This window comes from Halobellus sp. MBLA0158, assembly GCF_041477585.1.
In the GTDB taxonomy this organism is placed as follows: domain Archaea; phylum Halobacteriota; class Halobacteria; order Halobacteriales; family Haloferacaceae; genus Haloquadratum; species Haloquadratum rubicundus.
In genome coordinates, this window is the sequence record NZ_JBGNYA010000001.1 from 2,670,095 (window position 1) to 2,888,725 (window position 218,631).

Annotated in this window: 238 protein-coding genes, 11 tRNA genes and 3 pseudogenes (2 of these 252 only partly in view); 163 read left to right on the top strand and 89 right to left on the bottom strand. The window is 64.8% G+C overall.

Going from position 1 to position 218,631, the window contains the following annotated elements; all coding sequences use genetic code 11:
• Nucleotides 1-780, top strand: the 3' portion of a protein-coding gene (locus OS889_RS13460; RefSeq protein WP_372390562.1) for a hypothetical protein. 708 nt of this gene lie to the left of the window's left edge; 780 of the gene's 1,488 nt are visible here — the last part of the coding sequence; its start codon lies beyond the left edge, outside the window; the stop codon is at nt 778-780.
• Nucleotides 781-871: 91 nt separating this feature from the next.
• Nucleotides 872-2,176 (top strand): 5'-deoxyadenosine deaminase, encoded by a 1,305-nt coding sequence (locus OS889_RS13465; protein WP_372390564.1) that lies wholly within the window; start codon nt 872-874, stop codon nt 2,174-2,176.
• Between the two features lie 18 nt (nt 2,177-2,194).
• On the opposite strand, the gene OS889_RS13470 is transcribed toward OS889_RS13465, so the two are convergent.
• From OS889_RS13470 to OS889_RS13500, 7 genes and pseudogenes are all read right to left on the bottom strand, one after another.
• Complete coding sequence (locus tag OS889_RS13470; protein WP_372390566.1) at nt 2,195-3,286, bottom strand: DNA-methyltransferase; 1,092 nt, start codon at nt 3,284-3,286, stop codon at nt 2,195-2,197.
• Nucleotides 3,287-3,338: 52 nt separating this feature from the next.
• A complete protein-coding gene (locus tag OS889_RS13475) occupies nt 3,339-5,300 on the bottom strand; it encodes a response regulator (protein WP_372390568.1) in 1,962 nt (653 codons plus the stop codon).
• A gap of 123 nt (nt 5,301-5,423) precedes the next feature.
• A complete protein-coding gene (locus OS889_RS13480; protein WP_372390570.1) occupies nt 5,424-7,115 on the bottom strand; it encodes a methyl-accepting chemotaxis protein in 1,692 nt (563 codons plus the stop codon).
• Nucleotides 7,116-7,448: 333 nt separating this feature from the next.
• Nucleotides 7,449-7,517, bottom strand: a tRNA-Glu gene (locus OS889_RS13485).
• 246 nt (nt 7,518-7,763) lie between these two features.
• Nucleotides 7,764-7,994 (bottom strand): annotated as a pseudogene (locus OS889_RS13490) (DUF7983 family protein); the annotation flags it as partial.
• A 16-nt stretch (nt 7,995-8,010) separates the two neighbouring features.
• A complete protein-coding gene (locus tag OS889_RS13495) occupies nt 8,011-8,763 on the bottom strand; it encodes a hypothetical protein (protein WP_372390572.1) in 753 nt (250 codons plus the stop codon).
• A 128-nt stretch (nt 8,764-8,891) separates the two neighbouring features.
• Nucleotides 8,892-12,815: an Eco57I restriction-modification methylase domain-containing protein gene (locus OS889_RS13500; RefSeq protein WP_372390574.1), complete on the bottom strand. Its 3,924-nt coding sequence runs from the start codon at nt 12,813-12,815 to the stop codon at nt 8,892-8,894.
• A 303-nt stretch (nt 12,816-13,118) separates the two neighbouring features.
• Between OS889_RS13500 and OS889_RS13505 the strand changes: the two genes are divergently transcribed.
• Nucleotides 13,119-13,748, top strand: a complete 630-nt coding sequence (locus tag OS889_RS13505; RefSeq protein ID WP_372390576.1) for a hypothetical protein — start codon at nt 13,119-13,121, stop codon at nt 13,746-13,748.
• A gap of 742 nt (nt 13,749-14,490) precedes the next feature.
• Here the strand turns inward: OS889_RS13505 and OS889_RS13510 are convergent.
• Nucleotides 14,491-14,715, bottom strand: a complete 225-nt coding sequence (locus tag OS889_RS13510; RefSeq protein ID WP_372390578.1) for a hypothetical protein — start codon at nt 14,713-14,715, stop codon at nt 14,491-14,493.
• Nucleotides 14,716-14,884: 169 nt separating this feature from the next.
• Here OS889_RS13510 and OS889_RS13515 point away from each other — a divergent pair, with 169 nt between their 5' ends.
• Nucleotides 14,885-15,415: a hypothetical protein gene (locus OS889_RS13515; protein ID WP_372390580.1), complete on the top strand. Its 531-nt coding sequence runs from the start codon at nt 14,885-14,887 to the stop codon at nt 15,413-15,415.
• A 10-nt stretch (nt 15,416-15,425) separates the two neighbouring features.
• On the opposite strand, the gene OS889_RS13520 is transcribed toward OS889_RS13515, so the two are convergent.
• The 6 genes from OS889_RS13520 to OS889_RS13545 form a co-directional block, all read right to left on the bottom strand.
• Nucleotides 15,426-16,016: a hypothetical protein gene (locus OS889_RS13520; protein ID WP_372390582.1), complete on the bottom strand. Its 591-nt coding sequence runs from the start codon at nt 16,014-16,016 to the stop codon at nt 15,426-15,428.
• Nucleotides 16,017-16,525: 509 nt separating this feature from the next.
• A complete protein-coding gene (locus tag OS889_RS13525) occupies nt 16,526-16,948 on the bottom strand; it encodes a hypothetical protein (RefSeq protein WP_372390584.1) in 423 nt (140 codons plus the stop codon).
• A gap of 3 nt (nt 16,949-16,951) precedes the next feature.
• Complete coding sequence (locus OS889_RS13530) at nt 16,952-18,058, bottom strand: tyrosine-type recombinase/integrase (protein ID WP_372390586.1); 1,107 nt, start codon at nt 18,056-18,058, stop codon at nt 16,952-16,954.
• Nucleotides 18,059-18,208: 150 nt separating this feature from the next.
• A tRNA-Glu gene (locus OS889_RS13535) sits at nt 18,209-18,283 on the bottom strand.
• A 106-nt stretch (nt 18,284-18,389) separates the two neighbouring features.
• Nucleotides 18,390-20,369, bottom strand: a complete 1,980-nt coding sequence (locus OS889_RS13540) for a 3-hydroxyacyl-CoA dehydrogenase/enoyl-CoA hydratase family protein (protein WP_372390588.1) — start codon at nt 20,367-20,369, stop codon at nt 18,390-18,392.
• A 141-nt stretch (nt 20,370-20,510) separates the two neighbouring features.
• Entirely contained in the window at nt 20,511-21,074 is a 564-nt protein-coding gene (locus OS889_RS13545) for a DNA-3-methyladenine glycosylase family protein (protein ID WP_372390590.1), read from the bottom strand.
• 111 nt (nt 21,075-21,185) lie between these two features.
• On the opposite strand from OS889_RS13545, the gene OS889_RS13550 reads away from it, so the two are divergent.
• From OS889_RS13550 to OS889_RS13720, 35 genes are all read left to right on the top strand, one after another.
• Nucleotides 21,186-21,836: a GNAT family N-acetyltransferase gene (locus OS889_RS13550; RefSeq protein ID WP_372390592.1), complete on the top strand. Its 651-nt coding sequence runs from the start codon at nt 21,186-21,188 to the stop codon at nt 21,834-21,836.
• A gap of 14 nt (nt 21,837-21,850) precedes the next feature.
• Nucleotides 21,851-21,924 (top strand) — tRNA-Thr (locus OS889_RS13555).
• A 93-nt stretch (nt 21,925-22,017) separates the two neighbouring features.
• Nucleotides 22,018-22,242, top strand: coding sequence for a hypothetical protein (locus tag OS889_RS13560; protein ID WP_372390594.1), 225 nt, complete (start codon nt 22,018-22,020; stop codon nt 22,240-22,242).
• Nucleotides 22,235-22,753: a hypothetical protein gene (locus tag OS889_RS13565; RefSeq protein ID WP_372390596.1), complete on the top strand. Its 519-nt coding sequence runs from the start codon at nt 22,235-22,237 to the stop codon at nt 22,751-22,753. The genes OS889_RS13560 and OS889_RS13565 overlap by 8 nt, the downstream gene beginning before the upstream one ends.
• Nucleotides 22,754-22,932: 179 nt before the next feature.
• Entirely contained in the window at nt 22,933-25,074 is a 2,142-nt protein-coding gene (locus OS889_RS13570) for a minichromosome maintenance protein MCM (RefSeq protein ID WP_372390598.1), read from the top strand.
• A gap of 1 nt (nt 25,075) precedes the next feature.
• Nucleotides 25,076-25,498 carry a hypothetical protein gene (locus OS889_RS13575; RefSeq protein ID WP_372390600.1) on the top strand — a complete coding sequence of 141 codons (423 nt, stop codon included), beginning with the start codon at nt 25,076-25,078 and terminating at the stop codon, nt 25,496-25,498.
• On the top strand, nt 25,491-26,090 hold the full coding sequence (locus tag OS889_RS13580) for a hypothetical protein (protein ID WP_372390602.1): 600 nt from the start codon (nt 25,491-25,493) through the stop codon (nt 26,088-26,090). The genes OS889_RS13575 and OS889_RS13580 overlap by 8 nt, the downstream gene beginning before the upstream one ends.
• On the top strand, nt 26,091-26,936 hold the full coding sequence (locus tag OS889_RS13585; RefSeq protein ID WP_372390604.1) for a DNA adenine methylase: 846 nt from the start codon (nt 26,091-26,093) through the stop codon (nt 26,934-26,936).
• The gene (locus tag OS889_RS13590) at nt 26,933-27,595 is read left to right on the top strand and encodes a hypothetical protein (protein ID WP_372390606.1); all 663 of its coding nucleotides are present in this window, start codon (nt 26,933-26,935) and stop codon (nt 27,593-27,595) included. Before OS889_RS13585 ends, OS889_RS13590 begins: the two co-directional genes overlap by 4 nt.
• The gene (locus tag OS889_RS13595) at nt 27,588-28,178 is read left to right on the top strand and encodes a GNAT family N-acetyltransferase (RefSeq protein ID WP_372390608.1); all 591 of its coding nucleotides are present in this window, start codon (nt 27,588-27,590) and stop codon (nt 28,176-28,178) included. Before OS889_RS13590 ends, OS889_RS13595 begins: the two co-directional genes overlap by 8 nt.
• The gene (locus OS889_RS13600) at nt 28,175-30,046 is read left to right on the top strand and encodes a DNA cytosine methyltransferase (RefSeq protein ID WP_372390610.1); all 1,872 of its coding nucleotides are present in this window, start codon (nt 28,175-28,177) and stop codon (nt 30,044-30,046) included. Before OS889_RS13595 ends, OS889_RS13600 begins: the two co-directional genes overlap by 4 nt.
• Complete coding sequence (locus OS889_RS13605) at nt 30,039-30,758, top strand: ParB/RepB/Spo0J family partition protein (RefSeq protein ID WP_372390612.1); 720 nt, start codon at nt 30,039-30,041, stop codon at nt 30,756-30,758. The genes OS889_RS13600 and OS889_RS13605 overlap by 8 nt, the downstream gene beginning before the upstream one ends.
• Nucleotides 30,759-31,175: 417 nt before the next feature.
• Nucleotides 31,176-31,694: a peptide ABC transporter substrate-binding protein gene (locus OS889_RS13610; protein WP_372390614.1), complete on the top strand. Its 519-nt coding sequence runs from the start codon at nt 31,176-31,178 to the stop codon at nt 31,692-31,694.
• Nucleotides 31,695-31,720: 26 nt separating this feature from the next.
• Nucleotides 31,721-31,939 (top strand): hypothetical protein, encoded by a 219-nt coding sequence (locus OS889_RS13615; protein ID WP_372390616.1) that lies wholly within the window; start codon nt 31,721-31,723, stop codon nt 31,937-31,939.
• Nucleotides 31,940-32,037: 98 nt separating this feature from the next.
• Entirely contained in the window at nt 32,038-32,271 is a 234-nt protein-coding gene (locus OS889_RS13620; RefSeq protein ID WP_372390618.1) for a hypothetical protein, read from the top strand.
• Nucleotides 32,268-32,450 (top strand): hypothetical protein, encoded by a 183-nt coding sequence (locus OS889_RS13625; protein WP_372390620.1) that lies wholly within the window; start codon nt 32,268-32,270, stop codon nt 32,448-32,450. Before OS889_RS13620 ends, OS889_RS13625 begins: the two co-directional genes overlap by 4 nt.
• Nucleotides 32,443-32,691 (top strand): hypothetical protein, encoded by a 249-nt coding sequence (locus OS889_RS13630; RefSeq protein ID WP_372390622.1) that lies wholly within the window; start codon nt 32,443-32,445, stop codon nt 32,689-32,691. The genes OS889_RS13625 and OS889_RS13630 overlap by 8 nt, the downstream gene beginning before the upstream one ends.
• The gene (locus tag OS889_RS13635) at nt 32,684-34,126 is read left to right on the top strand and encodes a hypothetical protein (protein WP_372390624.1); all 1,443 of its coding nucleotides are present in this window, start codon (nt 32,684-32,686) and stop codon (nt 34,124-34,126) included. Before OS889_RS13630 ends, OS889_RS13635 begins: the two co-directional genes overlap by 8 nt.
• A 94-nt stretch (nt 34,127-34,220) precedes the next feature.
• Nucleotides 34,221-34,293 (top strand) — tRNA-Tyr (locus OS889_RS13640).
• A 114-nt stretch (nt 34,294-34,407) separates the two neighbouring features.
• A tRNA-Phe gene (locus OS889_RS13645) sits at nt 34,408-34,480 on the top strand.
• A 260-nt stretch (nt 34,481-34,740) separates the two neighbouring features.
• Nucleotides 34,741-34,902 carry a hypothetical protein gene (locus tag OS889_RS13650; RefSeq protein ID WP_372390627.1) on the top strand — a complete coding sequence of 54 codons (162 nt, stop codon included), beginning with the start codon at nt 34,741-34,743 and terminating at the stop codon, nt 34,900-34,902.
• Between the two features lie 4 nt (nt 34,903-34,906).
• Entirely contained in the window at nt 34,907-35,164 is a 258-nt protein-coding gene (locus OS889_RS13655) for a hypothetical protein (protein WP_372390629.1), read from the top strand.
• 137 nt (nt 35,165-35,301) lie between these two features.
• Nucleotides 35,302-36,045 (top strand): hypothetical protein, encoded by a 744-nt coding sequence (locus OS889_RS13660; RefSeq protein WP_372390631.1) that lies wholly within the window; start codon nt 35,302-35,304, stop codon nt 36,043-36,045.
• A complete protein-coding gene (locus OS889_RS13665) occupies nt 36,042-37,664 on the top strand; it encodes a phage terminase large subunit family protein (protein WP_372390633.1) in 1,623 nt (540 codons plus the stop codon). Before OS889_RS13660 ends, OS889_RS13665 begins: the two co-directional genes overlap by 4 nt.
• 103 nt (nt 37,665-37,767) lie before the next feature.
• Nucleotides 37,768-39,603 (top strand): phage portal protein, encoded by a 1,836-nt coding sequence (locus OS889_RS13670; protein WP_372390635.1) that lies wholly within the window; start codon nt 37,768-37,770, stop codon nt 39,601-39,603.
• An 80-nt stretch (nt 39,604-39,683) separates the two neighbouring features.
• A complete protein-coding gene (locus OS889_RS13675; protein ID WP_372390637.1) occupies nt 39,684-41,489 on the top strand; it encodes an XkdF-like putative serine protease domain-containing protein in 1,806 nt (601 codons plus the stop codon).
• Nucleotides 41,490-41,495: 6 nt separating this feature from the next.
• Complete coding sequence (locus OS889_RS13680; RefSeq protein ID WP_372390639.1) at nt 41,496-42,452, top strand: phage major capsid protein; 957 nt, start codon at nt 41,496-41,498, stop codon at nt 42,450-42,452.
• A 10-nt stretch (nt 42,453-42,462) separates the two neighbouring features.
• Nucleotides 42,463-42,834 (top strand): hypothetical protein, encoded by a 372-nt coding sequence (locus OS889_RS13685; RefSeq protein WP_372390641.1) that lies wholly within the window; start codon nt 42,463-42,465, stop codon nt 42,832-42,834.
• Nucleotides 42,835-42,836: 2 nt separating this feature from the next.
• On the top strand, nt 42,837-43,313 hold the full coding sequence (locus tag OS889_RS13690; protein WP_372390643.1) for a hypothetical protein: 477 nt from the start codon (nt 42,837-42,839) through the stop codon (nt 43,311-43,313).
• Between the two features lie 6 nt (nt 43,314-43,319).
• Entirely contained in the window at nt 43,320-44,072 is a 753-nt protein-coding gene (locus OS889_RS13695) for a hypothetical protein (RefSeq protein WP_372390644.1), read from the top strand.
• The gene (locus OS889_RS13700; protein ID WP_372390645.1) at nt 44,072-44,533 is read left to right on the top strand and encodes a hypothetical protein; all 462 of its coding nucleotides are present in this window, start codon (nt 44,072-44,074) and stop codon (nt 44,531-44,533) included. The genes OS889_RS13695 and OS889_RS13700 overlap by 1 nt, the downstream gene beginning before the upstream one ends.
• A gap of 1 nt (nt 44,534) precedes the next feature.
• Nucleotides 44,535-45,050, top strand: a complete 516-nt coding sequence (locus OS889_RS13705; protein ID WP_372390647.1) for a hypothetical protein — start codon at nt 44,535-44,537, stop codon at nt 45,048-45,050.
• Between the two features lie 37 nt (nt 45,051-45,087).
• Nucleotides 45,088-45,993 carry a phage tail tube protein gene (locus tag OS889_RS13710; RefSeq protein ID WP_372390649.1) on the top strand — a complete coding sequence of 302 codons (906 nt, stop codon included), beginning with the start codon at nt 45,088-45,090 and terminating at the stop codon, nt 45,991-45,993.
• A gap of 1 nt (nt 45,994) precedes the next feature.
• The gene (locus tag OS889_RS13715; RefSeq protein WP_372390652.1) at nt 45,995-46,555 is read left to right on the top strand and encodes a hypothetical protein; all 561 of its coding nucleotides are present in this window, start codon (nt 45,995-45,997) and stop codon (nt 46,553-46,555) included.
• Nucleotides 46,556-46,684: 129 nt separating this feature from the next.
• Nucleotides 46,685-47,935, top strand: coding sequence for a hypothetical protein (locus OS889_RS13720; protein ID WP_372390654.1), 1,251 nt, complete (start codon nt 46,685-46,687; stop codon nt 47,933-47,935).
• Between the two features lie 8 nt (nt 47,936-47,943).
• Here the strand turns inward: OS889_RS13720 and OS889_RS13725 are convergent, their stop codons facing one another.
• Nucleotides 47,944-48,552, bottom strand: a complete 609-nt coding sequence (locus tag OS889_RS13725) for a rhomboid family intramembrane serine protease (protein WP_372390656.1) — start codon at nt 48,550-48,552, stop codon at nt 47,944-47,946.
• Nucleotides 48,553-48,615: 63 nt separating this feature from the next.
• Between OS889_RS13725 and OS889_RS13730 the strand changes: the two genes are divergently transcribed.
• The 6 genes from OS889_RS13730 to OS889_RS13755 all read left to right on the top strand — a co-directional run bounded on the left by OS889_RS13730 (nt 48,616) and on the right by OS889_RS13755 (nt 56,138).
• Nucleotides 48,616-49,230 (top strand): hypothetical protein, encoded by a 615-nt coding sequence (locus OS889_RS13730; protein ID WP_372390658.1) that lies wholly within the window; start codon nt 48,616-48,618, stop codon nt 49,228-49,230.
• Between the two features lie 2 nt (nt 49,231-49,232).
• Nucleotides 49,233-50,387: a hypothetical protein gene (locus OS889_RS13735; RefSeq protein WP_372390660.1), complete on the top strand. Its 1,155-nt coding sequence runs from the start codon at nt 49,233-49,235 to the stop codon at nt 50,385-50,387.
• A complete protein-coding gene (locus OS889_RS13740) occupies nt 50,388-54,797 on the top strand; it encodes a fibronectin type III domain-containing protein (RefSeq protein ID WP_372390661.1) in 4,410 nt (1,469 codons plus the stop codon). It abuts the gene before it with no gap.
• An 18-nt stretch (nt 54,798-54,815) separates the two neighbouring features.
• A complete protein-coding gene (locus OS889_RS13745; protein WP_372390663.1) occupies nt 54,816-55,223 on the top strand; it encodes a hypothetical protein in 408 nt (135 codons plus the stop codon).
• 127 nt (nt 55,224-55,350) lie between these two features.
• Nucleotides 55,351-55,956, top strand: coding sequence for a hypothetical protein (locus OS889_RS13750; RefSeq protein ID WP_372390666.1), 606 nt, complete (start codon nt 55,351-55,353; stop codon nt 55,954-55,956).
• Nucleotides 55,956-56,138 carry a hypothetical protein gene (locus OS889_RS13755; protein WP_372390668.1) on the top strand — a complete coding sequence of 61 codons (183 nt, stop codon included), beginning with the start codon at nt 55,956-55,958 and terminating at the stop codon, nt 56,136-56,138. The genes OS889_RS13750 and OS889_RS13755 overlap by 1 nt, the downstream gene beginning before the upstream one ends.
• Nucleotides 56,139-56,218: 80 nt before the next feature.
• Here OS889_RS13755 and OS889_RS13760 read toward each other — a convergent pair whose 3' ends face one another.
• A complete protein-coding gene (locus OS889_RS13760; RefSeq protein ID WP_372390669.1) occupies nt 56,219-56,971 on the bottom strand; it encodes a site-specific integrase in 753 nt (250 codons plus the stop codon).
• Nucleotides 56,972-57,278: 307 nt separating this feature from the next.
• On the opposite strand from OS889_RS13760, the gene OS889_RS13765 reads away from it, so the two are divergent.
• Entirely contained in the window at nt 57,279-57,884 is a 606-nt protein-coding gene (locus OS889_RS13765) for a hypothetical protein (protein WP_372390671.1), read from the top strand.
• 1,142 nt (nt 57,885-59,026) lie between these two features.
• The gene (locus OS889_RS13770; protein WP_372390672.1) at nt 59,027-59,245 is read left to right on the top strand and encodes a hypothetical protein; all 219 of its coding nucleotides are present in this window, start codon (nt 59,027-59,029) and stop codon (nt 59,243-59,245) included.
• Nucleotides 59,246-59,797: 552 nt separating this feature from the next.
• On the opposite strand, the gene OS889_RS13775 is transcribed toward OS889_RS13770, so the two are convergent.
• Genes OS889_RS13775 through OS889_RS13785 form a run of 3 tightly spaced genes read right to left on the bottom strand, consistent with a single transcriptional unit; the run spans nt 59,798 to nt 62,214 of the window.
• On the bottom strand, nt 59,798-59,998 hold the full coding sequence (locus OS889_RS13775) for a hypothetical protein (protein WP_372390674.1): 201 nt from the start codon (nt 59,996-59,998) through the stop codon (nt 59,798-59,800).
• The gene (locus OS889_RS13780; protein ID WP_372390676.1) at nt 59,991-61,979 is read right to left on the bottom strand and encodes a DEAD/DEAH box helicase family protein; all 1,989 of its coding nucleotides are present in this window, start codon (nt 61,977-61,979) and stop codon (nt 59,991-59,993) included. Before OS889_RS13780 ends, OS889_RS13775 begins: the two co-directional genes overlap by 8 nt.
• Entirely contained in the window at nt 61,966-62,214 is a 249-nt protein-coding gene (locus OS889_RS13785; protein ID WP_372390678.1) for a MarR family transcriptional regulator, read from the bottom strand. The genes OS889_RS13780 and OS889_RS13785 overlap by 14 nt, the downstream gene beginning before the upstream one ends.
• Before the next feature lie 554 nt (nt 62,215-62,768).
• Here OS889_RS13785 and OS889_RS13790 point away from each other — a divergent pair.
• From OS889_RS13790 to OS889_RS13820, 7 genes are all read left to right on the top strand, one after another.
• Nucleotides 62,769-63,137, top strand: coding sequence for an SWIM zinc finger family protein (locus OS889_RS13790; RefSeq protein WP_372390680.1), 369 nt, complete (start codon nt 62,769-62,771; stop codon nt 63,135-63,137).
• Nucleotides 63,134-63,487: a hypothetical protein gene (locus OS889_RS13795; protein WP_372390682.1), complete on the top strand. Its 354-nt coding sequence runs from the start codon at nt 63,134-63,136 to the stop codon at nt 63,485-63,487. Before OS889_RS13790 ends, OS889_RS13795 begins: the two co-directional genes overlap by 4 nt.
• On the top strand, nt 63,480-64,184 hold the full coding sequence (locus OS889_RS13800) for a PD-(D/E)XK nuclease family protein (protein WP_372390684.1): 705 nt from the start codon (nt 63,480-63,482) through the stop codon (nt 64,182-64,184). Before OS889_RS13795 ends, OS889_RS13800 begins: the two co-directional genes overlap by 8 nt.
• Nucleotides 64,171-64,449 carry a hypothetical protein gene (locus OS889_RS13805; protein ID WP_372390686.1) on the top strand — a complete coding sequence of 93 codons (279 nt, stop codon included), beginning with the start codon at nt 64,171-64,173 and terminating at the stop codon, nt 64,447-64,449. The genes OS889_RS13800 and OS889_RS13805 overlap by 14 nt, the downstream gene beginning before the upstream one ends.
• Nucleotides 64,442-64,690 carry a hypothetical protein gene (locus tag OS889_RS13810; RefSeq protein ID WP_372390688.1) on the top strand — a complete coding sequence of 83 codons (249 nt, stop codon included), beginning with the start codon at nt 64,442-64,444 and terminating at the stop codon, nt 64,688-64,690. Before OS889_RS13805 ends, OS889_RS13810 begins: the two co-directional genes overlap by 8 nt.
• A gap of 159 nt (nt 64,691-64,849) precedes the next feature.
• On the top strand, nt 64,850-65,080 hold the full coding sequence (locus OS889_RS13815) for a hypothetical protein (protein ID WP_372390690.1): 231 nt from the start codon (nt 64,850-64,852) through the stop codon (nt 65,078-65,080).
• A gap of 84 nt (nt 65,081-65,164) precedes the next feature.
• On the top strand, nt 65,165-66,229 hold the full coding sequence (locus OS889_RS13820) for a Cdc6/Cdc18 family protein (protein WP_372390692.1): 1,065 nt from the start codon (nt 65,165-65,167) through the stop codon (nt 66,227-66,229).
• 17 nt (nt 66,230-66,246) lie between these two features.
• Here OS889_RS13820 and OS889_RS13825 read toward each other — a convergent pair whose 3' ends face one another.
• Complete coding sequence (locus OS889_RS13825) at nt 66,247-67,887, bottom strand: restriction endonuclease FokI C-terminal domain-containing protein (protein ID WP_372390695.1); 1,641 nt, start codon at nt 67,885-67,887, stop codon at nt 66,247-66,249.
• 141 nt (nt 67,888-68,028) lie between these two features.
• On the opposite strand from OS889_RS13825, the gene OS889_RS13830 reads away from it, so the two are divergent.
• On the top strand, nt 68,029-68,283 hold the full coding sequence (locus OS889_RS13830; RefSeq protein ID WP_372390697.1) for a hypothetical protein: 255 nt from the start codon (nt 68,029-68,031) through the stop codon (nt 68,281-68,283).
• 11 nt (nt 68,284-68,294) lie between these two features.
• Here the strand turns inward: OS889_RS13830 and OS889_RS13835 are convergent, their stop codons facing one another.
• Nucleotides 68,295-68,582, bottom strand: a complete 288-nt coding sequence (locus OS889_RS13835) for a winged helix-turn-helix domain-containing protein (protein WP_504923077.1) — start codon at nt 68,580-68,582, stop codon at nt 68,295-68,297.
• A gap of 210 nt (nt 68,583-68,792) precedes the next feature.
• On the opposite strand from OS889_RS13835, the gene OS889_RS13840 reads away from it, so the two are divergent.
• The 13 genes from OS889_RS13840 to OS889_RS13900 all read left to right on the top strand — a co-directional run bounded on the left by OS889_RS13840 (nt 68,793) and on the right by OS889_RS13900 (nt 74,713).
• A complete protein-coding gene (locus OS889_RS13840) occupies nt 68,793-69,224 on the top strand; it encodes a PadR family transcriptional regulator (RefSeq protein WP_372390699.1) in 432 nt (143 codons plus the stop codon).
• Complete coding sequence (locus tag OS889_RS13845) at nt 69,224-69,790, top strand: helix-hairpin-helix domain-containing protein (protein ID WP_372390701.1); 567 nt, start codon at nt 69,224-69,226, stop codon at nt 69,788-69,790. Before OS889_RS13840 ends, OS889_RS13845 begins: the two co-directional genes overlap by 1 nt.
• On the top strand, nt 69,790-69,996 hold the full coding sequence (locus tag OS889_RS13850; RefSeq protein WP_372390703.1) for a hypothetical protein: 207 nt from the start codon (nt 69,790-69,792) through the stop codon (nt 69,994-69,996). The genes OS889_RS13845 and OS889_RS13850 overlap by 1 nt, the downstream gene beginning before the upstream one ends.
• Nucleotides 69,996-70,247, top strand: a complete 252-nt coding sequence (locus OS889_RS13855; RefSeq protein WP_372390705.1) for a hypothetical protein — start codon at nt 69,996-69,998, stop codon at nt 70,245-70,247. Before OS889_RS13850 ends, OS889_RS13855 begins: the two co-directional genes overlap by 1 nt.
• Entirely contained in the window at nt 70,247-71,080 is an 834-nt protein-coding gene (locus OS889_RS13860; RefSeq protein WP_372390707.1) for a hypothetical protein, read from the top strand. The genes OS889_RS13855 and OS889_RS13860 overlap by 1 nt, the downstream gene beginning before the upstream one ends.
• Nucleotides 71,077-71,211: a hypothetical protein gene (locus tag OS889_RS13865; RefSeq protein WP_372390709.1), complete on the top strand. Its 135-nt coding sequence runs from the start codon at nt 71,077-71,079 to the stop codon at nt 71,209-71,211. The genes OS889_RS13860 and OS889_RS13865 overlap by 4 nt, the downstream gene beginning before the upstream one ends.
• A complete protein-coding gene (locus OS889_RS13870; RefSeq protein WP_372390711.1) occupies nt 71,198-71,905 on the top strand; it encodes a hypothetical protein in 708 nt (235 codons plus the stop codon). The genes OS889_RS13865 and OS889_RS13870 overlap by 14 nt, the downstream gene beginning before the upstream one ends.
• Complete coding sequence (locus OS889_RS13875; RefSeq protein WP_372390713.1) at nt 71,902-72,549, top strand: hypothetical protein; 648 nt, start codon at nt 71,902-71,904, stop codon at nt 72,547-72,549. The genes OS889_RS13870 and OS889_RS13875 overlap by 4 nt, the downstream gene beginning before the upstream one ends.
• A gap of 144 nt (nt 72,550-72,693) precedes the next feature.
• Nucleotides 72,694-73,341, top strand: coding sequence for a hypothetical protein (locus OS889_RS13880; protein WP_372390715.1), 648 nt, complete (start codon nt 72,694-72,696; stop codon nt 73,339-73,341).
• Nucleotides 73,338-73,643: a nucleoside triphosphate pyrophosphohydrolase family protein gene (locus OS889_RS13885; protein WP_372390717.1), complete on the top strand. Its 306-nt coding sequence runs from the start codon at nt 73,338-73,340 to the stop codon at nt 73,641-73,643. Before OS889_RS13880 ends, OS889_RS13885 begins: the two co-directional genes overlap by 4 nt.
• On the top strand, nt 73,636-74,097 hold the full coding sequence (locus OS889_RS13890; RefSeq protein ID WP_372390719.1) for a hypothetical protein: 462 nt from the start codon (nt 73,636-73,638) through the stop codon (nt 74,095-74,097). Before OS889_RS13885 ends, OS889_RS13890 begins: the two co-directional genes overlap by 8 nt.
• Entirely contained in the window at nt 74,097-74,531 is a 435-nt protein-coding gene (locus OS889_RS13895) for a hypothetical protein (RefSeq protein ID WP_372390722.1), read from the top strand. The genes OS889_RS13890 and OS889_RS13895 overlap by 1 nt, the downstream gene beginning before the upstream one ends.
• The gene (locus tag OS889_RS13900; RefSeq protein WP_372390724.1) at nt 74,528-74,713 is read left to right on the top strand and encodes a hypothetical protein; all 186 of its coding nucleotides are present in this window, start codon (nt 74,528-74,530) and stop codon (nt 74,711-74,713) included. The genes OS889_RS13895 and OS889_RS13900 overlap by 4 nt, the downstream gene beginning before the upstream one ends.
• Here OS889_RS13900 and OS889_RS13905 read toward each other — a convergent pair.
• On the bottom strand, nt 74,683-75,945 hold the full coding sequence (locus OS889_RS13905; RefSeq protein ID WP_372390726.1) for a tyrosine-type recombinase/integrase: 1,263 nt from the start codon (nt 75,943-75,945) through the stop codon (nt 74,683-74,685). The genes OS889_RS13900 and OS889_RS13905 overlap by 31 nt on opposite strands.
• A gap of 141 nt (nt 75,946-76,086) precedes the next feature.
• On the opposite strand from OS889_RS13905, the gene OS889_RS13910 reads away from it, so the two are divergent.
• The gene (locus OS889_RS13910; RefSeq protein ID WP_372390728.1) at nt 76,087-76,617 is read left to right on the top strand and encodes a P-loop nucleotide/nucleoside kinase family protein; all 531 of its coding nucleotides are present in this window, start codon (nt 76,087-76,089) and stop codon (nt 76,615-76,617) included.
• A gap of 445 nt (nt 76,618-77,062) precedes the next feature.
• Here OS889_RS13910 and OS889_RS13915 read toward each other — a convergent pair whose 3' ends face one another.
• From OS889_RS13915 to OS889_RS13935, 5 genes are all read right to left on the bottom strand, one after another.
• The gene (locus OS889_RS13915) at nt 77,063-77,476 is read right to left on the bottom strand and encodes a DUF8133 family membrane protein (protein ID WP_372390730.1); all 414 of its coding nucleotides are present in this window, start codon (nt 77,474-77,476) and stop codon (nt 77,063-77,065) included.
• A gap of 96 nt (nt 77,477-77,572) precedes the next feature.
• Nucleotides 77,573-78,751, bottom strand: a complete 1,179-nt coding sequence (locus OS889_RS13920) for a hypothetical protein (RefSeq protein ID WP_372390732.1) — start codon at nt 78,749-78,751, stop codon at nt 77,573-77,575.
• Nucleotides 78,752-78,875: 124 nt separating this feature from the next.
• Entirely contained in the window at nt 78,876-80,180 is a 1,305-nt protein-coding gene (locus OS889_RS13925; protein ID WP_372390734.1) for a helix-turn-helix transcriptional regulator, read from the bottom strand.
• 58 nt (nt 80,181-80,238) lie between these two features.
• On the bottom strand, nt 80,239-80,661 hold the full coding sequence (locus tag OS889_RS13930) for an archease (RefSeq protein ID WP_372390736.1): 423 nt from the start codon (nt 80,659-80,661) through the stop codon (nt 80,239-80,241).
• A gap of 59 nt (nt 80,662-80,720) precedes the next feature.
• Nucleotides 80,721-81,674, bottom strand: coding sequence for a DUF502 domain-containing protein (locus OS889_RS13935; RefSeq protein ID WP_372390738.1), 954 nt, complete (start codon nt 81,672-81,674; stop codon nt 80,721-80,723).
• 155 nt (nt 81,675-81,829) lie between these two features.
• Here OS889_RS13935 and OS889_RS13940 point away from each other — a divergent pair, with 155 nt between their 5' ends.
• Nucleotides 81,830-83,104, top strand: coding sequence for a TiaS agmantine-binding domain-containing protein (locus OS889_RS13940; protein ID WP_372390740.1), 1,275 nt, complete (start codon nt 81,830-81,832; stop codon nt 83,102-83,104).
• 30 nt (nt 83,105-83,134) lie between these two features.
• On the opposite strand, the gene OS889_RS13945 is transcribed toward OS889_RS13940, so the two are convergent.
• Nucleotides 83,135-83,587, bottom strand: coding sequence for a DUF7382 domain-containing protein (locus OS889_RS13945; protein WP_372390743.1), 453 nt, complete (start codon nt 83,585-83,587; stop codon nt 83,135-83,137).
• Between the two features lie 75 nt (nt 83,588-83,662).
• Between OS889_RS13945 and OS889_RS13950 the strand changes: the two genes are divergently transcribed.
• Nucleotides 83,663-84,757, top strand: coding sequence for an ATP-binding protein (locus OS889_RS13950; RefSeq protein WP_372390745.1), 1,095 nt, complete (start codon nt 83,663-83,665; stop codon nt 84,755-84,757).
• Here the strand turns inward: OS889_RS13950 and OS889_RS13955 are convergent.
• On the bottom strand, nt 84,740-85,963 hold the full coding sequence (locus OS889_RS13955) for a collagen binding domain-containing protein (RefSeq protein WP_372390747.1): 1,224 nt from the start codon (nt 85,961-85,963) through the stop codon (nt 84,740-84,742). The genes OS889_RS13950 and OS889_RS13955 overlap by 18 nt on opposite strands.
• Nucleotides 85,964-86,052: 89 nt before the next feature.
• Here OS889_RS13955 and OS889_RS13960 point away from each other — a divergent pair, with 89 nt between their 5' ends.
• The 3 genes from OS889_RS13960 to OS889_RS13970 all read left to right on the top strand — a co-directional run bounded on the left by OS889_RS13960 (nt 86,053) and on the right by OS889_RS13970 (nt 87,204).
• Nucleotides 86,053-86,400, top strand: a complete 348-nt coding sequence (locus OS889_RS13960; RefSeq protein ID WP_372390750.1) for a fluoride efflux transporter FluC — start codon at nt 86,053-86,055, stop codon at nt 86,398-86,400.
• Nucleotides 86,397-86,759 carry a fluoride efflux transporter FluC gene (locus OS889_RS13965; protein WP_372390752.1) on the top strand — a complete coding sequence of 121 codons (363 nt, stop codon included), beginning with the start codon at nt 86,397-86,399 and terminating at the stop codon, nt 86,757-86,759. Before OS889_RS13960 ends, OS889_RS13965 begins: the two co-directional genes overlap by 4 nt.
• Before the next feature lie 88 nt (nt 86,760-86,847).
• The gene (locus tag OS889_RS13970) at nt 86,848-87,204 is read left to right on the top strand and encodes a hypothetical protein (protein ID WP_372390755.1); all 357 of its coding nucleotides are present in this window, start codon (nt 86,848-86,850) and stop codon (nt 87,202-87,204) included.
• Nucleotides 87,205-87,255: 51 nt separating this feature from the next.
• On the opposite strand, the gene OS889_RS13975 is transcribed toward OS889_RS13970, so the two are convergent.
• The 15 genes from OS889_RS13975 to ahaH form a co-directional block, all read right to left on the bottom strand.
• Nucleotides 87,256-87,328, bottom strand: a tRNA-Asp gene (locus OS889_RS13975).
• A 20-nt stretch (nt 87,329-87,348) separates the two neighbouring features.
• Nucleotides 87,349-87,421 (bottom strand) — tRNA-Asp (locus tag OS889_RS13980).
• Between the two features lie 191 nt (nt 87,422-87,612).
• A complete protein-coding gene (locus OS889_RS13985) occupies nt 87,613-88,293 on the bottom strand; it encodes a V-type ATP synthase subunit D (protein ID WP_372390757.1) in 681 nt (226 codons plus the stop codon).
• A gap of 34 nt (nt 88,294-88,327) precedes the next feature.
• Nucleotides 88,328-89,401, bottom strand: a complete 1,074-nt coding sequence (locus OS889_RS13990) for a Brp/Blh family beta-carotene 15,15'-dioxygenase (RefSeq protein ID WP_372390759.1) — start codon at nt 89,399-89,401, stop codon at nt 88,328-88,330.
• A 2-nt stretch (nt 89,402-89,403) separates the two neighbouring features.
• Nucleotides 89,404-90,243 (bottom strand): lycopene cyclase domain-containing protein, encoded by an 840-nt coding sequence (locus tag OS889_RS13995; protein WP_372390761.1) that lies wholly within the window; start codon nt 90,241-90,243, stop codon nt 89,404-89,406.
• 188 nt (nt 90,244-90,431) lie between these two features.
• The gene (locus OS889_RS14000; RefSeq protein WP_372390763.1) at nt 90,432-91,175 is read right to left on the bottom strand and encodes a bacteriorhodopsin; all 744 of its coding nucleotides are present in this window, start codon (nt 91,173-91,175) and stop codon (nt 90,432-90,434) included.
• Nucleotides 91,176-91,222: 47 nt separating this feature from the next.
• Complete coding sequence (locus OS889_RS14005; protein ID WP_372390765.1) at nt 91,223-92,983, bottom strand: PAS domain S-box protein; 1,761 nt, start codon at nt 92,981-92,983, stop codon at nt 91,223-91,225.
• Nucleotides 92,984-93,136: 153 nt separating this feature from the next.
• Nucleotides 93,137-94,564: a V-type ATP synthase subunit B gene (locus OS889_RS14010; RefSeq protein ID WP_372390767.1), complete on the bottom strand. Its 1,428-nt coding sequence runs from the start codon at nt 94,562-94,564 to the stop codon at nt 93,137-93,139.
• A gap of 1 nt (nt 94,565) precedes the next feature.
• Nucleotides 94,566-96,335, bottom strand: coding sequence for an ATP synthase subunit A (locus OS889_RS14015; RefSeq protein ID WP_372390769.1), 1,770 nt, complete (start codon nt 96,333-96,335; stop codon nt 94,566-94,568).
• A gap of 3 nt (nt 96,336-96,338) precedes the next feature.
• Nucleotides 96,339-96,662, bottom strand: a complete 324-nt coding sequence (locus OS889_RS14020; RefSeq protein ID WP_372390771.1) for a V-type ATP synthase subunit F — start codon at nt 96,660-96,662, stop codon at nt 96,339-96,341.
• Nucleotides 96,659-97,705, bottom strand: a complete 1,047-nt coding sequence (locus tag OS889_RS14025; RefSeq protein ID WP_372390773.1) for a V-type ATP synthase subunit C — start codon at nt 97,703-97,705, stop codon at nt 96,659-96,661. The genes OS889_RS14020 and OS889_RS14025 overlap by 4 nt, the downstream gene beginning before the upstream one ends.
• On the bottom strand, nt 97,702-98,283 hold the full coding sequence (locus tag OS889_RS14030; protein WP_372390775.1) for a V-type ATP synthase subunit E: 582 nt from the start codon (nt 98,281-98,283) through the stop codon (nt 97,702-97,704). Before OS889_RS14030 ends, OS889_RS14025 begins: the two co-directional genes overlap by 4 nt.
• A 21-nt stretch (nt 98,284-98,304) precedes the next feature.
• Nucleotides 98,305-98,544 carry an ATP synthase subunit C-like protein gene (locus OS889_RS14035; RefSeq protein WP_372390777.1) on the bottom strand — a complete coding sequence of 80 codons (240 nt, stop codon included), beginning with the start codon at nt 98,542-98,544 and terminating at the stop codon, nt 98,305-98,307.
• Between the two features lie 240 nt (nt 98,545-98,784).
• Nucleotides 98,785-101,019, bottom strand: coding sequence for a V-type ATP synthase subunit I (locus OS889_RS14040; protein ID WP_372390780.1), 2,235 nt, complete (start codon nt 101,017-101,019; stop codon nt 98,785-98,787).
• Nucleotides 101,006-101,338 carry an ATP synthase archaeal subunit H gene (gene ahaH / locus OS889_RS14045; protein WP_372390783.1) on the bottom strand — a complete coding sequence of 111 codons (333 nt, stop codon included), beginning with the start codon at nt 101,336-101,338 and terminating at the stop codon, nt 101,006-101,008. Before ahaH ends, OS889_RS14040 begins: the two co-directional genes overlap by 14 nt.
• A 134-nt stretch (nt 101,339-101,472) precedes the next feature.
• On the opposite strand from ahaH, the gene OS889_RS14050 reads away from it, so the two are divergent.
• Nucleotides 101,473-102,096: a methyltransferase domain-containing protein gene (locus tag OS889_RS14050; protein ID WP_372390785.1), complete on the top strand. Its 624-nt coding sequence runs from the start codon at nt 101,473-101,475 to the stop codon at nt 102,094-102,096.
• Between the two features lie 51 nt (nt 102,097-102,147).
• Here OS889_RS14050 and OS889_RS14055 read toward each other — a convergent pair whose 3' ends face one another.
• The gene (locus OS889_RS14055) at nt 102,148-102,636 is read right to left on the bottom strand and encodes a type IV pilin (RefSeq protein ID WP_372390787.1); all 489 of its coding nucleotides are present in this window, start codon (nt 102,634-102,636) and stop codon (nt 102,148-102,150) included.
• Between the two features lie 47 nt (nt 102,637-102,683).
• The gene (locus tag OS889_RS14060) at nt 102,684-104,084 is read right to left on the bottom strand and encodes a DUF7094 domain-containing protein (protein WP_372390789.1); all 1,401 of its coding nucleotides are present in this window, start codon (nt 104,082-104,084) and stop codon (nt 102,684-102,686) included.
• Between the two features lie 149 nt (nt 104,085-104,233).
• On the opposite strand from OS889_RS14060, the gene OS889_RS14065 reads away from it, so the two are divergent.
• Nucleotides 104,234-105,418, top strand: coding sequence for a helix-turn-helix transcriptional regulator (locus OS889_RS14065; protein WP_372390791.1), 1,185 nt, complete (start codon nt 104,234-104,236; stop codon nt 105,416-105,418).
• A 90-nt stretch (nt 105,419-105,508) separates the two neighbouring features.
• Nucleotides 105,509-106,351 (top strand): polyprenyl synthetase family protein, encoded by an 843-nt coding sequence (locus OS889_RS14070; protein WP_372390793.1) that lies wholly within the window; start codon nt 105,509-105,511, stop codon nt 106,349-106,351.
• A 54-nt stretch (nt 106,352-106,405) separates the two neighbouring features.
• On the opposite strand, the gene OS889_RS14075 is transcribed toward OS889_RS14070, so the two are convergent.
• Entirely contained in the window at nt 106,406-107,533 is a 1,128-nt protein-coding gene (locus tag OS889_RS14075; protein ID WP_372390796.1) for a DUF373 family protein, read from the bottom strand.
• A gap of 101 nt (nt 107,534-107,634) precedes the next feature.
• On the opposite strand from OS889_RS14075, the gene OS889_RS14080 reads away from it, so the two are divergent.
• The gene (locus OS889_RS14080; RefSeq protein ID WP_372390798.1) at nt 107,635-108,630 is read left to right on the top strand and encodes a radical SAM protein; all 996 of its coding nucleotides are present in this window, start codon (nt 107,635-107,637) and stop codon (nt 108,628-108,630) included.
• A gap of 137 nt (nt 108,631-108,767) precedes the next feature.
• On the opposite strand, the gene OS889_RS14085 is transcribed toward OS889_RS14080, so the two are convergent.
• Complete coding sequence (locus OS889_RS14085; RefSeq protein WP_372390800.1) at nt 108,768-109,463, bottom strand: hypothetical protein; 696 nt, start codon at nt 109,461-109,463, stop codon at nt 108,768-108,770.
• Nucleotides 109,464-109,582: 119 nt separating this feature from the next.
• Here OS889_RS14085 and OS889_RS14090 point away from each other — a divergent pair, with 119 nt between their 5' ends.
• On the top strand, nt 109,583-110,050 hold the full coding sequence (locus tag OS889_RS14090; RefSeq protein WP_372390802.1) for a TRAM domain-containing protein: 468 nt from the start codon (nt 109,583-109,585) through the stop codon (nt 110,048-110,050).
• A 135-nt stretch (nt 110,051-110,185) separates the two neighbouring features.
• The gene (locus OS889_RS14095; RefSeq protein WP_372390804.1) at nt 110,186-110,749 is read left to right on the top strand and encodes a Tfx family DNA-binding protein; all 564 of its coding nucleotides are present in this window, start codon (nt 110,186-110,188) and stop codon (nt 110,747-110,749) included.
• Between the two features lie 11 nt (nt 110,750-110,760).
• Here OS889_RS14095 and OS889_RS14100 read toward each other — a convergent pair whose 3' ends face one another.
• The gene (locus tag OS889_RS14100; protein WP_372390806.1) at nt 110,761-111,852 is read right to left on the bottom strand and encodes a mannose-1-phosphate guanylyltransferase; all 1,092 of its coding nucleotides are present in this window, start codon (nt 111,850-111,852) and stop codon (nt 110,761-110,763) included.
• A complete protein-coding gene (locus OS889_RS14105) occupies nt 111,849-112,157 on the bottom strand; it encodes a DUF7091 family protein (protein ID WP_372390808.1) in 309 nt (102 codons plus the stop codon). The genes OS889_RS14100 and OS889_RS14105 overlap by 4 nt, the downstream gene beginning before the upstream one ends.
• Before the next feature lie 168 nt (nt 112,158-112,325).
• On the opposite strand from OS889_RS14105, the gene OS889_RS14110 reads away from it, so the two are divergent.
• The 3 genes from OS889_RS14110 to OS889_RS14120 all read left to right on the top strand — a co-directional run bounded on the left by OS889_RS14110 (nt 112,326) and on the right by OS889_RS14120 (nt 114,405).
• Nucleotides 112,326-113,255: a replication factor A gene (locus tag OS889_RS14110; RefSeq protein ID WP_372390810.1), complete on the top strand. Its 930-nt coding sequence runs from the start codon at nt 112,326-112,328 to the stop codon at nt 113,253-113,255.
• Nucleotide 113,256: 1 nt separating this feature from the next.
• Nucleotides 113,257-113,916, top strand: a complete 660-nt coding sequence (locus tag OS889_RS14115) for an RPA family protein (RefSeq protein WP_372390812.1) — start codon at nt 113,257-113,259, stop codon at nt 113,914-113,916.
• 78 nt (nt 113,917-113,994) lie between these two features.
• On the top strand, nt 113,995-114,405 hold the full coding sequence (locus OS889_RS14120; RefSeq protein ID WP_372390814.1) for a DUF8146 domain-containing protein: 411 nt from the start codon (nt 113,995-113,997) through the stop codon (nt 114,403-114,405).
• A gap of 77 nt (nt 114,406-114,482) precedes the next feature.
• Here the strand turns inward: OS889_RS14120 and OS889_RS14125 are convergent, their stop codons facing one another.
• Nucleotides 114,483-114,938, bottom strand: coding sequence for a DUF5814 domain-containing protein (locus OS889_RS14125; RefSeq protein WP_372390816.1), 456 nt, complete (start codon nt 114,936-114,938; stop codon nt 114,483-114,485).
• 146 nt (nt 114,939-115,084) lie between these two features.
• Between OS889_RS14125 and OS889_RS14130 the strand changes: the two genes are divergently transcribed.
• A tRNA-His gene (locus tag OS889_RS14130) sits at nt 115,085-115,157 on the top strand.
• Nucleotides 115,158-115,362: 205 nt separating this feature from the next.
• On the opposite strand, the gene ddh is transcribed toward OS889_RS14130, so the two are convergent.
• Nucleotides 115,363-116,301: a D-2-hydroxyacid dehydrogenase gene (gene ddh, locus OS889_RS14135; RefSeq protein ID WP_372390818.1), complete on the bottom strand. Its 939-nt coding sequence runs from the start codon at nt 116,299-116,301 to the stop codon at nt 115,363-115,365.
• A 179-nt stretch (nt 116,302-116,480) separates the two neighbouring features.
• On the opposite strand from ddh, the gene OS889_RS14140 reads away from it, so the two are divergent.
• Together OS889_RS14140 and OS889_RS14145 are read left to right on the top strand one after the other, a co-directional pair.
• Nucleotides 116,481-117,032 (top strand): DoxX family membrane protein, encoded by a 552-nt coding sequence (locus OS889_RS14140; RefSeq protein ID WP_372390820.1) that lies wholly within the window; start codon nt 116,481-116,483, stop codon nt 117,030-117,032.
• Between the two features lie 135 nt (nt 117,033-117,167).
• Nucleotides 117,168-118,199, top strand: a complete 1,032-nt coding sequence (locus tag OS889_RS14145) for a threonine aldolase family protein (RefSeq protein WP_372390822.1) — start codon at nt 117,168-117,170, stop codon at nt 118,197-118,199.
• A gap of 24 nt (nt 118,200-118,223) precedes the next feature.
• On the opposite strand, the gene OS889_RS14150 is transcribed toward OS889_RS14145, so the two are convergent.
• Nucleotides 118,224-119,165, bottom strand: a complete 942-nt coding sequence (locus tag OS889_RS14150) for a cation diffusion facilitator family transporter (protein WP_372390824.1) — start codon at nt 119,163-119,165, stop codon at nt 118,224-118,226.
• 146 nt (nt 119,166-119,311) lie between these two features.
• Here OS889_RS14150 and OS889_RS14155 point away from each other — a divergent pair, with 146 nt between their 5' ends.
• Nucleotides 119,312-119,842: a metallophosphoesterase gene (locus OS889_RS14155; RefSeq protein ID WP_372390826.1), complete on the top strand. Its 531-nt coding sequence runs from the start codon at nt 119,312-119,314 to the stop codon at nt 119,840-119,842.
• A gap of 285 nt (nt 119,843-120,127) precedes the next feature.
• On the opposite strand, the gene OS889_RS14160 is transcribed toward OS889_RS14155, so the two are convergent.
• Nucleotides 120,128-121,018, bottom strand: a complete 891-nt coding sequence (locus OS889_RS14160; RefSeq protein ID WP_372390828.1) for an ArsR/SmtB family transcription factor — start codon at nt 121,016-121,018, stop codon at nt 120,128-120,130.
• A gap of 127 nt (nt 121,019-121,145) precedes the next feature.
• Here OS889_RS14160 and OS889_RS14165 point away from each other — a divergent pair, with 127 nt between their 5' ends.
• On the top strand, nt 121,146-121,367 hold the full coding sequence (locus tag OS889_RS14165; protein WP_372390830.1) for a DUF7859 family protein: 222 nt from the start codon (nt 121,146-121,148) through the stop codon (nt 121,365-121,367).
• 5 nt (nt 121,368-121,372) lie between these two features.
• Nucleotides 121,373-122,569: an inorganic phosphate transporter gene (locus OS889_RS14170; protein ID WP_372390832.1), complete on the top strand. Its 1,197-nt coding sequence runs from the start codon at nt 121,373-121,375 to the stop codon at nt 122,567-122,569.
• A gap of 39 nt (nt 122,570-122,608) precedes the next feature.
• On the opposite strand, the gene OS889_RS14175 is transcribed toward OS889_RS14170, so the two are convergent.
• Nucleotides 122,609-124,087, bottom strand: coding sequence for a hemolysin family protein (locus OS889_RS14175; protein WP_372390834.1), 1,479 nt, complete (start codon nt 124,085-124,087; stop codon nt 122,609-122,611).
• Between the two features lie 162 nt (nt 124,088-124,249).
• Here OS889_RS14175 and OS889_RS14180 point away from each other — a divergent pair, with 162 nt between their 5' ends.
• From OS889_RS14180 to OS889_RS14190, 3 genes are read left to right on the top strand one after another with little or no spacing between them, the layout of a single operon-like run.
• Nucleotides 124,250-124,519 (top strand): glutathione S-transferase N-terminal domain-containing protein, encoded by a 270-nt coding sequence (locus tag OS889_RS14180; protein ID WP_372390837.1) that lies wholly within the window; start codon nt 124,250-124,252, stop codon nt 124,517-124,519.
• Nucleotides 124,519-125,028, top strand: a complete 510-nt coding sequence (locus OS889_RS14185; protein ID WP_372390839.1) for a redoxin domain-containing protein — start codon at nt 124,519-124,521, stop codon at nt 125,026-125,028. Before OS889_RS14180 ends, OS889_RS14185 begins: the two co-directional genes overlap by 1 nt.
• 21 nt (nt 125,029-125,049) lie before the next feature.
• Nucleotides 125,050-125,700, top strand: coding sequence for an L-threonylcarbamoyladenylate synthase (locus OS889_RS14190; RefSeq protein ID WP_372390841.1), 651 nt, complete (start codon nt 125,050-125,052; stop codon nt 125,698-125,700).
• A 21-nt stretch (nt 125,701-125,721) separates the two neighbouring features.
• On the opposite strand, the gene OS889_RS14195 is transcribed toward OS889_RS14190, so the two are convergent.
• Together OS889_RS14195 and OS889_RS14200 are read right to left on the bottom strand one after the other, a co-directional pair.
• Nucleotides 125,722-126,507 (bottom strand): hypothetical protein, encoded by a 786-nt coding sequence (locus tag OS889_RS14195; protein ID WP_372390843.1) that lies wholly within the window; start codon nt 126,505-126,507, stop codon nt 125,722-125,724.
• 90 nt (nt 126,508-126,597) lie between these two features.
• Nucleotides 126,598-127,077, bottom strand: coding sequence for an FKBP-type peptidyl-prolyl cis-trans isomerase (locus OS889_RS14200; RefSeq protein WP_372390845.1), 480 nt, complete (start codon nt 127,075-127,077; stop codon nt 126,598-126,600).
• A 103-nt stretch (nt 127,078-127,180) separates the two neighbouring features.
• Between OS889_RS14200 and OS889_RS14205 the strand changes: the two genes are divergently transcribed.
• The 3 genes from OS889_RS14205 (at nt 127,181) to OS889_RS14215 (ending at nt 130,452) form a co-directional block, all read left to right on the top strand.
• Nucleotides 127,181-127,579 (top strand): DoxX family protein, encoded by a 399-nt coding sequence (locus OS889_RS14205; RefSeq protein WP_372390848.1) that lies wholly within the window; start codon nt 127,181-127,183, stop codon nt 127,577-127,579.
• Between the two features lie 49 nt (nt 127,580-127,628).
• A complete protein-coding gene (locus OS889_RS14210; protein ID WP_372390850.1) occupies nt 127,629-129,875 on the top strand; it encodes a hypothetical protein in 2,247 nt (748 codons plus the stop codon).
• Nucleotides 129,876-129,939: 64 nt separating this feature from the next.
• Complete coding sequence (locus OS889_RS14215) at nt 129,940-130,452, top strand: helix-turn-helix domain-containing protein (RefSeq protein ID WP_372390852.1); 513 nt, start codon at nt 129,940-129,942, stop codon at nt 130,450-130,452.
• Between the two features lie 12 nt (nt 130,453-130,464).
• Here the strand turns inward: OS889_RS14215 and OS889_RS14220 are convergent, their stop codons facing one another.
• On the bottom strand, nt 130,465-130,938 hold the full coding sequence (locus OS889_RS14220) for a DUF6789 family protein (protein WP_372390854.1): 474 nt from the start codon (nt 130,936-130,938) through the stop codon (nt 130,465-130,467).
• Nucleotides 130,939-131,108: 170 nt separating this feature from the next.
• On the opposite strand from OS889_RS14220, the gene OS889_RS14225 reads away from it, so the two are divergent.
• The 5 genes from OS889_RS14225 (at nt 131,109) to OS889_RS14245 (ending at nt 136,818) form a co-directional block, all read left to right on the top strand.
• Nucleotides 131,109-132,281 carry a poly-gamma-glutamate biosynthesis protein PgsC/CapC gene (locus OS889_RS14225; RefSeq protein ID WP_372390857.1) on the top strand — a complete coding sequence of 391 codons (1,173 nt, stop codon included), beginning with the start codon at nt 131,109-131,111 and terminating at the stop codon, nt 132,279-132,281.
• Nucleotides 132,281-133,480 (top strand): Mur ligase, encoded by a 1,200-nt coding sequence (locus tag OS889_RS14230; protein WP_372390859.1) that lies wholly within the window; start codon nt 132,281-132,283, stop codon nt 133,478-133,480. Before OS889_RS14225 ends, OS889_RS14230 begins: the two co-directional genes overlap by 1 nt.
• 257 nt (nt 133,481-133,737) lie before the next feature.
• A complete protein-coding gene (locus OS889_RS14235; protein ID WP_372390861.1) occupies nt 133,738-134,847 on the top strand; it encodes a glutamate-cysteine ligase family protein in 1,110 nt (369 codons plus the stop codon).
• Complete coding sequence (locus OS889_RS14240) at nt 134,837-135,697, top strand: type 1 glutamine amidotransferase (RefSeq protein ID WP_372390863.1); 861 nt, start codon at nt 134,837-134,839, stop codon at nt 135,695-135,697. The genes OS889_RS14235 and OS889_RS14240 overlap by 11 nt, the downstream gene beginning before the upstream one ends.
• Nucleotides 135,698-135,792: 95 nt before the next feature.
• The gene (locus OS889_RS14245; protein ID WP_372390865.1) at nt 135,793-136,818 is read left to right on the top strand and encodes a tyrosine-type recombinase/integrase; all 1,026 of its coding nucleotides are present in this window, start codon (nt 135,793-135,795) and stop codon (nt 136,816-136,818) included.
• Nucleotides 136,819-136,904: 86 nt separating this feature from the next.
• Here the strand turns inward: OS889_RS14245 and OS889_RS14250 are convergent, their stop codons facing one another.
• Both OS889_RS14250 and OS889_RS14255 read right to left on the bottom strand, forming a co-directional pair.
• A complete protein-coding gene (locus tag OS889_RS14250) occupies nt 136,905-138,617 on the bottom strand; it encodes an RNA-directed DNA polymerase (protein ID WP_372390867.1) in 1,713 nt (570 codons plus the stop codon).
• Between the two features lie 462 nt (nt 138,618-139,079).
• Nucleotides 139,080-140,555: a bifunctional DNA primase/polymerase gene (locus OS889_RS14255; protein ID WP_372390869.1), complete on the bottom strand. Its 1,476-nt coding sequence runs from the start codon at nt 140,553-140,555 to the stop codon at nt 139,080-139,082.
• 369 nt (nt 140,556-140,924) lie between these two features.
• Between OS889_RS14255 and OS889_RS14260 the strand changes: the two genes are divergently transcribed.
• Nucleotides 140,925-141,362, top strand: coding sequence for a hypothetical protein (locus tag OS889_RS14260; RefSeq protein WP_372390872.1), 438 nt, complete (start codon nt 140,925-140,927; stop codon nt 141,360-141,362).
• Between the two features lie 258 nt (nt 141,363-141,620).
• Here OS889_RS14260 and OS889_RS14265 read toward each other — a convergent pair whose 3' ends face one another.
• A complete protein-coding gene (locus OS889_RS14265) occupies nt 141,621-142,298 on the bottom strand; it encodes an SHOCT domain-containing protein (RefSeq protein WP_372390874.1) in 678 nt (225 codons plus the stop codon).
• A 117-nt stretch (nt 142,299-142,415) separates the two neighbouring features.
• Here OS889_RS14265 and OS889_RS14270 point away from each other — a divergent pair, with 117 nt between their 5' ends.
• Both OS889_RS14270 and OS889_RS14275 read left to right on the top strand, forming a co-directional pair.
• Nucleotides 142,416-142,682, top strand: a complete 267-nt coding sequence (locus OS889_RS14270; RefSeq protein WP_372390876.1) for a winged helix-turn-helix domain-containing protein — start codon at nt 142,416-142,418, stop codon at nt 142,680-142,682.
• Between the two features lie 93 nt (nt 142,683-142,775).
• Entirely contained in the window at nt 142,776-143,051 is a 276-nt protein-coding gene (locus OS889_RS14275) for a hypothetical protein (RefSeq protein ID WP_372390877.1), read from the top strand.
• A gap of 63 nt (nt 143,052-143,114) precedes the next feature.
• Here the strand turns inward: OS889_RS14275 and OS889_RS14280 are convergent, their stop codons facing one another.
• The 4 genes from OS889_RS14280 to OS889_RS14295 all read right to left on the bottom strand — a co-directional run bounded on the left by OS889_RS14280 (nt 143,115) and on the right by OS889_RS14295 (nt 148,180).
• On the bottom strand, nt 143,115-143,402 hold the full coding sequence (locus tag OS889_RS14280) for a hypothetical protein (RefSeq protein WP_372390879.1): 288 nt from the start codon (nt 143,400-143,402) through the stop codon (nt 143,115-143,117).
• 497 nt (nt 143,403-143,899) lie between these two features.
• Nucleotides 143,900-143,972: transfer RNA gene (locus OS889_RS14285), tRNA-Pro, on the bottom strand.
• A gap of 69 nt (nt 143,973-144,041) precedes the next feature.
• Nucleotides 144,042-145,892, bottom strand: a complete 1,851-nt coding sequence (locus OS889_RS14290) for an SLC13 family permease (RefSeq protein WP_372390881.1) — start codon at nt 145,890-145,892, stop codon at nt 144,042-144,044.
• 230 nt (nt 145,893-146,122) lie between these two features.
• Nucleotides 146,123-148,180 (bottom strand): DEAD/DEAH box helicase, encoded by a 2,058-nt coding sequence (locus OS889_RS14295; RefSeq protein ID WP_372390883.1) that lies wholly within the window; start codon nt 148,178-148,180, stop codon nt 146,123-146,125.
• A gap of 145 nt (nt 148,181-148,325) precedes the next feature.
• On the opposite strand from OS889_RS14295, the gene OS889_RS14300 reads away from it, so the two are divergent.
• A complete protein-coding gene (locus OS889_RS14300; protein WP_372390885.1) occupies nt 148,326-149,501 on the top strand; it encodes a M50 family metallopeptidase in 1,176 nt (391 codons plus the stop codon).
• 13 nt (nt 149,502-149,514) lie between these two features.
• Here the strand turns inward: OS889_RS14300 and OS889_RS14305 are convergent, their stop codons facing one another.
• Nucleotides 149,515-150,276 (bottom strand): competence/damage-inducible protein A, encoded by a 762-nt coding sequence (locus OS889_RS14305; RefSeq protein WP_372390887.1) that lies wholly within the window; start codon nt 150,274-150,276, stop codon nt 149,515-149,517.
• Between the two features lie 116 nt (nt 150,277-150,392).
• On the opposite strand from OS889_RS14305, the gene OS889_RS14310 reads away from it, so the two are divergent.
• Nucleotides 150,393-150,581 (top strand): DUF8178 family membrane protein, encoded by a 189-nt coding sequence (locus tag OS889_RS14310; RefSeq protein ID WP_372390888.1) that lies wholly within the window; start codon nt 150,393-150,395, stop codon nt 150,579-150,581.
• A gap of 116 nt (nt 150,582-150,697) precedes the next feature.
• Here the strand turns inward: OS889_RS14310 and OS889_RS14315 are convergent, their stop codons facing one another.
• Nucleotides 150,698-151,138, bottom strand: coding sequence for a type IV pilin domain-containing protein (locus tag OS889_RS14315; RefSeq protein ID WP_372390890.1), 441 nt, complete (start codon nt 151,136-151,138; stop codon nt 150,698-150,700).
• 4 nt (nt 151,139-151,142) lie between these two features.
• Nucleotides 151,143-151,577 carry a type IV pilin domain-containing protein gene (locus tag OS889_RS14320; RefSeq protein WP_372390892.1) on the bottom strand — a complete coding sequence of 145 codons (435 nt, stop codon included), beginning with the start codon at nt 151,575-151,577 and terminating at the stop codon, nt 151,143-151,145.
• Between the two features lie 300 nt (nt 151,578-151,877).
• Here OS889_RS14320 and OS889_RS14325 point away from each other — a divergent pair.
• Nucleotides 151,878-151,973: pseudogene (locus OS889_RS14325) on the top strand (surface glycoprotein); the annotation flags it as partial.
• A gap of 177 nt (nt 151,974-152,150) precedes the next feature.
• On the top strand, nt 152,151-155,114 hold the full coding sequence (locus OS889_RS14330; protein WP_372391627.1) for a DUF7827 domain-containing protein: 2,964 nt from the start codon (nt 152,151-152,153) through the stop codon (nt 155,112-155,114).
• A 10-nt stretch (nt 155,115-155,124) separates the two neighbouring features.
• On the opposite strand, the gene OS889_RS14335 is transcribed toward OS889_RS14330, so the two are convergent.
• The 3 genes from OS889_RS14335 to OS889_RS14345 all read right to left on the bottom strand — a co-directional run bounded on the left by OS889_RS14335 (nt 155,125) and on the right by OS889_RS14345 (nt 160,680).
• Nucleotides 155,125-155,445: an MTH1187 family thiamine-binding protein gene (locus tag OS889_RS14335; protein ID WP_372390894.1), complete on the bottom strand. Its 321-nt coding sequence runs from the start codon at nt 155,443-155,445 to the stop codon at nt 155,125-155,127.
• 85 nt (nt 155,446-155,530) lie between these two features.
• Nucleotides 155,531-159,439 (bottom strand): PAS domain S-box protein, encoded by a 3,909-nt coding sequence (locus OS889_RS14340; RefSeq protein ID WP_372390895.1) that lies wholly within the window; start codon nt 159,437-159,439, stop codon nt 155,531-155,533.
• Between the two features lie 86 nt (nt 159,440-159,525).
• The gene (locus OS889_RS14345) at nt 159,526-160,680 is read right to left on the bottom strand and encodes an AI-2E family transporter (RefSeq protein WP_372390897.1); all 1,155 of its coding nucleotides are present in this window, start codon (nt 160,678-160,680) and stop codon (nt 159,526-159,528) included.
• Nucleotides 160,681-160,844: 164 nt separating this feature from the next.
• On the opposite strand from OS889_RS14345, the gene OS889_RS14350 reads away from it, so the two are divergent.
• Nucleotides 160,845-161,252, top strand: a complete 408-nt coding sequence (locus tag OS889_RS14350) for a hypothetical protein (RefSeq protein ID WP_372390899.1) — start codon at nt 160,845-160,847, stop codon at nt 161,250-161,252.
• Nucleotides 161,253-161,338: 86 nt separating this feature from the next.
• Here OS889_RS14350 and OS889_RS14355 read toward each other — a convergent pair whose 3' ends face one another.
• Nucleotides 161,339-162,415, bottom strand: a complete 1,077-nt coding sequence (locus tag OS889_RS14355) for a type I restriction enzyme HsdR N-terminal domain-containing protein (RefSeq protein ID WP_372390901.1) — start codon at nt 162,413-162,415, stop codon at nt 161,339-161,341.
• 227 nt (nt 162,416-162,642) lie between these two features.
• Nucleotides 162,643-162,713, bottom strand: a tRNA-Gly gene (locus tag OS889_RS14360).
• Nucleotides 162,714-162,941: 228 nt separating this feature from the next.
• On the opposite strand from OS889_RS14360, the gene OS889_RS14365 reads away from it, so the two are divergent.
• The 29 genes from OS889_RS14365 to OS889_RS14505 all read left to right on the top strand — a co-directional run bounded on the left by OS889_RS14365 (nt 162,942) and on the right by OS889_RS14505 (nt 181,925).
• Nucleotides 162,942-163,781: a putative RNA uridine N3 methyltransferase gene (locus OS889_RS14365; protein WP_372390903.1), complete on the top strand. Its 840-nt coding sequence runs from the start codon at nt 162,942-162,944 to the stop codon at nt 163,779-163,781.
• Nucleotides 163,782-163,785: 4 nt separating this feature from the next.
• On the top strand, nt 163,786-164,802 hold the full coding sequence (locus OS889_RS14370) for a 50S ribosomal protein L3 (RefSeq protein WP_372390905.1): 1,017 nt from the start codon (nt 163,786-163,788) through the stop codon (nt 164,800-164,802).
• Nucleotides 164,803-164,805: 3 nt separating this feature from the next.
• Nucleotides 164,806-165,552, top strand: a complete 747-nt coding sequence (rpl4p, locus tag OS889_RS14375; protein WP_372390907.1) for a 50S ribosomal protein L4 — start codon at nt 164,806-164,808, stop codon at nt 165,550-165,552.
• Nucleotides 165,549-165,803 carry a 50S ribosomal protein L23 gene (locus tag OS889_RS14380; RefSeq protein WP_372390909.1) on the top strand — a complete coding sequence of 85 codons (255 nt, stop codon included), beginning with the start codon at nt 165,549-165,551 and terminating at the stop codon, nt 165,801-165,803. The genes rpl4p and OS889_RS14380 overlap by 4 nt, the downstream gene beginning before the upstream one ends.
• Before the next feature lie 2 nt (nt 165,804-165,805).
• Entirely contained in the window at nt 165,806-166,540 is a 735-nt protein-coding gene (locus OS889_RS14385) for a 50S ribosomal protein L2 (RefSeq protein WP_372390911.1), read from the top strand.
• Complete coding sequence (locus tag OS889_RS14390; protein ID WP_372390913.1) at nt 166,540-166,962, top strand: 30S ribosomal protein S19; 423 nt, start codon at nt 166,540-166,542, stop codon at nt 166,960-166,962. Before OS889_RS14385 ends, OS889_RS14390 begins: the two co-directional genes overlap by 1 nt.
• A gap of 3 nt (nt 166,963-166,965) precedes the next feature.
• Complete coding sequence (locus tag OS889_RS14395) at nt 166,966-167,436, top strand: 50S ribosomal protein L22 (protein WP_372390915.1); 471 nt, start codon at nt 166,966-166,968, stop codon at nt 167,434-167,436.
• The gene (locus OS889_RS14400) at nt 167,436-168,365 is read left to right on the top strand and encodes a 30S ribosomal protein S3 (RefSeq protein WP_372390916.1); all 930 of its coding nucleotides are present in this window, start codon (nt 167,436-167,438) and stop codon (nt 168,363-168,365) included. The genes OS889_RS14395 and OS889_RS14400 overlap by 1 nt, the downstream gene beginning before the upstream one ends.
• Nucleotides 168,365-168,577 carry a 50S ribosomal protein L29 gene (rpmC, locus tag OS889_RS14405; RefSeq protein ID WP_372390917.1) on the top strand — a complete coding sequence of 71 codons (213 nt, stop codon included), beginning with the start codon at nt 168,365-168,367 and terminating at the stop codon, nt 168,575-168,577. The genes OS889_RS14400 and rpmC overlap by 1 nt, the downstream gene beginning before the upstream one ends.
• Before the next feature lie 7 nt (nt 168,578-168,584).
• Entirely contained in the window at nt 168,585-169,115 is a 531-nt protein-coding gene (locus OS889_RS14410; RefSeq protein WP_372390918.1) for a ribonuclease P protein component 1, read from the top strand.
• Nucleotides 169,106-169,432, top strand: a complete 327-nt coding sequence (locus tag OS889_RS14415; RefSeq protein WP_372390919.1) for a 30S ribosomal protein S17 — start codon at nt 169,106-169,108, stop codon at nt 169,430-169,432. The genes OS889_RS14410 and OS889_RS14415 overlap by 10 nt, the downstream gene beginning before the upstream one ends.
• Complete coding sequence (locus tag OS889_RS14420) at nt 169,432-169,830, top strand: 50S ribosomal protein L14 (RefSeq protein ID WP_372390921.1); 399 nt, start codon at nt 169,432-169,434, stop codon at nt 169,828-169,830. The genes OS889_RS14415 and OS889_RS14420 overlap by 1 nt, the downstream gene beginning before the upstream one ends.
• Before the next feature lie 12 nt (nt 169,831-169,842).
• Nucleotides 169,843-170,199 (top strand): 50S ribosomal protein L24, encoded by a 357-nt coding sequence (gene rplX, locus OS889_RS14425; protein ID WP_372390923.1) that lies wholly within the window; start codon nt 169,843-169,845, stop codon nt 170,197-170,199.
• Nucleotides 170,196-170,972: a 30S ribosomal protein S4e gene (locus OS889_RS14430; protein WP_372390926.1), complete on the top strand. Its 777-nt coding sequence runs from the start codon at nt 170,196-170,198 to the stop codon at nt 170,970-170,972. Before rplX ends, OS889_RS14430 begins: the two co-directional genes overlap by 4 nt.
• Nucleotides 170,969-171,502 (top strand): 50S ribosomal protein L5, encoded by a 534-nt coding sequence (locus tag OS889_RS14435; RefSeq protein ID WP_372390928.1) that lies wholly within the window; start codon nt 170,969-170,971, stop codon nt 171,500-171,502. The genes OS889_RS14430 and OS889_RS14435 overlap by 4 nt, the downstream gene beginning before the upstream one ends.
• Nucleotides 171,499-171,675 carry a 30S ribosomal protein S14 gene (locus tag OS889_RS14440; protein ID WP_372390930.1) on the top strand — a complete coding sequence of 59 codons (177 nt, stop codon included), beginning with the start codon at nt 171,499-171,501 and terminating at the stop codon, nt 171,673-171,675. The genes OS889_RS14435 and OS889_RS14440 overlap by 4 nt, the downstream gene beginning before the upstream one ends.
• Before the next feature lie 2 nt (nt 171,676-171,677).
• Complete coding sequence (locus OS889_RS14445) at nt 171,678-172,070, top strand: 30S ribosomal protein S8 (RefSeq protein ID WP_372390932.1); 393 nt, start codon at nt 171,678-171,680, stop codon at nt 172,068-172,070.
• Nucleotides 172,071-172,074: 4 nt separating this feature from the next.
• On the top strand, nt 172,075-172,611 hold the full coding sequence (locus tag OS889_RS14450; protein ID WP_372390934.1) for a 50S ribosomal protein L6: 537 nt from the start codon (nt 172,075-172,077) through the stop codon (nt 172,609-172,611).
• Between the two features lie 3 nt (nt 172,612-172,614).
• Entirely contained in the window at nt 172,615-173,349 is a 735-nt protein-coding gene (locus tag OS889_RS14455) for a 50S ribosomal protein L32e (protein WP_372390937.1), read from the top strand.
• Nucleotides 173,346-173,801, top strand: coding sequence for a 50S ribosomal protein L19e (locus OS889_RS14460; protein ID WP_372390939.1), 456 nt, complete (start codon nt 173,346-173,348; stop codon nt 173,799-173,801). The genes OS889_RS14455 and OS889_RS14460 overlap by 4 nt, the downstream gene beginning before the upstream one ends.
• Nucleotides 173,801-174,355 (top strand): 50S ribosomal protein L18, encoded by a 555-nt coding sequence (locus OS889_RS14465; RefSeq protein WP_372390941.1) that lies wholly within the window; start codon nt 173,801-173,803, stop codon nt 174,353-174,355. The genes OS889_RS14460 and OS889_RS14465 overlap by 1 nt, the downstream gene beginning before the upstream one ends.
• Nucleotides 174,352-175,005 carry a 30S ribosomal protein S5 gene (locus OS889_RS14470; protein WP_372390943.1) on the top strand — a complete coding sequence of 218 codons (654 nt, stop codon included), beginning with the start codon at nt 174,352-174,354 and terminating at the stop codon, nt 175,003-175,005. The genes OS889_RS14465 and OS889_RS14470 overlap by 4 nt, the downstream gene beginning before the upstream one ends.
• Entirely contained in the window at nt 175,005-175,469 is a 465-nt protein-coding gene (locus tag OS889_RS14475) for a 50S ribosomal protein L30 (RefSeq protein ID WP_372390945.1), read from the top strand. The genes OS889_RS14470 and OS889_RS14475 overlap by 1 nt, the downstream gene beginning before the upstream one ends.
• Entirely contained in the window at nt 175,466-175,969 is a 504-nt protein-coding gene (locus OS889_RS14480; RefSeq protein WP_372390947.1) for an uL15m family ribosomal protein, read from the top strand. The genes OS889_RS14475 and OS889_RS14480 overlap by 4 nt, the downstream gene beginning before the upstream one ends.
• A 3-nt stretch (nt 175,970-175,972) precedes the next feature.
• Entirely contained in the window at nt 175,973-177,442 is a 1,470-nt protein-coding gene (secY, locus tag OS889_RS14485; RefSeq protein WP_372390949.1) for a preprotein translocase subunit SecY, read from the top strand.
• A 140-nt stretch (nt 177,443-177,582) separates the two neighbouring features.
• The gene (locus OS889_RS14490) at nt 177,583-178,776 is read left to right on the top strand and encodes a COG1361 family protein (RefSeq protein ID WP_372390951.1); all 1,194 of its coding nucleotides are present in this window, start codon (nt 177,583-177,585) and stop codon (nt 178,774-178,776) included.
• A 5-nt stretch (nt 178,777-178,781) separates the two neighbouring features.
• A complete protein-coding gene (locus OS889_RS14495; RefSeq protein WP_372390953.1) occupies nt 178,782-179,453 on the top strand; it encodes an ABC transporter ATP-binding protein in 672 nt (223 codons plus the stop codon).
• Complete coding sequence (locus OS889_RS14500) at nt 179,450-180,595, top strand: ABC transporter permease (RefSeq protein WP_372390955.1); 1,146 nt, start codon at nt 179,450-179,452, stop codon at nt 180,593-180,595. Before OS889_RS14495 ends, OS889_RS14500 begins: the two co-directional genes overlap by 4 nt.
• A gap of 76 nt (nt 180,596-180,671) precedes the next feature.
• Nucleotides 180,672-181,925 (top strand): tRNA (N(6)-L-threonylcarbamoyladenosine(37)-C(2))-methylthiotransferase, encoded by a 1,254-nt coding sequence (locus OS889_RS14505; protein WP_372390956.1) that lies wholly within the window; start codon nt 180,672-180,674, stop codon nt 181,923-181,925.
• Between the two features lie 11 nt (nt 181,926-181,936).
• Here the strand turns inward: OS889_RS14505 and OS889_RS14510 are convergent, their stop codons facing one another.
• The 5 genes from OS889_RS14510 to OS889_RS14530 all read right to left on the bottom strand — a co-directional run bounded on the left by OS889_RS14510 (nt 181,937) and on the right by OS889_RS14530 (nt 186,357).
• On the bottom strand, nt 181,937-182,929 hold the full coding sequence (locus tag OS889_RS14510; RefSeq protein WP_372390959.1) for a cation diffusion facilitator family transporter: 993 nt from the start codon (nt 182,927-182,929) through the stop codon (nt 181,937-181,939).
• Nucleotides 182,930-183,182: 253 nt separating this feature from the next.
• On the bottom strand, nt 183,183-183,761 hold the full coding sequence (locus tag OS889_RS14515) for an HIT family protein (RefSeq protein WP_372390961.1): 579 nt from the start codon (nt 183,759-183,761) through the stop codon (nt 183,183-183,185).
• Nucleotides 183,758-184,651, bottom strand: a complete 894-nt coding sequence (gene map, locus OS889_RS14520; protein WP_372390963.1) for a type II methionyl aminopeptidase — start codon at nt 184,649-184,651, stop codon at nt 183,758-183,760. Before map ends, OS889_RS14515 begins: the two co-directional genes overlap by 4 nt.
• Before the next feature lie 60 nt (nt 184,652-184,711).
• Complete coding sequence (locus OS889_RS14525; protein WP_372390965.1) at nt 184,712-185,359, bottom strand: alpha/beta hydrolase; 648 nt, start codon at nt 185,357-185,359, stop codon at nt 184,712-184,714.
• Nucleotides 185,356-186,357 carry a ring-cleaving dioxygenase gene (locus tag OS889_RS14530; RefSeq protein WP_372390968.1) on the bottom strand — a complete coding sequence of 334 codons (1,002 nt, stop codon included), beginning with the start codon at nt 186,355-186,357 and terminating at the stop codon, nt 185,356-185,358. The genes OS889_RS14525 and OS889_RS14530 overlap by 4 nt, the downstream gene beginning before the upstream one ends.
• A 116-nt stretch (nt 186,358-186,473) precedes the next feature.
• Between OS889_RS14530 and OS889_RS14535 the strand changes: the two genes are divergently transcribed.
• Complete coding sequence (locus tag OS889_RS14535; protein ID WP_372391630.1) at nt 186,474-186,875, top strand: winged helix-turn-helix transcriptional regulator; 402 nt, start codon at nt 186,474-186,476, stop codon at nt 186,873-186,875.
• Nucleotides 186,876-186,887: 12 nt separating this feature from the next.
• Here OS889_RS14535 and OS889_RS14540 read toward each other — a convergent pair whose 3' ends face one another.
• Entirely contained in the window at nt 186,888-187,547 is a 660-nt protein-coding gene (locus OS889_RS14540) for a DsbA family oxidoreductase (RefSeq protein WP_372390969.1), read from the bottom strand.
• A 204-nt stretch (nt 187,548-187,751) separates the two neighbouring features.
• Here OS889_RS14540 and icd point away from each other — a divergent pair, with 204 nt between their 5' ends.
• The 5 genes from icd to OS889_RS14565 all read left to right on the top strand — a co-directional run bounded on the left by icd (nt 187,752) and on the right by OS889_RS14565 (nt 190,661).
• Nucleotides 187,752-189,014 carry an isocitrate dehydrogenase (NADP(+)) gene (gene icd / locus OS889_RS14545; protein ID WP_372390971.1) on the top strand — a complete coding sequence of 421 codons (1,263 nt, stop codon included), beginning with the start codon at nt 187,752-187,754 and terminating at the stop codon, nt 189,012-189,014.
• 72 nt (nt 189,015-189,086) lie between these two features.
• A complete protein-coding gene (locus OS889_RS14550) occupies nt 189,087-189,254 on the top strand; it encodes a hypothetical protein (protein ID WP_372390972.1) in 168 nt (55 codons plus the stop codon).
• A gap of 5 nt (nt 189,255-189,259) precedes the next feature.
• Nucleotides 189,260-189,610 carry an amphi-Trp domain-containing protein gene (locus OS889_RS14555; RefSeq protein WP_372390974.1) on the top strand — a complete coding sequence of 117 codons (351 nt, stop codon included), beginning with the start codon at nt 189,260-189,262 and terminating at the stop codon, nt 189,608-189,610.
• A gap of 155 nt (nt 189,611-189,765) precedes the next feature.
• Nucleotides 189,766-190,299 carry a DUF5817 domain-containing protein gene (locus OS889_RS14560; RefSeq protein ID WP_372390976.1) on the top strand — a complete coding sequence of 178 codons (534 nt, stop codon included), beginning with the start codon at nt 189,766-189,768 and terminating at the stop codon, nt 190,297-190,299.
• Nucleotides 190,300-190,301: 2 nt separating this feature from the next.
• Nucleotides 190,302-190,661: a hypothetical protein gene (locus OS889_RS14565; protein WP_372390978.1), complete on the top strand. Its 360-nt coding sequence runs from the start codon at nt 190,302-190,304 to the stop codon at nt 190,659-190,661.
• Between the two features lie 22 nt (nt 190,662-190,683).
• On the opposite strand, the gene hmgA is transcribed toward OS889_RS14565, so the two are convergent.
• Nucleotides 190,684-191,919 (bottom strand): hydroxymethylglutaryl-CoA reductase (NADPH), encoded by a 1,236-nt coding sequence (hmgA, locus tag OS889_RS14570; protein ID WP_372390980.1) that lies wholly within the window; start codon nt 191,917-191,919, stop codon nt 190,684-190,686.
• 101 nt (nt 191,920-192,020) lie between these two features.
• Between hmgA and pyrF the strand changes: the two genes are divergently transcribed.
• Nucleotides 192,021-192,830 carry an orotidine-5'-phosphate decarboxylase gene (pyrF, locus tag OS889_RS14575; protein ID WP_372390982.1) on the top strand — a complete coding sequence of 270 codons (810 nt, stop codon included), beginning with the start codon at nt 192,021-192,023 and terminating at the stop codon, nt 192,828-192,830.
• Between the two features lie 25 nt (nt 192,831-192,855).
• On the opposite strand, the gene OS889_RS14580 is transcribed toward pyrF, so the two are convergent.
• Nucleotides 192,856-193,044 carry a zinc finger HIT domain-containing protein gene (locus OS889_RS14580; RefSeq protein ID WP_372390984.1) on the bottom strand — a complete coding sequence of 63 codons (189 nt, stop codon included), beginning with the start codon at nt 193,042-193,044 and terminating at the stop codon, nt 192,856-192,858.
• A 98-nt stretch (nt 193,045-193,142) separates the two neighbouring features.
• On the opposite strand from OS889_RS14580, the gene OS889_RS14585 reads away from it, so the two are divergent.
• The 3 genes from OS889_RS14585 (at nt 193,143) to OS889_RS14595 (ending at nt 194,048) form a co-directional block, all read left to right on the top strand.
• Nucleotides 193,143-193,388: a glutaredoxin family protein gene (locus tag OS889_RS14585; protein WP_372390986.1), complete on the top strand. Its 246-nt coding sequence runs from the start codon at nt 193,143-193,145 to the stop codon at nt 193,386-193,388.
• On the top strand, nt 193,385-193,918 hold the full coding sequence (locus tag OS889_RS14590) for a cob(I)yrinic acid a,c-diamide adenosyltransferase (protein ID WP_372390988.1): 534 nt from the start codon (nt 193,385-193,387) through the stop codon (nt 193,916-193,918). The genes OS889_RS14585 and OS889_RS14590 overlap by 4 nt, the downstream gene beginning before the upstream one ends.
• Nucleotides 193,919-193,973: 55 nt before the next feature.
• Nucleotides 193,974-194,048 (top strand) — tRNA-Val (locus tag OS889_RS14595).
• A 198-nt stretch (nt 194,049-194,246) separates the two neighbouring features.
• Here OS889_RS14595 and OS889_RS14600 read toward each other — a convergent pair.
• Nucleotides 194,247-194,546: a hypothetical protein gene (locus tag OS889_RS14600; protein WP_372390990.1), complete on the bottom strand. Its 300-nt coding sequence runs from the start codon at nt 194,544-194,546 to the stop codon at nt 194,247-194,249.
• A 129-nt stretch (nt 194,547-194,675) separates the two neighbouring features.
• Between OS889_RS14600 and OS889_RS14605 the strand changes: the two genes are divergently transcribed.
• Entirely contained in the window at nt 194,676-195,362 is a 687-nt protein-coding gene (locus tag OS889_RS14605) for a hypothetical protein (RefSeq protein ID WP_372390993.1), read from the top strand.
• Nucleotides 195,363-195,428: 66 nt separating this feature from the next.
• The gene (locus tag OS889_RS14610) at nt 195,429-195,848 is read left to right on the top strand and encodes a JAB/MPN domain protein-containing protein (RefSeq protein WP_372390995.1); all 420 of its coding nucleotides are present in this window, start codon (nt 195,429-195,431) and stop codon (nt 195,846-195,848) included.
• A gap of 22 nt (nt 195,849-195,870) precedes the next feature.
• Here the strand turns inward: OS889_RS14610 and OS889_RS14615 are convergent, their stop codons facing one another.
• Nucleotides 195,871-196,083 carry a ribbon-helix-helix domain-containing protein gene (locus OS889_RS14615; protein WP_372390997.1) on the bottom strand — a complete coding sequence of 71 codons (213 nt, stop codon included), beginning with the start codon at nt 196,081-196,083 and terminating at the stop codon, nt 195,871-195,873.
• Between the two features lie 100 nt (nt 196,084-196,183).
• Between OS889_RS14615 and OS889_RS14620 the strand changes: the two genes are divergently transcribed.
• A complete protein-coding gene (locus OS889_RS14620; RefSeq protein ID WP_372390999.1) occupies nt 196,184-196,507 on the top strand; it encodes a DUF5789 family protein in 324 nt (107 codons plus the stop codon).
• Here the strand turns inward: OS889_RS14620 and aglJ are convergent.
• Nucleotides 196,504-197,433 carry an S-layer glycoprotein N-glycosyltransferase AglJ gene (gene aglJ / locus OS889_RS14625; protein WP_372391001.1) on the bottom strand — a complete coding sequence of 310 codons (930 nt, stop codon included), beginning with the start codon at nt 197,431-197,433 and terminating at the stop codon, nt 196,504-196,506. The two genes, OS889_RS14620 and aglJ, sit on opposite strands and share 4 nt — an antisense overlap.
• Nucleotides 197,434-197,544: 111 nt before the next feature.
• On the opposite strand from aglJ, the gene glmM reads away from it, so the two are divergent.
• The 9 genes from glmM to OS889_RS14670 all read left to right on the top strand — a co-directional run bounded on the left by glmM (nt 197,545) and on the right by OS889_RS14670 (nt 209,328).
• Complete coding sequence (gene glmM, locus OS889_RS14630; RefSeq protein ID WP_372391003.1) at nt 197,545-198,867, top strand: phosphoglucosamine mutase; 1,323 nt, start codon at nt 197,545-197,547, stop codon at nt 198,865-198,867.
• Nucleotides 198,868-198,967: 100 nt separating this feature from the next.
• Entirely contained in the window at nt 198,968-200,131 is a 1,164-nt protein-coding gene (gene glmU / locus OS889_RS14635; protein ID WP_372391632.1) for a bifunctional sugar-1-phosphate nucleotidylyltransferase/acetyltransferase, read from the top strand.
• 94 nt (nt 200,132-200,225) lie between these two features.
• A complete protein-coding gene (gene aglG / locus OS889_RS14640) occupies nt 200,226-201,140 on the top strand; it encodes a glucosyl-dolichyl phosphate glucuronosyltransferase (RefSeq protein WP_372391005.1) in 915 nt (304 codons plus the stop codon).
• Between the two features lie 48 nt (nt 201,141-201,188).
• The gene (locus tag OS889_RS14645) at nt 201,189-202,148 is read left to right on the top strand and encodes an NAD-dependent epimerase/dehydratase family protein (protein ID WP_372391007.1); all 960 of its coding nucleotides are present in this window, start codon (nt 201,189-201,191) and stop codon (nt 202,146-202,148) included.
• 57 nt (nt 202,149-202,205) lie between these two features.
• Nucleotides 202,206-203,378, top strand: coding sequence for a sugar phosphate nucleotidyltransferase (locus tag OS889_RS14650; protein ID WP_372391009.1), 1,173 nt, complete (start codon nt 202,206-202,208; stop codon nt 203,376-203,378).
• A gap of 1 nt (nt 203,379) precedes the next feature.
• Nucleotides 203,380-205,194, top strand: coding sequence for a glutamine--fructose-6-phosphate transaminase (isomerizing) (gene glmS / locus OS889_RS14655; protein ID WP_372391011.1), 1,815 nt, complete (start codon nt 203,380-203,382; stop codon nt 205,192-205,194).
• A gap of 62 nt (nt 205,195-205,256) precedes the next feature.
• The gene (locus OS889_RS14660) at nt 205,257-206,408 is read left to right on the top strand and encodes a glycosyltransferase family 4 protein (protein ID WP_372391013.1); all 1,152 of its coding nucleotides are present in this window, start codon (nt 205,257-205,259) and stop codon (nt 206,406-206,408) included.
• Between the two features lie 90 nt (nt 206,409-206,498).
• Nucleotides 206,499-207,383 carry an IS1595 family transposase gene (locus tag OS889_RS14665; RefSeq protein ID WP_372391015.1) on the top strand — a complete coding sequence of 295 codons (885 nt, stop codon included), beginning with the start codon at nt 206,499-206,501 and terminating at the stop codon, nt 207,381-207,383.
• A gap of 349 nt (nt 207,384-207,732) precedes the next feature.
• Nucleotides 207,733-209,328, top strand: a complete 1,596-nt coding sequence (locus OS889_RS14670; RefSeq protein WP_372391017.1) for a glycosyltransferase family 39 protein — start codon at nt 207,733-207,735, stop codon at nt 209,326-209,328.
• Nucleotides 209,329-209,358: 30 nt separating this feature from the next.
• Here OS889_RS14670 and OS889_RS14675 read toward each other — a convergent pair whose 3' ends face one another.
• The 4 genes from OS889_RS14675 to OS889_RS14690 all read right to left on the bottom strand — a co-directional run bounded on the left by OS889_RS14675 (nt 209,359) and on the right by OS889_RS14690 (nt 214,412).
• The gene (locus OS889_RS14675) at nt 209,359-210,465 is read right to left on the bottom strand and encodes a glycosyltransferase (protein WP_372391019.1); all 1,107 of its coding nucleotides are present in this window, start codon (nt 210,463-210,465) and stop codon (nt 209,359-209,361) included.
• 182 nt (nt 210,466-210,647) lie between these two features.
• The gene (locus OS889_RS14680; protein ID WP_372391021.1) at nt 210,648-211,712 is read right to left on the bottom strand and encodes a glycosyltransferase family 4 protein; all 1,065 of its coding nucleotides are present in this window, start codon (nt 211,710-211,712) and stop codon (nt 210,648-210,650) included.
• Nucleotides 211,709-213,547 (bottom strand): asparagine synthase (glutamine-hydrolyzing), encoded by a 1,839-nt coding sequence (gene asnB / locus OS889_RS14685; RefSeq protein ID WP_372391023.1) that lies wholly within the window; start codon nt 213,545-213,547, stop codon nt 211,709-211,711. The genes OS889_RS14680 and asnB overlap by 4 nt, the downstream gene beginning before the upstream one ends.
• 157 nt (nt 213,548-213,704) lie before the next feature.
• A complete protein-coding gene (locus OS889_RS14690) occupies nt 213,705-214,412 on the bottom strand; it encodes a sugar nucleotidyltransferase (protein WP_372391025.1) in 708 nt (235 codons plus the stop codon).
• Nucleotides 214,413-214,467: 55 nt separating this feature from the next.
• On the opposite strand from OS889_RS14690, the gene rfbB reads away from it, so the two are divergent.
• Entirely contained in the window at nt 214,468-215,412 is a 945-nt protein-coding gene (gene rfbB, locus OS889_RS14695; protein WP_372391027.1) for a dTDP-glucose 4,6-dehydratase, read from the top strand.
• Here the strand turns inward: rfbB and OS889_RS14700 are convergent.
• Nucleotides 215,406-216,506, bottom strand: coding sequence for a glycosyltransferase family 4 protein (locus tag OS889_RS14700; RefSeq protein ID WP_372391029.1), 1,101 nt, complete (start codon nt 216,504-216,506; stop codon nt 215,406-215,408). The two genes, rfbB and OS889_RS14700, sit on opposite strands and share 7 nt — an antisense overlap.
• 137 nt (nt 216,507-216,643) lie before the next feature.
• Here OS889_RS14700 and OS889_RS14705 point away from each other — a divergent pair.
• From OS889_RS14705 to OS889_RS14715, 3 genes and pseudogenes are all read left to right on the top strand, one after another.
• Nucleotides 216,644-217,255, top strand: a pseudogene (locus OS889_RS14705) (IS6 family transposase).
• A gap of 71 nt (nt 217,256-217,326) precedes the next feature.
• A complete protein-coding gene (locus tag OS889_RS14710) occupies nt 217,327-218,532 on the top strand; it encodes an aminotransferase class I/II-fold pyridoxal phosphate-dependent enzyme (RefSeq protein ID WP_372391031.1) in 1,206 nt (401 codons plus the stop codon).
• On the top strand, nt 218,532-218,631 hold the start of the coding sequence (locus OS889_RS14715) for an SDR family oxidoreductase (protein WP_372391034.1). The gene runs 785 nt beyond the window's last position; the window shows 100 of its 885 coding nt (coding positions 1-100); the start codon lies at nt 218,532-218,534; the stop codon falls past the right edge of the window. The genes OS889_RS14710 and OS889_RS14715 overlap by 1 nt, the downstream gene beginning before the upstream one ends.

Here is a 218,631-nt window from a genome sequence, read left to right on the forward strand (position 1 = left end):
GACGCGTGGTTCGAGAACGCCGATCCGGTCTCGGCGTTCCTCCGGTTCTACGGCCGCGTCGCGCCGCTCGCGTGGGAGGCGGGTCGACTCAGGCTCGCCCTGCCCGCGATGCGGCTCGTGGGACGATCGTCCGAGGAAGCGAGAGGACACGAGGCCGGCTCCGACGACCGGCTCGTGACCGGGCTCTCCGACGTCGCGTTCGCGGTGGCGCTCGTCTGGGAGCTCACCTTCAGCGGCTTCGTCACGACCGAGCAGGGCGCGAGCGCGATTCGTGCAGTCGTCGGGCTCGGCCTCCCCGCGATCACAGTTTATGTGATCCTGTTCCTCGGTGGCTTCGGCGTCTTTTACGGCGCGTTCCGACTCGCTGGGCGGGTCGCCGCGGAGCGGCTCCTGACCACCCGAACGCCCCGAGAGCTCGCGGTCGCGTTCGCGCCCTCGCTCGTCGTCATCGCGGCCGGCTACCACCTGGCGCACTACTTCGCGTTCTTCCTCTCGCTTTCGCCCTCGCTGGGTCAGGTCCTCGCGTCGCCGCTGTCGGCGCCGACGAACCCCGTCGTCCTCACGCTCCCCGCGTGGGTGTCGGCGCTGAACATCGCCTTCGTGCTCGGCGGTCACCTGGTCGCCATCTGGGTCGCCCACTCGACGGCCTACCGGCTCTTTCCCAGCCGGCTCCAGGCGATCCGGAGCCAGTACCCCTTCGTCTTCGTGATGATCGGGTACACGGCCCTGAGCCTGTGGCTGATCTCGCTTCCGACGACGACGCCCGCGTTCCTCGGGTGAAGGGCGTCGGGCGGTGGGGAGAACGGAGAACGGAGAACGGAAAAAAGAGCGCAAAGCATTTGTCGTCGTCGGACCCACTCCGAGCGGTGGGATGCTGCTGGCAGGGACCGTCGTCGCCGATCCGGAGACCGTCTACGAGGAGGGCGCGGTCGTCGTCGCCGACGATCGCATCGCGGCCGTCGGTCTCCGAGCCGAGGTCGAAGACGCCTACCCCGACCACGCGGTCCGGGAGTTCGATCTCCTCGCGCCGGGGCTCGTCGGCGGCCACGTCCACTCGGTCCAGAGCCTCGGGCGGGGCATCGCCGACGACACCGCCCTCCTGGAGTGGCTCTTCGAACACGTCCTGCCGATGGAGGCCGGACTCGGCGAGCGGGAGATGCGCGTCGCCGCGGAACTCGGCTACCTGGAACTGCTGGAGAGCGGCACGACGACCGCGATCGACCACCTCTCGGTCCGCCACGCCGACGCCGCCTTCGAGGCCGCGATCGATCTCGGGATCCGCGGCCGGATGGGGAAGGTCCTGATGGACAAGCGCGCGCCCGAGGGCCTCCAAGAGGACACCGACGCCGCCCTCGACGAGACCGAGCGCCTCGTGCAGGCGTACCACGGCGCCGCCGACGGTCGGATCGGGTACGCCGTCACGCCGCGATTCGCCGTGAGCTGCACGGAGGCGTGCCTGCGCGGCGCCCGCGAGATCGCCGATCGGTACGACGGCGTCCGGATCCACACCCACGCCAGCGAGAACGAAGAGGAGGTCGAGACCGTCCGCGAGGACACGGGAATGCGGAACATCGCGTGGCTCGACGAGGTCGGGCTGACGGGCGACGACGTCGTGCTCGCCCACTGCGTCCACACGACAGAGCGCGAGCGCGACATCCTCGAACGGACGGGGACCCACGTCACGTACTGCCCGTCGTCGAACATGAAGCTCGCCTCCGGGATCGCGCCGGTCGTCGACTACCTCGACCGCGGGATCGACGTGGCGCTCGGCAACGACGGCCCGCCCTGCAACAACACGCTCGATCCCTTCACCGAGATGCGACAGGCCAGCCTGCTCCAGAAGGTCGACCGCCTGGATCCGGAGGCGACGCCCGCGCAGGTCGTCTTCGAGATGGCGACGCTCGGCGGCGCCCGCGCCGCGGGGTTCGAGAAGGTGGGTGCGCTCCGCGAGGGTTGGACGGCGGACGTCATCGCGCTCGACACCGACCTCACGCGCGCGACGCCGCTGCACGACCCCCTCTCGCACCTGGTCTTTGCGGCCCACGGCGACGACGTGACGTTCACGATGGTCGACGGCGAGGTCGTCTACGACGCGGCGTTCGGCGGCCTCCAGACCGGCGATGCCGACGCGATCCGCCGGCGGGCGCGGGAAGTCGCCGCCGACCTGCGCGAGTGAGCGAGTCGCGAGTCGCTCTCAGCAGGATTCGACCGGGTCGTACGCGACGCGGTACCCGTCGTCGGTCCGGGTCACGTCCTCGACGGTCCTGAACAGGATCTCCCGCTCCTGCCGTGTCCGGACCGGGAAGTCGTAGTGTGCGGCCTCGTAGCCGAACGTCTCGCCGTCGGCGCGGCGCTCCTCGACGAAGTCGCGGTGGGCCTCCAGCCGATCGGTCGCGACCCGCTCGGATCGCTCCGGGAGGTCGGCGACGCGCTCGTCTAACGCCGCGAGGATGTCGGCGTCGAGTTCGTAGCCGACGGAGTCGCGGCCGGCGACCATCGCCGCCAGCGCGGTCGTCCCGGTGCCCAGGAACGGATCGAGGACGGTGTCCCCGTAGACCGAGTACATACAGACCAGCCGGTAGGGGATCTCGAAGGGGAACGCCGCCGTGCGGTCGCGCGCCGCGTCGGTGTCGTTCGGGGCCGCCGAGGCGGTCGGGGCGGTATCGCCGCCCTGCGCCCGCGCCTGTCGCGCGCCCCGCACGTCGGTCCAGACGTCCGAGAACCACCGGTTCCGCTCCTCCCAGAAGTACGCCGACTCGTAGCGGCGCGTCTCGCCCGGATCGAACGCGCGCCTCGCGGGGCCGTTCCGGAAGAGGAGGACGTGTTCGTGTTCGAGCGTCACGTAGGCGTTCGGCGGGACCATCCCGCTGCCCATGAACTTCGCCGCGCCGTTCGTCGGCTTCCGCCACAGCACGTCCGGGAGCGGGTCGAACCCGAGCGACTCGAACGCGTCGAGCACCCGCGCGTGGTTCGGATACACCCGAAAGCGGTCCCCGAGGCTCCGGGTCGCGTCGCCGACGACGACGGCCGCGATGCCGCCCGGCCGGAGCGCGCGGGCGATCTCCCGCCAGACGGCGTCGAGTACGTCGTGCATCGCCTCGAACGCCCGCTCGCCGTCGGCGGCGTCCAGGGCCGACGCGACCGCGTCGGACTGCGCCGCGAACTGCTCGTCCCACAGCTCGATCATCGGATACGGCGGCGAGGTCACGACCAGGTCGACGGCGTCGTCGGCGACCGCCGACATCGCGCCCGCGTCGCCGACGACCGTGCGGTGGCGAGTCTCCACGACCCGTAGGTGTGACGGCGGGCTTGTATAGGTACTGTCGGCACCGAGGCGGTCACTCGGCGAACTCGACGCCGGTGATCTCGAAGCGGGCGCCGCCCGCCTCGCTGTCTGTCAACGCGACCTCCCAGCCGTGGGCCGTTGCGATCCGCCGGACGATCGCGAGCCCGAAGCCGGTGCCCCTCGTCGCGGTGGAGTAGCCGCTCTCGAAGACGCGCTCGCGCTCGTCGGGCGGGATGCCGGGGCCGTCGTCGGCGACGTAGAATCCCGGGTCGTCTTCGATGTCCCCGACCGTCACCGTCACGCCGGTATCGACGCGCTCCGAGGCGTCGTCGGCCGACGGCTGACCGCCCGTGGAACCGTGTTCCGCGGCGTTTCGAAAGAGGTTCTCGAGGAGGTGTCGGAGCCGAGTCCGATCGGCTCTGATCGTGCGCTCGGTCTCGACTCGGAGCGTCGCCTCGGCGGTGTCGACGTTCCGCCAGCACGCTTCGACGACCGCCGGGATCGAGACGGGCTCGTACTCCCCGACGGAGTCGCCCTCCCGCGCGAGCGCGAGCACGTCCTCGATCAGTTCCCGCATCCGCTCGTGGGCCTGCGCGGCGGTGTCGAGGTGTTCCAGGTCGTCCGTCTCGACCGCCAGCTCCAGCGAGCCCGCGGCGACGTTCAGCGGATTCCGGAGGTCGTGTGAGATCAGGCTGATGACTTCCTCCAACCGCTCGTTCTGGCATTCGAGCGCGGCCTGTTGGTCCAGCTGGTCCAGCACCGCCTCCGCGTGGTGAAGGAGCGTTTCGACCAGGGCCTGATCGGACTCGTCGAAGGCCCCCGCCTCGGCCTCGCCGACGGTGAGCGTCCCGTGGGAGCCGATCGGGAGGTACATCGCCGATCGGTGGCCCCCCCGATCGATCCCGTCGTCGCGGTCGGAGATGTCGTCGAAGCGGCGGGCCTCTCTCGTCTCGAACACCTCCCCCGGGAGCCCCTCACCGACCCGATAGGCGGGGCGTTCGCCCATTTCCTCGCGGACGGCCTCGGTGATCACGACGGGCCGCAACAGCCCGTCGTCGTAGTAGCGGACGACCGTGTGCGGGTACTCGAAGACCTCATCGAGCGTCTCGGCCAGAATCCGTGCGATCTCCTCCCGGTCGTCGGCGCGGACGAGCTTTCGCGCGGCCACCTGGAGCGACTCGAACCGCTCGACGAGCGCGTTCAGTCGCTCCTCGCGCTCCTCACGCTCGGTGACGTCGACCGCGATGCCGAGCACCGTTCGCGTGTCGGTCTCGCTGAAGGTGTAGGGGAACAGCCGCGTCTCGAAGAGGTGGACGTCGTCGTCGTCCGACGCCGAAAGCGGCATCGCCGGGAGCTGCTTCGGCTCGCCGGTTTCGAGTACCGTCTGGAGGTGCTCGCGGAACCACGCGGCGCCGTCCGAGCCGAGCACCGCCTCCAGCCGCGCGCCCTCGATCTCCTCGACGGTGGTGTCGTGGAACCGCGCCAGCGACTCGTTCGCCATCGAGTAGGTGCCGTCTTCCGTGACGACATACAGGAGGTGCGGGAGCGCGTCGATGATCTCCCGGAGCCGCCGCTCGCTCCGCTCGACGCGCCGGCGAGACCGGTCGTGTTCGACCGCGTTCGCGACGCGGTTCGCCAGCACGGCGTACTGGTCGGTCCCGGTCTCCTTCTGGAGGTAGTCGGTGACGCCCGCCGAGATCGCCTCGCTCGCGATCTCCTCGGAGCCCTTGCCCGTGAAGAGGATGAACGGGAGGTTCGGGTCACGCTCGCGGACGTCTTCGAGGAAGTCGATCCCGTTCCGGCCGGGCATATCGTAGTCGGAGACGACGCAGTCGAAGCGGCGCTCGTCGAGGCGCGCACAGCCCTCCTCGGCGTCCGTCGCGGTCTCGACGGTGATGCGGTCGTCCGCGCGCTCCAGGAACTCCGCGGCGAGATCTGCGAGCCCCGGATCGTCGTCGACGTGGAGGACGCGGATCGCTCCGGCGACCCCGTTCGAGACCTTCCCCCCTACCATCACGAGTTACACATCGCGGGGCGCGCTAAGGTTTTGCGGTGAAATATCATTTAGGATACGGAACGAGGTCGACAGCGGCGGTGATCCGTCCGAGCCGCCGCCCGCGTTCGATTCAGGTTGCGCTCAATCGGCGCTGGCGCCGGTGCCAGACGCTCGCTCCGTGTCGAACCGCGCCACCTGTTCGTGGAGTTCCCGTCCGGAGTGGCTCACCTGTTGGGCCATCTCCGAGACCTCCTCTATCGCCGACGACTGCTGTTCGACGCCGGCCGAAATCTGGTTTATCGAACTGGCGATCTCCTCCGACATCGCGGAGGTGTCCTCGACGACGACGCTCACTTCCTCGGCTTCGGTGGCCTGTGACTGGACCGCCTCGCTGATCTCGTTCACGCCGTCGCTGGCCCGATCCACCGCCTCGTCGATGTCGTCGAGCGTCTCGACGACCGCCTCGACCGCCTCGGCGCCGTCTGTGATCTCCGAGGTCGTCTCGTCGATCCGGTCGGCGACGGTCGTCGTCCGCTCCTGTGTCTCTTCGATGATCGCCGTGATCTCTTCGGTCCGCTCTTGGGACTCTTCGGCCAGCGACTTGATCTCGTCGGCGACGACGGCGAACCCGTCGCCGTCGCCGTTCCCGTTCGAACTGACGCGTGCGGCCTCGATGTTGGCGTTCAGCGCCAGGAGGTTCGTCTCGTCGGTGATGTCGGAGATGAGCTCGGAGATCTCGCCGATCTCGTCCATCTGTGCCTCCAGCGCGTCGATGTCGTCTTCGATCCGGTCGGCGGCCTCCACCGCGTTCTGTATCTGCGCTATCGCGGTCGTCGCCTCCTCGACGCCCTCCGAGGTCAGCGACGCCGCCCGCTGGGACTGGTCGTTGACCTCGTCGGCCGAGGCGCTGACCTCCTCGACCGACGCCGAGAGGTTGGAGATGTTCGCGCTGGCCCGCTCTGCCTTCTCCGCGAGGTCCTCGGTCCCGTTCACGATCTCGCTGCTGGACGCTTCGATCTCCTGGATGGAGGCGGTGACCTCCTCGCTCGTGCCGCTCAGTTCCTCGCTGGTCGAGGCCAGCTCGTCGGCGACGGAGGCGATCTCCTCGATCATCCCCTCCAGCTCGGACGCCATCTCGTTGAGGCTGTCGGTGACTTCGAGCAGGTCGTCGCTGACGAACTCCGCTTCGCCCACGGAGGCCCGAGCGTCGAGGTTGCCGTTCTCGATCGCGCCCATCGTCGACTGGAGCTCGCCGACGAGCTCCCGGAGTTCCTCCTGCTCCAGGGCGTCTTCGGTCCGGTCGTGGATCATCTCGACGACGGCCTCCAGGTCACCGTCGTCGTCGTAGACGGGGGCCGCGCTGAACTCGATGTGACGGTCCTTCCCGTCGGCGTCCTTCATCACGCTCTCGTCGGCGTAGAGCGTGTAGCCCACGTCGTCGATCCGGGGCACGCCGTACGCCTCGTCCGTCGTCTCGGGCGCGTCGACGACCTTGTCCGCGAGCGTCTTCGACCGCCGGCCGTCGTGGTAGAACGCCGGACCGGAACAGCCGTGTTCGCGGGCGAGCCGCCGCGCGTCGTCCTGGCTCTCGCCGGTCAGCTGTTCGAGGGCGCGGTTCCAGTGGACGACGTCGCCGTCGGCGTCCAGGACGAAGATGGGCGTGTCGATGTGATTGAGAATCGCGTGAAACCCGACGTCGAAGCTATCGGCTCTGCCGACGTCGCCGCTTTTTCCGGCCCCGGCCGGCGATTCGGACTGTTTCCCTGCGTTGCCGACGCCCTCGGACTTCACTCCCAGAAGGCTCGAACCCCCGATCAGCGAAAACACGTTCATACGGCCGATAGATTCATAATTCCCCTATTAAAATACCGCGCTCGTGTTTTCATATCTGATATTCGCATCGGGTATTAGTTCTGTATATTGCCTAATATAGTCATTGTCGGCGTAAAGAGTGCGTTTTGTCACGCAGCATTTAATTATCTAATTTTATATCACCAACGTCGCTCGATGTTCGTTCCTGCGAGACTCTTCTACTGTGGTTGGAGTGTTCGCTGGGGGTGGCTCTCCCATCAGGTATAGTCCAGATAGATCTAGGTTGACCTGACTCGTGGTGGATTCACTACGTTCGGTGCCACAGCCGGAACGGGACAGTAGAAAAATCTGAGATGCTCGGTCAGGGATTTGAACCCTGGTCCTCGGCTCGAAAGGCCAAGATGATTGGCCGGACTACACCACGAGTTTCGCACACTCAGTAGCCCGAACCGTCCGAAATCGACTTCTTATCAGCCGTGGTCATTAGGTTAAACAAGTCGAAGGTATATAAAACCCACTATCTTGGCGGTTAGCCAACGTACGCTCAAGCATACAAGATATGAGTAGTACCTCAATTATGATAATATAAGGAATATACGGTACTGAATGCCCGAGGGTTGATTATACTGAATCAGATTGCGATGAGGCCGGGGAAAGACAGAAATCTCGTTAGGACTCACTTTCACGGAACGACCGACCCGTATCGAAGCTCGTGAGATCGTCAATCCGCCGTTCCAAATTCTCGACCTCCTCCTGTAACTCCTCGGTATCCTCGTTGGTCGAAGCCAGTTGGTCTTTCAGCCCTTGGAGGCGCGTCTCTTTGCTTTCCTCGTCTACCTCAGCCTTCCGAACGTATTCGCTCTCCTCGATCCCGTACACGTCGCTCTCGCTGAATTCTGAGGGCTTAGTTCACTTGTTATGGAGAAGTTTCACTAATTGAATCAAAAACATCATCCACATCTATACTGTGAGCCGTTCTTGTTTCGAAGACGAATACCTCGTATTCTCGACCTAATGGGTCTTCCTCATTTCCAAATCGATCTTTATATCGTACGTAAAAGCCTAATCTGAATGAACTTACCCCTTCCTCAATTAGGTGTGCAATCATAGTATCAAGAGATTCGTATCCGGGTGGAGTATCTCCTTCTGATAGACCGACCCACGGGCTACATCTAAATTCAACCCGTCCTTCGTTGGGATGAAGGATGCTAATATCCCCTGAATTGTCCCCGGAACGTTTCATCGGGTTTTCATAAGTATGAATCTGAAAATCGTGATCGTCACCGCGTGCTTCTGCTTCTACATATAGCGTTAAATTTTGAGCAACGCCTTCTCCACTATTCGCAAGTTTCAGTCTCGCCTCGGAATCCGACAAATTATATCGAAAATCAAAAGGGCCGACAAGGTATGGAGTATAGCGAGATTTTGCCAAGCGGGTCTGTTCTTTCTGAACCTCCATTTGTCCCTCGATAATCTTGTTCTGCCGATAATATATGATTATTAGGAGAATTGTGAGAATAGCATTTACACCAACACCAACAGATGATACAAACTCGCTGTCGGACGCCACGGTAATCAATAGATACGTGAATACTATTCCCGCTAACAGAACTCCCCCGAGTAGGAGTGAATTGATTAATTTTGAACGACTTGGAAGTCTTCTCCCCATCTATCAGTTGTTTCTGAGTAGCAGATTATAAAGAAGTCCGGGTGGAGGAGTTATAATGTGATGAGGCGGCGTAGTCAGACCGTATTGACGTAGTCCACCAACTCGTACTTGTCCCACGGCTCGGCGACTCAGTACACTCGGAACGTCTCTAAGAAGTCCTCAATCACATCCTGTTCCTCAGCCGTAATCCCGAACATATCATAGACGACTTCATTTACCATTTCCTCCAGTACCTCGGTATTAGTAGCCGCCACCTCATCGCAATCATCATCGAGACGGCTCAGCAGTTCTTCTACGCCGTCGTCGCTTCGGGGGATGGGAATGGTCATTTCTTCGCCGCTCTTGACTTTGCGGCCATCTACGGCGGCGTGAACGTACTCGGCGCGGCGCTTCCGGGCTTCGCGGTCGTCGGAGTACATCGCCGGGTCGTTGATTACGTCCGACCGGCCTGCCTGCACCGTGAAGTCGCCCTCTACGTCGCCCTGTACTTCGGCATTGACTGGATACCGGCGTGTCTGCCATTCGTAGGTGATGTAATCGAGTTCACCGCTGTAGTTCCCGAGATACGCTTCAGGAAATCGCTCAGTTTTGGCATCTGTATCTAACGCTGTAGTGATTGCAGATACGGACTCTCGAATCTCATCTCGGTCTTCGTCGTCGCCCCACGTAATCGGAAGAGGAGTGAGATAGTTCGTGGTGTACTTGTAGTATCCATCGACCTTCAGCGCCGTGTAATGCTTGAGGTAGAAGTCCAACGCATTGGAGTTCAAGAGCGCGGCGAACGTATCTGTCCGGCTCTTGAACTCATCTTCGAGTTGCACACCGTATGCGGCCTTGAAGAACCAAGTCCCGACCTCGTCCAGCATAAACGTCGCTTCTGCCGCGATTTCAGGGCAGATGAGTTTCGGGTCTTCAAATCGCGTCATACTCTTGGGATACCCGAATCCGTACCAGTCTCCCCGATTTTCAAACCGCCCTCCCTCGCGGCTTTCTAATGTATCCCGATGCTCCGTCAGATACGACCACGTCAAGGGTAACTCATTCTCCAACCTCTTCTGACTGATTAGATTCGAGGTGAGATTCCCGTCGTCGTCTCGGTCGAGCGTGTACGGAACGATTGCGTGTTCTCCAGACCAATCCCCACGCCATCGGTTAATGTCACGACCCTGTAACCACGGTCGTAGCGTATCTGTTTCAACCTCGTACTCTCGGCTCTCTCCTTTCGGAACAACTGTGACCGTGCTACCTGTATCGTCGGCAGAAATTCGGTCGGCATCAATCGGCGTGACGAGGAACACGTCGTTCGCGCTGGTCTGTGTTCCAGCAAAAACCGAGTCCGTCACATCCCCCACACTCGCGTCACTTGCCTCGTCCATCTTGTGAATGATATTCAGTTCCTCCGGCGGCATCAGCGCCCAATATCCGTCATCCAAGTCACCCTGTGGATGATCGAAAACGTTGATGAACTCGTCTTCATATCCGGGGTCGTCACGGTGCTGACGGACTGATTCGAGAATTGCTGTATCGAGGCTCCGGTTCGTGGGTTCTTTCGTATCACCCTTCACACGCACACACCGGATTTCATTCTCTTTTCGCTCGTTCGCGTCCGGTTCGTCTTCAAGGATGACGATAGCCGGGTAATTCTTCGCATCCTCGAAGACACCCGAGTCGCGGAAGTCGTACACCTCGTTGATTCGGCTTTCACGCAACAACACACGTCGAAGCCCCTCGCCGTAGTCCGTAGTCATAAACTGATTCGGAGTGATATACCCGAGTTTTCCCGTATCCTCAGATAACCACTCAAGACCACGCTCATAGAACGGGCCGTAAATATCGTAGTTCCCGGTTGTGGACTCGTACAATTGGTTCATCATCCGCTTCTGACTATCCGGGAGATTTTGGATACGGACGTAGGGAGGGTTGCCCACGACGTAGTCGTACTCCATATAATTCTTCACCACGAGGGCCAGCACCGTGTCCTCGAACATCTTGAACAGTCGCCCGTCGTTGTGTTCCTCCTTGAGGTAGCGAACGTTTTCGAGCATATCGTCCACGTAGGGTGCGAAGAACTCCTCCACACCGGAGTATTCCCGCTCCGTGTGGTAGTTGATCCGTTCCGCGAGGCCGCTCTGGTACGTCCAGTCGAAGTCGTCGCCGAACTCCTCCGCGAGGGCCATATGGTCCTTTACCGTGTCCAGCACGCCTTGGAGAGCCGCGAAATACTCCCCGAAGTTCCCCACACCCGTCTCTAACTGTATCGTGTCGAACAGCGGCATCCGAACACGACGGACGAGGAACCCGTCTTCCGTTTCGGCGGCTTCGTCCTCGTCAACCTCTACGGGAAGGGGAACAGGAATCCGAACGTCCTGCTCGTCTTCGGTCATCGCGTCGAACGTCATCTGTCGTGAGCCATCCTCACCGAGATCTGCCCCGGTCAGTTCGCGCTCGTTTCGGAGGGTATCTGTCCGATAGATCGGGAGCCGGCGGATGGTGTAATTGGGATGGCTCTTTTTCGCTTTGCGGTACGCCGGGAGAATCGCGACGACGAAGCGAATCTGTGCCATCAGGACGGCAAACGGGTGAACATCGAGGCCGACTATCCGAGGTCGCGTACAGAGGTCTTGGAGGTGTTCCTTCCAGTCCGGGTCGTCCTCGTAACGTTCTACGTCCGTCAGATACCGCTCGACAGCTTCGACAAGGAATGTTCCGGACCCACAGGCCGGGTCGATGAGGCGCTGGTTCGAGACGCCGCGTTCGTACCCGACGCCGTCCATAATGTAGTCGATAACCGGCTGAGGGGTGTAGAACTCCCCGAGTGCCTTCCGCGTCTCCGGATCGAAGTACCGCTGATAGAGATCCCCGAGAAGGTCGCCTTCTACGTCGGCGAAGTCGAACCGGAGAACGTTGAAGAACAGCTCGGCGACGGCGCGGCTGAATCGGTTGCGTGTCGCTTCGCTGATTCGGGTGATTCCACCTTCATCGCCGCGGCCTCGGGCTACGGCCCTGAACTGACTCGCTCCCGTCTCGTGGTGCCGAGAGATCTCCTCCTTGTATCCGTCGGTCCACCACACGAAAATGTCGTCTTGGAACAGCCCTTCGACCAACTGCTCCTGCATATCGTCGATGAGGTTATCCGCCGCGACGGGGAACGCATCGAGATTGATGCTTTGTCCGAACCCCTGCAATCCTCGGAAGTACTCGTCCATCCCTTCGTAGCCGGTGTCGGCGAAGAAGTCGTGGTCCTCCGTGGCTTTGGCGAGGAGTAGACGCGCGAGGAGGGCGTGGCCGCTTTCGAGACAGAACATAAAGTCCCGAAGGGACTGATTCCCGTCGATGAACGGCTCCCACGAGTTCGGAACCTCGTCGGGTTCGCTCGCGTAGGTCGCCTCCCAGAAGTCGTAGGCTCCCTTCACGAACTTCGCCTCTCGATCATCGCGGAGTTCTTCGAGGAGGTCCATCATCCCCGTCACGAGGTCAGCGAACGGACTACCCTCTTCGAGGCGGAAGGTGTCGAAGAAGTGTTCCTGTCCGAGTGCCGCTTGTGCGTCGAGTGGGATGGGATCGAGATCTTCGAGGAACTGATTCACGTCCTCTGGGTTCGTGAGATCGAACTCCCGCTTTTGGAGTGCGCTTACGAGATCGCGGGCTTCACTCTCGGTGACAGCTCCCATCGACAGTACGATGAGCGGACGGTCCTCACCACGCTGATAGAGACGCAGTTCCTCTCCGTTCGTCAAGACCCCGTATTCTGCCCGGAGGTAATCCATATAGTGGAATAACTGCGATTCGTGGGGCGGCAAATCGCGTCCGGTCGTCTTGAACTCGTAGACCGCTGTCACGGCTTCGTTGGAGTCGAGCGTGATGTAGTCGGGACGGCGGTCATCGGGGAGAGTGAACTCACTCCGGAGATCTGTTCCCGTTCCCTCGTAGTCGAGCGCGTCATAGAACCCGTATTCGAGGAATAGGTTCTCCACATCGCGCTCGCTCATATCTCCGTCCGTTTGTTGGGCAATCGAATGAAGGGAGTCGTGGAGAGCGGAGGAGTCTGCCATTACGACCTTCGATGAAAGCACGCATCAAAAAGATAGGTGAGTAACCTTTCCGAAACCATCGCTTCTTAGCATAGAGTTGGAGACACAACTCCGGGGTTCGACTGTGGAAGACCACTCTCTATTTTTGGAATTACCCCGAACTAATGTCCACGCTGTCTCCGGATTATCGGTATCTATATGATACTGTACCGCGTCTGATAGAGTGAGGAGATTTTGCTGAGCGGTTTCGTTTGTAGTTCCAACTTCGGGTAGTGATTATTCTCCCGATAGGACTCAAGTGAAGCTTCTCCGCATCTGACAATAATGGCACTACAAACAGAACCAGCGGTAAGCAACGAATCTGGTCATCCTTACGCGGGATTGGAGAATGCAGACACGAATTACGCTACTTGGTTTGATCCGAGAGACGTAGAGCAAACCGAGGAGTTCGAGAGTGATTCCGACTGGCGTAGAACTCGTAAACGTCTCTACTGGAAGCACCAAGACGCCCAACATCGAGGCTATCAGAATGGCAAGAAGCGGGGGAACAAACGGTTCCAGACGTACCAATCAAATCAGCACCTGAGCCGCGCCTTCAGTAACGTCCTTGAGTTGACGGAGTCAGAGAAGATCGAAGCAGAGAGATGGTTCCGATGGCTAAACTTTGACAAGATCGGTCAAGATCTACGAGTGGTTGGTTTCGCTGTGTGTATGTATATCGTTGAGTGCGACGAGCGTGATGAGCGTAGGGGAGACCCAAATTCGAAACACGAGTGGCCTCCCGAATTTCTGCGGTACTACGAGACACTCCCCGCCGAGTTGAAACGACGGTTCCCCAAAGTGTATGGAAAGGTGAGTTACCGGATTCGCTCGTGGTCAATCGGAGAAGACGAACCGGCGAGCGAGAATATGGACAAGTACGAGATGTACGATGCTCAGTTCTGGAGGAAATGAAGGAGGGGGAGGAGGGGGTATATATACCCGTTACCATTCCATAGAGTGAGGCGGGTTGCGAACGGCGAGTGAGCATCCCTCCCGATTCTCGAAGGAATGGATCTCCGAGGTTAAATGCGATGAGGGGTGGTTAGTGGGTAAGTGACTTAGAAGCGAGAACTAATCCACGTTGAGTAAAATCGAGAGCTAAACCGCGAGGTCAATTCTCTGAGGTTAAATGCGATGACGCCACGTTTGGAACAGAGATCAAAAGAGAGGACTAAAACTCGGTGGGTTACTTCTTGAACTACATCGTACTGAAACAGTATATAAATCCACAAGAACTAATCCGCCGTATTCTCCGGTAAGAGATCTCGGAGATATAATTCTCCGATTAAAATTGATTACCTCCATTCATACTGCCTGTCCCGTCTAATTCTTTCTCTCCTGAGTTCTGCCGCTTAAGCTACCCTCAATTCCCACCTCTCAGAGAAAATTTCTCGCGGCGACTTACTGAATACCCGCGCGCGTTCGCCCGACCGTGTGCTAACCGGGGCGGGCGCGCGACGAAGTGCTGTACTACTGTGAACTAATCCGCCGAGGTTCAGCGCGATGAGCCGGTGCTTGAACTACAGCCGGTAGATCTCTGAGAATCGAAATCGGCGTTATCCTGTTACACCCCCGCCTCATCGCACTCCAAATTAGGTTGTAGCTCTGTGTCTTGGAATCGGTACGAGTATCTCACTCCCGATGAGCCGACCTCTCACGATGACCGCTCACTCGGGAACCACACCAGAGAGTTCCCAACCATCTTTGCGTCCACGTCGCCCTCATCGCGTAGCCGACGGAGACGGTAATCTGCGTTGCGCCGTGTACATCCGACTGCTTCCGCGACCTCCTGCGTTGACGCCGGCTGTTGCTCGCGGACAGCTTCGAGGAAAGCCTCATCGGGATACTTCTCTCGTCCATCGCTCGCCTCATCGCCCATATACGCGAGAAGGAGACGACGTGTATTAGATCTTTCCCACATAGGAAATTATAAGTCATCTTCCTGCGTAGGAAAAGTCGAGAAGGTCGCCGTCCCTTGGGGCGTAGTTCCGTGAAAACGCCCGGCGTTGCACCGCCGGACGATGGCCTTCTATGGAGTTAGAACGCCAATGGAAGATAGCACGACGACGGCTGATAAGCGCATCGCTGAGCAACTAAACTACGGCGCGAAAACAGCGAAGCGGGTTACGTGGGAGGCGTGGGAGTTCTCGATTGAAGCGCCTCACCTCGTCAGAGTGACGAACGCGAGTTACGGGTGTGAGAAAGACGAACACAGTTACCTCGTTGGTGCCGAGGATCGCGACGGGCTACTCGTTCCGGCAGAGTGTGAGTGCCCGGCGGATATGTACAACGAGGAGTATGACTGCAAGCACAAAGTCGCTCTCGCGACTATTGGTGGACCTCTCGTTCTACGAGCCGCTGTTGACCTCCCGACTCCGGGGGTTGAGGGCCGCAAGACTACCTCGCACACGTTGAAGGACAAGCTCCGAGCCGATGGTGGGGCGATCTCCGAGGAATCACGCGAGGACGGCGCGAGCGTCATCGGAGACGAACGCGAAGAGTGTGACTGTGCAGAACTCTCGGGTGATTTTCCGTGCTTTCGGTGCTTTATAAGTGGGGAGAAGATGCTCCCCGAGTAGACCGCTCGTTTTACGCGAGGCTATATTCGGAGATTCCGTGATCGGAAAGGTGGTATCTCCGAGCGTTTGGCCTCAATTCAATTTTGTCGTAAGAATCCGGCTTGTCAAATTCACTTTCCTCTACCGCATCCACTACCTCGTTGAGTTTCGATCTACGCTCTCTCGCTCGTCCTCGGCGGATGTACTCTTCCAGTTCTTTTGGCTCTTCGTCAACTGCTTCTGCGATTACTTCTCGGAGAGTCTCCCCGTCTTCATTTGTCGGTGGAGGGCCATCGGCAACTGCAGTACCATCTCCGCTGGACGTACCATCCATCGCATCTATATGGCTAATAGCCCGTTCACACTCATCTTGAACCGCAGGAGCGAAGTCATCACCCATTACAAACTCATCGTCACGTTGTCGGATGATGTACCAATCAGGGCCATCATCAGGCACAAAGCTCTCGATAACTGGATCTTCATCGGTATTCCCAACACTGGTTTCGAGATTACAGGATAGGTCTATCCCCATCTCATCAATTGCCTTACCAATGTCTCTTTGGGTGAGGTAAGGTCCTTCAGAGCGAGTCTTAACCCAGTGATGGGCGGCGAGGACTGCCACCTGATCGTTAATACTATCCTCTGTCTGGTGTCGTGATTTGTAATCGTTGACGAGATCGCGGAAGCTCACGGATGGAAGGGGCCGACTTCTGAGTACTGCACCTTCCGGCAGTAAGATTTACATCGAACCCTACGAATTGTCGGCTGTCGTCACGAAGGTTCAGACTCCTGTCGGAAGGGATTGTGCGAACCTGCTGGCACAGGTTCGAATCAATTCCACTTTCCTGAGAGTAGGACATACTTACCTTGGCCTACCCTATGGTATATTCTCTAAACTTAAAAATGGTGGGTTACTAATAATTACATAATGGTTGTTGGGTCTGTGTTTAAGTGGGCCTAAATTCACTCAAGAGCCATAATCCAAAATCTGATTATTCAGGTAATTAAATGTAATTGCCACTTCCTGCCGGCCTAATATTGTCATCCGAACCTCATAGCTACCAAAATCTTCCAATCCGCTTTCATCCAGCAATAGAGAAGATAGACGATAATCAGGATCGCTACCGGGGATTATCCATTCAGATTACGCTCGGTAAATTCGTTCTCGACAAGCGTCTGAATCCCACTCTCCTCGACGGACTGGAGATACCGCAACTGGTCGTCGGTTAGTTCCGAGACTGCAAAGCTCGCCGCCTCATCGCACTCCATCTCGATCTCCTCAAACGCGCCCAACTCCTCGAAGATGCGGAGACGGATGTACCGACCGACTGTCTTGCTTCGTCGGGAGAACGTGTCGTGGAGATCAAGGAGTTCCTCTACGGGCGCATCAGGAACGGGTTTCTCCTCGGGGATAGCCACGGAGACAAGCCCGAGTCCTTCCGTGAGGATCTCCACCTCGATGAGGTCGCGGATCTCCTCGTCGTCAGTCTCCCGGTGCAAGTCGATGAGCGCGGCGATGAGGGGCGTGCCGGATGGGAAGTGGTTTTCGTCCATTCGTTATCCCATCCGTTCGAGTGCTTCCTGTCGGTGTTCCACCGGGACGTTGTCGTACTGCATCGTTGTTTGCTCGCTCTTGTGTCGGAGTTGGGCCTTCGTCGCGGCGAGATCTCGCTCGTGCGTCATCGCGGTGCCCACGGAATGACGGCACGCGTACCAGCTCATCTTACGATTCTCGGTCGGTATCCCTGCCTCATCGCAGAGCTTCACGAGGAGACGGCGAAGGCTGTGTGACTGATACGGGTTCCCCTCTCGGGTGAGCCACAGTTCCTCGCGTCCATCGTATCGGTCGTACTGCTCGCGTTCATCGAGCCACCGTTGCAGTCCGTCAGCGGTTCGGTCGGTAAGCCCGACTACCCAATTCCCCTCGTTCTTCGCTGAGTCTTCTTTCGGGATTCGGAGTACGCCGTTCTCCACGTCAACCCACGATACCTTCGCGCGTTCGACCTCGATGGGTCGAAGCCCGGCATCGAGACTCGTCCAGACTAACGAGGTGAACTTCCAGCCGTTAGCGCGCTCCCAATCATCGGGCGTGACCTCGGCCTTCGGCTTCCCGAACCGCTGTGCGAGGTGAGCCTTCCACCGGGTACGCTCCTCGGGAGAGAGGCTACTGTAGTGTGGGATCGAACCGTACTGTAGCGCGGCCTCGCGGATCTTCTTTCGCTCCTCGATGGTGAGGTATTCGCGGGGGCCGCCGCTACTGGAGTTGCTGAAGGACCGCTCGGACTCCCACTCGTCGGCGTTCTTCTCGTGCGCGAGCCATTTGTAGTACCGCTTGATCGCCTTCTGCGTGTTCGCCTTGTGGGTCGCAGAGTCGTCGGTGTAGAGCAGTTCCTTCATATACTCATCCGCGTGTTCGTGTGTGAGCGTCAGCGTGTAGCCGCCTTCTTGCTCCCACGCCCACCGGCAGAACTGATCGGTCCGGTACGCGGTGTTGGTGATCGTGTCCCGACTGTACCCTTCGGCCATCTCCGGATCTTTCCCGAGGTAGATGAGCCAGCGGATGAACTCCGCGCGGTGGTTCCGATAGTCGATGAGTTCCTTCTCGCTGAGGACACCTCGACTGTGTCGGGTGGTTACGGGGAAATCTTGGGGTTCAAATCCCATCAGAAAACCCCCTCAAACAGTTTTAAGCCTGACAGATCCCCGAATCGCACGACTGCGCGGGGGTAACGGTTCAATCGAATCGACTTGGCTTTTGGTGGATTCATCGGTTTTCTCCACCACGGCTGAATTCAGACGGTAGAAGGCCTCTTATGCTCGGTCAGGGATTTGAACCCTGGTCCTCGGCTCGAAAGGCCAAGATGATTGGCCGGACTACACCAACCGAGCCCGCATCACTACGTCGCGGTCAGACCTGTTTAAATATTCCGTTACGGAAGCGGTACGGCACGGTTTCGCGCACGTCTCGGGGGTGGGCGCGTTCACCTCCGCGCTCTCATTTCCCCTCGAATTCGGGCTCGTGATCGCCCATAAACGCGGTCATCCCCGTCATCAGATCGTCGGTGTCGAAGAGCAGCCCGAACGACTGCGCCTCGACGTCGAGCCCGGCGTCGACGTCGTCCCAGCCGCGGTGCATCGCGCGCTTTGTGTACCGCTGGGCGATCGGCGGCCCGGCGGCGAGGTCCCGCGCCAGCTCGAAGGCGCGCTCTTCGAACTCGGCGTTCGGAACGGCCTCGGTGACGAAGCCGTACTCGACCATCGTCTCGGCGTCGTAGCGGTCGGCGGTGAAGATGATCTCCTTGGCGCGGCCCATCCCGACGATCCGCGGCAGCCGAACGGTGCCGCCCCAGCCGGGGAGCAAGCCGAGGTCGTATTCGGGCTGGCCGAACTCCGAGCGCTCGGAGGCGATTCTGAGGTCCGCACCCATCGCGAGTTCCATCCCGCCGCCGAGGCAGTAGCCGTCGATGCCGGCGACGACCGGAAGCTCCGCGGATTCGAGCCGCCCCATCGTCTCTTGGCCCTTCCGGGAGAGGTCCGCGGCGGTGTTGACGTCGCCGACGCCGCCGGCCATCGATTGGATGTCCGCGCCCGCCGAAAAGGCGCGGTCGCCGGCGCCGGTGACGAGAATCGCTCGGACCGCGTCGTCGGCCTCGAAGCGCTCGACGACGTCCGCGAGGTCGTCGAGGAGTTCTCCGGTGATCGTGTTCATCCGGTGGGGCCGGTCCAGCCGGACGTGGCCGACGCGCTCGCGGACCTCCACCGTCAGCGTCTCGTAGTCGTATCCGTCGTCGGCGTCGCCGTCGCCGCCCGCGTGGAACCGCTCGCCCGCGTCAGCGAGCTCGCGCAGGTACGAGACGGGCTCGTAGCGCTCGGCGCCGGTCGCCTCGTAGCGGGCGTCGAGCACGTCGAGCAGGTCGCCGAGCCCCGCCTCGTCGACCATCTTCGCGGGGCCGTCGGACCACCGGCCGCCGAGCTTGACCGCGGTGTCGATGGCCTCGGGGTCGGCGACGCCCTCGCTCACGAGCCCCGCGACCTCGTTCGCGAGCACGGCGAGCAGGCGGTCGGCGACGTCGTCGCGGGTCTGGTCGGACGGCACCTGCGCGCCATCGCCGTCGGCGTAGTCGTAGAAGCCCGCGCCCGTCTTCTTGCCGAGGTCGCCGGCCTCGACCTTCGATTCGAGCACGGGCGCCGGGCGGTAGCGCTCGCCGAGTTCCTCGTGCATATAGTCGAGGACGTGGTAGCCGACGTCGATCCCGACCTGGTCTGCGAGCTCGAAGGCGCCCATCGGCAGGCCGAGCCCGTACTTCGCCGTCGAGTCGACCTCGGCGACGGTGGCCTCGTCGGTCTCGACGAGCCACGCGGCCTCGTTCATCAGCGGCACCAGGATGCGATTGACGATGAAGCCCGGGCTGTCCTTGCGGACCCGGACGGGGGTCTTGCCCATCTCGACCGCGAGGTCCTCGATCAGTTCCAGGGTCGACTCGTCGGTCGCGTCGCCGGCGATGACCTCGACGAGCTCCATCCGGACGGGCGGATTGAAAAAGTGCATCCCGCAGAAGCGCTCGGGGCGCTCTGTCACCGCGGCGAGTTCGGTGACAGAGAGGCTGGAGGTGTTCGTCGCGAAGACCGTCCGGTCGGGCGCGGCGGCTTCGAGGTCGTCGTAGACGTCCTTCTTGATCGCCATCTTCTCCGGGACGGCCTCGATGACGACGTCCGCGTCGTCGACGGCGGCCGCGAGGTCGACGTGGCCCGAGACCCGATCGAGCGCCGCGTCGGCGTCCGCCCGCTCGATCTGGCCCTGCTCTGTGAGTTTGTCGAGGGACCACTCGATGCTCTCGATCCCGTCGTCGACGAGCTCGGATTCGATGTCGCGGAGGCGGACCTCGAACCCCGCGAGGGCGGCGACCTCCGCGATTCCGTGGCCCATACTGCCCGCGCCGAGAACCGTGATGACGTTGACGTCTTCGATCTCCATACGTCGTCGTGGGCGGCGTCGCGTTTCAACGTTTCTTTGACTCGGAAAAGAAACGTGAGAGGCGTTTATTTCTCTCCGTTCTGCTTGCCGAACGTCGTCGACGGAAGTGGGACTCGGCGGTGACAGTGACCGCACTCAGTATCAATCGACCGCGCGCCAGAGGTATCGACTCGCGTAGCTCCGGTACGGCCGCCACCGCTCGGCGTGGTCGACCATCGCCGTGCGGTCGCCGTCCGCGAAGCCGTAGAGTTCGGCCATCCCCGCGCGGATACCGAGGTCCTCGACGGGGAAGACGTCGGGACGGCCGAGCACGAAGATGAGGTACATCTTCGCGGTCCAGGTCCCGACCCCGCGGATCTCGGTCAGTGTCGCGATCACCGCCTCGTCGTCGGCGTCGGCGAGCCCTTCGCGCGTCAGGTCGCGCTCGCGGAACGCCTCGGCGACGTTGCGGACGTACTCGATCTTCTGTCGGGAGAGGCCGACGTCTCGGAGGGTCGCCTCGTCGGCGCCGAGCACGCCGCTGGGAGTCACTTCGACGCGGTCGAACAGGCGCTCGCGGATCGCCGCCGCGGAGTCGGTCGAGAGTTGTTGGTTCACGATCGCGACCACGAGGCGCTCGAACTCGTCGTCGGCCGTGCCGATCGGCAGGTCGCCGTGGCGGTCGACGAGCGATCCCAGTTTCGGATCGGAGCGTACCGGATCCATCGGCCGAACGTGAGGCGGCCGCGGTGAAAGCGTCGTCGCTCGCCGGCGGGGGAGAGAGCGGAAGGGGACGGATCCGACGATATATCCGTCTCCCGGGCGAACGCGGCGTCTATGGGCGAACCGGACGGATCGGAGGGGTCCGGCAGGGACGACCGCGAGCCGACGGTCGCGATCGAGCGCCCCGACGTCTCCGAAGTCGATGCGCTGGTCGATCTGTGGATCGCGCTCGCGACCGGCCAGCGCGCCCACGACTCGCATCTCCTGCCCGAGGCGAACCGGGCGACCGTCCGCGACACGCTGGCGCGGCATGCCGTCACCGGCGGTGTGCAGGTGGCGCGCCGCGACGGCGAGATCGTCGGCTTCGTCACGTTCGGCCCCGAGGAGGGTGCCTACGAACAGGACGTGACGCGCGGCGTCGTCCGCAACGTCTACGTCCGCCCCGCGTACCGGGGCGAGGGGATCGGCGCCGAACTGATGGACGTCGCCGAGTCCGCCCTGGAGTCGGCCGGCGCGACGGTGGTCTCCCTGGAGGCGATGGCGGCGAACGAGCGCGCTCGCGCGTTCTACCGGGAGCGGGGGTACGCGCCGCACCGGATCCAATTCGAGAAGGCGGTCGGAGCCGAGGGAGCCGACCCGGACGGCGAAACCGACACCGACAGTCGGGCGTCCGACTCGGAATCGGATTCGGACGCGGGCTCGGCCCCGCCCCCGTCTCCGAATCCGGCCGCCGAGGAAAACGACACACACTCAAAGGAGGACTGAGTAGGTCCGCCCGCGCCAGGGGAGCATGGGCGGTTCATGCACTCGACTTGTAATCGAGACTTCGTGGGTTCAAATCCCACCCCTGGCTCGTAACAAATTGTTTACACATCTATCGGCGTGACACTGTCGCGCCGGCGCCGTCACTGAGCACTTCTCCGAGTTCTCGGGAGGTGACGGCCTGATGAACCCCGACCGCCCACTCCGGGGCGATGGGGACGTTGGTGTCGAGGTGACGAAAGGTTGCGGCTGTCTCAGCTGCACCGACGACGCTGTCGCGGTGATCAGGCATCCCGAATACGGCCGGCGGACGGTCTGTGGCGCGCACATCAACGGGTACGACGTCGTGGAGTGGCTGGTCGCGCGCGACGAGATCGACGGCGACCAGGAGGTGACTACCGGTGACTGACGGCGCCGACGTCACCGCGGAGGACGCCCTCCAGGTCGCTCAGCGCGCGCTCGCGAAGGTCAACGATCTCGAAGGCGAACTTGAGGAGCTGCGCGCCGAGCACGAGGGGACCGTCGAGGAGTTGACCGCGCTCCGGTTGCGGACCTCCGAGTACAGCACCGACCGTCCCTACGACCAACTCACGCGCGACGAGAAGATCGGGATGGTCCGCGAGCACGCCTTCGAGAAGGCTGACGACGCGACGAACGGTCGCGCGCGGCTCGTCTGGGATGATATCAAGTGGTCCGTATTCGACGGCGAGCCCTCGCGTGGGCACTGCTACGACCTCCTGCGTCTCGCCGCCGGTACCGACGAGAACAGCCAGCGCGACATCCACGACGGCGCCGTCGGTTTTCGCTACCGCGACCCCGACGACGGGACGATCCACCTCGCCGTCGACGCGGATCTGGCGAAACGCCACCGGCAGTCTTTCGCCGCGAATAAGACGCGCTCCGAATCGGGGGTGCGCTAACCGTGTCTCATCTCGGTGGAAAACCACCTCCGATTGAATTAGGGTAAAATTCGGTTGTGTTGAGGGCTGTAAGCAACGGTTCGGTAGCCGTGGGTACGTCGTCTCCGGCGTCGTCTCGGCGTCGGTATCGGCGGGCTGACGGCCACCAGATCGTCTTATTCGCGGCGAAAAACGAGACGATGCACGACACCCACGCCGGGGCAGATTCCCTGGCCACGGACAACCCGATCGCACAGTTTGCCCGGTTTTACCGGCGCTACTACCACGACGAGGTGGGGCGGCTCGCCCAGCGGTACCCATCGGAACAGCGGGCGATCCACGTCGACTATGGCGACCTGTTTGCATTCGACCGGGGGCTCGCAGAAGACTGGCTCACGAAGCCAGACGAGACCCACCCGCTCGCTGACGAGGCCCTGCTTGAGGTCGATCTCCCGGCGGACGTCGCTCTCAATCGTGACGACGCGCCAGCTGTGGAGGCGCGCCTCATCGAGCTCCCGGATGATCGCGTGTACTACCCCGGCGGCTACAGCCCGAGTGATATGCCGGGCGAGTACGTCGGGATCCGCGGCGAGGTCGCGATGGCGACCGATGTCTACCCCAAGATCACCGACGCCGCCTTCGAGTGCCAGCGCTGCGGGACGATGACCTACATCCTGCAGGATGACGGCTACCAGGAACCTCACGAGTGCCAAGGCTGTGAGCGGAAGGGCCCGTTCCTAATCGACTTCGATCAGTCGGCCTTCGTCGACGCCCAGACGCTGCGGATCCAGGAGCCACCGTCGGTCGCTGGCGGCGAGGGCGCGACGATCGACGTCTTCGTCGAGGAAGATCTCGCCGGCCGCGCGGACACGGGCGACGAGGTCATCTTCTACGGGACACTCCATCTCCGCCAGACGGACGAGGATTCGGCGAAGTTCACGACCTATCTCGACGCTCGTGCCGTGGAGTTCGAGGAATCCTCGTCGGAGGATCTCGACATCACAGCCGAAGAGCGCGATCGGATCCACGCGCTTGCCGAGGGTGAAGAGGGTGACCCGCTTGCCCTGGCTGCCGAGGCCTTGGTCCCGAAGATCCGAGGGTACGATCACGTCAAGAAGGCGGCCATCCTCCAGCTCGTCGGCGGCGTCCACGTCCAGTACGACGACGGCTCTACTGACCGCGGCGACATCCATATGCTGCTCGTCGGCGACCCCTCAACGGGCAAGTCCGAACTCGTCGACGCCGTCGAACGCGTCGCCCCACGGGCGGCCGCGGTCTCGGCCTCGAACACGGGCAAGGCCGGGATGACTGCCAGCGCCGTCCGCGAGGATTTCGGTGAGGCCGAGTGGACGCTCAAGCCCGGCGCGTTCGCCAAAGCAAACGGTGGGATGGTCTGTGTCGAGGAGCTCGATGACCTCGACGCAGAGAAGCGCGCGGCGATGCTGGAGCCGATGAGCAAACAGTCGATCGCCGTCTCGAAGGCGGGAATCAACACGAAACTGCAGACGCGCGTGGGTGTGATCGCAGCGGCCAACCCGAAGCACGGCCGCTTCGATCGCTACGAACCCGTCTCCGAACAGTTCGTGTTCGGCTCGGCCCTGATGAGTCGGTTTGATCTGCTGTTCACATTCGTCGATGAGCCCGACCCGGACGAAGACGAGGAGATCGCAGCCCACATCGCCAGCCATCGGCGCCAGGGGAAGCTCGCGATGCGCGATGGAGCATCGTCGGCCGTGGATACGGACGCCATTAACGAATCGCCTGCCCGACTGACGACCGATGAGTTGGAGGCTGATGACGGTGGCCTCCTGCGGAAGTGGGTCGCTCTCGCCTCACGAGCGCCGGCGCCGATCGAAGACGAAGACGCTCTCGAAGAAGCCCGCGAGCGCTTCGTCACGCTGCGGGGCGCAAACGGATACGACGCCGACGACCCAGTGCCGGTGACGTGGCGATCCTGGGAAGCCGTCCTGCGGATCGCTGAGGCTGCCGCGAAGTTCGAGTTCTCCGAGACGATCGAGTCACGTCACTTTGAGATCGCGACCGAGCTCGCCGGCCAGTCGATGCAGGATATCGGGAAGAACGAAGAGGGAGAACTGGATGCGGACGTCGTCGAGACGGGCACCTCCAAAACACAGCAGGACCGCAAGAAGACGCTGGAGAAGCTCATCCGCGGGCTCGGTGACGAGGGCGAGGCCGTTGCCTTCGACGAGCTCTACGAGGAGGCTGCCGAGCACGACATCGATCAGGACACCGTCGACGAGGAGATCCAGCAGATGAAGGATCGCGGCTGGGTGATCGAACCGAAGATGGGCGAGTCGGTCAAGTGGCTCGGGAGGCGGTAGAATGTCCGATAGCGCACTCCCGCCCGAGGGCTCGAAACGCCACTACCGGCGTGTCCTCGGCGTGATCCACAAGAATACGGGCCACGGGCGTCGGCCGATGTACGCCTCGCACGCACTGTGGACGAAACTCGGTGAATTCGCACTGAGCCGCTCGGAGGCCCGCTCGGCACTGAAGGCGGCGCGCGAGAACGACGCCGTGATCCGATGGAAGGATGGCGAGGGTCAACTCCGCTACGGGCTCACCCCCGACGGCGTCGATGAACTCCCCGACGCAACGATGCCGATCTACACGCCCGAGGACGTCGACGCGCTCCAGGCCGTGATCGAGAGGGAAGCCTCGCGCCCCGAGCACGATCAGAATCAGGACGTGATCGGCTGGGCGAACCAACACCTGCAGGCGATTCGGGAGGGCAGCGATGACTGAAACCCAGACCACCGTCAGCACCGACCACGTCGGGCCGATCATCTTCGGCCACGAGACCGCCCGCGATCAACTGCTCTCGGAGGGCCTCGTCGCGACGTTCCGTACCGGCGAGCGGACGACCGGCGAGACACACGCCCGCTGGGAGCGCACCGGCGAGAAGAAAGCCGACGTCATCGTTCGCCGGGTGTGCGAAACGGACCTCCACGATACGGAGGATTTGCCGTACTTCACCTTCGAAACGCTGGCGAAGTGGAGTGGCTTCGGCACGCCGGACGCGTGGCTGGAGGCGATCCGCGAAGTCCACGGCGACGTCACGGAGGGCGTGATCTACGAGGTTGAACTCGTCGAGAACGAACTCCTCGCCTGCGTATCGTGTGAACAGCCGGCGCCGTACTGCGTCTGCGAGGGCGGGACGTGTCCCAACTGTCACGGGAAGGGCTTCATCATCAACTGCGTCGACGACCTCTGCCACGCGAAGGGCAGCTGTATGCACGGCGACAACAAGCCGTGTCCGCGGTGTTCGGACGGTCGTGTGTACCCGAAGCGCGTGCCGATCGACGATCTGGATCAGTCGGATGGGGGTGAGCCGTAGATGGCGCTTTCAGCGTTCCCTTACCCGGGCGGGAAAACAACGTACCACCAGGAGATCCTCAAGTACTTCCCGGACCACCGCCGGTACGTCGAGCCGTTCGGCGGCTCGGCGGCTGTACTGCTGAACAAGCCGACGAGCTACATCGAGGTCTACAATGACCTCGACGATGACGTGGTCCACTTTTTCGAGGTCCTTCGCGATCGTCGCGACGAGCTCGAAGCGTGGCTGTCGAACGTCCCGTACTCCCGGTCGGTGTACGAGAAGTGGGTCAGCGAGTTCTACGACGGCTACCGTCCCAGCGATGACGTCGAAAGAGCGGGAAAGTGGTTCTACCTTCGGTTCTCGCAATTCAACGGCTCGCTGGACCGCCGCAACGGATTCAAGACGGGCGGGAAGCGCAACGAAGCCCGCTCGTTCCGCGGGAGCATCGACGATCTCGACACGATCGCCGCGCGACTCCAGGAAGTCACGATCGAGTGCCAGCCGTACCAGGACGTGCTCGACCGCTACGACCACCCGGACACGCTGTTCTACCTGGATCCACCGTACTACCAGACGAACAGCGATCGCGACCACTACCGCGTCGGCGGCGACTTCGATCACGAACGCTTCGTCGACGAACTCCGCGATCGCGACGGGTGCTGGATCGTGTCCTATGGTGAACTCCCGCCCGGGCTGGAGGACCTCGCGACGACCGTTGAGACATACAGAGCGATGTACTCGATGTCCTACGACGACGAGCGGAGCGAAGCCACGGAAACGCTCGCGATGAACTTCGATCCTGACGAGGAGCCGGAGTTCGTCCCAGCGAGACAGTCGCGTCTTACCACGGGAGGCAACCGATGAGCGACCTCACCGACTTCGGCGGCGGTGTCGAACAGCCCGACGACCACGACGACCACACCGACGATGCAAGTGAAACCGCGGGGCGGAGCTACCCGAACGGCCGCTGTCCAGCCATCGCCGTCGGCTCCCGAAAGCGGTGCCGCGCCCCCGTCTCACGGATGAAAGCCGCCGGCGAGTTCTGCGGGACCCACGGCCGCCAACGGGACCCGTGGACGATCCACGATGACCCCGAGAAGCTGATCCTCATCACAGGCGAGCTGGACGCGCTGTCGCTGGCCGACCTCAATCCCGACGGGGTCGACTTCGATCTCGACCGGATCCGCCAGGCCGTCGCGGCGGTCACAGACGACATCCCGGCCTCGGACCTTCTCCCGGACGAGCTCCACGTCACCGAGTCGGGGCTGTGGATCCCGCCCGCACTCCGGTCGTTCACGTCCCAGGTGGTGTTCCGGACGCCGCGCTCGACAATCCAGCACTTCGAGTCGGGCAGTGGTGGCCTCGATGCCTACTACGGGCTAATCGACGAATCGGACTTCGGTCCCGCCGACGAGTTCCGCGACCCGAAGAACCCGGAACTCGCTCCGGACCGCGTGTCAATCAAGCCGCAGGGCGAGGAGTCACTGACGTTCTCCGTCGATCTGGAGGGCGACGATGAGTAACGACCACATCGGCGCCGGTGCCCAGGCCACGCCGGAGCCGCTGATCATCCCGCTCGAAGAGTGTCACACTGATGCGGCGAAACGTCTCTGGAGTGAACGCTTCGAGTGCGATGACGAGAAGGCCGACAAGTGGCTGTACAACGCCCGCATCGACACCGACTACGTCACGCAGGGCTTCGTCGCGGTCGACCGCACCCAGGTCGTCGGATTCGGAATTGCGGCTGTCGGCTCCGCCGAGTATGCGAACAACTACGTCGGCGACGCCCTCGATCTCGACGTTCCGGATCCGACCGGAATCCTCCACATCTTAGTCGTCGACGCGGACTACGAGGGCCAGGGCATCGGGACGGAGCTCGTGAAGTGCCGGCTGCAGTGGCTCGCGACCACGGACGCCGAAACGGTGATCGGGACGGCCTGGCACCGCGAGACCCACCACGACAGCCGCGCACTCTTCGCGAAGTTCGGCTTCGAGCGGGTCGCGACGATCGAAGAGTACTACCTGAAAACACACGGCCACACCGACTGTCCGGATTGCGAGGCCGAGTGCCGCTGTGATGCGAGTGTCTGGAGGCGAGACCAATGAGCGACGACACGATCTACGGCGTTGATTTGTTCTGCGGCGCCGGCGGCTTCAGCGAGGGCCTCCAGCAGGCCAGTACGGACCTCGGCGTCGACGTCGAACTGGCGGCGATCAACCACTGGGAGCCCGCTGTCCAGACCCACGAGGCGAACCACCCCGACGCCCACCAGTACCACTCGAAGATCGAGCAACTCCACCCGCCGAACGTCGCCGAGGAACTCGCCGGTGAGGCTGACCCGGACATCGACCTACTCGTCGGCGGGCCCGAATGCACGCACTTCTCGCGAGCCCGCGGCGGCAAACCCGTCTCCGAACAAAAGCGGATGAGCCCGTGGCAGATCCTCGACTGGCTCGAAAAGCTCCGCGTCGACGCGTTCATCATCGAGAACGTGCCTGAGATCCAGGACTGGGGCCCGGTCGACGACGAGGGCCAGCCCGTGCGCGACGGCTCGATCTTCGATGCGTGGGTGAACGCGCTCAACCAGCTCGGGTATGCCGTCGACTGGACCGAACTCGTCGCCGCCGACTACGGCGACCCGACCTCGCGTCAGCGGTTCTTCATCATCGGGCGCAAGCACGGCCGTGTCACGTTCCCCGAGCCAACTCACAGCGACGAGCGCGAAGAGCTCCCGGACTACCGGACGGCCGCGGAGATTATCGACTGGTCGGATCTCGGCGGCTCGATCTGGACGCGCGACCTCGACGACGGCCGCAAGACGCCCCCGAAGCACTCCACGATGCAACGGATTGCGGAGGGCCTCCGCCGGCACTGCGGCGACGCCCTGGATCCGTTCGCTGACGTCCTCGAAACGCTGGGGCGTGAGGAGATTCGACAGCTCAGATCGGAGCGCGTCGTCCCGGCACACCACGCCGCGACCGTCGCCGATGCCGTCGACGAGCCGTTCCTGGTGCCGGTCGGAGGTGCCACGACGGCGACGCCGTGGATCCAGAAGCACAAGAAAAACAGCCCGTCGCAGGACGTCGCGACGCCGTTGCACACGATCCACGCGAACGGGAACCACTTCGCCCTCGGAACGGCGACGACACACCTGCTCCGCCAGCAGGACGGCGCTCACCCAGTCGACATCCGCGAATCACCGGTCCCGACGATCGCGACGCGAGGCGGCCACGCGATCGTGACGACCGAGACGGTGCCACTCATCGAGCCGAAGAACGGCCGGCATCGAGGGCTCCACAGCAACCCGCTATATCCGGCGGCCGCCCGGCCGATCCACACGATCACGGCGGACCCGCGGGCGAAAATCGTCTGCCCGTCGCTGATCCGCTACTCCCACGGCGGCGCGACGCTGGACCTCGACGAGCCGATGCCGACGATCGCGACCGAGCGCGGCGGCGTCTTCGCGCTCGCAGCGCCGTATCTCTGCCCGCTGTACAACGGCCGCGAGGGCCAACGCCCACGGACCCGCGCGGTCGACCGGCCGCTGATGACGGTCACAGCCTCGAAGAGTCCGGCCGCGGTCACGACGCCGCTCGTCCAGCCGTTCCTCGACGACTACGAGGGCCCGCCGAAGGCCCTCGACGAGCCGCTCGGCACGATCACGAGTCGCGACCGGTTTGCCTTGGTGATTCCCGAGCTGTGGCCGTGGGGTATCGATATCCGCTATCGGATGCTCCAGCCCGCCGAACTCAAGCAGGCGCAGGGCTTCCCAGCGGACTACGAGCTCGTCGGCACCAAGACCGACCGGACCAAGCAAATCGGTAACGCGGTTCCGGTCGGGCTCGCGAAAGCGCTGTGCAAGCACGTGCTGACTGCCGAGGATCCGAGCCTCGCGACTTACGGCGGCGGGCTGGCTGACGATCCGGACGCCGACATCCCGTCCTACGAGGAGGTGAGCGCGACCGATGACTGACGAGACACCATCACTCGGGGCGATCGTCGAGGACCGCGAACACGGCTCGGAGGCGATCGTGATCAACACACCGAGTACTACCGCCGACGAGTGGCACGTCCAGGGCCGCGGCACCGTCGCCGCGGACAACCCCACGTACCCGGCCGGCGACCCGGTCGTCGTGGTCCTCCACCGGCCGGCCTACGAAGAGCACTTCCCGCTGTATTCCGGTGGCCGGCCGCTGCTCTTGGACGACCTGTTCGTCCGCGACATCAACCACTACGCGTTCCCGGCATCTCGACTCGAAACCACGGGGCGCGTTGACACACCCACCGTGCCGATCGAGGCGATCCGGCCGTCGCCGTACCACGCCCGGTCGTTCGACGCCGAGGCAAACCGCGCGTTCATCGACGACATCGCCGAGGCGGGTGAGCCACCAGGGCCACCACTGGTTCGTGTGCGCTCCCACGACCCGCTCGATCTCGAACTCCTCAATGGTCACAAGCGCACGTGGGCCGCGGCAGTCGCCGGCCTTGATGAGATCCCAGTCTGGGCGATCTACCAGCTCGGCGATGTTGAGGCCGCCCGCGCCTGGGCGAACCGGCATCTCGACGAGTACACGGGCCGCCAGCGGCGCCTCGCCGAACAGCGCCTCCGCGACCGACTCGGGGCCCACGTCGCGACCGACATCATCGCCGACCACACGGGAGGGACAGCCCACGCCGATGACTGATGCCGACAGCGACACGCCGCTTGTCCCTGAGCGACTCCACGGAGCCCCGCCTGCATCGCTCCTCGTCTACATCGCCCTCGACAACACCGACCGTCCGTTGACAACATCACAAGTCGCAGCGCACACAGGACTTGCCGAGCGGACGGTACGCGAAGCGATCGAGCGCTTGCGGGAGCGCGGTATCGTAAGAACGTACACGCCGGGGCCACGCAACCCAAACGCACCCCGGCACCGTCTCCAGGTCTGACCCCCTACCCTGCGTCGGCGATAACCGCCAGGCTCGTGGCACTTTTCTCCCTATAAGAAGATTACCCCACTGTACACTCCTCTCAGACGGTCGTGACCAACCCGAGAGTGGGGCCACAACCCCCTCTCCGTCCCGATCGACACCCGATCACACACCTCGTTTCCGCACCCGTGCATCCAACCTATCAAGAGCGCGTGCTGAACGCGCCGGACGTCTGTCAGAACTGCCTGCGACTCGTCCGCGAAGAGCGCCAGCCACGCGATCCGGACCGTACACGCTCGGACGTCACGGTCCGGGAGTCGCGGTGGTCGCGCCGTAAGGACACCACCGAAGTTGCCTTCGGCCCCGCCGAGACGGTCACCGCCCAGAAGGGGATCTTCTGTGACTGCGGCGTCGAGGGGTCGTTCGTCCGGGTCTGGAACGACCACGAGGTCGGTCGCGACCGCTTCCGCGAGCTCCTGAAACGACTCGTCCACTCGCTTGAACACAAGGGCGTCTCCCTCGATCGCGAGGCGACCGTCCGCCACGCCCTGGCCGCCTTCGGGCGCCTGCCTGAGGAGGCAGTCGGCCCGCACCGCCCCGACGTGAGCGTCGACGACGCGCTCGCTGAGGGTATCCGCTACGGCCTCGCCCGCGCCGAAGTCCAGGCCCGGACGGAGACGACCGACGAGTCGTCGCCACCTGCGTAACGATGTCCGTCGATCAGTCCACTTCGATGGCGTCCACGTCGCGTAGCGCCGCGACCACGCCCGGCGAGTTCGTGATCGCCCCGCACGGCGACCGCCTCGTCCTGGCTGAGATCGTCGACGTCGAGCCGCGGCCCACCTTTCCCAACCCCGAACGGGAGGTGCTGACGGTCCGCGTCGACGGAACGGACACGACGATACAGGTGCTGGCGAGCGACGCCGAGCCCGCTACGGATGATGCCCTATGACAACCACACATCGATCTCCGCGGCCACGGCCGTGGTACACACCGGACGCACTGATCGACGACTACAAGAACAGTCTCAGAGATGGCGGTGACTTGCGGATGTACCGTTCGCTCAAGGTGGTCCGCTCGATCATCGTCAACCTCGGGATCATCGGTCTGGCAGTCTACTCGCTGATGCTTGGGGCGGCACCGACGGTCGTCGGGACGCTCGCGTTGCTGACGCTCGCAGGCTACAACGGCTTGGAGATGAGCGACTACGCCGCTCTCGTGCAAGCCTACAACGAGATCCAAAGCGAAGACAGCGGGAGTGATGGCGGCGGTGATGCCGGATGACGCCGCTCGAATGGGTGCTCGTGGGTGTCGTCTTGACGGCCGTCCCGTCGACGGACCTCGCCGCGATCGCAGTCGCGTGGCTCGCAAAGAAGGCGGGGCTGAAACCCTCGGACATCCGGAAGTACAACGCCGCGACGAGTGACGGCGACGACTCCGACACCCACGACAGCGATGGGTGACGCCGCCGCGGACACCGACCGCGTCGAGGCTCTCGCGGAAGGCGCGGACCCACCGCCGATCGAACAGCCGGCGGCCGCGGTCACGCTCGGCGATCTGGACGCCGTCCTCCAGGAGGTCGTCGACGCGATCCCCGACGATGCCGACGCAGCTTATGCCGCGGGGAAGGCCGACGCCGCCCGCCACTACGAACAAGCGCTGAAACACCGCCTCGGACTCGACGACGCTGATCACCGTGACTGACGAGACTCCAGTACCAGCGCCGGATCTCACCGACCGCCAGCGCGAGTGGCTCGCCGCACTACCGGCGCCGACGCTGGAGGCGTGGGGTGAGGCCGCCGACGCGACGAAGACCGGCGCCGAGTCCGCCCGCGACCGCCTGAACGAACTGCCCGGCATCGACGTCGAAAAGCGCGAGGGCCAGTGGCAGAACGTCGGTCCATACAGTCTGGACGCGGCGTCTGAGGATGGTGACGACTCCGAAGCTGATGACGCCCCAGATGCCGATGATGACACTACCCTTCCGGAGTTAGACTCCCACCAGGCAACGGTCATCCGCACGCTCCCGGCATCCATCGAGGAGATCGACGACGCGGTCGAGGATCTCGACGGGCACGCTGCGCTCGATCTTCTCCGGGATGACGGCGTCACGATCCGCTACGATGAGGCGGCCGGGAAGTACTACCTCGCCGACGAGCGGAGTGAACAGCTCCGATCGCAAACACACCTGTCGCTCTCGGCGAAGACAAAGAAAGCGAAGGCGGCGCTCCGCGAGGAACAGGCGCTGCTGGACCGCCTTCCCGACACGACGCCGCTGTCGATCGACGGCTTCGAACCGGATCCGGACAAGGAGACGATGGTCGCCGCGATCAGCGACCTCCACTTCGGCGACATCGTCAAAGATGACCGCGGGCGACTGACCTACGATCGTGACATCGTCCACGAGGCCGTCGAGACGTTCGCCGCCAAGGTCCTCAAGCACAAACAGCAGTGGGGCGCGGAGTTCGACGAGTGTGTCATCCCGATCCTGGGAGACATCGCGACCGGGACCGAGATCTACGACACACAGAAGACCGAAATCGAGTCACTACTCGCCCAGCAGATCAAGGACGGCGCGCAGGCACTGACGACACTCGTCGCGACGCTCCGAGAGCACTTCGAGGCCGTCCGCGTGTACGCCGTTGTCGGGAACCACGGCTTCCAGTCCGCGAGTGCGGCCCGCGGCTCGAACACAGACCTGACGTGCTACTACTGGATGCGGGACGCACTCCGACGCGAGGGCTACGACGACGTCGAGATTACGATCGGCGAGCACAGCCACCACCTCAACTTCGAGATCCGCGACTGGCGCGTCCACATCCGGCACGGCCAAGACTCCCAGCAGCAGGTCGACGAGACGGCACGCTCGGAAGCCGACTGGCGGGGGTGGCGCGACAAGCACAAGTTCGACCTGGCGATCCGCGGGCATCATCACGTCCCGTCGTTGCACTGGGTGCTCAACCGCTACCCGGTCGTCTCGCTCCCGAGTCCGAAGCCCGGCGGGGAGTTCGCCGACCGGATTGGGAGTCCCGACGCCTCAGCGCCGGCGGATCACGTCACCGAACGGAAGCTCGGCTACTGCTTCGGGGTGAGCGAAGAGCGCCGGATCACCGACTCGCGGATGACCGACGCCGGATGACCCAACACAGTTACGTCGAGCGGAAGGTTCGCGGCCGGGAGTTTGAGGAGGACGTCCCGTGGCGCGACCTATTCGATCTTGACGAGCACGACTCCGGACCGTAGCGCAGTGGATGACGCGCTCGGCTGTAAACCGAGAGGACGCAGGTTCGATTCCTGTCGGTCCGATTTGAGGCGTGGGTTGATTGCGGCGAGAACGGGCGGGATGGTCAAGTCCTGTGCCACCGTCCGGACGGGAGCCTGATCACTCTCGACCGCCGTCAGCAGGACCGATCGCCTCGTGGACTCGTAGCGCAACTGGGAGCGCACCGTCCTGAAGAGGCGGCGTGTCTCGGTTCAAGTCCGAGCGAGTCCACTTCTCGATGCAACGCCGACCGCACCGCGCACCGGGCCCGATGATCCAGCAGTGCCCGGACTGCGGCCGACTGGTCCACGATCGCGACGAGTGCGACTGCGATGGGTGAATCCAAACAGCTCCTGACGCATCGCTGTCCGGCCTGCGCGTGGGCTGGCAAGCCCGACATCGACCAGTGTCCACGGTGCGGCCACGATCTCGTCACCTACGACGTCACACTCGCCGATGATGCACCAACCAGTCCCGATCAGCGATAATCCGTGGGCCACGACGTCGCCGTCGACAGCGTCACGCCCGACTGCGTCGCGTACGTGCCGGATTCGCGGTTCGACGAGGACAATTTGCTGATCGAATACGATCCGAGCAACGGCGATGCCTGGCTCGCGAGCGACGAGCCGTGTCACCTGCGGCAGTGGGCCTGAGACGATGAGCGATCGCAAGAACATCCCCGTCGACGAGGCCATCTTCGAGCGCCTGAAAGCACAGAAGGGCGAGGACGACACCTGGAACGACGTCGGAGCCCGCGCCGCCGACGCCCTGGAAGCCGACGCAGACGGCGATACAGGTGCTGAGGATGGATGCACACAGACTGCACGCATCCCGACCGAGCAGGTCGAAGAAATCGCCCGGATGGCGGGCGTGAAAGCGGCCGACGAAGTCGAAGATCGCCTGACGGGGCGATGAACACAGTTTGCATACACCGGCCACATCTCGCACGGTCTGACACACTGAAACGGACGACGCTGTCGACGTCCCGCTCGCTCTTGCAGGCTACTTAAAGTATAAGTAACACTCCGGCAACACCCGACAGGACTTCCACGATGTCTACCCGCGAATACCGAGTCACGCTCGCGCTCAAGTACCACCATCTCGACAATCTCTCACCCAAGGAGATTCGGGACCGGTTCGAGCGGGAAGGCGTCGGCGACTACGCCGTCTCGACGATCCGCGACTACCTCAACGAGGCACCGGCCGACGAAATCCTCGAACAGATCGAACAGCAGCACGCCAACGTCCGCCTGCAGTCAGCCGAGCGCTACGAGCAGCTCTACCAGCGGGCCCGCAAGGCTGAACACGAGGCGACGCGAGACGAGCCGATTCAGGCGGTCGTCCCACGGATGGATACCGTCGGGCAGAACGAAGAGCCACTCCGCGTCGCCGACTGGAAGCGCGTCCCGCCCGATGACGACCGCCGCCCCGAGTGGGCTGACGAGCGCGACACGATCGTCGTCTTCGTCGACGACGTCCGGCACCTCGAAGCCGGTCAAGAGTATCCTGTCGGCGCCCGACGGGCGGGCCAACCCGCTCGCCCCGGCACCCAACCTGAGTACCGGAAGGCAACAGTCGGCGTCGAGCGCGACGTCGACGATCCGAAGGGTCAGGCGATGGCTCGGCAGGAACAGGCGAAGTACCAGGAGCAGAAGGGCGACGTTCTCGGGATCTACTCGACTGACGTCAACCTGAGCGTCGACGGCGAGGTCGAAACGATCCACAAACTCGGCGAGTCCGAGCGCGAGCTCGCGCTCAAAACGCTGCGGGAGATGCAGGAGGCCGAATCCGAATGAGTGCGACCAACGCCGGCGACGACGTCGACGTCAACGAGGACATCGCCGACATCGTCAGCGGGCGGGATCTCGAAGGCAAGCGAGCGCTGCTGAACCCGTGGGATCCCGAGACGCCGACCACGCTCCTTGATGCCGCGAACGAGGTGTGTCGCGGCTATATGCGTGGCGAGCGCGACGGCTACCACTTGCTCGGCGAGCACCACGGCGAGTGGCTGCGCCTCCTGGACGACGAACGAAAGCTCGTCCTGAACTGCCACCGGGACGGACTGAAGACGACGATCGTCCTCTGTTATCTCGCCCTCCGCCTGGAGTACGACGCCGGCTTCCGCGTCATCTGGGCGATGAACAACAAGGGGATGACGAAGAAGAAGACAGACCTGGAGTTCAACCGGGTCGTCGAACGCAACCCCTGGCTCACGAACCTGCAGAAAGACCAGCGCGTCGCCGACACGATCGAGCTCAAGGACTTCCCGAACGGGTCGACGCTGACGGCGACGTGGCTCGATGGCGGGATCGACGGCGACCGGGCGCATCTGCTCGTCCTGGACGACCTCATCAAGGCCCGCGGCGACGGGAGTCCCAAAGACGTCCGCGAGTGGATCGAGGGGACCGCGCTCCCGATGGTCAAGGACGGCGGCCGCACCGTGATGATCGGGACGCGGAAGCGACAGGACGATCTCTACCAGCACTACCGCTCGGTGCCGGCGTTCTCCGTCGCGGAGTACCCGGCGATCCTGGAGTACTGGGAAGACGGCAACGCGACCGCACCCGACCTTGAGGATCGCCGCCCACCGACGGAGTACTATACCGAGGTCCAGGATCCGTGGCACGAGGGCCGCACGATGCAGGTGCTGTGGCCCGAGGCGCGAGGGCCCGAGTGGCTCCGCGAGAAGCGTGACGAGATGGCGGACTTCCGCTTCTGGCGGGAGTACTGTCTCACGTTCATCGGCGCCTCGGGCAACCTCGTCGACGCCGACGCCGTCAACCGCGACGTCAACGACGGCGGGTGCTCGATTCGGGGGCGTAACCCACCGTCGAAGTATCGCGCCGGACGACGCGAATCGATCGTCGTCAGCCACGACCCGGCGAACAGTCCGACCGGCGACGACTGTGCGTTCACGGTCTGGTTGCGCCGGCGTGGTGGCGAGCGCGTCCTGCTCGATGCGCGGTCCGAGCCCGGCCTGTCGCCCTCGCAGGTCAAGAGCCAATTGCTGGCCTACGACCGGCGGTTCGACCCGGCGGCGATCGTGATCGAGTCCAACGGCATCCAGGGCTACATCGTCGAGGATGCGATCGAGTTCGATTCGCAACTGGCCGCGAAGGTGACCGGTCTCGATACCGGCTCGCAGAAACACTCCTGGGAGAACGGGATCCCACGCCTGCGGACTCTCGTCGAGAACGGCCGGCTCCACTTCTACCGTGATCACGCCCCGACCGAGGAGTTCATCACGGCGATGGAGTCGCTCGAACTCGACGACGGCCGGCTGGAGGGCCACACGCCGGACCTGATCGCGGCGTGGTATATGGCCGAGAAGGGCTTCCGCCGGCTCGAAGAGATGGGCGCGGTCGACGCCGACGACGGCGACGACGAAGACACGACTGGTGTTTCCTTACTATGAGATCGACGCGACAGACTTGCCGCGAGTGCAACGCCCAGCTCCAGTCCTCCCGCGAGAAGGCGCGTGGTGTCTGCGACGGGTGTGAGCGGACGGAGGCACAAAAATGAGCGGTGACGATCCCGATTCCGACACGAATGCTGAGTCGGTGTCGAAAATCGGCGTCGACGTCACCAAGATCGGTGGTGGCCTCGAAAAGGCTGACAACACTACGCAGCTCAACGAGCGCCGGATCGCGACCGATATCGGCCGAGGGATCCAGCCGCCGTACAACCCTGGCCGGCTCGCGGCGTTTATGGAGCTCAACGAGACGCACTCGGCGGCTGTCCGCAAGAAGGCGCGGTACGAGGTGGGCCACGGACACGACATCGTCCCACATCGAAGCGTCAGTAGCGAGGACGCCAGCGAAGAGCAATTCGAGACGGTCCGGGAGTTCTGGCACGGTTCGGACTCAAAGTGGATGGTCGGGCCGAACGGGACGGCGGCGACCACCCCCGAAGAAGTCCTCGAACAGGCCCGGATCGACTACCACGCGATCGGCTACTGTGCGATCGAGATCCTCACCCGTGCTGACGGCACACCGAGTGGGCTCGCCCACGTTCCAGCCCGGACCGTTCGCGTCCGGAAGGCCGAAACCGAGGACAACGAGGTCGTCAAAGGTCACGGCTACGTCCAGATCCGCAACGGCCGGACGCGGTACTTCGGTGAGGCCGGCGATCGGTACGCCGACGAACCCACCTTCGTTGACAAGGAAACAGGCGAGGTCGTCACCGGCACCGCCGAGAACCTCGATAACGAGCCGGCGAACGAACTCATCTGGGTCCAGAACCCCTCTCCGCTGGCGCTGTACTACGGTGTCCCGGACTGGGTCGCCGCGACGCGGACGATCGCGGCCGACGAGGCCGCGAAGGACTACAACCATCAGTTCTTCGAGTACGACACGATCCCGCGGTATGCGATCAAGGTCACGGGCGGCGAGCTCAAGGAGGATTCCAAACAGAACCTCCGAAACCTCTTCCAGAACCTGCAGGGGTCGTCACACCGGACGGTCCTTCTGGAAGTCGCGAAGTTCAGCGACGGCCTCGACGACGACATTGACATCGAACTGGAGCCACTGTCGGCCTCGCGGACGCAGGATATGGACTTCGAGAACTTCCGGGAGCGCAACGAACACGAGATCGCGAAGGTTCACGAGGTGCCCCCTGTCCTGCTGAACCGCACGGAAACCTCCAACCGCTCGAACTCGAAAGAACAGGTCCAGGAGTTCGCGCTGTCGGTGATCGCGCCCGAACAGCAGAAGTTCGCAGCCCGACTGTATCAGGTGCTCCATCAGGCGGCGTTCGACGCACCGGACTGGACGATCGAGTTCACCCTCCGCGGCGCCGAGCAGCCGAAGGACGAAGCCGACGTGGCTCGGTCGCGCGTGATGGCCTCCCGCGGTTCGATGACTGTCGACGAGGCCCGTGCCGAAGTGGGGCTGGATCCACTTCCCGAGGAGCATCCGGTCGACGGCGACACGCTCCTCGCCAACCTCGGCAGCGATCCGATCGAGCAGGCGATGGCCGGCGATCGCCCCGACTACCTCCCGCCGGCGGAGAACCGCGTCGGCGAGCGCGCAACGGTCGACTTCACGCTCCTGGACAAGCAGGGCGTCGAGTCGATGGAGTTCGACTCCTCGAACCTTGACCAGGGCCTCTACGACCCTGAGGAAGAGGAGCTCTACATCCGCTTCGAGCGCGAGGACGGCCCTGATTCGCTGTACGTGTATCTGGACGTCCCACCCGAGGTGTGGGAAGGGCTGGTCAACGCGAGCAGCCACGGCTCGTACCACTACGACAACATCCGACTCGACTACGCCTACGAGGAGATCACCGACAACCACAGCCGCCTGCCCGAGGGTCCGGCGCCGGATCCTGACGAGATCCCGGCCGGCATCGGCTGACCTCCGGCTGGATCCACCACACGCCGGACGCGATGACGCACCGCGGGCCGAGCCCCAGACCGCGGCGGGTTTTCTGACCGATGAGTACGAACACGCAATTCACCAAGACGGCTACGATCAAGGCCGTCGACGAAGACGAACGAACAGCCACAGCGGCGGTGCTCGTCCCTGGTGAACTCGATCATCAGGGTGATTTCTTCCGGGCGCCGGCGATCGAGCGCTTCTACAGCGACGACGTCGACACGGGGGTGATGCACGCGGCGTTCCCCGACGACGCCGCCACGTTGGAGCGCTCGGAGATCATCGACGAGCCGGAAACGATCGGCGACGAAGAGTTCCCCGCCGGCACGTGGGTCGCCACGCGCCGGTACGAAGACGACGATCTCTGGGCACTCGTCAAGGATGGTGTTCTGACGGGGTTCTCGATCGGCGGCGATATCGCCGACGGCGAGGAGTTGGACTCGGTCCCCGACGACGTCACCGTGCCCGACGAAGTACCGGCGGATGTCGCCGACGGCCCGGTCACGGACCTGATCGACGGCACCACGAACGAGATCAGCGACGTCGATCTCCCGGCGGTCCCACGGGCGACCTACAAGGACCGCGACCTGGGGAAGTCAGTCCTCGACGAAGTCGACGGCGAAGAGGAGTTCGTCGAGGTGATGACCAACCAGCGGGGCCACTCCGAGGACGACGCCCGCCGCCTGTATGCGTATCTGGTTGACGTCCGCGAGGGCGAAAAGACCGTCACCAAGCAGCAGACGGTCGGCGTCGACGTGTTTCGGGTGACTCCTGCCGATGGCGACGCGACGGGCTACGACGGCGAGTTGCTGGGGATGGGTGTCGATTTCCCGGAACACGATGTCTACGTCGACTGGCGAAACCAGGCGTTCCCTGATGAACTCGACAACGCCCACGTGTCCATCTACGGCAGTGTAGAGGATCTCGAACAGGCGACCGGCAACGTCACCGAGTCGCTTGGCACGGTCGAGAGCGCCACCGAGAATCTCGCGGAACTAGCCAAGGGGATTCGAGAAGCGGCCGATGAGGAGGGGCGGCATCCTGAGGTTGAAAATGCTATGAGCAACGCGAACCCCACCGATGGCGAATCGACTGACAAACAGACGCCTGCCGATGGCTCGGCTGACGAGCCGGATGATGCCACGAAGTGGCGACGGATCAAGTCGTGGCTGATGGGTGCCGATGACGGTCGTCCTACGCCCGAGGACCCAGCCACTGCGGAAACAACGAAAGCGACGTCCGATGACGGGGCGGCCGTCTCGACACTTGAGAAGGAGCTGACGCCCGAACAGGCTACGATCGTCGCCGACGCGGTCGGGGAGTTCGTCGACGCGCACGGCGACGCCACCGTCGGCGAGTTCCGCGACTGGTTCTGGGAGATGGAGTGGGCCGACGAACTCGATCCCGACCAGATCGTCGCGCTCAGCAGCGCCTTCGAGGAGTGGTACGACGAGATGGCTGCCGATGCGCAGATCGTCACCCAGGAATTCGCAGACTGGGTCGACGAGCAGAGCGATGGCGAGATCGATCTACACAAACACGCCACCGCCGGCGATACGGCGGACGAGCAGATGCCCGAAGACACCGACAAAAACGAGGCCCCGCCGTGGGCCGCCGAACTCACCGAGAAAGTCGAATCGATCGAGAAGCGAGTCTCCGAGATAGAGGAGGACGGCGACGCCGAGAAGTCGCTGGAGGATGCCCCCGAATGGGCGTCCAACCTGGCCGAGAAGGTCGACGACCTCGACGAGCGCGTTGAGGCGATCTCCAAGCAGTCCGGCCACAGCCAGCAGCTCGGTAAGACTGAGGAGGAGACGGAGAAGAACGGCGGGTTCACGCTGGACCCGCGGAAGGCGAGGCGGTGATTTTCGATGACTAACGCTTCCATTCAGCGAACGCGCGACAAGAACGAAGAGGCACTGGAGAAGCTCGACACGACCACGATGTCCGGCGGCGTGCTGCCGCGGGACCTCTTTCAGGAGTTCTACCAGAAGGTAGTCGACTCCGCGGCGATGCTGGAGGGCGCTCGCACCGAGGACCTCCCGCGGCCGCAGATGGACCTCCCGCGGATCTCGGTCGGCTCGCGGATGCGCCGCGGCGCCAACGAGGGCGACGGTGACGCTGGCTCGGCGACGGTCAACACCGACGCCGTCAGTATGGACACCAACAAGGGCACCCTCGCGTACGACCTCACTCGCGAGGCCGTCGACGACACGGTCGACAACGTCGACGAGATCGTCCTGGATATGCTGGCGCGACAGTTCGCGGTCGACACCCAGGACCTCGGCATCAACGGCGACGAGTCCAGCGGCGATGCGTTCCTCCAGCAGCACGACGGCTGGCTGAAGATCCTCTCGAACGCGGCGGACACCAACACCTACGATCACACGGACACCAACGGCAACGCCCAGCCGATCAACACGGATCTCTTCAACCAGATGATCCAGGCGATGCCGAACAAGTACCTCCGTTCGGATCGCTTCGAGCCGGTGTTCTACGCCAACGAGAACCAGGTCCAGGCCTACCGGATGCAGCTGACCGAGCGCGAGGACCCGCTCGGGTCGGCGGTCATCTTCGGCGACGATGACATCACGCCGTTCAGCTACCGCGTCGAGGGCATCGCCGCCTGGCCCGAGGACACGGTCGTCTTCACCCACCCCGAGAACTTCATCTACGGGCTCTACGACGAGGTGGAGATCCGCGTCCTCACCGAGACGGACAAGGTCGCCGAGAACGACCTCTTCGCCCGCTACTTCATGCGGGTTCGCGACGACTTCGCGATCGAGGACGAAGAGGGCGCTGTCCTCGGAACCGGGATCCAGACCTGAGGAGGCATCAATGGCAACAACTAACGAGCAGGTACGCCGGCGCTACGAGGACGGCAAGTACCTCAACGACGGCGCTGTCGAGAACACCGACACGGACAGCCCAGCCAATGGCGCCGATACGGTGGTCACCGAGGACACCGACGTCCACATCGTCGACACCGACGGCACGAACACGGTCGATCTCTCGAACATCGAAGCGGCCGGTCGGACGGTCCGGATCGTCCACAACGGCGGTGCGAACACCCCGACAGTGACGTTCGACGCCGCGGACTTCGTCGGGAGTGCGCCCGGTGATCTCACGAGCGCCGGCGCGACCGTGACCGTCCAGAACATCAACGGGAACGCCGACGGCTGGGTCGAAGTCAGCACCGGGAGTGCCTAACGATGCCACGCGTTCGCTACACGGCTGACGGCGGGCACTACCGCACCAACGGGGTCGGCTTCGATCCTGGCGACGTCCGTGATGTCGGCCCCGATCTCGCGGAGTATCTGTGTGACCGCGACGACTTCGAGCGCGTCGATGAGCCCAGCAGCGATGCGGCGGCCGACGGCGCTGGATCCGAGGCAGCCGCCGACGCTTCCGAATCGGAGGGGGAGAAGTCACCCGACGAACCCGAGGGCGAGGCCTCGGAGGCAGCAGCCGAGTCGGATGAGACGGAGGCCAGCGACGACGAGGCCAGCAGTGATGCGTTCGACGCCGACACGTTCCTCGACCGAAACGTCGGACCCGTCACCGACGACATCAGCGCCGGCGAGGCGGACGAACATCTGGACGCCCTCGCCGAGCAGGCCGACCGCGTCACGGTCACCGACGCGATCGGCGAGCGCCGCGCCGAACTCGACACGCAGGCCCAGGAGTAAGCGCCGATGGCCCAAAACCAGGGGTACTGTACGCTGGAGGACGTCCGCCGAGCCTTACGGAAGGCCTCGCTGCCGGGCGATCTCTCCCAGGATAACCAGATCGCCGTCGACGCGATCGTCTCCCAAACCGAGGAACTCGAAAAGACGTACCACCGCCACTGGTACGCCCCGACCGGCGCAGACATCCTGTCCGAAGCGTCGACGGTCGACATCCCGACCGAGCCGAAGTCCCGCGATGACGAGGAGTCGATCCCGACCGGCGGTGCTATGGCTGTCGACGCGGATCCAACGCCGAAGCTCTATCAGGGTACCTATACAGGGATCGATCTGGCGCGCCGTGATGCGAAGGCGGTCGAGCAGCTGCTCGTCCGCGACAGTGACGGCGGGTACACCGACTGGGTCTCCAGCACCGACTACTCTGGAGGCACCTGGCCCAACGCGGTCGGCGAGGATTACTACCTCCGTGTGAACAACGGCGGGCAGTCGATCCTGTATCTCGATACCGAGAACTTTCGCGAGGCAGACGACGATGACGACTACTACCTGGACTCGTTCGTCAACGCCGTCTATGTGACGTTTTCGTACGGTCACGAAGGCATCCCGCGGAACGTCCGGCGGGCGGTCGCGTTGCGCGCTGGTGCGGAGTTCGCAGAAGAGGCGACGATCCAGATCCCGGAAAACGCGACCGTCTACAACGTCGAAACGCAGGCCGAAAAGATGCGCGAACGGGCCGACGAACTCCTCGATATCTATCGCTGATGGCCGAGCTTGAGTCGGAGTTTGAGAACAAACTCTATGAGGCTCTTTTAGATGATGCTGAACGCAGGGCCCGCGAGGAACTCGCTCCCGAACTCAAGCGAAAAGCCAACGAACTACTGACTCGCTACGGCCAACGGCACGACTACGACGTCGGCACGCTCACCGAGGCCGCTCGCGTTGAAGTCGCACGCACTGCGGACGCCATTCGGGTCGAACTCTACTATCCCCATCCCGCGCTACTCTTCGAGCGTGGAACAGTCGACCATCCAGTTGAGGGCGACCCGCTCAGTTTCGTGTGGAGTCGCGAGGACGATCCACCCGAATGGGTTCGCGAACAGTTCGAGCGCGAAGATGACGGCTGGCGTGTCTTCTTGCAGAAAGTCGAGGTCTCGGGGCTGCCGGAGGGTGGCTTCATCCGGGATGCGCTGAACGCGATGCGACAGCAGCTACGGAGTTACTGATATGGGATCGCCACAGGTCGACTGGACGCTTGAGCACCTCGCCAGTGTCGCGGACGCCCAGCCCGATGCCCACCCGTTGGTGCGTGTCGATCGCGACGATGCGGAGGTGTTCGGTGCCGGCGATACAGTTGATATGTCGGCGCCAATACGGGATCGCAAGGCTGCCCTCAAGAAGGCGAACTACGTCGGGGCGACACTGGCATCATCGGAACGGTCGCCCATCGGGACGGAATACGACTACCGTGTCGACGACGTTGTCCGGGTTCGGGTTGAGGGACTCCACCACTCCGAGTGGGGCCACATCGACCCGACCGGCGGCAAGGGCGTTTTGTTCTCAGATCTGGTCAACACGATTCAGAACGCGATCGACAGTCAGGCGGCCTTCCCGCAGGTGGCGGTGCCCGACACGCAGTACACGCACCTGCTAATTACGAACGATGACCCACAGTCGGCCGAGTACGCGGATTTCTACCGCTACTCGTTCGACATCGAGTTTTCAGGATACGCAGACAGATGATTCACACACCAATTCACACCACAACGAGGTATCGTAGATGACTGGCGCTGGTAGTGCGACGGTCGCGTTCGGTCTCGAAGACGGCTTCGGCGGGTCGGTCATCGACACAGGGTCAGACGGGAACCCGGACTACTTCCTCCCGTTCAAGAACCCGAGCGTCGAGGAGTTGTCGCTGGACAACGCCCTCCAGCGCGAACGTGACCCAGGCGACGTCGAACCGGACGGCTCGCTCGCCCAGAACTTCGAAGGCGGGATCAACATCACCGGCGAACTCGCCGAGCCGCCGAAGTGGCACGATCTCGTATTCAACGATGGCGGGACCGGGTTCATCCCGGGACGAATGCCATCGGCGAAGTTCTTCTTTGGCATCGACTACCTTGACGGCACCGCCGAGTGGACCGCCGAGCAGGCGATCACAACCGACGCGACGATCAACTGGCAGCAGGGCCAGCCGCCGACCGTCGACTGGACACTGATCTACGGGAATGCGTCGTCAGGCACGTCGATCACGCCCTCGAACATCCAGAAGCCTGCCCTCGGCGATATGTACGCCTTCCACGGCCTGGACCTGACAATCGACGGGGCGTCGGTCTCGAAGCTTCAGTCGGCGTCGCTGTCGATCCCGACGAACGCGCGGTTCCATCGCGACGATACGCGCCACCCCGCGGATGCTGTGATCGGAGCCGTGAACCCCACACTCTCCGTTCAAGCGATCATCTCCGGCGTCTCGAATCTGGAGGCAGCCCTTGGCGGCTCAACGCCGGTCTCGATGCTGTCTGAAGTGTCGGGCTCGATGGCGTTCACGAGCGGCAACGGCGACACCGTCACCTACAACCTCGGCGGGATGAAGCCGGCCAACTACTCGTGGGATCAACTGATCAACACAGACGGCGACGCCCAGGATCCCACCGAGTTCCACGTCTCATCGCTGGGGGTGGCCTGAGATGCCCCTCCGAAAGAAGACGATCGATTTCGACGAGGAGATCAAACGCCTCGAATCGCGGCGGGAAGAACTCCTCGAACAAGCGGCCACCCTGGAGTCCGGCAATCCCGAACTCCAGCGGCTCCAGTCCGAAGGCCAGACGATCGACGATCGTCTTGCCGGCGTCCGCTGGGCGCGTGATGAGGCCTTCGACGACTCCGCGGTCTCAGTCTGGGACGAAGACGTCGATGAGATCATCCTCGGCGGCCTGACCGGCCGCGAGTACGGGAAGGTCGAGGATGAACTCGGATCGGCCGCCAGCGAGCGCGGCGTGTCGCTGGCGAACGGGACGGCCCGGATCTACCTCGTCGCCCGCGGGACCGTCTCGGCTCCGTACGTCGACGGCTACGACGAGACTGAGGAACTGGCTGCGACGGGGGAGCTTCCCAGGCAGTTCCTCGCCTGGGCCGAGGCCCACATCGACGACCTCAGCACGGTTGGAGGGTCCGAGGGAAACGAGAAGCCTTTCTCCGCTGCGCTCGCGGAGAAGCGTCGGACGATGTCGGCCGACGAACAGAGCTAAACTGGTATCTCACTGTCGCCGCCCTCCACGGGCACGCCCCACGCGATGCGCAAGAGTGGCCGCTCGCTGACCTCCGACGCCTCGCACTGGCGCACGAACTGACGATCGCTAAACAGCACCCGTTCACCGATGTCTGAATTCTCAACAACCGCGGCCCTGGAAACCGTCGTCGACGAGCGATCGCTCAGCGCCGCGGAGCAGACGATCACTGACCGACTGGGCGATGTCACGGTTCGGGTCGACGCACGGCCACAGGCATCTGCTGACGGAGGTCAACAAACGACCCAGCAATTGGGTCGGGCTCCACAGCAGGGGCCGTCTGTGACGGGCGGTACGACGGCGTCCGAACCCGAGGGCGTTTCAAATATCCTCACTGCGCAGCTCGAGGTCCAGGAAGGGATCTACGAACTCGTCGAGGATATCGCAGATCAACAGGACGGTGGCCTGCTCGGCGGTACCGATATCTTCCAGACGCTCACCGAGACTGGCGCCGGTGCCGCAGGCGAGGTCGCAGGCGAATCTGCGGGTGCCGTCGCCGACGTCGTCGGGAGCGCTGCAGGCCCTGCGCTCGGTAGCGTGATCGGTGAGTCGCTGCGGAGTCTCTTTCCCGGTGGCGATGGTGGCTCCGTCGAGCTCACAAAACCCGGTTGGGTGCCGCTCGAAGTCACACGGCCCAGTTGGACGCCGTTGGCTGTTGATCGCCCTGAGTGGATACCGCTGTCGGTCGATGAGCCTGCCTGGAGTGTCACCGTCAGCGAGCCCAGCTGGAAGGTCGAGGTGGCGCGGCCGGACTGGAAAATCCCCGTAGCAAAGACGGGCCAGTCGATCAGCATTCAGCGGCCGGACTGGCTCGGATCGCTCACGGGAGGCCAACCGGACCAGTCATCCGGCGGTCAGACAGTCATCCGCCAAACGCGGTCGACGGGGAGACAGACCGGCACCGCTGACGTCCCAGGAAAGGGGCTCGCTGAAAGCGTCATTGAAGGCGCTGGAAAGGGGGGTGCTGCTGGAGCTGGCCTCGGTGTTGCGTTGGGCTTCGCAGGCGGACCATTCGCTCCATTGTCAGTCCCAACTGGTGGCGTGGTCGGCGGCGCAGCCGGCGGCATCATCGGCGGCACAGCCGGCGCGATCGGCTACTTCGACCGGCGGTTCGAGGCAACGGGTGGCGGGCGATCGTCCGCAAGGCCAGTCACGAACGAGATCTCGATCGAGAACCGCCCGCGGTATGAGATCCGTGTCGACGGTCCCGATCGGAATGAAATCCGACGCGCAGTTGAAGATGCACAACGCGACAACCTCCGCGAGCTGGAAAGTCGTCTCGATGATGTTGAACAACGCCTGGACCGGATGAAACGCGCTTTCGAGAGCGGGACGCTGTGACGCTGTAGTCACGGTGTATGCAGCAGTCGGATGTGGCCAGCGGCCAGCCCCAGGACCGCTCCAGTAAAGTGCGCCAGCAATGCGCTGCCTGGCGCGCTCCACTCGACAGTGAGCCACGTCGCGATGATCGCTACCACGATGATCACGACCCGAGCGGACAGATTCAGCCAGCCAGTCACAACCTGCGAGATCGAGTTCGACGTCAGCACGTAGCCGACCAGCGCGAACGCGGCGCCACTGGATCCTAACACCGCTAGCGGCGTGCCCATCGCGTAAGCGACGACCACCTGGACGGCACCGGCAATTGCACCGGTCGCCACGAAGAACAGGTGGAACCGGATCGCTGTCGTCGACCACACGACGATCCCGCCAGCGAGCGCGATCATCACGGCGTTCGCGAAGAGATGCCCTGGGCCGAGGTGTGCGTAGACACTCGTCACCAGTGCCCACGGCCGACTTTCGATAGGGATCGCGAGGACGAACAGTCGCCCCAGTCCGACGATCGTTGCAGCCCACGTCGCGACCGAGACGAGCGTCATCACGCCGAGCGTCTGGACAACGGGGTTGCGGACGATCGCTCCAACCATCGTCTCGTCAGCGGGCGATTCGGCGGCCATATGCAGACCTCGGAAGCGTCGTAGCGTAAAACCACTGCCACGGACACATCAGATTTCATACGAATGGTAGAACGACTGAGTGGTGCTGTACTCGAGATCACGGCCTCCATCGCCGGCACTGACCGGACTGGTATCTTCGAACTTCGGAAAGACTTCGAGCCAGAACCGGAACTCACCCGCCGATTCGTCGTCGGACCAGTAGGTGAGATCGGCGCCCGCCTGCTCAATATCCCGACCAACGAGGGTGGAAAACGCCGTCCGTACACCATCGATGCTGGCGGCGGAAAGCTGGCCTACACCTTCCGTGTCTCGCTCTCTGAGACGCCCCATAACAGCTCCTACCTGCAGATGGGTGACACGGGTGACGAGACACAACTCACCGTCGGTGACGCGACCGGCCAGTCAGCGAGAGATCAACTCGATGTCTTCCTCGAATACGCAACCGAAGCTACGACCGACTCCGTCTCGCCGGCGACACTCCACATCGGCCACCACCACGACGGGACGTACTCGGAATCCGGCGATCCAGGGCTGTATGAGTCGCCACGTACCGTCTATATCCCTGAGACACGAGTCGTAGGATCCTCCGAAGAACCCTCCTCTGTCGATCTGTCGGTGACGTGCGTCCTCGCCGGTTCGCTCGATGAGGCAACCGACGCCGCTCAGCAACTCGGATGACTATGACCTGGAGACTCTACCGGCTCATCGTTCGCAACGAGAGTGTTCTCCGTCGCGGACGTGGTCTGGAACGGAACACGGCCGCGATCTCAAAGCTCACCGGACAATCAACATCGGAACCCATCTCACTGGCGCCAGGTGAGATCCGCTTCGAGTTCCTCCGGTCTGGCAAGCTCGCCGCAAAGCTCGCCCGCGAAGCCGAGGAACTGTTCGACGCCCAGGGGTACGAACACGTCCCGCTGTTCTCGACAGCCAGTGAAACGAAGACGGACGGTTACTACGTCCTCAAATCGGCCGACGAGCGGCCGCTTGATCCGGCATCGGAACGAGTTCATCGCATCGACGGCGTCCTCCGTCACGCAGGCACTCGGCAATCCCACCTGCGCACCGTCGAGATCACCGTCGACACCGTCGACAATCCACTCGGTACGACCGAAGAGGCCTACGTCGGTGTGCCGGCGACGGCAACCCTGACGCGCTGGTACGACTACTCGGGCCACACACTCACCCAGGCGACACCTGCCCAGACCGTCGCGACCGAGTATGGCGATGTCGAACTCTACGACGTCGCGTCAGCACCTTCGACGACGTCGGCGGCATTGACCTACGATCTCCCCTACGCCGACCAAGGCGCGGCCGACGTCCGTGTGTGGGACGATCGTGAGACCGACCTCGCCTCGAAGACCGACGCGGAGGGCATCGTCCAGTGGGGGCGCGTCTTCACGAGCTCACACGAGTACCAGGGTCGGCCGATCGTCTCGAATGCTCGCCTGCGCGTGCTGTTCGATCCGGATCCCACGGCCCAGCCGGGACTGCAGGCCGAGCGTTGGGATGCGGCGAACAGCCAGTGGAGTGCTGTCGCGCTCGCGCCGAACGGCAACCCCGACGGGTGGGCGCTCATCGACGCGGACGTCGTCACGATCGGCCCCGCGGCCGTGGACGCCCAGCTGCTGTTCCGTGCCGATGACGGCACCGAGGCGCCGCTCAACGCGCGGCTCTCGCGTGGCGACGACGTCCTCTTGTTCGAGTCGCCGCCGAACGCCAGCGACCAGACGCCCGTCACTCTCCAAGACCTCGTCAGCCCGATTGCCTCCGACCGGCTGCAGACGGCCGGGGAGTCTCTGGGGCTTCGCGCGAGAGAGGAGGTGCGGCGATAGATGACGACCGAGACGTTCACCTCCGATACCGATTGGACGATTCCGGACAGCGTCGATACGGTGCAGATTGTCTGCCGTGGTGGTGCGGGCGGCGATGGATCGACGAGTGGCGGCTACTCTACGTCATCGGCTGCCGGTGGCGACGGTGGAACCGTTACCGCCGAACTGGACGTCACGTCCTACTCAACGCTATATATCCGAATCGGAGGGGGTGGCGGCGGGCCAAGTATCAACTTCGGCGACGCAGCCGGCGGCAACGGCGGCAACTACGCGTCGGTTCGCGCCGGGGGCACGGCATTTACCGATACCAAACTCCTCGCGGGGGGCGGGGGCGGCGGCGGGGCTGCCTGGGTGTCTGATGGTGATTGGTCGCCCGAAACCGGATCGGGTGCGGGTGGCGACGGGGGCGCGTCGCCAACCGCCGGAGCGGATGCGACTACCCCGCGGCTGGATCCGACCGCACAAGGCGGCACCGCCGATGCCACTGGGTCAGGAAGTGGCGGTAATGGCGGATCAGTAGATGTCGCAGTTGACGGCGGCCACGACGTCCGCGCCGCGGGTGGTGGGGGCGGCGGCGGGTACTACGGGGGCGCCGGCGGTGAGGCGACGCAAGGCGGCCCAACCGTCGGTGAGAACAGCGGTGGAGCAGGTGGCGGCGGTGGCGCAAACTACGTGACTGGCTCCGCGACCAACGTCTCCCAGACGACTGGCACCAGCACCGACGTAGCACAAGTCGAAATCACGTATACCGATCGAGTTGATGATCTCCAAGCTACCGGTGACCAAGGTGACGCAGTGCTGTCGTGGTCTGCAGTGTCTGAGACTGATGGTTATCGAGTTCTGCGGTCAGAAACCTCATCCCCTGGTGCTGGTAGCTTCACCCAGATCGCGGATCTCGCTCCGGGAACGACCTCGTATACAGACACGGACGCCGAGGTCGGCGAGTTCTACTATTACTACCGAATCGAGACGTACGACTCGTTGGATTCACGGCAGTCGAACGAAGCCAGTCTCGAAGTCGTCTTGGCTGACACGCAGATTGATGAGGCGCGACGCGTCGCTGCGGCCGACATTGAGCTGACGTGGTCAAAGGCCGACGCCAAATCAAGCGGTGGATGGGAAATTTACCGTGCGACCTCATCGGGCACACTCGGTTCTCAGGTCTTTTCCACGACAGATCCTTCGGTCTCGTCGTATACGGATACAGTTCCGGATAGTGAGGGATCCTACTTCTATACGCTTCGACGGTATACTGATACCGCCGAATCCGATAGCGATCAAATCGGTGGTCCAATACCCGACTCGCCGTCTGATGTGGCAGTCACGTCGACGGCACCGGAGCAACTCTCGATATCGTGGACTGACAACGCGACGACCGAAGACAGCTATCGTGTGTTCACCTCTCGCGATGGCGGTGCGACGTGGACACAGCAGAGCAGTCTGCCGGCAGACTCTGAGTCGGAGACAATCAGCGGCCTGCTCAACGGCGAGGAGTATACGATCCGCGTCGATGCGTACACCGGGATCAGCGCCGGTAGCACTGCGGTCGGGACGACAGAGATCCCGGATGTCGGCCAGCCCACGCTCGATAATGGCGTTGAGGATGAGATCACAGCGACGTGGAGTGACGTCCTCAACTACGGCTCCTACGACGTCCAACTTCGGGAAAGCATCAACCCGCTGGTCGTGGGGAGCACGGGAACAGAAACCCTCGCAAGCGATCAGCAGTCCAGCTGGGTGGAGTGGGAAGATGGTGGCGAGCTGGTTATCGACGACGGAGTCTCGCTGTCGCTAACCGAGAGTGAGTCCGTAACCGTTCCTGAGAGTGATACAAACTACACGTTCGGCGGACTCGAGGACGGTGAAAAGTACGTTGTTCGCATCCGGACGCGAACTGAGCACCGGACTGGAGCGTGGACTGATCCGGTCGCGGTCACGACGGCCTTCCCAACGCCCGCGAACGTAAGCGTCGTCTCGACGTCGTCGACAACCGCGACAGTCGGCTGGGACGATCAGGCTGACAACGAGGACGGCTTTCGTGCGTACGTCGCCGAGAAGCGCTTTGGATCCTTCGGGACGGACCAACTGTACGAGACGCTGGAAGCCAACGTTGAGCAGGTGACACTCGATTTACGTCCCGACACGACCTACCGCGTGACGATCGAGGCGTTCACCGAGGACGCGACAGTCGATGCGTCGACGACGCTGACGACCGACCCGCCAGCGGTCTCCACCGGTGCCGCCGGTCGTGTGCCAGCGCAGGGCCCCTACCTTGAGGTCGACCACCCGAGCAACGGCCGGACCCTCACGCCCTCGATCGTCGGCGAGGTTGCTCCTCCGCGAGCCCTGATGGAACTGCCGACGACGCGCGTCCCGGTCGCCGGCGACAAGTGGACCGACGACACCTGGATCGGGGCCGACTGCCGGCTGTGGATCGACGGCCATCGCCAGCCGGTCGAGTCGCTGGTCCGCCCCGTCCAGACGCCCGAGGGCGCCGAGTTAGAACTCCGCGGCGGGGAGGCGCTGCTCAAGCGGGTCGAAAAGAGTGTCATCGAGCAGGAGGCGGACAGCTTCGTTCGTGATCTCCTGCAGACCGAGGCGTCGGGAATCGCCCAGACCGTCGACGACCCGCAGTCGACGATCTCCTCGGACACGTTCGTCCAGGGGGCCGATACCGACACGGAGTGGACCGATCGGATCCCGGCGGCACCGTTCGGCGACTCTGATCCACGGATGATCACCCCCAGTGGAGAGCTCGGGACCGATCGGATCGCCGCCTTCCAGGAGGCCGAAAGCGAGTTCACCATCAGATCAGGCACGAGTCTTCTCGCCGGCGATCCGCTGTCCCACGGCGAGGGACTCAACATTTCGTCGCCCGGTGACTCCGTCAAATTCAATTTCCTTAGCGATCTCGACAACCACCTCGAATACCCGATTCCGGCCAGCCGAAGTGAGTTCGCTGTCCGTGTTGGGTACTTAGGCGATACTCATCCCGGATTCGAGCTCAAGGTCGACGGTACCGTCATCGAGACCGTCGTTGCCGACGCGCCGATCTTCGGGAACCAGGACACCCAGACGCTGGAGTTAGAGTGGACCGATATCGGCGGATCTGATGCTCTCGGTGACCTCGCTGCTGGCGATCACTCCCTAACGATCGAGATCACCGAGGCAGCCTCAGACGGCTCAGCACTGACCGTCGACTGCGGCACGATCTTCGATTCGGACTGGACCTCACGAACCGACGAGACGCTCACGAGTGGCGAGCCCGTCTCCTATCCGCGTCTCCATCCCGATGCGATCGACGTCATCACCGACGATGCGGAGACCATTCGGCAGGTCGTCGGTGGGGAAGCCACCTCGACGTGGAACAACACGCTGCGGAACCAGGCGATCGCGATCAGCAACGACCAGGGTGCTAACTGGATCGAGGCGACAAACTCTGAGAGAGTCGAGGGTTCCTTCCAGTCCGGGACGACAAACATCCGCGCCCGATTCACGCTCTCGAACTACGCGACGTCGTCGTCGACAGAGCCCAAGTACAACGAAGGCCAGACGGTCGACCTCTACGATCTGTACGCCGACCTCGACGACGCGCCGATCCTCGTCGATCAGGTCTTCGACGGCAAACTCAAGACCGTCATCACGGAAGTCGCAGACTTCGCAGATGCGTTCTGGGAGGTTCAGTGGGACGAGGCGGCTGGCTCCCAATCCGTCGAGTGGACGTTCCCCAACCTGCGGACTGCCGAGGGCGACGCGTCACTCATCAACTTCGAGACGTCCGTCGACGAGACCAGCATCACGGAGAAGGCCGTCGTCTATGGTACGAGCCAGACCGTTCGCGACGAGTCCGTGACGCTCCAGCACGACACCGCTGTTGCGCTTGAGGAGCAGTACAATCAGCCCGCGGAAATCACCGTCCGGAGTGCGCCGGACGGAGCCACGACCTACGAGCGCGGGACTGACTACACCTACGACCCACAGCCCGGTGAGGTAACGGCGCTGTCGACCGGCTCAATCAGTGACGGTGAGACGGTGCTCGTGGACTACGTGACGCGTGTCCGAGGCACCTACTCGCTGCCGAGCTGGGATGGCGATGAGACAGTTGCCCGGACGAAGCCGGTTCCAGCCGCAACCACGGACCGATCGGCAGAGACCGCGGCCCGAATTTTGGTCCAGCAGACGTCCGAGCCGATCCACTCCGCGTCGGTGACGATCGAGGAACTACCCGTCCAGTGGGGGCTCGTCGAGATGGTGTCGTTCGTTGAGTTACCGACCGACGAGACCTACGAAATCTACTCGATCGAGCAGGGCGAGGGCACGCTTCAGTTGCAACTCGGCACGCGTGATACCGTCACCGAGGTCGTCGACGACCTGCAGAGTCGGTTGGAGGCGACGGCGGCGAAAGTCTGAGACGCAGGCGAAAAGTCGATGACGTCCGCGGGCACCGAGATCCAGAGTCCGCACGGACTGCTCTTGGAGGCCACTATGGTACAAAAACAATCCACGACCGACCGCACCGACCAACCAATCGACACCGACGGCGAGATCATAGCGAAAGCCTACACACCCGGGAACCCGATCGTCTCACTCAATATTGAGGCGACGGCGGACGCAAGCTATGCGCTCGACGTCGCTCCCGAGGTCGACGACTCGAATCCACCGACGGACGAGTCGGCCTGGTTCGACGCCGAGGAGACGTACGACCAAGCCGACGAGCCGGATCCGCAGGACATCCGCGATACGTTCATCGCCGGCGACGGCTGGCTCCGCATCCGCGTGACTGACCCTGCAGCCGACGGGGAGACGGCCGACGTCACGATCCAGCAGGCACACTAACAGGAGGCACACGATGGGAATACTCAGAAGACTGAGGGAATGGCGCGAACGGAAGGACGGCACGCTCGAAGGCCCAGCGATCGAGACGGACGAGATCGTGCTGGAAGATAGTTCAGGAGGTAACTAAATGACGAAAGTCAAACTCGTCAACGAGAACGGTGTCATCAAAGGAATAGATCCGGATACTGGTAATGAGGTCCCGATCGAGTTCGCAGACGGAGTCTTCGATTCGATCAGTGCAAACGAGGTAACGAACGGAAACCTAAGACAGAAAACCGTCACGACGGGCACCGTCACACAAGCGGGCGATATCCTTAGTATATCTGTCCCTGGCACGGACTTTGACGCCTACCGATTAAAGATCCCAACGCTTGATGTTGACGCTGGATCGGCGGAAGCCCAACTCGCTATGCGGATCAATCAGGACTCAGGCCCTAACTATGAGTATCTCTCAACGACTGGCGATACGCATTGGGAATTTGCGCAAAATCCTGAAAACGTCTCGGGATATTTACAGTTCCCGGCAACTTGGACGGCAGATCAAGTGGACTATGTTGTGACACACGCCATCGGCACGCGAGACGGCGATTACGGGAGTTTAGTCTATGTTGGGGACCCGCAACACCCCCCGCTGTCAACAATTGAGATCAGCGAGTCGGGCACATTTGACAATGGACTGCCCAATACAGTCCGGGAGATCAAATATGCCCTTGTGGGGCTGGAGGTCGTCTAATGACGCTGATTAAGCGCGTTGCGGATGACGAGTATCGGCTTATCGGCTCTGACGGACAGACAATCACGACCTACGAGACGACAAAAATGGTCCATCCAGATGATTGGATAGCAGACGCCCGTAACGCAGGGGAGGCAGTTTACGGCCCCTATGATTGGGAGTATGTAGATGATCGACAGTGACGTGAGCCTGAGCACTGTTTCTCCAGCGAGCGCCTGAAAGAAAGATCGCGAAAAAAGATACGCAGACCGACCAGTCGTGACTACGTCGAGTGGATCGCGTCCAACTGCCGAGCCGTGTTCGTCCCGTTACGGCCGATATACACCTCGCTGGTACTCGGCTGGGCCCACCCCATTAGCTGCATCAGGGGGAGCATCTCCAGCCCCCGAGACGCGTGATACGTCGCGGCCGTCGCGCGCAACGTGTGCGGGGAGACATCGGCGGGGCCGAGCCGCTCGGCCTCCTCGGCGGCCCGCTTCACCCTGCGGTTCAGCGCGTTCGAGCCGACCTCGACGCGGTTGTACTCGTCCGACGCAAAGTAGCGCTCGATGAACAACTCGGCCCTCGCGTCGAACCCGAAGTACACCTCGCGGGCGGCCGCCTCCGTCTTCGGCGTCCACATCCATTCGAGCGCCTCGTCCATCGTCAGCTCGTCGGCGATCTCGACGCGCTGTTTCGCGAGCTGTTGGCAGTAGCCGCAGACCTCTCCATCGATGCCCTTCGAGCAGGGCTGGTGCGAGGGGATGCGGATCATCTTCTGCCGCCAGTCGATCCACTCCTCGGTGAGGTGTGCGAGTTCACCACGCCGGAGCCCGAGTCGGCCGAGCGTGTAGACGATGAACGTCGGATCCGGCTCGTAGTAGTACTCGCTGCGGGAAAGGGTCCGCGCGCCCTCCATCAAGAGCTCAAACTCCATATCCGAGAGGGCGTCTTCCTTCGAGTGCCGGACTGACGAGCCTGCCCGGCCGGCGGCGTGGATCGGGTTCTGAGTGTTCTGGCGACGGTGCGTACTCATCGCGACCGCCTCCGCGACCGCGGGCGATCGGTGGCAATACGACTAAACGTGTCGGGAATCGTAGTACCCATTGGCTTTCTCCTGGAAAGCCAGCGTCCGGGCCTCTACCCCGGGCGTCCTCTAATTTCGTGAGCGACGCGGCTGGCTTTCTACGCCCCCTATGGGGTGGGTTCGAATAAGTATTGGGACGATAGGCAGTTTCGGATCCGAGCCTTAACCAACGTCCAGGCAGTACTGGGGTAGTTCGTTGGTTAAGTCGCCCCGATGACCCGCTGACGCTTCGAGCCGAGGCGAGGGCCTCCCGACGATGGCTTTTGAATCGATCACCATCCCCACGGCAGTCGCATCGCTCGCCGCAGCCGCGCTCGCTGTGCTCGTCGCGTACCTCCGCGGCCGGACGAAGAAGGCCCGTAACGCGATCATTGATCTCGAAACAGCGTTTCGGGAGTTCATCCGCGAGGAGCTCGACCTCGTCGGCGTCAGTCCGGCGCAGGCGGAGCTCTCTCGTGCTGAGTTGGAGTCGGCCCTGACCAGCGCGCTCGATGGCTATCACCCGACCGAAGACAGCCCCGTCGACGTCCGGGTGTGGGATGGTCGTCACTTCGCGCCGGCGCCCGAGGCGTTGGACTCACTCGCAACGATCGGGCGCGTTCTGGAGACGATGCCATATCGGCCAGCACGCTTCGACTGTGAGAACTTCGCCGGCTTCTACTGGTCTTTTGCCCCGCTCATATTTGGCGTGAACACGGTCGCGCTCGTGAATGATACGAGCGCAGGCCACGCCTACAATCTGATCGTCGACGCAGAGGGTGGTATCCACGTCTACGAGCCGCAGGATGCTGTCTTTCTGGAGCTCGGCGAGACCTACAACGACGTCACCTACAGCCTTGCGCACGGTGAAGTGACGTTCTGACGAAGACTCATTTTACCGAATCAGTTGGGAAGCTGTGATATGCTTTTATGCACCGATAGCGTGCAATTTCTGTGCTGTTCCCCTACAACGTGGATACGATCATCGTCGCAGTCCTCGCTGCAGGCGCCTATCTGGTGTATAAACTCTGGTTCGAGTAATCATCACACCATCAGTCCAGTGGTGTGTCACCCAGATACCCCGACTGCTTGGTGAAATGGCCCTCGGGGCAGCGCTTGATGGTGCGCCACTTTGCGCCCGTCTCCTCGATGACCTCACAACCACACAGCGGACAGTGTTCGCCATCGAAAAGCGGACCGTATTCGGGATCGTGAGCAGTCTTCGGCACGACGTGTGATACCAGCCAAGCGGGGATAATCACTGGGGACGGCGTGCTGTTCGCAGATGCGATGGCCCGACCGGCATCTATATATCACCGGTCGCTGACGTCGCAAGTGGATACGTTCGACCGGCGTATCCTCATTCAATTTGGCCGTCGCTCGTCGCAAGACGGGCTACGGTTTTGGGAACGAGTCCAGAGCCGCTGCGCTCGCGCGTCGTAGTGAGCTTCAGGTATCGGGGCAAAGTACATAACCATCGCCCAAAATGTTCCCGTAGGACACGCCGGCCGTGCCCTACAGGCGGTCACTCGTCGATGCTCCGGACGGTGGCCCCAGCCACGATCATCACGAGGACCAGCCCTTCACGAATACCTGCCAAGGCGAGGGCGGTCCCGCAGACCGTGATCACGGCCAGCAGGTGTGTCCTATGGAATTTCTATCACGACGCGTGAGCGTCGCACGTGTGTGGTAGAGACGCACACATAAGCCTTCTTTCGGTTCCACGGTTCTCACACGCGCAGTCAGTCGATCTCGTGTTCGTATCTCACCTCCTGATATTTCTGAAACGCCTCGTCGGGCGTCGGCCTCGCGGCCATATTGATGAGGCCGCGTTGGGTACTTAAACGACCGTTACACTGCCACGCGGAGGGTACCGGTGAAACAGGACTACTCCCATTGCGTCTGAGACTATTTCCGTAATCGGTTGCCGTCCAGCCGCAGATAGCCATTCTACTGCTCCGTTTCATCAATATGTCTCTGAAAAGATACAATATTGTTATACGTGGCAGGATATGACGTTGAGATATGACTGAGTACGCTGCATCGGTTCTCGAAAACGCCAAACATCGTGATGGCGACCCTGAAGAGGCCCTTGAGCGCCTTCACGAACTGGCCGCGGAAGCCGATCTCAACCCAGATGAGCTGCGGTCGCGATACGAATGCTCACCAGAAGCCTATCGACGAACCAAGCCGAAGACTTCGGATGATGACGACGATTCCGCGCTAACCGAAGATCTCGCTTGATCGTGTGTCTCGCGGATGGACGTCTTCGATTCTAATATCTGGTTACACGGATGCTTGTTCCCCGACTCCGAGCCTGCCACACTCGTCACTGAAGCAACGCGCGGCGAGCGAAAGGTAACTGTCTCCCCATACATCTACAACGAGGTTCTGTTCCGATTTCATCACCCGCGTGGGAGATACGACTCTGACTATGCAGACGAGGCTGCGAACCATTTTACCGACATCATCTACAACCAGCCAAATATCACGTGCCCATCACAAGAGCAAGTCGCGGACGTCGACCTGCAAGACGTCCGATCGCACCCAGCGCACCGGCTCCTCGCGCGGATTCTATCGATTGAAGTGAAAGACGCGCCGGTCATCGCGGATGCGTGGGGGCTCGGCCGACAAGTAGACCTCTACACGTGCGACGCGAAGTTTGCTGACTGTGCGCCATCCAAGCACGGAGCTAATTTGGTTTCAATTCACCACGTGATGCCGCCAGAATCAGAAGACACGATGCCGCCAGGCCCTGATTGGTAGATATTCGGGAACGGTTCAAGCAAGAGTTGGCTACAGCCACCGCGCTTGCAGCTCGCGCTCGACCTGCTCGCGTCCGTGCGTGTCGATGTAGTCGCCAGCCTTCGGCCGAGAGCAGTCGCGCAGCTCCATTACCGGCGCGAGGAGTTCTTCGTACGAGCGCGGCTCGATCGCGACGTCGTCATCGTCAACGTCCAGCGGATCGGCCTTCGGTGGGTCGACTGGGTTAGGCATCGCTACCCTCCCACTCTCGCTTCGAGATATCAATCCCTTTCTCGCCGAGATACTGCGTGCTCTCGCGGCCCCAGTCCTCCTCGCCGGAGCCCTTCGTCAGCAGCACGTAGACCTGCGAATCGCCAAAGGGGCGCATCGTCCGGCCGGCGCGCTGCCCGGTCTGTGAGCGGGACGAGCCCATCGTCGACGCCAGGATCGCGACCTCGGCGTCAGGCAGATCGATGCCCTCGTCGCCAACGCGGGAGATGATCAGCGCCTCCAACTCGCCCTCGCGGAACTGCTCGTAGATCTCTTCGCGCTCTGAGTGCCGCGTCTCGCCGTAGATGAACGGGAGGTCAAGCGCCTCAGCGAGATCCTTCCCTTGTCGAATCCAGTCGACGAACACGATCGCCTTCTCGTCGCGATGTTCTTCGAGAAGCTCGCGAATCACGTCCGTCTTCGCGGAGTTGCGTGCGGCCTCGATCAGTTGTTTGCTTCCGGAGGCCCGCTCATAGGTCTCCCGCTCCGATTCTGAGTCCCACGGCACAGTCACGATCTCGACATCGGGTTTCGACACCCAGCCATCAGCGAACAACGAGCCCCAGTCGGTGCCGACCGGCGGCCCGATCAGCGTGTAGATCTCCTTGGCGTCGCCGCTCTCGCGGACTGGAGTCGCCGACAGTCCGAGCCGGGCGACCGATTGAATCTCGCGGAAGCGCTTCCAGGTATCGGCGACCGCGTGGTGACACTCGTCGGCGATGACGAGCCCCCACTCGCGCTCGTTGAACAGTTTGCGGTGTCGGCTCATCGCCGCTGTATCGTACGTGGCGATTGCAACTGGCCGGATTCTCTTCTCACCACCGTGGTACTGGCCGATTTCGGAGTACGTCGACAGCGTAGTCTTGTCGTAGATCTCGTCTTCCCATTGCTGCGCGAGCTCCCGGTTCGGCACGAGGATCAGCGTCTCGCCGCCGATCGCCTCCATCGCACCGATCGCGGCGATGGTCTTCCCCGACCCAGATGGGCCGACGAACACCCCGGACTTCCGGGCGGTGAAGTGATCCACCCAGTCGCGCTGGTAGTCGCGAAGGTTGATATCCTCACGCAGGTGGACGTCAAGGTCGGCGCCGGCGTCGAGACGACGCTTGTCCACGGGCGGGTAGCCCTCGTCGTAGAGGTGCTCCTTGACGTCGCCTTCGCTGCCCTTCTTGAGGCGGAAGCGAAGCCCATCCCGGTCTGTGCGGGTGTAGTGATCGTTGTATTGCAGCCGGCGTTTGGCGTCCTGCCACGCCTCATCATCGGCGGCGTGCAACCACGTCAGGCCCCCCTCGCCAGTCTGCAACTCGAAGGTGTGGGCCCGGTCCCAATCGTCCTTGATCCGGCTCTCGAAGCCACCATCCCAACGCTCCTCCCCGACGACGTCGATCAAGTCCGCCCGGAGTTCGTCGAACGAGTCGTAGGGAGTGGTCCACACCTCACTCTCACCGATCTTGTAGAGATAGCCGTCGCCAGTGGAGTCGATCAGGCGAGCCGTCTTCGAGAGCGTCGCGCGTGTTTCGGGTGTGGGATCGTCGACGACGATCTCCCGCCGCCCGGGGAAAAACAGCACCCGTTCGCTGGTTTGCTCCGTAGCAGATTGTTGTGTGACTTCTGTCTGGTCCGGCGCAGACGGTTGGTCTGTCTCAGATTGCTCCGAGGCAGATTCACCAGACTGCGCCGCTTGCTCCGAGGCAGACCACAAGTCAGCGACGACGTCCTGATCCATCGTCGTCGGGAACCACACACGGGCGCTCGCACCGACCTTTCGCGTGGCGAGGACCCCGTCCTCGACGAGATTGTTGAGCTTCACGCGAGCAGTCTCACGGGTGCAACCGACCTGATCGGCGAGGTCGCCGGTCGTGACGAACGCCTGCGTCTGGAATAGATCCGCGAGTTCGGCGCGGAAGTCATCGAGCGGGAACTGGGTTTCGCCGATCGGCGATCCGTTGTCAGCCGTTCCCATCAGTCCCCTCCCGTGGGTCGTCAACGAGTTCGTAAAGCCCGTCGTGAATCTTCTCGACGTGCCCGTGTTTGACCAAATCGGTCAACTGCTCGCGCACGTACTGGAGGCTGTACCCCGTCTCCTCTGCGACGAACGGCGCCGTAACACGCCCCTCGCGAAGCATCTCCAGCGCCGCCTCCTGTGCTGGCGACAAATCATCTTCGTCTAAGGCCATACCGCCGGTTGCCGCGCTCACACCATAAGCCACGTGTGTATATGACTTATGCCTTATGCCACATACCATAGACCCCAAGGTATAAGGCCACTGCTCTCGTACTATGAAATGAGCACGGGAGTCCGGTCGCAGAATGGCCGGCGCGTGGTAGGAACACGCCCGACCGTGCTGGAGAAACCAGCAATGACGTCTAACAACCCAACGACGGAAAATCGTACCGAACCCGAGGTGGCCAGCCGTGGGCTGTGACCGCTGCGGACGGCCGACGCCGCGGGCGAAACTGTGCAAATCCTGCGCGCGGGATCAGCGCCGCGAGGAGGCTGCTTCGACGCAATCCCAGCCTGACGCCGGCGACGAGCGGCGCTACGAGTGTACCGAATGCGGCACCGAATACGAGATGTCGCCACTTGACCGGATCGAGTGCCCCGAGTGTGGCTGTGAGCGCCACCGAAGTCTCGGCGTGGCCGAGGGAGTGTGTGCGTGATGGCGCTCGAAGACCACGAAGACTCGACCTGGTGCCCGAAATGTCAGCGGTACCGCGTTGACTGCGTCCACCAGCGCGGGGAGGGCAACTGATGAGCTCCAGTACTGCGGCCGCCAGCGGCTCAGACGCGACCACGCCCGACGCACAGATGCTCCAGGACCTCGCCCAGCTCGACGAGCGCGACGTCCGCGCGCTGACCGAGCCGATGGATGTCTACGCGGACGATCCCGACTGCTGGGGTTCCGACGAGGTCGCGGTCTACCACGAGGGGCGCCAGCGGATGGTCAACATCGAGACGCGCTCGTGCGACTGCGAGGACGCCTACTACAATCACGCGATCTGCAAGCACGTCCGGCGGGCCGAGTTCGCGCTCGGCCGGCGGGAGATTCCGGACGGCATCCGGACCGAGGCACTGGACGACGGACTACGCACGCGGCTCCAGGAGGCCGATCGACTATGAGCTACGCCCACAAACTGCAGTACGCCGGCAACGACCCCTACAAACCCGAGAAACACCGCGCGAAGAGCGACGATGACGATCTGACCTACCGCGAATACGAGCAGTTGCGCGACGACGACGTCTACCGGAAGCTCGCGGAACTCCGGTGGCTCGCCAGTGAAGCCGAGTCCGAACTCCACGCGGTCGACCTCGTCGAGGAGTCGAACGCCGGCGATGCACTGTTCGCGGCGATCGCGACGACGGACGCCCCGCTGCAGCAGGCGGTCGACCGGTATGTCGCCCAGTGGCTCGCCGAGCATCGGGTCGACGACGTCGACGCCGACGATCGAGAGGTGAGCGCCGATGTCTGAGCCGATCGACTTCGAGGGTGCGATCGCCGACGCGCTGGGGGCCGCCAACGACGCCGACAGCCACGTCGAACTGGATCCTGAGACGTTCCACCCCAGCCAGATCGCCCGCTGTCAGCGCCGGGCGTACTGCTCGAAGCTCGGCCTCGACGATCAGTCAGGTCTCCCCGGGGTCTTTCAGACCGGGACGCTCATCCACGAGTTCCTCGAAGAGTATCTGGCCGATCGGCTTTCCCACGCCGAGTTCGAACGCGAAGTCACTCACCGCGAGCGCGGCATCATGTTCACTGGCCGTGCCGACTGCTATGATCCCGACGCCGGCGCAGTATATGACTTCAAAACGCGCAACGGCTGGTACAACTTCGACCCGCCGACGCAGCGCCATCTCGACCAGGTGTACGTCTATATGGCGGCCCTCGGTGTCGAACGTGGGCAGATCGTCTACCTCTCGAAGAACGATCTGGAGGTCCGCACCTACCCCGAAGATGGGTTCTTCGAGTTCGATGCCGAGCGATTCGGCACGCTCGTCGAGAAGGCCAACCGAATCCAACACGTGATCGAAACCGAAGGGCTGCCCACCGGGCCAGAGGATATCCCCTTCGAGCCGTGCGATTGCTTCTTCTGCGACAACGAATCGCTCATCGACGCGGAGGAGTTCCCAGGGGTCGACCAGGAGGTGCCAGCCGATGCAGATGACTGAGTCTGCGAACGCCGCCCGATCGATGATCGACGAGCTGGACCTCGCCAGCGAGGACGAGGATTACGACCTCTACCAGGCGCTCGTCGCCGACGAGGCGTTCGCCGCGGCGTGTCTCCGCTACCAGAACGCGGTCATCTACGCGGCCCACGAGCACGCGACTGAAGCTGACCGCGACGCACGCACAGCACTTATGCGCTCGATCCGTGAGCACGCACAACGGGTCCGCGGCGAGGTCAGCAACGGCCAGGAGGGTGCCGATGCCTGAGCACGCGATGCAGCTCACGTTCCGGCCGCGTGACGGCCCTCGTAAGCGCCTCACCTTCAAACGCGATCGCACGGTCGGCGACTGGGAGTACGGCTACTGGCTGATCGAAGAGGTCTACGAGACCGACGACGGCCAGGGCTACTGGCGCGAGACCGGTCGCGAACACGTCACCGAGCCCGAGCTCTGCTTGGAGCGCGAGGGGCGGATCGAGGCCGATCGGGAGGTGCCCGGCGATGCGTGAGCGCCTCCGGAAGGGTGCGTACTCCGTGGGGCTGGGTGGCGCCGTCGTCGCGACGCAAGACGTCCCAATCGGCATCGGTCTGGTTGCCATCGGGGCAGCCGCGATCGCACTTGACGAGCGACTAACGCGGTCGAGTCTCATTCCGTGGGGTGGTCGGTGATGCAGTCGTTCGCCGACTCCGACACGCACTTCCAGCTGGAGATCGCCGAGACCTCCGATGGCTGGGATGGCATTCGTTCTGGCGAGCCCACGGGCTATGTGATCTGTGACGAGTGCGGTGGGCGCGCGAAGACCGTCGAGGAGATTCCCCACGAGGCCGACTGTCCCCAGCGCGGCGTCGTCTCGAAGTGGTGGGTCGCCCAATTTATCGGCGACACAGTCGACGTCTGACCGACGACCGCGACGTTTCTGTTTTCTGATACAGCCGGAAGTGAGGCAGGGGTTTATGCCGCCGGTTCGCGTCACCCAGGCTGAATGATTACTGACCCCACCGTCTTCGCGGATGAGCCCGCTCGTGAGTTGATGCACCGCGAGCCCGAGGTCGAGTCGCTCTTCCGCGCGTGGGGGCCGACACTCCAGGGCCAAGCCGGCGACGAGGTCGTGATCTATGGCTCTTCGGGCGTGGGCAAGACGTCGCTCGCCCGCCGAGCAATCGAGCGGCTCGACGCCGAGGCCGATATCGCCTATACGTACGTCCAGTGTCTCGGAGCCGCACCGCGGACTGTCCTCACGAATGTCCTGCAGGCTCACCCCGACGGCTCGCTCCCCAGTAGTGAGCCCGCACTCGCGACGCTGACCGAAGCGCTGCGGGACGTCGTGGACAAACCGTATTTGGTCGTCCTCGACGAGGCCGAAGGACTCCCCGACTCCCGCGCCCTCGATCGCCTTGCGGACGTCACGGGCCTGTCGACGGCCGTCGTCGTCCACGATCCGCACCGGTGGCGCTCCCGCCTATCGAGTGAGGCCGTCTCCGAGCGCTACATCGATGCCACCGATGTCCCGGTCGAAAAGTTCGGTGTCGACGAACTGGCCGATATCCTCCAGGCACGAGCCCGGGCTGGTCTGCCGTCCGGGGTAGTCTCTCGATCACAGTTGGAGTGGATTGCCGACGAGGTCGCGGGGAACACGCGCCGCGGGATCCAGGCGCTGCGGGCAGCCGCCGAGCACGCCTCGAACCGCGGCGCGTGGGAGATCGAAAGCGGCGACATCGAGGCCTGCTTCGAGATCGCCGACCAGCGGATCCGCCGGTTAAATCTCAAGTCGTTGACTGTCCACCACCACATCCTGTATGCGCTGATCCACGCCGCCGGCGAGATCTCCGGTGTCGAGCTCCATGAACGGTACGATGCGATCGCCGAAGACGTGTATGCGGATTCGACACTGACGCCGATCGTCCGGCGGACGCGCCGGGACCGCCTCCGCAAGCTGGAGGACTACGGCCTGATCACGCGCGAGGGCAACGGCTCAACCGAGTACCGACCCGTGGATTCGTCGATCCAGCCGCCGGTGAACATCGGCGAGTTGGTCAATCCGGGCTGACGAGACTCCAGCGTCGGCTATGCGAACTCGGTTTTGAGCAGAGCCGTCGCGGCGTCGACATCGAATACTTCTGAGCCATAGAAAATCGACAGTGGGAGTTCGCGATCCTCGTCGGCGTACTCGTCACGCCACAGTTCGGCCAGTTGCTTGAAATCTGCCGCTCGCACTAAGCGGATGTCTTTTCCGACCTGCATCTCCAACTGCGTCGCGTTCGTGGCCGCCTGATCGGTGAAGTCCGGCGCGATGATCAGGAACCACTCGACGTCGTGCTGCTGATCCTTCGTGTCGATGTAGTTCTTGATCTTGCTCCGGGCGTCACTTCCCAAGCGGAACTGCTGTCGTCGGCGCTTGTTGTCCCACAGCAGCCACTTGCCGTCCTGCTCGATCTCGCCGTCGGCGACGACACCGCTGGCGCCCTGGCCGAGTTGGTTCGTTCCCTGAAGGTTGAAGATCTCGCGGAAGATCTCGCCCGTCGCATCCTCGAAGAGGATGTCCAACTTCTCCTCGGCGTTGTCGGCGTCGACGAGGTCTTGCAGTTGCGGTGGGACCTGGGTGACCGACCCGTCGGCGATATCTTCGAACGCTTCCAGGTAGAGGTCGACTTCCGGTTCACTGTCGTCAACGGACTTCTGGGACTGCTCGAAGTATTCGATGATCGCCGTGACCATCTCGTCAGTCCGTCGCTTGTGCGCATCGAGGCCGTACCGATCGACGATCTGCTTGAGCTCCTCCTTTTCGACGACTCCCTTTAGGAGTTCACTGGGGAACACGCCGGCGTCGACGATGTTCTCGCGTCGGTTCTGATTCTTGCCGTAGTTCTTCCCCGTGACGCCAAACATCTCGCGGGCCTGGATGAGGACCTCCTGCCGATCGAACACGTCCAGAGTATCGAGCATCTGCAGGTAGTTGTCGTCGGACATTTCATAGTAGAGCCAGTCCTGGATGACTGGGATGTAGTCCTCCGGAATGCCGACGAGTTCACTCTGACTGTCATCGTTGACCTCGTAGACGAGCGCCTGTTCCTGCAGTGACCACATCCCCTTCTCGATCGTGTCACGGGCGTGTTCGGGGCTATCGGATCGGGAGACCTTCGGGAAGCGACCGATCGAGGCGAGGCGCTTGAAGAAATCGAGCCACGTGTAGTACTCGTGTTTGCTGTCGGCCGCGCGGTTGTGTAGCTCGAAATAGCTGTAGATCATATGGAGCTCGGAGTCGTCGAGATCGTTGTTGTAGTCGACACCCGCCTTCGCGAGGTGAATTAAATCGTCCGTCTCCGGGAAGGCATCCTCGTCAAAGGATTCCACGATATCGCGCTGCCACGCCTGGACAGCATCCAAGAGTTGGGGTTTCGGCATACTGTAGTCGGGTTGCTGAATGAGTTGCCGTAAGACCCCAAAGCGGATCACGAGCGCCTGATACGGCGAATCGTTTATTGCGGATAGTCGAGGTGGTGTGAAATCGTTGAGTTCGGCTCGGAGGCGTTCTTCTTCGGCCAGCGCCGGAACGTAAGTCTCCAAATATGCCTCCCGATCGTCGAACCCGTCGTGTTTGAACTCCGCTGGATCAAACGCGTCAGTCTTGGTCTTCGTGTCGTCCTTGATGAAGCGCTTGCGCTCGTAACTGTTCCAGTCTTTGTCGATGAGGTCCCGGAGTTCCATATACTCGTATAGAGTTACATCACTGATACTTTAATTTGGGTGACGGCAACACGGCACAAACAACCCAATATATCAGATACGGTATATACCCGGAAGTTGCGGCCCTTTTTATGATAAATCCACCCGTCAGTCTGACCTGCGATGTCGCAAGCACAAACCCGCTCAATCGATGTGTACACCGGCGACACGGTGGATGTGACGCCCGTCGACAAACTCTCCGGTGGCGGCACGCGGATCGAACTCGACGTCGAGGGCGGGCCGCGCTGGCGGTTGGACGTGAACAGTACCGGCAACGACTACGACGTCGTCACGAGCTGGAACGAGCGTGGTGAACTAGCGGACGTCGAGGTCCCAGCGTGGATCGACGACGTCCTGGCGCAACTCCATCGGGTGTGAGAATGGTGGGGTTACTCGGACGGATCGAGCGTCGAGGCGTCGAGCTCCTCGTCGAGAAAGGCTCGGCCCTCGTTGGTGAGGCGATAAAGACCTCGGGAAACACGTTCAGCGAGACCGTACTCAACGAGTACGGACAGACGATCGCGCGCGTAGTTCGCGGCCGCCACGTCGAACTCAGCGAGGGCCTGCGGCGTCATATTGCCCTCGTCGCGCATCACTTCCAGGATGTGTTCATCCGTGGGCCGCATCCAGTCGGCGCGCTCCCGTGCCACGCCTCCCGTTCGGACTGTGGAACTCATAGATATATCGGTACATACCGCTTTAGCGGCGAATTACTTGAATCTGCGGGCACTTGTACAGATTCCTATGTGGAATTCACAGAAAACTATTTCACTACCCCGGAATAACAGGGAAGTGACCCAGCCCCACGCGGGAAATCCCGCCGTGTAGCAGCACGACGGGGGTGGGTCGACACACCGTTCCCCCTGATAGGGGATTTCGATCGACCCATGAGCGAATCAAACGAGCAGGGGTATAATGCTAACCCCACTGACGACGACGCAAGTACCGCCAGCGAACCACACCGGATCGAGTACTTCGACCTCACGGCGTTCCAGCGCGACATCCTCGCGGCGATCGCCGCCCACGAGGGCGTCCCGTACGGCCTCGCGATCAAACGCCGCATCGAAGCCTGGTACGTCGCGGAGATCAACCACGGCCGGCTGTACCCGAACCTCGATGAGCTGGTCGAACAGGGGCTCATTCGGAAGAGCGAGATAGACAAACGCACCAACGGGTACGAACTGACCGAGCGCGGCGCCGACGTGTTGACTGCGGGCGCCGACCTTCTCGATGAGGTCCGTCCGCAGCCACGCCACGCGACCGAACGCCCCACCAAGGACGAACCGGTCGCGCCGGCGCAGTTCGGAGGTGGCGTGTGATGGCTGACTCCGAATCGGCGATTGAGCCCGCCGACGCCGACACGATCGACGACGTGGACCTGCTGGCGGATCACACCGCCCAAGCGGTCGCCAACGACCCGCTATGGAGTGCGCTGAGTGAGGTCGTCGACGACCATCTGTACGCGGTCGGAAAGCCAAGTGGCGCGTTCGGCGAGGCGATCGACCGCGAGATCGAGACCGCCGTCGAGCATCTGAACGCCGCGATGCGGCTCCGCGCGGCGCAGGTGACCAAAGACTACGTCGACGACGAGGGGCGGCAGTACGTCCACCGTGACGCCGTCGAGGACGCCAACGAGCACCGCCTCGCCGGCGCCGAACCCGCGACCCAACCTGCCCCAGCGCCATTCGAGCTAGATGCTATCGACGGCGTCTCGCCAGCAACCGCCAACCACCTTCGAGACGCGGGCTACGAGACGGTCGACGATATCGCAAACGCGGATAAGTACGCGATCGCCGGCCAGACGACACTCTCTGCAGAGCAGGCCGCCCAGGTCATCGACGCCGCCGCCGAACAGACGACTGCCGAACGGGTGGTGACCGACTGATGTCGGCGGGGCCCGAAGAGATCATCACCGACGCGTCGGACACCGCCGAGCCGCGCGCGCCAACGCCACTCGAAGCCCACGAAACGGTGGGTGGCAAACTCCTGTGTATCGAGCCACCGCGTATGCGACGCGATCGCCCCGACGAGGAGCACGCGTGGATCCAGATCGATCCAACAGCCTTTGTCGACGGCCAGGAGGTGCGCTGATGTCGACGGCGACGCTTCCCCCGCGGACGCTGGATGTGGTTGACGCGCCCGACGGCCGGGACTGCCAACTGTGGTCCGTCGGCGAGGACGACGACGAAGCCACGCCGTCGCCGTGTGACAACGACGCCGACTACTTGTTCGTCTACGAAGCCTCAACGGATCCGAGTGAGGACGGGCGGCGGAACGCGCTGGCGTGTTCGGATTGCTTCACACCGCCGGGTGACCCGGTTGCCGAGGAGGTGCCGGTCTAATGCACGCCGCACTCCTGTACGCCTTCCCCGAGCCCGACACCGTCGACGAACCCGACGAACTGCCTTCGAACTTTGAAGGACTCCCGGCGGCAGACATCGACGCGACGCAGTACCTCGACGGTCGGCGCATCTTCGATGGCGCACTTGCTGACGAGATCGAAGTCGAGGCTGACGTCGCCGTCGTCGGTGAGGACTTCATCACCGAAGAACGCGATCAACAGCCACGCCGGATCAAGACCGACGTCTACCTGGATCCACACGCCGGCTGGGTCGGCTGCGACAGCAGCGATGGGGAGGAACTGCTCATCAACTACGCGCAGGCGACGCTTGGCCAGCGCCCCGAACCGGCTGTGTTGGATCTCGAAGGCTTCGCCGAGCGACACGCCGACGAGCTGGACACGCAAGGGATCGTCTACAGTCAGTCGGTCGACGAGGGCCACCACCGCGATGCTGCCGGCGCCCACTGGCACGAGGATGCCTCGACGGACCGGATCCCGACGGAGGGCACGGCGATGCTGTCTGTCTCGTATATGTGGGATGGAATCCACGTCGACGGCGCCCTCGCCGCCAGCGGGTATCTCGCGATTTACAAGGACTGGACGACGGCGACGTTCGCCCGGTGGGTCGCCGAGGAGATCACGCCGCACCTGGCGATCGAACGCGAGGAGGAGATCCAGAAAGAGCTGACGAGCGGCGATGCGTGTGCGGACTGCGGCCGCGAGAGCGACGACCTCGAACCGCTTGAGGCAGCGCCGATCGAGGGGCCGCTGTGTCCGGTCTGCCGGGACAAGCACGATGAGGCCGCCGACGAGTCGGGAGGTGAGGCGGCGTGAGCCAGCAGTTCCGCGTGGTCGACCACGTCGAGCGCGAGACCGCCGAGTACCTCGAAAAGACCGGGGCGACGCTCGCCCACGACGAGGACATCACCTACGTCCTGGAGGAGATCGACGATGGCGACCGCTGAAACCGCGGCACAGTCCGAACGCCCGGAGTCGGTCGGCGAGTGGTGCGATCACCACGGCCTGATCGGCGCGCTGCTACCGTTCGGATACCGGCGAACCGAGACCTTCGACCAGTTCCGGACGCTGGCGGCGGAGGTCAAGGTACTGCCGAAGTACCAAGCGACGTTCAAACTCTCGGACCTGCTGGACGATGATGACATTACGCGGCCGTTCGCCAGCTCCACGGTCGTCACAACGCAGCTCAAACACCTCGGGGCGTGGCCGTATCGCCAGACCTCAAGCGGGATGCGATGGATCAACCCGAACTACGTCCACGATCACCCGTGGGAGACGGCTCAGTGCTCGACCGACAAGCGAACGGACATTCTTCGAGAGGCAGCGAGCTACGGTGTGCTGACAGTCAGCGATGTCGCACCGCGCTTCGGGCTAACGACCGAGAGTTTACGGCGGTTCCTGACGCGCCAGGAATTCGACTGGTCGCGATACCGGTGTGAGGGCATCCGGCGGTTGGCACGAACGCTGGCGACCGTCCACGCGTGGCGCGACTGGAGTGAGCGCGAGCTCGCGGCGCCGTTCCGGCGGAAGACCCCGACTGTTCGTAGCTGGATCCACACCTACGCCCGGACTGCCGACTGGACGCCGCCCGCGGATCCGTCCTATCGGAGCGACTTCCAACAGGGAGAGTCTCGCCAATGAGCCTCGCAACGCAACTCCGAGACCTCGCCACGCTCGTCGATCGGATCGAGGATCATCTGGACGTCGACGTTCAGTCGGCCCAGCCCGCCGGCGGCGACCCCGATAGTGACCTGCTACGAGCCGACCTCACAGTCGTCGTGCCGACCGACGCGTTGGATACCGCTGCTGGATCGGAAACCGATCCCGCGCAGGTTCACGAGAGCATCGACGATGGTGCGCTCGAAGGCGAGGTGGAGACGCCGGATCCCCAGACAGCCTCCAACAGTAGTGAGCGACCCAGCGGAGGTACTGAGCGTCTCGAAGACCTCGAAGCCGGCGACGTGGTAGAGTTCGAGCTCTCCGGCACGTCGGGCGTCCATCAGGCCAACGTCGGCCCGGTGATCGTTGATCCGCCGTTCCCGCCGGCGAACGTTGCCGAGCAGACCAACGAAGAGCAGCTGCCCGGCCACCTGCAAGTCTCGCTCGAAAACACCGACACCGGCACGAAGTGGTGTTTCAATCGGGAGATCGACCCGGAGGACGGGCTCACCGGCCCGATTGAAGCGAAGGTGAAGGCGTGTATCGACATCCGCCACCCGCCGCGCTATCGCTGGCAGGACCGCGGGACTGTGGAGTCGCTGGAGGTGGTCGGCCGTGCCGAGTAAGCACAAGATCGTCTGCCGCGGCGGGACGTGCGACTACTGTGGTGGCTCCGAAGAAGTCGTCAAGTACCGCCGCCCGGACGGGTCGACGTATCGGGTCTGCGACCCGTGTGAACAGGCTGCTGCGGCAGCGCGAGGTGTTTCATCGTGACGGTCGAACGCATCCCGATCGGCGGCAAGACCGGCGACGGCGACCCCGTCCATCTGTCACCGTGGACTTTCGAGGTGCCGCAGATTCGAGAACTCGTCGAGCGCTGGCTGGCTGGCGAGGTGCTGAACGCCTGCGCCGGCAAGACTAAACTCGACCACGACGGCCCGGTGCTCCGGAACGACATCGATCGCGATCGAGATGTCGACACGCATCACGACGTCCGCGAGCTCGACGAACATTTCGATCACGGCCGGTTCGACACCGTCGTCTACGACCCGCCGTACACGAAAGAGATGGCAGAGCGCCACTACGACGGCAACCATGTCGGTCATCCCTGGGAGCCCCGCGGAGCGATCGCCAACGTCACCGCGCCCGGCGGTCACGTCCTTACGTTTGGGTACAACTCGGACGGGCTCGACGGCTGGGAGGGCTGGGAACGCGTCGCTACGTACTACTTCCGGACGCCGAACTGGTCAGGGAACGACATCGCGCTCTCCGTCGATCGAAAAGGTGGGAGCGCTCCCGTCGCTGGCGAGGTGCCGGAACTCACCGAGCAAGCGACTTTAGTCCAGCCCGACGGTGGACGGAACAGCCAACCTGAGAACACGGGAATTGAGCGATCCGCGGGAGGTGACGGACGGTGACCGACCACCCCACCGACGGTCTCGAACGCCGCCAGGAACTCTACGAAGAAGCCGAAGCGGCCTGGGGGCGCGAGGCGCAGCTGAACAAGGCCGCCGAAGAGTTCGGCGAGGCCGCGGCCGCACTGAACCGCGCGCTCAACGGCCAGGAGAGCCGCGAGAACCTGCTCGAAGAACTGGCGGACGCCCGCCTGATGTTAGAGCAGATGGAGTGGGCGCTGTTCGATGATGACGAAGTCGGTGCCGCTCTCGACGAGGCCGTCGCGAATCTCGAAGCGCGCCTGGAGGTGGACGGTGATGGGTGAGCACGACGTCGAACAGATTGTCGTCGAGTGTGTCGCCGACGACTGCAACTGCCGGCTCATCGTTCCCGAGAACATCCTACAGGTCCAGCAACTGCTCTCGTGTCCGGACTGCGGCTCTCGGATGGATCACGATCCCGACACGGAATGGGTCTTCGTCGCGGAGAATACCGAAGACGTCTACCACACCGACCCGGAGTGTCAGCGGCTCAACTGCGGTGGTCGTGTCGACGAGACGGCGAGCGTCGAGCCGGTGCCGCGGTCCGAGCTGGGCCCGAGCGCCCGGGAGTGTGAGACCTGTCGGGTATCGTGGGTCCCGACACTCGACGACGTACCGGACGAGCGCGACCGCGATCGAGATCGCGCCCAAACCGAAACCGCGCCGTGGCTGGTCGCCCTCGGTTCGGCGCTCGGGTTGGCGATCCTGCTGTGGGGCATCTACGGAGGTGTTCTGTGATGGCCGCCCGGCAGTCCCACGATGCCGCGAGTCCGTTCACGCCCGACGCCTGGACCCGACAGGATGGCGTCATCGTCACCGAGCCATCGGCCGACCGCCGCTCCCACATCGGCCACCGCTGGGACGAGCGCTGTCGCCCTGGCTGGGAGGGCTACAACATCCGCCAGGCGTGGCGCGAGGGCGAGACAGTCTCGTACGGCGATGACGAGGTCGTTGCGCGGTTGCACACCGGCGCGGCCGTTGTGTTGGTCGTCGAACTGGGATTCGTTCAGACCGTCATCACGGCCGCCGACGCCGGCTACGCGGATGTGGTCGCCGCGGCCGAGGCCGAGGCGGAGATCGAGACCGCAGCCACGACAGGCCCAGCCGCAGACGCACAGCCCGACGAGGAGATTCCATCTAGCGAAATGCGGTTTACGGAGGGTTCACGATGAGCAACACACAGCGACGATCGGCGGATGTTGAGAGCACAGGTCCTGATGATGAGGGCTTCGACGAGGACGATCTCGAACCGTTCCGGTACTTTGCAGAGACTCGCGATGAAGGCGATCCGATCGGCGACTTTTGCCGGAGTGTCGTCCGAGATCACTCGTCAGATAATCGGGAGGCCAACTGATGCAGGTCGTCGCGATCAATATGGTTCGGTTCGCTCCGGACCTTTCGACTGGCTTCGATGGCGCGTTGGGCTTCAGTGGGGTCTTCAGCAGCGATCGCCTGGTCCTCGAAGCCACGGGCGACCGTTTCGACGAGCTCCTGCGCCTCGGGATCGAGCGTCTGCCGGCAGTGGATGCAGAAATCCAACTCCTGCGGCGTCGGTTTCTGGCAGCGCGGGCAGATGACGGGTGCGACTTCCAGGCCGCTGTCGTCTGTCTCGACGTCCTCGCCGTGGAGCGCGGCGTAGGAGTGTTCCAGAGACTCGTCGCCGAACTCGGCTTCGTAGCGGGCGGTGTGTTCGGAGCCGGGGACACGACCCTGGCGCTGTTCGATCTTCCCGCGATCCATTCCAAGGCGCGTGAGCCAGCGCGTGTTCGACTTCCGGAAGTTCGTCGGCGTTGCGTCCTTGTTGACGTCGGCAGCTCTGGCCGCCCGCCGGAACGTCTTGTAGACCATCGTCGAGGAGATCGTCTCCGGGCGGTCGAGTTTCGACCACAGCGGCGCTTCCGGATCTCCGAAGCCCGGATGCCGATCGGGGGCGAGCCAACGGTTCAGATACGGCACAGCGACGACGAGATGAACGACGCGCTCGCCCTGTTTGCCGTCGACGTGGACGGCCATCGAGTGCTCGGAGTCGAAGACGTCGCCGATAGTGAGGTCCTGGAGCTCGCCGGAGCGCAGGCCCGCCTCGAACTGGAGGATGATCAGCGCCTCGTCGCGAGCGTTCGAGGTCTCTTCAAGCATCAGTCGCATCTCATCGTAGGTGATGAGATCGCGCTCGCTGGGACGCGGGTTGAAGTCGTTGGGCGTGTCGGTCGGGATCCACGCCAGCGATTCCGGCGGATCGTCGGTGATCTGGTCCGCGTAGCGGCCGATCGCTCGGAGATCGCGTCGGTAGTCCTTGTTGGTGTGGACGTTCTCGTACTCGCGGTTGATCCAGCGGACGATCTCCTCGGCCGCATCACGATCCTCCAGGGCCGCGACGAGCGTGTCGCCGCCGACGTTCTCGGCGATGATGGCGCCGTGCCGCAGGATGTCGCGGTGACGGTAGTCGCCAGCCTTAGACGGCACCAACGCGATGTTGTCGGAGATGTCAAGCAACAGCTCGCGGGCGGCTTCAGTGTCGCCCCGCTCGCCCTTTTGGAGCCGGTCGCGGATTCGGTCGACCGCCTCACGTGGATCACTGCGCGCCATACGCAAGCCGATGCGCTATGGATTGTTAACCGTTGGTTCGAATCCCACCCCTGGCTTCCCAACGCCGATGCCGCAGTTCTCCGCCTCCGTCCAGTCGTCCGACGCTCGCATCCGCGGCCGATCCCACGGGGAGCGACAGCGATGACCGGCCGACTGATCGTCGTCGCCGGCCTCCCGGGCGTCGGGAAGACGACCGTCTCCCGTGAGATCACAGACCGGCTCGACGGCCGCCTGATCCGGACCGACGTCGTCCGGAAGGACCGCTTTCCCGACCCGCAGTACACCGCCGAAGAGCGCGCCGCCGTCTACGACGAACTGTTCGCCCGGGGGCGGCGCGAAGCCGCCGACGGCGGGGTCGCCGTCCTCGACGGGACGTTCCGGAAGCGCGCGGACCGCGACCGTGCCGCGGCGGTCGCCGCCGAGATCGGCGTCCCGCTCGACATCGTCGCCGTCGAGTGCGACGACGCCGTCGTCGAGAGGCGGATCCGCGAGCGGGAGGGCGACGAGAGCGACGCCGACGTGGAGATCTACCGACAGTTCCGCGACCGGTACGAGCCCATCGAGCGGACGCACGCGACGATCGACAACTCCGGAGACTTGGCGTCGACGCGTCGGCAGGTCGCCGAGGCGCTGGCGGCCATCCAGGACCGCTCGTCCGACACAACCGACTGATTCTGCGGCGACAGATCTCGGCGCATTCGGGCCTATCACCGGCCAATTTAGACCGATCGCCGGGACTACGTTTAGAACAACTGAGGCACTGGTCTGGCGCGCAGATCGGAACGAAGCGGAGGAATGCGTCAGCGGGGGTGCCCGGTCGGAAGCCACCGATCCGGAGAGGCTCAGGTGAGGGTGGGTGGGGAGGGGATGGATCGGGGTGCGTCGCGTCGGCGGGGACCGGATCGCGGGCGGCCCAACCGGGGCACTTCCGGCTACGTGGGAGAACCACCTAAAAGCGACTTAGTCTCAAAGAACCGTTTGACCTATTCGCTCGTTCGGACCTGATCGGCGATTTTCTCCACGTATACCCGTCGAGAGTCCGAAATCGCGACAGTACCGGAGAACGGACGATTCCGGCAACCCCGCCGCTGTCGAACCGTCGGGTCTCGCCGACCGATCAGTTCTTTCGGTTCGACGGGAGCAGGATCAACGCCCCGGGGATCGAGAGCGTGACGAGCTGGAGCGGATTCTCCCGGATGTCGAAGTCGGGATCGACCGGCTGGCTCTGCACGTCGGTGATGTGGAGCGACGAGTAGTAGACGATGACGTGTGTGAGGCCGTAAGCGACCGCGAAGGGGACGACGAGCGGGTACGTGGTCCCGAAGAGCGTCGCCAGGAGGTCGAACCCGATGGCGATCACCGACGAGACGGCGAGGAAGTCGCCGACGTGGAGGGTCACGCCGGTAAACGCCGTGATCGCGGTGTCGATCGACGACGACGTGGTCGGCGTGTACATAAACGCGGTCAGGATGCTCGTGGCGACGAGCCCCATCCCGACGAAGAACCCGACGATCGGGTACGCGTACTCCATCGTTCGCGTACTGAGTGCCGACGGATATAACGCTATCCCCTCGATATCAAATCCGAATATCGGACGCGTCCGAAGAGTGCGAGCGGAGGAGATCCGTCAGCTATCGTCCGAGCCGCTGTTTCCGGAGCCACCGCCGCTTCGGCCGGGGGCGTCGTTCGATCCGCCACGGTTACCGTTGTCAGAACCCGAATCTCCGTTTCCGCTATTTCCGTTACCCTTGTTTCCCTGCCTGCGTTCGCCTTCACCACTGTTCCCGTTTCCCGAGTTTCGCTCGTCGTTACCGGGAGCCGCCTGATTCCCGTTTCCCGAATCACCGGGGCCGTTTCCGGACCGGCCGGGAGCGCCGTCTCCGTTTCCGTTTCCGTTCTCGTTTCCGCTCCCGTTACCGTTTCCCCGGGCCGAGTCGTTATCCGCTGCCGGCGGCCCCTGGCCGTTCCCGGGACCCCCGCTCGTCTCGTTGCCGTCCGTGGCGTTGCTCCGACCCGGGGCTTCGCCGCTACGTCCGGGGGCGCCGACGTCCTCGGGCGGTCCGGCGTCTTCGGGCGGGCCGGCGTTCGCCGGCGGGCCGCCCATCCCGCGACCGGGGTTCTCGCCCGCGATCTCACGCGCGATGGCGGCGACTTCGGGGCCCGTGAGGTTCCTGGCCTCCGTTCGGAGCCGCTCGATGCTCGAGGCGTTGACGCCGTGTTCCTCGCGGACGGCCTCGGGAAGCCCCGATGCGGTCTCGTTCGCCTGGTCCAGCCGTCGTTCGATGGCGTTGATCCGAGCCGACACCTGTGCCGTGCGAGCGCGGTACCGGCCCTCGGAGATGTTGCCGCTCTCGTGGGCCGCTTCCAACTCCGCGAGTCGGTCGCGGAGCTCCGTCAGCTGCTCTCGGCTGTCGTTGAGAGAGTCAGCAACGACCTCGGCCTTCGAGTCGTTGCTGTTGGCCGCGGCGACCCGCTGGCCGAAGGCCCGAGCCTCGACCTCGCTACCGATCTCAGTCTGTTGGACGCCGACGACAGCGGCCAGCTGGGCTCCCGGCTCAGCCGACCCCGAGTCGGCGGAGTCGTTTTCGCCCGCCGCGTCGTCGCTCGACGTCGGCTCGGCGGTCGCCGTGTCCGTCTCGTTCGGTTCGGTCGTCGTGTTCGTCGCCGTCGCCTGTGCGGTGATTCCGTCGTCCTGCATCTCGGCCAGTCCCGTCGCGGCGGCTGGCATCCCCGATGCGGCAGCGACGCCGATCGGTGCGGCCGCCACGACCACGAGGGCGACGAAGAGCGCGGATACTGACCTCATCGATTCCCCCTTGGCATCGTATCGTCATATACCTCGATCATACTCGTCCCAATTTTGCGCGGATTAACTCGGTTTATCGTCCGATTGTGGCCGCTCTCGCCGCAAACGCGTGATTCGACGGCCGTCATTCGTCTCCCTCCGGTCCCGGACCGATATCCTCGTCCGGCAACACGAGGACGTTCTCGCGACCCAGGCGGAACGCGTCCAAATCGCCCTCGTCGCGCATCTTCCGGACGACCTGGCTCGTCTTCGCGTCGGTCCAATCGAGCGTCTGTGCGACCTCCTGCTGTTTCATCCGCCCGCCCTCGTGTTCGACGAGCGCGAGGACGCGCTCCTCGTTGCTCAGCAGTTCGTCCTCCCACGGGGGCTCTTGGGCCGCCGCTTCTGCCGCATCGTCGCCGCCGGCGTCGGGCGACTGCGATGCCGACACGTCGCTTTCGGCGCTCGATGCCTCGTCCGGGGCGGCCGTCGTATCCGCGGCCGCACCCGCATCGTCGTCGGCGTCTGGGCCGGTATCGGCCGCCGCAGTCGGCGACGACGTGTCTGCCCCCGCGTTGGTACCGGCTCCGCCCGAATCCCCGGTCGAATCGGTGGCACCCGCCCCGACTCCGTCCGGGAACCCGGACGGGCCGCGCCGTCGGTAGAGGACCCACCCGCCGGCCGCGACGGCGACGACGAGGAGACCGACCGCCCCCCAGACGATCGGTCCGAGCCCTCCGGGATCCCTCGGAGGCGCCGTGGTCGTCGTCCCCCCGTCCGGTGTCTGTGTCCCGCCGGCCGCCGCTTCGGAGACGGCAAGCGTCGGCTCGTCCGGCCCGAAGTCCAGCGGGCCGCTCCAGACGACGATCCGCGACTCCTCGCGGAGGTCGGAGGGCTCCGGGCGGACGGTCTCCAACCCGTAGCCTTCGGGCCAGGCGAACTGCAGCGAGGTCTCGCTATCGAGGAAGAGCCCCCCGAGCGCGTCGCCGGCGCGGAGCTCGCCGCCGTCGACCGCCGCGAAGTTCGTCCAGACGAACGTGTAGGTGACGATCCCATAGTCCTGCGGGAGCTGCTGTCTGGTCGCGGAGACCGAGACGTTGCGGATGGCCATCTCCCGCCCGGTCGCGTTCTCCGCGCTGGCGGCCGTCGAGGCCATTCGGTCGCGGAACTGACTCGCGTATCGCGACTCGTTCGTTCGGATGTCCTCGCGCAAGGAGAGGAACGCGTCCGTCGTCTCGTTGGTATCCAGGCGGACGCGGTAGTCGATCGCCCAGGCCGCGTCGCCGTTCTCGCGGAGGGTGATTCGCATCGAGACGTCGTCGGGGTTGATCCCCGTCTGCGCGATGGTGTCCGTCGGCTGAGCCGACGCGCTCGTCGTCGTCGCGGCGCCCCCGACGACCACGGCGAGGACGAGGGCGACGCCGGCGAGCCGCACTACGCGGTCTCTCATCTCGGTGGGACATCGAACCGGTCACACAAACCACTTCCGAGAGCGAGGGGCCGCTCGGTCACACGTCGAAGACGACGTACGCCGACCAGCCCGCGTCCGTCTCGTCGAGCCGCATCTCCGAGTACGTCACCGCCTTCACCTCTCTGGCGTCGACGCGTTCCAGCGGGACGCCGCGGTACGTCCCGGCCAGCCGCCACTCGTCGCGATCTCCGGACGGTTCCTCGATCCGGACCTCGTGGTCGACCGGGAGCACGGCGCGGACGTCGCGCTCGTAGATGAGCTCATCGAGGTAGTCGAACAGCAGCGCCTCCGGTCGCTGGGCGTCGACCGCGACCTCGACGGTCTCGCCCCCCGCGGCCGGGATCTCGTCGCAGGACGCCGCGGCGAGGCCGTCTGCGATCGCCGCGAAGACGCCCGACAGCGTGGGTGCGACGGCTTCGACGGCGACGTCGGCGGTGTGGTCCCGAAGCTCGAACGGCATACTCGGTTACGGGCGGCCGCCGAGGGTGTGCTTTGCGGTCGCGGCCTCCCGGCGACGGGTCACTCGTCCTCCTCGTCGGGGGGCCGGACAGCGGCCCGCTCGGGGGGCACCTCGGTCTCCTCGTGGCGGTCCGGGTCGCGCTCGCGGCGCGCGAGGTCCGCGGGCGTCTCGGCGTGTTTGGGGTCGACCCGGTCGTCGTAGCGGGCCTGTACCGACTCTCGTGGGTCGGCGTCGGGGGCGGGATCCTCCGGGCCCGCCTCTCGCCGACGGTCCGCATCGGCGTCCGCGTCGGCGGTTCCGTCGTCCCCCTCGGTCGCGATCGAGTCGGCCGTCAGCGACGCGAGCTCCTCACGGGAGAGTCCAGCGTCGTCGCCGCCCGACATCGCGACGCCGCTCGTGACGATCGCCTGGATGCCCTCCTCGACGGTCAGGTCGACGTCCATCACCCGCTCGGCGGGCATGTGGACGAGGTGGCCGCCCATTACGGGGTTGGGCGCCATCGGGAGAAACAGCGTGAGCATCTCCCCGTGGCCCGCGGCCGCGCGAAGCGCCTCGGGCGTCTCGGTCGTCACGAACCCGAGCGTGTACGCGTCCTCGTGGGGGAACTCCACGAGCTTGACCTCGCGGAAGTTCTCGGCATCGGACTCGATCATCACGTCGCTCATCCGCCGGAAGCTCTCGTAGACCGAGCCGACGCCCGGGACCTGCGCCATCACGTAGTCGAAGTACTCGACGGCGCGCTCGCCGTACCGGGAGCTGTTCACCACGAGGCCGACGGCCAGCACCGCCCCGAAGACCACGACCGGCACCGCGGCCTCCAGGACCGTCTCGGGGCTGACGTTCAGGACGGCGGGGATGAGAGAGACGACCGGCAGGGAGAGCACGAGGTCCGAAAACAGGCTGATGTACTGATAGACCGTGTTGAAGAGAAAGAGGAAGACCGCGACGGTGATGACGAGGGGAACCACGACCGCGAGCCCCGAGATGAACGCTTCGCGCAGCACGTCGTACATCGAATTCCGGACGCGACGTATCGAGGGCCTGTCCCGGGGCGCGTCTGACATTCTATCGGCCCCTACGACGGAGCCCGTGAAAGGTGTCCCGGCCGGGGGCCGCCCCAGCGACGGTCCCGAAAGGCGTTAGACACGCCGTCGACTATGGAGCGGCGATGACCGTCATCGGCCTCGACGACACCGACTCCCGCGAGCGAGGGATGTGTACCACGTACCTCGCGGCGCGGCTCGCCGAGGCCATCGAGCGCGCCGGCGCGACCGTCCACCGCCGACTGCTGGTCCGTCTCAATCCGGCGGTCGAGCACAAGACCCGCGGCAACGCCGCGCTCGCGCTCCACACGGACCTCGACGCCGACCGCGCGCTCGACCTCGCCGCGACCGAGCTCGAACCGCTGGCGGAGACCGACGACCCGCGGACGAGTCCGGGCGTCGTCGTCGCCGACGTCGATCCCGACGGGGTGCCCGCCCCGGTCGCGGCGTTCGCGACCCGCGCCGTTCGGGAGCTACTGGAGCTCGACGAGGCCCGATCCCTGATCGAGACCCACGGGTACGCACACCGCGGTTGGGCCGGCGGCCGAGGGCGGATCGGCGCGCTCGCGGCCGTCGGCGCCTGGGCCGGCCTCGACGAGTGGACCTACGAGCACGTCGCCTACCGCGCGTTCGAGCGGTGCGGCACGCCCAGGGACGTCGACGAGGCGTCGGTCTTCGAGGCGGCCGCCGACCACTACCCGACGGCCTGGGACACCGTCGACAGAGCCGAAGGCGAGGCCGTCTGCGTCCCGAACGCGCCGGGGCCGATCCTCTATGGGATCCGCGGCGACGACCCCGAGACCGTCCGCGCGGTCGCCGACCGCATCGAGAGCGAGCCGATCGAGCGCGCCGCGACGTTCCTGACGAATCAGGGGACGGACGGGCACCTCCGCGAGGGCACCGTCGGCGACCTCCGCGACGGCCGCGCGTACCGCGTCGACGGCGTCGTCGCCGACGCCCCGGAGACGCGCCGCGGCGGTCACGTCTTCTTCGGCCTCCGCGGCCTGGACACCGACGCGACCGTCGACTGCGTCGCCTTCGAGCCGACGAAGCGCTTCCGCGACCGGGTCCGCGCGCTCCGGGCGGGCGACGAGCTCACGGTCTGCGGCGAGGTGAGCGAGGGCACCCTGAAGGTCGAGAAGTTCGCGGTCCGGTCGCTGGACCGGACGGCGGAGACGACGCCGACCTGCGGCGAGTGCGGTCGCTCGATGGAGAGCGCCGGACGCGGCCAGGGCTACCGGTGTCGCGACTGCGGGACGTCGGCGCCGGGGCCCGAGACGGTCGAAATCGACCGCGATCTCGAAGTCGGGTGGTACGAGGTGCCGCCGTGTGCGCGCCGGCACATCGCGAAGCCGCTCGTCCGCGGCGGCTTCGACGCGCCGGTCCACCCCGAGCGGTGAGTCGGCGGATCGTCCCGCACAGTCAGGGAATCACCCCTCGACGACGAGGATATCCGTGTTGGCGCGGCGGTCGACGAACTGGCTCCCCGAGGGCGGCTTGACCGCGATTTCGAGCGTGCCGGTCGCCTGGTTCGCGCGGGTGTCGGCATCGACGGTCACGGTCGCTCTCCCGTCGGCGTTCGACTTCGCCGTCACCACGCCGTCGAGGTCCGCGCTCCCGGATCTGACGATCACGGTCGCGCCCTCGACGCCGTCGCCGTCGTCGTCGACGACGGTGAGAGCCAGCTCCCGTTCGCCCGGCTCGATCACGTCCGGCGACGGGCGGACGTCGAGTTCGGAGACGGCGAGGCCGGACACGCCGGAGAGCATATTCAGCATCACGCTCATCGTGGCGACGCCGACCACGAGCGCGATGACGAGTCTGATCGGCAGGCCTTCGATCGCACGGTCGTCGGCGGCGAAGCGCCGGAGGTCGTGGAACATACCCGCCCTGGCCTCGGCTTCGTATATAAACGGTCGTGCGAGGGTTCAAGTGCGATCCCGGGGCCAGTCCCGCCGATGCAGACGGAAGTACTCGGTCGCGGGAGCGGCGAACCGTCGGGACCGACGGGCCGGCTCGGTCACCACCGCGCGCGGGACGGGAGCCGGGGCGCCCCGGTCGACGTCGATCTGGATCGCCCGCACGCCACGCTCGTCGTCGGCAAGCGCGGCTACGGCAAGTCCTACACGCTGGGCGTCCTCGCGGAGGCGGCCGCGCGGGCCGACGGGGTCGCGCCCGTGGTGATCGATCCGATGGGCGTCTTCCGCGGGCTCGCCGCCGACTGCGATGCGGTGCCCGCGCGAGTCGTCGCCGAACCCACGGTCCGCGCCGACGCGGTTCCGCCGCGGCGGTGGCCCGCGCTCGTCGGTTCCGAGCCCGACAGCCCGGTCGGGGCGCTCGTGTGGCACGCCGCGGCCGAAAGCGAGACCGGGACCCTGGCGGGGATGCGGGCCGTCGTCGAGGGCGCGGACGCGACGAGCGCGGTCGAGCGGGCCGCGACGAACCGCCTCCGGCGCGCCGCGGGGTGGGGCGTCTTCGATCCCGACGGGCTGGACGCGAGGGAGCTGGGCGGGAGCGAGGCCACCGTCCTCGACTGCTCGGGACTGGACGACGCGGCCTCGAACGCCGTTGTCGCGGGCGTCGCGGCCGCGCTCTACGCCGGACGGGCGCGGGCGTCCGACCCGACTACCGGCGGGAGCGGTCCCATCGAGCGCCTCCCCTGGCTCTTCGTCGACGAGGCGCACGTCTTCTTCGAGGGCGTCGCGTGCGGTCCGCTGCGGGCGATCCTCACCCGCGGTCGGGCGCCGGGCGTCTCGCTCGTCACCGCGACACAGCGACCCAGCGCGCTCCCCGACGTGGCGGTCTCCCAGTCGGACCTCCGGATCGTCCACCGGCTGACGGCCGGCCCGGACGTGCGCGCGCTCGCGGCCGCGGAGCCGGCGTACGTCGACCGGGCGGTGACAGAGGCGATGCCGACCGCTCCCGGCGAGGCGCTGGTGGTCGACGACACCGCAGAGTCCGTACGAACCGTGGCGGTCCGCGAGCGCGACACGCCACACGGCGGCGACAGCCCGCGGGCGTCCGCCGTCGACGCCTCACCGGCCACGTCGTAACGCCAGCGCGCCGATCGCTCCCGCCACAGCGAGCACCGCGGTGAACAGCGTGAAGCCCGGAGTGCTCGATCCGGACCCGGAGGCCGTTCCCGTGGAGGTGTCCGAGGGCGTCGCGGACGGCGTCAGCGTCTCGCCGTCTTCGGGGATCGCACGGATCGTCACCGGATCGGAGCGCAGGCCGTCCGCGGTGGCGACGAGCGAGTGCGTCCCGGGCTCTTCGACGACGAGGGTCACGCGGCCGTCGGCTCCGGACGTGCCGGCGGAATCGTCGTCGAGCAGCACCGTCGCCCCCTCGACCGGCTCGCCGTATTCGTTGACGATGTCGACGCCCAGCCGCTCGCCCGCGACGATGCGCTGATTGTCCGGTTCGAGGCGCAGCGTGGGCGTCCGGCTCGTCGAGAGGTTCACGCGGCGAGCCGACTCGTTGACGCGTACCCGCGTGGTCGCCTCGGCGTAGGACTCCTTGGCGACCGCGACGGACAGGTCGGTGTTGACCGGCACGCTGACGCTCGTCTCGCCGCCCGCCAGCGTCTGGAACTGCCCGATCGACGCGATGCGAACCGTGGCGTTACTGACGGGACGGGGCGGAGAGAAGTGGGGGTCCCGAACCGCGACGGTGAGTATCACGGTCCCGCGCTCGATCAGGACCCGACTCTGCGTCGACGCTCCGACCTGAACGGTGGTGCTGTTCCGGAGGTATCCCGGCTTCGCCACCGAGACCGTGTACTCGCCCTGCTCGATGTCGCCCGAGGCGACCATCCCGCTACCGTTGGTCGACATCCGGGACGTGACTCGGCCGTCCTTCCGGAGGACGACCCGCGCGTCGGCGACGCGTCCGCCCTCGTCAGCGACCACGACCGAGAGCTGGCCGCGGTGGTGGACCGGCACCGTCACCTCCCGCTCGCTGGCGTCCTGGACGACGATCGGGTGATTGCGGATGTACTCGGGATGGGAAGTCGAGATCGTCACGTCCGCGCCGCTCGGGACGTCGACGAAGGCCTTGCCGTTGCTCGCGGTCGATTCGGTCGTCGAGCCGTTCCCCCAGGTCGCGGTCAGTTCGGCGTTCCGGACCGGATCGCCGTCCTGGTTCTCCACCGAGACGGTCAGGGTGACCACATCCGAGGACTGCGCGCTCCCGACCGTCGCTGCCGGTCCGGCGAGGAGCAGCCCCGACACGACCAGCCCCACCAAAATCCCGGATCTCATACCTCGCAGTTGTCCGGAAGCGATAAAATAGTTCGCAGGGGATCGACGGATCGAAACCGACGAGTGCGCCGCCCGCGGAGTCGGGACCGATGGCCGACCGTTTGGTCCCCGTCCTGGTCGCACTCGGCGGGTTCTGTGGCGCCGTCTCGCGCTACCTCGTCGGCGTCGCGGTTCCCGGTCCCGACCCGCTCGGGACGCTGACGGCGAACGTCCTCGGGAGTTTCGTCCTCGCGGCCGCCGTCGGCGTCGTGCGTTCGCGGCGGTTCCGGTTCTTCCTCGCGACCGGACTGCTCTCGTCGTTCACGACCTACAGCACCTTCGCGGTCGAGACGGCGATGCTCGGGCCCGCGTGGGGCGTGGCGAACGTCGGACTCACTTACGGGCTGGGTTTCGGCGCCGCGCTCGCGGGCTTGCTCATCGGGAGGCGGTTCGCGTGATCGACGCGCTCGCCCGGCTTCCGGTCCCGATCCTCGTCGGTCTCGGCGGTGCCGCGGGGGCGCTCGCCCGGTACGCGGTCGACGTCGCGCTCGACGGCGGCCGACCGAGCACGTTCGCGGTCAACGTCCTCGGGAGCGTCCTCCTCGGCGGCCTCGTCGCCTCGGGGCCGCCCGAAGCGGCCCTGACGATCGCCGGCACGGGCTTTTGCGGGGCGTTCACGACCTTCTCGTCGTTCGCGGTCAACGTCGCGGAGGTGGCCTCTGACGGTCGAGTCCGGCTGGCGGTCGTCGACGCTCTCGGGACGCTCGTGGCGGCGCTGCTCGGGGTCGGTATCGGCACCGCGATGGTCGCCTGGTGACCGCCGCCGACCGGCGACGCCGGCGGGATCGATCTCGGACCCGATCGGCCGCAACCTCCTTTCCCCGCGGGACGCTAGCCACAGGCGAATGCGCGTCGAGTGTCCGTACTGCGACCGCGAGGTGGACGTCACGAGTCTCAAATCGCACGTCCGCCGGATGGAGGGCGGTGGTCACGGCGACCACGGGACGGTCCCGCGGGAGCGCGTCGACAGCCCCTGGAACATCCGCATCGAGACCTCGCCCGCTGAGGCGAGGGCCGATCGGGACTCGGAACTCGACGCCGAGTACGTCGAAGAGCGGATCCGTCGCGGTCGGTGCCCCGGCTGCGACCTGGGCGTGGTCGGGCTGAAGGGCGGCGACGGATGGCTCTCCAGCGGCCGCCGTCGGCTGGCGTGCCCGAACTGCGGGTGGGAGAGCCCCGAGTGGGTCACGATCCGGGACTGACGGTCACAGAATTCGGCAGAGAAATGACTACGCGCGAGATGTCGGAAAAAGCGCCCGAGGCGGGATTTGAACCCGCGTCACGACCGTGACAGGGTCGTATGATGGGCCACTACACCACCCGGGCACACATCGGAGCGAAGACAACGCCCGAGGCGGGATTTGAACCCGCGTCACGACCGTGACAGGGTCGTATGATGGGCCACTACACCACCCGGGCTTGCTCCACTTCCTCGTTGCCCGGTAGTCTAATTAAGACTTATCATCTGCCGACGGCGTGGGACCGACCCCCGCGCGGCGGTGCCGTGGCAGTGGCTGTCGGAGGTCCGGGAGAGAAAAAGACAGAGCCGCGAGCCGGTCCGGTCGGGCCGATCGACCGATCCGCCAAAGACGCGTCGGGGACCGCAGCCCTCAGTCGTCGGCGGGGACCGCTTCCGCCTCGGCCGCCGCTTCGGCCTCTTCCTCTTCTTCTTCCTTCTTGTTCTTGATCTTCTTCAGCCGGAAGATCTCCTCGCGCTCCTGTTCTTCGAGCTTCTGCTCGATGTACTCCTTGTTCTCGTAGAGCTCGGGTAGGAGCTTGAACTCCAGGGCGTTGACGCGGCGCTTCGTCGTCTCGATCTCTTCGAGCATCTTCTTCATCGCGGTCTCGACCTCGGCCGCGAGGATGATCGTCTCCAAGAGCTCCTCGTAGGCGTCGGCCGCCTCGTCGATCCGGGCCGAGGAGCCGAGCAGGCCGTAGCCGCGCTGGTCGAGGCTCTTCTGGACGCGCGAGGACTCGATCTGCGGCACGACGACGCCCATAATGTTCTTCGATTGGGTCGTGATCTCGGGGTGTTCCTTCAGCGCCGCGGCGGCGCCCCGAACGGCGACGTCGCCCTCCATCGCCCGCGCCATATTGATCTTCTCCTGGGCGGTCTGGTAGTTCTCCTCCAGGTCGGATCGGACGTCCTGGGCCTGATCGAGGATGTCCATAAACTCCATAATGAGGCCGTCGCGCTTCTGTTCGAGCGTGTCGTGGCCCCGCTCGGAGAGCTGGATCCGGTCCTCGATCGCCATCAAGTTCTTCCGGGTCGGTTTGACGTCTTCGGCCATTGAGAGGGAATTGTGATCCGAGCCTGTTAACCTTTTACTGTTCGCGGACGAGCCGCGCCAGACCGGCCGTTTCGGCCCAGTCCATCCAGGCCACGACCGCGACGTGCGGGAGCGTGAGCACGGCGATGAACACCAGGTACAGCGCGGCTAACGCCTCTATGTCGGCGTCGAAGCCGGCGACGATCGCGACCCCGACCAGGAGCGCGATCGAGACCGCCGTCAGGGGGACGGCGTCGCGGCCGACCCGGAACAGCGCGGCCGCGGTGCCGCGGTCGTCGAAGGCGTCACGCGCTCCGGGGTCGACGGCGACGAGCCGAGCGATGTGACGCAACGAGTGCCACACGCAGAAGTACACCCCGACGGCGACGAGCGGCGGCACGACGAGGAAGTACGCCCACAGCAGGAGCGTCTCGCCGGCGTCGCGGACCCACGCGTCCCCGCCGCCGCGCAGGCGCCCGAGCAGGAGCGTCGCGGCCGTGACGCCCGCGAACGCCCCGCCGAGGGCCAGCCGCGTCTCGGGCGCGACGAGCCACGCGGCGTCGAGTCCGCCGCCGAACAGCGCCACCCACGCGTCGACGACGTCGCGGTAGCGACCCGGAAAGCGGAGGAGCGGAACGAGCATCGGGAGCCCGCCGCGGACCACCAGCGTCCCGACGCGGACCGCTCGGTCGTCGAGGTGCGCCCCGCCGAGCGCGTCCAGCGCGTAGAGGTCGCCCTGGCCCCAGTGGAACCACGTGAGGCCGATGAAGAACGCGGCCGACGCCGCGGGCGCGACGTACCACAGCGCCGCGTACCCGACGCCGAGGAGCAGATACGCGAGCCCCACCAGAGCGAGCCACCGGAGCGTCGGACGCTCGCCCGCCGCGCGGGCGGGCGCGAGGTGGTCGACCGCGCCGTGCGGGAGACCGAAGGCGACGAGGCTCACCGCCAGCGGCGCGTACCGGAGCCAGGCGGGGAGCGTCGCGGCGACGCCCACGAAGGCGTCCGCAACGGCGAGGAGCGTGGTCGAACCGATCGCGAGCCACGCGGGACCGACGCCGATCGCGAGCATCGGGCCGCGCGCCGCCGACACTGACTTCGACACCGCCGCCGGTCCGGTCCCGACCATCGTCACCGCTCGACGTCGGCGTCGATGTCGATCCCGAGCGTTCGGAGCCGTCGGCGCCAGGCCGCTCCCGGGATCGAGTCGGCCGACAGCAGTTCGGCCACGACCGGCCGGTACAGGACGAGCCCCTGGACCACGAACAGATTGGTCACGAGGAAGAACGTCGCCTCCTCGACGGGAAGGCCGAGGAGGTACAGTCCCGTGGTGTACTGCTCGGAGAGCACCCAGATCCCGAGTTCGATGGCGACTCGGTCGACGGTACACAGATACAGCGTCGGGAGGAGCGTCCCGGCCGCGACGAGTCGGCGCCGCGCCCACAACTGCGGCGCGCCGACGGCCCACTGCAGGGCGACCACCGGCGCCGCCCACGCGAGGATCGCCCCGAGGTAGAACGTCGCATCGAGCGCGAGCAGCCGCCATCCGAGGAGGCCGATCCCCGCGGCGAGCGCGAGCGCGACGACCCGACCGGCGACGGGACGTTCGGTCTCCGGCCACGTGGTCGGGACCGACAGGTGCGAGAGCCACAGCGCGGTCAGCCAGGGCTGGACGAGGATGAAGAGGTACTCCTCGATCGGTGCGTGGCCGACCGTAGCGATCGTGGTGCCGTCGCCGTACCACCAGACGCCGCGCGCGATGAGCAGATTGTCCCACGGCGTCGTGTACACCACGGCGACGACGGTGATGATCGCCACCCCGACCCAGTACCGGCGGAGGCCGCCACTGCTCCACGGTGTCGCCGACTCCCCGATCCGGGCGCGGCTCACCGCCCCGGTCGCGACGAGGAGCATCACTGCGGGCAACAGGAACGCCAGGTGAAACTGGAGGTACGTGAGCGTCGTCGTCATCGGTGTTCCTCGTGTCTCGGGATCGGGCGGCGAGCCGCCGACAGGAACGGGCGCGGGAGACCGGGGCCGCGGCGCCGCGACCCCGGTCGACGTCGGTTCGCGTCGATCAGTCGTGCGGTGCGATCAGCCGGCGAGCCGGCCGATTCGTCGGCGTCCGCGTCGGCCGGCAGTCGGTGGACCGCCCGCGATCAGTCGGCGGGTTCGGCGCCCGCGGCCGAGCCGGCGGCGTCGAGGACCTCGCGGCTCGACAGCAGGATGATCCCGAATCCGACCTTAGCAACCAGGTCCAGCACCATAAATCCGGCCGTCTCGACGTACAGCGGGACGATCCGGAGCCCCTCGGTACCGACGATCCACCAGACCGGGTAGATCAGCCAGACAACGACGATCAGCGTCCGGAGCGTGCTGAACGTCGACGCGGCGTCGCCGGAGAGCTGACTGGCCTTCTCGTCGAGGGAGCCGTATAGCATATACAGCAGGACGAGCAGGAAGCCCGTCGAGACGCCCCACCAGACGATCCGGCGCGCGCCCTCGGAGAGGACGCCGGCACCGCCCGACAGCGTCGCCAGCACGCCGGTGCCGATCATCAGCATGTCGAGGCCGACGAGCGAGGCGAGCTCGTTCCGGTTCGCCCCGGCGAGGAGCCCGAGGTCGATGAGCAACAGCGGGGTCGTGAAGAACCAGTCGGTGTACCGGGCCCAGTAGATCGGCAGCTCCTCGCCGCCGACCGTGACGGTCGTGAGCCCGAAGCCGAGCGCCATCGCGAGGTAGTTTACGAACGCGATGGCGGTGATGAATATCGTGACGATATAGAACTCCTGTCTCCGTCTGTCCGTTTCGCCCCAGCCCCTGGCGATGAAGTACAGCATCCCCAGGAACATTCCGAGCGTGCCGATCCACAGCCATATTCCTTCGCTACCAGGTTGCGGCATAGTACGTGTGATAGTAGGGAGGTAAACGGGGTAAGCACCGTACACAACTAGTTGGACCCGTGGCCGTCGATCTCCCGAGACCGCAGGACGTCGTCGTCGACGACGGCGCCGACGAGCTTTCGCTGGGCGCTCCGGAGATGTTGATGAAAGGTCGAGCGGCCGATCCCCATCGACTCGGCGATCTCGTCGCCGGTCGCCTCGTGGGGCCACTCGAAGTAGCCGGCCGTGTACGCGCGGGTCAGCGCCGCCTGTTGCCGCTCGGTCAGTTCGGACTGGAGTTCGGCGACGAACTCCCGCCGCGTCTCGTTGCGCTGGGTTCGCCGCTGGTATCCGACCAGTTCCGCGTCCGCGAAGCGCTCCATCACGGCGTCGGCCAGCGACTGCGCCATCGCTTCGCGACCCACCTCGACGGTGCTCGTCGCGCTCGCGGCGTCGACTCCGAGCGCCCGGAGCTCGGCTCCGTGCTCTTCGAGCAGGTCGCGGAACCGCGAGTCGGCCACCGAGAGCTCGACCACCGGGCTGTCCGCGGATTCGGCCAGTACGCTGTGGACCTCGATCGAGGGCGTGATCTCCGCGGCGTCGCGGACCGCGGCCGCGTCGACCGGCGAGCCCGTGTCCTCGCGGCCGATCTCGAAGAGCATCGTCGAGCGCTCGCGGTCGGCGAGGCTCCCCGCGTACCGGAGCCGGCACCCGAGCGCGTCGGCGAACGCGACGAGCGGGTGGTCGCGCGTCTCGAACCGGACCTCGACGGCGGACTCGCTCTGGAGCGTCCGGTGGCTCTCCAGGGCGTTGATCCCGGTCGCGATCGAGCGACCGAGCGCCGTCAGCACCGCCCGCTCGTAGTTGTGGAACGGCGTCGCGTCCGCGTACACGGCCACGATCCCGTAGGTCACGTCGCCGTAGTGGAGGGGGACGGCAGCGACGGCGGAGACGCGGTCTCCCCCGTCGCCGTCGACGGACTCGATGTGAACGTACTGGTCGGCACACGCGTCCGCGACGGCTGTGATGGTGGCGCCCGTGATGGCGGCCGTCCCGTGGCCGGTCGGGGCCTCGCTATCGTCGCAGCCGCCGATGGGGAGCGCGTCGTCGACGCCGATGCCACCGGTCTCGCCGACGGACTCCCGGGGTACGATCGCCTCCGCCGAGGGGTCGTACGTGCCGATCCACGCGCCGGCGTACGCCCCGCGGACCGTCTCGGCGACGCGCCGTTCGAGGTCGGCCCGCGAATCCGCCCGCGTCACCGCTTCCGTGACGTCGGCGACGACGCCGTTGAGGCGCTCCAACAAGCGCTTTTGCGCCTCGCGCTCGCGCTCGATCCGCGCCGCGCGGTGCTCTGCGGCCCGCTCGGCGCGCTTGCGTCGCGTGACGTCCTGCTGGAAGCCGACGAAGTACGCGATCTCGCCGGCGCCGTCCCGGAGCGGGGCGAGAGTCACCTCGTTCCAGAAGAGTTCGCCGTCCCGGCGGTAGTTCCGGAGTTCGACCGTCGTCGTCCGCCCCTCCTCGATGGCCCGCCGCATCTCGGCGACCGGTTCGTCGCGGGTCTCTTCGCCCTGGAGGAACCGACAGTTGCGCCCGACGGCGTACTCCGGCGGGTAGCCCGTGATCCGCTCGAAGGCGGCGTTGGCGTACACGAGCGGCATATCCGGCTTCCTGGCGTCGGCGACGGTGATGCCGACCGGCGCCTCGTCCATCGCCCGCGTCTTCAGCGACTCGTCGACGGCGTCGGTGCTGGCGGACGTCGGCGGGTCGTCGGTGCTGGCCGTCCGCCGCTCGTAGATCGTCGTCTCGCCGTCTCCACCCACACCCATACGGGCGACTGTAACCGCACGAACAAAACGTATTGGGCCGGCCGGCGCCGCGGCTAGCCGAAATCGGCAAGCGGACGCGAAAACGGAACGCATCCGGCGCGTAAATCGAGTCCGGCGATCGGACGTGGACGGGCGTGGAAGAGCGTGAAGGCCTCAGTCGGCCGTCGCTTCCTCTTCGGTCGCGCTGTCGGCCTCGACGTCCTCGCGGTAGTGCTCTTCGATGAACTCCTCGTCGACGCGGTTGAGCTCCTCCTTGGGCAGCATCGACAGGAGGTCCCAGCCGATCTCGAGGGTCTCTTCGAGGTCGCGGTTGGTGTCGAAGCCCTGGTCGACGAACTCCTCCTCGAAGCGGTCCGCGAAGTCGAGGTACTTGTTGTCACGCTCCGAGAGCGCCTCGCGACCGACGATGTTCACGAGGTCGCGCAGGTCCTCGCCCTCGGCGTAGGCGGCGTACATCTGGTCGGAGACGTCGCCGTGGTCCGCGCGGGTGAGGCCCTCGCCGATCCCGTCGTCCATCAGCCGCGAGAGGCTGGGCAGGACGTTGATCGGCGGTTCGATCCCCTGGCTGTTGAGGTCGGGGTCGACGTAGATCTGCCCCTCGGTGATGTAGCCCGTCAGGTCCGGGATCGGGTGGGTGTCGTCGTCGCCCGGCATCGTGAGGATCGGGATCTGCGTGACGGAGCCCTCGCGGCCCTCGATCCGGCCGGCGCGCTCGTAGAGCTGCGCCAGGTCGGTGTACATGTATCCGGGGTACCCGCGTCGGCCCGGGACCTCCTCGCGGGCCGCACCGATCTCGCGGAGCGCCTCGCAGTAGTTGGTCATGTCGGTCAGGATCACCAGCACGTGGTAATCCTTCTCGAAGGCGAGGTACTCGGCGGTGGTCAGGACCATCCGCGGGGTGACCGTCCGCTCGACGGCGGGGTCGTCCGCGAGGTTCATGAAGACCACGGAGCGTTCGAGCGCGCCCGTGCGCTCGAAGTCCTCCATAAACTCGTTCGCCTCCTCGGCGGTGATCCCCATCGCGCCGAAGATGACGGCGAACTCGGAGCCTTCGCCTTCGCCTTCTTCCTCTTCGGGGACGCTGGCCTGGCGGGCGATCTGCATCGCCAGCTCGCTGTGAGGCTGGCCCGAACTGGAGAAGATCGGGAGCTTCTGGCCGCGGACGAGCGTGTTCATCCCGTCGATGGCCGAGACGCCCGTCTCGATGAACTCCTCGGGGTACTCCCGGGAGTAGGGGTTGATCGCGGCGCCGACGATGTCCCGACGCTCGTCGGGGACGATGTCGGGGCCGTTGTCGATCGGTCGGCCCGACCCGTCGAGGACCCGTCCGAGGAGGTCCTCGGTGACGGGCATCTTCATCGTCTCGCCGAGGAAGCGAACGGACGCTTGCTGGTCGATACCGCTCGTCCCCTCGAACACCTGAATGGCGACGACGCCGTCGGAGGATTCGAGGACCTGCCCGCGCAGGGTCTCGCCCTGGGCGGTCTCGATCTCGACGATCTCGTCGTAGCCGATCGGTTCGTCGATCTCGGCGTACACGAGGGGGCCGCTGATCTCGGTGATGGTTTGGTACTCTTTCATGTTAGTAGAGACTCCGGAGCTGTTCCGTGATGTCCGATGTGAGCTCCTCGACGAACTCCTCGTAGTCCTCCTGGACGCCGATGCGGTTGATCCGCGGCGCGGCGTCGATGTCGATGATCTCGTCGACCGGGACGCCGGCCTCGAGCGCGTCGAAGGCCTCGTCGTTGAACGTCTCGATCGTCGTCAGCATCAGGTAGGTCTTCTCCGGCGGACAGTAGGTGTCGACCGGGTGGAACGCGTTCTGCTGGAGGTAGGCCTCGCGCAGGTAGCGCGCGACCTCGAGGGTGAGCTGCTGGTCCTCCGGCAGGGCGTCCTTGCCGACGAGCTGGACGATCTCCTGGAGCTCGGCCTCCTCGTCGAGGACGTCGACCGCCCACTGGCGCTTCTCGGGCCAGTCGTCGGCGACCTCGTCCTGGAACCAGGGGTCGAGCTGGTCCTTGTACAGCGAGTAGGACTCGTTCCAGTTGATCGACGGGAAGTGCCGGCGTTCGGCCAGGTCCGCGTCGAGCGCCCAGAAGGTCTTGACGATGCGCAGGGTGTTCTGGGTGACCGGCTCGGAGAAGTCGCCGCCGGGCGGCGAGACCGCGCCGATCGCCGAGACCGAGCCCTCGGTCCCGTTGACGTTCTCGAAGTAGCCGGCGCGCTCGTAGAACTGCGAGAGGCGCGCGGCCAGGTAGGCGGGGTAGCCCTCCTCGCCGGGCATCTCCTCCAGCCGCGAGGAGATCTCCCGCATCGCCTCGGCCCACCGCGAGGTGGAGTCGGCCATCAGCGCGACGTCGTAGCCCATATCGCGGTAGAACTCCGCGATCGTGATCCCGGTGTAGACGCAGGACTCGCGGGCCGCGACGGGCATATTCGAGGTGTTGGCGATGAGCGATGTCCGGGCCATCAGGGGGTTCCCCGTCGAAGGGTCTTCCAGCTCGGGGAAGTCGTCGATGACCTCGGTCATCTCGTTGCCGCGCTCGCCGCAGCCGACGTAGATGATGATATCGGCGTCGGCGTACTTCGCGAGCTGGTGCTGGGTGACCGTCTTCCCGGAGCCGAACGGCCCCGGAATGGCGGCGGTCCCGCCCTTCGCGATCGGGAAGAGGCCGTCGAGGATGCGCTGGCCGGAGACCAGCGGCGTCCGCGGCGTCTTCTTCTCGACCGTGGGCCGGGCCTCACGGACCGGCCACTCCTGGCGCATCTGGACGTCGACGCCGTTGTCGAGTTCGACGACCGTCTCGTCGACGGTGAACGACCCCGACTCGACGGAGACGACTTCCGCGGTCTCGCCCTCTTCGAGGGCGTCCGGCGGCACCATCACCTTGTGGTCGATGGTGATCGTCTCCTCGACGACGCCGACCACGTCGCCGCGGCCGACCTCGTCGCCCTCCTCGACTTCGGGCTCGAACTCCCACTCCTCGTCGAGTTCGATCCCCGGCGCGTCCACGCCGCGGTCGAGGTACGGGCTGCCCATCTTGTCTTCGAGGACGTCGAGCGGACGCTGGACGCCGTCGTAGATGGTGTCGAGCAGCCCCGGACCGAGGTCGACGGTCAGGGGGTCGCCGGTGTTCTCGACTGGCTCTCCGGGGGCGATCCCGGAGGTCTCTTCGTACACTTGGATCGTCGTCGTGTCGCCCTCGATCTCGATGACTTCGCCCATCAGCCCCTCGTCGCCCACGTAGACGACGTCGTTCATTCGGGCGTCGAGATCGCGGGCGGTCACGACGGGACCACTCACGCTCGCGATGATGCCGTCCTCGCGGACGGACTGTTCTGTCTGACTCATATGTTAGTCTTCCTCCATCAGGTCGATGCCGATGGCGCGTTTGATCTGGTCTCGGAGGCCGCCGGCGCCCGCGCCGCCGCCGAGGGTGACAAGCGTCGGTTCGATGCTGGTCTCGACGTCGTTGCGGACGTTGCGGGAGAGATGATCGAGGTCGTCGTCGTGCATCACCACGATGCCGACGTCGTCGTCTTCGAGCACCTCGGAGACGGCCTCGTCGAGCTGTTCGTCCTTCTCCTCGTCGGGGACGTTCTGGAACTTCCGGACGCCCGCGAGGCGGAACCCCGTGGTGAAGTCCGGACTCCCGACGACGGCGATCTCCTGGCTCATAGGATCACCAGTTCCTGTTCGATCTGCTCCTCGGAGAGGCCGGCCTCGCGGCCGCGAGCGATCGCCCGGATGTTGTCGACCTCGCGCTCCTTCGCCAGGATGTACGAGGCGATCGGGGTGATCGAAAGCGGGAACACGTGGCCGAGCTGGTCGGTGTACTCCAAGAGGGCCTCGTCGAGCGCGCGCTCGAAGTCGATGAGGCTGTCGGCGTCTTCGAGGTCGTCGAGCGCCTCCGAGAGGTCGTCTCCGTACTTCGACTCGCGTATCTTCGTGACGAGCTCGTCGCGGTTCTGCGCCAGCGTCGCGAGCTCGCTCGCCGAAAAGAGCGATCCGCCGTCGATGAAGTACTCGGCGGGGTCGATGTCGGCGCCGCTCTGGGCGAGCCGGAGCGCGTTCCGTGCGTTCCGGAAGTCGATCTCGGCCTCCAGGAACTCGCGGTACTGCTGGGTCGCCTCGTCGACGGTGAGCCCCTCGAGGAGGTGGTCGTAGTACGTCCGGTCGATCGCGTTCTCCAGGGGAACGAGGACGCCCGAGTCGTCGTAGTCGTCGTAGGCGTCTTCGAGCCCCGGGCCGAAGATCGTCCCGGAGAGCCGCTCGACGACCTCCTCGATCGACGGCGCGTCGAGCAGCCGATCGAGGAAGTCGTCGTCGAACTCGCCGGCGCGGATGAGGTCGTCGGAGACCGCCTCCCGGTCGGCGTCCGAATAGAGGCCGCGGATGACGGTCTTGACGTTCCAGGCGTCGAACTTGCGCAGGTAGCGCGCGATGAGGTCGTAGAGGCGCCCGTCGGCCCAGCGGAGCAGGTCGTCGAACTGCTTCGCGAGGTTGCGGTTGAGCGCGTACTCGATGAGGTCGACGCCGGAGTGGCGGGAGCCGAGCGCGTTGATCTCCGCTTCGTAGTCGGACTCCTCCATGAACCGAGCGATCTCGGCCGGCCCCATCCGAATCAGCTTGCGGTACTCCTCGTCCCCGTACAGGGCGCTTCGACGCGCCCTGACGCGGGCAGTCACGTACTCCGGATTGGAACCGCCGGCAGTACTCATTGGTCGAACAGTTTCTCGCTCACGTCCTTGAGGTTGTCCTCCCAGACGTCCTCGAGGACCGAGTCGAAGGTGTTGTTCACCCGGACCCGGGAGCCGGTGCCCTCGACGACCACGCCGCCGAGACAGTCGTACTCGCCGGCGTACTCGAAGCCGTCGTAATCGGCGACGAGGTCTTCGAGCAGGTCCGCGTCGTCGGCGCGGCCGTAGACCGACACCGACTCCTCGCCTTCGAACTCGGCGACAGCGTCCTCGAGGAGCGCGCGCGTCAGCGTCTCGCGCTTCTCGCCGGAGAGCGCCACGAGCTCGTCTTCGACCTGCGAGCGGACGTCTTCGAGGACGTCGCGACGGGCTTCGAGCCGCTCCTGCTTCGCTTCCAGCTTCGCGCTCGAGAGCGCCTGTTCGCGCTCCTGTTCGATCTGGCGCTCTACCTCTTCCTTCCGGGCTTCGAGGAGCTCCTCGGCGTCTGTCTCTGCCGTCTCGACGATCTCCTCGGCGCGGCGCTCGCCCTGCTCACGAATGTCCTCTGCACGCGCGCGGGCTTCGTCTCGGATGTCTTCGACGACGTTGTCCAAACTCATTGATGGAAAGAGCGGGGGCGCTTAGACCAGGAATACGACGACGAGAGCGAGGATGACGAGCGTCTCCGGCAGGACGGTCAGGATCAGACCGTTGACGAAGAGGTCGTTGTCCTCGGCGATGGCGCCCATCGCGGCGGCGCCGATTCCGCGCTCCGCGTAGCCCGCGCCGAACGCGGCGAGGCCGACCGCGATCGCGGCGGCGGCGGTTGGTTCAAGAGCCGGGGCAGCTGCCTGGGTCTGCTGTAGGAGTGCTTCGAACATTGTCTTAAGTTGCGACTTGATCAGTCGTCTCCGAACGTGCGTTATTGGAGGGACACGACTCTTAAAGGTTCCCAAACTACCTCATCAGAACGGGTGTCAAGAAGCCGCATACGGCGGTATTCGTCGGTTCGGCGAATCGACTCTTCGGGCGCGGACGCCGGCCCGGGAAAACCGCGTCGGGCCGACGGAATCGGGAGCCGTCGGTCCTCGAACGAGAGGGACCGAGGGCGAGCGGCCGGCTCAGTCCTCGGTCGTGAACTGCCGCTCGTAGCCGAAGGGCTCGTACTCGCGGCCGCCGCCGTCGAAGAACTTGTTGAAGAACTCGACGTACTCGAGACGCACCGCCTGCAGGCCAGCGCTCGTGACGCCGAGCGCCAGGACGAGCAGGTGTCCGAGCACCAGCACGAGGAGCCCGATCAGGATCGTCGCCGCGTCGCCGTGGACGAGGCCGCCGAACATAATCTCGGTGACCTCGTGGCCGTGGTACATATCGCCGACGTGGGGCATGTGGCCCAGGCCGAAGTGCCACTCGGCCTCGCCGCCGTGGCCGGTGACGTAGACGCCGAAGAACAGGAGATTGACCGTGAAGGCCATCCCCGCCTTCGCGAGCAGCACCGCGGCGATCCGGGTGTACGAGAGCACGTTCACGAGCACGTTCAGGAACTCGACGACCTCGATCGGCTCGCCGGCCGCGAGCAGGATCAGACCGACGACGAAGACCAGAAGCGGCACCGTAACCGGTCCGACGCCGGGGATGGTGAAGACCTCCATCGCCGGGAAGCCGTTGAATCCGAGGGGCAGAACGCCCTCACTGGAGAACGTCGTGTAGATGAACTCCGGCGCGACAGAGCGGAGCGCGTCGCTGAAGACCCACACCCACAGGCCGTTCATCATCAGGAGCCACGAGCCGTTCTCGTAGATCGCGTGTTCGAGGTCGTGGAGTTCGAGGTCCTCGAAGAACCCGAAGATCCACGCCACGTTCAGGTGAAGGATGCCGACCAGCACGCTCACGACGAGCCAGCCGCGGGCCCAGTCGATGCCGGCGGGCGAGAGGCCCTTCTCGATCGGGGCGTGGGAGAGGCCGACGACGCCCTCCCAGAAGTACGTCGCGATGACGTGGAGGCCGAACAGCTCGCCGTAGAGGATCCCGAAGACCGCGGTGAAGATCCCCGCGGCGATCGTCACGCCGCCCATACTCCGGAACGCCGGGCTCTCGAAGTTGCTGTAGAGGTAGTACCCGATTCCGGTGTAGATGAGCCCGTAGCCGAGGTCCCCGATCATGAAGCCGAAGAACGCCGGGAACGTGAGGAAGAGCACGACCGTCGGGTCGAACTCGTAGTAGCTCGGGCGGTTGACCGCCTGCACCAGGATCTCGAACGGCTTGACCGGGCCGGGGTTGTCCTGGACGGTCGGCGGCTCGTCGTCGCCCATCACGACCGCGCTGCCGCCGTCGGCGCGGGCGTCGGCCTCCGCGCCGCCGTCAGCCGCCGCCGCACCGCCGGGGTCGACGTCCTCGCGGACGTGGTCGGTCCCGTCCTTCGAGAACGTCGCGCGTTCGAGCTCTTCGATCTCGACGCGCTCGCCGACCTCGTCCTTGATGGCGCTCGTGAACTCGGTGTAGCGCTCGCTCGGGATCCAGCCCTCGGCGACGAAGGCGTTCTCGGTCGTCGCAAAGGAGAGCGGCGCCTCCGTCTTCTGGACGTCGATCGAGAGCTTCTCCTCGGCGGCGAGCAGGAAGCCCGCGGCGTCCATCTTCTCGGCTTCGAGCTCGTTTTCGACCGTCGAGAGCTTGGATTCGAGCTGCTGTTTCTCGTGTTCGAGCTCCTTTTTGTACTCGCTCGGCGTCCCGTCGGCGTCGGGGATCTCATAGGAGTTGAAGTCCGCGCTGACGAGCGCGTCGGTGAGCGCCGACGCGTCGGCGTCCGACGTCGGGTACGCGAAGATCCCCAGCACGCCGTCGCCCGCGAAGATCTCGTGCGAGCGGATCTCCTCGGCGTCGATGACCGCGCGCTCGATCGCGTCGCGGTCGCCCTCGCCGACGGCGACCTGGAGCGTGTCGTAGCCCGACAGCAGATCGAGGTCGATCCCGAGGTCGACGAACGGGTCGATCGCGTCGATCCGGTCTTCGACGTCGCGGATGTCCTGTCGGAGCTCCTGGCGCCGGTCGTCGAGGTCGTTGACGCGGGTCCGGATCTCTTCGAGTTCCTCGTCGAGCGCCTCGTCGGTGACGATCCGGGTCGGGCCGGCGTCCTCCTCGTCGACGTCGAGGATGCTCTCCAGCGAGCGCACGGTGACGAGGCGGTCCGAGGACTCCTCGGCGCCCTCGATCGGGCTGCCCGGCTGGAAGCCCTCCCAGGAGCCGTCGTACTCGGTGACGTGCAGAAGGTTCAGGCCGTGGGCCGTCTCGATGACGTCGTCCATCACGGCCTTCGATCCCGTCACCGAGACCTTGCTCATCTGCTCAGGTCTGAGCATTTACCGCCTCCTCGAACTGACTGATCGCGTACTCGACCGCTTCCTCCTTGTTGTCCTCGGCCGACGCGATCAGTTCCTCTCGCGCTTCGGTGCCCTCCGCGAGGATCTCCTTTCGCTCTTCTTCGATCTCCTCGCGGGCCTCGGCGAGCCGCTCTTCTTCGTACTCGTCGGCCTCAGCTTCTGCGTCGGTGCGGATCTCCTCGGCCTCGCGCCGCGCCTCCTCGATGCGCTCGTCGCGGTCGTCCTCCGCCTCCGCAACGATGTCGTCGGCTTCGGACTCGGCCGTTTTGATCCGTTCGAGAACCTCTGGTCTCGGCATACTCGTATCACCGAAACGTTGCGCAAGCGCCGTATAAGGTGTTTGCGGAACTCCCTGGAGAGGCGACGGCGCGACGGCAACGGCGACGTCTGGGATCCGCAGGGTTATGATCGTCCCGTCCCAAACGCCGCCCGATGGGTGTCCTCGAAGACAAGGCCAACGCGCGCCTGTTCTACAAGTACCTCTCGAAGGTATACGACCGGATCAACCCCTTCATCTGGAACGCGGAGATGCGCGACGAGGCGCTGGAGTGGTTCGGGCTCGAAGCGGGCGACCGCGTCCTCGACGTCGGCTGCGGGACCGGCTTCGCCACCGAGGGCCTGCTCCGGTACACCGACGACGTCCACGGCCTCGACCAGAGCCGCCACCAGATGGAGAAGGCGTTCGAGAAGTTCGGGACCACGGACCGGGTGCGGTTCTACCGCGGCGACGCCGAACGGCTCCCGTTCGCCGACGGCGCGTTCGACGCCGTCTGGTCGTCGGGATCGATCGAGTACTGGCCGAACCCCGTCGACGCCCTGGCGGAGTTCCGCCGCGTCGTGGAGCCCGGCGGCCGCGTCCTCGTCGTCGGCCCCGACTACCCGAACAACCGACTGTTCCAGGAGCTCGCGGACGCGATTATGCTGTTCTACGACGAGAGCGAGGCCCAGCGGATGTTCGAGGAGGCCGGCTTCGTCGACATCGAGCACCACATCCAGCAGGCGTATCCCGGCAGCCCTCGCGCCATCACGACCATCGCGCGAGCGCCCGAGGAGTAATTTTTCCGCTCGCTTCCCCCGCATACTTCCGCTCGTATCCCATCGCGCAGGTCACACCACCCCGCGGACGCTACCGACGGTCCGTCCCTTGACGGCGACGGTCACCGAAACCGTCCGCCCCGGGGCCAGCCCCGGCGCGTTGGTCGACGCCAGTCGGAACGACGCCGACTCCCCCGCCGACCAGACGCCGTCGCCCGCGACGTTGAACGGGCCGGTCGGCCCCGCGCGGAACCCCCGCGCCGCGAAGAACGGCACCGGCGGCTGGTGGCGGAGTTCCCGCCCGTCGACGGCGACGACAAGGCGGAGGTCCGCGACCGAAAGCGGCGCGCCGGCCTCGTGGGTAAGCGTGATCGCGTCGCCGTCGAGTCGGAGCGAGAGCGCGATCGGGCCCGGGGCGTCGCCGCCCGCGTCTGCGGCGAGATCGACGCCGGCCCCGGCCGCGACGGCGTCCGCACCGGCGGCGACGACGCTGCCGAGGCCGACGCCGACCAGGAGCAAGAGCACGACACCGACCGCGGGGGCTGAAGCGCGGGCTGTCACGGGGCGTCTGGGCTCGCGATCGGTACTAAAGTCTCGGGCGGGCTCGGCTACGCGGACGCGTCCGGGGTCGGCGTCGCCGTGCCGCTCCCGCCGCTGTCGTTGATCGCGCCGTAGACGAACGGCGTCGACGTCGGCTCGACCGAGAGGAGCACGACGGAGCTCCCGTCGATGGCCGTCACCTGGTAGGTACCGGCGGGCGCCATCGTCCACAGCGAGCCGTCGGAGCCGGTCCGGCCGACGACCGAACTCCGGCCGCCCGCGGGCCCGACGGTGATCTGGGCGTCGACTGGCTCGCCGGACGTCGTGCTGTTGAGTTGGAGCCGCACGGGGCCGCCGGGGTAGGTGCGGTGTGCCGTCAGATTCAGCGCGTCCTTTTCGGCCGACACGGGCGCCCGCGTGGTCATCTGATCCAGGGGGCGGTACTGGTACTCCTTGAACACGCGCTTGCTCCCGCTGTCGACGTAGGTCACGAGGCGACCGCGCTCGTGTTCGATCGTCACGCGCGTGCTGTCGCTGTCGGGGTTGCCGAGCACGTCGTCGCGCAGGCGGAGTTCCGCCACCGTCGGGTAGGCCTGCTCTGTGGCGTTCACCGCCTCGACGAGCGAGAAGGACTCGGAGCCGCCGGTGCGGAGCGGTCCCCGGTACGCTTCACGCACGTACGTCCCGTCGCGGATGACGCCGAGGACGACGCTGTCGTCCCCCGACTGGACGAAGAAGCGCGAGGACGCGGCCTCGCCGCGGAGCACGGCGGCCGCGTAGCCGCGGACCGGTCCGGTCAGCGTGTTCAGTTCGAGCTCGATGTTGCCGAAGCGCGAGGCCGAGATCGTGAAGCCGGACGCCTCCCGAGCGAACGACTGGAGCCGCGCCCGGCGATCTTCGAGCTCGCGGGCCTCGGCGTCGATCAGCGCGAGCTCGTACAGGAGTCGCCGCGGCGAGAGGTCCCCCCGGCTGTACGCCGCGACGACTTGTCGCTGCCGCGCGCGGAGCGAGACCACGCGCTGTTCGACCGCGCTGACCTCCTGGAGCAGGTACTGCTGGCGCGTGGCGTCGGTCTCGGCCGCCTCGATCCGGGCGAGCACGGTCGTCGTCTCCAGCCGCGCGTCGGTCGTGGCCGAGGTGAACGCGAGCCCGCTGCCGAGTTCGACGTACTCGGTTTCGAGGGTGCTCCGGGCCGACGATGCCGCGGGGATGCCGAGGACATTGATCACCCGGCGCTGGGCCGCCTCGGCCTCGGCGTCGTCCAACTGGGCGGTGCCGGCGAAGTCCGCCCCGGTCGAGGCGGTCGCAGTGGCCGTACCGGCCTCCGGCGTGGGAGAGGCGATTTGGGCTCTCGGCGTCGACGACTGATCGACAGCCGGGGCTCCGTCGGCCGCCGAGAGGGCTGGCGCGCCCCCGGCCACGGCCGAGAGCGCGAGGAGGAAAGCGAGGGCGAGCGGGACGGCACGCATACCCGGACCTTCACCGTCCGATAGTAAAAAACGACGTCATACGGTCGGCCGGGCGGGCGGCGCCGACAGCGGGACGCCGTCGACGGCTGCGGCCCTCGCGAGTGGCGTGATGGAAAGCGTTTTGAGCGTTCCACGTGGACTCCCTGCAAATGCGGACACCCGCGCTGTGGTTCGCCCTCCTCCTCGTCTTCGCCGCCGTCGCTCCGGCCCCGGCGCTCGCCGCCACCGACGACCCGTCGGCGTCGGCCGCCCGGCCGCAGGTGACCGACGGCGACGGCGCCGTCCCCCGGACGAGCGTGGACATCGCGCTCCGCCCGGACCGAAGCGCGTACTGGCGGATCGAAGTCCGGTACGACCTCGAAACCGAAAACGAGACTCAGGGGTTCCGGGAGATCGCCTCGCGCTACGAGTCGGGGACGGCCGACGTGGGCCCGAGCGCCGTCCTCTTCCGATCGCTCAGCCAGCGGGCGAGCGAGGCGACCGGGCGGGAGATGGCGATCGAGAACGTCACCTACCACAGTTCGCTCGACGCCGAGGCGGGCCGCGGGACGCTCGCGCTGACGTTCGAGTGGACGAACTTCCTCCGGCAGGGCGACAACGAGACGCTCGTCCTCGACGACGCCTTCCTGCTCCCGACCGCCGAGGCCGACGACCAGCGGACCTGGCTTTCGATCTTCGATCAGAACCAGGAGATCCGGATCAGTCCGCCCGAGGGATACACCGTCTCGAGTACGAGCATCGCCGTCCAGCAGCGCGAGAGCGCCGTCGTCCTCACCCAGCCCTCCGACTTCGAAGACGAGGGGCAGCTCCGGATCACATACAGCGCGATCGGCCCCGCCGGCCGGCTGCCGCTCGGACTCATCGCGGGCGCGCTCGTCGCCGTCGCGCTCGTCGCCGGCGCGTGGGCGTTCCGCAGCGGCGGACGGGTGCCGCTCCTCGGGTCGCTGTTCGGAGCCGCAGACGAGCACGAGGAGTCGGTCGCGGTCGATCCCGACGGACCCGTCACCGAGGGGACGCACGTCGACGAACACGCCGAGAGGGTCGAAAGCGAGGATGACGCCGACGGCGATGGAGACGGCGACGAAGCCGGCGTCGATCTCTCGCTGCTCTCCGACGAGGAGCGCGTCGAGCGCCTGTTGGAGCAGAACGGCGGGCGGATGAAGCAGGCCACGATCGTCGACGAGACCGGCTGGTCGGACGCGAAGGTCTCGCAGTTGCTGTCGACGATGGCCGACGAGGGGCGAGTCGACAAGCTCCGACTCGGCCGCGAGAACCTGATCTCGCTTCCGGACGACGAGGCGGGCGCCGACGACGGCGCGGACGAAAGTCAGTGAGGTAGGTCGGGACGGAACGGGGCGGGACGGTCCGCGATCGGCTTTTCGCTTCCGGAACCTCTTTTGCCGCGCCATCCTCAGCGACGGGTAATGGAGTACCTGGAGCGTCGGGTGTCGATGGTCGAAGAGCGCCTCGAGGAGGTCGTCGAGGCGGTCGACCCCCCGGAGCTGTCCGACGAGGTCGCACACGTCGCGCTGGCGGGCGGCAAGCGCGTCCGCCCCGCCGTGACGGTACTCACGTGCGAGGCCTGCGGCGGCGACCCCGCGGACGCGGTCGACTTCGCGGTCGCGGTCGAGTTGGTCCACAACGCGTCGCTCGTCATCGACGACATCATCGACCGCTCGGACGTCCGCCGGGGGACGGCGAGCGCGTGGGCGGAGTACGGGTACGGCCCGGCGATCATCGCCTCAGACGGCCTCCTCGGCGAGGCCTTCGCGCTGCTCTCGGCGAACGACCACGCGACTCAGATCGTCGCCGAGGCGATGGTCGAGCTGGGCGAGGGCGAGGCCACCGAACTCGTCGCGCGGCCGACGAATGAGCACGAGTATATGGAGCTCGCGCGCCGGAAGACGGGCGCGCTGTTCCGCGCGGCGGCCGAGCTCGGCGCCGTCGCCGGCGACGCCGATCCCTTCACCGTCGAGGCGTTCGGGGAGTACGCCGAGCGGGTCGGCGTCGCGTTCCAGATCCGCGACGACGTGCTCGACGCGACGGCCGACGCAGAGGAACTGGGCAAGCCGACGGGCCAGGACGCCGAGATGGACCGGCCGTCGCTGGTGCAGGTCACGAAGCTCTCCGCCGAGGAGGCGAACGAGCGGGCCCACGACCAGTCCGAGCAGGCGCTCGACGCGCTGGAGGCCTCGAACGTCGGCGACAGCGAACCGCTCGGCTACCTCCAGGACCTGGCCGAGTTCGTCGTCGTCCGCGAGCGGTAAGCGGACCGGAATCGACAGCCGGCGACGCCGAGGACGCGTCGTCGATCTCAGAAGCTACCCCTTCGTCGCGTCCGCGGCCGTCGGGAACCGCGACTCCGCGATCGCGAACGCGAGCGTGCTGAACACGCCCAGCAGCGTCCCGACCGTGAGCCCGATCGCCAGCTGCGTCATCGTGAACGACTGCACCCCCGCGGCGTCCGGCGGGAGGAAGAAGCCCGAGACGACGTAGAGCACGACCGCGATGGCGACGACGTAGAAGGGCGCGTTCAGGTAGCGCCACTTGAACCGGTCCGAGAGGTACTCGTCGGTCACCTGCCCCAGGCTGGAGGTGACGCCCGCGGCCGCGAACCACTGGACCGCGCCGTGGACGAGCGCCGCGAGCACGATCGGCGGCGTCGGGTCGGCGACGGTCGCGCGCACGGTCTCGAAGAGCGCGTAGCCGCGGAAGCCGCCGACGACGAGCAAGGCCGCGGCGGCGACGTAGGTGATGAGCGTGACCCGGCCCTCGTAGAGGACTTCCCGGATCCGGTTTGCGGTGTCGTCGACGGCGTCCTCCAGGCCGAGCCCACGGAAGAGGGTGTACAGACCCAAGAGCGCCGAGATGACGCCGAGGACGACCGCGCCGGGGACGTCGAAGAGGCTCGCGATCGTGACGAACGGGTAGATGAGAAGCAGGATCCCGAGCGGGACCAGAATCGTCCCGCGGGTCTCCGGGTCGGCGAGGACCTGCTTCATCGTGTAGTACATCGACTCCAGATCCTGCGCCTGGCGGACGACGACGCGGCGCACGCTGTCGATGGGGACCCGCGAGCGGACGATCGGCAGCACCGACTCGTCCTGGGCGCCGTCTGTGATGACGATGGCGCTCACGTTCTCGCCGGTCGACAGGCCCGCGAGCACGCGGTCGATCTCCTCGCCGATCGCGCGGTTGGCCTTTACGTCGCCGCCCTGGGTCCCCGTGACCGCCGCGACCGTGACCTCCTCGTCGACGTCGGGGTCCTCGTCGAGGTCGTCGTACTCGTGGATCCCCTGAAAGAGGACGTTGACGTCGGAGTCCTCCGGGTCCGCGGTCGCGAGGGCGACGGCGGCCGACTCGACGGCCTCGCGGCTGACGACGGGGGTGTCGAGCCCCGTCTTCCGGCCGAGGTCGTCGTCGAGGTCGACACAGAGGACCAGCAGCATCCATCGAGCATACGCCATCGGAGTATATCTGTTTTCGGGACCGGCGGCTCCGCGTTCCACATAGCACGACTTTTGAGGCTCCGACAGGTACCGTAAGTCGAATGATCTCGAAGGGCTGTGAGCAGTGCGCGAAGGGGGGCAAGATGGTGCTCTTCGTCTACGGTTACTGCGACCAGCGCGACTGCTTTTACTGCCCGCTCGGCGAGAACCGCAAGAACGTCACCGACGTCTACGCCAACGAACGCCTCGTCGAGTCCGACGAGGACGTGATCGAGGAGGCAAAGCGGATGAACGCCCTGGGGACCTCGATCACCGGCGGCGAGCCCCAGGAGGCGATGGCGAAGACGACGCGGTACCTCTCGCTGTTGAAAGACGAGTTCGGCGAGGACCACCACACGCACCTCTACACCGGCATCACCGGCGGCCGGGAGAATATGCGCCGCCTCTCGGAGGCGGGGCTCGACGAGATCCGGTTCCACCCGCCGTACGAGCTGTGGGGCGACCTCCACGGGACCGAGTGGGAGGACATCCTCTACATCGCTCGCGAGGAGGGACTCACGCCCGCGTTCGAGATCCCCGGGATCCGCGCCGAAGCGGAGTTCCTGGAGTTCCTCGACGAGGGCGCCGCGGAGTTCTGCAACATCAACGAGTTCGAGATGAGCGACGGCAACTACCGCCGGATGCAAGAGCAGGGCTACGAACTCCAGGAGAACCACATGTCCGCCGTCGACGGCTCGAAAGAGGAGATCCTGGAGACGATGGGCGACCACGAGCGGGTGTACTTCTGCACCTCCGTGTTCAAAGACGCCGCGCAACACCGGAACCGCCTCAAGCGGATGGCCCGGAACATCCGGCGGCCGTTCGACGAGGTGACGGACGACGGGACGCTCGTCTACGGCAAGACCTGGATCCCGCCGGAGGAACTCGACGCCCTCGGCGTGCCCGAGGAGTTCTACACCGTCAAGTCCGATCACGTCGAGGTGGCGTGGTGGCTCCTCGAAGAGATGATCGAGGAGGGCGACGTCCCCGAGGGCGAGATCGTCGAGCAGTATCCGACCGTCGAGGGGACGGTCGTCGAGCGAACGCCGCTGGCGTAGTCTCGCGAGAGCGAGAGCGGCCGAGCCGGCAGGCGAGGCTTTTGGTCCAGGTTTTGCCGAGCGAGCGTCGCGAGCGCAGCGCAAAAGCTGGGAGCGGGACGGTCGTCGAGCGAACGCCGCTGGCGTAGGTCGATTTTTCATCGCGATCTGACGGACCGCCCGTCCGATTCCCGCGTCAGCGCCGCGTAGAGGCTCGGGACCAGCGCGATCGCGGTCCCGACGAGTAGCCAGTCGGTCAGCGGACCGCCGCGCGCGACGCCGGCGGCGACGATCCCGAGACCGAGGAGCGCGCCGCCCGCGGCCGCCCGCCGCTTCGTCCGCGCCGCGAACGCGACGCCGCGGGCCGTGCCGTAGAGCGCGGCGCCGAGTCCGGCGGCGATGCCGACCGCGGTACCGACGTACGGCGCGCCGATGGCGAGTCCTGCGACGACAAGCGCGGTCCCGACGGTGCCGCCGGCAAACACCGTCGCCGTCGGGGAGAGCGGATTGACGTCCGCGCCGTAGCGAGTGGCGTATCCCGCGGGCGGCGCGGCGAGGAGCGCGGCGATCAAGAGCGCGAAGAGGGCGCCCCGCGGAGTCGGATCGTCGAGGAGCACGCCGACGGCGCCCGCGGCGGCGACGGCGAGGCCGAGCGCGAGCACCGGCCGAGGGCGGATCGTCGCCGCGGGGTCGTCGTCGCGGAGGATCCCGAAGGCGACGAACGGGTAGGCGACGCCGGCCGCGACGACGACGGTCGCATAGAGGCCCCACCCGAGGGCGACGCCCGAGACGAGCGCGGAGAGCCCGAGGAAGACGCCGGTGACGACTGCGAACTCGGGGACGCGGCGGCTCATACGGGGGCTGGGAACGAGACGGCCGAAAGCGTTGCGGTGGGCGGCGGTCCCGACACCGGCACGGCGCTCGGGGGTGGGGACCCGCAAGCGTTTAGACAGGCCGTGGAGTACGTCACGCTATGTCCGACTGTCCGCTGGCCGACGACTGCCCCCGGTACTCCGAGCGGATCGACGGGATGGGGTGTCAGTACTACGGCGACCGGGGCGGTGCCGAATGGTGTAACAACTACGACCAGCCGATCCGCGACCTGAAGGCCCAGCCGGTCAAGCCGGGCGAGGAGATCGTCGTCGAGGTCGACGACATCCACGAGAGCGGGGCCGGCGTCGGCCGGACCGACGACGGCTTCATCGTCCTCATCGACGGAATCCTCCCGCCGGCGCGCGCGGTGGTCCGGATCGACCGAGTGAAGTCGAACCACGCGACCGCCAAGAAGGTCGTCGAGCGGCTCCCCTTGGACGAGGACGAAGCCGACGAGAGCGACACCGACGAGCGCGCAGACGAGGGAAGCGAGTCCGACGAGGGCGGGAGCAGCGGGCCCGATCGCCCGACCGCGCTCGGCAGCCGGGACAACTTCTGGGGCGGATAGCCCGCCCACGGCGGCGGCGCGAACGGCACGGACAGTCGCAGTATTCCGGTTTTTTGCTCCGAGTTCTCCTCCGAAGCGGCAGTACCGCGGCCGCGCTTCTGTATCTTTTTTGCGCGCGGGGCGCTACGGACGCGTATGGACGACGCCGAGCGCGACGGCGGCGACAGCGCGGACGGGTCGGGAACCGGAAACGGCGGGAGCGAGGACGCCGCCGGGAGCGACACGCCCGGGCTGGCGTCGACAGCCGACGTCGACGAGATCCTCGCCGAGACCGGCTTCGACGCGGACGAGAGCGTCCTGACGCGGCGGCAGGCCGAGGTGCTCGTCCTGCGCGAGCAGGGCGTCCGGCAGTCCGAGATCGCCTCGATGCTCGGGACGTCGCGGGCGAACGTCTCCAGCGTGGAGTCGAGCGCGCGCCGGAACGTCGAGCGGGCGCGCGAGACCGTCGCGTTCGCGGAGGCGCTCGCCGCCCCGGTCCGGATCACCGTCGAGGCGGGCGCCGACCTCTACGACGTCCCGAAACAGGTCTACGACGCCTGCGACGAGGCGGGCGTGAAGGTGAACCGGACCGCGCCGGAGCTGATGAAAGCCATCTCCGACGCCGCCGGCGACGCCGTTCAGGGTCGGGAGGTCCGCGAGCCCCTGCTCGTGGGCGTGACGACCGGCGGGCGCGTGCAGGTGCGGCGCTCTGTCGACTGAAAACTGCGGCCTCAGAACTCCCCGCGGTCTTCGAGGTCCCGGACGAGGCGCTTGACGTCCTGCGCCCGCTCTTTCGGCACGACGAGCACGCGGTCGTCCCACGCCACGACGGCCAGTTCCGAGACGCCGACGAGCGACACGTGCGCGCCGTCGGCGGCGACGACGTTGTCCGCGGCGTCGAGCGAACGGACGGTGACGTCGCCGGCCGCGACGGTGCCGTCGGCGTCGGGCTCGACCACGCGCTCTAGGGCGTCCCACGACCCGACGTCGTCCCAGCGGAAGGAGACGGGGACGACCGCGACGTCGTCGGCGACCTCGAAGATCGCGTAGTCGACGCTCACCGGATCGGCGGCGTCGAACGCCGCTCGGACGTCGGGATCGACGGCGTCGGCCGCGAGATCGGCGGGCAAGTCCGCCGCGCGGAGCGCGTCGTAGAGCTCGAAGATCGGCGAGGTCGCGGCCGCTTCGAGGAAGACCTCGGGGCGCCACGCGAACAGCCCGGCGTTCCAGTAGTGGCCGGCCGCGACGTACGACTCGGCGGTGTCGGCGTCGGGCTTCTCGTGGAACGAGCGGACCGGCGCCCAGTCCGCGTCTGGGCCGTCGGCGTCGGCGTCCGCGTCGGGCTCGATGTAGCCGTAGCCGGTCTCCGGGCGGGTCGGCTCGACGCCGAACGTAACGAGGCGGTCCGTCGCGGCGGCGACGTCGACGCCGCGACCGACGGCCTCGGCGAAGCCCTCGCCGACGAAGTGGTCGCTCGGCAGCGCCAGGACCACGCAGTCGTCGTAGGCGGCGTCGATCCGGGCCGTCGCGTAGAGCAGCGCCGGGGCGGTGTCGCGGCCCGCGGGCTCGACGAGCACGTCGGCGTCGGGAGCGCGCTCGCGGACCCCCTCGGCGTACGACTCGCGCGTGACCACGACGACCTCGTCGGCGACCTCGCGGGCGCGGGAGACGGTCCGCTCCAGCAGCGACGCCTCGCCGAGGAGCGGGAGGAACTGCTTCGGGCGATCGGCGCGGCTCGCCGGGTAGAGCCGCGAGCCCGTGCCGCCGGCGAGGACGACCGCGACGACTGGCCGCTCGGTCTCGGTGTGGGTCGACTCGCTCATCCCCACGTCTCCACGATCCCGTCGCGGACGTCCTGTGCGCACCCCTCGCAATCGGGGTGGTCCGCCTCGAAGCACGACGGCCGGCCCTCGTCGTCGACGTCGACGGCCCGACGGTCGGCGTGGCGGCGACAGACGATGCGGACGCGACCCTCGTCGTCGCGCGGGAGGGCGCCGGCGGCGTCGGTGCCGGCCGCCTGGCCCTCGGAGTCCACGCGACCTTCCTGGTATGCGTCGCGGGCGCGGGCGTACTGCCGCCCGGCCTCGCGGAACTTCTCTCGCAGGAGCCGTTCGAGGCGGTCGCTCATCGGTCACTGGTCGAACTGCGACCGGTATAGGTCCGTTGGTGGCGGCGTCCGACGGGACGGAGAACGCCCGAATTTCCACTTTCACTCCGGTCACGACAGTTTATTACCGATTGGGAACCAAGCCCCGTGTGCCTCCCAACGAAAACCAAGGTGGAGGCGATTGCAACCATGTCAGACCTGCGAACGCACGCAGCGGAGATAGCCGAACAGTTCTCGGACCACTTGGACATCGACCAGTCGGACGTCGAAGAGCGCCTGGAGACGCTCGTAAACGAGTACCGCGTGCCCGTCGAGGAGGCGCGGCGCTCGGTCGAAAACAGCTACCTCGAAGAGGCCGGCCTCGAACGCGACGAGATCGGCCAGGGCGGCAACGACGAGGTCCGCCTGACCGACATCGACCAGGACGAGCAGTGGATCGACGTGACCGCGAAGGTCGTCGAACTCTGGGAGCCCAGAAGCGAGTCGATCGCCCAGGTCGGCCTGCTCGGCGACGAGTCCGGCCGGACGAAGTTCGTCGCCTTCGAGACCTCCGACCTACCGGAGCTCGAAGAGGGCGCGGTCTACCGCCTCGGGAACGTCGTCACCGACGAGTACCAGGGCAACTTCTCGGTAAAGCTCAACAAGACCACGACCATCGAGAAGCTCGATACGGACATCGAGGTCGGCGACGACGCCGTCACCGTCGAGGGAGCGCTCGTGGACATTCAGTCCGGGAGCGGCCTGATCAAGCGGTGCCCCGAGGAGGGCTGTACGCGCGTCCTCCAGAACGGGCGCTGCTCCGAGCACGGCGACGTCGAAGGCGAGTTCGACCTGCGGATCAAGGGCGTCCTCGACGACGGCGAGACCGTCCACGAGGTCATCTTCGGCCGCGAGGTCACAGAAGACCTCACCGGGATCGAGCTGGAAGAGGCCCAGCAGATGGCGATGGACGCCCTCGACACCACCGTCGTCGTCGACGAGATGCGCGAGGACCTGGTCGGGACGTACTACCGCGTCTCCGGCCCGGAGCTCGGGCGCTACGTCCTCGCCGACGAGGTCGAGCGGCTCACCGAACCGGCGGACCCGGAAGCGGTCCTGATCAAAGCGAGGTCGATCTGAAATGAGTGCCAACGAGATTCCCTCCCGCGAAGTCGCCCGGCGTGTGTTCGCAGACGAATTCAACGACGCCGCCTTCACCTTCAAAGAGTCCGACGACGACCGCGCGCCGGTCTACCTGCTGCTCCCGACGGGGGCGAAGGCCAACCGCGTGTTCTTCGTCGGCACGCTGACCGAGAAAGACGACGTCGGCGAGGACAACGAGTACTGGCGCGGCCGCATCGTCGACCCCACGGGGACGTTCTTCGTCTACGCGGGGCAGTACCAGCCCGAGGCCGCGAGCACGCTCCGGGACCTCGAACCGCCCGCCTACGTCGCCGTCGTGGGCAAGCCGCGGACCTACGAGACCGACGACGGCTCGGTCAACGTCTCCGTCAGGCCGGAGTCGATCCAGGTGGTCGACGCCGCGACCCGGGACCGCTGGGTCGTCGAGACCGCCGAGCGGACGCTCGATCGCATCGACGCCTTCGACGAGGAGGGCAACGAGTACGCGCGGATGGCCCGCGAGGAGTACGACCTCCCGATCGATCGATACAAGGAGTCGACCGTCTCGGCGCTGGAGGGCCTCGAAGAGTCCGACGGCGACGAGCTCGGCCTCGGCGACAGCGGTCCCGCGGACGCGGGTGCGGACGAGCCGGACGCCGACCTCCAGCCCGAGCCGTAGCCCGCTGCCGGCGGCCGCCCTTTTATGCTGTCTGACGAAGCATTAAGTGGGTAGGACGACGAACTGGGGAACGAGCCAATGGGCAACAAAAACAAGACCATCTCGTTCCGCGTCAACGAGGACGCGTTCGAGACGCTCCGAGAGATCGCCGAGGAGCGCGACATCTCCCTGTCGGCGGTCTTCCGCGACTACGTCGACACGCTCGTTGCCCACGACGGCCAGGTCCAGGTCGTCCCCGAACACGAACTCGAACAGCTCCGCAACGGCGACGAGGAGAGCTTCCCGCCGAAAGTCAAGGTGCCGAAGAGCTTCGTTCGGGAGCACGAGCGCCTCGAACTGGAGGCCGATCACCTCCGCGAGCAACTCGAAGAGCACAAGCGGTACGTGAACTACCTCCGCGAGCAGCTCGAAGACGAGAACGAGGAGGTCATCCAGCTCGAAGACCTCGACGGCAGCGAGGCGGATGAGCCCTCCTTTCGACTTGGATAGCCTCGGCATCGACCTCGATCGGCCGCCGTCGCGCGACCGCCTGCGGGACGACTCGCCCTGAGCGCCGTCTCAGAGCCTTAGCCGGAGAGCGCCTTCCGAGCTTTCCGCATCTTCGCTTCCATCTCGTCGTCGCCATCGACCTCGGCGAGCGTCTCGGCCGCCTCAAGCGTCCGAACGGCGCTGTCGAGGAACGAGAGGACGTCGCCGGGGTAGGCGTACAGCATATACTCGTCGCTCATCACGTCGACGATGGCGTCGGGGCCGAGCCCCTGCGCGCGGAGCTCCAGGAGGTAGCGCACGAACTGCCGCTCGGGGTAGCCGGTGTAGAGGTCGTCGGGATTCTCCGGGTCGAGGAAGTCCTCCGCGAAGTCAAGCAGCCGGTCGCGGGTGGCGTCGTCGAGCTTCGCGAGGCCTTCCCCGGAGTAGAGGACGTCCATCGTCGCCCCCGAGAACGCCCCCTTCGGGATGTTGACGTCGAGCTGGGAGACGATCTGGCGGTGGTTCTTCAGGTAGATCTTGTCCGTGATGGCCACGGTTGGCCGTCCGTAGCGCGCTGTGGCTCAAAAGTCTCGCGGTGGGACTCGGCGAGCGCGCCGTCGAGCGGATCGTGTGAGACCGGCGCACTCCACCCGAGAGTCGTAACGTATTTGCCTTCGACCGGGATACCTCAAGGTGCGTGTCCGGGTTAGGGTAGTGGACTATCCTTCAGCCTTGTGGAGGCTGAGACGCGGGTTCAATTCTCGCACCCGGACCTTCTGTCTACGAACGAAGTGAGTAGACGAATGTCCGCACGGAGAAATCAACCCTATCAGTCGCGCGCAGCGAACGCAGTGAGCGAGCACGTCTGATTTCGGTTCAATTCTCGCACCCGGACCTTCTGCGATACACTGCGCCCGCGAGCGGTCGCTCTGTCGAGAACGACGCGAGCGAACCGTCCGTCACGGACGTCCGAATCGCTCACACCACCTGATTCGCGAGCGAGTCGCCGTCGCGAATCCGCGTGAGGTTCTCCCGAATCAGGGCGGCCACGCGCCCGGCGTAGTCCCGCGTCGCGCCGGCGGCGTGGGGCGTCACGATCACGTTCTCCAGCTCCCACAGCGGCGAGTCGTCGGGGAGGGGCTCCTCCTCGAAGACGTCCAGCGCCGCGCCCGCGATCTCGCCGGCCTCCAGCGCGTCCACGAGGGCGTCCTGGTCGACCACGCCGCCGCGCGCGACGTTGACGAGGTAGGCGTCGTCCCGCATCGCCGCGAGTTCGTCGGCGCCGACGAGGTCGCGCGTCCGTTCGGAGAGCGGGACCGTCAGGACCACGAAGCGCGCGTCCGCGACGGCCTCGGTGAGCGCGTCCGGCGTGTAGAGGTCGTCAACCGAGGGGATCGGCGTCGGCGTCCGGCGCACGCCCGCGACGTCCATCCCGACGCCCTGCGCGCGCGAGGTGACGCCCTGGCCGAGCGTCCCGAGGCCGACGACACAGACGGTCTCTCCCGACAGCGTGAACGTCTCGTGCCAGTCGGGGTAGCGCCACGTCCGCTCGGGCTCGTTGTCGCGGTAGACGTGGAGCCGGCGGGCGAACTGGAGCAGATAGCCCAGAACCGTGTCGCCGACGGCGTCGCCGTGGACGCCGCTGCTGTTCGTGAGCCGGATTCCCGCCCGCTCCAGGTCGTCGAGCGGGAAGGCGTCGACGCCCGCGAGGACGCAGTGGATCCACTGGAGGTCCGCGTCGAGGAACGCCTCGCTGTAGGTGAACGTCACCACGCCGTCGAGGCCGTCGGTGTCGGCGTCGCCGTCCATCCCCTCGACGACGACGGGGGCGTCGCCGAGTTCCTCGCGCAGCTTCGACGGGGGAAAGAGCTCCGATACCGAGGGGTGGATCCCGAGTACGAGTCCGTCCTCTGACATACGTTGTCCGTGCGCGTAGCGGTACAAAAACCCACCGCGCAGTCGGGCGGCCCCAGCTACGGTTCGAGGAATTAGATCGGACTGAGAGACACTGGCACGCGCCATTTCCGGCGATTCGGGAATCAGATGTCCGTTATATGCGCTCTGCTCGCGACGGTACAGTTGTAAGGTGAAGAACAATGACCACGGCAACCCCCACAACCCAAGCGGCGACTGAAACGACGTTCGGAAACGTCCTCGACTTCGATCTCCAGGGAACGGTCGCCGGCTACTGGCTCGCGATCCTGCGAGTCGTCACCGGCTACTGGTTCCTCCACGCAGGCTTCACGAAGTTCGCCTTCGTGGCGGGCGAGCCCTTCGACGCGACGGGCTACCTGCTCCACGGGACCTCGGCGAGCCCGATCCACGGCTTCTTCGCGTGGGCCGCGGGGACGCCGTGGCTGATGGAGTTCACGAACGTGATGATCCCGGCCGGCGAGTTCCTCATCGGACTCGGCCTGATCGTGGGCGCGCTCGTCAGGCTGGCCTCGTTCTTCGGGGCCTTCCTGATGGTGTTCTTCTACCTGGGGAACGCCGACTGGGCGCACGGGCTGGTCAACGGTGACCTGATGGGCCTGCTGCTCTTCGTCACCCTCGCGACGCTCGGTGCGGGCCGGATCCTCGGACTCGACGCCTACATCGAGGAGCTCGACCTCGCGAACACCCGGATCGCGAAGTTCCTGCTCGGCTGAGCCGGGCGGGACCAGCGCGGCTTTTCGGGGCCGAATTTTTCGACGGCATCCTCTAGTAGAATATCCCCGACCGAGGCGACGCCGATTCGCGACGCGGACCACCTCCTTCTTGGCGCCGGCCGACGACTACGACGTATGGCGATCGATCTCCGGAGTGATACGGTGACTCGGCCCTCCGACGCGATGCGGGCGGCCGCGGCCGACGCGGACGTCGGCGACGACGTCTACGGCGAGGACCCGACGGTGAACGACCTCGAAGCGACCGCGGCTGACCTGATCGGCGTCGAGGACGCGCTGTACGTCCCGACGGGGACGATGGGCAATCAGATCGCCGCGCGCGTCCACGGCGAGCGCGGCGAGGAGGTCGTCCTCGACCGGAAGTCACACATCTACCAGTGGGAGCTCGGCGGCCTCGCGCAGCTGTCGGGACTCCAGACGCGGCCGGTCGACGCCGGCGACGCGGTTCCGACGCCCGAACAGTTCGAGTCGGCCTACGTCGCCGAGAGCCTCCACCGGCCGGGGACCGGCCTCCTGACCCTGGAGAACACCCACAACGCCCGCGGCGGGGTCGCCGTCACGCCCGAGGCCATCTCGGCGGTCGCGGAGGCGGCCCACGACCGCGACGTCCCCGTCCACCTCGACGGCGCGCGCCTGTTCAACGCCTGCGTCGCGCTCGACGTCGATCCGTCGCGGATGGTCCGCGACGTCGACTCCGTGCTGTTCTGCCTCTCGAAGGGGCTCGGCGCGCCCGTCGGCTCGATCCTCGCGGGCGACGCCGACTTCGTCGCGGCGGCCCGGCGGGTCCGGAAGCTGTTCGGCGGCGGGATGCGCCAGGCCGGGCTGATCGCCGCGCCGGGCCTCCTGGCCCTCGAAAACGTCGATCGCCTCGCCACCGACCACGAGAACGCGGCCCGGCTCGCGGCCGGCCTCGACGACATCGAGGGGCTCCGGGTCCCCGAGCCCGACACCAACATCGTGCAGGTCCACACCGACGACCTCGGTGTCGAGGCAGAGGCGTTCGTCGCGGCCTGCGAGGACGCCGGCGTCCGCGGCGGCGCGCACGGGCCGCATCTCACCCGCTTTTGTACGCACCTGGACGTCGACCGCGACGACATCGAGGAGGCGATCGAGCGGGTCGGTGACGCGGTCGAGACGCTCCGGGCGTGAGAAGCCGGCCGTCGGACCCCGAGATCAGACCTCGGGCTCGACGTAGACGTGTTCGATGCGGTCGTCGACGGCTCTGAGCTCGGCTTCGAGGTCGGCGATCAGCTCGTCGAGGTCGGTCGCTTGGGTCTCCGGGACGAAGCTCACGTCCGTCGTGACCAACACGCTCTGCGGGCCGATGTAGACCGTCCGGAAGGTGTCGACGTGGACGACCTGCGGCGCGTTCTCGATGGCCGCTCTGAGCTCCGCTTCGACCTCCGCCGGGAGGCTCTCACCGAGGAGGAGCCGCTTGTTCTCCCACGCGAGCGCGACCGCGAACCCCATCAGCATAATCCCGATAAGCAGCGCCGTGACGGCGTCGTAGATCTCGTTGCCCGTCGCCTTCGAGAGGAGGATGCCCGCAAGGGCGAGCCCCGCGCCCAGAAGGGCGATCGTGTCCTCTGTGAACGCCGTAAGCGTCGTCACGTCGCTGGTCTTCCGGAAGGCGTCCCGGAGGCCCGTCCAGCCGTACTTGTCGATCTGGCGTCTGAGCTCCTTGTTCGCCTTCGCGAACGCATAGCTCTCGAAGCCGATCGCGCCCAGGAGGACGGCGACGTTGACGTACCACGACGGAAAGGAGAACCCGGCGATCGAGACCGGGCCGGCGACGCCGTGGGTCCCGTGGACGATCGCGTCGTAGCCGTGCTTGACCGACTCCCAGCCGGCGATGCCGAAGAGCAGGACGGCGACGAGGAAGGAGTAGAAGAACTGCGCCTTCCCGTAGCCGAAGGGGTGCTCGCGGCTCGTCTGCTTGTCGCTGTAGCGGATCCCGATCAGGAGGAACACCTGATTGCCCGTGTCCGAGACCGAGTGGTACGTCTCCGACAGCATCGAGGGGCTGCCGGTGAGGATGAATCCGAGGAACTTCAAGACGGCAATCGCCCCGTTCGCGAAGAGCGCGGCGAGGACGACGCCTCTGCTTCCGGCCATACGATTGCTCTCTAACGACGGGGATAAAGTGGTTTTCACGTGAGTGCGACCCGCGGCGTCGTCGCGTGTCTGCCTTGTCCCGCCGGACACCGTTGCCCCGCCGAACGTCGGACAGTTCTTGTGGGCCGCCGGCGTACGGCCCCGTAATGCTCACCGTCGTCTCGGACACCCACAGCACCGACACCCACCGCCTCTCCGGTCGGACGCTCGACGCCGTCCGGGAGGCCGACCTCGTCGCCCACGCGGGGGACTTTATGCGCGAGTCCGTCCTCGACGAATTCGAGCGCGAGGCCGACCGCCTGCTGGGCGTCTCCGGTAACAACGACGACGCGGGGATCCGCGACCGACTGCCGGAGGCGCGGACGTTCACCTTCGGCGGGCTGACGTTCGCGATGACCCACCGGCAGCGGGGCGGCTCGACGGCGCTGGCGCTGTTCGGTCGCCAGCGCGCCGCCGACGTCGTCCTGTTCGGCCACAGCCACCGCCCCACCTACGAGCCGACCGACGAGGTCGTCCTCGTCAATCCCGGCAGCCACGCCCAGCCCCGCGGCAACCGGGCCGCACACGCGGAGTTCGAGCGGCGCGAGGGAGGTGGCGTCGAGGGCCGGCTCGTCACGGTCGACGGCGAGCCGTTCGAGTCCTTCGTCGTCGACGGACGCGGGGCTCGGGACCGGTAGGAGGCGAGGGAAAGAAAGTGCGCGTGGGGCCGTCGCCGGCGGCTGAGACGTTCGGCCGCCGTGGCTCGAAGGGGGGGCAGGGGGCAGGGAGCAGCTTCGGCGACCGGCACGGCCGTCCGGAGGGGGAGAGGCGTCGGACCGGACGGCCGACCGCGGGCGACGACCCTGCAAGTGGTGCTTGGGGTGGAAACGTTATATAAACGGCGTAGACTCAAATGTCGCTTTGATCATTCTCGATCAGCGACAGAATCGGCGCGGGCGCACCGCGGTCCCGACAGCCGCGGACTACCGCTGCCACGCGATCGCGACGAAGGCCAGCGCGACCACGCCGCCGAGGAAGAAGAACGCCCCCGGCGGGAGCGACGCCACGGCCGATCCGAGCGCGCCGATCGGATCCCCGCCCGCGGCCGACTGGGTCGTCGCCGCGGCGGTCTGGGCCGCCTCCGTCGCCGTCCGCGTCGCCTCCGCGACCGTCTCTGTGGGTTCCGGAAGCGGAGTCTGGGTCGGCGTCTGGGTGGGCGAGCCGGTCGCCTCCGCGATCTGCATATCGCTCTCTGTCGCCGTTGGCGTCGCGGGTTCGGCCGTCGGCGTCGCGGTCGGCTCGGCCGTCGTCCCTCCGGTGAGATTCGCCCCGCCGCCCCCGGCGTCGGCCGCCGTCGCACCGCCGTCGGCGGATCCGCCCGCGCCGCCGTCGCCCCCCGCGCTCCCCGCTCCGGTCGAGAGCGTCGGGCCGGCGCCCGCCCGCACGAGCCGGTCGACGACGACGCTCCCGAGCGCGACGACGCCCAGCCCGCCGAGGAGTTGGGTGAGCGCGGACTGGAGCCCGGTGGTGTCGTCCTCGCTCCCGGCGACGACGACGAGCGCCTGGTCCGAGGGCGCATAGACCGTCATCTCCCGACCCTTCGCGGAGTAGGCCGTGCCGGCCGGTTCGATGAGGCCGGCGGTCTCCAGGCGATCGAGGTGGTACTGGGCGTTCTGGATCGAGGTGTCCGCGCGGTCTGCGAGGTCCGATGGCGGCCCCGGTTCCTCGTGGAGTTCCCCCAGGAGCTGCCGCGCCGTCTCGGAGGAGATTGCCGCCAGAAGGTCGTCGACGTCGTCGCTGTCGAGCCCGACGACGCGGGGGTCTTTGTCCTCGTCGTCGGGGAGGTCCGGCCGGGAGGGCAGGATATCGGCCATCGCCCCACGGTATCGACGCCTGTATGATGAGTCTTCCCCCTGTCGGCGGCCGGAGCGCCGCGTCGCCGTCGCACCGCCGCGCGACGCCGGCGAAACGCCTTTACTGACGCCGGGGAAAGCGGGGCGTATGTCCACCTCCCGGCCGGGCGTCGTCGGCCGATCTCTCGATCTCGAACGCGGCGGCGGGCCCGCACAGGTCGACGCCGTCGTCGACTTCGCGGCGTCGAACCCGGCGCTGATCGTGCTCGTCGTCTTCCTCCTGGGCTTCGTCTTCTTCGCGTATCTGTTCGTCAGGCGGACGCTGACGGGGCTCCGGGACGGCTTCGACGAGGGCTACCGGGGGAAGTAATCGCGATGGTCGCGGCCGCCATCCTCGCGACGCTCGTCGTCGCCGCGCTCGCCAGCCTGTTCATGGCGTGGTCGATCGGCGCCGGCTCGTCGGGGTCGACGCCCTTCGCTCCCGCGGTCGGCGCGAACGCCATCTCGGTGATGCGCGCGGGGTTCATCGTCGGCGTGCTCGGCCTCGCAGGCGCCGTCCTCCAGGGCGCGAACGTCACGGAAGCGGTCGGGACCGAGCTCGTCGTCGGCAACGTCCTGACCGCGTCGGCGTCGACGGTCGCGCTCCTGGTCGCGGCGGCGCTCGTCGCCACCGGCGTCTTCGCCGGCTACCCGATCGCGACCGCGTTCACCGTCACGGGCGCGGTCGTCGGCGTCGGCCTCGCCAACGGCGGCGGGCCGGCGGTCGCCAAGTACCAGGAGATCGCGGCGCTGTGGATCCTGACGCCGTTCGTCGGCGGCGGGATCGCCTACGGGACGGCGCGGTTCCTCCGCAACGAGTCCGTCCCGGAGCCCGTCGCGGTGCCCGCACTCGGCGGCGTCGTCGGCCTGCTCGTCGCGAACGTCCGGTTCGCCGTGCTTGGCGGGGAGTCCGGCCGCTCGCTCGCCGAGGTGGGCGCGGCCGCGACACCCCCGATCGTGCTCCCGGTCGTCGGCGTCGACGCCGGCGTCATCGTCGTCTCGGCGCTCTTTGGATTGGTCGGCGCCGGGCTCGTCCGCCGGGAGGTGACGAAGGACCTCGCGCAGGGCCAGCGGCGGTTCCTCCTCGTCCTCGGCGGCCTGGTCGCCTTCTCGGCCGGCGGGAGCCAGGTCGGGCTGGCGATCGGCCCGCTCGTGCCGCTCCTGGGCGCGGTGGCGATCCCGCTGCCGGCGCTCCTCGTCGGCGGGGGGCTCGGGCTCCTCGTGGGGTCGTGGACCGGGGCGCCGCGGATGATCAAGGCGCTCTCGCAGGATTACTCCTCGCTCGGCCCCCGCCGGTCGATCGCCGCGATGATCCCCTCGTTCGCGATCGCCCAGACGGCCGTCGCGCTCGGGATCCCCGTCTCGTTCAACGAGATCATCGTCAGCGCCATCATCGGTAGCGGCTACGCGGCCGGCGGCGCGGGCGTGAGCCGCGAGAAGATGCTCAAGACGGCGGCCGCGTGGGTCGGATCGCTGGCGCTGGCGTTCGGCGCCGCATACGCGGTGTTCACCGCGATCGAGTTCGTGCTGTAAAATCGAGTGTGAAGTCGGGAGTGGGGCGGACGTCGCGCGCTACTCCTGGGTCGGCGACTCGGACCGCTCGTCTTCGCCCTCGGAGTCGTCGTCTTCCTCGTGGTCCGGCTCCTCGGGGATCGTGATCCGGGCCTTCATGATCCGGGTGTTGTCGACCTGTTCGATCCGGATCGTGATGCCGTCGTAGGTGATCTCTTCGCCCTCCTCGACGAGGCGGCCCGCGCGGTTGAAGATGAAGCCGGCCAGCGTCTCGAACTCCTCGCCCTCCGGGAGGTCGAGGCCGAGTTCCTCGTTGACCTCGTCGATGTTGACCTCCCCGCGGACCAGCGTCTCGCGGCCGTCGAGGGTCTCGAAGGACTCCTCCTCGTCGTCTTCGAGGATGTCACCGACGATCTCTTCGACCATGTCTTCGAGGGTGACGAGTCCCTCTGTGGTCCCGAACTCGTCGATGACGATCACCATCCGCAGGCGGTTGTCCTGGATCTCGGTGAGGAGTTCGTCGACGTTCTTCGACTCGGGGACGTGCAGCGTCGGCTGGACGAGGTCCGTCAGCGACGCGGTGCCCTCGCCGTAGTGCTTCTCGCGGACGAGGTCACGGATCGTGACGATCCCGATGATGTTGTCGAGGTTGCCGTCGTAGACCGGGACGCGCTCGTGGTCGGACTGGACGCAGGTCTCGATCGCCTCGTCGATGCTGGCGTCCTTCGGGACCGCCGTCATATCGAGCCGCGGCGTCATCACCTCCTTGGCGATGGTCTGATTGAACCGGAAGATGCGGTCGAGCATCTCCCGTTCGTCCTCCTCGATGACGCCCTCGCGCTCGCCGGTCTGGATGAGGTCCTGGATCTCGTCGCGGGTGACGTAGGACGTCTCGATCGCCGACCGGCCGCCGGTGACCTTGTTGATCACGCGGGTCAGGTAGTCGAAGACGACGACCAGCGGGAGCAGGACGTACTCGGAGTACTTCAGCGGCCGGGCGATCCGGAGCGCCCACGACTCGGTGTTCTCGACGGCGTACGACTTGGGGGCGCTCTCGCCGAACAGGAGCACCAGGGTCGTGATCCCGAACGTCGAGACGAGGACGGCCGTCCCGGGATCGAAGAAGATCCCCACGATCGCGGTCGCGATCGACGACATCGCGATGTTGACGATGTTGTTGCCGACGAGGATCGTAACGAGCAGGCGGTGGGGGTTGGACTTGAGCTCGGCGACCGTCTCGGCCCGCGGGACGCTGTCTTCGACCAGCGAGTCGACGCGGTGCTTCGCGATCGAGAACATCGCGATCTCCGAGGAGGAGAAGAAGGCCGAAAAGCCGATGAGGACGAGGATCGCGATCGCGCCCGCGATCGTGACGGTCGTGTCGTTGACCGGGATCGCCTGGAGGACCACGGCCGACGGCACGGCCGCCGCGTCGACGACGGTGCCGTCGATGGGACCGGCGGATCCGACGGTGATCCGTTCGACGAGGCCGCGAAGACCGCGAACGGCGAGAGACGTGAGTGGCGGAGACAAGCCCATATAACTACGTCACCTTGTCTGGCCCGGGAATTAAGAGTTACCCTCGGCGGCGGCTACGGGCGCGAGCGCGGCCGTTCGAGGCCCGGTCCGTCGCGCCGGCGGCCGGGCGCGCGGGCTGCCGCGTGCGAAGACCTTAGGGACGGCTCGCCCCAAAGGTCGGGTATGAGCGAGTCCGAGCCACAGATCACGCTGTATCGGCTCCAGGCGTGCCCGTACTGCGAGCGCGTCGTGCGCGTGTTGAACGAACTCGACCTGTCGTACCGCTCGCGGTTCATCGAGCCGATGCACTCCGAGCGGAACGTGGTGAAGCGGGTCTCCGGCAAGCGGAGCGTGCCCGCGATCGTCGACGAGAACACCGGCGTGACGATGTCGGAGTCGGCGAACATCGTCGAGTACCTGGAGAAGACCTACGGCGAGGGGGGTGCGGCCTGATGGTCGACTTCGAGGTCGTCTCCCTCTCGGAGGCCGACCACCCCGAGGAGGGCGACACCGCGCCGGACTTCACGCGCCCGCTCGTGAACGAGGAGTACTGGGAGGACACCTCGCTCTCGGCGGTCGTCGCCGAGGGGCCGACGCTCCTGGCGTTCCACCCGATGGACGGCGCGTTCCCGACGACGTACATCTGGAACGAGTACGACGACCGCGGGTTCACCGAGGACGTCCAGGTGGTCGGCCTGTCGATCTCCTCGCCGTACGAGCACAAGGACCTCCTGGCGGAGCGCGCCGAGGGCGCCCGCCTCTTTTCGGATCCCGCGGGCGACGTCGCCGAGCAGTACGGCATCGAACACGACCTCGACGGGATGACCGGCGTGGTCGAGCCCCGGCCGGCGGTCTTCCTGCTCGACGACGACCGGACGATCGAGTACGCGTGGGTCGCGAGCGAGTGGCCCGCCTTCCCCGAGTACGACGAGATCGAGGCCGCGATCGACGCCCTCGTCTGACCGGGATGCGAAGCGAGACCGATGACTGACTTCGACGAGTCGCCCCCCGGCCGCCTGGACGGCGCGCTGGACGAAGCGGCGGCCGCGATCGAACGCGGCGAGACCGTCGTCTACCCGACCGAGACGGTGTACGGCCTCGGCGCGGACGCGACGAACGCGGAGGCGGTCGAGCGCGTCTTCGAGACGAAGGGCCGGAACCGCGACAAGCCGCTGTCGATCGGCGTGCCGTCGATCGCCGTCGCGCAGCGGCACACCCAGCCGAGCGAGCGCTCGCTCCGGTTTATGCGGGCGTTCCTGCCCGGGCCGGTCACGGTCGTCGTCGAGCGCGACCCCGCGCTCCCGGACGCCGTGACCGCTGGTCGCGACCGCGTCGGCGTGCGCATCCCCGACCACGACGTGGCGCTGGCGCTGTTCGAGCGGGTCGCGCCGACGCCCGTGACGGCGACGAGCGCGAACCGGAGCGGCGCGCCGAGCGCGGTCCGCGTCGCCGACCTGGACCCGGACCTCCGCGACTCGGTCGGCGCCGTGATCGACGCCGGCGAGGCGCCGGGCGGCGGGAGCACGGTCGTCGATCCCGAGCGGAACGTCGTCCACCGCCGGGGCGCGATGGGCGACGCCATCGTCGCGTGGCTGGCCGACGAGACCGGGACGGAGCCCGACGTCGAGGGCTGACCGTTCTCTCCGTTCTCCCCGCTACCCCAATCCGAGCATCGTCTTCAGCGAGCGCGTCTTCGTCCCGCAGGCGCCGCGGTACTCGCAGGCCTCGCACTTCGACTTCTCGTGCGTGCGCGAGGGCACGCCCGACATCGACCGCACCGTCCAGAGGACGCGTCGGTAGGCGCTCTTGTTGCGCGTCGTCAGCCGAACCGTCCGCACGACGCCGTGGGCGGGGTACTCGACGAGCGCTGTCGGAATGTCGCGCTCTCGCTCCCACGCGAGCGCCTTCGCGGCGGCGACCGCCCGGACGCGCTGGGGCTCCCAGACGCCCCGCTCCGGCGGCGCACCGGGGGAGATGACGACGGGCGTCGGCGAGACCCCGTTGCGGTCGCCGTCGGCGACGCTGTTGGCACCGTCGTCGCCGGCATCGACGTCGTCGGACGCCCCGTCCGCCCCGCTTCCGGCCTCAGCAGCCCCCTCGGGATCGACGCCGATCACCTTGTGGGCGATCCCGTGGCAGTCGCGGCCGCGGAGGAACGCGTCGCGGACGGCCGGCTCCGCGAGCGCGGCGTAGTCGTCGCGTTCGGCGACCGTCGCGAGGTTCGCGCGGTACTCCGCTGGCGGAACGGCGATGGGCCGATCGGCGAGGCGCTCGTCGCGCATCCCCCGGAGGCGGTCGTAGGCGAACGCGAGGTCGCGGACGGCGGCGACGTCCTCGGGCGGCGAGAGATCGTCGTCGCGGCGGGCGTAGTAGAGCTGTCGCGGGCAGTACGCGGCGCGGGCCAGGTGCGAGAACGGGATCGTCTCGGGGCGAGTAGACACGACGGAGGTGGGGCCGTCCTCGTATTTGAACGCTCGCGCGGGATCGGCCGGCTCTCGCGGCGGCGCGCGGAACGCCGCGCCCATCGGTGATCAGCCGATCTCGACGTCGAGGATCTCGATCTCGAAGACGAGCGTCCGCCCGGCGAGTTCGTGGTTGAAGTCGACCTCGACGGTTCCCTCGCGGACGGCGACGACGTCGCCGTGGAGGCCGTTTTCGGCCTCGACGTGCATCCCGGCGGTCGGATCGGTGCCGACCATCGCCGTGAACGCCTCGACGTCGTACTCGCGGACGCGCTCCTCGCGGACCTCGCCGTAGGCGGCCTCCGGCGGCACGCGGACGGTGGCGGACTCGCCGGCGTCCATCCCGCGGACCGCGTCGTCGAGTCCCTGGATCACCTCGTCCGCGCCGACAACGAAGACGAGCGGACCGTACGCGTCCGGGTCCGTCTCCGCCGGATCGGCGAGTCCCTGATCGACCGCGACGTCGTACTTCGAGGTCCCGAAGACGGTGCCGTCCTCGAACCGCCCGACGTACTCGACGGCGACCTCGTCGCCCGCGTCGATGGTCATAGCCGGTGTCCGGGTGCCCGCGGCAAGATTCTGTCGGGGACGGTCGCGGGAGGCGCTGCGTCGGGCCGAACGCTTATCCGCGGCGCGCGATTCACCCACGGGTATGAGCGAAGCCACCGGAAGCGACGACGGCGGCGGAAGCGCGCCGTCGCGCCTCGGACGCGTCCTGTTGGGCCTCGGCCTCGCCCTCCAGGCCTCCGAGGACTTCCGCGATATGGAGGATTCGATCGAGTACGCCGAGTCCGCGGGCGTCCCGATGCCGGAACTGGCGGCCCCGTTCGCCTCGGGGATGATGCTCGTCAGCGGCCTCGGCGTGGCGCTGTGGCGGTTCCCGCGGCTCGCCACCGGCGCCGTCGTCACCTTCCTGACGGTCGTGACCGCGACGATGCACGACTTCTGGAACGCCGACGAGGGCTCGAAGAGCGGCGAGCGACTCGCCTTCTTCGGGAACGTCGCGATGCTCGGCGGGGCTCTCGTGTTCCTCCGCGAGGCCTGGAAGTAACCACAGCGGCGCGGCGACTCGCGCCGCACCAGAGACAGAATTCAGACCTGTGACCGACGACCACCCGTCGCTCCGCCGTCGCACGCTGCTCGCCGCGCTCGCCGGCGCGGGGACCGCCTCGGTCGCCGGCTGTTCGTTCGCCCAGCGGGAAGGAGACGGCGGAACGACCGCTGCCGACGAGGAGACCGCGCGCTCTCTCGCCGAGCGCTTCGCGCCGACGCTGTACTTCGACGCCGGCGAGCGATGGTTCCCGACTGATCCCCGCCCGTACGCGAGCGAGTCCGACGAGGGCGTCGTCGTCGACGGCTTCGACGCGCTCGACGGCTACCACGAGCGGTACGCGTCCGCGGGCGAGCCGCCGAACCGGACCCTCTTCTACAACGCCGTCGAGTACGCGGACTCCCCCCTCGCAGTCGTGCAGTTCTGGTGCTACGCCGCGTTCGATCAGTTCACCACGAACTTCCACTGGCACGACTGGGAGGTCCTGCACGTCTTCGTCGACACCGACACCGGCGACCCGCAGCTCTACGTCGCCAGCTCGCACTCGCGGAAGGTGCCGAACAACGAGTTCCTCGATCCGGATCCGGCGATCGGCCCGCGGATCCTCTCGGAACTGGGCTCGCACTCCAGCGCTCTCTCGGTGAACGACGAGCCCGACCAGTTCCAGCGGCTCCCGGGCGCGGACCTGCTCGCGGACATCACGAACTCCGCCATCGGGACGGTCGAGGACGTCGCGGAGCTGCCGCTGGCGTACGGACTTCCCCGCGACGAGGGCGCGCGTCTCCCGTATCTCGTCCCCGAGTACGAGGGCGAGCCGGTGTACGAACACGACCGCCTGCCGAACGTCGACCGGGAGTCGCTCGTCCCCGAGGACCTGACGGTGCGCTCCTTCGAGTCGCTGTCGTCCCCGCCGACGGACCTCCCCGAGCGCGAGACGGGCGCGGTGCTCTACCACGGGGACCGGGAGGCGCCCGAGAGGGACGCCGACGCCTACGCCTACGATCTCGTGCCGACGAGCGAGCTCGAACACATCACGGCGTTCACGGGGCCGCAACTGAGCTTCGAGTTCGACGTGCCCGAGGCCGTCGAGGACGCCGTCGCGAGCCACATCACCACCGCCGGCGTCCCCTGGACGCAGTCGCGCTACGAGAACCCCGCCGCCGACATCACCGATCCCACCCACCGGGCCGCGCTCGCCGAGCGGTACGACGCCATCGGCGACGCCGCGCCGGTGAACACCGTCGTCTCCCGCGTCGCGGAGACGATCAGCAGCGACGACGCGCCCGACGGCGAGGGGCTCACGACCCGGCCGACGACCGTCGAGGCCGTCGCGCTCCTAGAGAGCGACCCCGAAGCGGTGCCGACCTTCCTGGGCGTCGCCGTCGTCGACGACGTCCCCGCGGGCGACCACCGGCTCACCGTGAACGGCCCCGGGTTCGCCCCGTACAGCGAGCGGGTCGGCGTCGGGACCGAGAGCGGGGCCGGAACCGAGACAGCGACGACCGAAGCGGGCACCGAAACAGAGACGACCGAATCGGGCACCGAGACGGCGACTGCGACGCCTGCCGACGCGTCGGCGACGACCACGACGGAAGGAGACGACGGGGCCGGCGAGCCGTCCACCGATCCCGGCCGACGCGTCACCGCCGGAGGCGTCGCCGGCGAGGTCCCGCTCGTCGCGCGGGAGGACGCCCGGAAGCTCGAAGTCGACGCGGAGGGCACCGACGCCGACCTGACCGCGCTCGCGGTCGAGGACGACTTTGCCGGGCGGCTCTACGAGTCGCCGCTGTCTGGGTCGGACGCGGTCTACGTCCACCGCGGCGGCGCGTACACGGCCGAGGTCCGCGATACCGCGGGCGCGATCGGCGCGTTCCGCGTCAATCCCGATCCGGACCCCGAAGGCGACGAGCGCATCCGCATCGACGAGCCCGAGACGGGGAAGGCCTCGCTCGCGTCGTTCCTCGCGTCGATCGCGACCGAGACGGCCGACGAACTGGAGGCGCTCTTCGACGGCGAGGTGACCCTCGACGGCGCGGCGAACGCCCTCCGCGGGCTCGTTCGGGCGTTCGCCGCCGTCGTCGAGGCCGCGACCCGGGCGGTCGAACGGGCACAGGCGGGCGACCGCGCCGGGACGAACCGCCAGCTCCGGGCCGTCGCGGACGCCCTCGAACGGGCCGTCGAGCGGATCGACGACGCGAGCGACGCGGTCCCGGAGACGCTGGCGAACGCGGCCGCGAACCGCGTCGAACAGGCCCAGCGACGGGTCGAGCAGGCGCGTCGCATCGAGAAATTGTAGCGGGGTTGTGCGGCGGCGCGGGAAGCCGCGACGCACCTTTGTGAGCGGTAGTCACACGGAGGGTATGGCGCGAACCGATCCGCCGGCGCTGGTCCGATGTCCCGCCTGCGACGCCCTCGCGATCGGATCGGCAGACGTCACGTGTTGCGACGGAGCGATGGAGCCCCTCGACGCCGACGTCGACGCCGCGGTCGCGGAGCCGACCCTCGATGCCCTCCTGGAGACCGTCTTCGGCATCTCGGAGACGGAACTGGAGCTCTGTCTGTGCGTGATGGAAGACGGCGACGCGACCGTCGCCGAGCTCGCAGAGCGGGTCGGCGTCGACCGGAGCGTGGTGGCGCGGCACCTCGCCGACCTCGTCGAGATCGGCGTCGTCGAGCGCGAGCGGCGGCTCCTCAGGCAGGGCGGCCACGTGTACGTCTACACGCCCGTCCCGGAGGCGACGGTCCGCGACAGGCTCGCGGCCGCGTTCGCCGCGTGGGTCGAGGCCGCGGCGACGGAGTTAGATGCGGTGAGCCGCGAGAAGATCGAGGCGATGACCGACCGCGGCGACGACTCGCAGTCGGTCTTCCGGTAGGTCGAGGGACCGTCAGAGCCGATCCCGCGCGGCGGCGTAGACGCCGCCGAGGACGGCGCCGTAGACGACGTGCCACAGGAGCGACGGCGGCGCGAAGTTGGGGAACGGCGGCGAGGCCGGCGAGCCGACGGCGCCGAGCCACACCGGCATCAGGACCGCCGCGAGGACGGCCCACGTGACGACGCCCCAGCCGACGCCGGCGGCGACGAGCCGCCCCGGCGAGTCGAGCGCGAGCGCTCCGGCCCCGCCGGCGAAGGCGACGCCGAGGACGGCCCCGTGGGAGAGGTGGACGACCAGCCCGGCCGCGGGGTTCGCCGGCGGGGCCAGCGCGTACAGCGAGGGGATCGCCACGGCGAGCGTCGGGGGGTTCATCGCGAGGATCAGCGCGCCCATCGCGGCGGCGCCGACGACGCCGCCGAGGACGCCCGCCTGCCAACTGCCGGGGAGCGATTCGGTCGCGGTCGCGGTCTCCGATTGCGTCGACATACGGATCGGCGTTGGGCGCGGCGGTCACTAAGCGCCGCGAGGGTGTTCGCCGCGCGCCCGGATTCCCCCAAAGATCAAGTGGGTGGTCGACCGCGCCGCGGCCCACGTGAGGCGGCCGTAAGCCCCCGACCACCGGTTCATTTATGCTCCGGGTGAGAGACGACACGTCCGTGATCGTCGCGACGATCCTCTCGGTGCTCGGGTTCGTGCTGGCCGCCGCCGTCACGCAGACGAAGGGGCTCCGGCTCGGCGGGGCGATACTGGTGCCGACGCTCGTCGTCTACGCGCTCAAGGACTTCGAGACGCTGCCGATCTTCCTCTTCAGCACGGCGGTCGCCTACCTCGTGCTGTGGCAGGCCAAAGAGCGGACGCTGGCTTACGGTCGCGACGAGTTTCTCATCGCCATCGGAGCGGGCGCGCTCATCCCCGTGGCCGGGTTCCTCGTGATCGCGTGGGTGTCGCCGGGGTTCGTCGAGGTCCACCCCCTCGTGTTCGCCGGCAGCATCCTCCCCGGGCTGGCGGCGTTCAACGTCTCCCAGACGAAACCGGAGTACCGGCGGCAGGACCTCGCGTACCTGTCGGCCCTCGTGGTCGGCCTCGTCCTCCTCGGCTGGCTCGTGATCCGACCCTGGACGGCGCGGCACGTCGCCGACCTGACGCCGCTGGTCCTGTTCGCGAAGACGTCCGACGTCGCCGTGCTCAACGGGGTCGTGGTCGAGGGCTACCTCGCGCCGAACATCATCGAGCGGCGGGGCGTCATCGCCCTGTTCGTCCTCGGGGCGGCGATGGCCGAATTCGTCCGCCGGCAGTTCGGCGTCCGGATCGGCATCATCTCGATGGCGCTCCTGGCGCTTTTCGCGCTCGTCTCGCGGTGGCTCCTCGTCCTCTTCGTGCTCTCGTTCGTCGTCTCGCTCCTGGCGATGCACCTCGTACACCGGGCGACGCTGCTGTACGGTCGCGTGCTCATCAACATCGGCTGTGCGGTCGGATGCCTGGCGGCGCTGCTTTTCACGACGCAGTTGCCCATCATCCGCGGCTTCTCCGCGCTCTTCGTCGGCGTCATCGCCGGCGTCGACGCCTACGCGGTCCACGCGACGCCCCCCTACGAGCGCCGGATCCAGCCGTTCCTGGCCGGGGCGGTGTTCCTCGGGATGGCGCTGCTCCTGCGGACCGCCGTCGAGCCGTTCCGTCGGGGGCTCTTCCAGACGTTCTCGCTCGTCCACGTCGCCGTCGGGGCCGTCGTGATCCTCGGGTGTCTCCTGGTCGCCTACACCCTCTCCGTTCCCGAACCGGACGACGAGGACGTCCTCTCGGCGTCGGTGCTCTCGGGGGGTGAGGGCTGATGTTCCCCTTCGACGGGACCCTCACCTACGGCGGCCGCTCTGTCGGCGGGGCTGGCCCGCTCGAACGGATCCGGTCGTTCTTCGGGCGAGGTGGGGCCCACCGCGAACTGCTGGCCGACGCGGACGTCCGCATCAGCGTCTCCGGCATCCGGGGCAAGTCCTCGACGGCGAAGCGTCTGGGGGCGCTCCTCAGCGACCGCGGCTACGACACCTACACGAAGATCACCGGCGATCACCCGACCTCGTTCCACAACGGGCGACAGATCCCGATCCAGCGTCGCGGCCCGCGGGTGACGCTGTACGAGAACCTCCACCTCGTCAGGGAGTTCCTGCCGCAGCTGACTCAGACGCACCCGAAGGACGCCGTGATTATGGAGAATCAGGCGATCACCGAGTACACGATGCGGATGGTGAACGAGCAGTTCCTCAAGCCCGACGTCCTGCTGTTCTGCAACGTCCGCCAAGACCACAACGACACGCTCGGCAAGCGCCGCCAGACCATCGCGCGCTCGTTCGCGCGGTCGGTCCCGGAGGGGTGTCACGTCATCAGCGGCGAGCAGCACGGTGTCATCCACGACTACCTCGAAGACGAGATCGAGGCCCGCGGCGGGACCATCGAACAGGTGTCCGTGCCGGACCGCCACCGGAGCCTCACGGGCGCGGAGACGATCCACGCGCTGAATCACGTGCTCGACTACCTCGACGAGCCGCCGATCCCGGACGCGGAGCTGGACGCGATGCTCGAAGACATCCAGCCCGAGTGGACCGAGCTGCCGGGGGGACGGGTGTTCAACGCCGCGAAGGTGAACGAGATCGAGAGCACCGAGCTGTTCCGCCGGCAGCTCGCCGGCACGGGCGACGACGCGGAGCTCGTCTGTCCGTTCGTCTTCCTCCGGCGGGACCGCCGCGGCCGGACGGCGTCGTTCGTCCAGTACATCAACATCCTCGCGGACCGCGACCTCATCGATCGGGTCCACGTCGGCGGCGCGTACACGGAGGTGTTCGCCCGCCGCGTCGACGTCCCGGCGACGCGGCACGACACCGACGCGACCGACCCGGAAGACGTGCTCGACGCGCTGCTCGCGACGGGGCAGCCGGTGATGTTTATGGCGAACACCGTCCACCCGTTTATGCGGAAGCTCGCGACCGAGGTCGAACGGCGCGAACACGGCGGAACGGTACCGCTACCGCCGTACTGAGGCCGGCGGCGTCTCTCCCGGAACAGATATTGTGAATTTCGTCGAATACCGCAGTATATAAGATGTTCGTTTTTCTTTCACCCCCAGATAGAAACGAACAGTGGTAAATTTCGCTCAAAACATTTACATCGAAGTATACGAAACAGTGTGGTATAGTATGCTACTCCGTGCCATATCTGGAGCACAGCGGTGCCGGACTGGTCGGGCCGCCCGGGAACGGCATCCGAGATTCGCTGGGTGACGGGCCGAGGTCTACTATGTCAGCCACCGAATCAGCGCCGATCCGGCGGAGCATCGAAGTCGAGTACTGGGTCGTCGACGAGACGGGGCGGTTGACCGAGCCCGGCGATCTCGCGTCCGCGACGGGCGCCGAGCGGGAGTTCGTCGAGCCGCTCTTGGAGATCAAGACCACGCCCTGCGAGTCGGCGGCGGCCCTCAGAGCGGAGTTGCTCGAACGGATCCGCGAGGTGCTCCGGCTGGCCGAGGAGCGCGGAAAGCGGCTCGTCCCGCTGGCGACGCCGGCCGCCCGCGAGGAGATCACAGAGCTGGACAGCGAGCGCACCAGCGTCCAAAACGAAGTCGTCGGCGAGGACTTCGAGCACGTGCGACACTGCGCGGGGACCCACATCCACGTGGAACAGCAGCCCGGCTGTGCGGTCGATCAGGCGAACGCGTTCGTCGCGCTCGACCCCGCGCTGGCGCTCGTGAACTCCTCGCCGTACGTCGGCGGCCGCCGGGTGACTGCGGGGGCGCGCTCGGAACTGTACCGTCGGCGCGCGTACGCGACGATGTCCCACCAGGGCCGCCTGTGGCGGTACCTCGACGACACCGACCAGTGGGATCGGCGGCTCGAACGGCGGTACGAGGAGTTCGTCGCGGAGGCGCTGGCGGCCGGAATCGACCGGCAGACGGTCGAGGCGAACTTCTCGCCGGAGAGCGCGGTGTGGACGCCGGTGCAACTTCGAGCCCGGTTCGGCACCGTGGAGTGGCGCTCGCCCGACACGGCGCTGCCGTCCCAGGTGCTCCGGCTGGCGGACCGACTGGCCGCGATCTCGGCGACCGTCCGCGACGCGGAGGTGCGGATCGAGGGCCAGCGGGGCGAGGTGTCCGACGAGGCGGTCGTCCTCCCGGAGTTCGCGACCGTGCTCTCCCACGTCGACGACGCGATCGAGAAGGGCCTCGCCTCGGAGTCACTTCGGCGGTATCTCGACCGGATGGGCTTCGACGTCAATGCCTACGATCCCCTCACGCAAGAGGTGGATCGAGGTCGGGAGCTGTCGGACGCGGCGGCGCGGGAACTCCGGCTGGAATCCGCCGAGCGACTCGAACGCGACGCATTCCGACGGAGCGCGATCAATGCGGACTGAGATCGGCGACCGAGACCGAGAGACGATGCGCGCGGACGCGGACGGAGATCCGAACGGAGACGAAAAGGGGAACGACCGGCACACCAGCGGCGGCGCCGACGACTCGGCGACCGAGGGGACGAGTATCGAGGAGCGACGGCCGAGCGAGCCGCAGGGCGACCGCCCGCGGATCGCGCTCCTGAACGCCGCGCAGCTCGCGGAACCGACGCGGCGGAATTTCCGGCGGGTGTTGGACGCCGACCTGACGGCGTTTCACGCCCCGTCGGGAGAGCTCCCCGAGAGCCTCCGCTACGACGGCGTCGTCATCACGGGGTCGTGGGCGTCGGTCTACTGGGACCGCGAGTGGATCGGCCGGCTGAAGGCGTGGATCGGCGACGCCGTCGAGGCCGGCGTCCCGACGCTCGGCGTCTGCTACGGCCACCAGCTGCTCGCGGACGTCCTCGGGGGCCGCGTGGCATCGATGGACGAGTACGAACTCGGCTATCGGACCGTCGAGCAGGACGGCGAGAACCGCCTGCTCGACGGCCTCGACGAGACGTTCACGGTGTTCACCTCCCACTCCGATCGGGTCGTCGAGGCCCCGCCGGGCGCGACGGTGTTCGCGAGAAACGACTACGGGATTCACGGCTTCCGTCGCGGCCGCGTCTTCGGCGTCCAGTTCCATCCGGAGTACGATCCGGAGATGGCCGAGCGCGTGACGCGTCGGAAGGACGACCAACTGCCCGACGAGCGGATCCGATCCGTGCTCGACGGGATCACGCCGGCGAACTACGCGGCCGCTCGCGAGGCGACGCGGCTGTTCGACAACTTCACCGAATACGTGCTGGACGCATCACGAAGAACGGAGTAGTGCGGATGGGACCGCCCGGATTCGAACCGGGGTCACGGGATCTATTCGGCTTATACTGGCTCTCGCGGGCGCTAATGGGCGCTTCGGAGAAAGCTATGAGCGAAGAACTCGAACCCATTTCGCCTGCTGAGGCGAAGGAGATGTACCTGAACGCGAGAGAGCACGAACTATCACAATCCTCTCTCGACAGCTATCACTACCGACTGAAGCATTTCATTCGGTGGTGTGAGGAAGTCGAGGGAATCGAGAATATGAACGACCTCTCCGGTCGAGATCTACAGCGGTACAAGACTTGGCGGAGAGACGACGGCGATTTGAAGCCGGTGACCTTGGATGGCCAACTCGATGCGCTTCGGGTTTTCATCCGTTGGTGCGAATCCATCGACGCAGTTGAACAGGATCTTCACCAGAAATTCAAAGCGCTGATGCCGAATCTCAATAGAGGCGATCAGCAATCTGAGGATATCCTCACGACCGATGAAGCAGAGATGCTCCTCGAATACCAGCGGAAATTTGAGTACGCTTCTCGATCCCACGTTATCATCGAAATCTTGTGGCATACCGGGATTCGCCTCGGAGCGCTTCATTCTCTAGACGTGGATGACTACGATCCGGAGGCTGAACGGCTGGAGTTCCACCATCGACCTGATTCAGGGACGCGACTGAAAAACGGCTCCGAGGGCGAGCGAATGGTTGCTCTTGATGCAGATGTTTGTCGTGTCATCGAAGATTGGATCGAATACCATCGCCACGACGTAGAGGACGAATATGGGCGGGAACCCCTAATCACGACGAGAAACAGCCGACTCAATAAGACGAATATCAGAGATGCGGTCTATCGGGTTACTCGCCCCTGCTACTATGGGGAAGATTGCCCGAAGGGACGCGATCCTGACGACTGCGAGGCTACCACTTACCCAGACTACTGTAGATGTCCGGTGAATGTATCAACTCACGCTATCCGCCGGGGATCAATCACTCACTTCCTGACCGAAGATGTGCCCGAGAAGGTTGTTTCTGATCGAATGAATGTGGGGCAGGACGTTCTGGACAAGCATTATGACAAGCGCGATGAAGAGGTGAAGGTCGAGCAGAGACGAGGATATCTTAACAATATCTAATCTCTCTTTTGTGTCCGGTCACGAAATCCCTCTCCGCATCATCTTATTACCGTGGCTAAGAGCTCAAAATCCATATTCTAAGAAAGTTAGGTGGTGTGTGAGTCACCAGTTTTGATCGCCATATCTACCAGTTCATAATTACCCTCTATGTGATCATAGAACTGCTTCCGTCTTCCCAACTCATATTGTCTTAATGAATACGCAATTACAGCCTTAGTAAGCTCTCGCTCGGCCTCTCCATAGAGTACCTCAATACGTTCCCAATCAGAATAATCACCATACTCAGAGAGTATAGCAGTAGCATATTCTCGACTTTCAACCAATTCATTTCTTCTCCCGATCACTTGACGCGCACAATGAATAACTTCCGTTGAATTGAATTCTTCCTCAAAGAGCCACCTAAGTATCAGGAAATTGTGATAATTGTATCTCAATTCCTGATTAGCAACCGCTGATGCCATCCTTGCCGCGACCTCATCCTTATTGGGAAGATATTTGAAATAGTTATATAAGATCCTTCGAACATCTGCCTGACCATCTTTGATATAATCAATACAATAATCAATCGCAATCGTATCTTCTGCTTTTCCTAATCGGTTAATTATATATCTAAAAATATGAGTGTCAACATCTTTGAATTCTTTATCTTGGATGTGGCGTGAATATGCTTCTTGCAAATATTCCCGCTGCTCTTCAGTTATTTCATCATCTGAATCGTCAGCAGTTTCCGCCGAATCATCCTCTTCAGGTGGTAGACCCCCATCAGAAACTGTTTCACGATCCTCCGACTCGGTACCGTAAGGAATTGTACCACCACTTACCGTGCGTGCATACTCTGCAGCAGCTTCGGCAAGTGATCGATCCGTAGTCTCAGTATCTTCTACCTCATCGGAGTCATCTGCCTCTTGATCCCCCAGTTCTTCTTTTATTTGCTCAAAGGTCGCCTCCGGCTCGGCATAGGCCTGAAGAGCATCTATTGATGGCATAATTTCCGTCTTTCCTGATTTCATATTCAGGCCTCGTATTCTGAATTCACGCTCCAGAAGGTTCTGCGCTTCAATTGCTGCATCCCGGGAGTCACAGAATATAACAAAGTCATCGTTGTATCGGACGTGATCAAATCCGTTATTCTTGAGCCGTCTGTCTACCCCATCCAGATAAATTTCTGCAAGTATATCTGAGGGGCCATAGCCCTGTGGGACACCCCGCTTACGTGGGTCTGCCCAAGGCCGGATTAAATGCCTAATTTCGTTTCCAACGTCTTGCCGATCAGTGAATTGTTTGAAAATTGATGTGACCCTCTCAATATCGATATTTTCATAAAATCCAGACACATCCGTTTCCAATACATATTCGTTCTCTTCTGCAAGATCTATTTTCTTTTCTTGCATTTCTTTCCAATAGGGCTTCTCAAATTCATCCCATTGATTGCTATCTTCAATATCCTCTCGAAGTATATGCGAATAGCGACATTCTCCAGCCGACCATTCAATTGAAGAACGCAATTCATCAAAGACTTCTAATATCAAAGCTGAATATACAACCAAATCTTCAGGATGTAGTACGCTAGCAGGGCGAAGATGGTAGTCCCTTTTTGGGACATCAATTATTCGTGGGGAGCGTGGATCAAATTCACCACATTCAAGAGTTTCTCGTAGATCTTCAAGCCAATCCTCCTTCTTATGCTCTAAAACACGGATAATATACGGGCTACTGATGAATGAATTCATATAGTGGCTATAATCTCGCTTCGTCTTCCTCCAAGCGAGGGTTAAATTCAGGCTCCCCGCGAAGTCCATATACACCCCATTCAACTCAAACACAATGAATTTTAGACCCTCTAAATGCTGATTTCCACTTCTCTCATAGCCGGTATTTATCGACTCTCGTCGCCCAGCGCCATCTTCTTGGATGTCAATTCACGTGATATGGTATGCTCTGCCGATGCAAAGATCACGAATGGCCGAATGGGAGAACCAATACCTACGTTGCTAAGGTAGAGCCAGCTGACCCGCCAAACTATGCGATAATCTGCGGGAATTGCGATACTCACGGGGCACTCTTCCTGAATGAATCAGAATATTATGAATACGCGTATGAGGGGAAGAGGGACTTCTCGCCGACAAAAGCCAATACGTTCAAAATTCGGCTAAACAAAGAGCCTGCCTCCGTTGATCAAGAACGGGCCCCAAGTGAAGAAAATCCTCCCGAAGAGTTGAGCGGGCTTGATCACGACAGCGCAGCGGATTCCGATTGGTAAATTACTCTACGTCGCTTAATTCTGGTTCGTCGGTCCACGAGTTGATCCCATCGGCTTCTTCGGGATCGTATCTTTGGCCGTACTGCAGCACATAGTTAGCATTCGGCGGATCCGGCCAATCGGCAGGATAGTATACCCACGTGTTACCGATTCGGGCAGCCTTCACATCACCATAGATTGCTTGAAGCCGTCGGAAGGCCTCCTCGTAGCTTCTCCGTGTATTGTATCCATCGTCGTGTTCGTACGCTCTATCGATGACTTCCTGCTTGCCCGGGTACTGTTCGTGAATCGCAGGCAATTCGTCGGGTATGCGACCCTCGGATATCTCCGACTCCGTCTGCGAATTCCGCGGGTCCATATCATTAGACAGGAGGGGGGGATTATTGGGGAGCAAATCATTGAGTGCAGTCCAGATGGCGTCGTAGGTCAGTACAGCGTATTCGTTGTTCTCGCGGCGATTTCCTGTACTTTTCTTCTCGACTAGCTGTTTGAATCGCTCTGGATCGAAGGAGTTGAGGGCGTATGTGATGATGTAGCTTCGATAGCTCTCATTTTCGTAAAGCCAGCGTCGTTTCTGTCCATCTTTGGTCCACTGGTGCTCACGGCAGTAGTGTGTATAGGTTCCAGTTGCAATACTGATTGACTCATCGTGATCGTAGTCGCAGTAGTCTCGGAGTGTTCCATAGAGAAGCGAGAGCGCGATAGCATCGTGCGTATTCCTGTCGATTTGGCCATTCTCTTTGAAAAGATCCTCTCCCTCAAAATCGGCAGTTCCTCCCTGCAGGAAATCCATAATAGCGTTGAAAGCGGGGGTCGAAATCTCTTGCAGAGTGTGCAGGGCGAGTTCTCCTCGATCAACAAGTTCGGAATCCGGTGCAGCAATGAGATTATGATTGGGGACCTCTTGATCCCCGTCACTGGTGCAAGCCTCTTGGAGGTCTTCGAAGGAATCCCCGGAGAGTGTCGCCATCGCCTTGTCCGTGTCAATAGTATACTCCCCGATTCCCGTACCTGGGCAGTTTTCTTTGCCTTCGTCGCAGTTCGCGTGATCGATAGTTGAGCCTGGTCCGAGCGCATACCAGCCGTAACGGACACTTCCCCACCAGAGATCGGTGTTCGAGATCTCCTCGTCATCCTCAACGATGTAGTAGAAATGATATCCACCGTGGGCACTTTCAACGACGAATGTTGATGGCAGATCTTTGATCCATTCAGGGAGATCGTCTATAGGTACGTCGATATCGAGGATAACTAATCCGTCGCCACCGTGAACGGTGTAGTTCTCGTCAACAAGACCAGGGAATGTTTGATTCGAGAGGTCGGAATGGCCCTCTTTCTGAGGCTTCTTGGTCCCGTCAATTGCGCTAACACTCCGCTTGACGCGCACCCCTGCTTCGTACAGTCGTTGTTCTATACGACTCTTAGTGTCGCTCTCCGCTCCGGTACGGTTATTGGAATGAGGCTCCGATTTGCTCACGTCGAAGGGTCACCTCCTTCGGCCCGTCTCGATTGAAGCGTCGGGGGTTCCGAGTTGGGCGCTCGCCCCCAGCACTCTTCCCATTCATAATGCTATTCGGTATTTGATGCGAGTTCGTCCGCCCCTTGTTCAAGAAATTGGCTCCAAGTTAGTTCGAGATCATCTTTCACATCACGTGCTTTTTGAATCGAATCCTCGTGCGCTGCGATGTCTTTGTAGTTTTCTGGATATGGCAAACCTGTTAGAATATTGGGGATAGGATCCCATCAAGTGTCGGTTTCCTCAGATGGGCGGAATATGAAAGTACTCCGAAAGTAGTTAATTTTCAGGAAATTCTATCAGGCTTGAATTTCAAACTCAAACTCAATAATGTCAGTGAATGAAGAAAGAACGTCGAATGTCGGCGCTCCAGTCGGGAATGATAATGCAGTCGGTAATCCAGGTGGCGGGGCTCCAATTGGAAACACCAATGCAGTCGGGAATAGCGGTGGTGGTGCGCCCGAAGGGAATGTGAACCGAAAGTCACACGGAGTACATTGTTCTCTGGAAAAGATTGATGAGCGTGCTGAGGGCGAGATAGCTGAATTCATCGATCAGATGGAGAGTCTGATTCGAGAACGAGCTACTGAAGATCCGGGAGCAGTAGCGCGAGAAATTCCTCTACGTATCATCCGCTTTGATCGAGCGGTTCAGTATGTTCAGCAGGAAGGTCTCCGATTAGATGATGGATTTAATCCGATGCTCGCTACTTCACGACGGATTTCGGCCCGCATCTTTCAGGATCTCCAAGAGATAGGGGCGATATAGGCCCGAATCTCTGAATCGCCGTGAATGCTAGTGAGAGAAATCTCTCCCGAGAAGATGATGCTTTCCTCTGCCATCCCCCCTCGGATTGCTTAGAGCCAATGTCAGCCCGCTTAGAATTAATTCTGACCGGATAGAGAGGTCGGAATGGGAATGTGGCCTTCCCCAGGTGTTGTTCGTGCCTGGGTCGATCAGAATTATATACCAGATACCGCGTTACTGGCCGGCGGCGATTTTGCTAAACACGGACTCAACCTGCGATTAGATATCATCAAGTAGTGATTGTTTCTTTTCTTGGAATTCTTCTTCCGTAATTGCGCCATCATCGTAGAGCGACTTGAGTCGGGTAATCTGGTCAAGAGCATCATCTGAATCTTCTTCAGTAGTTTGTTGCCGTTTCTTGCGGAGATAATCGACTGCACTCTCTACCTCCTCAGATCCATACTTATTCTTGGTTTTGGTTGCAGAACAGTGATAGGTTGCGCTCTTCGTTTGAATAGAGAGTCGAATGCCCACCATTCCTCTATTCAAATTGACTGCTGTGACGATATCATAGGGAATGGTATGTTCGTCATATCCGCGAGCGTGGTTTGCTATAACCAGGATTCGTTGAGAAGTGAGAATCGTATATGCACCCCCGATCCGGCGATCACGATCCCAGCCGACGATACTCTCTGATCCTGCGCCCTGTCCTTCCACATCAACGGTTGAGCCATTGAGAAAGTAGTGAGGTTGTTCCTCATCGTCTAATAGGTTGATAGGAGCAACGAACCCATCAAGGACTATCAGGAACGCATCCCGAGTTACTGATTCTCCTTGTGCGCTCTCAACAAGTGTCTGAAGTCGCTCTTCGTCAAAATCGAGTTTGCTTTCGATCCATTCCTCTGTTCGTCGATCAGCTTCGTCGAATTTCTCTTTGATGCTATTCCAGAACCCCATATCAGATTTCTATCTAGTTCATAGAAGATGTAGCTTTCCCTCGCTTCTATAGCTTCTTAGGTAGCCCAATCCATTTTTCCGAAGTCGGCTTTCTGTCGGATAATCCAGTTGCAGTAGATGCGGTATTCCGCCGACTGGATGACTATCGCCGACGAGCGAATCCTCGAATATCTTTCCACCACCGAAACAAGCACGCCGAAGAAGATGGCTGATAGCGGTGATGTTCGATTCTCTCGTCAGTATATCGGTGAGCGATGTCGGAAGTTAGCGGATTATGGAATGGTTCAGCATCTCGGAAATGGTGTCTATCGAATAACCAACTCGGGTGAGGAGTATCTTAGTGGTGATCTTGATGCTGAGGATTTGAGTCCAGATATTGGATAATGATCGGGGTGGTTGAGGGGAACAATGTATCTCAGGTTTGCCGATAAGCAGTTGATTTCATCTTTTTATCAGTTGGTTATCTAATAGTTCGATATGACCGAGGACGAAATCACGGATGAGCAATGGAATATCCTCAGAGTGTTACGACAACATCGTCGAATTCCCGTCCGTGAAATTCATAATGAGCTTACGGAGTTGCCGGAGTCCCGATTTGAGGTCTCGCCTGATTACGGTGAGGGATGGAACGATGAACGAGAGGAAGTTTGGGATCTGAAGTCTGAACTCCACAATAAAGGGCTTATCACAAACGACTATCAAGAGTGGTACCTCACTAAAGAGGGACGAGAGATTCTCTCACGAGAGTCGTAGTGCTAGTAGATCTCTATTGATGTCTGTCGAATTAGTTTTAGAATCTTATTTGCTATGATTCAGTCACTCCTGCGATTTTTTCACGGTCTCAAATCCGAGTTGTTCGAGTAATTCTTCACCCCGATCAGAGTGAAAGTCTCTCCGCTCCTCGCCAGTTGCGTGCGCAATAGCGCGGCCGACAGTGTATTTTAGAGGATATTCAAATCCTCCGAATTTGACGTATCTGCTTCTTTCACCTTTAGATTCGTTCGGATCCATTTCGGCCATAGCTGTGAGAATGTGAATATTAGTGAGAGCAATCGGTTCGTCTGTTCCGGACCAATCTATCGTAGCCGTAGTGAGTTCAGTCATTGCCACGATCCAAGTTTGTGGCTGATATATATTAAATCAATGAAACTTATATTAGAGCTTATGAGGAGAAGGACTCCGCCTGAAGGACAGCAATTGGATTAAATCACCTGTTCTCTGTTCTCTGTTGTCTAAGTCCGGCCGCGAATACTGAGTGCGAAGGAATTGCGGTATAAGCAGAGATAATTCTGAATCAGATGCTTCCTTTAGCTCTTAGGAACCAAATCGCTCTCACGGCAAATATGAGCCGTAGAGAGGATTCTGACCTATCGGAGGCGATGGAAAATTCGGACTCTCGCAGATACGAGGCTCTCAGGGAATGAGTGTGGGAGATACAGTACACGAGTAACTATATCCGGCTTCCGAGTCAAATATAGGGTGAAGCGCCTGACGGCGTCGGGGCGCGAGTAAAGTATGGGTGGAATGAGATCCCGAAATGCGCGAAGAAATCGCTATAAAGCGTCGTGGTCGTGCGAATTTCGAGCGAGTGAAGATTCGGATGGGACCGCCCGGATTCGAACCGGGGTCACGGGCACCCAAGGCCCGAAGTATACCAGGCTAACCCACGGTCCCGCACGTCTCCCTCCAACCGTCACCGAGTAAAGGATTTCGTTCGGCCGCGGCTGCGACCGCGACCGCGGGTCAGAGCCCCCAGATGGCGACGATGCCGACGGTCGTCACCGCGGCGAACACCAACTGCAAGGGGCCGCCGACGCGGATGTAGTCGCTGAAGCGGTAGCCGCCGGGACCGTAGACGAAGAGGTTCGTCTGGTAGCCGACGGGCGTCATAAACGCCGTCGAGGCCGCGAAGGTGACCGCCAGCACGAACGAAAAGGCGTTCGCGCCGAGCGACTGGGCCGCCTCGATCGCGACCGGGATCATCAAGACGACGCTGGCGTTGTTGGAGATGACGTTCGTCAGGACCGCCGTGAGGAGATAGAACACCGCGAGCACGCCGACGAGCGGGAGGACGTCGCCGCTGGCGACGACCACGTCGGCCAACAGCGCCGCGCCGCCGGACGTTTCGAGGGCGATCCCGAGCGGAATCACGCCCGCGAGCAGGAACACCACGTCCCATTGGACGGCCTCGTAGAGCTCCTGCGGACGGAGACACCGGGTCGCCACCATCGCGAGCGCGCCGGCGAGCGCCGAGACTACGATCGGGAGGACGTTCAGCGCCGCGAGGCCGACGACCGCGACGACGATGCCCACCGCGATCGGCGTCTTCGACTCTCGGTAATCGTGTTTTTCGATCTCCTGGGCCACGATGAAGTCGCGGTTAGCGTCGAGGCGCTCGATGCTGTCGGCGGTGGCCTGCACCAGGAGCGTGTCGCCGACGCGGAGCCGGACGTCGTCCATCCGCCGGCGGATGAGTTCCTGGCCGCGCCGGAGCGCGAGCACCGTCGCGTTGTACCGCTGCCGGAAACTGGCCGAGACGAGCGACTCGTCGACGAGCGACGAGCCCGGCGCGACGACGACCTCGACGAGGTTCTGTCGCGACTCGCCCGCTTCGAGTTCGTCCTCGTCGACCGCGGTCGGCACGACGTCGAGCCCCTCCACGTCCAAGAGCTCCACGAGCGTGTCGCGGTCGGTCCGGAGCGCGAACACGTCGCCGGCCTGGATCTGCTTCGGTCCGAGCGGCTCCAAGAAGACCTCGCCCTCGCGGATCAGCTGGATCAGGTCGACGTCGAAGTCGGTCTCGACGAGCGCTCGCTGGACTTGCTGGCCCACGAGCGGGGAGTCCTCGCGGACGACGACCTCGGTGAGGTACTCGGCCATCTCGAACTCCTCGGTGAGGTCCCCCCGGGCCCGGATCCGCTCGGGCGTCAGCCAGCGCCCGACCGTCAGCAGGTACGCCGCGCCGACGATCGAGACGACGATTCCGAGCTGGGTGAACTCGAACATCGTGAAGGTGCGGCCGAGCAGTCGCCCCGACAGATCCGACGCGAGAATGTTGGTCGAGGTGCCGATCAGCGTGAGCATCCCGCCGAACATCGAGGCATACGAGAGCGGAAGGAGGAGCTTCGACGGCGACGTGCCGCCGCGCTCGGCCAAGTCTGTCACCATCGGAAGCAGGATCGCGACCGCGGCGGTGTTGTTGATGAAGCCGGAGATGGGCGCGACGACGCCGATCGTCGCCCCCAGTTGCCGGTCGAGCGACCCCTCGGTGAAGGCGGCGATCCGGGCGCCGAGCCGCTGGATCACGCCCGTCCGCTGGACACCATCGCTGAGGATGAACATCGCCAGGACGGTCAGGGTCGCGGCGCTCGAAAAGCCCGAGAGCGCGTCCGCCGGGTAGTCCGGAAAGAGGACGATCGGCTCCGCCAGCAGTCCGACGCCGACGAGCGACGCCGACGCGGGCTGGATCAGGAGGAGCGCGACCATCACCCCGATCGCGGTGACGTCGACCGGGACGGGCTCGGTCACGAAGAGCACGAGCGCGCAGACGACCACGAGGAAGACGACCAGGATCGCCGGCGTTATCGAGACCACAGAAAGGTGTCGCCGCGGCGGTGCAAAAGGATGGGGGATCCGGACCGACAATTTATATACGAAACGGCGGCCAGATGGCGCGTGCGTTGAGAACGGCCCCGCGCCGGGTCGCGGGCGTGCGGTACGTCGGCGCGGGCACGGGTAGTGTACCGCCTGTTCGCCAGCCAGTCGAGAGCGGCGCCGCCGTCGCCCGCATCACGATCGACAGCGACGCGTTCTGTCTCGGGGCGTCAGCGCTCCTCTTGCAGTTCCATCTCCGCCACGAGGCCGTAGGGGTCGGTCCCCGAGCGGATGAGATCGAGGATGCGGAACGCGTCGCTCGGCGAGAGGAAGTGCCGACAGACCGCCCGGCCGAGGGGCGTGGGCTCGAAGCCGTCGATGAATTCCCACTGGAGGAGCTTGCCGAGCGCGTGCTTCGTGGGGACGTCACCGACCATCCGGTCGTTCAGCCGCTTTGCGCGCTTGCCCGCGACGACGACGTTCGCCAGCGTCTCTTCGGCGGCCGCGGTCTCGTCGTAGTGGGTCAGGACATCCTCCATCTCGCCCTTCAGGAGCTTGAACGCCACCTCGTCTTCGGTCATCTCCATCGAGTTGTGGTAGGTGCAGTCCGGCTCGACGAGCAGGTAGACCGTCCCCTTGTCGTGGTAGTCGGGGCGGCCCGCGCGGCCGAGCATCTGCTCGAACTCCTGGACGGAGAGCCACTCGATGCCCATCGCCAGCGAATCGAAGATCACCTGCGAGGCGGGGAAGTCGACGCCGGCCGCCAGCGCCGCGGTCGTGACGACCGCCGCGAGGTCCTGATTGCCGAACTGGCGTTCGACCCGCTTGCGGCGGCCGTAGTCGAGGCCGGCGTGGTACGGCGCGGAGTCGTATTCGAGCTTTCTGGAAATCTCGTGGCACCGCCGCCGGGAGTTGGTGAAGACGATCGTCTGGCCGCGGTAGCCCTTCGAGGACTTCGAGTCGAACTCCCGCCGAACGAGCTTGTTCACGATGTCGGGCTTCTCGCGACCGTCGGCGAAGGTCACGTGCCGCTCGATCGGCACGGGCCGCTCCTCGAACTCGATGAGCGTCGCCCGCAGGCGCTCGGCGAGCGACTCCGGGTTGCCGACCGTCGCCGAGAGGTAGACGTACTGCGCGCCGTCGTAGCCGCTACGATCCTGGGCGCGCTCCTCGCAGTAGTACTTGAGGCGGCTTATCAGCCCGTCGAGCCGGTGGCCGCGCTCTTCCTCCTTGAGCGTGTGGACCTCGTCGATGACGACGGTGCCGACGTCGCCGAGGTCCTTGCCCGTCCGGAGCGCGTGGTCGATCCCCTCGTAGGTCCCGACGACGATGTCGGCATTCGGATCGAAGCGGTTGCCGTCGTCGTTGATGCGGGAGGCGCCGACCCGGATCGTCACGTCCAGTAGGTCGCCGTAGCGATCCTCGAAGTCCTCGTGCTTCTGGTTCGCGAGCGCGACCAGGGGGACGAGAAAGAGCAGCTTCCCCTCGCCCTTCAGCGCGCGGTTTAGACCCGCGAGCTCGCCGACGAGCGTCTTCCCGGTCGCGGTGGCGCTCACGACGAGCTGGTCGCGGCCCGCGAAGAGACCGTTGTCGACAGAGAGCGACTGCACCGGCAGGAGCGTGTCGAAGCGGTCCTCGACCCGCCGCTGGAGTTCGGGGTGGAGATCGAGTGTGGAGGTTTCCACGAGGTCGACCTCGTCAGTCGTGGCGCTGACGGTGTCGAACTTCGTGAGATCGGGATCGAGGCCGCCGGACAGCAGATTCGAGATCCGATCGAGGTCCTGGGTTTCGAGGAGCAGTTCTTCGAGGCGGTCCTGGGCGGCGCCGGTGAGCCGGCCCGACGCGGAGAAGTCGAGTTCGCGCTCCAGTTCGCGCTTCGCGCAGTCGGGGCAGATGTACTCCCGGTCGGTCTTGACTGCCGTCTCCTCGGTGATGGGCGAGTAGCGCCCGTCGGAGGCGCAGTAGCGGCAGGTCCGGACGACCAAGGCGTCGAGCTGGTAGCCGTCGAGCATCTCCTGGAGCTCTTTTCGGCGCGCTTTCGAGGTCTGCTCGGAGATGCGGATGCGGGAGGCTCGACGCGCGATCTCGACGAACTGGCTCGGGTCCCGCGGCTCCTCGTTCGACCCGCGGACGACCCGGAACTTCGCGGGGCGCGGGCCGGCGCTCGTCTCCTTCAGTTCGAGCCGCGCGCGGAAGACCCGCTCGCCGTCGCGTTCGACGACCGCGAGGAAGTCGTCGCCGGACTCGTGGAGGAAGAGCGTGTCGACGGTCCCGACCTGTTGTGACACGGGTGGGGGTAGGAGAACGAGGTATTTCAGCGGTTCGTCTGCCGACGACTATCGACCGACCGCAGTCCAGTCGCAGTCGCAGTTGCCGGAGCCGACGCGACGAAGCGCGATTGGACTTAAGTCCCGCGCCCGACTAACGGTCGGTATGCGAGGCATCCGCATCGGGAGCGCGTTCGGGATTCCGATCAAGCTCGATCTCACCTTCCTGCTCGTTCTGCCCCTCTTCGCGTGGCTCATCGGAACCGACGTCGCCCAGCTGACCGGCGTCGTGAACGACCTGTTCGGATCGGCCATCGACGTCGGCCCGCTCACGGCGGGGTCGATGCAGTGGGTCCTCGGCGCGGCCGCGGCGCTCGGGCTGTTCGTCTGCGTCCTGCTCCACGAGTTCGGCCATTCGCTCGTCGCGATGCGGTACGGCTACCGCATCGACTCCATCACGCTGTGGCTGTTCGGCGGCGTCGCGAGCTTCGCGGAGATGCCCGAAGACTGGAAGCAGGAGCTCGCGATCGCGATCGCGGGTCCGATCGTCAGCGTCGCCCTCGGCGTCGTCTCCTACATCGCGTTTCTGGCGCTCCCGTCGACGCTCGATCCCGCGAAGTTCGTACTCGGCTACCTCGCACTGACGAACGTCGTCCTCGCGGCCTTCAATATGCTCCCGGGGTTCCCGATGGACGGGGGACGGGTGCTCCGCGCGCTCTTGGCGCGAAATCGACCGCACGCGCGGGCGACCCAGATCGCCGCCGAGGTCGGCAAGGTCTTCGCATTCCTGCTCGGGCTGTTCGGCCTGTTCGCGAACCTCTTTCTGGTCGCGCTGGCCTTCTTCATCTACATCGGCGCCTCCTCGGAGGCCCAACAGACCGTGATGAAGGCCGCCTTCCAGGACGTCACTGTCCGCGACGTGATGACGCCGCGCGCGGACCTCGACGTCGTGAGCGAGGACACGAGCGTCGCCGACCTGCTCGAACGGATGTTCACCGAGCGGCACACCGGCTATCCGGTGATGGACGGCGACCGGCTCGTGGGGATGGTCACCCTCGACGACGCGCGGTCGGTGCGGGAGGTCGAGCGCGACGCCTACCGCGTCGACGACGTGATGTCCGCCGACGTGGCGACGATCTCCCCCGACGCCGACGCGATGACGGCCATCGAGCAGATGCAACAGCACGACGTCGGGCGGCTCCCCGTCGTCGACGGCGACGGGCAGGTGGTCGGTCTCATCTCGCGCTCCGATCTGGTGACCGCGTTCAACATCATCCAGTCGCGGGGGACGCTCTCCTCGCTGTCCCCGCGAGAGCGCTCGAACCTCCCGAATCCGCGGTGAGAATGCGGCCGCGCTAGGGGGCCTCCTCGACGGCGTCGTTCCACTCCTCGGCGAGCGTCAGTTCGAGGTCGGCCTCCGCGCGGAGCCACTCGACGGCGTCGGTCACCGTGGCCTCGTCGTCGCCGGTGACTTTGAGCCGGGTGTGGCTGGCGTCGCGGTTCGGATAGCTCCCGACGCGGACGCCGAACCGCTCGGCGACCGCTCCCAGGACGGAGGCGAGCGCGCCCTCGGGCTCCGGCGAATAGAGCGTCTGCGTGGCGACCTCGCCCGCGAAGTCCCCGGCGACGTTCTCGAAGACGGCACGCATCTCCTCGGGGATCCCCGGGAGCACGTAGACGTCGTCGACGACGCAGCCGGGCGCGAGGCCCTCGGGGTTCGGGATCGGCGTCGCGCCCGCCGGGATCGACGCGTACCACTCGGCCCGGAGGTCGAAGTCGAGATCGGGGTTCTCCTCGAAGATGCGATCGATCGTCTCTTGGACGTCGGCCTCGGCGACGGGATCGACGATCAGATCGCGGTCGAGGCCGGCCGCGACGGCGTCCATCGTCACGTCGTCGGGCGTCCCGCCGAGACCGCCGGTGACGAGCACGGCGTCGAAGCGCTCGCGCCACGAGCGGATCGTCTCCGCGAGGATTGGCTCGTCGTCGGGCACGACGACGATCCGTGCGACGTCGACGCCGCGCCCGGTGAGTTCGTCGGCGAGCCACGTCGCGTTCGTGTTCTCGATGTCGCCCGCGAGCAGTTCGTTGCCGACCGTGACGATTCCGGCGTCCATACACGGCCCGTCGGGCGGCGACCGTTTAAGCGCAACCCCACGCGGGTCGTCGTCTGCGGCGCTCGAACGACGGCGTGAAGCGGAAAGTCCATATTCCGCGCCTCGTAGTTCCGACTATGGGATTGTTCGATAGCACTCGCGTGCTCGTCGGTATCGCACTCATAGTCGTCGGGACGCTCCTGTTCGTTCCCGGCATTCTGCCGAGCTCCGCGCAGATTTTCACCTACGCGCTGGTGCCTGCGGCCGCGCTCGTGACGATCGGCACGTGGCTCGTCGGGACGTCCGAAGGTTCGCCAGCGGTCTGAGTGCGGTTTACGAACAGAACTACTCAACTGATTCGGCAGATCGGTGATTGGATCGAAAGCCGCGCTGCGAGGGGCTTCGTAAGCGCTGAAAAAGATCCGGAAAAAATTCGGTTCGTCTACGACTCGTCGGGCGCCGTGGATTGACTCAGCGTAGCCGAATTCTCCCCGTTTTGGGACGTCCAGACCACACGGATCGTTTCGCCGTCCCAGTCTACGGTATTGTTGAATTCAGCGCTCGTTCCCGCTGAAACCGTACTACTTCCCGTTCTTGCACTCCAAGCCACGCTTTTTGCGCCCCCATTGAGCCCAGTCGTGTTCAGTAAGGCGGTGTCGATTGAATCACCCGTCTGATGGGTGATGGTGACGTTATTGTCCCCCTGAGTTTCGTAGTCGAAGTTGAAACTCGCCTGCGGCGCCGTCTGCTGGACTTCCTGCCCGAGGTTCAGGACGAACGTGCCGATAACGGCGGCCAGAATCACGGTGATCGCGACCATCAGGATCACCCCGATCACCGGCGACACCGCCGAGTCGTCCGTGAACAGCTGCTTGAGCCTCATTTGATTATGCTCCCGGCGCGGTGGATTGGCTCAGCGTGGCCGAGTTATCACCAGTGTCCGACTCCCAGACGACGCGAATGGTCTCGCCGCTCCAGGCACCAGAGGTGTTGTAGGTGTTTGAGTCACCAGCGGTGATCTCAGTCGGCCAGTCACTTGGGTTCGTGTTAGTGAGCGCCCCCCCTGACGACGTCACGTTAATCTGTGACTTCTGGAGAGTGTCTCCAGTTTGATGAGTAACGGTGACTTCACCGTCGCCCGCCGATGTATTGTAATCAAAGTTGAAACTCGCCTGCGGAGCTGTGTTCTGAATACTCCCCCCGAGGTTCAGGACGAACGTACCGATAACGGCGGCCAGGATCACGGTAATCGCGACCATCAGGATCACCCCGATCACCGGCGACACCGCCGAATCGTCCGTGAACAGCTTTTTGAACTCCATACACTCAGTCTGCCCTACTCTGGGTTAAATCTAGTGCCTTAGTTATCAATACCGATAATTATAGCGGGCAGAGTGAGACGAAAGATCACGCCGCAAAGATCGAGACACGCCGGAGGGATCTCACACAAAGCCTTTGTCTCTCTGCTGTTTTCTTCCTCTCGGACTGTCGACTGTATAGGATATTCGCGAACGCCCTCACCGCGTTCGGCCTCCGCACCGGCGCACGCACGAACCACAGTCGACGAAACCGCCCGAAACGGTCGAATCACGGACTCTGCCGCCCACCACAGCCCAACGACTATGACACGATTCACCCCCCAACTACGCGCGGTCGCGCTCGCGACTCTGGTAGTACTATCAGCGGTCGCTGGGAGCGTCGCGTTCGCTGGCTCAGCAGCAGCCGTCGACAACGTCTCCCCGACTTCCGGGGGACTGTCCCCAGATAGCGTCGGAGAAGAGACACAGCAGGAGTACAGCTTCAACTATACGTTCACCGGCGTCAATACGAGCGGAGAAACGACACTCTCCTTTTCGGTCCCCGGAGAGTTCGACATCAGCAATCCGCAGGTCGAGATGAAAAACGAGAGCGGCGCGGTACTGAACGATTCAGCGGTGATCCGGGGGAACCGACTGCGCATCTCGGCTACGCCCTCGACAGAGACAGTCTACCTAGCTGGAACCGTCGACATCACCAGCCCCGCTGTTGGCTCCGACACGCAGTACACGATCAAAGTAAACGCGAGCGACAACGACGGGACGACCGCGAGTTACGACGACACGCTCACGGTCACGAACAGCGATCTACAGGTCAGTTCCGTAAGTGGAAGTTCGTTCTCGCCGACGACAGTCGATCAGGAGACGGAGTACAGACACACCTACAATTACTCCGTTTCCGGCGTCGACCCGAGTGACAGTACCGATTACTCGATCACGGTCTCGAACGATTTCACCGTCGAGAGCTACGACCTCACCGTGAAGAACGCCAGCGGCGAGGTGTTGACAGATTCGTCCGGACAAGGGAGCCTCCCCACACTTACAGCCACCTCCGGAACCGAGACCGTCTACTTCAACGGGACGGTGAATCTGACCAGTCCGGCCGTGCCCGAGGGGCAGGAAGAGGAGACGTACACGAACGGCGTGACCATCGATGCGAGTGACGACGACCGTGACGCGACCGCCACGGAGGACCTCACCGTCCAGTTCGTCGGCGGCGCCGAAGGTTCTCCCCGGTTCCTGAGCGCGATCCAATACCTCCCGTCGGCGAACTCGCCCCAAATCGAAGTCGCGTTCTCCGAGGACGTCTCGAACTTCCAGAGTAACTACGGCCTGTACAACGAAGAGGAAGAAGAGATAACGGGCGACATCGTCGACAGCGTCTCGGAGGCGCAGGGTCGAGCGACCATCGAACTGAATGATACGTACAGCCAAGAGCTGACGCTCCGACTCGACGACGGGATCGTCGACTCCGACGGCAACGCCCTCGACAACGCCGGGGACAAATCGGTCAGATTCGCACCGACGGTCGTTCGGAGCGGAGAAGACGCCACCGTGTACAAGGGTTCGACGGTTTCGATCGTCACGTCTTCGACCGGTACGGGCGTCACGCTCCAAGGGACGAGCGACGACACGGACAACTACTTCTTCTCGGGGTCGACCGGCACGAACAGCCGGGTCTTCCTCTTCGATACGGACGGCGAGTCGCTCGGTGAGTACGAGGCCGACATCGAAGGAGAGAGCACCGCCACCATCACCCTCCGCTCCCTGGATCTCTCCCTCGGCATCGACGACCAGAACGTGACGAACCTCGACGCGATCGAGGGGACCGTCTCCGCGCAGGTCAGCGGCCGGGAGATCCGGCTCGAACTCCTCGACGACGACGGCGACCCCGTCGAGGGCGTCTCGGACCGCTTCGTCGAACTCTCCGGCCAGGGCGAGTACGACTTCAGTTACAATCTGGAGCAGCTCGGCCTCGAAACGGGCGAGTACACCATCCGCGCGACGGACACCGTCACGGGCATCACGGTCGAATCCGACACCATCACCGTCCGCGAGGCCGGCGACGCCGAGGCCGTATTCACGAGAAGCACGATCCAGGAGGCGCGCGGGGACGTCGTCGCCATCCCGGTCGAACTGGAGAACACCCGGGAGGCGACGATCCGGATCGGAAGTCAAAGCGTCGGCTACGAGGCGAACGTGACGGTCCGCGACGGCGGCGGCGACGACCGCGACGGTCGCGTGACCATCTACTTCGACAGTTACGCGGCCACGACCTACCCCACGGGCTCGTTCTCCGACGAGAACGACCTGATCCAGATCAGCGACGACGACGAGATCGTCAGCGGCGAGGTCTCGGTCGGCGTCTCGAACCTCCTCGACGCCGAGCTCTACCCGGTGGAGGCCTCGATCGACGGGCGCCTGACGGACGTCGGCCAGATCGACCTGCGGCCGCGCGAGACGATCGCGATCCGGACCTGGACGGCGCCGCGGAACCGCTACGGCAACCTCGACGCGCCCGAGGACGTCCGGGAGGGCACCGACGAGAACTGGGTCACGCGCGACTCGGAGATCGCCTTCGGCGACGCGGTCCTCTACGAGATCCGGGCGACGGGGCTCGAAGGCGCGCTCGACGCCCGCGGCGAGGACACCGTCACCTCGGAGTTCTACTCCTTCGCGAACGGGAGCAAGGCCTCACCGGCCGCGCAGTTCACCGTCGAACAGCAGGACCCCGGTCCGAACCGCGACCCGCTCGTCCTGCAGTTGAACGCGAGCAACTCCCGCGTGATCGCGGACTCGGAGAACGACACCTACTACGTCGTCACGCGGACCGGCGAGTTCGGTCCCTCGGGCGTCCGCGACGAGGACAACGACGGCGCGATCGACCCCGGTGAGAACGACTACGGCTCGATCGACGACGAAGACGACCTCCGGGCGTCGTTCACCGTCTTCGGCGACGACGAGAACGACCTCGACCTGACTGAGGGCGGCGACGACGAGGTCGTCGAGACGACGCTGTCGCTGACGCAGGCCGAACTCACGATGAACGAGCCGTTCAACGTCACCGCCGCGAGCGGTCAGGAGGTCTTCGGCGAGGCGACCGTCGCGCCCGGCACGGAACTGTCGATCCGCGTCCGGAGCGCCGACGGGGTCCGACCCGCGTTCCTGAAGACCGCCTCCACGACCGTCGACGCCGACGGGCAGTTCCTGGTGACGCTGTCGTTCAACGACACGGAGCCGGGCGACGACTACACCATCACCGTCAGCGACACCGGGCCCGCGTCCGACCTGGAGGTCGACGGCACGGTCCAGGCGGTGATCCCGACCGCGACGACCGACACGCCCGAGGAGACGACGATCAGCACCACGACGACCACGGCGACGCCGACGGACACGACCTCGCCGCCGACCTCGGCGACGACCACGACGGAGATCCCGACGGTCCAGACCCCGACGACGACGCCCGGCTTCGGGGCCGTTGCCGCCGTGGTCGCGCTGCTGGCGGCCGCGCTCCTGGCGCTCCGACGCGAGCGCGACGACTAGCGCAGTCGACCTACTCCCCGTCGGCGGCGCTGCGCGCCGGCCGACCGAGCCGTTCTTCGACGGCCGCGACCTTCCGCTCGGCGCCGTCGTCGCTCGTCCGCTTGTCGTCGATCTTCAGGACGGTGCTCACCCGGTCGGCGTCGACGGCGCGGTGGGCGGCCTCCGCGGCGGCGAAGAGCGTCCCGACGTCGTCGGCCTCGATCACGGTCCCCATCGGATTCGTCTCGTAGTCGACGTCGAAGTCCTCCAGGGCGTCGACCGCGGCCGCGACCTCCTCCGCCATACTCCCTTCGATCACCGGTGCGACGCTGAGCAGTGCGACGACAGTCATAGGTGAGGGATCGATCCCGGGGCGCAAAACGGTTGTGCGGGCCGCGGCGGCGAGCCGATCGGTCGGACGCGGACGACGGCTCGGGTCAGTCCTCGGACGTCACCTGTTCGGTGCCGGCATTGGGCTCGGGCGCGTCCGGCCGTTCGCGACGGAGCGAGACGACGATCGTGGTCCCGTCGCCGCGCTCTTCCCGGCCGATCTCGCCGCCGAACGACTCGACGAGCCACCGGACCAGCCAGAGCCCCAGCCCGCTGCCGTGGGTGAGCTGGGTGATGTTCGTCTTGCCGGTGACGACGCCCCACTCCGTGTCGGCGATCCCGGGGCCGTCGTCGCTGAATCGGAGCCGGATCAGATCGGCGTCGCCGCGCTCCGCGTCGATCCGGAGCCGGGGCGCGTCGCCGTCGTTGTGCTCGATGGCGTTCTCGATGAGTTCCTGGAACGCCCGCTTGAGATCCGAGTTGGCGCGGACCCACAGCGGTTCGGGGACGTCGAGTTCCAGCGAGGCCTCGGGGTGGGATTCGCGGAACGACGCGACGGTCTCGCGAAGGTGCGCGGCGGCGTCGACGGCGGCCGTCTCGTCGCCGCGCTGGCCGATCACCCGCTCGATCTCCTTGGCCTTCTCGCTCAGCGAGGCGATGTCCTGGGCGTTGCGTTCGAGCGTGGTGGCGTGATCGAAGAGCCGCTCGTCCTCGATGTTCTCCCGCAACTGCTGGGCCAACGCCAGCACGACGTTGATGTCGTTGCGGAGGTTGTGCCGGAGGACGCGGTGCATCACCTGGAGGTACCGTTCCCGCTCCTTCTGGTCGGTGATGTCGGTGTAGACTGCGAAGGCGGACATCCCCTCTTCCCGGGGGTACGGAATGACCCGGAGGAGGAAGTCGCGATAGCCGCTTTCGGCCTCGCGCTGGACCTCGACGCGCGTCTGCTCGCCGTCCATCGCCTGCGCGTCGAGCGACAGCGCGTCCTCGCGCTCGCGGTCCGGGACGATGTAGTCGTTGATGTTCTGGCCCCGGACGGTCTCTGACTCGTGGCCGAAGACGTCCGTGAACGCCGGATTGAGATACTGCACGATCGGGTCGCCGTCGCGGAACGTCACCTCGACGACCGGATCCGGGAGGTTCTCGAACAGCTCCTGGAAGCGCTTGCGCTCGGCCGCGAGGTCGGTCCGCGTCGCCGCGAGTTCGGAGATGTCGGTCACGACGCCGGCCGTGGTGACGGCGTCGCCGTCCGGGTCGGTCCGCGAGAGTTCGAGTTCGACGGGCTGGATCCCGTCGTCGGTCCGGATATCGACTTCGAGGGTCGCGGTCGTCCGCTCGGAGGCCGTGTTGCCGAAGTCGAGTTCGCGGTACGTCTCGGCGTCCGCGTCGGCGAGCAGGTCCGGGAGTCGCTCCCCGACGAGCGCATCGGCGTCGCGGCCGACGTAGGACGCGAAGGGGCCGGTCACGAAGGTGAAGCGGTCCTCGTCGTCGAGGAGGAAGCCCATCTCGTCGACGTGCGCGACGATCCGCTGGAGCTGTCGCATCTCGCTTTCCCGTTCGAGGCGGTCGAACGCGCCGGTCGCGACGAGCGCCAGCAGCTCCACGAGCGCGACGTCGTCCTCGTCGAACGCGTCGGTTTCGAGCGCGCCGACCCCGAGGACCCCGTGGTCGCCGAGCGGGACGAACATCGCCGACTCGATCGTGTCGTAGTCGAATTCGGGATGCTCGCTCACGTCAGAGACGAGCTTGGGCGTGCCCGACTGGAACGCCTCCCCGGGGAGTCCCTCGTCGTCGTCGTAGACCGGCAGATCGTCGACGTACTCGCTGGCCTGGGGCGAGATCTTGGCCGCCGGGAGCGTCCCGGCGTCGGGGTCGTGGAGTCGAACGGAGTTGAGCCCGTAGCCGAAGACGGCGTCGGTCCCCCCGACGATCGCGTCGAGGAGGTCCTCGACCGTGCCGGCGCGGATCAGCTGCTGGGCGGCCCGGAGCAGCCGACCGAGCGTCTGTTCGCGCTCTTTCCGCTCTGTGATGTCCTGGGCGGCCCCGCGGATCCGCACCACCTCGCCGTCCTCGACGACGGGGATTCCCTGCACGCGGAGCCACCGGAGTTGGTTCTCCGACTTCCAGAAGCGAAGCTCCACGTCGAAGGACGCCGCGGCGGTCGTCGCCTCCTCGACCGCGTTCTCGATGATCGGCCGGTCGTCCTCGTGGTAGACGTCGAGGGCCTCGTCGAGGGGCGGCTCCTCGTCGGCCTCGACGCCCAGGAGCTCGAAGAGGTAGTCCGTCCAGAACACTTCCTCGCCGTCGGTGGAGATCTCCCAGCCGCCGACGTTGGCGATCCGCTCGGTCTGGTCCAGGAGGTCGTGGAAGCGTTCGAGCTCCCGCTCGTGTTCCTTCCGGGCGGTGACGTCGGTGAAGTACACGGAGATGCCGTCGGAGTCGGGGTAGGCCCGGACCTCGAACCAGACGTCGAGCGGCGGGTAGTACTCCTCGAAGGAGACGGACTCCTGTTCTTCGAGGGCGCGGTGGTACTCATTGTAGAACGTGGTGTCGACCGCCTCGGGGACCTCGTCCCAGAGGTGGCGACCGATCAGTTCCGCGTCCTCGTAGTCGGCCTCCATCGCCCCCCTGAGGACGTCCGCGCCCGCCTCGTTGACGTAGGTGACGCGCCACTCGTCGTCGAGCGCGAAGAACGCGTCGTCGACGCGCTCTAAGGTCTGTTCCATCTGCGATTGGCTCTGTTCGAGGTCGCTCCGGTACCGCCGCTCTTCGAGCCCCCGGCGGAGCCACTGGGCCATAATGTCGATCAGGGTCCGCTCCGCCTCGGAGAACGGCTCTATGCGCGGGGACTCGTCGGCGAAGCAGAGCGTCCCGTAGAGCTCGCCGTCGACGACGATCTCGTCGCCGAGGTAGCACTCGAAGCCGACTTCCTGATAGAGGGAGGGGTCGGGGAGCTCCTCGCGGGCGTGTGTGACGCCGAAGGGCGACTCCGAGTCGACCGTAAAGCGGCAGTAAGTGTTCGCCAGTTCGGTCTTGAGGCCGGGCCGGACGAGGTCGTGGTCAGCCTGGGCGTGGACGATCTCGAACTCGCCTGTGTCCTCGTCGATCCGCGAAAGGTACGCGATGTCGAGCCCGAGGCGGTCCCGCCCGAGTTCGAGCAGGCGCTCTACCTGCTCGTCGAAGGCGAGGTCGGGGTCGGCGGTGATCTCGTTGAGGCGCTGGAGGGTCTCCCGGCTCTCGCGGAGCGCGGCCTCCCGCTCTTTGCGTGCGGTGATGTCGCGCACGAACGCCAGCACGCGCTCGGCGCCGCCGATCTCGACCGGCTTGTGCTGGACCTCGACCCACTGGCCGCCGCCGTCGTCGTCGTCGCTCCGGACCAGCCACTCGGCGGTGTGGCCGCCCGTCTCGGACGCGGACGCGATCAGTTTGTGGGCCTCCGCTTCGGAGTAGCCGCCGCGCTCGACGAGGACGTCCACGTACGTGAGCGTCGCCTCGCGGTCGGGGTCGTAGCCGAGCATCCGGAAGAAGCGGTCGTTGGCCTCCAGGATGGTCCCGGCGGCGTCGTGGACGACGATCCCGTCCGTGGCCGCCTCGAAGATCTGTTCGTACTTTCCTCGGTCGCGCGTCTGGGTCGCGATCGAACGGATGCGGTTGATCGCGACCGGCCCGTTGATCCGTCCGTCGGTGAGCGTGACGACGTCGGTGGCGGCGCCGGAGACCGTCCCGGCCGCGTCGGCGTCGGTTGCGAGGAGGATCGGCACCTCGGGCCGGACCTCCCGCAGTTCCGTGAGCACTTCGACGCCGTCGATCGCCGGCGGGCTGTGCCGACAGACGACGCAGTCGACGTGTTCGCTGGCGAGTCGCTCGCGGGCGGGATCGAGTCCGGAGACGGTGTCGATCGAGATGTCCCCCTCGATCGCCGGGGCGAGCTGGGAAGTGAGATCCAGGGTGTCTCCCGCGGGCGGGTCGACCACCAGGACGCGAATCCCGAGCTCGGGAGATCCGCTGGCTTTCATCTACCGTAAACTGACAAGAAGAGCTGATAAGCGTTCTGGGCCGGAGTCGTCGTGCGATTCGATAGCGGTCGTCGAAATCAGTCCGATCAGCCGGTCGGTCGCTCGTCCGGCGAGCCGGCGTCGTCTGGGGGGTCCGGACGCTGTGAGCGTCCGTCGACGGGCTTCGGCGACGCGGTGGCCTCGGCGGTCGCATTCTCGTCGAGCAGCCGCGGGAGCGCCGTGTTGGCGAAGGTCAGACCGACGACGAGGAGCATCGGCGCCAGGAAGAGCCCGTAGAAGCCCAGGACGACCGGTCCGAGCGTGTAGGCCAGCATCAGGAGGCCAACGTGGGTCTGCTCGCCGCTGAGGAGCGGCCGGAGGACGAGGTCGGGGATGGTGTCGACGACGACGACCGCGACGACGAAGAAGCCCGCCACGAACACGAGGTTCGTCGGGTCGCCCGAGAGCGCGATCCGGAGCGCGGTGGCGAGGGTCAGCGGGACGTAGACGATCTTCATCCCGACGACGGGGATCAGGCTCGCGATCCCGGTGAGCGCGCCCGCGAGCGCGGGGTAGGGGATCTCCGCGCCCGCGGGCACGAAGACGTTGTAGGCGCTGAACGAGCCGATCGCGATCAGCGCGATGGCGAGGACGTTCAGCAGATTGCCGAAGAGCACCTTCTCCAGTTCCCGGTCGACGGCTTCGAGGTACTCCCGGATGATGGCGCCGTCGTCGAACTGGAGGAGCCAGTCGCTGATCCGGTGGCCGTCCACCAGGAGGTAGTAGGTGACGATGGTGAGGACGAAGAGGTTCAAGAAGAAGTCCGAGATCAGCGTCGTCAGGAAGCTCGCGTGCTCGGTGGCGAAGTCGATGAAGGGCGCGAGATCGCCCGACTGGTACGCGTCGTAGAGCCCCTGGACCGTGAACTCGGGGATGTCGTTGACACCCGCGAACCACTCGAAGTTCTGGCTCGCGACATCGATGAGGGCGTACTGGTCGATGAAGGCCCGCGCCTCGACGACCAGGAGGATCGTCGCGTAGCTGATCAGCAAGATCAGGGGGATGGCCAGGGAGGCCATCACGATGGCCGCGCGGACGTTGGCGGGCAGCCGGAAGCGGCGGAGGGCGTGGTGGTAGCGGCGGGTCGAGTAGTACAGGAACACCGAGATCGTCAGCGGCGCGATGAACTGGTACGCCAGCGCGCCGATGACGGCGGTGACGAGGATACCGAAGAGGGCGACGACGAAGCGGTTCCCGTTCATACGATCGCACGTTCCCCGTATCGCTACTAAAACGTAAGCATATCACTGAGATACCACGTCCGGTCGGCGACAGATGTCGGTTCCCGAGCCGAACGCGTCAGTCCGGAGTAGAGCGGCTCGATTCGGCCGAACGTTAATTTTGGTGTGTAACGACACATCACACAATGGCGTCGTTCCGGCGGGCTAACGAAGAGCGGGTCAACGCCTTCCGGGTCGACGACCGGTACGTGTTCAAACACTACTTCGAGCAGGAGGCGGTGTTCGATCGGCTGCGACGGTACTACAACAATCACCAGTACCGCTTCGAGGTGCCGCCCGGGGAGTTCGACACGCTGCGCTCGTTCCTCTCGAACCACGGCTACGCCCTCGTGGTCGTCGAGGTTCCCGGGGAGTTCGTGGTCGCGGTCAGGAAGTACACCGAACACCCGGAGAACATCTTCAAGGAGTCGGTAATGCAGCGGAGCGTCCCCGACTACAACTGCTTCCTGATGACCGACCAAGAGGCCGTCGAGGCGGCGGTTCGGGACGGCGCGAGGCGGCTCGACGAGACCGACATCGAGAACCCGTTTTGAGGGTCGATACAAGCAGATATCGGATGCAAATCGCGCGTATTACGGTCCCTAGAGTTTAAACGGGGTTGTTGAACCCAAGTACACATTCACCACTCACCGATGAATTCGGGCTCGATCCCGACCTTATCGGCGAGTTCCATCGTATATCGTATTTTGTCGTCTGAACTCATATGTGTGAGCAAGTAGAAATCACCCGCTATCGGCTTAGATCCCTTCATATTATTCCCATTCGGATGCTCAGGCCTGTGATTGATCAAGGCCCGGTTCCCTCGTCCAGTTCCGGGGATATACGGAATATCAATTTCGTCAGTCAATTCCTCTTCTTGTATAAGGTACTCAACGGCGGAAGCGACGACTTCCGATTGTACATCACCGTTCACCCGCTGAATTTCATCTCCGTTTCGTAGAAATCGGATGACGTACTTTCTATCTTCTCGCCTCTTGTTCTGGTTCCCACCCGAGTCTCTGGAAGCTGTCACAGCCTCCCGATGAGTCTGTTCCTCCAACGAATCGATCAGATTATCTACGAAATTCTTCGCCTGGTCCTCGACCAATTGTGAGACCGAATTGCCCGCGACGTTCGTTACTACACGTGTTACATCCTCCGCGAGCGTTTCTTTGTTCTCTCGAAGTGATTGTACGGCCTCTTGTACTGCCTCAATCTTCTTGGCAATTTGTCGAGATTCACCCGAAGCGATCGAGTCGTGCGAGAGTGCTTTGAGAGGATGTTCATTGTTCGGTACGGTCTCGATACCGAATGCTGCAAGAGAGATTTCGTTCGGTCTAGTACTGGAGATATCACGACGGAATATCTCGAACTGGCGACCGTTCGAGAGCAGTCCCCAGTCAACGCCGACCTGTCGCATATAACTTTTCAACTGATTTTCGTGGCTTTGATCAAGAGGTGTATCACATCCCTTCGCCTCAACGAACACGACTGGCGCTCCTTCGAGTTTGAGTGCGTAATCGACTTTCTTCGTCCCGGATCCCATCTGCACAGAATACTCAAGTTCGACATCCGAAGAGAGAATATCCCAACCGAGAGTTTCGATCAGCGGTTCTATGACCTTCCGCTTGGTATTCTCTTCGTCCATCTGCGGCGAGTCCTCAATGAGATTGGAGGAGCGTTCCGCGTATTCGACCAACTCCTCACGAAGCATCATATATGCCGTAGTTCTCTGGAAGTCTGATAAAGATGGGGAGGAAAAGCGTTTCCCAGAGCAATCTTACTCACAGTCTTGTCCGTAATCAGCCCCCGGGAATGCAAAATTCGATCTAGTCGAAGCAGTTGTACGCGGGGCGAGCGGAGCGAGCCCCGCGCTCCTTTTTGGTCCAGATTTTTGCAAGGAGGGGTTCGCGAAGCGAACCCGACGCAGCAAAAAGGTGGAAGTGCGCTGGCTGGGATTTGAACCCAGGTTGTGACCATGGCAAGGTCACGTGATACCACTACACTACCAGCGCGTGGTGCGTTCGTCTGCATCCCAAGCGAGGTGAGATTGATAAATAAGACTTGCGAATCGGAGGGAAATCGGGCGATGGCGTGGGGCCGAATACCACGGGACGTGGGGCCACGAAACGGCCGCCAACGCGGGTGAGACGGCCTCACACGCCCCGCGAGCTTTCGCTACTCTTTTAGGCTCCCCTCCGGTATCGCTGGTACAGTCTAGACGTGACGCTGAAGGGACCGGTATGACGCTGACGGTACTCGTGCCGTCCTCGCTGGTCCGGGAAGCCGAGGACAAACGCGAGGCGACTCGCAAACTCGGCTACGTCGCCCGCGCGGCGACGGTGTTCCGGGCCGACCGCCTGGATGTCTTCCCCGACCGGGAAGGCGAACGGCGGTTCGGGGGCGAGTTCGTCGAAACGGTGCTGCGATACGCCGCCACGCCACCACATCTCCGAAAGGATCTGTGGGGGCGACGCGACGAACTCGAGTACGCCGGCGTGCTGCCGCCCCTCCGCGTCCCGTCTACGACCGGCTCCGAATCAGACGGTTCGGGGTCGTTAACACAGGGAATCGTGACCGAGGTCGGACCTGACGGCCGCGTCCGGGTCAATTGCGAACTGCAACACCCGATCTCGCTCCACGTGCCTCCGGGAATGGAGGTGCGGGAGGGAGAGCGCGTCGCCATCAGGATCTCTTCGCGAGAACCGGTCCGTGCGCGGATCGTCGACGAGCCCCTTCCGGGCTTCGACGTGTCCCGTACGGACCTCGAGGAAGCGCTCGGCCGCCCCGACGCGGGCGTCGCCATCGCGACGTCTCGCTTCGGGGAGGCGCTGACCACGACGTGGCTGCCGCAGCTCGCCTCGCGCATCGAGCGCGAGGGCGCGACGGTCGCGTTCGGGTCGCCCGGCCGTGGGCTTCCGGAGATCCTCGGGGTCGATATAGACGCCGAGGGTCCGGTCGAACCCGCAGACGGTCCGGGGTTCGACCTCTGGCTGAATACGATTCCGCGACAGGGCAGCGAGACCGTGCGAACCGAAGAAGCGATGTTCGCCTCGCTCGCGTCCCTGACACTCACGGAGTGATCATATGCCACAACCAAGCAGACCACGAAAAGGTTCGATGGGCTTCAGCCCGCGCAAGCGTGCGGCCAAGGAAGTCCCACGTATCCGGTCGTGGCCCGACGACGAGGGCGCGCCCGGACTCCAGGGCTTCGCCGGCTACAAGGCCGGGATGACCCAGGTGATGATGGTCAACGACGAGGCCAACTCCCCCCGCGAAGGGATGGAAGAGGCCGTCCCGGTGACCGTCGTCGAGACGCCGCCGATGCGCGCCGTCGCCCTTCGAGCCTACGAAGACACGCCGTACGGTGCAAAGCCCCTGACGGAAGTGTGGGCCGGTGAGTTCGACGAGGACCTCGACCGCGTCCTCGACCTCCCGAACGAGGACACCTTCGAGTCCGACGCCGACGACCTTCGGTCCGCCGTCGAGGCGGGCGACGTCGACGACGTCCGGCTCATCACCCACACCGTCCCCGCAGGGATGCAGAACGTCCCCAAGAAGAAGCCCGACGTGATGGAGACCCGCGTGGGCGGCGGCTCGGTCGACGAGCGCGTCGACTTCGCGCTTGAGCTCCTCGAAGACGGCGGCGAACACGAGATGTCGGACGTCTTCCGTTCCGGCGAGTACCTCGACGTCGCCGGCGTCACGAAGGGCAAGGGCACCCAGGGCCCCGTCAAGCGCTGGGGCGTCCAGAAGCGGAAGGGCAAGCACGCCCGCCAGGGCTGGCGGCGCCGGATCGGCAACCTCGGCCCGTGGAACCCCTCGCGCGTGCGCTCGACCGTCCCCCAGCAGGGCCAGACGGGCTACCACCAGCGGACCGAACTGAACAAGCGCCTCATCGACATCGGTGAGGGCGACGAACCGAGCGTCGACGGCGGCTTCGTCGGCTACGGCGAGGTCGACGGACCGTACGCGCTGGTCAAGGGCTCGCTCCCGGGCCCCGACAAGCGCCTCCTGCGGTTCCGACCGGCCGTCCGACCGAAGGACCAGCCGCGCCTCGACCCCGAGGTGCGCTACGTCTCGACCGAATCGAACCAGGGCTAAACAATGCAGGCAACAATTCGCGACCTGAACGGCGACGACGCCGGCACGCTCGACCTCCCCGAGGTCTTCGAGACCCCGTACCGTCCGGACCTCATCGAGCGCGCCGTCGTCGCCGCGCAGGCGAACCGAAAACAGGCGTACGGTGCCGACCCCTACGCGGGGCTCCGAACTCCCGCCGAATCGTTCGGCAGCGGCCGCGGGATGGCGCACGTGCCCCGCGAGAACGGGCGCGCGCGGCGCGTCCCGCACACGGTCAAGGGTCGTAAGGCGCACCCGCCGAAGGCAGAGAAAGACCAGGGCAAGGACATCAACGACAAGGAGCGGAAGCTCGCCGTCCGATCGGCGATCGCCGCCACCGCGGACGAAGAGATCGTCCGCGAGCGCGGTCACGCGTTCGACGACGGCGTCGAACTCCCGCTCGTCGTCTCCGACGACTTCGAGGATCTGGTGAAGACCCGCGAGGTCGTCGACCTCCTGGAGACGCTCGGCGTCCACGCGGACATCGAGCGCTCCGATGAGAACAAGAAGGTGAAGGCGGGTCGCGGCAAGACCCGGGGTCGGAAGTACACCCGACCGAAGTCGATCCTCTTCGTCACGAGCGACGAACCCTCGAAGGCGGCGCGGAACCTCGCCGGCGCCGACGTGGTCACCGCCGACAACGTCAGCGCCGAGGACCTCGCGCCCGGCACGCAGGCGGGCCGACTGACGCTCTTCACCGAGAGCGCGATCGAGGAGGTGGCCGACCGATGAGCTCGCTCATCGACCACCCGCTCGTCACCGAGAAGGCGATGGACGAGATGGACTTCGACAACAAGCTCCAGTTCATCGTCGATCTCGACGCCGAAAAGCCCGAGATCGTCGAGGAGATCGAGTCGCGCTACGACGTGTCGGTCACGAAGGTCAACACGCAGGTGACGCCGCGCGGCCAGAAGAAGGCGACCGTACAGCTGAGCGAAGACGACGACGCGCAGGAAGTCGCCTCGCGAATCGGGGTGTTCTGAGAATGGGACGACGAATTCAGGGCCAGCGTCGCGGTCGCGGGACGTCCACCTTCCGGGCGCCCTCGCACCGCTACAAGGCCGAACTCTCGCACAAGAAGGCCGAATCGGACGACACCGTCTCCGGGACGGTCGTCGACATCGAACACGACCCCGCCCGCAGCGCGCCGGTCGTCGCCGTCGAGTTCGAGGACGGGGACCAGCGCCTCATCCTCGCGCCCGAGGGCGTCGCCGTCGGCGACACGATCCAGGTCGGCGTGAGCGCGGAGATCAAGCCCGGGAACACGCTCCCGCTGGCGGAGATCCCCGAGGGGGTCCCCGTCTGTAACGTCGAGCGCCAGCCCGGCGACGGCGGGAAGTTCGCCCGCGCGTCCGGGACGAGCGCCCAGCTGCTCACACACGACCGCAAGGTCGCGGTCGTCCAGCTCCCCTCCGGAGAGGTAAAGCGGCTGAACCCGCAGTGCCGCGCCACCGTCGGCGTCGTCGCCGGCGGCGGTCGGACGGAAAAGCCGTTCGTGAAGGCGGGCAAGAAGCACCACAAGATGAAAGCGCGCGGCATCAAGTGGCCGCGCGTCCGCGGGGTCGCGATGAACGCCGTCGATCACCCGTTCGGTGGCGGCGGCCGCCAGCACCCCGGACAGCCGAAGTCCGTCTCGCGGGACGCCCCGCCGGGACGGAAGGTCGGTGACATCGCCTCGAAGCGGACCGGTCGAGGCGGCAAAGGAGGCAAGGACAACTAATGAGTTCGGAATACCGCACCGGCCGCGAGGGTGAGTTCACCTACCGCGGCTACACGCTCGACGAGCTGCAGGAGATGTCGCTCGAAGAGGTCGCGGAACTGCTCCCCGCTCGACAGCGGCGAACCATCGAACGAGGACTCTCCGTCCAGCAGGAGAAGCTGCTGGAGGAGGCCCGCGAGGCCGGCGTTCAGGAGACGGCCAACGACCCGATCCGGACGCACCTCCGCGACATGCCCGTCCTGCCCGAGTTCGTCGAGAAGACGTTCGAGGTGTACACCGGGCAGTCCTTCGAGCGCGTCCGCGTCGAGCCCGAGATGATCGGGCACTACCTGGGCGAGTTCCAGCTGACCCGGACGTCGGTCGAACACGGGCAGGCCGGCATCGGCGCGACCCGGTCCTCGAAGTTCGTGCCGCTCAAATAAACCATGGGTATCAACTACAGCGTCGAGGCCGACCCGGAGACCACCGCCAAGGGGATGCTCCGCGAGCGGCCCATCAGCCTGAAGCACAGCAAGGCCATCGCCCGCGAGATCAAGGGGATGACCGTCGAAGACGCCGAGGACTACCTCGAAGACGTCGTCGACGAGAAGCAGTCGGTCCCGTTCCGCCAGCACAACTCCGGCGTCGGACACCGCTCCGACATCGACGGCTGGGACGCGGGCCGCTACCCCGAGAAGGCCTCGAAGGCGTTCCTCGAACTCCTGCACAACGTCGCGTCGAACGCGGACGAGCAGGGGTTCGACGGCCGTTCGATGGTCATCAAGCACGTCGCGCCCCACAAGGTCGGCGAGCGCCAGGGCCGCAAGCCCCGAGCGTTCGGTAGCGCCGACCCCTGGAACACGGTCGAGTGCGACGTCGAACTCATCATCGAGGAACCCGAGGAGGTCGAAGCCTAATGGCGGACGAACACCAGTTCATCGAGGACGGACTGCAGCGCTCGCAGATCGACGAGTTCTTCGCCGAAGAGCTCGGCCGCGCCGGCTACGGCGGGATGGACGTCGCGAAGACCCCGATGGGGACCCAGATCGTCCTGAAGGCCGAAAAGCCCGGGATGGTCATCGGCAAGGGCGGCAAGAACATCCGCAAGGTCACTCGCGAACTCGAAGAGCGGTTCGACCTCGACGACCCCCAGATCGACGTCCAGGAGGTCGACGAACCGGACCTGAACGCCCGCATCGTCGCGGACCGCCTCGCCAACGCCTTAGAGCGCGGCTGGTACTTCCGCAAGGCGGGCCACACGACGATCGACCGCATTATGGAATCCGGCGCCCTCGGCGCCGAGATCGTCCTGAGCGGCAAGGTCACGGGCGCCCGCTCGCGCGTGGAGAAGTTCAACCGCGGCTACATCAAGCACAACGGCGAGCCCGCCCAGGAGATCGTCGACGAGGGCCAGGGCGTCGCCGTGATGAAGCTCGGCACGATCGGCGTGACCGTGAAGATCATCCCGCCGGGCGCAGAGCTGCCCGACGACTTCGAGATCCACGAGGACGTCGACGTCGAGCCCGTCGAGCAGGTCGCCGAGAGCGAAGGCGTCGAGGCGCTCCTCGAAGAGGAACCCGAGGAGGTCCCCGACGTCGGCGAGGCCGACGAGGACGTCGAGATCCCCGACGAGGAGCCCGAAGAGGTCATCGACGAGGAAGTCGTCGAGGAGGTCATCGACGAGACCGAGTCCGAAGAAGACGAGGACGTCGAGGTCCCGACCGAATCGGACGTCGAGGAGGAGCTCGACGAACTCGACGAGGACGTCGAGGCGGAAGCCGAGGAGCTCCTCGACGAGATGGAAGAGGCCGACGAGGCCGACGCGGACGAGGAGGCTGAGGAATAATGGCGATCCTCTACACCGAAGAGATCCGCGACATGACGCCCGCCGAGCGCGAAGCCGAGCTCGAAGAGCTCGAGACGGAGCTGCTCAACACGCGGGCCGTCCAGGCCGCCGGCGGCGCCCCGGAGAACCCGGGCCGCGTCAGCGAGCTGAAGAAGACGATCGCGCGGATCAAGACGATCCAGCAGGAAGAAGGCGACCTCGACGACGAGTAAGAACCCAATGGCACTGACACCCGAGACGCTGACGCGACACGAGCTCAACGGCCTCCGCGTGGCCGTCGTCGACGCGCCCAACCCCGACCTCGTCGGGATCTGCGGCCGCGTCGTCGTCGAGACGATGCAGACCCTGCACGTCGACGTCAGCGACTGCGACGCCGATGCCGAGGCCGCCGAGAGCGCGGCCGCGGCGTCGGCCCGGGTGAAGCAGGTGCCGAAGCAGGGCTCGATCCTGGAGTTCGAGCTTCCCGCGTCCGACGCCGCCTCGGACGACCCGTCCGGAGGGCGCGACGCGCGGGGACGCGGAAGCGACGAACACGAACGCGGAGACGAACGCGAACGCACAGATGAAGCCGCCGACGCTGCGAAGGCGTCGGGGACCGCGTCCGAACTTCGGTCGGATACTGCCGGCGGATTCGATGCCGGTCAGTCTGGCCGTTGCGAGGGTGCGGCCTACGTTACGGTGGATGGCACACGTCTGCTCTCACGACCCGCCTTGCGGACCGAGAAGGCAGGTGACACACTATGGCGATAGGACTGAACGTAGAAGCACCGGAGGAGGCCTGCTCCGACGAGAACTGTCCGTTCCACGGGACACTTTCCGTGCGCGGACAGACGCTCGAAGGCACGGTCGCCTCCACCGACATGGAGAAAACCGTCATCGTGGAGCGTGAATACGACGTTCACGTTCCCAAGTACGACCGCTACATGAAGCGGCGTAGTCGCATTCCGGCTCACGCACCCCCGTGCGTCGAGCTCGAGGAGGGCGACACGGTGCGCATCGCAGAGACCCGACCGCTGTCGAAGACCAAGGCTCACGTCGTGGTCGAGACCCTCGGAGGTGAGGAGTGATGGAGGCGCTGAAAGCCGACGTCACGAAAGGCCTCGAACGGGGCTCGCTCATCACGTGCGCCGACAACACTGGCGCGCGCCAGCTGAAGGTCATCAGCGTGAAGGGCTACTCAGGAACCAAGAACCGACACCCCAAGGCGGGCATCGGCGACCAGGTCACCGTCTCGGTGACCAAGGGGACGCCCGAGATGCGCCGCCAGGTGCTCGAGGCCGTCATCGTCCGCCAGCGGAAGCCGATCCGCCGGCCGGACGGGACGCGCGTGAAGTTCGAGGACAACGCCGCCGTCATCATCGACGAGATGGAGGAGCCTCGCGGGACCGAGATCAAGGGTCCCATCGCGCGCGAAGTGGCCGAGCGCTTCGGGAGCATCGCCTCGACGGCGACGATGATCGTTTGAGGTGAGCACAGCATGACAAAGCAACCACGCAAACAGCGAACACGGACGCAGAACGCGCCCCTACACGAGCGGCAGGACCAGGTCCGCTCGACGCTGGCCGACGACCTCCGCGAGGAGTACGGCCAGCGCAACGTTCGCGTCAACGCGGGCGACACCGTCGAGGTGCTCCGCGGCGACTACGCCGGCACGGAAGGCGAAGTCGTCGAGGTGGACCTCCGGGAGATGGCCGTCTACGTCGAGGACGTGACGGTCGAGAAGGCCGACGGCGAGGAAGTGCCTCGTCCGCTCGACGCCTCGAACCTCCGCGTGACCGAACTGGACCTGGAAGACGACCGCCGCGAGGCGCGACTCACGGAGGACAACGAATGACGCGACACCAGAAGCGACTGTCGGCACCGAACGCCTGGCCGGTCGAGCGGAAGACCCAGACGTTCACGGTCAAGGCCGGCGCGGGTCCGCACGGCGAGGCGGGGGTCCCCCTGCTCGTCATCCTGCGGGACGTGCTCGGCTACGCCGACTCGAGGAAGGAGGCGCGCTACGCGCTGAATCAGGGCACGGTCCTGATCAACGGCGACGCCGTCTCCGACGAGGAGCGCCCGGTGGGGATGTTCGACATCCTCGCGTTCACCGAGCGCGAAGAGTACTACCGGGTCTTCCCCGACGAGGGCGGTCGGCTCGCGCTGACGCCGATCGACGCCGGCGCGGCGGGCAGCCGCCTCGGCAAGATCGTGAGCAAGCAGGAGGTCGCGGGCGGCGCGACCCAGCTGACGCTCCACGACGGCTCGAACGTCCGCGTCGACGACGCCAGCGAGTACAGCACGAAGGACTCGCTCGTCGTCGGCAACGAGGACAAGGAGATCGTCGCGCACTTCCCCTACGAGGAGGGCGCGCTGGTCACCGCTGTCGACGGCAGCCACTCCGGCGAGATCGGCACGGTCGAGGAGATCACCGTCACCGCCGGCAGCGGCGACAACACCGTCATCGTCGACGGCAGCGACGCGACCTTCGAGACGATCGAGGACTACGTCGTCGTGATCGACGAGAACTTCGTCGAGGACGACGAGGCCGAGTCGGCCGACGAACCGGACGAATCGGACGACGTCGAGGACGACGAAGCCGACGCCGGAGGTGACGACGAATGAGCAGCGAAGCCGACAGCGAGGCCGAGTTCCACGAGATGCGCGAGCCGCGCATCGAGAAGGTCGTCGTCCACATGGGCGTCGGCGAGGGCGGTCGCGAGCTCGCGAACGCCGAGGAGATCCTCGAAGAGATCGCCGGCCAGGAGGCCGTCCGCACGACGGCCACGCGCGCCGCGACGCAGTTCGGCGCCCGCACCGGGGACCCGGTCGGCGCGAAGGTCACCCTCCGTGGCGACCGCGCACACGAGTTCCTGGAGACGGCGCTTCCGATCGCGGACCTGAACGAGCGGCAGTTCGACGACACCGGCAACTTCAGCTTCGGCGTCGAGGAACACACCGAGTTCCCGTCCCAGGAGTACGATCCCCAGATCGGGATCTACGGGCTGGACGTGACGGTCAACCTCGTCCGTCCGGGCTACCGCGTCTCGAAGCGCGACAAGGCGTCGCGCTCGATTCCGGAGTCGCACCGCCTGACGCCCGAGGACGCCATCGCGTTCCTCGAAGACGCCTTCGACGTGGAGGTCACCAAATGAGCGAATCAGAGACAGAACAGACGGGCGAGCACGCGAGCCGGCGCACGGGACAGACCCACGAGTGCCGCCGCTGCGGCCGCAATCAGGGTCTCGTCGGCAAGTACGAGATCTACCTGTGCCGCCAGTGCTTCCGCGAGGTCGCCCGCGATATGGGATTCAAGAAGTACCGATAATTATGGCAGGAAACGATCCACTGGCCGACGCGCTCGCCGGCGTCGACAACGCCGAGAGCGTGGGCCACCTGTCGCACGAGATACAGCCCGCCTCGAACGTCATCGGCTCCGTCCTCGAGGTCTTCTACGACCGCGGGTACATCGACGGCTTCGAGTTCGTCGACGACGGCAAGGCCGGCCTGTTCGAGGTCGAACTGAACGGCGCGATCAACGAATGTGGCGCCGTCAAGCCCCGCTACTCGGCGGGCGCAGACGAGTTCGAGAAGTGGGAGAAGCGATACCTCCCCGCCCGCGACTACGGGACGCTCATCGTCACGACGAGCCACGGCGTGATGAGCCACTACGACGCCCGCGATCAGGGCATCGGTGGCCAAGTAATCGCCTACGTGTACTGAGACAATGACCAGAGTAGAAATCGAAATTCCGGACGAGGTCTCCGCTGAGGTGTCCAATCTCGATCTGACGGTCGAGGGGCCGAACGGGAGCGTCACGCGGACGCTCTGGTACCCCTCCGTCAGCGTCAGCGTCGAGGACGGCCACGTCGTCATCGCCTCCGAGGAGGAGGACGCCAAGACGAACGCGACCGTCGGGACCTTCGAGAGCCACGTGTCGAACATGATCCACGGGGTCACCGAAGGCTGGGAGTACGAGATGGAAGTCTACTACGCCCACTTCCCGATGCAGGTCAACGTCGAGGGCGACGAGGTCGTCATCGAGAACTTCCTCGGCGAGCGCGCCGAGCGACGGACGCCCATCCGCGGAGACACGGAGGTACAGGTCGACGGCGAGACGGTCACCCTGACGGGCCCCTCGAAAGAGGACGTCGGGCAGACCGCCGCCGACATCGAACAGCTCACTCGCGTGAACGACAAGGACACGCGCGTCTTCCAGGACGGCGTCTACATCACGCAGAAACCCCAGACCGGAGGTGCCTAAGCGATGGCAGAAGACGAAGACGTCGACGCTGAATCCGAGACCGAAGACGCGATCGAGTCGCTCGAAGACATCAGCGGCGTCGGCCCCTCGAAGGCGGACGCGCTGCGCGAGGCCGGCTACGAGTCGGTCGACGACGTGAAGGCGGCCAGCCAGTCCGAACTCGCCGACGTCGACGGCGTCGGCAACGCGCTCGCGGCCCGCATCAAGGCGGACGTGGGCGGACTCGAAGTCTCCGAGGAGACCGAGGCCGAAGTCGAAGACGAAAGCGAGGAGGAGGAAGCCGACGAGGACGTCGAGACCGAACTCCGCCCCCGCGGCCACGCCGACAAGACGCCCGACCTCGACGAGGAGACGGCGCGCGCGCTCGGCCAGAAGCACCGCGAGGGCAAGCCGGCGTTCCGTCGGCAGAAGTACCACGCGAAGAAGCGCGTGCCCGAATCGTGGCGCAAGCCCCGCGGCAACCTCTCGAAGCAGCGCCGCGGCATCAAGGGCAAGGGCGATATGGTCGAGGCGGGCTTCCGCTCGCCGAAGGCCGCCCGCGGACTCCACCCCTCGGGCTTCGAGGAGGTCCGCGTCCACAACGTCGACGACCTCGAAGGCGTCGACGGCGACACCCAGGCCGTCCGCATCGCCTCGAAGGTCGGCGCGCGCAAACGCGAACAGATCGAAGAGGAAGCCGAGGACCGCGAGATCCGCGTCCTCAATCCGACCTACGTCGAAGTGGAGGTCGAAGAATGACGGACCTGAAATCACAGAAGCGTATGGCCGCCGACGTCCTCGACGTCGGTAAGGACCGCGTCTGGTTCGATCCCGACGAACAGGCCGAGATCGCGGAGGCCATCACCCGCGAGGACATCCGCGACCTGGTCGACCAGGGGACCATTCGCGCCAAGGACGCGAAGGGCAACTCCAAGGGTCGCGCCCGCGAGCGCGCAGAGAAGCGCGCCTACGGCCACCGCAAGGGCCCCGGCTCCCGCAAGGGGAAGGCCGGCGGCCGGAAGAACTCGAAAGACGAATGGGTCAGCCGCATCCGCGCTCAGCGTCGTCGCCTGAAGGAACTGCGCGACGACGGCCCGCTCAATCCGACGCAGTACCGCGAAGTGTACAACAAGGCGTCGGGTGGCGAGTTCGAGGACGTGGCGCGGCTCGAAGCGTACATCAGAAACAACTACGACGTGGAGATAGAATAATGGCAACAGGACCACGCTACAAGGTGCCGATGCGACGTCGGCGCGAGGTCCGGACGGACTACCACCAGAGGTTGCGCCTGCTGAAATCGGGCAAGCCCCGCCTCGTTGCTCGCGTGAGCAACAACCACATCAGGGCGCAGCTGATCACCCCCGGACCCGACGGCGACGAAACGCACGCGGCCGCGTCCTCCGAGGACCTGGAAGCGTACGGCTGGGAGGCCCCCACGGGCAATCTCCCCAGCGCGTACCTCACGGGCTTCCTCGCCGGGACGCGCGCCGTCGAGGCCGGCCTCGACGAGGCCGTCCTCGACATCGGACTGAACACCGCGACGCCCGGCAACAAGGTGTTCGCGGTGCAGGAAGGAGCGATAGACGCTGGCTTGGAGATCCCCCACAACGAGTCGGTGCTCGCCGACTGGTCGCGCAACCGCGGCGAACACATCGCCGAGTACGCCGAGCAGCTCGACGAGCCCCTCTACTCGGGGGACTTCGACGCCACGAAACTCCCTGAGCACTTCGACGACGTGCTCGAACGACTGCAGGAGGACGCATGAGTCAAAGCAACAACGACGGCTGGACGCCGCGCACGCGGCTCGGCCGAATGGTACAGGACGGCGACGTCACCTCGATGGAGCAGGCGCTCAACACGGGCCTGCCCCTGAAGGAACCCGAGCTCGTCGACCAGCTCCTCCCCGGACTGGACGACGAGGTGCTGGACATCAATATGGTCCAGCGGATGACCGACTCCGGTCGCCGGGTGAAGTTCCGCTGTGTCGTCGCCATCGGGAACCGCGACGGCTACCTCGGCTACGCCGAGGCCCGCGACGATCAGGTCGGCTCGGCGATCCAGAAGGCGATCGACGTCGCGAAGCTGAACATCATCTCGGTCGACCGCGGCTCCGGCTCGTGGGAGGACTCCGCCGGCGGCGTCAACTCCCTCACCCGGAAGGCCGAGGGGAAGGCCGGCTCGGTCACGGTCGAAGTGATGCCCGCCCCGCAGGGGCTCGGGCTCGCCGCGGCCGAGACCGTCCGCAACATCCTCGAACTGGCGGGCGTCCAGGACGCCTGGACCCGCTCGAACGGGAACACGCGGACGACGGTCAACCTCGCGAAGGCGACCTACAACGCGCTGAAGAACGCCTCCCAGTCGCGGACGCCCCGACGCGCCGCGGCCAAACAGGCCGAAGCGGAGGTGGACGAGTGATGCAGGCGGTCGTCCAACTGCGCGGCGAAGTCAATATGAGCACGGCGGTCCACGACACGCTCAAGATGCTCAACATCCACCGCGTGAACCACTGCACCTTCGTCCCCGAGACCGAGACGTACCGGGGAATGATCACGAAGGTCAACGACTTCGTCGCTCACGGCGAGCCGAGCGTCGACGCCGTCGAGACGGTGCTCCGCACGCGCGCGGAGCCCGAGCACGGCGACGCCGACATCGACGAGGCGTGGCTGTCCGAGAACACCGACTACGACTCCTTCGAGGCGCTCGCGGAGGCGCTCGTCGACGAGGAGACGACCCTCAAAGAGCAGGGGCTCTCGCCCGTGCTGCGGCTCCACCCGCCGCGCGGCGGCCACCGCGGCCAGAAGCACCCGACGAGCGAGGGCGGTCAGCTCGGCAAGCATCAGACCGAAGAGATCGACGAACTCCTGGAGGCGATGCGATGACGTCGAAGAAGCGACGCCAGCGCGGTTCCCGGACCCACGGCGGCGGCACGCACAAGAACCGGCGCGGCGCCGGACACCGCGGCGGCCGCGGCCGCGCGGGGCGGGACAAACACGAGTTCCACAACTACGAGCCGATCGGCAAACACGGCTTCAAGCGCCCCGAGGACTCCCAGCGGACGGTCGCGGAAGTGAACGTCCGCGAGATCGACGAGGACGCCGCGCTGCTCGCGGCCGACGGCCTCGCCGAGAAGGACGGCGACGCCTACCACGTCGACGCTCGGGACGTCGCAGACGACGCCGAGGACGCCGACTTCGTGAAGGTGCTCGGCGGCGGGCAGGTCCGCCAGGAGCTGCACGTCGTCGCCGACGCCTTCACCGACGGCGCCGTCGAACTCATCGAAGACGCCGGCGGCAGCGTCGAGCTCACAGAGCTCGGCGAGGAGATCGTCGCCGAGGCCGAAGCCGAAGAAGAAAGCGACGACGAAGACGCAGAGGAGTAATCTATGGGATGGAAGGAGGCCGCCGAACCGGTGCTGACGCGGATGCCGTCAGTCGCGCGTCCGGAAGGACACGTCCCGTTCCGCCGGAAGCTCGGCTGGACCGCCGGGATCCTCGTGCTGTATTTCTTCCTGACGAACATCACGATGTTCGGACTGCAGACGGGCGGTCCGGGCAGCGACTTCTACGGGCAGTTCCGTAGCATCCTCGCCGGCTCGCAGGGGTCGATCCTCCAGCTGGGGATCGGGCCGATCGTCACCGCGAGCATCGTTCTGCAGCTGCTCGGCGGAGCCGACCTCCTGGGGCTCGACACCAACGACCCCCGGGACCAGGTGCTCTACCAGGGCCTCCAGAAGCTGCTCGTGGTCGTGATGATCTGTCTCACTGGGCTGCCGATGGTGTTCGCGGGCAACTTCCTGCCCCCGAGCGAGACGCTCGCGCAGTCGCTCGGCATCGGCACCGGCGGCGTCCGAGGCATCATCTTCGCGCAGATGTTCGTCGGCGGCGTCCTCATCCTATTTATGGACGAGATCGTGAGCAAGTGGGGCGTCGGGAGCGGCGTCGGGCTGTTCATCATCGCCGGCGTCAGCCAGCAGCTCGTCGCCGGGCTGTTCAGCTGGCAGAGCCTCGGCGGCCAGAGCGGCTTCTTCCCGACGTGGGTCGGCATCATCACCGGCGCCGTCGAGATCGGCTCGCCGCTCACCGCCGGCGGGCTCTCGGATCTGTTCCTCGGCCAGGGCCAACTGCTCGCGCTCATCACGACGATCCTCATCTTCGCGATCGTCGTCTACGCCGAGAGCGTCCGCGTCGAGATTCCCCTCTCGCACGCGAACGTGAAGGGCGCCCGCGGACGCTTCCCCGTGAAGCTCATCTACGCGAGCGTCCTGCCGATGATCCTCGTCCGCGCGCTGCAGGCGAACCTCCAGTTCCTCGGGCAGATCCTGAACAACTGGTGGACGGGGATGCCCGCCTGGCTCGGCCAGTACACCCAGGGCCAGGTCACCGGCGGCCTGTTCTGGTATCTCGCGCCGATCCAGTCCCGACAGGACTGGATGTGGTTCCTCGGGTTCACCTCCCAGGAGCCCGCGGCGATCGCCGTGCGCGTCGCGATCGACCTGATCTTCATGATCATCGGCGGCGCGATCTTCGCGATCTTCTGGGTCGAGACGACGGGAATGGGTCCCGAAGCGACGGCCCGGCAGATCCAGAACTCGGGGATGCAGATCCCCGGCTTCCGCCGGAACCCGCAGGTGATCGAGAAGGTGATGGAGCGGTACATCCCGCAGGTGACCGTCATCGGCGGTGCCCTCGTCGGGCTGCTCGCCGTGCTGGCGAATATGCTCGGCACCATCGGCGGCGTCTCCGGGACGGGGCTGCTGCTTACGGTCTCTATCACGTACAAACTGTACGAAGAGATCGCCGAGGAGCAGCTGATGGAGATGCACCCGATGATGCGCGAGATGTTCGGCGACTGAGCCGACCGCCGATCGGATCTTCCCTTCTCGCGACGCCCGAGATCGCCGCGCCAGTATCACTGAATCGAAAAGTTTGCAAGCCGTGAGTCGAAACGGGGCGTAGAGTACGACGTAGCCCCCACGACGTACGCCCCTCAACGATGAATTGGTCCTCCATCCTCCGCGCAGTCGTCGTATCGTCGCTCCTGATCAGCGGTGCCGGCGTCGCCGTGACGCCGGCTGCAGCCGCCCCGGCAGTGCAGATGTCGTCGGTGACGGTGACGCCGGACGATCCCGTCACGGGCGAGCGCGTCTCCATCGAGACGACCATCTCCAACCTCGAAAACAGCGACGCAACCGTCAGGATCACGGACATCTACGTCCGCGGGAGGGGATCTATCAACGAATACGCCAGGGTCGAAGATCTTGGCTCTGTCGCGCCGGGCGGATCGGTAACCGTTCCGGTGTCGACGACGTTCGAGACGCCGGGCCAAAAGCGGCTCACCGTCAACGTGGCCGTCCGGTACGGCGGCGGCTCGTACGAACGCTACACCTACCCGGTCTACATCGACGTGGAAGCGCCGGCGGTGAAGGCAGACCTCGCCGCGACGAATCAGGCCAACGGCACAGGAACGCGCGTCACTCTCACCAACTACGGGAACACGAACCTCACCGACGTGGAGCTCGTCGCCAGCGCCGACGGAGAGGAGATCGAGCGCAACTTCGTCTTCGATCTCGGGCCGGAGGCGAGCCGGTCGACCGTCTTCGACACCGACGACGTCGCGGCCGAGCGGATGACGGTCACCGCGCGGTACGCCGCCGCCGGCGAATCACATACGACGACGCTCGACGTCGACCTCGACGAGGCAGCGCCCGTTCTCGGCGAGATCCGGCTGACGGGAGTCGAAGCGACACAGACCGGCGGCGGCCTGCGGATCGAGGGCGACGCCGCTAACCTCGGCACCACCGACGCGGAGTCGGTCCTGGTGCGGATCCCCGACACCGAGACGGTGAGCCCGACCGCGCCCGCCGGCGAGTACTTCGTCGGCGCGGTCGAGGGCAGCGAGTTCGCGACTTTCGAGCTCACCGCGTCGACGCCGCCGAACGCGTCGGTCTCCTCGGTCCCCGTCGAGATCACTTACATCGTCGACAACGAGCGCGTGACGACGACCCAACGGTTACAGATAGACCCCGCGCCGGCGATGGGCTTCGGCGCCGGTCAGGCACCCGGCGGAGGCGGTCCCGGCGGCGGGCCGTCCGGCGGCTCCGGCGGGCCCCCGCTGACGCTGATCGGCGGCGCCGTCGCGGTGCTCGTCGTCGTCGGGGGTATCGCGCTCTACCGCTGGCGGCAGTGAGCGCGATGAGCGCGAGCGTCATCGAACTCCACGGCGTGGTGAAGCGCTATCGGAGCGGCGAGGAGACGATCGAGGCGCTGAAAGGCGTCGACTTCACCGCCGACCGCGGCGAGATGGTCACCGTCATCGGCCCCTCCGGCTCCGGCAAGAGCACGATGCTCAATATGATCGGCCTGCTCGACACGCCCTCGGAGGGGACGGTCCACCTCGACGGCCACGACGTGACCGACTTCTCCGAGGACGAACTCACCGAGGAGCGCCGCTCGGGCATCGGCTTCGTCTTCCAGGCGTTCCACCTCCTGCCGATGCTCACCGCCACCGAAAACGTCGAACTCCCCTCGATGTGGGACACAGACGTCGACCGCCGCGACCGCGCGGTCGACCTCCTGGAGCGCGTCGGCCTCGGCGACCGGCTCGACCACACGCCCGATCAGCTGTCCGGCGGCCAACAGCAGCGCGTCGCCATCGCCCGCGCGCTCATCAACGAGCCCGACATCCTCCTCGCCGACGAGCCGACCGGCAACCTCGACCAGGACACCGGCGCGACCATCCTGGACGAACTCACCCGGCTCAAGGAAGAAGAGAACATCGCCATCGTCGCCGTGACCCACGACGAGCAGCTGGTGGAGTACGCCGACCGCGAGGTCAACCTCGTCGACGGGGTGATCGGGGAGTGAGCATCGCCGATCTGCTGTGGCGCTTCCCGAGCGTCCAGATGGCCTGGCGGAACCTCGGCCGGAACCGCGTGCGGACGGCGCTGGCGACGCTGGGGATCGTCATCGGCGTCGTCGCTATCGCGTCGCTCGGGATGGCCGGCGTCGCCATCCAACAGCAGGCGACCTCGGACCTCGGCGGGATCGCCGACGAGGTGACGATCAGATCCGGCGTCGACAGCACCACGGACGGCGTCACCGACGAACAGGTCGACCGGATCCGGGATGTCGCCGGCACCGCCGCCGTCGTCCCCGAGAAGTCAAACAGCACCACGCTCACCGCGCGGGACGGCCGGGAGACGTTCGTGACCGTGACTGGCATCACGCAGGCGAGCACGCTGTATGAGGTCTCGACCGGCGACAACCCCGATCGCCTCCAGTCGGGGGCGCTTCTCAGCAACGACACCGCACAGCGGCTCGGCCTCGAACTCGGCGACCCCGTCGAGTACGACGGCCAGCTCTACCGGATCAGGGGGCTGATCGAGTCCGGCGGCGGCGGATTCGGCGGCGGCAACGAACTCGTGCTCCCGCTCTCGGCGCTCGACGAGGACGAGCACTACGACTCGGTGACGATCGTCGCCGCCGACGGCGACGAGGCCCAGCGGATCGCCGACGCCATCGAGACGCGGTTCAACGAGGGCGACGAGGAGATCCTGAGCGTGACGAGCTTCGCGAGCATCCAGGAGAACGTCGGGTCGTTCCTCAACACGCTCAATCTGGCGCTGATCGGCATCGGCTCGATCTCGCTGGTCGTCGCGAGCGTCGCGATCCTGAACGTGATGCTGATGAGCACGATCGAGCGCCGCGGCGAGATCGGCGTCCTCCGCGCGGTCGGCATCCGCCGCGGCGAGGTCCTGCGGATGATCCTCGCCGAGGCCGCGTTCCTGGGCGTCATCGGCGGGGTCGTCGGCGCCGCGCTGTCGCTTGGGGTCGGCCTCGCCGCCTTCGAGGTCCTGGTCGGGGACGCGACGCTCGTGTTCGGGTGGGCGAGTATCCGCTATCTCATCCTCGGCTTCGGCTTCGCGGTCGTCGCCAGCGTGTTGAGCGGGCTGTATCCGGCGTGGAAGGCCGCCAACGACCCGCCCGTCGAAGCGTTGCGGGGCTAAGCGAAGGAGGGTCGGCAGCCGCGGTGGGCCGAACCGTCGCGCTTTTGCCCGCGGATCCGGTACCTCCACCGACCGAATGGCCCGATACCACATCGAGACGTACGGTTGCACCTCCAACCGCGGCGAGAGCCGGCAGATCGAGAGCGCGCTCCGCGACGCCGGCCACTACCCCGTCGACGGCCCGGAGGCGGCCGACGTCGCCATTATGAACACCTGCACGGTGGTCGAGAAGACGGAGCGCAACATGCTCCGCCGGGCCAAAGAACTCGAATCCGAGACCGCGGACCTGATCATCACCGGCTGTATGGCGCTCGCCCAGGGCGAGGAGTTCCGCGAGGAGGACGTCGACGCGCAGATCCTCCACTGGGACGACGTCCCCGCCGCCGTGACGAACGGCGAGTGTCCCACCCCCGGGCCGGGGACCGAGCCCGTCCTGGACGGCGTCGTCGGCATCCTCCCGATCGCCCGCGGGTGTCTCTCGAACTGTTCGTACTGCATCACGAAGTTCGCGACCGGCCGCGTCGACTCCCCGCCGGTCGAGGAGAACGTCGAGAAGGCCCGCGCGCTGGTCCACGCCGGCGCGAAGGAACTCCGAATCACCGGCCAAGACACCGGCGTCTACGGCTGGGACGAGGGCGAGCGGAAGCTCCCCGAACTGCTGGATCGAATCTGCACCGAGATCGACGGCGACTTCCGGGTCCGGCTGGGGATGGCCAACCCCGGCGGCGTCCACGGCATCCGCGAGGAACTGGCCGACGTCTTCGCGCGCCACGACGAACTCTACAACTTCATCCACCTCCCCGTGCAGTCGGGGTCGGACACCGTCTTGGAGGATATGCGCCGCCAACACCGCGTCGAGAAGTTCGTCGAGATCGTCGAGACCTTCGACCGGAAGTTGGACTACTGGACGCTCTCGACGGACTTCATCGTCGGCTTCCCGACCGAGACCGACGACGACCACGCCCAGAGTATGGCGCTCTTCCGGGAAGTGCGACCCGAGAAGGTGAACATCACGCGCTTCTCGAAGCGGCCGGGCACCGACGCCGCGGACCTGAAGGGCCTCGGCGGGTCGGTGAAGAAGGAGCGCTCGAAGGAGATGTCCGAACTGAAGATGGACGTCGTCGCCGAGGCCTACGAGTCGATGGTCGGCGAGACCAGGGAGGTCGTGGCCGTCCGCGAGGGCACCGGCGACTCGGTGAAGTGCCGCGACGAGGCCTACCGGCAGATCATCGTCCAGAACGCCTCGGAACGCGGGATCGAACTCGGCGACACCGTCGAGGTCGAGGTCACGAGCCACCAGACGGTCTACGCGTTCGGCGAGCCGGTCTGATCGGCTGCCGATTACGAATTTCCGTCCGCCGTCGCGTCCGCCTCACTGCTGTCGGAGCCGTCGTTCCCGTCAGCGCCGCGATCGTCGTCGATCCCGGCGAGCCGGTCGGCCTCGGGGTCGGGCTTCCACTCGCCGAGTTCCTTCGGATCGACGTGGACGAACACGTCGTCGACCTCGGGCATCGCGCGAACGGCCTCGACGACCTCGGATTCGATATCGTGGGCCTCGAACAGGGTCATATCGCCCTCGACCTCGATGTGGAGACTCACGTCCACCTCGGGGCCGACGTAGTGGGCGACGACGTCGTGGGCGCCGCGGACCTCCGGGTGCGCGAGCGCGCGCTCGATGATCTCCCGGCGGAGCTCCTCGGGCGGCGCGGCGCCGACGAGGTAGTTCACGTTGTCGCGGACGATTTCATAGCCCGTGTAGAAGATGCCGAGCGAGACGACCGCGCCCGCGATCGGATCGAGGATCGGCGCTCCGGCGGCCGCGCCGAGGACGCCCACGAGCGCGGCGGCCGCGGTGAGGATGTCGTTGCGGTTGTCGAGCGCCGCGGCGGTCACGGCCGGCGAGTGACGCTCCTCGCCGATCCGGAGGCAGTAGCGGTAGAGGCCGTACTTCGCGCCCGCGGTGCCGACGAGGACGACGACCGCGGCCGCGCCGCCGTCGACGCCGTAGGTGCCGTTCAGGACCGACGTCGTGGCGTTCCAGAGGACGGCGCCGCCGGCGGCGAAGACGCCGACCGCGACGAACAGCGAGACGAACGGCTCGATGCGCTCGTGGCCGTGGGGGTGCTCGAAGTCCGGCGGCTGGGTCGTGAGATAGAGGCCCGCGAGGACGACGATGCTGTAGACGCTGTCGGCGAGGCTGTTGACCGCCTCGGAGCCGACCGCGAGGCTCCCCGAGACCCACCAGACCCCGCCCTTCGCGAGGACGAGCGCGAGGTTGACGGCGAGGACGATCGCCCCGACGCGGCGGACGACGCGCCTGCGGTCGTCGCTCATCGGTCGTTGGTTTCGGGCGGACGGCTAAGGCGCTTCGATCCTGTACTACTGTGATTTCCTCGCTGATGAAGTCGTGAACGCGACAGCGACGGCCTCGGAAGCCCCCGCGCGCTCGGCGAAGACGCGCGACGCAAGCACCGCAGGAGCGAACGACGTGAGCGACGAGGAGCGCAGCGAGCGCAGCGAGTCGAGCGCGCGGCCCCTTCCAGTCCCACCCACTGTGAGGGCCGGGGCAAGCGCAAATCGGCCCCGGTCAGACGTCGAAATCGAGCCGGACCGCGCGCTCGGGGTCGTCGGCGTACTCCTCGTCGACGGCCGCCGACAGCGACGCGAACGCGTCGTGGAGGCGGTCGTAGGTGTCGTCGAGGGCCTCGACGATGACCTTCGTGTCGCCGATCACGGGCATAAAGTTCGTGTCGCCGCTCCACCGGGGGACGAGGTGCGTGTGGACGTGGTCGTCGATCGACCCGCCCGCGGCCGACCCGCCGAGGTTCTCGCCCGCGTTGACGCCGTCCGGACCGAGCCCGATCTCCAGGGCGTCGATCGTCGCCACCTTGAGCCGGGCGTGATCGAGCAGTTCGGCGTCCGAGAGCGATCCCCACTCGCCGGTGTGGCGCTCGGGGATGACCATCACGTGGCCCGGATTGTACGGGTAGTTGTTCAGGATCACGAACGAGTGCTCGCTGCGGGCGACGATCCGGCTCTCCCTGTCCGCGTCGCGCTCGGGCAGGACGCAGAACGGACAGCCGTCGATGTCGTCCTCGTCGCCGTCGCGCTCGACCCACTCGATCCGCCACGGCGCGAAGAGCTGGTCCCGGTCGGGCTCGGTCATTCGGTCAGGATCTCACACCCGTCTTCGGTGACGACGACGGTGTGTTCGGCCTGGCTGATCAGTTCGCCGTCATCCTCCTTCAGGACGGGGTAGCTGTGGAGGATGCCCTGCTGTTCGAGGCGGCGCAGCGCCATCTCCGCGCGGGAGCCCTCCAGCCAGCGGGCGGCGAAGGGAAGCGTCTTGTACTCGTCTTTCACCTGATCGAGGACCTGCCGTGCCGAGCGGTTGCGGACCGAGCGGTCGTTCTCCAGGCTGTAGATCTCCGCGTTCGAGCCCTCCGAGACCTTTCCTCTCCCGGTCGTGGCGAACGGCTCGATCGCGACGACGTCGCCGACTTCGAGTTCGACGCCGCGCTCTGTGCCGCGGTTCGGGATCGTGGGCCCCGTGTGGGCGTCGTACTGGGCGACCCCGTGGCCCGAGAGATTGAGGACGGGCGTGTAGCCGTAGCTGCGGATCACGTCCTCGATCGCGGTGCCGACCTCGCCGGTCTGGACGCCCGGTCCTACGGCCTCAAGCGCGGCGTCGAGCGCCTCCTCGGCGGCCTCGACGAGTTCGGCGTTGCCCGAGAGGTCGACCGTCACGGCCGCGTCGGCGATGTAGCCGTCGACGTGGACGCCGCAGTCCAGACAGACCAGCTCCTCGCCGAACTCGGTGTCGTCGTCGCGGCCGGGCGTCGCGTGAGAGGCCTCCTCGTCGACACTGATGTTGGCCGGGAAGGCACAGCCGTCGGCGAGCTCGCGGATCCGCTCCTCGGCGAACTCGGCGACCTCCAGGTGGGTGACGCCGGGCTCGACCTTCTCGGCGGCCTCGTCGAGGACCTGCCGGAGGACGCTCCCCGCCTCGCGGTACTTCTCCAGCGTCTCGTCGTCGAGTCCGTCGCTGTCGCTCATACCCGGACAGTCGGCCGAGGCGCCCAAAGAGGTTCCGAACGCTGCGGTTCGGTCGGGGACCTACGCGCCCGCGACCTCGGAGAGCAGGTCGCCGAGGTACTCGATCTCCTCTTCGAAGATGCCGTGGCCGCGGCCGTGGTAGCGGTCGAAGCGCACGTCGGCGCCGAGGCGCTCGAACACCTCGACGGTCGCTTCCGCCCGCGACATCGGAATGTGGGGATCGTCGTCGCTGACGCCGAGGAAGAACGGCATCCCGTCGACGTCGCCCGCGTAGTCGAAGTCGGTGCCCTCCTCGCCGATGAGCCCACCGGAGAGCAGGACGAGCCCGCCGTAGCGCTCCGGGTCGCGGGCGACGAAGTCCGAGACGAGACACGCCCCCTGCGAGAAGCCCACCAGAAGCACCTTCTCGGGCGGGAGCCCGCCCGAGCGGGCCTCGTCGACGGCGCGGCCGACGTGCGCGAGCGCGGAGTCGAGATGGGGTTGGTTCTGCTCGATCGGCGCGACGAAGCGGTTCGGGTACCACGTGCCGCGCTGGGCCTGCGGCGCGACGTAGTGGACGCCCTCGCGGGCGAACTCCTGGGCGAACTGGAGCATCCCGTCGGCGCGCGCGCCGCGGCCGTGGACGAGCACGACCGCCGCGTCCGCCTCGTCGGGCGCGACGCCGGCGGTCCGGATCGGCTGGTCGGCGTGGGGATCGGATCCGCTCATTCGCCGTCACCTCCGTCCGTCGCGGGCGTCGGTCTTTCGGTCTCGTCGCCCTCGATCGATCCGGGCTCTCCGAGCGGCGGCAGCGCCGCCTCGATCCGCCCGCGCTCGTCGTCGAGCCACGGCGGGAGCTTGAGTTCCGACCCGAGTTCCGCGACCGACTCGTCGGCGGTGAACCCCGGCCCGTCGGTGGCGATCTCGAAGAGTATCCCGCCCGGCTCGCGGAAGTAGATCGACTTGAAGTACTGGCGGTCCTTCTGGGGCGTCACGAACTGACCCGCGTCCTGCAGTTCCTCCCGCCAGGCCAGCTGTTCGTCCTCGTCGGCCGCGCGGAACGCGACGTGGTGGACGGTGCCGACGCCGGGGCGGCCGCGCGGCGGCCCCCGGTGGAGGACGTCGACGACCGTCGCGCGGTCGCCGTCGGCGGCGTACCGCACGCGCTCTGCGCCGTCGTCGGGCTCGATCTCGGAGCCGACGCGCGTGAGTCCGAGCACGTCGAGGACGTTCCCCGTCGCCTCGGGCTCCGCCGAGTGGAGGGTCACGCCGAAGAAGCCGCGGATGCCGTGTTCGGCCGGGACGGGGCCCTCCGACCAGGGCTCGATCGGGGAGTCGGCCTCGACCAGTTCGAGCGGCTGGCCGTCGGGGTCCTCGAAGGGGAGGACGCCCGCGCCGAACCGCGTTTCGCGGTCGCCGACGGTCGCGTCCGAGTCGCGGAGGCGGTCTGCCCAGTAGTCGAGGCCCCCCTCGGGGACGGCGAAGGCCGTCGCGACGGCCTGGCCGCGACCCGGACGGCCCGCGTGGGCCCCGTCGAAGGGGAAGAACGTGAGCGCCGTGCCGGGCGTGCCCGTCTCGTCGCCGTAGTAGAGGTGGTACGTCGTCGTGTCGTCGAAGTTGACCGTTCGCTTGACGAACCGCAGGCCGAGGACCTCGGTGTAGAACGCGAGGTTCGTCTGCGGATCACCTGCGACGGCGGTGACGTGGTGGATTCCAGTGGTTTGCATAGTGTGGAGGCGAGGGGCGGCGACGCTTCGCCGCCGACCCGGTATCGCTGTGATACCTACTATAGAGGCGAAAGGGTTTGTACCTTCGCGGACGAACGGGTGACCAGGTGACGCCCGTGTCCCCAGAATCCGACGACGAACCCTGCTCTGTGATCGACTCGCTGGAACAGATCGGCTCGCAGTGGCGCCTGATCGTCCTGCACGACCTCCAAGAGGGCGAAAAGCGGTTCAACGAGCTGAAGCGCTCGACCGACGCCAGTTCGCGGACGCTCTCGCGCGTCCTCGACGATCTCCAGGAGTTGGGCTTCGTCGACCGGCGACTCGAAGAGGACGCGCCGGTGGCGACGTTCTACTCGCTGACTCCGAAGGGCCGGTCGCTCTGTCCGGTCTTCGACGAGATCGAGGCGTGGGCCGAAGAGTGGCTCGACGCGCCGCCGGCTGGGAACGACCCCGCGACGGTCGCCGCCGACGGCGGCTCAGAGACCGACGACCCGAACGAGACCGAAGCCGCCGAGTAGCGATCGGTTCCCTTACTCGCCTTCGACCAGCCGCCGGAGCTGCTCGGGCGGAACCGCACCGCGGGCGGCGTACCCCTCGTAGACGAACGTCGGAACGCCCGTGATGCCGCGCTGCTGTGCCTCTCGGAACTGCTCGCGGATCGCCGAGCGGCGCTCCTCGTCGGCGAGCGCGTCGCGGACGAAGTCGGCGTCGACGCCCACGTCGGTCGCGAGATCGACCAGCACGTCCTCGGCGCCGATGTCGCGGCCCTCGTGCCACAGCGCCGCGAAGACGGCCTCGTCGAAGTCGAGCCACGTCTCGTAGTCGTGGGCCTCGCGGACGGCCACGGAGACGACCTGCGCTGGCAGGGAGTCGACCTCGGTCGCCAGGTCCAGTTCCATCTCGTCGGCGCCGTACTGCTCTTGGAGCCGGCGGACGTTCTCCTTGGCCTGCTCGTAGTAGGCGTCGTCCTTGCCGTCGTCGGCCTCGTGGTCGATCGTCCCGTCGGGGTTGCGCTTGCCCGACCGGAGGTCGAAGGGGTGCCAGTCGATCTCCAGTTCCGCGTCGCGGTCGGCCTGGTAGGCGTCGAGCGATCGGCGGCCCAGGTAGCAGAACGGGCAGACGTAGTCCGAGTAGATCGTGATCACGTCGCCTTCGGCCGCGCTGTCCGGGTCTGTCGTATCCGTTGACATCGTATGCGACCGGAAGCGGTCCGGACACAAGAACCCGTCCCGCCGTTGCGACCGGTCCGAACATCCATACGAAAACGACATCCGAATATATCGGTGGGAACAGTAGAACGACCGCTCACCGCGGCAGAAATTGCGAAATCGGACGGGCAAGTCGGAACGATAACGGCAGTAATTTAGGCTCGGTACGGAAAGTGCCGGATGTTTATGAGCTACGACAAGGTCGAAGTCCCCGACGCGGGGGAGAAGATCACGCTCGCCGACGCCGAGACCGGGGAGTTGGACGTCCCCGAGACGCCGATCATCCCGATCATTCACGGCGACGGAATCGGAACGGACGTCGGACCCGCGGCACAGAAGGTACTCGACGCCGCCGCGGAGGCCACGGGCCGCTCGGTCGAGTGGATGCGCCTCTACGCCGGCGAGTCCGCCCGCGAGAAGTACGGCGAGAACCTCCCCGACGACACGGTGCAGGCCATCAAGGAGCACCGCGTCGCCATCAAGGGCCCGCTCACGACCCCCGTCGGCGCCGGCTACCGCTCGCTGAACGTCGCGCTCCGGCAGAAGCTCGACCTCTACGCGAACGTCCGCCCGACCTACCACATCGACGGCGTCCCCTCGCCCGTCAAGAACCCCGAGAAGATGGATATGGTGACCTTCCGGGAGAACACCGAAGACGTCTACGCCGGCATCGAGTGGGAGGCCGGCACCGACGAGGTAGAGCAGGTGCGCGAGTTCGTCGAAGACGAGATGGGCGAAGACGACGTCATCCACGACGGCCCCGTCGGCATCGGCATCAAGCCCATCACGGAGTTCGGCACGAAGCGCCTCGTCCGCGAGGCCATCGAGTACGCCCTGGAGAACGACCGCGACTCGGTCACGCTCGTCCACAAGGGCAACATCATGAAGTTCACCGAGGGCGCGTTCCGCGACTGGGGCTACGAGGTCGCCGAAGAGGAGTACGGCGACGTCGCCATCACCGAGGACGAGCTCTGGGAGGAGTACGACGGCGAGGCCCCCGAGGACCAGCTGGTCGTCAAGGACCGCATCGCCGACAACATGCTCCAGCAGCTCCTCACTCGCACCGACGAGTACGACGTCATCGCGACGATGAACCTCAACGGCGACTACATGTCGGACGCCGCCGGCGCGCAGATCGGCGGCCTCGGCATCGCGCCGGGCGCGAACTTCGGCGAGGGCCTCTGTCTGGCCGAGCCGGTCCACGGCTCCGCGCCCAAGTACGCGGGCGAGGACAAGGTCAATCCGACCGCGATGATCCTCTCCGGCCGGCTGATGTTCGAGTACATCGGCTGGAAGGACGCCGGCACGCTCATCCGCGACGCCGTCGAGAAGACCATCTCCGAGGGCGACGTCACCTACGACCTCGAACGGCAGATCGAGGGCGGCAACAAGCTCGCGACCTCGGAGTTCGCCGAGGCCGTGGTCGAGAACATCCACGACCTGGCGTAACCCCCGCCTCTTAGCGGCGAGCCCGACCCCGAACCGCATCCTTTTTGATTTAGGCCGGCCTAAACGAAATCGATGGCCGCTGGTATTCCTTCGCACGTCGAGCCGACGTCGCGGTCGGAGTCGAACCGAGGTCCCGAGATCACCGTCTGCGAGAGCCGTCCCGGTCGGTCGGTCTTCCTCGAATCGGGGAACACGGAGGGGTGGATCGCGAGCGACCTGACAGTCGAGGTTCCCCGGTAGCGACGATGACCGAGCCACACATCGACGGCGACGCCGACGCGGAGAGCGAGCCCGACTCGGACCACGAAGCCGACACCGACGCGGAATCCGAGCGTACGACGATCAGGACCGGACGGGACTTCGAGGAGTCGTACCGACTCGACGCCGAGGAGGCCGGTCGGTTCCTGGTCGAACTCGGCGAACAGCTCCGCGACGGCGACGAACTGACGATCGCGACCGACGAGTGGGAGCTGCCCTTCGCGTTCGGCGAGCCCGTCGAACTGGAGATCGACTTCGAGGGAGTCGGCGAGCCCGAACTCGAAATCGAACTGGAGCTTCCCGGCCGGACCGACGAGACGGCGCCCGACGTCGAGTAGCTCCGTTTTCGATCGGGCGAGCGGAAGCAGAGACCGACTTGCCGACGTGGAATCGGCGCCGTCCGGGATCACCATCGGCGTCCCGCACCGAGGCGCTCCGCGGTCACCAGATCGCACAGCCGAAGGTTCAAATCCGGTCGCGCGGAAGCGGAGGTATGTACGCCGTCGTCGGCTGCACCGACTGCGAGCACCTCTGGCTCCTGAAGGACCCGCGGGCCGCCGAGACCGCCACGTGTCCCCAGTGCGGGCGGACCCACCGGACGGAGAAGCTCCGGCGGTTCGTCGAGGACGAAGACAGGGAGGCCGCCAGGCAGGCCCGCTCGGCGCTCTTGGCCAAGCGCGGCGGCAACAGCGAGGCGTTCGCGGAGACGGCCCACGTCGCGGAGATGGAGCGCGACCTCGACGAGCGCGGCGTCGACGACAGGGAGTACATCGAGGGATCGGGCCTCGACGCCGACGAGATCGACGCCGCGGGCGAGCGGGCGTCCGCGGGGCAGGCCGGATCGAGCCCGAGTCGACCGGAGATCGTCCGCGAGGCGCTTCGGACCCTGGAGTCGCCGACGGCCGACGACGTCGCAGATTACGCCGCAGAGCGGGGCGTGCCCGCCGAAGCGGCCCGCGATCTGCTGGAGAAGCTCACCCGCCGCGGCGAGGCCTCGGAGTCCCGCGGGACCTACCGGCTCCTGTGAGGATGGCGGGCGATCCATCCGGCGGCTCGGGGCTCGCCGGCACCGCGGTCCGCCTCGTCGTCGTCGCGTGTTTCGCCGGCGGGGCCGCGGCGGCCCTCACCGGCCGCCTGGTCGTCGCCGGCGGGGCGTTCCTGGCCGGTCACACGCTGCTCGGCGGGGCGGCGGTGATCCAGGGCCAGCGCCGCCGGGGCGTCGGCTTCTCGCTGTCCGGACTGGGGTGGCTACTGCTGTCGCTGGGACTGGCGGTCGGACAGAACGGAGGCGCTACCGCGGCCGGGCTGTCGGAACAGCCGCTCCTGCTTGTCGGCGCGGGTCTGGTCGGCGTCGGAACGCTGCTTCTCGTCGACCCGTTCGGCGAGTGAGGCGCGTTCGGGGCCGGCGCCGCTATCGGCCGAGTTCGGCGTGCGCGCTGGAGAGGTGTCGCGAGGCGAGCGCCGAGAGCAGCGAGAGTTCCCCGGCGAGCGCGCCGACCGCGATATACTCGGCGAGCGCGTCGGCGTTCGAGCCCGCCGGGTCGCCGCCGCCCCGAATCCCCAGCACGTCCAGCGCCTCCGACTGGGTGGGGAGCTTGGTGCCGCCGCCGACGGTGCCGACTTCGAGCGACGCCAGCGACACCGAGAGGTAGAGGTCGCCGTCGCGCTCCTCGGCAGTGGTGATGGCGTTGGCGCCCTCGACGACCTGGGCCTCGTCCTGGCCGGTCGCGAGGAACATCGCGGCGACGACGTTCGCGACGTGGGCGTTGAAGCCGAGGCTGCCGGCCTTCGCGGAGCCGACGAGGTTCTTTCGCGTGTTCAGTTCGGCGATGTCGCCAGGGGTCGTGTGGAGTCGCTCTTCGACGACCTCGCGGGGGATGGTCACGTCCGCGGTGACGGTCCGGCCGCGGCCCTCGACCGCGTTGATCGCGGCGGGCTTCTTGTCGGTGCAGAGGTTCCCCGAGAGCGCGACGAGTTCGGCCGCGGTCTCCGATTCGACGACGTCGCAGGCGGCCTCGGTCGCGATCGTGGCCATATTCATCCCCATCGCGTCCTTGGTGTCGTAGCGGAAGCGGAGGTAGACGGAGTTGCCGACGACGTACGGCGTCACGTCCAGGACCTCGCCGTGGCTCGTCGTCGACTCGGCGGCCTCTGCCAGTCGATCGGTGTTGTCCCGGACCCACGAGACCAGCGCCTCGGCCTCGACGACGTCGGTGACGCGGAAGACCGGCGCGCGGGTCATTCCGGATTTGAGGACGCGCGCGTTCGCGCCGCCCGCTCGGGAGAGGACCGAACAGCCGCGGTTGACGCTCGCCAGGAGGGCGCCCTCGGTCGTCGCCAGCGGGAGGTACGCCTCGCCGTCGGCCGCGCCGCCGTTCACGTCGACGGGGCCGGCGACGCCGACCGGGACCTGGACGGTCCCGAGCATGTTCTCGATGTTCGACTCCGCGCGCTCGGCGGGGAAGCCGTAGTTGCCGATCGACTCCAGCGACGCGTCGGTCTCGCCCTCGACGACCAGCCGGCGCGCCGCGGCCGCCGCGTCGGCGTCGGCGTGGTCGTCGAGCTCGTGGAGCCGGAGGTCGCCCGCGCGGACGCGCTCGGCGAGCGATTCGGGGTCGGCATCGGAAGCGTCGTCGGCGTCGGTCATAGGCCCTCGTTCCGGGGGACGGCCCTAACGGTTTCCGGTTCCGGCCCTCCGAGGGGGAGCCGAAGGGAAACCTACTCGTCCCCCCGAGGAAAGGTCCGAGTATGACCGCGCCGTTCTTCCAGCGCCTCGCCGACCGGATCGAGCGGATCGACAGCGTCGTCTCCGTGGGACTGGACGCCGACCGCTCGCGGCTCCCCGAGCACCTGACCGAAAAGGACCTCCCGCAGTGGGCGTTCAACCGCCGGATCATCGACGCGACGCACGAACACGCCGCCTGCTACAAGCCGAACGCGGCGTTCTACGAGGACGCGGAGGGCTGGCGCGCGCTCCGCGAGACGGTCGCGTACGCCCACGGCAAGGACGTGCCCGTCCTGCTCGACGCGAAACGGGCCGACATCGGCAACACGACCCGACAGTACGCGAAACTGCTCGACGAGGTCGACGCCATCACCGTGAATCCGTATATGGGCCGAGACTCCCTCCAGCCGTTTCTGGATCGGGAAGACAAGGGAATCTTCGTGCTCTGTCGGACCTCGAATCCCGGCGGCGCCGACCTCCAGGACCTCGAACTCGCCTCCGGCGAGGCCGTCTACGAGCGGGTCGCGGCGCTCGCGGACCTGTGGAACGAACACGGCAACGTCGGCCTCGTCGTGGGCGCGACCGCGCCCGAGGAACTGGAATCGATCCGCAAACAGGTCCCCGACCTCCCGTTCCTCGTGCCGGGGATCGGCGCGCAGGGCGGCGACGCGGAGGCGGCCGTGAAACACGGGCTGGCGGACGGCGTCGGCCTGGTGAACTCCTCGCGGGGGATCATCTTCGCCGGCGAGGACGGGGGCGAGGCGTTCGCGACGGCCGCCGGAAACGCGGCCAAGCGGCTGAAGCAGCGGCTGAATCAGTACCGCGAAGGCTGATGCGGTGTTCTGTGCTGCGCATTGATCACCGGAACTCGGGCACGTCCCCGTCGCCCTCGGCGAACACGTCGTCGCGGCCCTCCGGATCGGCGCAGTGGACGCAGACGCCGCGGTCCTGGTCGAAGTGGACCGAACAGACGGCCGCGCCACAGCGGTGGCACGCGTACTCGGCCTCGCGCTGTTCGCACACCTGACAGGCGCCCGTCACGCTCATAGTCGACGTTGCGGGCGCGGGCACTTGAGTCGCGGGGGCGTCGCTCCCGGCGGCGACGCACGAGCAACGCTCTTTGTGCCGGCGTCCAAGGGGAGGATATGGGCATCACGCTGTACGCGCTCGACGGCTGTCCGTACTGTGAGGCGGTCCACGACGCGCTCGAAGACCACGGGATCGACTACGAGACCGAGTGGGTCGAGGGGCTCCACTCGAAGCGGAACGAGGTGAAGCGCGTGAGCGGCCAGCGCGCCGTGCCCGTCCTGATCGACGACGCACGCGGCGTCACGATGTGCGAGAGCGAGAACATCATCGAGTACGTCGAGACGACCCTCGCGAACCGATGAAGATCTACACCGGCCGCGGCGACGAGGGGATGACCGACCTGCGGGACATGTCGCGAGTCTCGAAGACCAGCGCCCGGATCGAGGCCTACGGCACCGTCGACGAGGCCAACGCGGTGATCGGCACCGCGCGGCCCACCGGCTACGACGACGTCGACGAGACGCTCGAACGGGTGCAGAACCACCTCCACATCGTCCAGGCGGACTTCGCGAACCCCACTCCCGAGGAGGACGACCCGGTCGTGACCGCCGAGCACGTCGAGGAGCTGGAGGACGCCATCGACGAGGCCGACGAGGAACTCGAACCCCTGACGTCGTTCATCCTGCCCGGCGGGAGCGAGTCGGGCGCGGCACTCCACCACGCGCGGGCGGTCGTCCGCCGCGCCGAGCGCCGCGCCGTCGCGCTCGCGGCCGACGAGCCCGTGAACGAGGAGGCGATCCGCTACCTCAATCGGCTCTCGGACGCGCTGTTCGTGTTCGGACGGCTGGTCAACGCCCGGGACGGCGTGCCCGAGGAGTCGCCGTCGTACTGAGGGGAGGGGCCGAAGAAGAACGCTTAAGTCCGGCCACGCGGAAGAATCGACGCGCGGGTCGGTGGTCTAGTCCGGTTATGACGTCGCCTTCACACGGCGAAGGTCGGCGGTTCGAATCCGCCCCGACCCATACGAACCCGCGAGCGACAGCGAGCGGGGTTCGGTTTTCGAGCGGGCGATTCGGGCCCAGCGAGACGAGCGGCGTGAGTCTCGCGCGGTTCGAATCCGCCCCGACCCACTTCTGACGGACCACAACGACGCAGCGAAGCGTCCGTCTTTCGAGGTTGACACGGTCGAAAAAGAGCGAGCGTCGCAGAACGACGAACGGTCACCGGGATGACCAGAGCCGTTCGCCGCGCCACGCCCAGACGACCTCGATCCCCAGCCAGGCCAGCAGCCACGCCAACAGCAGGACGAAGGCGATGGCGGTCGAAGAAAGCAGGTGGAACGACTGGGTCACTCCGATCAGTTCGGGATACAGGAACGCGCCCATTACCCCGACGACCGCGAGGCCGACCAGGCTGCAGGCGTAGTGCGTGACGGCGCCCACCGTATCCGACCGCACGGTGGACTCGCCGTTCCCCGATCGGTCGCGCGAGCCGCCGAGTCCGCCGTACGGTTCGTACATTTGCGTCACCTACGTTCGAACATTTAGGATAATTAATAATAAATGTACCCGTGATTTCCGGCCACTGGGGATCGCTCCGTCAGTGCCGGGGACGGCTGTGTTTATCCCGCTCGCGCCCCGAGAGGAGGTATGCCGATGAAGGGCGGCGACACAGACGGCTACCGAGAGATCGACCGCTGGGACCGCGGCGTCGGCTGGATCGCGTATCCCGACGAAGAGATGCAGCGCGCCAGCCACGCGCTCGTCGGCGACGACGGCGGCGTCTGGGTTGTCGATCCGGTCGACGCGCCCGACCTCGACGACCTGTTGGCCGAGTTCGGCGACGTCGTCGGCGTCGCCCTCGGGCTCGACCGCCACAAGCGCGACGCCGCAGCGGTGGCGACGCGCCACGAGGTCCCGGTGTATCTCCCGCGCTGGATGTCCGGCGTCGAACGGGAGCTCGACGCACCGGTGAAGCGCTACGACGGCGAACTCGGCGACTCCGGGATCGAGACGTTCAAAGTCCGAGACTCCAGCCTCCCGCGGTGGCAGGAGGTCGGCTTCGTCCACCCCGAAGACGGGACGCTCCTCGTTCCGGAGGCCGTCGGAACGGCCTCGTTCTTCTGTGCGCCCGGCGAGCGGCTCGGCATCCATCCCGTCCTGCGACCGCTGCCGCCGCGGCGTGCGCTCAGGGGCCACGATCCGGAGCGCGTCCTCGTCGGTCACGGCGCGGGCGTGACGACCGACGCGGCGGCGACGCTGCGTGAGGCGCTCGACGACGCCCGGCGGAATATGCCGGGCGCCTACGGGCAGATGCTTCGCGAGCTGTTATCGTAGGGGCCGAGCGGGCGCCGTCGAGGGAATGCCGACGGGATTTTGGGCCCGCGCGTCGTTTGGATTGGCGTGGTCTACATCACCCGCGGGCTCCTCGATGCGCTCTTGGAGATGGCAGAGGCGGAGGAGCCGACGCCGGTCAGCGTCGTGCTCGCGTCGACGCCGGCCGGCGAGTTCGAGGCGGACCTCGGGCTCGGCGCCGACACGTCGGTGTTGACGCACTTTTACTTCCCCGAGACGAGCGAGTCGGTGTCGGCCGTGTTCGGGATGGACCTCGGCACGCCCGCCGGCCGCGGCCGGGCGCGGTTCGTCTCCCACCCGCAGGGGCCGCTGGCGGCGACGCGAGAGGACACCTTCGCGGCGGCGCTGCTCGTCGCCGTCCCGCCCTGGGAGGAATCCTCGTGTGCGGCCTTCGACCGCAACGACCGGCGGCTCGATCTCGACGTGGTGGGCGCCGACCCCCCGCGGGAGTCGCTCGCGGGCGAGTAGCCTGCGGCGATTTCGGGCCGGGTCAGCGGTCCAGATAGCCCAGGTCGGCGAGCTGGGCGGCGATGTCCTCGAACTCGGCCTCGGTGAGTTCGCCCTCGCGCTGGTACTGGATCACGATGCTCCGGAGCAGGAACCGCACGAGGTCGCTGGTGCTCGAAAAGCTCGTCCCCTCGATGGTGTCGTCGACGCGCTCGGCGAGGTCCTTCGGGATCGAGACCGTGGTGTACTCCGTCATCGTCGTGTGAGTGAGGCGGAGCACACACAAAACCCTGCGGACTCCCTCGGCCCGTCCGGACCCGGGGGTTTTTCCACCCCCGCGGTCCTATCGCTCGGCGATGGCTGTCAGACCACCGCAACAGGGCGACGACGAACCCGAATCCCTGGAGTTCGGTATCGCGGCGCTCGACCCCTATCTCTCGGAGGCGAATCTCACGTTCCCGGCGACGTCCGACGAGATCGTCCGGGCGCTCGGCGACCCCGCGATCCCGTACGACGCCAACGACAACACGGTCGCGCTCTCGGAGGCCCTCGCGGCTGTCGGACAGAGCCAGTTCGAGAGCGAGCGGGAGTTCTTAGACGCCCTCCACCCCGTCCTCGAGGAGTATCGGGCCTCCGGCGGCGGGCTCTTCTCCCAGTTGCGGGCCCTGCTACCCTTCTAATTCCGATCCCGCGACTCGTCGAGCCGGTCGATCTCCTGTAGCGTCTCGCGGTGGAGCGTGAGAATCAGGTCCGCGAGGACGCCGAACATCAGCAGTTGGACGCCGACGATGATCCCGAAGCCCGCGACGACAGCGAGCACCTCGTGGGAGACGTCGCGAGTGAGCCAGTCGACGAGGACGTACGCGGCGATGACGAGGCCGGTGACAGTCGAAAGGACGCCCAGGCTCCCGAAGTAGAAGAGCGGATTGTTGGTCTTCGCGCGGCGGTACAGTTCCAGGAAGATGATCCCGCCGTCGCGGATCGGTCTGAGGTTCGTGTCCGATCCGGAGGGGCGAGGGAGATACGTGATCGGGACGACCGCGGTCGGGACGTTCCGCTTTGCGCACTCGACGGCCATCTCGGTCTCGACGCCGAAGCCGTCCGACGAGAGCGTCATTTGCAGGAACGACTCGCGGGTGAACGCGCGGTAGCCCGAGAGGATGTCGCCGTAGCTCTCCCCGTGGACGATCGAGAACCCGCGGTTGATGATGCGGTTGCCGACCTGATTGAATTGGGTCATCGCGCCCGCGCGGAGGTCCGCGAAGCGGTTGCCGATGACGTGTTCCGCGTCGCCCTCCAGGAGCGGTTTCAGCATCGTCTCGGCGTCCTCGACGCGGTACGTCGCGTCGCCGTCGAGCATCAGCACGTACTCGCGGTCGACGTGCTCGCGGACGCCCTCGCGGACGGCCTGGCCCTTGCCCGATCCGGACTGGTAGACGACGCGCGCGCCGTGCTCGTCGGCGATGTCGTCGGTGCCGTCCTCGGAGCCGCCGTCGACGACGAGGACGTCGTCGAAGCCCGCGCTCCGGAAGTCCGCGACTACCTCGCCGATCGTCTCGGCCTCGTTGTAGGTGGGCACGAGGACGCAGACGTCGTCGTAATCCATCGTCGGGACTGCGTCGGGGACGCATAAAAGTGGTTCCGAAAGCGACACGGCCGGCGCGTTCCAGTCGCCCACTACCTGGATTTTTCTCCCGCTTTCGCGTACGGACGAACGATGTTCGGGACCAGCGGCATCCGCGGGCGCGTCGGGTCGGAAGTCACCGCCGAGTTGGCGCTCAGCGTCGGCCGGGCGCTCGCCTCGACGGGATACGAACGGGTCGTCGTCGGCCGCGACGTCCGCGAGAGCGGCCGGATGCTCGAACGCGCGCTCGTCGCGGGCGTGACCGAGTGCGGCGGCGACGCGATCGACGTCGGCGTCGAGCCGACGCCCACTATCGCCCGCTACGTGGGCGAGGTCGACGCGGACGCTGGCGTCGCGATCACGGCCTCGCACAATCCCCCCGAGGACAACGGGATCAAGCTCTGGTCGCCCAGCGGGCAGGCGTTCGACGAGAGGAAGAAGCGGGAGATCGCCGAAGCGGTCGAGAGGGAGGCGTTCGACCTCGCGGACTGGGACGGCGTCGGCGAGCGGACCGCCGCGAGCGACGCCCGTGAGCGCCACGCCGCAGTGCTCCGGGAGGCCCTGACCGACGCGCCCATCGACGAGCTCTCGGTCGTCGTCGACGTCGGCAACGGGACCGGCCGCGTCACGGCCGACGTCCTCGACGCCGTCGGCTGCGACATCGAGACGCTCAACGGCCAGCGCGACGGCGGCTTTCCGGGACGGCCGAGCGAGCCCACGGCGGAAAACTGCGCGACTGCGCGGGTGCTCGTCGAGTCGATCGACGCCGACCTCGGGATCCTCCACGACGGCGACGCCGACCGGATGCTGGCCGTCGACGAGGAGGGAGCCTTCGTCGGCGGCGACGCCCTGCTCGCGCTCTTCGGACGCCGGGAGGTCGGCGAGGGCGACCGCGTGGCCGTTCCGGTCGACACCTCCCTCGCGGTCGCCGACGCCGTCTCCGAACGGGGCGGCGACGTCGTCTACACGCCCGTCGGCGACGTCTTCGTGGCCGAGCGCGCCGCCGAGTCGGGGGTCGTCTTCGGCGGCGAGCCGAGCGGCGCGTGGATCTGGCCCGACGAGACGCTCTGTCCGGACGGCCCGCTCGCGGCGTGTCGGCTCGCCGCCGTCGTCGCCGACGACGGACCGCTGTCGGCGCTCGTCGACGAACTTCCGCAGTATCCGATCCGCCGGGACGCCGTCCGCACCGAACGCAAGGGCGCGGTGATGGACCGAGTGCGGGGGATCGCCGACGAGGAGTACGCGGAGGTGCAGACGCTCGACGGCGTCCGGATCGACACCGACCGGGGGTGGTTCCTCGTGCGCGCGAGCGGGACCGAACCGCTCGTCCGACTGACTGCCGAAGCCCGCGACGAAGACGACGCCGACGCGCTGTTCGCGGAAGCGAAGGAACTGGTCGAAAGAGCGTCCGACTGAGGCGGAGGCCACGCACCGACCGCAGTGACTATGGCCCGCCGGGGAGTCGACCCGATACAGCATGTACGGAGTCGTACTCGCGGCCGGACAGGGAACGCGAATGCGGCCGCTGACGGACGACAGACCCAAGCCGCTGCTCCCGGCGGCCGGCCGACCGCTCCTCGAACACGTCTTCGACGCCTGCGCCGACGTCGTCGAGGAGTTCGTCGTCGTGGTCGGCTACCGGGGCGAGGACGTGAGCGACGCGCTCGGAGCCGAGTATCGGGGGATTCCGATCAGCTACGTCGACCAGGAGAACCCGAGGGGGACGGCGCACGCCATCGCGCAGGCCCGCTCTGTCGTCGACGATCGCTTCGTCGTCCTCAACGGGGACGTCCTCGTCGACCCCGGGCTCGCCGAGGCGCTCGCCGCCGCCGACGGATACGCCATCGCGACGACTGCGGTGTCGGACCCGAGTTCGTACGGCGTCGTCTCGGTCGGCGCCGACGGCGACCTGGAAGCCATCGTCGAGAAACCGTCGGAGCCGCCGACGAACCTCGCGAACGTCGGCTGTTACGCCTTCGAGCCGGAGGTGTTCGAGTACATCGACCGGACGGGAGAGAGCGAGCGCGGCGAGTACGAGATCACGGAGACGCTGGAGTTGCTGCTGGCGGACGACCGCGAGATCTCCGTCGTGGAGTACGACGGCCGCTGGCTCGACGTGGGGCGACCCTGGGAGCTGCTGCGGGCGAACGAACTCCTTTTGGAGGACATCGAGTGCGAGATCGACGGAGACGTCGCAGCCGGCGCGACCGTCGACGGCGACGTCGTCGTCGAGGAAGGGGCGACAGTTCGCGACGGTGTGACCATCGAGGGCCCCGCGGTCGTGAAATCCGGCGCCGAAGTGGGCCCGAACGCGTACGTCCGCGAGGCGACGGTCGTCGGCCCGAATGGAAAAATCGGACACGGCGTCGAAGTCAAGAACTCGATTCTGATGGAAGACGCGGCGGTCCCGCATCTGTCGTACGTCGGCGACTCGGTCCTCGGACGGGACGTGAACCTCGGCGCCGGAACGAAGGTGGCGAACCTGCGCCACGACGATACCTCGGTGAAGATGACCGTGAAGGGCGAACGCGTGGACACGGGTCGGCGGAAGCTGGGCGTCGTGCTCGGCGACCGGGCGAAGACGGGCATCAACACGAGTCTGAACGCGGGCGTGAAACTGGCGTCGGGAGCGACGACCACGCCCGGTGAAGTGGTGGTCCGGGACGTCGAATCCGAGTAAACGGCGTCGATCGGAGGCAGGCAACGATACGATCGAGCGTCCGTCGAAGGACCGAACTACAAAGTATTTCACGGACAGTCGGCATTTTCCGCCGATGCGCGTCTCCGTCGTCATCTGTGCGTACGATCCCGATCTCTACGGCCACCTTCGCGACGCGGTCGAGAGCGTGCTTGAGCAGAGCTACGACGACGTCGAGGCAGTCGTCGTCGTCGACGGGAGCGAGACGCTACACCGGCGCGTCCGCGACGACTACGGCGACGTCGAGGGAGTTCGAATCCACCGCAACGAGACGAACCTCGGCCTCTCGCGGAGCCGAAACGCCGGAATCGAAGAGAGCACCGGAGACGTGATCGCGTTTCTCGACGACGACGCAGTCGCTCGACCGGACTGGGTCGAGAAGCTCGTTGAGACCTACGAGCGACGGGACGCGATGGCGGCGGGCGGCCGGATGGCGCCGCAGTGGGTCGCGGGCGAACCGACGTTCCTCCCGCCGGAGTTCTACTGGCTCGTCGGGGTGACACACCGCGGATTCCCCGAAGAGGAGTGCGAGGTCCGGAACACCTTCGGATCGAACATCTCCTTCAAGCGGGAGGTGTTCGAGGAGATCGGCGGCTTCGAGTCCGAGCTCGGCCGCCACGGCGACAGGCAGATCCAGGGCGAGGAGACGGAGCTGTCCGCGCGGATGCACGACGCCTTCGGCGAACGCGTCTGGTACAATCCCGACGCAGTCGTCGAGCACAAAGTATTCGACTTCCGGACAGACCCGAAGTGGCTCGTAACGCGGGCGTTCTGGCAGGGATACTCCAAGCGCGCCCTGGACGAACTCATCGACGATTCGGGCGGCGAAGAGGGTGCCTTCCTCTCCCAGTTGCTGTTTCACGGACTCCCGGGCTACGCGTACGGAGCCGTCGTCCGCAAGTCGAGCCAGGCCGCGAAACGGGGACTGTTCGCACTCGTTCTGACCGCGGCCGTCGGATTCGGATTCCTCTACGCGGTCGCGTCGGGATAGCGAACCACGTCCCGAAGGAGGTATGTCCCCCAGTCGAGAATTTCGGGTATGCTCACCGATCGGCGCGTCGCCGTGACCGGTGCCGGCGGCTACATCGGCTCGCGGGTCGTCTCCGAACTGCTGGACGCCGGCGCCGAGGTCGTCGCGATCGACGACCTGTCGGGCCATCAGGTCGCCGAGTTTCCAGAGTCCGAGTTCGTGGAGTGCGACATCCGCGACGCCGATCGGCTCCGGCGCACGCTCTCGGATGTCGACGCCGTCTGCCATCTGGCGGCGATCAGCGGCATCCCCGACTGTGAGTCCGATCCGGACCGCGCGTTCGAGGTCAACGTCCAAGGGACCGAGAACATCGCGTGGTACTGTCGAAGGGAGGAGATTCCGCTGGCGTTTGCGTCGAGTATGGCCGTTATCGGCGAACCGGTCGACTTTCCGATCGATGCGGGGCATCCCCGTGATCCCGTGAGCCTCTACGGACTGACGAAGAAACTGAACGAGGACGATATTCACGACCTCGCTGCCGACGCCTTCCCGGCTCATCTCTTTCTCACGGCCAACCTCTACGGGACCCACGAGTTCGCGGGGACCACGGTCGGCAAGGAGACGGTGATCAACATCTTCGTCCGTCGGGCGCGGGAGTCGAAGCCATTGGAAATCCACCGTCCCGGAACACAGACGTTCGATTTCATCCACGTGAACGACGTCGCCCGCGCGTATCGCCGCTCGTTGGACACACTGATTGAAAGCGAGGATGCCGAAATTGGAGCGACCGACATCCCACTCGCGAGCGGCGAGCAGTTGAACGTCATCGACGTGGCCGAGACCGTCCAGCGCGTCTGTCTGGAAGAGCGCGGCTACGAACCGGAGATCGAACTCGTCGAGGATCCCCGAGACAGCCAGCCCACGGGACCGGATTTCCCCGTCGACACGGCGACCGCACGCGATCGGCTCGGATTCGAGACGGAGTACACGGTCGAAGGGACAGTTCGAGAGATGCTCGGACCGAATTGATCTCTCACGAACGTTCGACACAAAATATTGAACACCGTCCACCGCGAGGAAGTCAGTATGAAGGCAGTCGTACTCGCGGCCGGCGAGGGAACGCGGCTCAGGCCGCTGACCCGGACGCGGCCGAAGCCGATGCTTCCGATCTCGAATCGGCCGCTCCTCGAACACGTCCTGGAGGCCGCCCGCGACGCCGGCATCGACGAGTTCGTCTTCGTCGTCGGCTACAAGCGCGAGCGCATCCAGAGCTACTTCGGCGACGGCGACGACTGGGGCGTCGACATCGAGTACGCCGTCCAGGAGACCCAACTCGGGACCGGCCACGCGCTGTTGCAAGCCGAATCAGCGATCGAGGGGGACTTCATCGCGCTCAACGGCGACCGGATCGTCGAACCGAGCGCGATCTCCGCCGTGATGGACGCGCGGCGTGAGAGCCGCGACCCCGTGATGGCCGTGACGCGACACCCCAGACCCGAAAACTACGGCGTCGTCGAACTCGACGGCCGAACGGTTCGGTCGATCGAGGAGAAACCGCCTGCGTACACGGTCACGACCGATTACATCAACGCAGGCGTCTACGGTCTGGGCGAAGCGATCTTCGACGACCTCCGCGCCGCCGAGGCGGAGGGAGAACTGGCGGTTACGGCGGTGCTCCGCGAATACCGCGACGGGCTCCGGGCCGTGCCCTTCGACGGGCTCTGGCTCGACGTCTCGTACCACTGGGACATCCTTTCGGTGAACAATCGGGTGCTCGATCGATCCGGCGGAAGCGACTCCGCTCGCGATGTGTCGTCGACCGCAGCCGTCCACGAGCGGGCGACGGTCGTCGACCGGACCTCGCTCGGCTCGGACGTCCGCGTCAGACCGGGCGCGACGGTGTTACCGGGGACGTCGCTCGGCGACAACGTAGAGGTCGGATCGAACGCGGTCGTCGCCAACGCGGTCGTGTTCGCGGACGCGACGATCGGCGACGGCGCGGTCGTCCGCGACTGCGTCGTCGGCGAGAACGCTTCAATCGGCCCGAACACGACGGTCGAGGGCGGCGAGGCAGACGTCGTAGTTGGCAGCGACATCCACGAAGACGTCCGGCTCGGCGGCGTCGTCGGCGACAACGGATCCGTCGGCGGCGGCGTCACGCTCTCGCCCGGGACCGTTCTCGGGAATCACACGACGGTCGAAGCAGGGTGCGACGTGAGCGGCCGCATCGAGACCGGCGCGATCGTCCGGAGGGGATAGTATGTGTGGGATCATCGGCTACGTCGGCCACGACGACGCGCTTCCGATCCTCAGGAAGGGCCTCTCGAATCTCGAATACCGCGGCTACGACTCCGCGGGGATCGCCCTCGGCGGCGATCGCTTGAACGTCTACAAGAAGAAGGGCGAACTGTCAGCGCTGGAGGCAGTTCTCCCCGAGAGCTCGACTGCGACGACCGGGATCGGCCACACGCGCTGGTCGACGCACGGCGAGCCGACCGACGCGAACGCGCACCCGCACACGGACGAGTCAGGCGACGTCGCGGTCGTCCACAACGGGATCATCGAGAACTACGACGCGCTGCGCGCGGAGTTGGAGTCGCGCGGCCACGAGTTCACGAGCGACACCGACACCGAGGTCGTCCCGCACCTCGTCGAGGAGGAACTGGCGTCCGACCGCGATCTCGTCGACGTCGTGTCGAGCGTCGTCGACCGATTGGAGGGTAACTACGCGCTCGGCGTCGTGGTCGCGGGGCGCGACGGCATCGTCGCCACCCGGAGCGGAAATCCGCTGGTCCTCGGGGTCGCCGACCACGGGACGTTCCTCGCGAGCGACGTGCCGGCGTTCGTCGAACACACGCGGCAGGTGAGCTATCCCGAGGAAGGAGACATCATCCACCTCACTGAAGACGGGGCGACGACCTACGCCGACGGGAAAGAGGTCTCCCGGGAGGTACAGGAAGTCGACTGGGACCCCGAAGCGGCCGAAAAGGGCGGCTACGAGCACTACATGCTCAAGGAGATCCACGAGCAGCCCACGGCGCTCCGGCAGGCGATTTCCGGCCGAATCGACGAGATGAAAGGTCAAGTCGATCTGGAACTCGATCTCCCCGCGGAATACCTGAATTCGCTGGAGGAGGTCCAGTTCATCGCCTGCGGGACGTCGTATCACGCGGGGCTCTATGCTGCAAAACTGTTCGAGGAGTACGCCGACGTGCGGGCCTCCGCGGAGATCGCCTCGGAGTACGAGTTTACTGGTGGGCGCGACCCGTGGCGGACGCTCGTCGTGGCCGTGACTCAAAGCGGCGAGACGGCAGACACGCTGTCAGCGCTCAAGCGAGCGAAGCGCGCCGGCGCACGGACCCTCGCAGTGACGAACACGCTGGGAAGCACGGTGACGCGGGAGGTCGACGATACGGTGTTCATCCGCGCCGGCCCGGAGATCGGCGTCGCAGCGACGAAGACGTTCTGTTCACAGGTGGCGACGCTGGCGTTGGTAGCGGTTCACGTGAGTCGAAAGCGAGGGACGATATCTTCGGCCGAGGCTCAGGAGTTGCTGTCGGATCTCCGCGGGCTTCCGGGTGCTGTCCAGCAGGTGCTGGATGCCGAAGGGCAGGTCCGGCTGGCGGCCGAGGAGCACGGCGACGGCGATGCGTTCTTCTTCATCGGACGACGGCTGGGTGCGCCCGTCGCGCTGGAGGGGGCACTGAAACTGAAGGAGATCTCTTACGATCACGCCGAGGGGTTCCCCGCGGGGGAGTTGAAGCACGGACCGCTGGCGCTTGTGACGTCGGAGACGCCCGTGTTGGCCGTGCTGACCGAGGGTGCGAAGGCCCGCGAGACGCTTAATAACGTGAAGGAAGTGGAGTCGCGGGGCGCGCCCGTGATCGGGTGTGCCTCTGACGTGGTCGACGCGGAGAAGTTCGTCGACAAGGTGTTTACGGTTCCGGAGCTAGGGGAACTGGAGCCGCTCGTGGCGAACGTGTACTTCCAGCTGTTCAGTTACTACGTGGCGAACCAGAAGGGGCGGTCGATCGACAAGCCGCGGAATCTGGCGAAGAGTGTGACGGTGGAGTAGAGAGACCACGTACTCGTTCGGTCTCGTTACTTCTATATTCCATTCTTAAGAGACGTCAACATATGCCTCGGAGGGGAGTTTGTGTCGTCACGCATCCGTTGAGTTCAGCCGGAGAGAACGCGACACGAACGCTACTGGATATTCTCGCTGCAATTGGTCCGGTCAGCTTGGTTACTGCCGACCTCCCCGAAGAGTCGTCGATCCGGGACCACCGAGAGGTGATAGAACTAACTCAAAAAGGGGCCGGCGACCACGTGCTCGTCGCAGCGTTCCGATTCCTCCTGAATCAGATTCGGATGTGTCTCGTGCTCCGGAGGCGTCCGGAATCCGTTGTACTGTTCTTCGGTGCAACGTCTTATCTCATACCGATCCTGTATGCCCGGATGTCCGGAAAAACAGTCTTGGTCGAGCCCCGTGGGGACGTTCCCCTGACACTACGACTCAACTGGGAGCAGCGAATGCCGTCGCCAATGGCTCGGGGACTGGCAAAATGTGTGGGTTTACTTGAGTCAGCAGGGTTCGCTGCTGCTCACCGCGTCGTGACGTATACCCCGAATATGGCGAGAGAACTTGGTTCAGATCCGGAATCCGATCGAGTATGTCCACACGGCGCACGCTACGTCGACACCGAGCACTTCTCTATACAGAAGCCTTTCTCAGAGCGCGACAACATCATCGGCTTCGTCGGCCGCCTCGACGAAGAAAAGGGGATCCGTGAATTAGCTGAGGTCACCAAGCGGCTTCCCGACAACGTGGCATTTCGGTTCATCGGCGATGGTCCCCTCTACGACTGGCTTGCGACTGAACTGTCTCGTGAGATCGACGACGGGATCGCCGAACTCGCCGGGTGGGTCGATCACGAGGATATTCCTGTGGAGTTGAATCGGATGAAACTCCTCGTGATGCCCTCACATCCGACTGAGGGGTTGCCGACGACGATTCTGGAATCGCTCGCGTGTGGAACGCCGGTCTACGCGACGCCTGTGTCTGGCGTCCCAGATGTCGTCAAAGAAGGCGAAACGGGATTTCTGATGCGCGAACGTGAAGCCGAGACGATAGCGGACGATATTGAGGAGATTATGTCGGCCGAGCGTGATCTCGAAGCCATCAGCGAACGGGGGCGCGCGTTGATCGAAGACGAATACAGCTTCGAGGCGGCGCAGAAACGCTATCGTGAGTTGCTATCGGACATAGAATCGAACGAGAAAAAATGAGGGACGCTCTTGGGAAGCAGGTTGTTGGTCAGGTAGAGCTGGCGCTGGAGAAGCGTAGCGGGCAAGGGTGACGCGGCAGCGTCACCCGATATGTTCCCATTCGAAGTGCTAAACTCAGAGGCGAGCGCCGCGAACCTGCTGGAGCAGGTTCGTTGGCGCGATGGCCTCTATTGCCCGCACTGCCGGTCTGAGTCGGTGATCAAACACGGCAGCTATCGAGTGTATCAACGGTATCTCTGTAAGGATTGCGACCGCACGTTCAACCCCAAGACCGGCACGATCTTCGCGCACGCGAAGATCGGCCTCGACAAGCTCTTGTTCGCGTTTTACGCGTTCCTTCGGTTCAACACGAGTATCCACCAGTTAGACGCTGAACTCACCGTCTCATATCGATCACTTCGGCGGCGCGTCGAGCGTTCTGGCGAACTGCTCGACGCGCCAGCCATTGACCTCGTTGGCCCGGTCGAAATCGACGAGGTCTACGTGACTGCGGGGCTGAAAGGCCGCGAGCGCGACCGGGAGTCGCGCTCGCGTGGCCTCTCGACACGCGGTCGTGGAAGTTATGCCGAGGACAAACCACCGGTGTTCACACTCGTTGATCGTGGCAGCGGTCAGCGATACGTCGTGCCAGCGAAATCCGCTGACGAATCGACCGTCCGACTCCTCCTCGGCGACTGCGAGGAGGAGTCGCTGACCGTCTACACTGATGGATTTCGAGCATACGACCCACTCGAAGACGACGAGAACTACCAGCGAGAAACGGTCATTCACGGAGAGGGAGAATACGTGGATGGAGACGCACACGTGAACACCTGCGAGAGCCACGCGTCGCTGGCGCGACGGTGGCTCTCGCCACACCGAGGCGTCTCCAAAGACAAGCTGACGCCGTATCTCAGAGCGTTCCAGCTCCGCCGACGAATCCTACGCAAACCCGGTCGAGACGCTCTCAAAGAAATCGTTCGAACCGTCCTCTGATTTACCGACAACGTGCTTCATATGAGCGAACAATAATATAGTATGTAGAAGGTACACAATGGAAGTACAGTTGGTCGAAAATATATTAATTTTGATAATTCAATATGCGAATAGTGCGAGCAGCCCTATTGGCCGTTGAAGTGGTTGATTGGATAGCGGGGTTCATTGGCAAGAAGGATTAATTATAGATAGTAGATAAGATATCAGAGATCGTGATTTAATACTTGGAACAAAATTTCCCTACTATTTTTTTATCTATAGAGATACTTGCAACGATATGAGACGGTTACTTCGTGGGGTAACACGTAATCGCTGGCTAATCCCATTCATTCTGTTCGCGCTGGTCTGTATGACCTATGGCATCTGGCTTCTGGAACCACACGTACTGGGTCCCGACGAGAAAGCGGCAGTGACGAAGGCCCTCCGGATGGGCGTTACCCAGTCAATATTTGTCCGGGATTTCAAGAAGGGAGGTAACCTCTATATTCACTTACTTGCGGCATCGTTCATCGTCCCATTCGTCTACCTTACCCTGACGAGCGACGTGGGTGAACTCGCATCGGAAGCCAGAGGCCTCTCGGACTTTTTTGCTGCTTCTGAAGCATTACAAGACGCGTTTTACGCTTTTGTGTTCTCCGCGCGGCTTTTATCGGTCGCGTTCGGTCTTGCGACCATATATGTGGTATATCTCATCGGAACTGAGAACTACGACGAACGTACTGGGCTGGCGAGCGCCGCAATCGTAAGTGTCACCGCAGGCTTCCTCCAGACTGCCCACTTTGCGACAGAGGATATGTTGCTCGTCTTCTTGACCGTGCTGACGCTGTATTTCCTGTCGCGAGATGGCCGACACACCACGCTTCTGGCGGCTGTAGCGGCCGGACTTGCGGTCTCGGCTAAGGCAACCGGGGCGTTTCTGGTTTTTCCGCTGGTCTACCGGATCATCCGCCAGAACGATCTCGGCTCAGCGGCGGGGGTCGCGTCTCTCGTCGTCCACGGGATTGCATCTTTAGTAGCGTATCTACTGACGACGCCGTCCATATTCCTCTATCCGCGCTTTTTTATTCAGGAAATGATGTATGAACTGAGTACACGGAGCATCAAGGGCACGTCTGGGCTTCCAGGATGGGTGGCCCAATTGGGGAACCTCCTCCAAACGACAGGATGGCCGCTTTTTGTGCTGATGCTCGCGGCGATCGGCTGGTCAGTCCGTCGTCTCTTCGCACGGGAAGCATCCCGCTTCGAGATTGTGACAGCGCTGTTCGTGATCCCCTACTACACATTCATCGGTTCGTGGGAAAATACTGCAGTTTGGTACATCATCCCGCTGTTGCCGGCCCTCTCGGTCGTCAGCGGTACGTTCGTCGTTTCCGTTCTCGGAGACGTTGACCTAAAGGCGTTACGGAGCGGTCGATCCACTCGGCAGACAGCGCTGGAGATTGCTTTCGCGCTCTTGCTGCTGACGTCTGGGCTCTACGCTGGCCTCTCGGCGGCGCAGAACGGAGCCGATGCGCGAGTGAGCGCGACTGAGTGGACCGGAAAGAACATTGAGGCCGGCGCGGATGTCGACACCTACTCCTACAGGATCTACCAGCCCGAGTTTGAGGAAGGTATTGACGTTCACCGGTATCTCGTCAAAGATGCGTCCGGCGCGAACTGGACCACGGTACAAGAGAGGTTGCGGTGTCACCGGCCAGACTACGTCGTACTTTCGAGCAGCCACTACAACCGTTTCTTCGGCTCGGTGGAATCGACGAGTATCTCCCAAACTTACCGCGAGTTGCTAGCCGGAAAGCACGGCTACCGCCGTGTTGCCACGTTCGGTCCGGATCCTATGACGGACGACTTCCGTGGCGTGTTGACCTCAGGCGTGGTCCCACGAAAACTCGCTGGAGATACACAGATCGTCGTGCTGCGCCGTCGTGGGAACGGGACCAGCTGTTGAGGAATACAGTGCTGGAGTCGGTCGTCTCGATCAATTCCTGTACCACACCAAGTGCGTGTTGCCGGTGAAGTTCCACAGGATCGCGACCACTATGCCACAGGCCTGCCCGACGATCTCGGAGAGCCCGAACGAACCAGTCAAAAGAAACAGCGTCCCGAGGTTGAGTCCGATGCCGACGCTCCGTACGAGGTGATCCTTGACGAATGGGCCGGCGATGGACGCGAGCGTCCCATCGTGCTCCGAACGGAACGTCCAAAGCGTGTTCAGCGAAAAGTTGGCGACGACGCTCGTCTCAGCGGCGACAACCCCAGCAAGTAGGTAGAAGGTGTCGTTTCGGAGTAAAAAGTAGAACAGCCCGACGTTAATTAACGTACCGACTATCCCAACGATACAAAAGCGGAGAAATTGTCCGGATCGTCCGCTATCGTTCGCCATCTCGAGGAGGTGCCTCAGATAGGTGATAATAGTTCCGAGGCCGAGTTTGCTTTCGCCAGCCACGCGCTGGCGGAACTCGTAGCCGACCTCAATCACTTGATCGTACTCGCATTTGATCAGAATCTCCAAGATGATCTTGTAGCCCTCCGGAGCAAGGTCTGCCCCCTCGATGACATCCTGTCTGACGGCGAAAAAGCCTGACTGTAGGTCATTAATGCCGCGCGTCTGTGGGAAAATCACAGTCGCGAGGATGTTCGCGCCTCGAGAGAGAACACGCCGAGCGAGCGAGAATTCCCCGACGCTGCCCCCCTGAATGTAGCGACTACCGATGACGAGATCTATCCGATCGTCGAACGCCGCAAGCAGCGACGGGATCGCGCTTGGGGGGTGCTGAAGATCGGCATCCATAACGACCAATAAGCTACCGTTGGCGGTTTCGAACCCACGCATCACCGCTGTCGAAAGTCCGAACTCGTCTCGTCGTCTGACGACCGTAACGGGGTAGTCCTCACTGAGCGATTCGGCCACGTACCAAGTTTCGTCCGGGCTATCGTCGTCGACTACGACGATCTCGTAGTCGTATTCCGCCGACAGCTGGGCATCGACTGCCTCAACGAGCGTGGGCAGATTCTCACGTTCGTTGTAGGTGGGTACGATGACGGAGACACGCGGGGACGCCGCCTGTGTAAGCTCGCTCGCCACAGAGGCACCTATCAAGGGAATGATTGTTATATATTGTCTTTTCCGTTTCGAAATATAGATATCAATTAAGTTATTAGTAAGCTGACGTCTTGCCTATGAAAATTCTGCAAAGACATTCTATACTCCCCTCCTCTAATTCAACAACCGATGCCACAAAGGGAATCTATAGCCGTGAGTGAGGATTACTCGGCAACGCATCTGTAGACCGTTTCCAGATTGCCGACGATATTCTGCCAGCTGTGGTTTTTAATTACCCACTCGCGAGCAGCATCTCCCATACGGATTCGCATTTTTGGGTAGTTAGTCAGCCGTGATATGGACTGTTCTAATGCATCTACGTCATCTGGATCAACAACGAAGCCCGTTTCACTATCGATGACCGCATCGGCGACCCCACCCGTATCAGTCACCACAACAGGGAGACCAATAGCCATAGCTTCTAGAACTGCGTTTGGAAGACCCTCCCCTCGAATAGAGGGTAGGACGAACGCTTTGCCTTCTCGAAGATAGTCTGCTACGTCGTCCGGATCCACCTCCCCCACGAACTCCGCGTTCACGTTCAGTCGATTTGCGAGTGCTTCCAGCCGCTCTCTTTCGGGTCCGTCCCCTACGACCAAGAGTTCCTCGTCGTGCCCTTCCAGAGCGTGGAGCAAAACGTGGACTCCTTTTTGTTCTTTCAATCGACCAACGAAGACGAGTTTGTCGCCATCAGCAGTGCCCTCGGGGATGTCGACGCCGTTACCGAGGACTTCCAGAGTCGTTTCAGAGAATTCCGTTCGGACATCCCGCGCGATCCGTTCGGTCTGGACGAGAACGAGTGTGTCTCGCAGTACACGATCGATGCTCCATCTCTTTCCCGGTGTATCCTTCATAAAGTAGTAGTCTCCCCCTCGGATCCAAGCGAAGTAGGGGAGACCACGCACTCGATTCACGACCTGGCCGACGAAACCGTTCGGGTAAATCATCATACACTGGAGGAGAGCGTAGTCGTCGGCGTCGCGAATTAACAGGAGGGTCGCAGCGAAGACGAAAGTGAGGGTAGAAATGAACGGAGAGATACGCCAGTTGGGAACGCGAACGACATCGTACGGGAGCGTGCTGTCGTCTGGAGTATCCGGATACGCCTTCGTGTAGACGGTTACGTTGTGGTCGGCCCGAGCGAGTTCACGAGCCATTCGTTTGGTCTGTGTTTCCGTTCCTCCGATTACGTTCGGCGGGAACTCTTTGACGAGTATCGCGACTTTCATTCATCCACAAATCGTTCATACCATTGTTCAAGCAATACTAGATCCCAAAGTTGGAAGCCATAATCTGCGCCGTCAAGATGAGCCTGCAGCTTAGCACTTAGTGGAGCTTTGTCAAAGGGTTCTCGATCACCAAGACGATCAAGATTTTCTCGAGCTAACTCTCTGAGATCGTTTCGGAACCATTCATTTACAGGGACCGAAAATCCTTGCTTCGATCGATGTAGTATCGAATCTGGAATTATATCTCCGAAAGCTTTCTTGAGCAGCCATTTCTTATTTCCATACCTCCACTTGTATTTGGCTGGTATCCGCGAAGCAAATTCGACGGTTTTGTGGTCAAGAAATGGGGATCGGAGTTCTAAGGAATGGGCCATACTTGCGCGATCGGCTTTTGTTAGGAGATCATTCGGCAGATACGTGTGGATATCAACTTGCATTACTTGATCCATTCGGGTCGGGCCATCTGCCTTATCAAACGCTTGGCGGAGATACATTAACTCATCGTTCTGTGGGGGGCCTGACCAAAGTTCCAATGCTTCCTCACCGAGCATATGACAGATATATGGGGCATATCGTTCAACAGTGTCTCCGTCAGCATTTTCTAATAGAGAAGCACCACGATCAGTAAAGCCAATTCCAAGTTCGGATAGATGATTCAAAACTCTCTGACCAACTGTCCTAATCGGATCCGGTATTTGACTCACCTGTTGAGTTAGCCAGTCGTATGTGTACCGGTCGTAACCGGCGAAGTTCTCGTCACCAGCATCTCCAGTCAGTGCTACTGTAATGTCTTCTGAAGCAACCTGTGAGACATAATACGTCGGGACTGCTGACGGATCACCGAACGGCATCTCATAGTGTTCGACAATTTCCGGGAATACCTCCATAGCATCCGGGGTAACTGTGTACTCCGTGTGTGTCGTATCGAATTTCTCGGCCACAGTCCGTGCATATTCGAGTTCGTCGTACTCGTCGAATCCGATGGAGTAAGTGTTGACCTCCGTTTCGGAGACTTCGTCCATTAGGGCAGTTACGATAGTCGAATCAATGCCGCCAGATAGGAAGACTCCCAGGGGAACGTCGGAACGCATTCGGAGACGGGTGGCCTCGCGAAGTTCGTCACGTAGTCTGTCGGCTAAGCGATCTGGCGATGCCGAGGACTGTTGCCTAAATGTCAACGACCAATATGTGTCCCGTTGCATTCCATCCTCGGTGACAATTGCGTACTCTGCAGGCTCAAGGGATCGAACCCTCTCAAAACCGGTGTGAGGTGCCGGTACGTATTGGTAAGTGAGATACGACCGGATTGCCGGAAGATCAGGTTTTGCTTCTATAGCCTCATCCTGCAGAATCGCCTTGATAGTCGATCCAAACGTGAATCCAGATTCGTCGTTGTGATAGAAGAGCGGCTTCTGTCCGAGACGATCACGGGCAAGAAAGAGGCGTTCTTTTCTCTCATCCCATATGGCAAAAGCAAACATACCCCGGAGCAACGAAAGACATTCGATACCCATATCTTCATAGAGATGAAGCAGAACTTCGGTGTCAGTTTCGGACCGGAAGGTGTGGCCACCGAGTCGATTGCGTAATTCTCGGTAGTTATAGATTTCTCCGTTAAAAACGATATGAACGGTACTATCCTCATTTGCCATCGGCTGACTACCAGTCCGACTCAGGTCAAGGATACTAAGTCGGCGGTGGGAGAGAACGACCGGACCGTTCGCATAGATTCCTTTATCATCTGGACCGCGATGAGACATACAAGCTGCCATCGATTCTCCGAGATCATCGCTAGGAGCGCGGTTGAACGAAAACTTCCCGCTTATCCCACACATTCTCTTGTCAAGGTTATCAAGCTCTGTCTATAAATAATTTCACTTATGAATGGAAGAGCTGTATAAATGAAAGAATTCTATACGTTTTTCATTGATTTGCTATACGGGGTGGATTGGTTATATTCATATCAAATTGGTTGAACAAATCGGATCAGGGTTATTTTTGTCCCCTGAATTTACGGACTCGTTTGGAGGCTTGGAATACACCTTCTGGTGTCCCTGCGTCGTACCATTCTCCATCAAACAAATCGTAGGTAAGCGTTCCTTTGTTGAGGTAGTGTCGGTTCACATCTGTTATTTCATACTCGCCCCGATCCGATGGCTCTAAGTCACGAATCACATCAAATACGTCACTTGTATAAAGATATAATCCAATGACCGCATAGTTTGACTCTGGAACGTCTGGTTTTTCTTGTAAGTCAGTCACTCGTCCTTCTTCAACTGAGGCCACGCCGTAGGCAGCCGGTTCTTCCACCTGCGTCAGGTAGATCTTGGCTCCTTCCCCATTGAACGACTGAACGGATTCCTGTAATTCTCCGACAAGAATATTATCTCCAAGAATTACTGCGAATTCGTCATCAACGAAGTCTTCAGCAAGTCCAACAGCGTGAGCAATACCTAGAGGTTCCGACTGAACCTTATACTGGAAATCCGCTTCGTAGTCCTCCTCAAGTAGTTCAATATACTTCCCGATGTGTTCGGCATTACTTATTATCAGGATATCATCTATTCCAGCGTCGATAAGCGTTGAAACAGGGTAATAAATCATCGGCTCATCGTATATTGGGAGCATATGCTTATTAACGACTCTCGTGACAGGTCGCAGTCGAGTTCCACGTCCCCCAGCTAGCACAACACCTTTCATAAACCGTGCTTAGCCAACAGTGTTTAAAATAGTTGTCCCCAATGGAGGATACGAAATGCCCAATCGCGATAGCATCCTTATAACGGGCGGTGCGGGGTTCATCGGGTCGAATCTCACCCGTGCTGCCATAGAGCGTTTTGAAGAGGTATACGTGCTAGATAATCTAACGTACGCTGGGAACATACGGAATCTTCATTCTGTTGAGGATAAGATCACCTTTATCGAAGGAGATATTCGAGAACACGAAATTGTTTCCGAGATATACGAACAGGTGGAGGTAGTTGTCAACTTGGCTGCAGAATCCCACGTAGATCGAAGTATTAAATCCGGAATTCCCTTTTTACAATCGAATGTAGAAGGTGCGTACGTTTTGATGGAGTTGCTCCAAGAACACGATGTCGACCGCTTCATTCAGATGTCGACCGATGAGGTATACGGAAGTATCGAAGAGGGTGAATTCAGCGAGGGAGATCCGCTAGATCCGAGTTCACCATATTCGGCCAGTAAAGCGAGTGCAGACCTTTTCGTTAACGCGTGTTGGGAGACATATGATCTTCCGATAACGATAGTTCGACCGACGAACATCTACGGTCCGCGTCAACACCCAGAGAAACTGATTCCAAAATTCACGCTCCGTGCGCTCAGCGGAGACAGACTTCCCCTATATGGTGACGGATCAAACGTCCGTCAGTGGCTCTACGTGAAGGACTTTTGTAATGCGCTCTTACAGATAGTCGACCACGATACAGACGGGATATATAACGTCGCTGGACCGGAACGTCGAAGTAATATTGAGGTTACAAAAGCGATACTCGAACGCGTCGGTGCCTCCGAATCTCTCATCGAATTCGTTGCAGATCGTGCTGGACATGATAAACGATATGCGATTGACGATTCGAAACTTCAGGAAGAAATAGGATTCGACCCCCAGTACGGGTTCGCAGCAGGGCTCGATGAAACAATTGAATGGTATAGAAAGCACCGAGATAGTTATCAGTGAGCGGAGTCGACCACGCCGCGGAACAATTGTTCGTACTGGCTAGCGACGACGTCAATACCGAAGACGTCTTCTGCAAATGCGGTGTTCTGAGAGAGCCGCTTCAGCTTTTCCTGGTTCGAAAGCACATCCTCGACTCGCGAACAGAATTCGTCGAACGGTTGTGGCGGGATCCCCGCATTTTCGCTCTCAATAAACGAGTCAGGGTCTAAGTGGAGGGATGCCACCGGGGTGCGTTGGAGCCACGCTTGGATGAATGTATTCGAGAATCCGCTTGACTTCGAAGTATCCACGAACAGTTTGGCCCGCCGAAACCATTCCGTATCCTCTCCGGAAGGCACACTTCCTTCGAACACGATTCCATCGACACTGTTGGTCATCTCTTCCAATTCTGCCCGGTACTCATCGCTTCCGCCGCCAATAAGATGAAACGTCCAGTCCGTGTCTGCAACCCGATCTGCGAGTTCAATAAATCGCTCCGGATTCTTCCAAGGGACCAGTCTTGCCATCCAAATAACCTTATTTTCTTTCTCCGCGAACTGTGGTACCGAGTCCGGAACTGGATGTCCGAGATAGATAGTGGTCGAATCGAGCCCGAAGGCATCCGCCAACTCTGATTGCATATAGTCGGCGAGGGCGACGCGGGCGTCCGCATTCCGGAGAGCCCGGAAGTACTGGAGTCGACGCCACGCGCTTTTCTCACTCCAGTGGCCGCGATCATAGTCCTGTTCGTGGGCCAATCCGATGGTAAATCCACTACCCCGTTCTCTGGCTACGAAGTTCGTGATACCAGTGAGAGGAGACGGCGGCGTGTTGTGGTAGATGTCGGCATCGATCTTTCGAAGCGTACGCAAGAAGTCGGCGTGAGACCACGCGAAGTTGATTACGCTGTTTCCCGCGTCGGGTTTCCATCCGTAGGTATGAACCTCAACGCCATCAATAACCTCTGTATCGGGTTGGTCATCAGAGAACCGTCTACTCGTCATATGGACATCGTGTCCTCTGGACACGAGTTCTCGGCCAACTTCGAAGCACAGACGCTCAGCACCGCCGATACGATACGCCGGGGTCTTATCCGTTGCGAAACAGATTTTCATACGTTCCGAACTACCTCGGCAACAGTTCTACCTCTTTGTTATTAAGAAAGAGGTACAGTGGAAGGGTACTGTTCAGATAAGGTCGAAAAGTGAGGCGGTCGTAGTTCGTTGGTGCCTGTGCCAGAACCCAACGCCTCATCGGAGGTAGCGGCTTTCCAGAGTTAGATTTTGTGGAGCGAGAGGCGACACCCGAGTCGGCGATGGATCTGGGTATCCAACTGCATTTGGCGGGACTATCGCTATCGGATACCGTCTCTATCCTTGCAAGCCTGGGTGTCGACCGATGTCGTTCGACCGTTCACAACTGGATTCAGAAGGCTAATCTACAGCCCGCCGAAGGGCAGAATCCGAATTACGTTGCAGTAGACGAGACGGTAATTCGAGTGAATGACCAGTGTCCTGGCTGTTTGCAGCGGTCGATCCCGATACGAACCGCCTGCTACACGTGCGACTATTCCCGATCAGGACCCAAGCGTTGACCAAGATGTTCCTTGCAGAACTCCGCGAGAAACATCTCGTTTCCGACGCGATCTTCCTGGTCGGTGGCGCACCCTGGCTGCAGGCGGCCTGCCATCGTCACTCGCTCCGATTCCAATACGTCACCCACGGGAATCGGAACACCATCGAATGGGTCTTCAAAGAACTCAAACGCCGAACCGAAGCCTTCGCAAACCACTTCAGACGCCCGTCCTGAAACCGCAGAAACGTGGCTCCAAGCGTTCGCTGTCTGCTTCAATCAGCTAATCTGAACAATTCCTATAGGGTCACTCTTGTGTCTCATCGAAACGCTTAGGACCGCCACCCGCTAAATATTGGCAGTATGAGTGAGGATGGATATCGTATTCATTACGCCAAGTCGACATACGGACAGGAGGAACAGGAAGCTGTAAACGAAGTGTTGAGTCATCCAGAACGACTCGTGAAGGGCCCCTACACTGAGAAGTTCGAGTCCCAAATCGCTTCCCTGTTCGGCAAGGACCACGGCATAATGGTGAACTCCGGGTCTTCGGCCAACCTACTGGCCGCAGAGTTGATCGACGCGGACCCGGGTGCCGAGGTTATCACTCCTATCGTCACCTTCTCAACGACGATAGCCCCCCTCGTCCAGAAAGGGTTCGTGCCGGTATTCACCGACATCGGTGTCGGCGATTATCAACTGAATATCGATCAGGTCGAGCAGGCGATCACCGAAGAAACCGTAGCGATCCTTGTTCCATCACTCGTTGGGAACGTTCCCAACTACCATCGACTTCGGGATATAGCCGTGGAGAACGATCTCCTCCTCATCGAAGATTCCGCTGATACGTTGGGAGCCACCATCGATGATGAGCCTACTGGGGCATATACAGATATTACGACCACTAGTTTCTACGCGTCACACGTCATCACGTCGTTCGGATCAGGAGGTATGGTATCAGTTGACGACGATGCGTGGAAACGACGGCTAATGAAGCTCCGCGGATGGGGGCGGAAATCCGCCGCCAACGAGGTTGATGACATCGACGAACGGCTAGTAACCGAACTTGATGGAGTCCAGTATGACTCAAAGTTCGTCTTCGACGAAATCGGATACAATTTTCTCCCAATCGAAGCGATGGCTGCGTTCGGCATTGAACAAGTCAAGAAACTTCCGGAGTTTAAAAAGATACGAAGACGGAACTTCGAAGCGATGTTCGAATTGTATAGTCGTTATGACGACTGGTTCGTCCTTCCGAAGGAACGGAACGATGTGGATACCACGTGGCTCGCGTTCCCGGTGACCGTGCGTGAGGACGCTCCTTTCGAACGGAAAGAGTTAGTGAAGCATCTGGAAAACAACAGAATACAGACCCGTTCTCTCTGGACCGGCAACATTCTCAAGCATCCCGGATTCAAGCAGATTAACGCCCGGCTTCCATTTGAAGAGTACCCCAAGGCCGATACCGTGATGCGGAACTCGTTTGTTATAGGAACACACCAATCAATTGACCATTCCGATCTGGAGTACATTCGAAAAACCGTTACTGAATTCCTACGTCAGTACTGATGCGAATACTCGTCACCGGTGGTGCTGGATTCATTGGCCACGAGCTTGTTCGCCGGTTAGTGGTAAACGGTCATCATATTGCCGTGACCGTTCACACTC

What these genes read in the sequence shown, in the direction of transcription:
- OS889_RS13465 (WP_372390564.1), top strand. Translation starts at nt 872, where the DNA reads ATGCTGCTGGCAGGGACCGTCGTCGCCGATCCGGAGACCGTCTACGAG.
- OS889_RS13475 (WP_372390568.1), bottom strand. Translation starts at nt 5,300, where the DNA reads ATGGTAGGGGGGAAGGTCTCGAACGGGGTCGCCGGAGCGATCCGCGTC.
- OS889_RS13480 (WP_372390570.1), bottom strand. Translation starts at nt 7,115, where the DNA reads ATGAACGTGTTTTCGCTGATCGGGGGTTCGAGCCTTCTGGGAGTGAAG.
- OS889_RS13495 (WP_372390572.1), bottom strand. Translation starts at nt 8,763, where the DNA reads ATGGGGAGAAGACTTCCAAGTCGTTCAAAATTAATCAATTCACTCCTA.
- OS889_RS13500 (WP_372390574.1), bottom strand. Translation starts at nt 12,815, where the DNA reads ATGGCAGACTCCTCCGCTCTCCACGACTCCCTTCATTCGATTGCCCAA.
- OS889_RS13505 (WP_372390576.1), top strand. Translation starts at nt 13,119, where the DNA reads ATGGCACTACAAACAGAACCAGCGGTAAGCAACGAATCTGGTCATCCT.
- OS889_RS13510 (WP_372390578.1), bottom strand. Translation starts at nt 14,715, where the DNA reads ATGGGCGATGAGGCGAGCGATGGACGAGAGAAGTATCCCGATGAGGCT.
- OS889_RS13515 (WP_372390580.1), top strand. Translation starts at nt 14,885, where the DNA reads ATGGAAGATAGCACGACGACGGCTGATAAGCGCATCGCTGAGCAACTA.
- OS889_RS13525 (WP_372390584.1), bottom strand. Translation starts at nt 16,948, where the DNA reads ATGGACGAAAACCACTTCCCATCCGGCACGCCCCTCATCGCCGCGCTC.
- OS889_RS13530 (WP_372390586.1), bottom strand. Translation starts at nt 18,058, where the DNA reads ATGGGATTTGAACCCCAAGATTTCCCCGTAACCACCCGACACAGTCGA.
- OS889_RS13540 (WP_372390588.1), bottom strand. Translation starts at nt 20,369, where the DNA reads ATGGAGATCGAAGACGTCAACGTCATCACGGTTCTCGGCGCGGGCAGT.
- OS889_RS13545 (WP_372390590.1), bottom strand. Translation starts at nt 21,074, where the DNA reads ATGGATCCGGTACGCTCCGATCCGAAACTGGGATCGCTCGTCGACCGC.
- OS889_RS13550 (WP_372390592.1), top strand. Translation starts at nt 21,186, where the DNA reads ATGGGCGAACCGGACGGATCGGAGGGGTCCGGCAGGGACGACCGCGAG.
- OS889_RS13560 (WP_372390594.1), top strand. Translation starts at nt 22,018, where the DNA reads ATGAACCCCGACCGCCCACTCCGGGGCGATGGGGACGTTGGTGTCGAG.
- OS889_RS13570 (WP_372390598.1), top strand. Translation starts at nt 22,933, where the DNA reads ATGCACGACACCCACGCCGGGGCAGATTCCCTGGCCACGGACAACCCG.
- OS889_RS13575 (WP_372390600.1), top strand. Translation starts at nt 25,076, where the DNA reads ATGTCCGATAGCGCACTCCCGCCCGAGGGCTCGAAACGCCACTACCGG.
- OS889_RS13580 (WP_372390602.1), top strand. Translation starts at nt 25,491, where the DNA reads ATGACTGAAACCCAGACCACCGTCAGCACCGACCACGTCGGGCCGATC.
- OS889_RS13585 (WP_372390604.1), top strand. Translation starts at nt 26,091, where the DNA reads ATGGCGCTTTCAGCGTTCCCTTACCCGGGCGGGAAAACAACGTACCAC.
- OS889_RS13590 (WP_372390606.1), top strand. Translation starts at nt 26,933, where the DNA reads ATGAGCGACCTCACCGACTTCGGCGGCGGTGTCGAACAGCCCGACGAC.
- OS889_RS13595 (WP_372390608.1), top strand. Translation starts at nt 27,588, where the DNA reads ATGAGTAACGACCACATCGGCGCCGGTGCCCAGGCCACGCCGGAGCCG.
- OS889_RS13600 (WP_372390610.1), top strand. Translation starts at nt 28,175, where the DNA reads ATGAGCGACGACACGATCTACGGCGTTGATTTGTTCTGCGGCGCCGGC.
- OS889_RS13605 (WP_372390612.1), top strand. Translation starts at nt 30,039, where the DNA reads ATGACTGACGAGACACCATCACTCGGGGCGATCGTCGAGGACCGCGAA.
- OS889_RS13615 (WP_372390616.1), top strand. Translation starts at nt 31,721, where the DNA reads ATGGCGTCCACGTCGCGTAGCGCCGCGACCACGCCCGGCGAGTTCGTG.
- OS889_RS13620 (WP_372390618.1), top strand. Translation starts at nt 32,038, where the DNA reads ATGTACCGTTCGCTCAAGGTGGTCCGCTCGATCATCGTCAACCTCGGG.
- OS889_RS13625 (WP_372390620.1), top strand. Translation starts at nt 32,268, where the DNA reads ATGACGCCGCTCGAATGGGTGCTCGTGGGTGTCGTCTTGACGGCCGTC.
- OS889_RS13630 (WP_372390622.1), top strand. Translation starts at nt 32,443, where the DNA reads ATGGGTGACGCCGCCGCGGACACCGACCGCGTCGAGGCTCTCGCGGAA.
- OS889_RS13655 (WP_372390629.1), top strand. Translation starts at nt 34,907, where the DNA reads ATGAGCGATCGCAAGAACATCCCCGTCGACGAGGCCATCTTCGAGCGC.
- OS889_RS13660 (WP_372390631.1), top strand. Translation starts at nt 35,302, where the DNA reads ATGTCTACCCGCGAATACCGAGTCACGCTCGCGCTCAAGTACCACCAT.
- OS889_RS13665 (WP_372390633.1), top strand. Translation starts at nt 36,042, where the DNA reads ATGAGTGCGACCAACGCCGGCGACGACGTCGACGTCAACGAGGACATC.
- OS889_RS13670 (WP_372390635.1), top strand. Translation starts at nt 37,768, where the DNA reads ATGAGCGGTGACGATCCCGATTCCGACACGAATGCTGAGTCGGTGTCG.
- OS889_RS13675 (WP_372390637.1), top strand. Translation starts at nt 39,684, where the DNA reads ATGAGTACGAACACGCAATTCACCAAGACGGCTACGATCAAGGCCGTC.
- OS889_RS13680 (WP_372390639.1), top strand. Translation starts at nt 41,496, where the DNA reads ATGACTAACGCTTCCATTCAGCGAACGCGCGACAAGAACGAAGAGGCA.
- OS889_RS13685 (WP_372390641.1), top strand. Translation starts at nt 42,463, where the DNA reads ATGGCAACAACTAACGAGCAGGTACGCCGGCGCTACGAGGACGGCAAG.
- OS889_RS13690 (WP_372390643.1), top strand. Translation starts at nt 42,837, where the DNA reads ATGCCACGCGTTCGCTACACGGCTGACGGCGGGCACTACCGCACCAAC.
- OS889_RS13695 (WP_372390644.1), top strand. Translation starts at nt 43,320, where the DNA reads ATGGCCCAAAACCAGGGGTACTGTACGCTGGAGGACGTCCGCCGAGCC.
- OS889_RS13700 (WP_372390645.1), top strand. Translation starts at nt 44,072, where the DNA reads ATGGCCGAGCTTGAGTCGGAGTTTGAGAACAAACTCTATGAGGCTCTT.
- OS889_RS13705 (WP_372390647.1), top strand. Translation starts at nt 44,535, where the DNA reads ATGGGATCGCCACAGGTCGACTGGACGCTTGAGCACCTCGCCAGTGTC.
- OS889_RS13710 (WP_372390649.1), top strand. Translation starts at nt 45,088, where the DNA reads ATGACTGGCGCTGGTAGTGCGACGGTCGCGTTCGGTCTCGAAGACGGC.
- OS889_RS13715 (WP_372390652.1), top strand. Translation starts at nt 45,995, where the DNA reads ATGCCCCTCCGAAAGAAGACGATCGATTTCGACGAGGAGATCAAACGC.
- OS889_RS13720 (WP_372390654.1), top strand. Translation starts at nt 46,685, where the DNA reads ATGTCTGAATTCTCAACAACCGCGGCCCTGGAAACCGTCGTCGACGAG.
- OS889_RS13725 (WP_372390656.1), bottom strand. Translation starts at nt 48,552, where the DNA reads ATGGCCGCCGAATCGCCCGCTGACGAGACGATGGTTGGAGCGATCGTC.
- OS889_RS13730 (WP_372390658.1), top strand. Translation starts at nt 48,616, where the DNA reads ATGGTAGAACGACTGAGTGGTGCTGTACTCGAGATCACGGCCTCCATC.
- OS889_RS13735 (WP_372390660.1), top strand. Translation starts at nt 49,233, where the DNA reads ATGACCTGGAGACTCTACCGGCTCATCGTTCGCAACGAGAGTGTTCTC.
- OS889_RS13740 (WP_372390661.1), top strand. Translation starts at nt 50,388, where the DNA reads ATGACGACCGAGACGTTCACCTCCGATACCGATTGGACGATTCCGGAC.
- OS889_RS13745 (WP_372390663.1), top strand. Translation starts at nt 54,816, where the DNA reads ATGACGTCCGCGGGCACCGAGATCCAGAGTCCGCACGGACTGCTCTTG.
- OS889_RS13750 (WP_372390666.1), top strand. Translation starts at nt 55,351, where the DNA reads ATGACGAAAGTCAAACTCGTCAACGAGAACGGTGTCATCAAAGGAATA.
- OS889_RS13755 (WP_372390668.1), top strand. Translation starts at nt 55,956, where the DNA reads ATGACGCTGATTAAGCGCGTTGCGGATGACGAGTATCGGCTTATCGGC.
- OS889_RS13760 (WP_372390669.1), bottom strand. Translation starts at nt 56,971, where the DNA reads ATGAGTACGCACCGTCGCCAGAACACTCAGAACCCGATCCACGCCGCC.
- OS889_RS13765 (WP_372390671.1), top strand. Translation starts at nt 57,279, where the DNA reads ATGGCTTTTGAATCGATCACCATCCCCACGGCAGTCGCATCGCTCGCC.
- OS889_RS13770 (WP_372390672.1), top strand. Translation starts at nt 59,027, where the DNA reads ATGACTGAGTACGCTGCATCGGTTCTCGAAAACGCCAAACATCGTGAT.
- OS889_RS13775 (WP_372390674.1), bottom strand. Translation starts at nt 59,998, where the DNA reads ATGCCTAACCCAGTCGACCCACCGAAGGCCGATCCGCTGGACGTTGAC.
- OS889_RS13780 (WP_372390676.1), bottom strand. Translation starts at nt 61,979, where the DNA reads ATGGGAACGGCTGACAACGGATCGCCGATCGGCGAAACCCAGTTCCCG.
- OS889_RS13790 (WP_372390680.1), top strand. Translation starts at nt 62,769, where the DNA reads ATGAGCTCCAGTACTGCGGCCGCCAGCGGCTCAGACGCGACCACGCCC.
- OS889_RS13795 (WP_372390682.1), top strand. Translation starts at nt 63,134, where the DNA reads ATGAGCTACGCCCACAAACTGCAGTACGCCGGCAACGACCCCTACAAA.
- OS889_RS13800 (WP_372390684.1), top strand. Translation starts at nt 63,480, where the DNA reads ATGTCTGAGCCGATCGACTTCGAGGGTGCGATCGCCGACGCGCTGGGG.
- OS889_RS13805 (WP_372390686.1), top strand. Translation starts at nt 64,171, where the DNA reads ATGCAGATGACTGAGTCTGCGAACGCCGCCCGATCGATGATCGACGAG.
- OS889_RS13810 (WP_372390688.1), top strand. Translation starts at nt 64,442, where the DNA reads ATGCCTGAGCACGCGATGCAGCTCACGTTCCGGCCGCGTGACGGCCCT.
- OS889_RS13815 (WP_372390690.1), top strand. Translation starts at nt 64,850, where the DNA reads ATGCAGTCGTTCGCCGACTCCGACACGCACTTCCAGCTGGAGATCGCC.
- OS889_RS13820 (WP_372390692.1), top strand. Translation starts at nt 65,165, where the DNA reads ATGATTACTGACCCCACCGTCTTCGCGGATGAGCCCGCTCGTGAGTTG.
- OS889_RS13825 (WP_372390695.1), bottom strand. Translation starts at nt 67,887, where the DNA reads ATGGAACTCCGGGACCTCATCGACAAAGACTGGAACAGTTACGAGCGC.
- OS889_RS13830 (WP_372390697.1), top strand. Translation starts at nt 68,029, where the DNA reads ATGTCGCAAGCACAAACCCGCTCAATCGATGTGTACACCGGCGACACG.
- OS889_RS13835 (WP_504923077.1), bottom strand. Translation starts at nt 68,582, where the DNA reads ATGAGTTCCACAGTCCGAACGGGAGGCGTGGCACGGGAGCGCGCCGAC.
- OS889_RS13840 (WP_372390699.1), top strand. Translation starts at nt 68,793, where the DNA reads ATGAGCGAATCAAACGAGCAGGGGTATAATGCTAACCCCACTGACGAC.
- OS889_RS13845 (WP_372390701.1), top strand. Translation starts at nt 69,224, where the DNA reads ATGGCTGACTCCGAATCGGCGATTGAGCCCGCCGACGCCGACACGATC.
- OS889_RS13850 (WP_372390703.1), top strand. Translation starts at nt 69,790, where the DNA reads ATGTCGGCGGGGCCCGAAGAGATCATCACCGACGCGTCGGACACCGCC.
- OS889_RS13855 (WP_372390705.1), top strand. Translation starts at nt 69,996, where the DNA reads ATGTCGACGGCGACGCTTCCCCCGCGGACGCTGGATGTGGTTGACGCG.
- OS889_RS13860 (WP_372390707.1), top strand. Translation starts at nt 70,247, where the DNA reads ATGCACGCCGCACTCCTGTACGCCTTCCCCGAGCCCGACACCGTCGAC.
- OS889_RS13870 (WP_372390711.1), top strand. Translation starts at nt 71,198, where the DNA reads ATGGCGACCGCTGAAACCGCGGCACAGTCCGAACGCCCGGAGTCGGTC.
- OS889_RS13875 (WP_372390713.1), top strand. Translation starts at nt 71,902, where the DNA reads ATGAGCCTCGCAACGCAACTCCGAGACCTCGCCACGCTCGTCGATCGG.
- OS889_RS13890 (WP_372390719.1), top strand. Translation starts at nt 73,636, where the DNA reads ATGGGTGAGCACGACGTCGAACAGATTGTCGTCGAGTGTGTCGCCGAC.
- OS889_RS13895 (WP_372390722.1), top strand. Translation starts at nt 74,097, where the DNA reads ATGGCCGCCCGGCAGTCCCACGATGCCGCGAGTCCGTTCACGCCCGAC.
- OS889_RS13900 (WP_372390724.1), top strand. Translation starts at nt 74,528, where the DNA reads ATGAGCAACACACAGCGACGATCGGCGGATGTTGAGAGCACAGGTCCT.
- OS889_RS13905 (WP_372390726.1), bottom strand. Translation starts at nt 75,945, where the DNA reads ATGGCGCGCAGTGATCCACGTGAGGCGGTCGACCGAATCCGCGACCGG.
- OS889_RS13910 (WP_372390728.1), top strand. Translation starts at nt 76,087, where the DNA reads ATGACCGGCCGACTGATCGTCGTCGCCGGCCTCCCGGGCGTCGGGAAG.
- OS889_RS13915 (WP_372390730.1), bottom strand. Translation starts at nt 77,476, where the DNA reads ATGGAGTACGCGTACCCGATCGTCGGGTTCTTCGTCGGGATGGGGCTC.
- OS889_RS13920 (WP_372390732.1), bottom strand. Translation starts at nt 78,751, where the DNA reads ATGAGGTCAGTATCCGCGCTCTTCGTCGCCCTCGTGGTCGTGGCGGCC.
- OS889_RS13925 (WP_372390734.1), bottom strand. Translation starts at nt 80,180, where the DNA reads ATGAGAGACCGCGTAGTGCGGCTCGCCGGCGTCGCCCTCGTCCTCGCC.
- OS889_RS13930 (WP_372390736.1), bottom strand. Translation starts at nt 80,661, where the DNA reads ATGCCGTTCGAGCTTCGGGACCACACCGCCGACGTCGCCGTCGAAGCC.
- OS889_RS13935 (WP_372390738.1), bottom strand. Translation starts at nt 81,674, where the DNA reads ATGTACGACGTGCTGCGCGAAGCGTTCATCTCGGGGCTCGCGGTCGTG.
- OS889_RS13940 (WP_372390740.1), top strand. Translation starts at nt 81,830, where the DNA reads ATGACCGTCATCGGCCTCGACGACACCGACTCCCGCGAGCGAGGGATG.
- OS889_RS13945 (WP_372390743.1), bottom strand. Translation starts at nt 83,587, where the DNA reads ATGTTCCACGACCTCCGGCGCTTCGCCGCCGACGACCGTGCGATCGAA.
- OS889_RS13950 (WP_372390745.1), top strand. Translation starts at nt 83,663, where the DNA reads ATGCAGACGGAAGTACTCGGTCGCGGGAGCGGCGAACCGTCGGGACCG.
- OS889_RS13955 (WP_372390747.1), bottom strand. Translation starts at nt 85,963, where the DNA reads ATGAGATCCGGGATTTTGGTGGGGCTGGTCGTGTCGGGGCTGCTCCTC.
- OS889_RS13960 (WP_372390750.1), top strand. Translation starts at nt 86,053, where the DNA reads ATGGCCGACCGTTTGGTCCCCGTCCTGGTCGCACTCGGCGGGTTCTGT.
- OS889_RS13970 (WP_372390755.1), top strand. Translation starts at nt 86,848, where the DNA reads ATGCGCGTCGAGTGTCCGTACTGCGACCGCGAGGTGGACGTCACGAGT.
- OS889_RS13985 (WP_372390757.1), bottom strand. Translation starts at nt 88,293, where the DNA reads ATGGCCGAAGACGTCAAACCGACCCGGAAGAACTTGATGGCGATCGAG.
- OS889_RS13990 (WP_372390759.1), bottom strand. Translation starts at nt 89,401, where the DNA reads ATGGTCGGGACCGGACCGGCGGCGGTGTCGAAGTCAGTGTCGGCGGCG.
- OS889_RS13995 (WP_372390761.1), bottom strand. Translation starts at nt 90,243, where the DNA reads ATGACGACGACGCTCACGTACCTCCAGTTTCACCTGGCGTTCCTGTTG.
- OS889_RS14000 (WP_372390763.1), bottom strand. Translation starts at nt 91,175, where the DNA reads ATGCCGCAACCTGGTAGCGAAGGAATATGGCTGTGGATCGGCACGCTC.
- OS889_RS14005 (WP_372390765.1), bottom strand. Translation starts at nt 92,983, where the DNA reads ATGGGTGTGGGTGGAGACGGCGAGACGACGATCTACGAGCGGCGGACG.
- OS889_RS14010 (WP_372390767.1), bottom strand. Translation starts at nt 94,564, where the DNA reads ATGAAAGAGTACCAAACCATCACCGAGATCAGCGGCCCCCTCGTGTAC.
- OS889_RS14015 (WP_372390769.1), bottom strand. Translation starts at nt 96,335, where the DNA reads ATGAGTCAGACAGAACAGTCCGTCCGCGAGGACGGCATCATCGCGAGC.
- OS889_RS14020 (WP_372390771.1), bottom strand. Translation starts at nt 96,662, where the DNA reads ATGAGCCAGGAGATCGCCGTCGTCGGGAGTCCGGACTTCACCACGGGG.
- OS889_RS14025 (WP_372390773.1), bottom strand. Translation starts at nt 97,705, where the DNA reads ATGAGTACTGCCGGCGGTTCCAATCCGGAGTACGTGACTGCCCGCGTC.
- OS889_RS14030 (WP_372390775.1), bottom strand. Translation starts at nt 98,283, where the DNA reads ATGAGTTTGGACAACGTCGTCGAAGACATCCGAGACGAAGCCCGCGCG.
- OS889_RS14035 (WP_372390777.1), bottom strand. Translation starts at nt 98,544, where the DNA reads ATGTTCGAAGCACTCCTACAGCAGACCCAGGCAGCTGCCCCGGCTCTT.
- OS889_RS14040 (WP_372390780.1), bottom strand. Translation starts at nt 101,019, where the DNA reads ATGCTCAGACCTGAGCAGATGAGCAAGGTCTCGGTGACGGGATCGAAG.
- ahaH (WP_372390783.1), bottom strand. Translation starts at nt 101,338, where the DNA reads ATGCCGAGACCAGAGGTTCTCGAACGGATCAAAACGGCCGAGTCCGAA.
- OS889_RS14050 (WP_372390785.1), top strand. Translation starts at nt 101,473, where the DNA reads ATGGGTGTCCTCGAAGACAAGGCCAACGCGCGCCTGTTCTACAAGTAC.
- OS889_RS14060 (WP_372390789.1), bottom strand. Translation starts at nt 104,084, where the DNA reads ATGCGTGCCGTCCCGCTCGCCCTCGCTTTCCTCCTCGCGCTCTCGGCC.
- OS889_RS14065 (WP_372390791.1), top strand. Translation starts at nt 104,234, where the DNA reads ATGCGGACACCCGCGCTGTGGTTCGCCCTCCTCCTCGTCTTCGCCGCC.
- OS889_RS14070 (WP_372390793.1), top strand. Translation starts at nt 105,509, where the DNA reads ATGGAGTACCTGGAGCGTCGGGTGTCGATGGTCGAAGAGCGCCTCGAG.
- OS889_RS14075 (WP_372390796.1), bottom strand. Translation starts at nt 107,533, where the DNA reads ATGCTGCTGGTCCTCTGTGTCGACCTCGACGACGACCTCGGCCGGAAG.
- OS889_RS14080 (WP_372390798.1), top strand. Translation starts at nt 107,635, where the DNA reads ATGATCTCGAAGGGCTGTGAGCAGTGCGCGAAGGGGGGCAAGATGGTG.
- OS889_RS14085 (WP_372390800.1), bottom strand. Translation starts at nt 109,463, where the DNA reads ATGAGCCGCCGCGTCCCCGAGTTCGCAGTCGTCACCGGCGTCTTCCTC.
- OS889_RS14090 (WP_372390802.1), top strand. Translation starts at nt 109,583, where the DNA reads ATGTCCGACTGTCCGCTGGCCGACGACTGCCCCCGGTACTCCGAGCGG.
- OS889_RS14095 (WP_372390804.1), top strand. Translation starts at nt 110,186, where the DNA reads ATGGACGACGCCGAGCGCGACGGCGGCGACAGCGCGGACGGGTCGGGA.
- OS889_RS14100 (WP_372390806.1), bottom strand. Translation starts at nt 111,852, where the DNA reads ATGAGCGAGTCGACCCACACCGAGACCGAGCGGCCAGTCGTCGCGGTC.
- OS889_RS14105 (WP_372390808.1), bottom strand. Translation starts at nt 112,157, where the DNA reads ATGAGCGACCGCCTCGAACGGCTCCTGCGAGAGAAGTTCCGCGAGGCC.
- OS889_RS14110 (WP_372390810.1), top strand. Translation starts at nt 112,326, where the DNA reads ATGTCAGACCTGCGAACGCACGCAGCGGAGATAGCCGAACAGTTCTCG.
- OS889_RS14115 (WP_372390812.1), top strand. Translation starts at nt 113,257, where the DNA reads ATGAGTGCCAACGAGATTCCCTCCCGCGAAGTCGCCCGGCGTGTGTTC.
- OS889_RS14120 (WP_372390814.1), top strand. Translation starts at nt 113,995, where the DNA reads ATGGGCAACAAAAACAAGACCATCTCGTTCCGCGTCAACGAGGACGCG.
- ddh (WP_372390818.1), bottom strand. Translation starts at nt 116,301, where the DNA reads ATGTCAGAGGACGGACTCGTACTCGGGATCCACCCCTCGGTATCGGAG.
- OS889_RS14140 (WP_372390820.1), top strand. Translation starts at nt 116,481, where the DNA reads ATGACCACGGCAACCCCCACAACCCAAGCGGCGACTGAAACGACGTTC.
- OS889_RS14145 (WP_372390822.1), top strand. Translation starts at nt 117,168, where the DNA reads ATGGCGATCGATCTCCGGAGTGATACGGTGACTCGGCCCTCCGACGCG.
- OS889_RS14150 (WP_372390824.1), bottom strand. Translation starts at nt 119,165, where the DNA reads ATGGCCGGAAGCAGAGGCGTCGTCCTCGCCGCGCTCTTCGCGAACGGG.
- OS889_RS14155 (WP_372390826.1), top strand. Translation starts at nt 119,312, where the DNA reads ATGCTCACCGTCGTCTCGGACACCCACAGCACCGACACCCACCGCCTC.
- OS889_RS14160 (WP_372390828.1), bottom strand. Translation starts at nt 121,018, where the DNA reads ATGGCCGATATCCTGCCCTCCCGGCCGGACCTCCCCGACGACGAGGAC.
- OS889_RS14165 (WP_372390830.1), top strand. Translation starts at nt 121,146, where the DNA reads ATGTCCACCTCCCGGCCGGGCGTCGTCGGCCGATCTCTCGATCTCGAA.
- OS889_RS14170 (WP_372390832.1), top strand. Translation starts at nt 121,373, where the DNA reads ATGGTCGCGGCCGCCATCCTCGCGACGCTCGTCGTCGCCGCGCTCGCC.
- OS889_RS14175 (WP_372390834.1), bottom strand. Translation starts at nt 124,087, where the DNA reads ATGGGCTTGTCTCCGCCACTCACGTCTCTCGCCGTTCGCGGTCTTCGC.
- OS889_RS14180 (WP_372390837.1), top strand. Translation starts at nt 124,250, where the DNA reads ATGAGCGAGTCCGAGCCACAGATCACGCTGTATCGGCTCCAGGCGTGC.
- OS889_RS14185 (WP_372390839.1), top strand. Translation starts at nt 124,519, where the DNA reads ATGGTCGACTTCGAGGTCGTCTCCCTCTCGGAGGCCGACCACCCCGAG.
- OS889_RS14190 (WP_372390841.1), top strand. Translation starts at nt 125,050, where the DNA reads ATGACTGACTTCGACGAGTCGCCCCCCGGCCGCCTGGACGGCGCGCTG.
- OS889_RS14200 (WP_372390845.1), bottom strand. Translation starts at nt 127,077, where the DNA reads ATGACCATCGACGCGGGCGACGAGGTCGCCGTCGAGTACGTCGGGCGG.
- OS889_RS14205 (WP_372390848.1), top strand. Translation starts at nt 127,181, where the DNA reads ATGAGCGAAGCCACCGGAAGCGACGACGGCGGCGGAAGCGCGCCGTCG.
- OS889_RS14215 (WP_372390852.1), top strand. Translation starts at nt 129,940, where the DNA reads ATGGCGCGAACCGATCCGCCGGCGCTGGTCCGATGTCCCGCCTGCGAC.
- OS889_RS14220 (WP_372390854.1), bottom strand. Translation starts at nt 130,938, where the DNA reads ATGTCGACGCAATCGGAGACCGCGACCGCGACCGAATCGCTCCCCGGC.
- OS889_RS14230 (WP_372390859.1), top strand. Translation starts at nt 132,281, where the DNA reads ATGTTCCCCTTCGACGGGACCCTCACCTACGGCGGCCGCTCTGTCGGC.
- OS889_RS14235 (WP_372390861.1), top strand. Translation starts at nt 133,738, where the DNA reads ATGTCAGCCACCGAATCAGCGCCGATCCGGCGGAGCATCGAAGTCGAG.
- OS889_RS14240 (WP_372390863.1), top strand. Translation starts at nt 134,837, where the DNA reads ATGCGGACTGAGATCGGCGACCGAGACCGAGAGACGATGCGCGCGGAC.
- OS889_RS14245 (WP_372390865.1), top strand. Translation starts at nt 135,793, where the DNA reads ATGAGCGAAGAACTCGAACCCATTTCGCCTGCTGAGGCGAAGGAGATG.
- OS889_RS14250 (WP_372390867.1), bottom strand. Translation starts at nt 138,617, where the DNA reads ATGGACTTCGCGGGGAGCCTGAATTTAACCCTCGCTTGGAGGAAGACG.
- OS889_RS14260 (WP_372390872.1), top strand. Translation starts at nt 140,925, where the DNA reads ATGTCAGTGAATGAAGAAAGAACGTCGAATGTCGGCGCTCCAGTCGGG.
- OS889_RS14265 (WP_372390874.1), bottom strand. Translation starts at nt 142,298, where the DNA reads ATGGGGTTCTGGAATAGCATCAAAGAGAAATTCGACGAAGCTGATCGA.
- OS889_RS14270 (WP_372390876.1), top strand. Translation starts at nt 142,416, where the DNA reads ATGCGGTATTCCGCCGACTGGATGACTATCGCCGACGAGCGAATCCTC.
- OS889_RS14275 (WP_372390877.1), top strand. Translation starts at nt 142,776, where the DNA reads ATGACCGAGGACGAAATCACGGATGAGCAATGGAATATCCTCAGAGTG.
- OS889_RS14280 (WP_372390879.1), bottom strand. Translation starts at nt 143,402, where the DNA reads ATGACTGAACTCACTACGGCTACGATAGATTGGTCCGGAACAGACGAA.
- OS889_RS14300 (WP_372390885.1), top strand. Translation starts at nt 148,326, where the DNA reads ATGCGAGGCATCCGCATCGGGAGCGCGTTCGGGATTCCGATCAAGCTC.
- OS889_RS14305 (WP_372390887.1), bottom strand. Translation starts at nt 150,276, where the DNA reads ATGGACGCCGGAATCGTCACGGTCGGCAACGAACTGCTCGCGGGCGAC.
- OS889_RS14310 (WP_372390888.1), top strand. Translation starts at nt 150,393, where the DNA reads ATGGGATTGTTCGATAGCACTCGCGTGCTCGTCGGTATCGCACTCATA.
- OS889_RS14315 (WP_372390890.1), bottom strand. Translation starts at nt 151,138, where the DNA reads ATGAGGCTCAAGCAGCTGTTCACGGACGACTCGGCGGTGTCGCCGGTG.
- OS889_RS14320 (WP_372390892.1), bottom strand. Translation starts at nt 151,577, where the DNA reads ATGGAGTTCAAAAAGCTGTTCACGGACGATTCGGCGGTGTCGCCGGTG.
- OS889_RS14330 (WP_372391627.1), top strand. Translation starts at nt 152,151, where the DNA reads ATGAAAAACGAGAGCGGCGCGGTACTGAACGATTCAGCGGTGATCCGG.
- OS889_RS14335 (WP_372390894.1), bottom strand. Translation starts at nt 155,445, where the DNA reads ATGACTGTCGTCGCACTGCTCAGCGTCGCACCGGTGATCGAAGGGAGT.
- OS889_RS14340 (WP_372390895.1), bottom strand. Translation starts at nt 159,439, where the DNA reads ATGAAAGCCAGCGGATCTCCCGAGCTCGGGATTCGCGTCCTGGTGGTC.
- OS889_RS14345 (WP_372390897.1), bottom strand. Translation starts at nt 160,680, where the DNA reads ATGAACGGGAACCGCTTCGTCGTCGCCCTCTTCGGTATCCTCGTCACC.
- OS889_RS14350 (WP_372390899.1), top strand. Translation starts at nt 160,845, where the DNA reads ATGGCGTCGTTCCGGCGGGCTAACGAAGAGCGGGTCAACGCCTTCCGG.
- OS889_RS14355 (WP_372390901.1), bottom strand. Translation starts at nt 162,415, where the DNA reads ATGATGCTTCGTGAGGAGTTGGTCGAATACGCGGAACGCTCCTCCAAT.
- OS889_RS14365 (WP_372390903.1), top strand. Translation starts at nt 162,942, where the DNA reads ATGACGCTGACGGTACTCGTGCCGTCCTCGCTGGTCCGGGAAGCCGAG.
- OS889_RS14370 (WP_372390905.1), top strand. Translation starts at nt 163,786, where the DNA reads ATGCCACAACCAAGCAGACCACGAAAAGGTTCGATGGGCTTCAGCCCG.
- rpl4p (WP_372390907.1), top strand. Translation starts at nt 164,806, where the DNA reads ATGCAGGCAACAATTCGCGACCTGAACGGCGACGACGCCGGCACGCTC.
- OS889_RS14380 (WP_372390909.1), top strand. Translation starts at nt 165,549, where the DNA reads ATGAGCTCGCTCATCGACCACCCGCTCGTCACCGAGAAGGCGATGGAC.
- OS889_RS14385 (WP_372390911.1), top strand. Translation starts at nt 165,806, where the DNA reads ATGGGACGACGAATTCAGGGCCAGCGTCGCGGTCGCGGGACGTCCACC.
- OS889_RS14390 (WP_372390913.1), top strand. Translation starts at nt 166,540, where the DNA reads ATGAGTTCGGAATACCGCACCGGCCGCGAGGGTGAGTTCACCTACCGC.
- OS889_RS14395 (WP_372390915.1), top strand. Translation starts at nt 166,966, where the DNA reads ATGGGTATCAACTACAGCGTCGAGGCCGACCCGGAGACCACCGCCAAG.
- OS889_RS14400 (WP_372390916.1), top strand. Translation starts at nt 167,436, where the DNA reads ATGGCGGACGAACACCAGTTCATCGAGGACGGACTGCAGCGCTCGCAG.
- rpmC (WP_372390917.1), top strand. Translation starts at nt 168,365, where the DNA reads ATGGCGATCCTCTACACCGAAGAGATCCGCGACATGACGCCCGCCGAG.
- OS889_RS14410 (WP_372390918.1), top strand. Translation starts at nt 168,585, where the DNA reads ATGGCACTGACACCCGAGACGCTGACGCGACACGAGCTCAACGGCCTC.
- OS889_RS14415 (WP_372390919.1), top strand. Translation starts at nt 169,106, where the DNA reads ATGGCGATAGGACTGAACGTAGAAGCACCGGAGGAGGCCTGCTCCGAC.
- OS889_RS14420 (WP_372390921.1), top strand. Translation starts at nt 169,432, where the DNA reads ATGGAGGCGCTGAAAGCCGACGTCACGAAAGGCCTCGAACGGGGCTCG.
- rplX (WP_372390923.1), top strand. Translation starts at nt 169,843, where the DNA reads ATGACAAAGCAACCACGCAAACAGCGAACACGGACGCAGAACGCGCCC.
- OS889_RS14430 (WP_372390926.1), top strand. Translation starts at nt 170,196, where the DNA reads ATGACGCGACACCAGAAGCGACTGTCGGCACCGAACGCCTGGCCGGTC.
- OS889_RS14435 (WP_372390928.1), top strand. Translation starts at nt 170,969, where the DNA reads ATGAGCAGCGAAGCCGACAGCGAGGCCGAGTTCCACGAGATGCGCGAG.
- OS889_RS14440 (WP_372390930.1), top strand. Translation starts at nt 171,499, where the DNA reads ATGAGCGAATCAGAGACAGAACAGACGGGCGAGCACGCGAGCCGGCGC.
- OS889_RS14445 (WP_372390932.1), top strand. Translation starts at nt 171,678, where the DNA reads ATGGCAGGAAACGATCCACTGGCCGACGCGCTCGCCGGCGTCGACAAC.
- OS889_RS14450 (WP_372390934.1), top strand. Translation starts at nt 172,075, where the DNA reads ATGACCAGAGTAGAAATCGAAATTCCGGACGAGGTCTCCGCTGAGGTG.
- OS889_RS14455 (WP_372390937.1), top strand. Translation starts at nt 172,615, where the DNA reads ATGGCAGAAGACGAAGACGTCGACGCTGAATCCGAGACCGAAGACGCG.
- OS889_RS14460 (WP_372390939.1), top strand. Translation starts at nt 173,346, where the DNA reads ATGACGGACCTGAAATCACAGAAGCGTATGGCCGCCGACGTCCTCGAC.
- OS889_RS14465 (WP_372390941.1), top strand. Translation starts at nt 173,801, where the DNA reads ATGGCAACAGGACCACGCTACAAGGTGCCGATGCGACGTCGGCGCGAG.
- OS889_RS14470 (WP_372390943.1), top strand. Translation starts at nt 174,352, where the DNA reads ATGAGTCAAAGCAACAACGACGGCTGGACGCCGCGCACGCGGCTCGGC.
- OS889_RS14475 (WP_372390945.1), top strand. Translation starts at nt 175,005, where the DNA reads ATGCAGGCGGTCGTCCAACTGCGCGGCGAAGTCAATATGAGCACGGCG.
- OS889_RS14480 (WP_372390947.1), top strand. Translation starts at nt 175,466, where the DNA reads ATGACGTCGAAGAAGCGACGCCAGCGCGGTTCCCGGACCCACGGCGGC.
- secY (WP_372390949.1), top strand. Translation starts at nt 175,973, where the DNA reads ATGGGATGGAAGGAGGCCGCCGAACCGGTGCTGACGCGGATGCCGTCA.
- OS889_RS14490 (WP_372390951.1), top strand. Translation starts at nt 177,583, where the DNA reads ATGAATTGGTCCTCCATCCTCCGCGCAGTCGTCGTATCGTCGCTCCTG.
- OS889_RS14495 (WP_372390953.1), top strand. Translation starts at nt 178,782, where the DNA reads ATGAGCGCGAGCGTCATCGAACTCCACGGCGTGGTGAAGCGCTATCGG.
- OS889_RS14505 (WP_372390956.1), top strand. Translation starts at nt 180,672, where the DNA reads ATGGCCCGATACCACATCGAGACGTACGGTTGCACCTCCAACCGCGGC.
- OS889_RS14510 (WP_372390959.1), bottom strand. Translation starts at nt 182,929, where the DNA reads ATGAGCGACGACCGCAGGCGCGTCGTCCGCCGCGTCGGGGCGATCGTC.
- OS889_RS14515 (WP_372390961.1), bottom strand. Translation starts at nt 183,761, where the DNA reads ATGACCGAGCCCGACCGGGACCAGCTCTTCGCGCCGTGGCGGATCGAG.
- map (WP_372390963.1), bottom strand. Translation starts at nt 184,651, where the DNA reads ATGAGCGACAGCGACGGACTCGACGACGAGACGCTGGAGAAGTACCGC.
- OS889_RS14525 (WP_372390965.1), bottom strand. Translation starts at nt 185,359, where the DNA reads ATGAGCGGATCCGATCCCCACGCCGACCAGCCGATCCGGACCGCCGGC.
- OS889_RS14530 (WP_372390968.1), bottom strand. Translation starts at nt 186,357, where the DNA reads ATGCAAACCACTGGAATCCACCACGTCACCGCCGTCGCAGGTGATCCG.
- OS889_RS14540 (WP_372390969.1), bottom strand. Translation starts at nt 187,547, where the DNA reads ATGTCAACGGATACGACAGACCCGGACAGCGCGGCCGAAGGCGACGTG.
- icd (WP_372390971.1), top strand. Translation starts at nt 187,752, where the DNA reads ATGAGCTACGACAAGGTCGAAGTCCCCGACGCGGGGGAGAAGATCACG.
- OS889_RS14550 (WP_372390972.1), top strand. Translation starts at nt 189,087, where the DNA reads ATGGCCGCTGGTATTCCTTCGCACGTCGAGCCGACGTCGCGGTCGGAG.
- OS889_RS14555 (WP_372390974.1), top strand. Translation starts at nt 189,260, where the DNA reads ATGACCGAGCCACACATCGACGGCGACGCCGACGCGGAGAGCGAGCCC.
- OS889_RS14560 (WP_372390976.1), top strand. Translation starts at nt 189,766, where the DNA reads ATGTACGCCGTCGTCGGCTGCACCGACTGCGAGCACCTCTGGCTCCTG.
- OS889_RS14565 (WP_372390978.1), top strand. Translation starts at nt 190,302, where the DNA reads ATGGCGGGCGATCCATCCGGCGGCTCGGGGCTCGCCGGCACCGCGGTC.
- hmgA (WP_372390980.1), bottom strand. Translation starts at nt 191,919, where the DNA reads ATGACCGACGCCGACGACGCTTCCGATGCCGACCCCGAATCGCTCGCC.
- pyrF (WP_372390982.1), top strand. Translation starts at nt 192,021, where the DNA reads ATGACCGCGCCGTTCTTCCAGCGCCTCGCCGACCGGATCGAGCGGATC.
- OS889_RS14580 (WP_372390984.1), bottom strand. Translation starts at nt 193,044, where the DNA reads ATGAGCGTGACGGGCGCCTGTCAGGTGTGCGAACAGCGCGAGGCCGAG.
- OS889_RS14585 (WP_372390986.1), top strand. Translation starts at nt 193,143, where the DNA reads ATGGGCATCACGCTGTACGCGCTCGACGGCTGTCCGTACTGTGAGGCG.
- OS889_RS14590 (WP_372390988.1), top strand. Translation starts at nt 193,385, where the DNA reads ATGAAGATCTACACCGGCCGCGGCGACGAGGGGATGACCGACCTGCGG.
- OS889_RS14600 (WP_372390990.1), bottom strand. Translation starts at nt 194,546, where the DNA reads ATGTACGAACCGTACGGCGGACTCGGCGGCTCGCGCGACCGATCGGGG.
- OS889_RS14605 (WP_372390993.1), top strand. Translation starts at nt 194,676, where the DNA reads ATGCCGATGAAGGGCGGCGACACAGACGGCTACCGAGAGATCGACCGC.
- OS889_RS14615 (WP_372390997.1), bottom strand. Translation starts at nt 196,083, where the DNA reads ATGACGGAGTACACCACGGTCTCGATCCCGAAGGACCTCGCCGAGCGC.
- OS889_RS14620 (WP_372390999.1), top strand. Translation starts at nt 196,184, where the DNA reads ATGGCTGTCAGACCACCGCAACAGGGCGACGACGAACCCGAATCCCTG.
- aglJ (WP_372391001.1), bottom strand. Translation starts at nt 197,433, where the DNA reads ATGGATTACGACGACGTCTGCGTCCTCGTGCCCACCTACAACGAGGCC.
- glmM (WP_372391003.1), top strand. Translation starts at nt 197,545, where the DNA reads ATGTTCGGGACCAGCGGCATCCGCGGGCGCGTCGGGTCGGAAGTCACC.
- glmU (WP_372391632.1), top strand. Translation starts at nt 198,968, where the DNA reads ATGCGGCCGCTGACGGACGACAGACCCAAGCCGCTGCTCCCGGCGGCC.
- aglG (WP_372391005.1), top strand. Translation starts at nt 200,226, where the DNA reads ATGCGCGTCTCCGTCGTCATCTGTGCGTACGATCCCGATCTCTACGGC.
- OS889_RS14645 (WP_372391007.1), top strand. Translation starts at nt 201,189, where the DNA reads ATGCTCACCGATCGGCGCGTCGCCGTGACCGGTGCCGGCGGCTACATC.
- OS889_RS14650 (WP_372391009.1), top strand. Translation starts at nt 202,206, where the DNA reads ATGAAGGCAGTCGTACTCGCGGCCGGCGAGGGAACGCGGCTCAGGCCG.
- glmS (WP_372391011.1), top strand. Translation starts at nt 203,380, where the DNA reads ATGTGTGGGATCATCGGCTACGTCGGCCACGACGACGCGCTTCCGATC.
- OS889_RS14660 (WP_372391013.1), top strand. Translation starts at nt 205,257, where the DNA reads ATGCCTCGGAGGGGAGTTTGTGTCGTCACGCATCCGTTGAGTTCAGCC.
- OS889_RS14665 (WP_372391015.1), top strand. Translation starts at nt 206,499, where the DNA reads ATGTTCCCATTCGAAGTGCTAAACTCAGAGGCGAGCGCCGCGAACCTG.
- OS889_RS14670 (WP_372391017.1), top strand. Translation starts at nt 207,733, where the DNA reads ATGACCTATGGCATCTGGCTTCTGGAACCACACGTACTGGGTCCCGAC.
- OS889_RS14680 (WP_372391021.1), bottom strand. Translation starts at nt 211,712, where the DNA reads ATGAAAGTCGCGATACTCGTCAAAGAGTTCCCGCCGAACGTAATCGGA.
- asnB (WP_372391023.1), bottom strand. Translation starts at nt 213,547, where the DNA reads ATGTGTGGGATAAGCGGGAAGTTTTCGTTCAACCGCGCTCCTAGCGAT.
- OS889_RS14690 (WP_372391025.1), bottom strand. Translation starts at nt 214,412, where the DNA reads ATGAAAGGTGTTGTGCTAGCTGGGGGACGTGGAACTCGACTGCGACCT.
- rfbB (WP_372391027.1), top strand. Translation starts at nt 214,468, where the DNA reads ATGCCCAATCGCGATAGCATCCTTATAACGGGCGGTGCGGGGTTCATC.
- OS889_RS14700 (WP_372391029.1), bottom strand. Translation starts at nt 216,506, where the DNA reads ATGAAAATCTGTTTCGCAACGGATAAGACCCCGGCGTATCGTATCGGC.
- OS889_RS14710 (WP_372391031.1), top strand. Translation starts at nt 217,327, where the DNA reads ATGAGTGAGGATGGATATCGTATTCATTACGCCAAGTCGACATACGGA.